The organism is Micromonospora olivasterospora (assembly GCF_007830265.1).
In the GTDB taxonomy this organism is placed as follows: domain Bacteria; phylum Actinomycetota; class Actinomycetes; order Mycobacteriales; family Micromonosporaceae; genus Micromonospora; species Micromonospora olivasterospora.
Genome location: NZ_VLKE01000001.1, coordinates 5330129 through 5560814 on the forward strand (window position 1 = coordinate 5330129; position 230686 = coordinate 5560814).

The 230686-nt window shown below is 72.3% G+C and carries 192 protein-coding genes, 19 pseudogenes and 4 riboswitches (2 of these 215 cut by a window edge); of the genes and pseudogenes, 110 read left to right on the top strand and 101 right to left on the bottom strand.

Annotated features, from left to right (window positions below; translation table 11 throughout):
* From JD77_RS24480 to JD77_RS24500, 5 genes and pseudogenes are all read right to left on the bottom strand, one after another.
* Positions 1-170: the start of a hypothetical protein gene (locus JD77_RS24480; protein WP_145776350.1), read on the bottom strand. It extends 973 nt beyond the left edge of the window; 170 of the gene's 1143 nt are visible here — the first part of the coding sequence; its start codon is at positions 168-170; its stop codon lies off the left edge, out of view.
* On the bottom strand, positions 83-826 hold the full coding sequence (locus JD77_RS24485; RefSeq protein WP_145776351.1) for a hypothetical protein: 744 nt from the start codon (positions 824-826) through the stop codon (positions 83-85). Before JD77_RS24485 ends, JD77_RS24480 begins: the two co-directional genes overlap by 88 nt.
* Entirely contained in the window at positions 811-2955 is a 2145-nt protein-coding gene (locus JD77_RS24490; RefSeq protein WP_145776352.1) for a hypothetical protein, read from the bottom strand. The genes JD77_RS24485 and JD77_RS24490 overlap by 16 nt, the downstream gene beginning before the upstream one ends.
* Positions 2956-3021: 66 nt before the next feature.
* Positions 3022-3636 (bottom strand): peptidoglycan-binding domain-containing protein, encoded by a 615-nt coding sequence (locus tag JD77_RS24495; RefSeq protein ID WP_145776353.1) that lies wholly within the window; start codon positions 3634-3636, stop codon positions 3022-3024.
* A gap of 611 nt (positions 3637-4247) precedes the next feature.
* Positions 4248-5694 (bottom strand): annotated as a pseudogene (locus JD77_RS24500) (right-handed parallel beta-helix repeat-containing protein).
* 673 nt (positions 5695-6367) lie between these two features.
* Here JD77_RS24500 and JD77_RS24505 point away from each other — a divergent pair.
* Positions 6368-7117, top strand: coding sequence for an SDR family NAD(P)-dependent oxidoreductase (locus JD77_RS24505; protein ID WP_145776354.1), 750 nt, complete (start codon positions 6368-6370; stop codon positions 7115-7117).
* A gap of 104 nt (positions 7118-7221) precedes the next feature.
* Here JD77_RS24505 and JD77_RS24510 read toward each other — a convergent pair whose 3' ends face one another.
* Positions 7222-8358: a hypothetical protein gene (locus JD77_RS24510; RefSeq protein WP_145776355.1), complete on the bottom strand. Its 1137-nt coding sequence runs from the start codon at positions 8356-8358 to the stop codon at positions 7222-7224.
* 118 nt (positions 8359-8476) lie between these two features.
* On the opposite strand from JD77_RS24510, the gene JD77_RS34060 reads away from it, so the two are divergent.
* The gene (locus JD77_RS34060; RefSeq protein WP_246140899.1) at positions 8477-8809 is read left to right on the top strand and encodes a DinB family protein; all 333 of its coding nucleotides are present in this window, start codon (positions 8477-8479) and stop codon (positions 8807-8809) included.
* A gap of 98 nt (positions 8810-8907) precedes the next feature.
* A complete protein-coding gene (locus JD77_RS24520; RefSeq protein WP_145776357.1) occupies positions 8908-10431 on the top strand; it encodes an MDR family MFS transporter in 1524 nt (507 codons plus the stop codon).
* A gap of 31 nt (positions 10432-10462) precedes the next feature.
* Here the strand turns inward: JD77_RS24520 and JD77_RS24525 are convergent, their stop codons facing one another.
* A complete protein-coding gene (locus JD77_RS24525; protein ID WP_145776358.1) occupies positions 10463-10909 on the bottom strand; it encodes a DUF1801 domain-containing protein in 447 nt (148 codons plus the stop codon).
* Positions 10910-10948: 39 nt separating this feature from the next.
* Complete coding sequence (locus JD77_RS24530; protein ID WP_145776359.1) at positions 10949-11473, bottom strand: GNAT family N-acetyltransferase; 525 nt, start codon at positions 11471-11473, stop codon at positions 10949-10951.
* A 227-nt stretch (positions 11474-11700) separates the two neighbouring features.
* Between JD77_RS24530 and JD77_RS24535 the strand changes: the two genes are divergently transcribed.
* Positions 11701-12468: a serine/threonine protein kinase gene (locus JD77_RS24535; protein WP_145776360.1), complete on the top strand. Its 768-nt coding sequence runs from the start codon at positions 11701-11703 to the stop codon at positions 12466-12468.
* A 186-nt stretch (positions 12469-12654) separates the two neighbouring features.
* Here the strand turns inward: JD77_RS24535 and JD77_RS24540 are convergent, their stop codons facing one another.
* The 5 genes and pseudogenes from JD77_RS24540 to JD77_RS35240 all read right to left on the bottom strand — a co-directional run.
* The gene (locus tag JD77_RS24540) at positions 12655-13398 is read right to left on the bottom strand and encodes an amino acid ABC transporter ATP-binding protein (RefSeq protein ID WP_145776361.1); all 744 of its coding nucleotides are present in this window, start codon (positions 13396-13398) and stop codon (positions 12655-12657) included.
* Positions 13395-14198, bottom strand: coding sequence for an amino acid ABC transporter permease (locus JD77_RS24545; RefSeq protein ID WP_145776362.1), 804 nt, complete (start codon positions 14196-14198; stop codon positions 13395-13397). The genes JD77_RS24540 and JD77_RS24545 overlap by 4 nt, the downstream gene beginning before the upstream one ends.
* A gap of 36 nt (positions 14199-14234) precedes the next feature.
* Positions 14235-15119 carry an ABC transporter substrate-binding protein gene (locus JD77_RS24550; protein ID WP_145776363.1) on the bottom strand — a complete coding sequence of 295 codons (885 nt, stop codon included), beginning with the start codon at positions 15117-15119 and terminating at the stop codon, positions 14235-14237.
* 251 nt (positions 15120-15370) lie between these two features.
* Positions 15371-15482, bottom strand: a riboswitch (SAM riboswitch).
* Positions 15483-15755: 273 nt separating this feature from the next.
* A complete protein-coding gene (locus tag JD77_RS35235; protein ID WP_342799691.1) occupies positions 15756-16052 on the bottom strand; it encodes a peptidoglycan-binding domain-containing protein in 297 nt (98 codons plus the stop codon).
* 50 nt (positions 16053-16102) lie between these two features.
* A pseudogene (locus tag JD77_RS35240) lies at positions 16103-16813 on the bottom strand (peptidoglycan recognition protein family protein); the annotation flags it as partial.
* Here JD77_RS35240 and JD77_RS24560 point away from each other — a divergent pair.
* On the top strand, positions 16812-17267 hold the full coding sequence (locus tag JD77_RS24560; protein WP_145776364.1) for an ATP-binding protein: 456 nt from the start codon (positions 16812-16814) through the stop codon (positions 17265-17267). The pseudogene JD77_RS35240 and the gene JD77_RS24560 sit on opposite strands and share 2 nt — an antisense overlap.
* 113 nt (positions 17268-17380) lie before the next feature.
* Positions 17381-21922 carry a HAMP domain-containing protein gene (locus JD77_RS24565; RefSeq protein WP_145776365.1) on the top strand — a complete coding sequence of 1514 codons (4542 nt, stop codon included), beginning with the start codon at positions 17381-17383 and terminating at the stop codon, positions 21920-21922.
* An 81-nt stretch (positions 21923-22003) separates the two neighbouring features.
* Here JD77_RS24565 and JD77_RS24570 read toward each other — a convergent pair whose 3' ends face one another.
* Positions 22004-22639, bottom strand: coding sequence for a GyrI-like domain-containing protein (locus JD77_RS24570; RefSeq protein WP_145776366.1), 636 nt, complete (start codon positions 22637-22639; stop codon positions 22004-22006).
* Between the two features lie 49 nt (positions 22640-22688).
* A complete protein-coding gene (locus JD77_RS24575; RefSeq protein ID WP_145776367.1) occupies positions 22689-23279 on the bottom strand; it encodes a DinB family protein in 591 nt (196 codons plus the stop codon).
* A 195-nt stretch (positions 23280-23474) separates the two neighbouring features.
* Between JD77_RS24575 and JD77_RS24580 the strand changes: the two genes are divergently transcribed.
* On the top strand, positions 23475-24686 hold the full coding sequence (locus JD77_RS24580; RefSeq protein WP_145776368.1) for a helix-turn-helix domain-containing protein: 1212 nt from the start codon (positions 23475-23477) through the stop codon (positions 24684-24686).
* Positions 24687-25065: 379 nt separating this feature from the next.
* Positions 25066-26361 carry a helix-turn-helix domain-containing protein gene (locus tag JD77_RS24585; protein WP_246141342.1) on the top strand — a complete coding sequence of 432 codons (1296 nt, stop codon included), beginning with the start codon at positions 25066-25068 and terminating at the stop codon, positions 26359-26361.
* Here the strand turns inward: JD77_RS24585 and JD77_RS24590 are convergent.
* From JD77_RS24590 to cutA, 4 genes are all read right to left on the bottom strand, one after another.
* Complete coding sequence (locus JD77_RS24590) at positions 26251-27597, bottom strand: IS4 family transposase (protein ID WP_281292116.1); 1347 nt, start codon at positions 27595-27597, stop codon at positions 26251-26253. The two genes, JD77_RS24585 and JD77_RS24590, sit on opposite strands and share 111 nt — an antisense overlap.
* Positions 27598-27684: 87 nt before the next feature.
* Positions 27685-27885: a hypothetical protein gene (locus JD77_RS24595; RefSeq protein WP_145773317.1), complete on the bottom strand. Its 201-nt coding sequence runs from the start codon at positions 27883-27885 to the stop codon at positions 27685-27687.
* Positions 27882-29123 carry an IS256 family transposase gene (locus tag JD77_RS24600; protein ID WP_145773316.1) on the bottom strand — a complete coding sequence of 414 codons (1242 nt, stop codon included), beginning with the start codon at positions 29121-29123 and terminating at the stop codon, positions 27882-27884. Before JD77_RS24600 ends, JD77_RS24595 begins: the two co-directional genes overlap by 4 nt.
* A 255-nt stretch (positions 29124-29378) precedes the next feature.
* Positions 29379-29702, bottom strand: coding sequence for a divalent-cation tolerance protein CutA (cutA, locus tag JD77_RS24605; protein WP_211372654.1), 324 nt, complete (start codon positions 29700-29702; stop codon positions 29379-29381).
* Positions 29703-29904: 202 nt separating this feature from the next.
* Here cutA and JD77_RS24610 point away from each other — a divergent pair, with 202 nt between their 5' ends.
* Positions 29905-30150 (top strand): hypothetical protein, encoded by a 246-nt coding sequence (locus tag JD77_RS24610; RefSeq protein WP_246140901.1) that lies wholly within the window; start codon positions 29905-29907, stop codon positions 30148-30150.
* Here the strand turns inward: JD77_RS24610 and JD77_RS34075 are convergent.
* The 3 genes and pseudogenes from JD77_RS34075 to JD77_RS24620 form a co-directional block, all read right to left on the bottom strand.
* A pseudogene (locus tag JD77_RS34075) lies at positions 30151-30306 on the bottom strand (isoprenyl transferase); the annotation flags it as partial. It lies immediately after the preceding gene.
* A 153-nt stretch (positions 30307-30459) separates the two neighbouring features.
* Positions 30460-31041, bottom strand: a complete 582-nt coding sequence (locus tag JD77_RS24615) for an HD domain-containing protein (protein WP_145776370.1) — start codon at positions 31039-31041, stop codon at positions 30460-30462.
* Positions 31038-31739 (bottom strand): annotated as a pseudogene (locus JD77_RS24620) (transcriptional regulator); the annotation flags it as partial. The gene JD77_RS24615 and the pseudogene JD77_RS24620, both read right to left, overlap by 4 nt.
* 43 nt (positions 31740-31782) lie before the next feature.
* Here JD77_RS24620 and JD77_RS24625 point away from each other — a divergent pair.
* The 7 genes and pseudogenes from JD77_RS24625 (at position 31783) to JD77_RS24655 (ending at position 44736) form a co-directional block, all read left to right on the top strand.
* Entirely contained in the window at positions 31783-32226 is a 444-nt protein-coding gene (locus tag JD77_RS24625; protein ID WP_246140903.1) for a bacterial transcriptional activator domain-containing protein, read from the top strand.
* 1036 nt (positions 32227-33262) lie between these two features.
* A complete protein-coding gene (locus JD77_RS24630; protein ID WP_211372655.1) occupies positions 33263-35098 on the top strand; it encodes a hypothetical protein in 1836 nt (611 codons plus the stop codon).
* Positions 35005-40662: a hypothetical protein gene (locus JD77_RS32990; RefSeq protein ID WP_211372656.1), complete on the top strand. Its 5658-nt coding sequence runs from the start codon at positions 35005-35007 to the stop codon at positions 40660-40662. Before JD77_RS24630 ends, JD77_RS32990 begins: the two co-directional genes overlap by 94 nt.
* 381 nt (positions 40663-41043) lie before the next feature.
* Positions 41044-41587 (top strand): annotated as a pseudogene (locus tag JD77_RS34080) (helix-turn-helix domain-containing protein); the annotation flags it as partial.
* 978 nt (positions 41588-42565) lie between these two features.
* A complete protein-coding gene (locus tag JD77_RS24645) occupies positions 42566-42766 on the top strand; it encodes a hypothetical protein (RefSeq protein WP_145776372.1) in 201 nt (66 codons plus the stop codon).
* 624 nt (positions 42767-43390) lie between these two features.
* Positions 43391-44041 carry a response regulator transcription factor gene (locus JD77_RS24650; RefSeq protein ID WP_246140906.1) on the top strand — a complete coding sequence of 217 codons (651 nt, stop codon included), beginning with the start codon at positions 43391-43393 and terminating at the stop codon, positions 44039-44041.
* Between the two features lie 110 nt (positions 44042-44151).
* Positions 44152-44736, top strand: a complete 585-nt coding sequence (locus tag JD77_RS24655) for a response regulator transcription factor (RefSeq protein WP_246140908.1) — start codon at positions 44152-44154, stop codon at positions 44734-44736.
* A 107-nt stretch (positions 44737-44843) separates the two neighbouring features.
* On the opposite strand, the gene JD77_RS24660 is transcribed toward JD77_RS24655, so the two are convergent.
* The 5 genes from JD77_RS24660 to pgi all read right to left on the bottom strand — a co-directional run bounded on the left by JD77_RS24660 (position 44844) and on the right by pgi (position 53277).
* The gene (locus tag JD77_RS24660) at positions 44844-46643 is read right to left on the bottom strand and encodes an ATP-binding cassette domain-containing protein (RefSeq protein WP_145776373.1); all 1800 of its coding nucleotides are present in this window, start codon (positions 46641-46643) and stop codon (positions 44844-44846) included.
* On the bottom strand, positions 46640-48547 hold the full coding sequence (locus JD77_RS24665; RefSeq protein WP_246140910.1) for an ATP-binding cassette domain-containing protein: 1908 nt from the start codon (positions 48545-48547) through the stop codon (positions 46640-46642). Before JD77_RS24665 ends, JD77_RS24660 begins: the two co-directional genes overlap by 4 nt.
* Positions 48548-48623: 76 nt before the next feature.
* A complete protein-coding gene (locus JD77_RS24670; RefSeq protein WP_145776375.1) occupies positions 48624-48743 on the bottom strand; it encodes a SapB/AmfS family lanthipeptide in 120 nt (39 codons plus the stop codon).
* A 6-nt stretch (positions 48744-48749) separates the two neighbouring features.
* Entirely contained in the window at positions 48750-51353 is a 2604-nt protein-coding gene (gene lanKC, locus JD77_RS24675; RefSeq protein WP_145776376.1) for a class III lanthionine synthetase LanKC, read from the bottom strand.
* A gap of 286 nt (positions 51354-51639) precedes the next feature.
* Positions 51640-53277 carry a glucose-6-phosphate isomerase gene (gene pgi, locus JD77_RS24680; protein WP_145776377.1) on the bottom strand — a complete coding sequence of 546 codons (1638 nt, stop codon included), beginning with the start codon at positions 53275-53277 and terminating at the stop codon, positions 51640-51642.
* A 418-nt stretch (positions 53278-53695) separates the two neighbouring features.
* On the opposite strand from pgi, the gene JD77_RS24685 reads away from it, so the two are divergent.
* On the top strand, positions 53696-55417 hold the full coding sequence (locus tag JD77_RS24685) for a M28 family peptidase (protein WP_145776378.1): 1722 nt from the start codon (positions 53696-53698) through the stop codon (positions 55415-55417).
* 85 nt (positions 55418-55502) lie between these two features.
* Entirely contained in the window at positions 55503-55784 is a 282-nt protein-coding gene (locus tag JD77_RS24690; protein ID WP_145776379.1) for a hypothetical protein, read from the top strand.
* Positions 55785-55803: 19 nt separating this feature from the next.
* On the opposite strand, the gene JD77_RS24695 is transcribed toward JD77_RS24690, so the two are convergent.
* From JD77_RS24695 to JD77_RS24720, 5 genes and pseudogenes are all read right to left on the bottom strand, one after another.
* Entirely contained in the window at positions 55804-56319 is a 516-nt protein-coding gene (locus JD77_RS24695) for an NUDIX domain-containing protein (protein WP_145776380.1), read from the bottom strand.
* A 109-nt stretch (positions 56320-56428) separates the two neighbouring features.
* Positions 56429-56971: pseudogene (locus JD77_RS24700) on the bottom strand (NADAR family protein); the annotation flags it as partial.
* A 240-nt stretch (positions 56972-57211) separates the two neighbouring features.
* Positions 57212-57850, bottom strand: coding sequence for an SRPBCC family protein (locus JD77_RS24710; RefSeq protein ID WP_145776381.1), 639 nt, complete (start codon positions 57848-57850; stop codon positions 57212-57214).
* Positions 57851-58261 (bottom strand): ArsR/SmtB family transcription factor, encoded by a 411-nt coding sequence (locus JD77_RS24715; RefSeq protein ID WP_145776382.1) that lies wholly within the window; start codon positions 58259-58261, stop codon positions 57851-57853.
* A gap of 98 nt (positions 58262-58359) precedes the next feature.
* The gene (locus JD77_RS24720; RefSeq protein WP_145776383.1) at positions 58360-59106 is read right to left on the bottom strand and encodes a lysozyme; all 747 of its coding nucleotides are present in this window, start codon (positions 59104-59106) and stop codon (positions 58360-58362) included.
* Positions 59107-59405: 299 nt separating this feature from the next.
* Here JD77_RS24720 and JD77_RS24725 point away from each other — a divergent pair, with 299 nt between their 5' ends.
* From JD77_RS24725 to JD77_RS32995, 3 genes are all read left to right on the top strand, one after another.
* Positions 59406-59774, top strand: a complete 369-nt coding sequence (locus JD77_RS24725) for a hypothetical protein (protein WP_246140913.1) — start codon at positions 59406-59408, stop codon at positions 59772-59774.
* Positions 59775-59990: 216 nt separating this feature from the next.
* Positions 59991-60455 carry a hypothetical protein gene (locus JD77_RS24730; RefSeq protein WP_211372657.1) on the top strand — a complete coding sequence of 155 codons (465 nt, stop codon included), beginning with the start codon at positions 59991-59993 and terminating at the stop codon, positions 60453-60455.
* Positions 60456-61385: 930 nt separating this feature from the next.
* Entirely contained in the window at positions 61386-68042 is a 6657-nt protein-coding gene (locus JD77_RS32995; protein WP_211372658.1) for a hypothetical protein, read from the top strand.
* A gap of 414 nt (positions 68043-68456) precedes the next feature.
* Here JD77_RS32995 and JD77_RS24740 read toward each other — a convergent pair whose 3' ends face one another.
* Genes JD77_RS24740 through JD77_RS24750 form a run of 3 tightly spaced genes read right to left on the bottom strand, consistent with a single transcriptional unit; the run spans position 68457 to position 69417 of the window.
* Positions 68457-68861, bottom strand: coding sequence for a hypothetical protein (locus tag JD77_RS24740; RefSeq protein WP_145776384.1), 405 nt, complete (start codon positions 68859-68861; stop codon positions 68457-68459).
* The gene (locus tag JD77_RS24745) at positions 68858-69157 is read right to left on the bottom strand and encodes a hypothetical protein (RefSeq protein WP_145776385.1); all 300 of its coding nucleotides are present in this window, start codon (positions 69155-69157) and stop codon (positions 68858-68860) included. The genes JD77_RS24740 and JD77_RS24745 overlap by 4 nt, the downstream gene beginning before the upstream one ends.
* A 50-nt stretch (positions 69158-69207) precedes the next feature.
* Entirely contained in the window at positions 69208-69417 is a 210-nt protein-coding gene (locus JD77_RS24750) for a hypothetical protein (protein ID WP_145776386.1), read from the bottom strand.
* A gap of 111 nt (positions 69418-69528) precedes the next feature.
* On the opposite strand from JD77_RS24750, the gene JD77_RS24755 reads away from it, so the two are divergent.
* The gene (locus tag JD77_RS24755; protein ID WP_145776387.1) at positions 69529-69783 is read left to right on the top strand and encodes a hypothetical protein; all 255 of its coding nucleotides are present in this window, start codon (positions 69529-69531) and stop codon (positions 69781-69783) included.
* 264 nt (positions 69784-70047) lie between these two features.
* On the opposite strand, the gene JD77_RS24760 is transcribed toward JD77_RS24755, so the two are convergent.
* Entirely contained in the window at positions 70048-70962 is a 915-nt protein-coding gene (locus tag JD77_RS24760) for a hypothetical protein (RefSeq protein ID WP_145776388.1), read from the bottom strand.
* A gap of 194 nt (positions 70963-71156) precedes the next feature.
* Complete coding sequence (locus JD77_RS24765; protein WP_145776389.1) at positions 71157-71780, bottom strand: flavin reductase family protein; 624 nt, start codon at positions 71778-71780, stop codon at positions 71157-71159.
* Positions 71781-71845: 65 nt separating this feature from the next.
* On the opposite strand from JD77_RS24765, the gene JD77_RS24770 reads away from it, so the two are divergent.
* The 3 genes from JD77_RS24770 to JD77_RS24780 all read left to right on the top strand — a co-directional run bounded on the left by JD77_RS24770 (position 71846) and on the right by JD77_RS24780 (position 74434).
* Entirely contained in the window at positions 71846-72550 is a 705-nt protein-coding gene (locus tag JD77_RS24770) for an ArsR/SmtB family transcription factor (RefSeq protein WP_145776390.1), read from the top strand.
* Positions 72551-72593: 43 nt separating this feature from the next.
* Positions 72594-72818 (top strand): hypothetical protein, encoded by a 225-nt coding sequence (locus JD77_RS24775; RefSeq protein ID WP_145776391.1) that lies wholly within the window; start codon positions 72594-72596, stop codon positions 72816-72818.
* An 80-nt stretch (positions 72819-72898) separates the two neighbouring features.
* Entirely contained in the window at positions 72899-74434 is a 1536-nt protein-coding gene (locus tag JD77_RS24780; protein WP_211372659.1) for a plasmid pRiA4b ORF-3 family protein, read from the top strand.
* 74 nt (positions 74435-74508) lie between these two features.
* On the opposite strand, the gene JD77_RS24785 is transcribed toward JD77_RS24780, so the two are convergent.
* Entirely contained in the window at positions 74509-74718 is a 210-nt protein-coding gene (locus JD77_RS24785) for a hypothetical protein (protein ID WP_145776393.1), read from the bottom strand.
* A 2-nt stretch (positions 74719-74720) separates the two neighbouring features.
* A complete protein-coding gene (locus JD77_RS24790) occupies positions 74721-74999 on the bottom strand; it encodes a DivIVA domain-containing protein (protein WP_246140915.1) in 279 nt (92 codons plus the stop codon).
* 314 nt (positions 75000-75313) lie between these two features.
* Here JD77_RS24790 and JD77_RS24795 point away from each other — a divergent pair, with 314 nt between their 5' ends.
* The 8 genes from JD77_RS24795 to JD77_RS24830 all read left to right on the top strand — a co-directional run bounded on the left by JD77_RS24795 (position 75314) and on the right by JD77_RS24830 (position 81725).
* Positions 75314-75553 (top strand): winged helix-turn-helix domain-containing protein, encoded by a 240-nt coding sequence (locus JD77_RS24795; protein WP_145776394.1) that lies wholly within the window; start codon positions 75314-75316, stop codon positions 75551-75553.
* 92 nt (positions 75554-75645) lie between these two features.
* On the top strand, positions 75646-75984 hold the full coding sequence (locus JD77_RS24800; protein ID WP_145776395.1) for a hypothetical protein: 339 nt from the start codon (positions 75646-75648) through the stop codon (positions 75982-75984).
* Positions 75981-77297, top strand: a complete 1317-nt coding sequence (locus JD77_RS24805; RefSeq protein ID WP_145776396.1) for a hypothetical protein — start codon at positions 75981-75983, stop codon at positions 77295-77297. Before JD77_RS24800 ends, JD77_RS24805 begins: the two co-directional genes overlap by 4 nt.
* Before the next feature lie 151 nt (positions 77298-77448).
* Positions 77449-78927, top strand: coding sequence for a Fic family protein (locus tag JD77_RS24810; RefSeq protein ID WP_145776397.1), 1479 nt, complete (start codon positions 77449-77451; stop codon positions 78925-78927).
* Positions 78928-79110: 183 nt separating this feature from the next.
* The gene (locus JD77_RS24815) at positions 79111-79731 is read left to right on the top strand and encodes a DUF6642 family protein (protein WP_145776398.1); all 621 of its coding nucleotides are present in this window, start codon (positions 79111-79113) and stop codon (positions 79729-79731) included.
* Between the two features lie 91 nt (positions 79732-79822).
* Entirely contained in the window at positions 79823-80119 is a 297-nt protein-coding gene (locus tag JD77_RS24820) for a type VII secretion target (RefSeq protein WP_170286535.1), read from the top strand.
* Positions 80116-81354 (top strand): hypothetical protein, encoded by a 1239-nt coding sequence (locus JD77_RS24825; RefSeq protein WP_145776400.1) that lies wholly within the window; start codon positions 80116-80118, stop codon positions 81352-81354. Before JD77_RS24820 ends, JD77_RS24825 begins: the two co-directional genes overlap by 4 nt.
* Before the next feature lie 44 nt (positions 81355-81398).
* Entirely contained in the window at positions 81399-81725 is a 327-nt protein-coding gene (locus JD77_RS24830; protein WP_145776401.1) for a hypothetical protein, read from the top strand.
* 134 nt (positions 81726-81859) lie between these two features.
* On the opposite strand, the gene JD77_RS24835 is transcribed toward JD77_RS24830, so the two are convergent.
* The 6 genes from JD77_RS24835 to JD77_RS24860 form a co-directional block, all read right to left on the bottom strand.
* A complete protein-coding gene (locus tag JD77_RS24835) occupies positions 81860-83365 on the bottom strand; it encodes a CoA-acylating methylmalonate-semialdehyde dehydrogenase (protein WP_145776402.1) in 1506 nt (501 codons plus the stop codon).
* An 88-nt stretch (positions 83366-83453) separates the two neighbouring features.
* On the bottom strand, positions 83454-84722 hold the full coding sequence (locus tag JD77_RS24840; protein WP_170286536.1) for an amidase: 1269 nt from the start codon (positions 84720-84722) through the stop codon (positions 83454-83456).
* A gap of 179 nt (positions 84723-84901) precedes the next feature.
* Entirely contained in the window at positions 84902-85714 is an 813-nt protein-coding gene (locus JD77_RS24845; protein ID WP_170286537.1) for an ABC transporter permease, read from the bottom strand.
* Positions 85715-85733: 19 nt separating this feature from the next.
* Positions 85734-86552: an ABC transporter ATP-binding protein gene (locus tag JD77_RS24850; RefSeq protein WP_145776405.1), complete on the bottom strand. Its 819-nt coding sequence runs from the start codon at positions 86550-86552 to the stop codon at positions 85734-85736.
* Positions 86549-87817 carry an amidohydrolase family protein gene (locus tag JD77_RS24855; RefSeq protein WP_145776406.1) on the bottom strand — a complete coding sequence of 423 codons (1269 nt, stop codon included), beginning with the start codon at positions 87815-87817 and terminating at the stop codon, positions 86549-86551. The genes JD77_RS24850 and JD77_RS24855 overlap by 4 nt, the downstream gene beginning before the upstream one ends.
* 85 nt (positions 87818-87902) lie before the next feature.
* Complete coding sequence (locus JD77_RS24860) at positions 87903-89024, bottom strand: ABC transporter substrate-binding protein (RefSeq protein WP_145776407.1); 1122 nt, start codon at positions 89022-89024, stop codon at positions 87903-87905.
* A gap of 284 nt (positions 89025-89308) precedes the next feature.
* Here JD77_RS24860 and JD77_RS24865 point away from each other — a divergent pair, with 284 nt between their 5' ends.
* The 3 genes and pseudogenes from JD77_RS24865 to JD77_RS24875 all read left to right on the top strand — a co-directional run bounded on the left by JD77_RS24865 (position 89309) and on the right by JD77_RS24875 (position 91003).
* The gene (locus JD77_RS24865; protein ID WP_170286539.1) at positions 89309-90142 is read left to right on the top strand and encodes an IclR family transcriptional regulator; all 834 of its coding nucleotides are present in this window, start codon (positions 89309-89311) and stop codon (positions 90140-90142) included.
* Between the two features lie 132 nt (positions 90143-90274).
* Positions 90275-90611, top strand: a pseudogene (locus JD77_RS35620) (ribonuclease domain-containing protein).
* 2 nt (positions 90612-90613) lie between these two features.
* Positions 90614-91003, top strand: a complete 390-nt coding sequence (locus JD77_RS24875; protein ID WP_170286540.1) for a barstar family protein — start codon at positions 90614-90616, stop codon at positions 91001-91003.
* Here JD77_RS24875 and JD77_RS24880 read toward each other — a convergent pair.
* Positions 90990-91751: an HD domain-containing protein gene (locus tag JD77_RS24880; protein WP_145776410.1), complete on the bottom strand. Its 762-nt coding sequence runs from the start codon at positions 91749-91751 to the stop codon at positions 90990-90992. The two genes, JD77_RS24875 and JD77_RS24880, sit on opposite strands and share 14 nt — an antisense overlap.
* A 126-nt stretch (positions 91752-91877) precedes the next feature.
* Between JD77_RS24880 and JD77_RS24885 the strand changes: the two genes are divergently transcribed.
* Both JD77_RS24885 and JD77_RS24890 read left to right on the top strand, forming a co-directional pair.
* A complete protein-coding gene (locus JD77_RS24885) occupies positions 91878-92486 on the top strand; it encodes a DedA family protein (RefSeq protein ID WP_145776411.1) in 609 nt (202 codons plus the stop codon).
* A gap of 102 nt (positions 92487-92588) precedes the next feature.
* Positions 92589-92921, top strand: coding sequence for a nuclear transport factor 2 family protein (locus JD77_RS24890; RefSeq protein ID WP_145776412.1), 333 nt, complete (start codon positions 92589-92591; stop codon positions 92919-92921).
* An 11-nt stretch (positions 92922-92932) separates the two neighbouring features.
* Here JD77_RS24890 and JD77_RS24895 read toward each other — a convergent pair whose 3' ends face one another.
* A complete protein-coding gene (locus tag JD77_RS24895) occupies positions 92933-94246 on the bottom strand; it encodes a TIGR04013 family B12-binding domain/radical SAM domain-containing protein (protein WP_145776413.1) in 1314 nt (437 codons plus the stop codon).
* Here JD77_RS24895 and JD77_RS24900 point away from each other — a divergent pair.
* Positions 94245-95540, top strand: a complete 1296-nt coding sequence (locus JD77_RS24900; RefSeq protein WP_246140917.1) for an FUSC family protein — start codon at positions 94245-94247, stop codon at positions 95538-95540. The two genes, JD77_RS24895 and JD77_RS24900, sit on opposite strands and share 2 nt — an antisense overlap.
* A gap of 10 nt (positions 95541-95550) precedes the next feature.
* Here the strand turns inward: JD77_RS24900 and JD77_RS24905 are convergent, their stop codons facing one another.
* Positions 95551-96255 (bottom strand): alpha/beta hydrolase, encoded by a 705-nt coding sequence (locus JD77_RS24905; protein WP_145776414.1) that lies wholly within the window; start codon positions 96253-96255, stop codon positions 95551-95553.
* A gap of 167 nt (positions 96256-96422) precedes the next feature.
* On the opposite strand from JD77_RS24905, the gene JD77_RS24910 reads away from it, so the two are divergent.
* The 15 genes and pseudogenes from JD77_RS24910 to cobA all read left to right on the top strand — a co-directional run bounded on the left by JD77_RS24910 (position 96423) and on the right by cobA (position 115961).
* Positions 96423-97658, top strand: a complete 1236-nt coding sequence (locus tag JD77_RS24910; RefSeq protein ID WP_246140919.1) for an MFS transporter — start codon at positions 96423-96425, stop codon at positions 97656-97658.
* A gap of 107 nt (positions 97659-97765) precedes the next feature.
* On the top strand, positions 97766-98101 hold the full coding sequence (locus JD77_RS24915; protein ID WP_145776415.1) for a hypothetical protein: 336 nt from the start codon (positions 97766-97768) through the stop codon (positions 98099-98101).
* Positions 98102-98200: 99 nt separating this feature from the next.
* A riboswitch (cobalamin riboswitch) is annotated at positions 98201-98330 on the top strand.
* A 286-nt stretch (positions 98331-98616) separates the two neighbouring features.
* Entirely contained in the window at positions 98617-102285 is a 3669-nt protein-coding gene (gene cobN, locus JD77_RS24920) for a cobaltochelatase subunit CobN (protein ID WP_145776416.1), read from the top strand.
* The gene (locus JD77_RS24925; RefSeq protein WP_145776417.1) at positions 102282-104402 is read left to right on the top strand and encodes a putative cobaltochelatase; all 2121 of its coding nucleotides are present in this window, start codon (positions 102282-102284) and stop codon (positions 104400-104402) included. The genes cobN and JD77_RS24925 overlap by 4 nt, the downstream gene beginning before the upstream one ends.
* A gap of 55 nt (positions 104403-104457) precedes the next feature.
* Positions 104458-105069: a cob(I)yrinic acid a,c-diamide adenosyltransferase gene (gene cobO / locus JD77_RS24930; protein WP_145776418.1), complete on the top strand. Its 612-nt coding sequence runs from the start codon at positions 104458-104460 to the stop codon at positions 105067-105069.
* A gap of 223 nt (positions 105070-105292) precedes the next feature.
* The gene (locus JD77_RS24935; RefSeq protein ID WP_246140921.1) at positions 105293-106444 is read left to right on the top strand and encodes a cobyrinic acid a,c-diamide synthase CobB; all 1152 of its coding nucleotides are present in this window, start codon (positions 105293-105295) and stop codon (positions 106442-106444) included.
* Complete coding sequence (gene cobI, locus JD77_RS24940; RefSeq protein ID WP_246140923.1) at positions 106441-107241, top strand: precorrin-2 C(20)-methyltransferase; 801 nt, start codon at positions 106441-106443, stop codon at positions 107239-107241. Before JD77_RS24935 ends, cobI begins: the two co-directional genes overlap by 4 nt.
* On the top strand, positions 107238-108167 hold the full coding sequence (cobM, locus tag JD77_RS24945; RefSeq protein ID WP_145776419.1) for a precorrin-4 C(11)-methyltransferase: 930 nt from the start codon (positions 107238-107240) through the stop codon (positions 108165-108167). The genes cobI and cobM overlap by 4 nt, the downstream gene beginning before the upstream one ends.
* Complete coding sequence (locus JD77_RS24950) at positions 108164-109315, top strand: cobalt-precorrin-5B (C(1))-methyltransferase (protein ID WP_145776420.1); 1152 nt, start codon at positions 108164-108166, stop codon at positions 109313-109315. The genes cobM and JD77_RS24950 overlap by 4 nt, the downstream gene beginning before the upstream one ends.
* Positions 109303-110603, top strand: a pseudogene (gene cbiE / locus JD77_RS24955) (precorrin-6y C5,15-methyltransferase (decarboxylating) subunit CbiE). Before JD77_RS24950 ends, cbiE begins: the two are co-directional and overlap by 13 nt.
* On the top strand, positions 110600-112306 hold the full coding sequence (gene cobJ / locus JD77_RS24960; protein WP_145776421.1) for a precorrin-3B C(17)-methyltransferase: 1707 nt from the start codon (positions 110600-110602) through the stop codon (positions 112304-112306). The pseudogene cbiE and the gene cobJ overlap by 4 nt, the downstream one beginning before the upstream one ends.
* Positions 112294-112559: pseudogene (locus tag JD77_RS24965) on the top strand (4Fe-4S binding protein); the annotation flags it as partial. The gene cobJ and the pseudogene JD77_RS24965, both read left to right, overlap by 13 nt.
* Before the next feature lie 63 nt (positions 112560-112622).
* Complete coding sequence (locus tag JD77_RS24970; protein ID WP_425463597.1) at positions 112623-113675, top strand: HoxN/HupN/NixA family nickel/cobalt transporter; 1053 nt, start codon at positions 112623-112625, stop codon at positions 113673-113675.
* Entirely contained in the window at positions 113672-114268 is a 597-nt protein-coding gene (locus tag JD77_RS24975; RefSeq protein WP_145776423.1) for a precorrin-8X methylmutase, read from the top strand. Before JD77_RS24970 ends, JD77_RS24975 begins: the two co-directional genes overlap by 4 nt.
* Positions 114265-115961, top strand: a pseudogene (cobA, locus tag JD77_RS24980) (uroporphyrinogen-III C-methyltransferase). The gene JD77_RS24975 and the pseudogene cobA overlap by 4 nt, the downstream one beginning before the upstream one ends.
* A gap of 46 nt (positions 115962-116007) precedes the next feature.
* Here the strand turns inward: cobA and crcB are convergent.
* Positions 116008-116370, bottom strand: coding sequence for a fluoride efflux transporter CrcB (gene crcB, locus JD77_RS24985; protein WP_145776424.1), 363 nt, complete (start codon positions 116368-116370; stop codon positions 116008-116010).
* 46 nt (positions 116371-116416) lie between these two features.
* A pseudogene (locus tag JD77_RS24990) lies at positions 116417-116929 on the bottom strand (FluC/FEX family fluoride channel); the annotation flags it as partial.
* A gap of 707 nt (positions 116930-117636) precedes the next feature.
* Between JD77_RS24990 and JD77_RS34095 the strand changes: the two are divergent.
* Entirely contained in the window at positions 117637-118002 is a 366-nt protein-coding gene (locus JD77_RS34095; RefSeq protein WP_246140925.1) for a dienelactone hydrolase family protein, read from the top strand.
* A 94-nt stretch (positions 118003-118096) separates the two neighbouring features.
* Here JD77_RS34095 and JD77_RS34100 read toward each other — a convergent pair whose 3' ends face one another.
* Both JD77_RS34100 and JD77_RS25005 read right to left on the bottom strand, forming a co-directional pair.
* The gene (locus JD77_RS34100; RefSeq protein WP_246140927.1) at positions 118097-118720 is read right to left on the bottom strand and encodes a hypothetical protein; all 624 of its coding nucleotides are present in this window, start codon (positions 118718-118720) and stop codon (positions 118097-118099) included.
* A complete protein-coding gene (locus JD77_RS25005; RefSeq protein ID WP_246140928.1) occupies positions 118609-120099 on the bottom strand; it encodes an adenylate/guanylate cyclase domain-containing protein in 1491 nt (496 codons plus the stop codon). The genes JD77_RS34100 and JD77_RS25005 overlap by 112 nt, the downstream gene beginning before the upstream one ends.
* Before the next feature lie 188 nt (positions 120100-120287).
* Between JD77_RS25005 and JD77_RS25010 the strand changes: the two genes are divergently transcribed.
* From JD77_RS25010 to JD77_RS25020, 3 genes are all read left to right on the top strand, one after another.
* A complete protein-coding gene (locus JD77_RS25010; RefSeq protein ID WP_145776425.1) occupies positions 120288-123245 on the top strand; it encodes a helix-turn-helix transcriptional regulator in 2958 nt (985 codons plus the stop codon).
* Between the two features lie 113 nt (positions 123246-123358).
* Positions 123359-124129 carry a DUF5995 family protein gene (locus JD77_RS25015; protein WP_145776426.1) on the top strand — a complete coding sequence of 257 codons (771 nt, stop codon included), beginning with the start codon at positions 123359-123361 and terminating at the stop codon, positions 124127-124129.
* 288 nt (positions 124130-124417) lie between these two features.
* Positions 124418-126388 (top strand): APC family permease, encoded by a 1971-nt coding sequence (locus tag JD77_RS25020; protein WP_145776427.1) that lies wholly within the window; start codon positions 124418-124420, stop codon positions 126386-126388.
* Positions 126389-126428: 40 nt separating this feature from the next.
* Here JD77_RS25020 and JD77_RS35625 read toward each other — a convergent pair whose 3' ends face one another.
* The 8 genes from JD77_RS35625 to JD77_RS25055 form a co-directional block, all read right to left on the bottom strand.
* The gene (locus JD77_RS35625) at positions 126429-126650 is read right to left on the bottom strand and encodes a zinc ribbon domain-containing protein (protein WP_425463575.1); all 222 of its coding nucleotides are present in this window, start codon (positions 126648-126650) and stop codon (positions 126429-126431) included.
* A gap of 2 nt (positions 126651-126652) precedes the next feature.
* Entirely contained in the window at positions 126653-127672 is a 1020-nt protein-coding gene (locus JD77_RS33000) for an RNA-guided endonuclease InsQ/TnpB family protein (RefSeq protein ID WP_211372661.1), read from the bottom strand.
* Positions 127669-128088 carry an IS200/IS605 family transposase gene (gene tnpA / locus JD77_RS25030; RefSeq protein ID WP_145776428.1) on the bottom strand — a complete coding sequence of 140 codons (420 nt, stop codon included), beginning with the start codon at positions 128086-128088 and terminating at the stop codon, positions 127669-127671. Before tnpA ends, JD77_RS33000 begins: the two co-directional genes overlap by 4 nt.
* A gap of 223 nt (positions 128089-128311) precedes the next feature.
* Positions 128312-128569 carry a hypothetical protein gene (locus JD77_RS25035; RefSeq protein ID WP_145776429.1) on the bottom strand — a complete coding sequence of 86 codons (258 nt, stop codon included), beginning with the start codon at positions 128567-128569 and terminating at the stop codon, positions 128312-128314.
* A gap of 174 nt (positions 128570-128743) precedes the next feature.
* Complete coding sequence (locus JD77_RS25040) at positions 128744-128953, bottom strand: hypothetical protein (protein ID WP_145776430.1); 210 nt, start codon at positions 128951-128953, stop codon at positions 128744-128746.
* A 184-nt stretch (positions 128954-129137) separates the two neighbouring features.
* On the bottom strand, positions 129138-130019 hold the full coding sequence (locus JD77_RS25045) for a helix-hairpin-helix domain-containing protein (RefSeq protein ID WP_145776431.1): 882 nt from the start codon (positions 130017-130019) through the stop codon (positions 129138-129140).
* A 222-nt stretch (positions 130020-130241) separates the two neighbouring features.
* Complete coding sequence (locus tag JD77_RS25050) at positions 130242-130595, bottom strand: TcmI family type II polyketide cyclase (RefSeq protein WP_145776432.1); 354 nt, start codon at positions 130593-130595, stop codon at positions 130242-130244.
* A 155-nt stretch (positions 130596-130750) separates the two neighbouring features.
* Positions 130751-131623, bottom strand: a complete 873-nt coding sequence (locus JD77_RS25055; RefSeq protein ID WP_145777765.1) for an AfsR/SARP family transcriptional regulator — start codon at positions 131621-131623, stop codon at positions 130751-130753.
* Between the two features lie 451 nt (positions 131624-132074).
* On the opposite strand from JD77_RS25055, the gene JD77_RS25060 reads away from it, so the two are divergent.
* The 9 genes and pseudogenes from JD77_RS25060 (at position 132075) to JD77_RS25100 (ending at position 141212) form a co-directional block, all read left to right on the top strand.
* Positions 132075-132413 (top strand): TcmI family type II polyketide cyclase, encoded by a 339-nt coding sequence (locus tag JD77_RS25060; RefSeq protein ID WP_145776433.1) that lies wholly within the window; start codon positions 132075-132077, stop codon positions 132411-132413.
* Entirely contained in the window at positions 132410-134119 is a 1710-nt protein-coding gene (locus JD77_RS25065) for an acetyl-CoA carboxylase carboxyltransferase subunit alpha (protein WP_145776434.1), read from the top strand. The genes JD77_RS25060 and JD77_RS25065 overlap by 4 nt, the downstream gene beginning before the upstream one ends.
* Complete coding sequence (gene accB / locus JD77_RS25070; protein ID WP_145776435.1) at positions 134116-134625, top strand: acetyl-CoA carboxylase biotin carboxyl carrier protein; 510 nt, start codon at positions 134116-134118, stop codon at positions 134623-134625. The genes JD77_RS25065 and accB overlap by 4 nt, the downstream gene beginning before the upstream one ends.
* An 18-nt stretch (positions 134626-134643) precedes the next feature.
* Positions 134644-136131 carry an acetyl-CoA carboxylase biotin carboxylase subunit gene (locus JD77_RS25075; protein WP_145776436.1) on the top strand — a complete coding sequence of 496 codons (1488 nt, stop codon included), beginning with the start codon at positions 134644-134646 and terminating at the stop codon, positions 136129-136131.
* On the top strand, positions 136128-136928 hold the full coding sequence (locus JD77_RS25080) for an SRPBCC family protein (RefSeq protein ID WP_145776437.1): 801 nt from the start codon (positions 136128-136130) through the stop codon (positions 136926-136928). The genes JD77_RS25075 and JD77_RS25080 overlap by 4 nt, the downstream gene beginning before the upstream one ends.
* The gene (locus JD77_RS25085; protein WP_145776438.1) at positions 136921-137325 is read left to right on the top strand and encodes a cupin domain-containing protein; all 405 of its coding nucleotides are present in this window, start codon (positions 136921-136923) and stop codon (positions 137323-137325) included. Before JD77_RS25080 ends, JD77_RS25085 begins: the two co-directional genes overlap by 8 nt.
* Entirely contained in the window at positions 137322-138596 is a 1275-nt protein-coding gene (locus tag JD77_RS25090) for a beta-ketoacyl-[acyl-carrier-protein] synthase family protein (protein WP_145776439.1), read from the top strand. The genes JD77_RS25085 and JD77_RS25090 overlap by 4 nt, the downstream gene beginning before the upstream one ends.
* Positions 138593-139860: pseudogene (locus tag JD77_RS25095) on the top strand (beta-ketoacyl synthase N-terminal-like domain-containing protein). Before JD77_RS25090 ends, JD77_RS25095 begins: the two are co-directional and overlap by 4 nt.
* 134 nt (positions 139861-139994) lie before the next feature.
* Positions 139995-141212 (top strand): RNA-guided endonuclease InsQ/TnpB family protein, encoded by a 1218-nt coding sequence (locus JD77_RS25100; protein WP_211372662.1) that lies wholly within the window; start codon positions 139995-139997, stop codon positions 141210-141212.
* Positions 141213-141260: 48 nt separating this feature from the next.
* Here JD77_RS25100 and JD77_RS25105 read toward each other — a convergent pair whose 3' ends face one another.
* Positions 141261-141926: a CGNR zinc finger domain-containing protein gene (locus tag JD77_RS25105; RefSeq protein WP_145776440.1), complete on the bottom strand. Its 666-nt coding sequence runs from the start codon at positions 141924-141926 to the stop codon at positions 141261-141263.
* Between the two features lie 84 nt (positions 141927-142010).
* Between JD77_RS25105 and JD77_RS25110 the strand changes: the two genes are divergently transcribed.
* Both JD77_RS25110 and JD77_RS25115 read left to right on the top strand, forming a co-directional pair.
* Positions 142011-142895, top strand: a complete 885-nt coding sequence (locus tag JD77_RS25110) for an NAD(P)-dependent oxidoreductase (RefSeq protein ID WP_145776441.1) — start codon at positions 142011-142013, stop codon at positions 142893-142895.
* A 544-nt stretch (positions 142896-143439) separates the two neighbouring features.
* Positions 143440-144957 carry a UbiD family decarboxylase gene (locus JD77_RS25115; RefSeq protein ID WP_145776442.1) on the top strand — a complete coding sequence of 506 codons (1518 nt, stop codon included), beginning with the start codon at positions 143440-143442 and terminating at the stop codon, positions 144955-144957.
* A gap of 220 nt (positions 144958-145177) precedes the next feature.
* Here the strand turns inward: JD77_RS25115 and JD77_RS25120 are convergent, their stop codons facing one another.
* From JD77_RS25120 to JD77_RS25130, 3 genes are all read right to left on the bottom strand, one after another.
* A complete protein-coding gene (locus JD77_RS25120; RefSeq protein WP_145776443.1) occupies positions 145178-146005 on the bottom strand; it encodes an inositol monophosphatase family protein in 828 nt (275 codons plus the stop codon).
* Between the two features lie 63 nt (positions 146006-146068).
* Positions 146069-147076: a quinolinate synthase NadA gene (gene nadA / locus JD77_RS25125; RefSeq protein ID WP_145776444.1), complete on the bottom strand. Its 1008-nt coding sequence runs from the start codon at positions 147074-147076 to the stop codon at positions 146069-146071.
* A 192-nt stretch (positions 147077-147268) separates the two neighbouring features.
* Positions 147269-148192, bottom strand: a complete 924-nt coding sequence (locus tag JD77_RS25130; RefSeq protein WP_145776445.1) for a phosphotransferase enzyme family protein — start codon at positions 148190-148192, stop codon at positions 147269-147271.
* A gap of 739 nt (positions 148193-148931) precedes the next feature.
* Here JD77_RS25130 and JD77_RS25135 point away from each other — a divergent pair.
* Both JD77_RS25135 and JD77_RS25140 read left to right on the top strand, forming a co-directional pair.
* On the top strand, positions 148932-149297 hold the full coding sequence (locus JD77_RS25135) for a PPOX class F420-dependent oxidoreductase (RefSeq protein ID WP_145777767.1): 366 nt from the start codon (positions 148932-148934) through the stop codon (positions 149295-149297).
* A 65-nt stretch (positions 149298-149362) separates the two neighbouring features.
* Positions 149363-150037: an HAD family hydrolase gene (locus JD77_RS25140; protein WP_170286543.1), complete on the top strand. Its 675-nt coding sequence runs from the start codon at positions 149363-149365 to the stop codon at positions 150035-150037.
* Positions 150038-150153: 116 nt separating this feature from the next.
* Here JD77_RS25140 and JD77_RS25145 read toward each other — a convergent pair.
* Together JD77_RS25145 and JD77_RS25150 are read right to left on the bottom strand one after the other, a co-directional pair.
* A pseudogene (locus JD77_RS25145) lies at positions 150154-150405 on the bottom strand (SGNH/GDSL hydrolase family protein); the annotation flags it as partial.
* A gap of 156 nt (positions 150406-150561) precedes the next feature.
* A pseudogene (locus JD77_RS25150) lies at positions 150562-151702 on the bottom strand (AMP-binding protein); the annotation flags it as partial.
* Positions 151703-152022: 320 nt separating this feature from the next.
* On the opposite strand from JD77_RS25150, the pseudogene JD77_RS25155 reads away from it, so the two are divergent.
* From JD77_RS25155 to JD77_RS35250, 8 genes and pseudogenes are all read left to right on the top strand, one after another.
* Positions 152023-153318, top strand: a pseudogene (locus JD77_RS25155) (SGNH/GDSL hydrolase family protein); the annotation flags it as partial.
* Positions 153319-153381: 63 nt separating this feature from the next.
* A complete protein-coding gene (locus JD77_RS25160; protein ID WP_145777768.1) occupies positions 153382-154599 on the top strand; it encodes a cytochrome P450 in 1218 nt (405 codons plus the stop codon).
* An 11-nt stretch (positions 154600-154610) separates the two neighbouring features.
* Positions 154611-155571: pseudogene (locus JD77_RS25165) on the top strand (alpha/beta hydrolase).
* Positions 155564-156721 (top strand): alpha-hydroxy acid oxidase, encoded by a 1158-nt coding sequence (locus tag JD77_RS25170; RefSeq protein WP_145776447.1) that lies wholly within the window; start codon positions 155564-155566, stop codon positions 156719-156721. Before JD77_RS25165 ends, JD77_RS25170 begins: the two are co-directional and overlap by 8 nt.
* A 13-nt stretch (positions 156722-156734) precedes the next feature.
* Positions 156735-158025 (top strand): annotated as a pseudogene (locus JD77_RS25175) (aminotransferase-like domain-containing protein); the annotation flags it as partial.
* 69 nt (positions 158026-158094) lie between these two features.
* Positions 158095-158352 carry a hypothetical protein gene (locus JD77_RS25180; protein ID WP_145776448.1) on the top strand — a complete coding sequence of 86 codons (258 nt, stop codon included), beginning with the start codon at positions 158095-158097 and terminating at the stop codon, positions 158350-158352.
* Between the two features lie 73 nt (positions 158353-158425).
* Positions 158426-159319: a hypothetical protein gene (locus JD77_RS35245; RefSeq protein ID WP_342799663.1), complete on the top strand. Its 894-nt coding sequence runs from the start codon at positions 158426-158428 to the stop codon at positions 159317-159319.
* Complete coding sequence (locus JD77_RS35250; protein ID WP_342799664.1) at positions 159226-160104, top strand: FGGY-family carbohydrate kinase; 879 nt, start codon at positions 159226-159228, stop codon at positions 160102-160104. Before JD77_RS35245 ends, JD77_RS35250 begins: the two co-directional genes overlap by 94 nt.
* Positions 160105-160239: 135 nt before the next feature.
* On the opposite strand, the gene JD77_RS25190 is transcribed toward JD77_RS35250, so the two are convergent.
* Positions 160240-161679, bottom strand: a complete 1440-nt coding sequence (locus JD77_RS25190) for a glycine hydroxymethyltransferase (protein WP_145776449.1) — start codon at positions 161677-161679, stop codon at positions 160240-160242.
* A 21-nt stretch (positions 161680-161700) separates the two neighbouring features.
* Positions 161701-161790, bottom strand: a riboswitch (ZMP/ZTP riboswitch).
* Between the two features lie 87 nt (positions 161791-161877).
* On the opposite strand from JD77_RS25190, the gene JD77_RS25195 reads away from it, so the two are divergent.
* Positions 161878-162720 carry a metallophosphoesterase family protein gene (locus JD77_RS25195; RefSeq protein ID WP_145776450.1) on the top strand — a complete coding sequence of 281 codons (843 nt, stop codon included), beginning with the start codon at positions 161878-161880 and terminating at the stop codon, positions 162718-162720.
* A gap of 81 nt (positions 162721-162801) precedes the next feature.
* Here JD77_RS25195 and JD77_RS25200 read toward each other — a convergent pair whose 3' ends face one another.
* On the bottom strand, positions 162802-163302 hold the full coding sequence (locus JD77_RS25200) for a hemerythrin domain-containing protein (protein ID WP_145776451.1): 501 nt from the start codon (positions 163300-163302) through the stop codon (positions 162802-162804).
* 144 nt (positions 163303-163446) lie between these two features.
* A complete protein-coding gene (locus JD77_RS25205; protein ID WP_484213889.1) occupies positions 163447-163680 on the bottom strand; it encodes a PLL family lectin in 234 nt (77 codons plus the stop codon).
* Positions 163681-164181: 501 nt separating this feature from the next.
* On the opposite strand from JD77_RS25205, the gene JD77_RS25210 reads away from it, so the two are divergent.
* The 3 genes from JD77_RS25210 to JD77_RS25225 all read left to right on the top strand — a co-directional run bounded on the left by JD77_RS25210 (position 164182) and on the right by JD77_RS25225 (position 167712).
* Complete coding sequence (locus JD77_RS25210) at positions 164182-164433, top strand: hypothetical protein (RefSeq protein ID WP_145776453.1); 252 nt, start codon at positions 164182-164184, stop codon at positions 164431-164433.
* A 401-nt stretch (positions 164434-164834) separates the two neighbouring features.
* Positions 164835-166637 (top strand): gamma-glutamyltransferase, encoded by a 1803-nt coding sequence (gene ggt, locus JD77_RS25215; protein WP_145776454.1) that lies wholly within the window; start codon positions 164835-164837, stop codon positions 166635-166637.
* A gap of 204 nt (positions 166638-166841) precedes the next feature.
* A riboswitch (cobalamin riboswitch) is annotated at positions 166842-167025 on the top strand.
* A gap of 321 nt (positions 167026-167346) precedes the next feature.
* Positions 167347-167712: a hypothetical protein gene (locus tag JD77_RS25225; protein ID WP_145777769.1), complete on the top strand. Its 366-nt coding sequence runs from the start codon at positions 167347-167349 to the stop codon at positions 167710-167712.
* 152 nt (positions 167713-167864) lie between these two features.
* Here the strand turns inward: JD77_RS25225 and JD77_RS25230 are convergent, their stop codons facing one another.
* From JD77_RS25230 to JD77_RS25240, 3 genes are all read right to left on the bottom strand, one after another.
* The gene (locus tag JD77_RS25230) at positions 167865-168953 is read right to left on the bottom strand and encodes a trypsin-like serine peptidase (protein WP_145776455.1); all 1089 of its coding nucleotides are present in this window, start codon (positions 168951-168953) and stop codon (positions 167865-167867) included.
* A gap of 374 nt (positions 168954-169327) precedes the next feature.
* Positions 169328-169987: a DUF6766 family protein gene (locus JD77_RS25235; RefSeq protein WP_145776456.1), complete on the bottom strand. Its 660-nt coding sequence runs from the start codon at positions 169985-169987 to the stop codon at positions 169328-169330.
* A gap of 169 nt (positions 169988-170156) precedes the next feature.
* Positions 170157-170777, bottom strand: coding sequence for a cyclase family protein (locus JD77_RS25240; RefSeq protein WP_246140930.1), 621 nt, complete (start codon positions 170775-170777; stop codon positions 170157-170159).
* Between the two features lie 240 nt (positions 170778-171017).
* Here JD77_RS25240 and JD77_RS25245 point away from each other — a divergent pair, with 240 nt between their 5' ends.
* Entirely contained in the window at positions 171018-171434 is a 417-nt protein-coding gene (locus JD77_RS25245) for a nuclear transport factor 2 family protein (RefSeq protein ID WP_145776457.1), read from the top strand.
* A gap of 15 nt (positions 171435-171449) precedes the next feature.
* Here the strand turns inward: JD77_RS25245 and msrB are convergent, their stop codons facing one another.
* Entirely contained in the window at positions 171450-171917 is a 468-nt protein-coding gene (gene msrB / locus JD77_RS25250) for a peptide-methionine (R)-S-oxide reductase MsrB (RefSeq protein WP_145776458.1), read from the bottom strand.
* Positions 171918-172145: 228 nt separating this feature from the next.
* On the opposite strand from msrB, the gene JD77_RS25255 reads away from it, so the two are divergent.
* Genes JD77_RS25255 through hypF form a run of 5 tightly spaced genes read left to right on the top strand, consistent with a single transcriptional unit; the run spans position 172146 to position 176306 of the window.
* Positions 172146-172523 carry a helix-turn-helix transcriptional regulator gene (locus JD77_RS25255; RefSeq protein ID WP_145776459.1) on the top strand — a complete coding sequence of 126 codons (378 nt, stop codon included), beginning with the start codon at positions 172146-172148 and terminating at the stop codon, positions 172521-172523.
* Positions 172520-173146 carry a D-sedoheptulose-7-phosphate isomerase gene (locus JD77_RS25260; protein WP_211372665.1) on the top strand — a complete coding sequence of 209 codons (627 nt, stop codon included), beginning with the start codon at positions 172520-172522 and terminating at the stop codon, positions 173144-173146. Before JD77_RS25255 ends, JD77_RS25260 begins: the two co-directional genes overlap by 4 nt.
* Positions 173143-173352, top strand: a complete 210-nt coding sequence (locus JD77_RS25265; RefSeq protein ID WP_145776460.1) for a HypC/HybG/HupF family hydrogenase formation chaperone — start codon at positions 173143-173145, stop codon at positions 173350-173352. The genes JD77_RS25260 and JD77_RS25265 overlap by 4 nt, the downstream gene beginning before the upstream one ends.
* Positions 173349-174014, top strand: coding sequence for a D-sedoheptulose-7-phosphate isomerase (locus JD77_RS25270; RefSeq protein WP_145776461.1), 666 nt, complete (start codon positions 173349-173351; stop codon positions 174012-174014). The genes JD77_RS25265 and JD77_RS25270 overlap by 4 nt, the downstream gene beginning before the upstream one ends.
* A 6-nt stretch (positions 174015-174020) precedes the next feature.
* Positions 174021-176306 (top strand): carbamoyltransferase HypF, encoded by a 2286-nt coding sequence (gene hypF / locus JD77_RS25275; RefSeq protein WP_211372666.1) that lies wholly within the window; start codon positions 174021-174023, stop codon positions 176304-176306.
* A gap of 11 nt (positions 176307-176317) precedes the next feature.
* On the opposite strand, the gene hypE is transcribed toward hypF, so the two are convergent.
* The 13 genes from hypE to JD77_RS25335 are packed head-to-tail and all read right to left on the bottom strand — an operon-like array spanning position 176318 to position 186354.
* A complete protein-coding gene (gene hypE / locus JD77_RS25280) occupies positions 176318-177463 on the bottom strand; it encodes a hydrogenase expression/formation protein HypE (RefSeq protein ID WP_145776462.1) in 1146 nt (381 codons plus the stop codon).
* Positions 177460-178587, bottom strand: a complete 1128-nt coding sequence (gene hypD / locus JD77_RS25285) for a hydrogenase formation protein HypD (protein ID WP_145776463.1) — start codon at positions 178585-178587, stop codon at positions 177460-177462. Before hypD ends, hypE begins: the two co-directional genes overlap by 4 nt.
* A 13-nt stretch (positions 178588-178600) precedes the next feature.
* Positions 178601-178873, bottom strand: coding sequence for a HypC/HybG/HupF family hydrogenase formation chaperone (locus JD77_RS25290; RefSeq protein ID WP_145776464.1), 273 nt, complete (start codon positions 178871-178873; stop codon positions 178601-178603).
* A 4-nt stretch (positions 178874-178877) separates the two neighbouring features.
* Positions 178878-178979: a DUF6893 family small protein gene (locus tag JD77_RS35630; protein WP_387228715.1), complete on the bottom strand. Its 102-nt coding sequence runs from the start codon at positions 178977-178979 to the stop codon at positions 178878-178880.
* A gap of 31 nt (positions 178980-179010) precedes the next feature.
* Entirely contained in the window at positions 179011-179214 is a 204-nt protein-coding gene (locus tag JD77_RS25295; RefSeq protein ID WP_145776465.1) for a hypothetical protein, read from the bottom strand.
* A gap of 12 nt (positions 179215-179226) precedes the next feature.
* The gene (locus JD77_RS25300) at positions 179227-179841 is read right to left on the bottom strand and encodes a DUF5947 family protein (protein WP_145776466.1); all 615 of its coding nucleotides are present in this window, start codon (positions 179839-179841) and stop codon (positions 179227-179229) included.
* On the bottom strand, positions 179838-180500 hold the full coding sequence (locus JD77_RS25305; RefSeq protein WP_145776467.1) for a NifU family protein: 663 nt from the start codon (positions 180498-180500) through the stop codon (positions 179838-179840). Before JD77_RS25305 ends, JD77_RS25300 begins: the two co-directional genes overlap by 4 nt.
* Complete coding sequence (locus JD77_RS25310) at positions 180493-182292, bottom strand: nickel-dependent hydrogenase large subunit (RefSeq protein WP_246140932.1); 1800 nt, start codon at positions 182290-182292, stop codon at positions 180493-180495. The genes JD77_RS25305 and JD77_RS25310 overlap by 8 nt, the downstream gene beginning before the upstream one ends.
* The gene (locus JD77_RS25315) at positions 182289-183413 is read right to left on the bottom strand and encodes an NADH-quinone oxidoreductase subunit B family protein (RefSeq protein ID WP_145776468.1); all 1125 of its coding nucleotides are present in this window, start codon (positions 183411-183413) and stop codon (positions 182289-182291) included. Before JD77_RS25315 ends, JD77_RS25310 begins: the two co-directional genes overlap by 4 nt.
* A complete protein-coding gene (locus JD77_RS25320; RefSeq protein ID WP_145776469.1) occupies positions 183410-183949 on the bottom strand; it encodes a hemerythrin domain-containing protein in 540 nt (179 codons plus the stop codon). Before JD77_RS25320 ends, JD77_RS25315 begins: the two co-directional genes overlap by 4 nt.
* A complete protein-coding gene (locus JD77_RS25325) occupies positions 183949-184305 on the bottom strand; it encodes a hydrogenase maturation nickel metallochaperone HypA (protein ID WP_145776470.1) in 357 nt (118 codons plus the stop codon). The genes JD77_RS25320 and JD77_RS25325 overlap by 1 nt, the downstream gene beginning before the upstream one ends.
* A complete protein-coding gene (locus JD77_RS25330; protein WP_145776471.1) occupies positions 184298-184858 on the bottom strand; it encodes a hydrogenase maturation protease in 561 nt (186 codons plus the stop codon). Before JD77_RS25330 ends, JD77_RS25325 begins: the two co-directional genes overlap by 8 nt.
* Positions 184855-186354, bottom strand: coding sequence for a hypothetical protein (locus JD77_RS25335; RefSeq protein WP_211372667.1), 1500 nt, complete (start codon positions 186352-186354; stop codon positions 184855-184857). Before JD77_RS25335 ends, JD77_RS25330 begins: the two co-directional genes overlap by 4 nt.
* A 545-nt stretch (positions 186355-186899) precedes the next feature.
* Here JD77_RS25335 and JD77_RS25340 point away from each other — a divergent pair.
* The gene (locus JD77_RS25340; RefSeq protein WP_145776472.1) at positions 186900-187769 is read left to right on the top strand and encodes an LLM class F420-dependent oxidoreductase; all 870 of its coding nucleotides are present in this window, start codon (positions 186900-186902) and stop codon (positions 187767-187769) included.
* Positions 187770-188170: 401 nt separating this feature from the next.
* On the opposite strand, the gene JD77_RS25345 is transcribed toward JD77_RS25340, so the two are convergent.
* On the bottom strand, positions 188171-188860 hold the full coding sequence (locus JD77_RS25345; protein WP_145776473.1) for a hypothetical protein: 690 nt from the start codon (positions 188858-188860) through the stop codon (positions 188171-188173).
* 203 nt (positions 188861-189063) lie between these two features.
* Between JD77_RS25345 and JD77_RS25350 the strand changes: the two genes are divergently transcribed.
* Positions 189064-189552, top strand: a complete 489-nt coding sequence (locus JD77_RS25350) for a hypothetical protein (RefSeq protein WP_211372668.1) — start codon at positions 189064-189066, stop codon at positions 189550-189552.
* Positions 189553-189606: 54 nt separating this feature from the next.
* Here the strand turns inward: JD77_RS25350 and JD77_RS25355 are convergent, their stop codons facing one another.
* Positions 189607-191160, bottom strand: a complete 1554-nt coding sequence (locus JD77_RS25355) for an NAD(P)/FAD-dependent oxidoreductase (RefSeq protein ID WP_145776474.1) — start codon at positions 191158-191160, stop codon at positions 189607-189609.
* 300 nt (positions 191161-191460) lie between these two features.
* On the opposite strand from JD77_RS25355, the gene JD77_RS25360 reads away from it, so the two are divergent.
* A complete protein-coding gene (locus JD77_RS25360) occupies positions 191461-192579 on the top strand; it encodes a hypothetical protein (protein WP_246140934.1) in 1119 nt (372 codons plus the stop codon).
* A gap of 185 nt (positions 192580-192764) precedes the next feature.
* Positions 192765-193562, top strand: a complete 798-nt coding sequence (locus JD77_RS25365) for a zinc-binding dehydrogenase (RefSeq protein ID WP_170286544.1) — start codon at positions 192765-192767, stop codon at positions 193560-193562.
* A 72-nt stretch (positions 193563-193634) separates the two neighbouring features.
* Here JD77_RS25365 and JD77_RS25370 read toward each other — a convergent pair whose 3' ends face one another.
* From JD77_RS25370 to JD77_RS25380, 3 genes are all read right to left on the bottom strand, one after another.
* The gene (locus JD77_RS25370) at positions 193635-194342 is read right to left on the bottom strand and encodes a dihydrofolate reductase family protein (RefSeq protein WP_145776477.1); all 708 of its coding nucleotides are present in this window, start codon (positions 194340-194342) and stop codon (positions 193635-193637) included.
* Between the two features lie 285 nt (positions 194343-194627).
* Positions 194628-196268: an MDR family MFS transporter gene (locus JD77_RS25375; RefSeq protein WP_145776478.1), complete on the bottom strand. Its 1641-nt coding sequence runs from the start codon at positions 196266-196268 to the stop codon at positions 194628-194630.
* Positions 196265-196729: a MarR family winged helix-turn-helix transcriptional regulator gene (locus tag JD77_RS25380; RefSeq protein WP_211372669.1), complete on the bottom strand. Its 465-nt coding sequence runs from the start codon at positions 196727-196729 to the stop codon at positions 196265-196267. The genes JD77_RS25375 and JD77_RS25380 overlap by 4 nt, the downstream gene beginning before the upstream one ends.
* A 110-nt stretch (positions 196730-196839) precedes the next feature.
* Here JD77_RS25380 and JD77_RS25385 point away from each other — a divergent pair, with 110 nt between their 5' ends.
* The 4 genes from JD77_RS25385 (at position 196840) to JD77_RS25400 (ending at position 202904) form a co-directional block, all read left to right on the top strand.
* Positions 196840-197469, top strand: a complete 630-nt coding sequence (locus JD77_RS25385) for a TetR/AcrR family transcriptional regulator (RefSeq protein WP_145776479.1) — start codon at positions 196840-196842, stop codon at positions 197467-197469.
* Positions 197470-198114: 645 nt separating this feature from the next.
* Positions 198115-199998 carry an adenylyl cyclase gene (locus tag JD77_RS25390; protein WP_246140936.1) on the top strand — a complete coding sequence of 628 codons (1884 nt, stop codon included), beginning with the start codon at positions 198115-198117 and terminating at the stop codon, positions 199996-199998.
* A gap of 107 nt (positions 199999-200105) precedes the next feature.
* The gene (locus JD77_RS25395) at positions 200106-202571 is read left to right on the top strand and encodes a glycoside hydrolase family 65 protein (RefSeq protein WP_246140938.1); all 2466 of its coding nucleotides are present in this window, start codon (positions 200106-200108) and stop codon (positions 202569-202571) included.
* Positions 202572-202718: 147 nt separating this feature from the next.
* A complete protein-coding gene (locus JD77_RS25400; protein WP_211372670.1) occupies positions 202719-202904 on the top strand; it encodes a GNAT family N-acetyltransferase in 186 nt (61 codons plus the stop codon).
* A 34-nt stretch (positions 202905-202938) separates the two neighbouring features.
* Here the strand turns inward: JD77_RS25400 and JD77_RS25405 are convergent, their stop codons facing one another.
* From JD77_RS25405 to JD77_RS25435, 4 genes are all read right to left on the bottom strand, one after another.
* Complete coding sequence (locus tag JD77_RS25405) at positions 202939-203232, bottom strand: hypothetical protein (RefSeq protein ID WP_145776480.1); 294 nt, start codon at positions 203230-203232, stop codon at positions 202939-202941.
* A gap of 59 nt (positions 203233-203291) precedes the next feature.
* Entirely contained in the window at positions 203292-203564 is a 273-nt protein-coding gene (locus tag JD77_RS25410) for a hypothetical protein (RefSeq protein WP_145776481.1), read from the bottom strand.
* 441 nt (positions 203565-204005) lie between these two features.
* On the bottom strand, positions 204006-209426 hold the full coding sequence (locus tag JD77_RS32485) for a hypothetical protein (protein ID WP_211372671.1): 5421 nt from the start codon (positions 209424-209426) through the stop codon (positions 204006-204008).
* Positions 209427-212021: 2595 nt separating this feature from the next.
* Complete coding sequence (locus JD77_RS25435; RefSeq protein ID WP_145776486.1) at positions 212022-212576, bottom strand: P-loop nucleotide/nucleoside kinase family protein; 555 nt, start codon at positions 212574-212576, stop codon at positions 212022-212024.
* Positions 212577-212642: 66 nt separating this feature from the next.
* Here JD77_RS25435 and JD77_RS25440 point away from each other — a divergent pair, with 66 nt between their 5' ends.
* The 3 genes and pseudogenes from JD77_RS25440 to JD77_RS25450 all read left to right on the top strand — a co-directional run bounded on the left by JD77_RS25440 (position 212643) and on the right by JD77_RS25450 (position 215191).
* Positions 212643-213347 (top strand): VOC family protein, encoded by a 705-nt coding sequence (locus JD77_RS25440; protein ID WP_145776487.1) that lies wholly within the window; start codon positions 212643-212645, stop codon positions 213345-213347.
* A 203-nt stretch (positions 213348-213550) separates the two neighbouring features.
* A pseudogene (locus tag JD77_RS25445) lies at positions 213551-214001 on the top strand (macro domain-containing protein); the annotation flags it as partial.
* A gap of 800 nt (positions 214002-214801) precedes the next feature.
* Positions 214802-215191 (top strand): hypothetical protein, encoded by a 390-nt coding sequence (locus tag JD77_RS25450; protein WP_145776488.1) that lies wholly within the window; start codon positions 214802-214804, stop codon positions 215189-215191.
* A 221-nt stretch (positions 215192-215412) separates the two neighbouring features.
* On the opposite strand, the gene JD77_RS25455 is transcribed toward JD77_RS25450, so the two are convergent.
* Positions 215413-215613: a DUF397 domain-containing protein gene (locus JD77_RS25455; protein ID WP_145776489.1), complete on the bottom strand. Its 201-nt coding sequence runs from the start codon at positions 215611-215613 to the stop codon at positions 215413-215415.
* Entirely contained in the window at positions 215601-216419 is an 819-nt protein-coding gene (locus JD77_RS25460) for a helix-turn-helix domain-containing protein (RefSeq protein ID WP_145776490.1), read from the bottom strand. The genes JD77_RS25455 and JD77_RS25460 overlap by 13 nt, the downstream gene beginning before the upstream one ends.
* Positions 216420-216654: 235 nt before the next feature.
* Here JD77_RS25460 and JD77_RS25465 point away from each other — a divergent pair, with 235 nt between their 5' ends.
* The 7 genes from JD77_RS25465 (at position 216655) to JD77_RS25495 (ending at position 222724) form a co-directional block, all read left to right on the top strand.
* Entirely contained in the window at positions 216655-216840 is a 186-nt protein-coding gene (locus JD77_RS25465) for a hypothetical protein (RefSeq protein WP_145776491.1), read from the top strand.
* The gene (locus JD77_RS25470) at positions 216837-217133 is read left to right on the top strand and encodes a hypothetical protein (RefSeq protein ID WP_145776492.1); all 297 of its coding nucleotides are present in this window, start codon (positions 216837-216839) and stop codon (positions 217131-217133) included. The genes JD77_RS25465 and JD77_RS25470 overlap by 4 nt, the downstream gene beginning before the upstream one ends.
* Positions 217133-217384 (top strand): flavin reductase, encoded by a 252-nt coding sequence (locus JD77_RS25475; RefSeq protein ID WP_145776493.1) that lies wholly within the window; start codon positions 217133-217135, stop codon positions 217382-217384. The genes JD77_RS25470 and JD77_RS25475 overlap by 1 nt, the downstream gene beginning before the upstream one ends.
* Before the next feature lie 618 nt (positions 217385-218002).
* Positions 218003-219550, top strand: coding sequence for a multiple monosaccharide ABC transporter ATP-binding protein (gene mmsA / locus JD77_RS25480; protein ID WP_145776494.1), 1548 nt, complete (start codon positions 218003-218005; stop codon positions 219548-219550).
* Complete coding sequence (mmsB, locus tag JD77_RS25485; RefSeq protein WP_145776495.1) at positions 219547-220848, top strand: multiple monosaccharide ABC transporter permease; 1302 nt, start codon at positions 219547-219549, stop codon at positions 220846-220848. The genes mmsA and mmsB overlap by 4 nt, the downstream gene beginning before the upstream one ends.
* A 51-nt stretch (positions 220849-220899) precedes the next feature.
* Positions 220900-222000 (top strand): substrate-binding domain-containing protein, encoded by a 1101-nt coding sequence (locus tag JD77_RS25490; RefSeq protein ID WP_145776496.1) that lies wholly within the window; start codon positions 220900-220902, stop codon positions 221998-222000.
* A 121-nt stretch (positions 222001-222121) separates the two neighbouring features.
* Positions 222122-222724 carry a class I SAM-dependent methyltransferase gene (locus JD77_RS25495; protein ID WP_145776497.1) on the top strand — a complete coding sequence of 201 codons (603 nt, stop codon included), beginning with the start codon at positions 222122-222124 and terminating at the stop codon, positions 222722-222724.
* On the opposite strand, the gene JD77_RS34110 is transcribed toward JD77_RS25495, so the two are convergent.
* The 3 genes from JD77_RS34110 to JD77_RS25510 all read right to left on the bottom strand — a co-directional run bounded on the left by JD77_RS34110 (position 222666) and on the right by JD77_RS25510 (position 225048).
* Positions 222666-222950: an ABC transporter permease subunit gene (locus JD77_RS34110; protein ID WP_342799693.1), complete on the bottom strand. Its 285-nt coding sequence runs from the start codon at positions 222948-222950 to the stop codon at positions 222666-222668. The genes JD77_RS25495 and JD77_RS34110 overlap by 59 nt on opposite strands.
* A gap of 209 nt (positions 222951-223159) precedes the next feature.
* Positions 223160-224413 carry an ISL3 family transposase gene (locus JD77_RS25505; RefSeq protein ID WP_145776498.1) on the bottom strand — a complete coding sequence of 418 codons (1254 nt, stop codon included), beginning with the start codon at positions 224411-224413 and terminating at the stop codon, positions 223160-223162.
* Between the two features lie 101 nt (positions 224414-224514).
* Positions 224515-225048 carry an ABC transporter permease gene (locus JD77_RS25510; protein ID WP_145776499.1) on the bottom strand — a complete coding sequence of 178 codons (534 nt, stop codon included), beginning with the start codon at positions 225046-225048 and terminating at the stop codon, positions 224515-224517.
* A gap of 335 nt (positions 225049-225383) precedes the next feature.
* Here JD77_RS25510 and JD77_RS25515 point away from each other — a divergent pair, with 335 nt between their 5' ends.
* On the top strand, positions 225384-225623 hold the full coding sequence (locus JD77_RS25515) for a hypothetical protein (protein ID WP_145776500.1): 240 nt from the start codon (positions 225384-225386) through the stop codon (positions 225621-225623).
* A 71-nt stretch (positions 225624-225694) separates the two neighbouring features.
* Here the strand turns inward: JD77_RS25515 and JD77_RS25520 are convergent, their stop codons facing one another.
* A complete protein-coding gene (locus JD77_RS25520; protein ID WP_211372672.1) occupies positions 225695-227278 on the bottom strand; it encodes a metallophosphoesterase family protein in 1584 nt (527 codons plus the stop codon).
* Positions 227279-227401: 123 nt separating this feature from the next.
* Between JD77_RS25520 and JD77_RS25525 the strand changes: the two are divergent.
* Positions 227402-227996, top strand: a pseudogene (locus JD77_RS25525) (DUF4185 domain-containing protein); the annotation flags it as partial.
* Positions 227997-228566: 570 nt separating this feature from the next.
* Positions 228567-230686 carry the 5' end (the start) of a hypothetical protein gene (locus tag JD77_RS25530; protein ID WP_145776502.1) on the top strand. 5149 nt of this gene lie beyond the right edge of the window, so 2120 of the gene's 7269 nt are visible here — the first part of the coding sequence; it begins with the start codon at positions 228567-228569; its stop codon lies off the right edge, out of view.

Genomic DNA, 230686 nt, shown 5'->3' on the forward strand with positions numbered 1-230686 from the left:
GTGGCCAGCCCGGCGAGCCAGTCGCGGAACGCGGCCGGCCCCTCGGCGAGGCGGTCCATGGGCAGCGGCGCGAGCCCGGGCGTCAGCCCGAGCAGGCCGGGCAGGTGCTCGGCGACCAGCCGTACGGGCTCGGGCACCGTGCCGGCGAGCTCGGCGAGGACCAGCCGCAACAGGGTGGTGACCAGGGTGGCGGCGCCCGCGCTGCCGGCGCCGGGTCCAGCACCAGTGGCGCGGACATGCCGGGCAGGCCGCTGACGGTGACCACCAGCCGGGTCTGCGCCTCGTGCGGCGGGGCGACCAGCAGCACGCTGGCCTCGGCGGTCGCGCCGGTGTCGCCGAGCGGGGTGCGTACCCGCAGCCGCATCGGGTGCTCCGGGGTGGCGGCGACCGCCCGCGCGCTGCCGCCGTCGGCGACGAGCAGGTCGAGCTGGACGGTGACGCCGGGCCCGCCGGCCAGCGGCCCGCCCTCGGCGGCGAGGCCGAGGGTCAGCCGGCCGCCGGCCTCCTCGCGGACGACGAGGAACAGTTGTCCCCTGCCGTCCTGGGCGAGCAGCGGCACGTGCCGGGTGCGCACCCCGAGCGGGTCCCGGCCGAGGGCGGGGAAGCGGGGATCGTCCTGCGGCAGCAGCGCGGCGACGGCGCGCACCAGGGCGGCGCGCTGGGTGTCGTCGCTGACGAGCTTGCCGACGCGTCCCCACGGGTCGGTGAAGAACGCCTCGTCCAGCCGCAGCTGCCCGCCCGTGCCGGGGACGAGCAGGCCGAGGGCGATGCCGAGGTCGGTGAGGTCGGCGTCGAGGCCGTCGACGGTGATCATTCGCCCACCCATCCGTGGAAGCTGCCCGGCGCGCCGTCGAGGCCGATCAGCTCGGTGTCGTTCTTGAACTTGTCCTGCAGGAGCAGGAGGTAGTGGTCGCGGATCGGCTTGTCGTAGATCACGCGTTCGATGAGGTAGTTGAGCTGGAACAGCCGCAGCCAGGCCGGCCGCAGCGGGGTCGCCGGCCCGGGGTCGAACGGGCGCAGCTCGTTCTGCGTGGCCGCGTCGAGCCGGGCGATCGCCCGTTCGGTGCGGGTTATCGCGGCGTCGATGGCCAGCGGCACCTTCGCTGGCTTGTTGATGTGCTGGTCGAGGGCCACGGCCGCCAGGAACTCGGAGCTCACGAAGTCGCGGATGCGGAACTGCCGTCCACGCACCTTCAGCGTCGACTCGCCGAGGGGCTGCCGGGCCAGCCGCTCGAAGCGCCAGATGCCGGTCCAGATCTGCGTGACCCTGTATTCGGTGGAGCACACCGAGGCCAGCCGCACGCGGGCACACCAGTGCGGCGCGATGTGGTACTTGTTGCCGACCTTGGTGGCGCCGAAGAACGCCTGCCGGGGCTTGACCGCGGTCTGCGCGCCGGTCGGAGCGGGCAGCCGCCGGCGGGGCTGGCCCGGCGGCACCTCGAACAGGGTCGCGTACTGGGGGGCGAAGTCCTTGCCCGCCTTGGGCGTGCCGTCGGCGTGGAACGCCTCCGGGTTCGCGGCGCGCACCTTGACCGGGTCGGGTGTCTCGGCGGCGGCCTCCGCGCCGCCGACCTTCCACCACAGCTCCACCTGGAGGCCCCACATGCCGAAGTACAGGTCGTACAGGTCCGGGGCGGCGTTCCTGTACCGGGCCAGCAGCACGGACAGTTCCTCGTTGACGTGCGCCGACCACTGCTGGATGCCGGTCGACAGCAGCCCCACGTCGGCGCTGCGCGAGGCGTCGAGCATGCCCTCCTTCGGGGCGATCAGCCGCACGACGCGCAGCCGGGCCCGCTCGTGGTCGCTGGTCAGCCCGATCGCGGCCTCGTTGTCGACGATGAAGGCCGCCGGGTCGAGGCGGCCGCCGTTGGCCGGGCCGTGCCAGGTCTTGGTCTCCTCGCTGGTCTGTACGCCCAGGCTCAGGTCGCGCCCGTGGATCATGTAGCGGATCCCGCCGGTCTTCTCCTGCGCGGCGGCGTCGGTGGGGTTGACCGCGGCGGGGGGAGCCGTGGCGGCGACGGGCGGCAGGGGCAGGTCGACCGGCACGACGCGGGGGCCCACCAGCTCCGGCGGCTGCCACGCCCCGGCCTCCGTGCGGGTGAGGCCGAGGGCGGTGCCCAGGGCTGCCACGGCGGCGGTCGCCGGCTCCCCGCCGGCGCGGCTGGCCAGGGTGAACAGGCGGCGCAGCAGGGCGTGTCCCGAGGTGACCCCGGCCAGCATGTCCAGCTCCCACGCGGCCAGGCGCGCGGTGACCTTCACCGCGAGAGTGGCCGCGTCGGCCGGGCTGGCGGTCTCGACCTGGCGCAGGACCTCGACGATCCGGAAGACCACCTCGAACGGGTTGCCCACGACCCTCTTCTCGAGCAGCGCCGCCATGTCGTCGAGGCTCAGCCCGCCGCGCCAGGCCGCGACGGCCTGACGCAGCAGGTTCGGGTCGGGCAGGCGCAGCGGCTCGGCGGGCAGCTCCAGGGTGGTGCCGGGGATCTCCGGGTGGGCCAGGCCCAGCAGGCGGATGCTCTCCCAGTCGGTGACCCACGAGTCGCCGGCCATGGCAAGCTCCACCGGCAACGGAAACCATAGCCCGGCCCGCCACGGCTCGGTGCCGTGCCAGGTGAGGTATGCCTCGTTCCACGCCCACAGCCCGCGGGCGATCTGGAGCCGATCCTCGACGCTGGGGGCGGGCAGGCCGGCGGGCCAGAGCCGCTGCGTGATCCAGTAGGCCAGTCCGTGCGCGGTGGCGCCGGGGCCGAGGAAGACCGACAGGGTGGGGCGTTGGCCGCCGGTGCGCCGCCCGCCGACGCCGTTGACCAGTGCCCCGTTGACGATCGGCCGCATCAGCGGCCCGGGCAGCGGTGCCGGATCGCGCGGCAGGACGTTGTAGGTCGACGGGGGCACGGCGCCGGGCTGGGCGGCGGCCAGGGTGGCGGTGGCGAGCGTCTGGGCCAGGCTTGTCACGCGGCTCTCTCCAGGTGGGGCGGCCGCCGGCCGGCACGCGCGGGCCGGCCGGCGGGAGGGAAGGGGTCAGCGGGTGTCGGCGCGCAGGGCGGCGAGGGTCTTCGGGCCGACGATCCCGTCGATGGTCAGGCGCCGGGACTTCTGGTACGCCCGTACCCAGGCGTCGGTGCGCGGGCCGAAGATCCCGTCGACGGCGAGCTTCGCCCCGACGGCGTCGGCCAGGCGTTGCAGCTCCCGTACGTCGTCGCCGCGGTCGCCCCTGCGCAGGTTGCGGCTGCCCAGGCGGCGGCCCTCGGCGTTGCCGATGCCCCAGGGGCGGGTGCTGTTCTCCAGTGCCCTGTCGTGGCTGACGCTGACGTGGACGTGCTTGTCGTGCGGGTTCGCGCCGGTGTACCGGGCCGGCTGGAAGCCGCGGGTACGGCTCCAGATGGTCCGGTTGTAGATCACGTACGCGGTGGCCGGGTGGGCGATGCAGCGCCGGACCACCAGCATCGGGTCGATGCCGTCCTTGTCGAAGTCGGCCGCGTTGACGGAGCCGTCGGCATCCGGGTTGTGGTCGGACCTGCGGGCTTGGTGCGCCGCGTCACCGATCCACCCGTCGGACGTGCGGTCCCGTTTCGGCCAGCGCGCGTCGATCTCCGCCCGGAGCACCCGCAGGGCGGGGGCGAGTCGTACGGCCACGTCACTCCTCCTCGTCCGCGTGCGGCTCGTCGCCGATCGGCTCGCCGATCAGGCTCTCCGGGTCGTCGTCCTCGCCGGCGGTGGCGAGGGCGTACTCGACGCCGCCGTGGTCGGTCTCCATCCGCTTTCCTCTCCGGCCGGGGCCCCGCGGGCAGGCGGCACCCTCGACCCACTGCGCCAGGGATCGCGACGGGGCCCGGGCCGGGAGGCCGGGACGGGCGGGCCGGGACGTCACTGTGGACAGTCACGGGGCCGTGCTCCCGTCGCTGCACACACCATGGGGCAGGGACGGCGGTTGCGGAAGGAGGAGTCGTGCTCCTGGCAGTAACCCTGCCGCTGCGGTTGGCGGGCGGCGTCGTTCGGCCCGGCCCGGCGGCGGGAGCGCCGATGGTTGTCAGACCCAGCGGCAGAAATCAGGTGACTCCCGGGTGACCGGGGCGGCCCGGGGCGCGCGTCCGATCGAGCCGGATGGCAGGAAGGGCTCCGCCGCGTCCCGGGACGCCGTCCCGGGTGCCTGGGACGCCGCGCCCGGCGCGGGGACGGGCGCCGCGGCGGGCTGGGCGGGGTGCGCGGCGCGGATCGGGACGGCGCGTCCCGGGCCCCGCCGGCGTTCATCCACCCGGCTCCACGGGCTGCTGAGGCCCCGTCGCCGCGCTCTCCCAGTGGCCGCCGACGGCGGGCGTGTCCGTCCGGATCGGGGTGCGGTTGCCGTCGAGGTCGTTCCCGATCACCCGGCAGTCGAGGCAGCTGCCCCGCTCGGTGATCCACCCGCCGTGGGTCTGGGTGCCGGCGCCCTTGTCGCGGATCAGGTTGCCCCGGATGGTGAGGGAGTCGACGGCGGCGTTGATGGTGAGGCCGGCCCGGATCGGCGGGGCGGGCGGCAGCTCGTACGGGGTGCCGGGCAGGGGCGCGTCGGCGCTCCAGCTCGTGGTGGCGGCCGGACGGATCGGGGCGAGGGTGAGGCTGTTCTCGTCGTTCGCCGCGACCACGGCGTACCGGGCGCCCACCCGCAGGACCTTGCCGAGGTGTCCGTCCTTCGGCCAGCTGGCCTGCTGGTCGACCAGGACGTCGTCGCCGTAGTGGACGGACTCCCCGCCCCCCGCGGCGGCGGGGACGCACTGGCGGCCGTTGTTGCGGATCCGGTTGTTGAGCACCACGCTGTTCCGCAGCGGCCGGTCGAGGCGCACTCCGTCGAGGCCGTTCCCCCAGATGTCGTTGCTCTCGATGACGATCTCCTCCGCGGCGGCCCGGTCGCCGGTGCCGAGATCCTGGTGGTGGTAGCCGTAGCGGCCGTTGCCGCTGATCCGGTTGCCCCGCACGGTGTACGGGCCGCGGGTGTTGCCGATGCTCACGCCGTCGCGCAGGTTGCCGTCGATGACGCAGTCGGTCAGCATGCCGCCCGTGCCGGGGATGCCCGTGGTGCCCTTGGCGGAGACCTGGAAGCCCGCCTCGAGGTTGCCGGTCACCGTGCAGCAGGTGACGATGAGCCCGTCGGCGCCCCAGTCGGCGATGCCGAACCGGTTGCCCTGGGCGTGGCAGCCGACGATCCGGATGCCGCGCGGCTGGGGCCTGCCGGGGTGCTGCATCTCCAGCAGGATGCCGTTGGTCGCGTTGCCCACCGCGCTGTAGTTGGTGATGGTCAGCCGCTCCACGCTGCCCCAGCCGCCGATGCCGATGCCGATGCCCGCCCCGCCCATCTCGAAGCCGTTGTCCAGCCGGCCGCACTCCAGCACCCGGATCGCGTCGATCAGGGTGTCCCCTCGTTGCTCAGCACGAAGCGGGTCGCCCCCGGCCCCGCCCCACCAGCGACACCCCGCTGCGCCACACCGTGGCCGCGTCGCGGATCATGTAGACCCCGGGCGGGCAGTAGATCACCCGCGCCCGCCCGTCCGCGGCGAACGCCTTGCCGAGCCGGTCCACGAGGGCGGCGAGCGCGGGCTGGTCGTTCGTCGTCCCGTCGCCGGTCAGGCCGTGCTCCCGCGCGTTGCACAGCAGCGGCGCCCCCGCCACCCCGAACGGGCGCACCCCGGGCGCGGTGGACGTCACCCGACCTGGCATGGGACCTCCCTCCGCGTGCGGGGTCAGCCGGCGAACCGGCCGGAGCCTGGACCGCAGCGGGGCCACACCGCACCGGCGGGTGAGCCCGCCTCGACGGTACGGCCACTACGCCGTCGAGGCGTGAAAACGGCGGCAAAACCGGCAGGTTCCCAGACCGAGACCAACCACCTGCGCCAGTACATGGCCCAGCTACGCCGCAAGCTCGAAGCCGACCCGACCCGACCCGTCCCCGTCACCGGGTCGTCCGTCCGGCGCCTGCCTGCCAGGCAGTTCGAGACCGGCCGCATCTGGTATTCATGCCCGCCTTCTGGGAGTATCGGGAGAAACCGGAGAGCGTCGAGCAGAGCCGGACGCATCAGTTCGGGACGAAGCCCGACGCCACGGTGGATCATCCGGGCGCGGGGCGACATCTGCACGCGCGGACCGGCGTCGAGCAGGGCCGGACACAGCAGATCATCCAGCGGGCTGCCGTCGACCGGCGGTCACGCACCCGACCCCGACGACGCGAGCGGGCGAGGTCGGCACGCGCGTCCGCTGGCACAACTGGACCTGGCCGGGGCCGTACCGGCCCGCACCCGGTTGGCTGTCAACGTGGACGCCACCGCCGCGTCCCGGTGGCCCGTCCACGGTCGCGGGCAGAGGCCGGTCGGCACTGACGCGAGAAGAGAGAGACATGACTGGTCAACTTGCCGGCAGGAACGTCATCGTCACCGGGGGGACCCGGGGAATCGGTCGTGGCATCACTCTCCGGCTGGCCACCGCCGGGGCGAACGTCGTGGCCTGCTACCGCACCGAGGGCGGGCACATCGAGACGCTCGCCCAGGAGCTCGAGAAGACGTCGGGCACCCACCGCCTGATCCGGGCCGACGTGACCGACGCCGAGGACGTCGAGCGGCTCGTCGGCGAGGCCCGGAGCAGCCACCGGACGCTGCACGGCCTGGTGCACAACGCGGGAGTGATCAGCTCGGTGCCGTTCGGCGAGCTGACCCCCGAGGAGTGGCACCGCGTGGTGAACACCAGCCTCACCGCGGCCTACCTCGTCGTCAACAAGACACTGCCGCTGATGACCGTGGGCGCCTCCGTGGTGGCCATCGGCTCCCGGGTGGCCACGATCGGCATCCCGCTGCGGGCCCACTACACCGCGGCGAAGGCGGGACTCGTCGGGCTGATGCGCTCGCTGACCAAGGAGTTGAGCCCGCAGGGCATCCGCGTCAACGTGGTGGCCCCGGGCATGATCGAAACCGAGGAGGCGGCGCAGGCCGGGTCCGAACAGCGGCGGGCGTACGTCGAGAGCCACTCCCAGCGGATCGCCCTGCGGCGCTACGGGCGGCCGGAGGAGGTGGCCGACGCGGTGGCCTTCCTCCTCAGCGACCAGTCCTCCTACATCACCGGGGAGACACTGCACGTCGACGGAGGCATCTGAGCCGGCGGCCCCGCGCGTCACGGCAGGCACCGTGCCCCCACCACGCCGGCGGGCGTCCCGGCCTCCGCCGCCTGCCTCGGTGACGCGCCGCCCGCCGCCACCCGTCAGGGCGTCTCCCGGGCCTCCCCGGCGGCGGAACCGAGCTGGTCGCGGCCCTGCCGTGCGGCGTGGCCGAGTCGCGCCGTGGCGTCGGCCGACAGCCCGCGCTCCGCCGCGGCCCAGGAGACCCAGGCATCGGCGACGTCGGGAAGGACCCGTGCGACGTCCGGGTCGTCGAGGTGCTCCGGGGCGAGGGCCGGTAGCCCGAGGAGGGCCAGGATCCGGCGCGGGCCGAGACGAAGGGGATGGCAGCCGGCCTGTTGGGTGATGTGTGCGACGAGCAGGTCGACCGCCCGGCTCGTCGCGTCGTGCGCGGGCAGGGCGCGCGCGGCGTCGGAGTCGAGGAAGGCCCGCTTCAGCAGTTCGAGCTCGACGCTGCCGGGGAGGGCCGGTGGCGGGGCGACGGAGTCGCTGAGCGCGCGGGCGCGCGCCAGGGTCAGTGCGCGCATCTTCCGGTACGCGGCCGGCACCGGCGTGGGTTTGTACTGCCGGTCCTCGATCAGCTCGTCCGTCGTCGCGACGGCGTCCTCGAGAAGCTGGCGGGCGCGGGCCGGATCGAGCGGTTCGACCATCAAGCCGTCGTCGCCGTCCCCGGCCTGGCGCAGCACGCGCAGCAGCAGGTCCGGGTCCGTGCCGAGGGTCAGCTCCCGGAGCAGTCCGCCCTCGATCGCGCGGTCGATCAGGGCCAGGATGCCGTGCGGGTCCTCGCCGTCGTAGGAGAACGCGCACAGCACGATCGCTGTCTCGTCGACCTCGTCGTGCGCCCACCAGCAGCCGTCCACGCGCACCCGGCCGATCGTGGCCGCCCACGGTGGTTCGGGCAGCCCCTGCCGGACGAGGCGGTCGGCGTTGATCCGGGCGAGGTCGCGTTGGGTGTCGATCGTGCTCATCGCCTGGAAGGCGCGCAGGGCAGCCACGGCCGTCGGCGTCGGACGCCGGCCCAGCTCGTGGATGACCTCGGCGTCGTCCCGCGCCGCGGCGGCCAGGGACGGCGCGAAGCCTTCCGCCGACTCGTGAGCGAGCAGCTGGGTCATCGACTGCTCCACCGACCAGGGCGGGCTGTCCGCCTTGATCGAGAGGCACCACTCCAGGAAGTCCGCGCCCGCGGCGGCGCGATCGGCGTTCCGGTCGCTGTCACCCATCGCACGATCCTCCCAGCCGGCGGCCGATCACGCGAGCACCGGCGGCTCCTGCGGCGAGCCGCCGGCCGGCAGAGCGGCGCGGTGCGGCTGGGCCGACACCGAGCCCGACCCCGTTCCGGTGCCCACGATCGCCTGGCTCACCTGGCACATCGGTTGGTGGTGGTCGGTGGCGACGGACCACGCCGAGGGGCGGCCGGCGCGGCAGCGTACCGAGGTCGGGTGGCCTGGGGAGGGCGCGACCGTCGGATGGTTGCGTGACCTGCGGGCGGGGTGGCTCGCGTACCTCGACCGGCTCACCGACGCCGACCTCGACGCCGCCGCCTCGTTCCCGTGGCCGGCGGACTCCGGGCACCCGGTCGCCCACCTGCTCGGCTGGGTCAACGCCGAGTTGATGAAGAACGCCGCGGAAATCGGCCAGCTTCGGCTGCTGCGGGCGGCCCAGGCCCCGTGACGTGACTCTCGTCGCGCCCGGAACCGTCGCGGGAATGGTGAGCGGGGCGAACGAGTTGATCTCGTGCGGTTCACCTATCCAATGGAGGAGAGGCCCGCATGGCGACGACACCGGCAGCCGGCACCCGGACGGGCGTCGGCCTGCGGTCCGAACGCGGTCCCGTGCTCGCCGCGATCATGCTCTGCACCGGGCTGGTCGCCATCGACGCCACGATCATCGCCACCGCGGTGCCCTCCATCGTGCGCGACCTGGGCGGCTTCTCCCAGTTCCCCTGGCTGTTCTCGATCTACCTGCTCACCCAGGCGGTGACGGTGCCGCTGTACGGCAAGTTCGCCGACTCGCTGGGCCGCAGACCGGTGATGTTCTTCGGCATCGCCATGTTCCTGCTCGGCTCGGTCCTGTGCGGCGTCGCCTGGAGCATGCCCGTACTGATCATCGCGCGGGCCATGCAGGGGGTCGGCGCCGGCGCCGTCCAGCCGATCAGCATGACGATGGTCGGCGACCTCTACACCGTCGAGGAGCGGGCCCGGGTGCAGGGATACCTGGCCAGCGTGTGGGCCGTCGCCTCCGTGCTCGGCCCCACCCTGGGCGGGGTCTTCTCCGACTACCTGTCGTGGCGGTGGATCTTCTTCGTCAACCTGCCGCTCGGGGCGGTCGCCGCGTGGGTGCTGGCCCGCCAGTTCACCGAGCGGGTGACCCGCAGTACGCACAGGGTCGACTACCTCGGGGCCGCCCTGCTCACGGGCGGGCTGTCGCTGCTCATCCTCGGGCTCCTCGAAGGGGGCGTGGCCTGGCCCTGGGCCTCCGGCCGGACGCTGGCGATCTTCGCCGCCGGCGCGGCCCTGCTCGTCGCGTTCGTCCTCGCGGAACGCCGCGCCGCCGAGCCCGTGCTGCCGTTGTGGGTGTTCCGCCGCCGCACGCTCGTCGGCGGAAACCTCGCCTCGCTGGTCGTCGGGGCCGTGACGATCGGGCTGAGCTCGTACCTGCCGACCTACGCCGAGGGCGTGCTCGGCACCAGCGCGCTGGTGGCGGGGTTCGCGCTGGCGGCGCTCACGGTCGGCTGGCCGATAGCGGCCACCCTGTCCGGGCGGGTCTACCTCAGGATCGGGTTCCGCGACACCGCGCTGATCGGCAGCGTGTTCGTCATCGGCGGCACGGCGCTGATCTCGCTGCTGGCGGCGGACTCGCCGCTGTGGATGACCGCCGGGGGCGCCTTCGTCGTCGGCGTCGGGCTCGGCCTGGCCGCCAGCCCGACGCTGGTCGCGGTGCAGTCGGTGGTCGGGTGGGAGCGCCGGGGCGTGGTCACCGGCACCAACATGTTCAGCCGCTCGCTGGGCAGCGCCGTCGGCGCGGCCGTGTTCGGGGCGATCGCGAACGCCACGCTGGCCGCCCGCTTCGCCCACCCGCCCGCCGAGGTCGCCGGGCGGATGCCCGACGCCGCGGACGCCGGCAGCCTCGTGGTCGACGCGCATGCCATGGAACCGGCCGTGGCCGGGTACGTCCGCGGCGCGCTGTACGACGCGACGCACCACGTCTTCCTCGCGCTGGTCGTGGTCGCGGTGCTCGGGGTGGGCGTCCTGCTGCTGATGCCGCGGCGCAGCGAGCCGCTCACGTTCGAGTAGCCGAAGCGACCCGGGCGGCGGCGGGCCGCCGCTACCGGGCGCGGCCGCTCGCCCGGTCGACGCCCCGGTGCACCCGCACCGTGCGCTCGACCAGCTCGCGCAGCGCGGCATCGTCGACGTCGTCGAGCCGGCGCAGGTAGAGGCAGCCCTTTCCTGTCTTGTGCGGGCCGAGCCGGGCGAGCGTCGACGCGTGGCGTTCCTCGAACCCCGCCACCAGGTAGACGACGAGCTGCTGCTTGCGGGGCGAGAAGGCCACCAGCGGCCAGTCGCCGGTGCGGCCGCTCGCGTAGGCGTAGCGGTAGCTGCCGAACCCCACGATGCTCGGCCCCCACATCACGGCGGGCTCGCCGGTCACCTCGCGCAGGACGCCGCAGAGACGCCGCGCGTCGGCCCGCCGCCGCTCGTCGGGAACCGCGGCGAGGAAATCCTCGACGCTGGCGTCGGTCGGGACCGTCACCGGCTGCTTCGCTGTCGCCATGCCCGCGATGCTGCCACGGGGGTACGACAGCCGCCGCGGTCAGAGCTCGTCGAACGGCTGGGCGTACGCGAACTCGCCGCGGATCGACGGACGCCAGGCGCTGAGCGGGCGGGCCTGGAAGAACCGCGGCCCCCAGGGCCGCGGCGGGGTGACGCCGAGGTCGACCGCCGGGCGGAACCCGAACCGCGGGTAGTAGTCGGGGTGGCCGAGCAGCACCACCAGCGGCTCGTCCAGCGCGTCGGCCGCGCCGAGCACGGCGTGTGTCAGGGCGCTGCCGACCCCGCGCCCCTGCCAGGCCGGCAGTACGCCGAGCGGCCCCAGCCCGAGCGCGACCGGCTCGCCGGCCACCCGCGCCCGCGTGCACACCACGTGCCCGACGACCCGCCCGTCCGGGTCGATGGCGACCAGCGACAACGCCGGCAGCCACGCGTCGCTGGCGCGCAGCGCGTCGACCAGCCCCACCTCCACCGGTACGTCGCCCGGTGCGTCCGCGGTGGCGAAGGCCGCGCCGTGCACCGCCCGGATCGCCGCGACGTCCTCGCCTGTCTCCCGCCTGATCAACACGCCCGTCACCATAGGCCGCCCGGACCCGCCCCGCCTCTCATAACCGGCCGCCCCGCCGGCACGGGGTCGATCAACCGGCACGGGGTCGATCAAGAGGTTCGCGTCGCGAGGCCGGCGAGAGACGACGCAAACCTCTTGATCAACTTGATCAATGAAGCGCGGGTCGGCGTGGCGCGGCAAGCGCAGCCGGCGGCCGGCGGCGGGCGCGGGGCCGGTAGGGTGACCCGGTGCGGGTTCCCGAGTCCGAGGACGCCTTCGTCGTCTTCGGCGACCAGGATTCCGGCTGCCTCTCGTACGGCGTGGAGGTGGACGGTCGACGGTGGTTCGTGAAGCGGCCCCGGACGCCCGCCGCGGCCGCGTCGCTGGCCCGCGCGCTCGGGCTGCACGCCGCCGTCCGGCACGCCGCGATCGTGCGTCCCGAGATCGTCCTCGACGGCGCCGACGGCCCCGTCCTGGTGTACCCGTGGCAGGCGGGGACCGTGCTCAACCACGCCACCGTCCACGGGCCGGACCGGATGGGGCTGGCCCGGTTCCAGACCCTGCCCCTGCCCGAGGCGCGGGCGGCGCTGGCGACCGTCCTCGACGCGCACGTCGCCGTCGCCGCTGCCGGGTACGTCGCGGTGGACCTCTACGACGGCTGCCTGCTGTACGACTTCGACGCGCACCGCATGCGCCTGGTCGACCTGGACGAGTACCGGCCGCAGCCGTTCCTGCTCGCCTCCGACCGGCTGCCCGGCTCCCGCCGGTACCTGGCGCCGGAGGGGTTCACCCGCGGAGCGCGGATCGACCACCGGACGACGGTGTTCGCGCTCGGCCGGGTGCTGCACCACCTGCTCGACTCGCCGGGCGGCTGGCGGGGCACCGCCGACGAGCGGGCGGTGGTGCACCGGGCGACCCGGCCGGACCCGGACGACCGGTACCCGGACCCGGCCGCCCTAACCCGGGCGTGGGCCGAACAGGAGCAGGCGGCGGCGGCCGACCCCTGGCGGGGGTGACCGTCCGGGAGCCGGGCGGCGACCGCGAGGCCGGGCGGCCCGGAGCCGTACCCGGCGGATGGTCCACCAGCACGTCTCCTACCCGTACGACCCGGAGACCGGGCTGGCCCGGACCGAGCTGGCTCCCTGACGCGGCGTCGGCCGGCCCGGTGTCCGCCCCGGCCGGGACACCGGGCCGGCCGGCGGTCAGAGCACCTGGGAGAGGAAGCGGCGCAGCCGCGGGTGCTCGGGGCGCTCGAAGATCGCGGCGGGCTCGCCGGCCTCCAGCACCACGCCGCCGTCCATGAACGCCACCGTGTCGGCGACCTCGCGGGCGAAGCCCATCTCGTGGGTCACCACCACCATGGTCATTCCGCCCGCCGACAGCTCCGCCATGATGCCCAGCACGCCCTTGACCAGCTCCGGGTCCAGCGCCGACGTCGCCTCGTCGAAGAGCATCACCTGCGGCTGCAACGCCAGCGCCCGGGCGATCGCCACCCGCTGCTGCTGCCCGCCGGACAGGTGCGCCGGCCGGGCGTCGGCCTTGCCGGCCAGCCCGACCCGCTCCAGGTGGGCGCGGGCCACCTGCACGGCCTCGTCCTCGCCGAGGCGCCTGATCCGGCGCAGCGCCAGCGTGACGTTGCGCAGCACGGTCATGTGCGGGAACAGGTTGAACTGCTGGAAGACCATGCCGACTCGCTGGCGCAGCGCGTCCGGGTCGTCGCCCAGCACGCTGCGCCCGTCCAGCAGCACGTCACCCCGGTCGGGCTCGAGCAGGCGGTTGATGGTGCGCAGCAGCGTGGACTTGCCGGATCCGGACGGCCCGATGACGCACGCCGTGCCGCCCCGGGCGACGTCCAGGCTCGCGCCGCGCAACACCCGGTTGGCGCCGAAGGCGAGGTGCACGTCGCGGACGCTCAGGCTGACCGGCGCGCTCGTGGCGGTGCTCATCGGTACTCCCTCCCCGCCGGGCCGCCGACGGCGGCCTCCCCGGGCAGCGCGGCCTCGCCGGCCAGCGCCAGCCCGCCGTCGTCGTCCGCACCGGCCGGGCGGCCCTGCCGCAACCGCCGGTCGATCCAGTTCACGGCGTGGGTCAGCGGCACGGTCAGCGCCAGGTAGAACAGGCCCGCCAGCAGCAGCGCCGACTCGTTGCCGGTGTTCGCCGCGTGGTCCTGCCCGATCCGGAACAGCTCCCGCTGGCTGGCGACGAGGCCGAGGAAGTAGACCAGGCTGGAGTCCTTGATCAGCGCGATGAGCTGGTTGACCCACGCCGGCAACACCCGGCGTACGCCCTGCGGGATGATCACCAGCCGCATCGCCTCGCCCCAGGAGAAGCCCAGCGCCCGGGCGCCCTCCAGTTGCGCGGCCTCCACGCTCTGGATGCCCGACCGGAAGATCTCCCCGATGTACGCGGCGGCGATCAGCGACAGCGCCAGGATCCCCAGCGGGTACGGGTTCGGCCCCCACACCTGCATGCCGAGCGGCGCCAGCCCGACGCCGATGAGCAGGATCGTCGCCGCGGCGGGCAGGCCCCGGAAGATGTCGGTGTAGACCCGGGCCGGCCAGCGTAGCCACCGGGTACGGGAGATGCCCGCCACGGCCAGCAGCATGCCCAGCAGCGAGCCGAGCAGAGCGGCCGAGATCGCCAGGATCAGCGTGTTGGGCAGCCCGACCGTCAACATCTCGGGCAGCGCCACGCGCATCGAGTCCCAGTCGAAGAACGTCTCCCACAGGGTGCTCAGTGGATCCATCGCCTCGTTCGCTCCGCTCGCTCGTCGCCCGTACGGTCAGGAGGCCGCCGAGGCGGACGCCGACGGCTCGGTCGCCGCCGGGGCCGACGGGACCGGCACGGTGCCGCTGCCCGGCTTGAAGTCGGCCGGGATCGGGCGGCCGGGGTAGTACTGGGCCTGCAGACGGGTCCAGGTGCCGTCGGCGATGACCTCGTCGAGGCCCTTGTTCAGCGCCTCGCGCAGCTTGTCGTTGCCCTTGGCCACCGCGTACGCGGTCGGGGCCGGGCTGAGCTGCTTCGCCGCCACCTTGACCTTGCCGCCGCTGTCGGCGGCGGTCTTCTCGCCGATCTCGGCGGGGGCGATCCACGCGTCGGCGGTGCCGGCCTTGAGCTGGTTGAGCGCGCCGTTGTAGTCGGGCACCCGCACCGGGTTCAGGTTCTGCCCGGTGGCGTAGTCGTCCTGCACGGTGCCCTGCACGACCACGACCCGCTTGCCGGCGAGCTGGTCGAAGCCGGTGATCGACGAACCGGCGGGTACGTCCAGGCCGAAGTAGCCGAAGTCGTAGCCGTTGCCGAAGTCGACGGTCTTCTTCCGCGCCTCGGTGATGGTGATCGAGGAGCTGCCGACGTCGAACTTGTGGTTGTTGACCTGGGACAGCAGCGCGGAGAAGTCGGTGCCGACGAACTCCACCTTCAGGCCGATCTTCGCGGCGACGGCGGTGAGCAGGTCGTTGTCGAAGCCGGTGAACTTGCCGTCCTTCAGGTACACGTTCGGCGGGGCGTCGGTGAGCGTGCCGGTGCGCAGCACGCCGGCCTGCAGCAGGCCGTACGGGTTGTCCGCCGTGTTCGAGGCGTCGTCGCCGCAGGCGGTCAGCGCCCCGGCGGCGAGGACGGCGGCGGCGCCGAGGGCGGCGACCTTGGTCAGGGCAGGAAGGAATCGCACGGGTGTCTCCTGGTTCGAGGAACGGCACGCGGCCGGCCGCCGAGGACGGCGCCGGGTGGGCGTACCGGGTGAAGGGGTTGCCGGATGGGGCGCTCAGCGCGAGGTGCGGCGGCGACAGCCGGCGCTGCACATTCGCATCAGGTCCACGTGCCGGCGCCTGACCAGCGCGACGCGGGGGAGCGGGGCTCCGGCCGGCGGGCGGTGGTGGTGGGCAGACATGGCTCTCCAGGGTCGGTGATGACCTGGGGACCAGGCCACGCTTGCACCGGTGACACTCCGGTGCCTGGTCTTCACCCGGGGCACCCCACCGCGGAGGAGGGTTGCCGGCCAGCGAGCCGGGGCTTCGCGCTGGCGCTCATGACCTGCGTCGACACTAGCAAGGCAGCCGGGCCGCCCGTCCAGTCGTTATGACCACGCTCACGCGGCGTGACCGAACGGAGGGGCGGCGATCACACTCCGAGTCGCCGCCATTGCTCTGGGTGGCGAATGGTGTCTGATTGTACGTGTCGATGACGAATCGTTCTCGGGCACCTGGCGCCGGTTCCGCGACGTCACGCGGGCCGGCTCGTCCGCCTGGGACGGCCCGGCGGCGGCGCGGGTGCGACGCGCCGCCGCCGGTTGCGGTCTCGGTCCCGCTCAGTCCGCCTGGAACGACTGGCGGACGACCCCGCCGACCAGCGCGCACCAGGTGCTCGTGTCGACCTTGCCGTTCGGCGGCAGGCCGTGCAGCCGCTGCAGGTCCTGGACGGCCTTCTTGGTGTGTAGCCGCGGTGGGTGAGCAGGTACTGCACCACCCGCACCGAGGGCGAGCTGACGAAGCGCCACAGGTCCGGCCAGCGGCGGGCCGGCACGTCGGCGAGGTCGGTCCCCAGCTCGGTGAAGACCCGCCGGCGCAGCGTCGGGAACTGCGCGTAGAAGGCGGCGCCGGGGCACAGGGTGTTGCGGAAGTCCCAGTGGCCGAAGATGTCGTGGGCGTGCAGCCCGTACTGACGGCAGATCGTCGTGCAGAGCCGCACCAGCGAGTCCAGCAGTGCCTGCGGGGGCGTCTCGCTGACGTACGTGCCCTCGTTCTCGATGCCGATGGCCCGGCCGTTCTCCCCGGGGCAGTGCGCCGAGATCATCTGCCGGTCCCCGGCGGTCAGTCGCTCCAGGCTGCCGCGCCGGCCCTCCGTCACGTACCCGCCGCGGCTGACCGTGAAGTGCTGGCCGGTGTCCGACCAGCCATTGCCGTCCATGTGCAGGTTCTGGCAGTCCCGGGCCAGCTTGATCGCCTGCTCACGGGAGTAGTCGGTGACGTTCGGGAACGCCATGTGGTGCACGATGATCTTGTTGGTGGGAATGGCGCTGACCGACAGCGGATCCTTCGGCGGGCGGGCGCCCCACTCGTCGCAGCTGATGATCCAGTCGAGGTCCGAAGCGGACGCGGCGCGCGCGGCGGTGGGGAACGCGAGTTCCGAGCCGACGACGGCGACGGCGGCCGCGCCGAGCCCGGCCCGCAGCACCGTACGGCGGTCCAGTTCGGAATGGTCGAGGTGCATGGCATCTCCTTCATGGCCGGTCGACGGCCGGGGGTGAAAAGGAGCTACAAAGGGAAAGCGTGAGGTGGAGAATATTGCCACAGTCGGCGGGACGCCAGGGGGGCGAACCGGGATTGCCGGCCCGCGGCGGGTGCGGGCCGTGTACGGTCCGGCCATGGGCAGCGGTGCGGGTGACGGCGGCGCGACGCCCGGCGCCTCCCGCGCGGGTGCCGGGGCGACCCTGCTGGCCGCGACGATCACCGTCGACGAGATGACCCGGCTGCGGCACGCCGTCGCCGCCGCGGCCGAGCGGGCGGGGCTGACCGGCGTGCCCCTGGAGGACTTCGTCCTGGCGGTGCACGAACTGGTCACCAACGTCGTCCGGCACGGCGGGGGCCGGGGCGCGCTGCGGCTGCGCCGTGCCGGCGACGTGCTCACCTGCGAGGTCAGCGACAACGGGCCGGGCCTCGGCGACGTACGCGTGGCCCTGCCCGCGCCCACCGAGGTCGGTCACCGTGGCCTGTGGCTGGCCCAGCAGCTCACCGACGGCCTGGAGATCCACGACGGGGACGGCGGCGGGACGACCGCCCGGGTCACCGCCCACCTTCCGGGGGTGGCCGGCGGCGGGTGACCACCCCCGCGCCGCGTTTCCGTCCCGGCCCCGGCCGCATGCATACTTGCCGAACTGCACTCAACGCCGAGGCCGGTACGCCCGCCCGGCTGGTCAGGTTCCGGGAGTATGCGATGGTCGAACGGTCGACGGTACGGCGTGGCGCCACGGTTCCCACCCCGGCGGGCCCGGTGACGGACCCCGGATTGCGGCAGCTGCTGGCCGGCCTGACCGCCGTGCGTGACGGTGACTTCGGCACCCGGCTGCCGGAGGACGCCGACGGCCTGCTGGGGGAGATCGCGACCGTCTTCAACGGCATGGTCGACCAGCTGTCGCTGTTCACCTCCGAGGTGACCCGGGTGGCCCGGGAGGTGGGCACCGAGGGGCAGCTCGGCGGCCAGGCCGAGGTGCCGGGGGTGTCCGGCACCTGGAAGGACCTGACCGACTCGGTCAACGCCATGGCCGGTAACCTCACCGACCAGGTGCGGGACATCGCCGAGGTGGCCACGGCGGTGGCCCGGGGTGACCTGTCGCAGAAGATCACGGTCGACGTGCGGGGCGAGATCCTGGAGCTGAAGAACACCATCAACACGATGGTGGATCAGCTGTCGTCGTTCGCCGACGAGGTGACCCGGGTGGCCCGGGAGGTGGGCAGCGAGGGCCGGCTCGGCGGGCAGGCCGAGGTGCCGGGCGTGGCGGGCACCTGGCGGGACCTCACCGACTCGGTGAACTTCATGGCCGGCAACCTGACCAGCCAGGTGCGCAACATCGCCCAGGTGACGACGGCGGTGGCCCGGGGCGACCTGTCGCAGAAGATCACCGTCGACGCCCGGGGCGAGATCCTCGAGCTCAAGAGCACCATCAACACGATGGTGGATCAGCTGTCGTCGTTCGCGGCCGAGGTCACCCGGGTGGCCCGGGAGGTCGGCACCGACGGCCGGCTCGGCGGCCAGGCGCAGGTCAGCGGCGTCGCCGGCACCTGGCGGGACCTCACCGACTCCGTCAACTCGATGGCCGTCAACCTCACCGACCAGGTGCGCAGCATCGCCCAGGTGGCCACGGCGGTGGCCCGGGGCGACCTGTCGCAGAAGATCACCGTCACCGCGCACGGCGAGATCCTGGAGCTGAAGAACACCATCAACACGATGGTGGATCAGCTGTCGTCGTTCGCCGACGAGGTGACCCGGGTGGCGCGGGAGGTGGGCACAGAGGGGCGCCTCGGCGGCCAGGCCGACGTCAAGGGCGTCTCCGGCACCTGGAAGGACCTCACCGAGTCGGTGAACGTCATGGCCGACAACCTCACCGCGCAGGTGCGCAGCATCGCCGAGGTGACCACGGCCGTCGCGAAGGGCGACCTGACGCAGAAGATCCGGGTCGACGCCCGGGGCGAGATCCTGGCCCTCAAGGAGACCATCAACACGATGGTCGACCAGCTCTCCGCGTTCGCCGACGAGGTGACGCGGGTGGCGCGGGAGGTGGGCACGGAGGGGCGGCTCGGCGGCCAGGCCCGGGTGCTCAACGTCGGCGGTACGTGGAAGGACCTCACCGACAACGTCAACGAGATGGCCAACAACCTCACCAACCAGGTGCGCTCGATCGCGCTGGTCGCCACGGCGGTGGCCCAGGGCGACCTGAGCCGCAAGATCACGGTGGAGGCCAAGGGCGAGGTCGCCGTGCTCGCCCAGACCATCAACACCATGGTCGACACCCTCGGCGCGTTCGCCGACGAGGTGACCCGGGTGGCCCGCGAGGTGGGCACCGAGGGGCGGCTCGGCGGCCAGGCCCGCGTACCCAACGTGGCGGGCACCTGGAAGGACCTCACCGACAACGTCAACTCGATGGCCAACAACCTCACCGGGCAGGTGCGCAACATCGCCCAGGTGACCACGGCCGTCGCCCAGGGCGACCTGACCAAGAAGATCGACGTCGACGCCCGGGGCGAGATCCTGGAGCTGAAGACGACCATCAACACGATGGTGGACCAGCTGTCGTCGTTCGCGGCCGAGGTGACCCGGGTGGCCCGGGAGGTGGGCAGCGAGGGCCGGCTCGGCGGCCAGGCCGAGGTGGAGGGCGTCTCCGGCACCTGGAAGCGGCTCACCGAGAACGTCAACGAGCTGGCCGGCAACCTCACCCGCCAGGTCCGCGCCATCGCCGAGGTGACCAGCGCCGTGGCCACCGGCGACCTCACCCGCTCCATCACCGTGGACGCCCCCGGCGAGGTCGGCGAGCTGAAGGACAACATCAACTCGATGGTGGAGTCGCTGCGCGAGACCACCCGGACCAACCAGGAACAGGACTGGCTCAAGACCAACCTGGCCCGCATCGCCGGCCTCATGCAGGGCCACCGGGACCTGGAGGTCGTCGCCGGCCTGGTCATGGACGAGCTGGCCCCGCTGGTGTCCGCGCAGCTCGGCACGTTCCTGCTGATGGACGAGAACGCCGACACCCCCACCCTGCGGGTGGTCGGCGGCTACGGCCACCGCGCGGCCGGCCGCCGCTACACCCTCGGCGACTCCCTCGTCGGGCAGGCGGCGGCGAGCAAGCGGGCCATCGTGGTGGACGCCGTACCCGCCGACTACGTCACCGTCACCTCCAGCCTCGGCGCGGCGGCGCCGCTGCACCTGGTCGTCCTGCCGATACTGTTCGAGGACCAGGTGCTCGGCGTGATCGAGCTGGCCAGCATGACCCGGTTCACCGAGGTGCACCGCAACTTCCTCGACCAGCTGATGGAGACCATCGGCGTCAACGTCAACACCATCGTGGCCAACGCCCGCACCGACGTGCTGCTCACCGAGTCGCAGCGCCTCGCCGCCGAGCTGCGGGCCCGCTCCGAGGAACTGCAGGCCCGCTCCGAGGAACTGCAACGCTCCAACGCCGAGCTGGAGGACAAGGCGGCGCTGCTGGCCCGGCAGAACCACGACATCGAGACCAAGAACTCCGAGATCGAGCAGGCCCGCCAGGAGCTGGAGGCCCGCGCCCAGCAGCTCGCGCTGGCCTCGAAGTACAAGTCCGAGTTCCTGGCCAACATGAGCCACGAGCTGCGTACGCCGCTGAACTCGCTGCTCATCCTCGCCCAGTTGCTGGCCCAGAACCCGACCCGCAACCTCACCCCGAAGCAGGTCGAGTACGCCACCGTCATCCACTCCGCCGGCGCCGACCTGCTCCAGCTCATCAACGACATCCTCGACCTGTCCAAGGTGGAGGCCGGGAAGATGGACATCAACCCGGAGACGGTCGAGCTGAGCGTGCTGCGCGACTACGTCGACGCGACGTTCCGCCCGCTGACCACCCCGCGCGGCCTCGAACTGGAGATCAGCACCGCCCCCGACGTGCCGGAGCGGCTGCACACCGACGAGCAGCGGCTGCGGCAGGTGCTGCGCAACCTCGTCTCCAACGCGGTCAAGTTCACCGAGAAGGGCCGGGTGCGGCTACGCATCGAGCGCGCCCGTCCGGACGAGCTGCCGGACACCTTCGCGCCCGACGACACGGTGGTCGCGTTCCGGGTCGTCGACACCGGCATCGGGATCGCCGAGCAGCACCTCACCGCCATCTTCGACGCGTTCCAGCAGGCTGACGGCACCACCAGCCGCCGGTACGGCGGGACGGGGCTGGGACTGTCGATCAGCCGGGAGATCGCCCACCTGCTCGGCGGCCGGATCACCGCGCGCAGCGTCCTCGGCCAGGGCAGCACGTTCACCCTCTACCTGCCGGCCACCATGCCCGCGCCCACTCCCGCCTCCGGTCCCGCGCCGGCCCCCACCGTCACGGCGTCCCCCCGCGTACCGGCCGGGCTGGACCTCGGCGCGGCGCTCGGCCCGCTCGGGCTGTTGACCGACGAGCGGCGGGTCCTCGTCCTCGAACACCACGACAAGGGGCTGCTGACCATGCTGGTCCACGGCGCGGTCGCCGGGCTCGCCGACGGCCACCCGCCCGTGCAGGTGACCACCGCCGTGGACGCCCCGGCGGCGCTGGAGGCGCTCACCGCCCGCCGGCACCACTGCGTCATCGTCCACCTGGACCTGCCCGACGACAGCGGCGCCGTACTGCTCAAGGCACTGCACGACGATCCCGGGCACCAGGGCGTGCCGGTGCTGGCGTACCACGCCAGGCCCCTCACCGGCGGGCAGGACGCCCTGTTCCGGGCGATGGCCGGCAACCGGCCGGTCGAGATCCTCGGCAGCCTGGACGATCTGCGCGAGCGGATCGCCCTGCACCTGTCCGCGGCGCTGCCCGAGCACGTCGTGCCGCTCGCCCGTCCGGCACGCGAGATCGCGCAGGCGGTGGAGGGGTACGCCACCGAGCTGGCCGGCCGCAAGGTGCTCGTGGTCGACGACGACGCGCGCAACGTCTTCGCCCTGACCAACATCCTGGAGCTGCACGGCATGGACGTCGTGTACGCGGAGAACGGCCGCCAGGGCATCGAGACGCTGATGCGCCACAACGACATCGACCTGGTGCTGATGGACGTGATGATGCCCGAGATGGACGGCTACGCCGCCACCGCCGCGATCCGGGCGATGCCGCGCTACGCCGACCTGCCGATCATCGCGGTCACCGCCAAGGCGATGCACGGCGACCGGGAGAAGAGCATCACCTCCGGCGCGAGTGACTACGTCACCAAGCCGGTGGACGCGGAGGATCTGCTGACCTGCATCCACCGCTGGCTCGACTCCTGACCAACGCGCCGCCGGCCGGGAACCGTGGCGCTGTCGGTCGGGTGGGGCCGGCGCCGACTCCGGCCGGGGGGAGATGCCTTTCTACCCACCGGGTGTGGCCCCGGTGGTGACCGGCTGTCTGAGGATGGTGCGCTGCCTGTCGGGGGCGACTCTGCGAAAGTCGCTGAGATAGATCTCGTGGTGGTCGCCGACCATCTGGAACCCTTGGCCGGGGATGAACTCGTGATGCATCTGGGCGAGTACGTCAGCCTCGTCGTCGAAGGAGCCAACGTGCAGTGTCTGCACGCACCGCCCCTCGGACAGCGCCCTCAGGCGGACGTCATCGAGGCGCGCTGGCTGGTTGTTCACCCCGGCCTGCTCGACGGCGGTGGTGAACATGGCCTGGTCGATCCAGCCCGGGACCATGAGCAGCAGCGTCCAGTTCCACCGCGACTTGTCCCGCGCCGCCGTGAAGGAATCCATGTCCTCGGCCCGCCACAGGCCTTCCAGGGGTGGAACGACGTAGTCGCGCCCGAGCTCTGCCTTGCTGGCGAACTTCAGCTTGTACGCCACCGGATAGAGCGCTTCGATCGCCTTGGTGAAGGCGGGCGACGTGTTGGGGTCCCCGTGGCCGTCGATCGTGAGGTACTGCATGTCGGGCACGTCAACGATCCGGAACCGGCCCCGTGGTGCTCGGTAGGTGTCGAGGGTCTTCTTGAAGTCAATCTTGTTCGTCATCGGGTACCCGGGCTCAAGGTGGCGTGGAGGACGCGGCGGGACCGGGTGGCTATCCGAAGCGGTCGGCCAGCGTCGTCAGTTTGGTGACGTACGCCGGCCAGTCGTAGTCGTGAGGGATGTTGGTGCTCTCGCGCCGCAGGCCGATCGCCGTGTCGTACTGCTCGCGCATGATGTCGGCGTGACCGGCGTGACGAGCGAGGTCGCAGATCACGTGGATGATGATCCTTTGCAGCGTCACGGCCTGTCCACCTGGCCGCCACCACGACACCCGCCCCGGCGCGTCGAGCGGTAGCTGTTCGATCGTCTGATCCGCGAACACCCCGACACGGCGATACAGGCCGATCAGCCCATCCTTCGTCTCATCCTCCCGCGCGTACCAGTCTGCCTGCGGTTCCTCCTCGTACGCCTGCATGGGGACGAGTTCCTCAGGCGTCGGGAATTCCCGCCCGAAGGTGGGCCCGAAGTAGTTGGCTTCGACATTCAGGCAATGCTTGAGGACCCCCAGCAGGTTGTTGCCGGTCGCGGTGCGGGGCAGTCTGGCTTCGCGTTCGCTCAGCCCGTCGAGCTTCCAGATCAGGTCCTCGCGAGTGGCCTGGAGGTAGTGGTGCAGCGCCGCTTTCGCATCGCCCAAGTCAGCCATGCCCGCCAGTCTTCCTCATACGCCAAGCCACCGTGCGAGGTGTCGTTTACAAGATCAGCGTCCGGCTGGCGCGGCTGGCGTCGTGACCTGGCACCGTCTCGCCGGCCGGCTCCGGCATTGCGGGTTACCGGATGAGGGGGTCATGAGTACCGTGGGCCACGACGGCCGCTGACGGGCCGGCGGGAGGAGGTTCGGATGGACTCCATGCCGGAGCTGACCTTCGGGCAGCGCCTGAAGGTCTACCGTGAGCGTTCGGGCAAGACCCGTGCCGTGCTCGGCGGGCTGGTGGGCCGCAGCGCGGAGTGGGTGAAGGCCGTCGAGACCGACCGGCTCTTGCCGCCGCGCGTGCACATGCTGGATCGGATCGCTCGCGTGCTCAAGGTCGACGTCTCCGCCCTGATCGGGGACCTCAGCGAGCGGTCCGCCGTCGTCGACGGCCCGGAGCACCCCGCACTCGCCTCGGTCCGCGAGGCCCTCAACCGCTTCACGCTGTCCGGCGAGGTGTCTTCGCAGCCGTTGGAGCGGATCCGGGAACGCCTCTCCGCAGCGTGGCGGGCGCGCCATCAGGCGCCGGACCACCGGACGGTGCTCGGCGCCGTGTTACCCGACCTGGTACGGGACGCGCAGCGTGCCGCGCTGACGTACGAGGGCGACGAGCGCCGCCGGGCGCACGCCCTGCTGGCCGAGGCCCTCAATCTGGCCCAAATGTTCCTCGCCTACCAGCCCGCCGCCGAGCTGCTGTGGCGCGTCGCGGACCGGGCGATGGTGGCGGCCCAGGAGTCGGGAGATCCGGAAGCGCTGGCGCGCGCGGGCTGGTTCCTGTGCCAGATTCACCGGGAGGCGGGGGACTGGGACACGGCGATGTCGGTGACGCTGGACCTGATCTCGGCGCTGGAGCCACGAGCGGCCGACGCGAACGCAAACCTGCTCGCCCTGTGGGGTGCCCTGAACTTCGAGGCCGCCTACACCGCTGCCCGCGCGGGCGAGGAGGGCCGGGCCTGGCGGTACTGGGATCACGCGGACCGGGTGGCGCAGCGCCTGCCGCAGGACTTCTACCAGCCGCAGACGTCGTTCTCGCAGGTCATCATGGGCGCCCACGCCGTGACCGTTGCGGTGGAGTTGCAGAAGTCCGGTGAGGCGGTGCGACAGGCCGCTCGCCTCGACCCGGCTGCCATTCCATCGCGGCCACGCCGTGCCCGTCACCTGATCGAGGCGGCCCGGGGCCACTACGGCAAAGGCGATCACGAGGCCACGGTGGCGATGCTGCGACGGGCGTACGGCTCGGCGCCGGAGACGATCCGCTTCAACGGCTACGCCCGCCAGTTCACCCTGGATCTGCTCGACGGGCCGCGTTCCGCCCGCAACGACGTGCACGATCTCGCGCTGAAGGTCGGCCTCGTCTCCTGAGCCATGGGTAGGGACTTTACCCGGTACGCGCCCCACGACTCGTGATGGGTAGCAGCCATGATCCGCCGCTCTCGGTCCCCGGGCGGCTCGGTCGGCGGTACCTCGTTGCCGTTGTCGTCGATCTCGTACCGCTCTTGGATCAACCAGCCAATGATCGGATCCGGCCTGATTTCCCCGTTTCTTTCGATCCACAGCTACCGCCGGCCATGCACCGGTGCCGGATGGAAGTCGATGTCGCGGTACAGGAACTTGCCCAATCTGTCTCCTAGCGGTGCGTGCCTGGCGTAGCTGTCCCGAGTAGCCTTTCAGTTGGCGGCCCGTCGGCGTAGAGGCCGGTGGGCCGCCCGCCCAGTCCTCTACCTGGAGCGGTCATGGTCGAATCGTTTCCTCCCGCCTGCGGCAACTCCGCGACGAGCGCGGCCTGTCCCTGCGTGACCTGGCCAAACGCACGTTCCACGGCAAGACGTACCTGCATGAGTTGGAGACCGGGCGGAAGTCCCCCACCATGCAGGTGGCGCAGCGCCTCGACGATGTCCTCGAAGCGGGCGGTGAACTGGCCGCACTGGCCGCCATCCGTCCCGGCGTGCGCCGCCGCGAGTTCGTCGCCGCCGCCGGCCTGGCCACCGCCTTGCCACATACCCTGCTCGCCCATGGCCGCCATGTCGGCGCAGCCACACCTGGCCGGCTCGCCGCCCGCATCGCCCGCCTGCGCCGCCTCGACAACCACCTCGGCGGTGCGGACACCCACCACCTGTACGCGGCCGAAGTCGACGCCACCGCTCGTCTCGTCCGGGACGGTGCCTACGACGAGTCCACCGGCCGCCAACTGCTCGCCGTGCTCGCCGAGCAGGCACAGCTAGCCGGGTGGGCGGCATTCGACGCCGGCAACCACCGCGACGCCGACCGGCTGTACCGGCTCAGCCTTGCCGCAGCCCGCGACGCCGAAGACGCCTCGCTCGCCGCCAACGGAATGGCGTTTCTGGCTTACCAGCAACTCGCCCTCGGCGGCCAGGCCGCCGACACCGCGGCGGCTGCGTGCGACACCGCCGGCACCGCCGCCACAATCGGAGTTCGGGCCCTGCTGCACCTGCGCACGGCGTGGGCGTACGCCGTCGCCGGAGACGCCGCCGCCGTCGACCGTCACCTTGACATCGGCACGACCTGCCTGGCCGAACACGACGACCGCCCGGACCCCGACTGGGTGTACTGGGTGGACCGCACCGAGGATGAGATCATGACGGGCCGCTGCTGGAGCGTCCTGCACCGGCCCGTACGCGCGATCCCCGTCCTCGAACGGGCGCTGGCCGGGTTCGACGACACGCACGCCCGGGACAAGGCCCTCTACCTGTCGTGGCTCGCCGACGCCTACATCGACGCCAACGAGATCGAGCAGGCATGCGCGACCGCCGCGGCGGCCATTCGGCTGTCAGGTGGCATCGGGTCGATCCGGCCCGGACAGCGCCTGGACGCCGTCGTCGCTCGGGTGGAGCCGCACGCGGACCTGCCGTGCGTCATTGAACTGCGCGCGCTCGCTGCCGAGGTATCTAGACGCAACGCCGCTCGGTTAAGGTCCGGCGGGTGTTTCGCAATGGTTTGTGATGATGTCGATCGCGATGGTGGCTTTGTAGCTATGCCGGTCTACGTTGGGTCCGCGGGCTTGGTACTTGGAGTTTGAGCGTTTGATCATCCGGGTTTTCACCCGGATCCGGCGGTCGGGTAGCAGGTGGGCCAGGACCGCGCGGCCGATGGCGCCGACCAGGTCGATGACGGTGTCGGCGATGACGCCGGTGGCGTTGGTGATCTGGTCGCGGGCGGTGTGCAGGGCGGTGGTGAAGCTGGCTCGGTCGGGGTTGGTGGCGGGCTGGCTGTCGGTGGCATCGGTCATGGCGGTGCGGAGGGCCTGGTAGACGGTGAGCAGGGCGTAGATCTCCTGGTCGATGCCGTCGGGGGTGCGTGCGCGTAGGACCCGGCCGCCGAGGATGCTGGATTTGATCTCCAGGTAGGCGGTTTCGATTTCCCATCTGCGGTGATACAGCTTTATCAATTCGCCGGCGGGGTGGGTGTGCGGGTCGAGCAGGGTGGTGATCAGCCGGTAGCCGCTGGTGCGGGTGCCGTCGCTGGTTCTGATGGTGATCTGGGCGTCGATGACCCGCACGCGCAGGGTGCCGATGGTCGATAGCCATGAGCCGTCGCGGTAGCGGGTGATCACGGGTAGGCGGCGGCCGTTCTTGCAGCGGATCAGCAGGTCGGCCTTGGTCGCGGCGAGGGTGGTGATGAGGTCGGCGGCGGCGTAGTTGCGGTCGGCCAGTAGCAGCATCCCGGCCCGCAGGCTACGGGCCAGGGTGTGGGCCTGGTCGAGTTCACCGGTGCTGATCGGGCCGAACACGGCGTCGATGATCGAGCGGGTGCCGCAGGTCAGCAGGACACTCAGCCGCAGGGCCGGGTAGCCGGCCCCGCCGTGGTTACCCCGTTGTTTGCGGTAACGGGCCCGGACCGCCTCGGCGTCGGCTACCGACATCGTGGTCCCGTCGATCGCGGCCACCAGCAGCCCCCGCCAGCGCACGGCGTGGTTCGCCGTGGTGACCGCCGGGCCGCGGAGCAGGTCGAACAACGCCCGCAGCGGCGCAGACCCGAGCCGCTGCCGTGCCTCACGTAACGTCCCCGAGGACGGCTCGGCCAGGTCCAGCCCGGCCAGACCGGCGGTCAGTTTCCGCCACACCTGCCCGTAGCCGAGTTCGGCGAACAGGCAACCCGCCAGGACGAGATAGACCACCACCCGGGCCGGCAGCAGTCGGATCCGCTGCTGCGTACGGCGGGTCGCCGCGAGGATCTCATCGACCATCTCGAAAGGTATGAACTGGGTCAACTCACCCAGATGACCCGGTGCGAACACCCCCGCGGCTACCCTCACCGTACGGGTTATGGCAATCTGATCGACCAAAGCGGAGGGTCAAGCCCCTGGAAGTGGTGTAACGGCTGATCTTTCGAGTTGTACTGGTTAGAAGGGTTGTGTTCCGGGCTGCTCAGGGGCGGGTTCGTTGGTTTCGGGTTGCCAGCGGTCGATGTCGTCGGGCCAGGCTGCGGGACGGCCGTGGCCGTCCCAGAAGCCGGTCTCGGTGCCGGTGGCGGCCAGGGCGGCGTTGAGCTTCTTGCGTTCGGCCGGGGTGGGGATGGTGTGGTCGCCGGTCACGTCGGTCATGCTGCGGTCTCCAGTTGGGGCAGGTCCGGACTCGTCGTGGTGGTTCTGGCGGTCTCGCGGGCCTTGGCGAGGATGTCGAGGGCGAAGTAGCGGCGGCCTTCGGTCCATTCGTCGTGTTGTTCGGCAAGGACGGCACCGACGAGGCGGATGACGGCGTCGCGGTCGGGGAAGATCCCGACGACGTCGGTGCGGCGGCGGATCTCCTTGTTGAGTCGTTCGTTGGGGTTGTTCGACCAGATCTGGCGCCAGATCTGTTGCGGGAAGCCGGTGAAGGCGAGCAGGTCGGCGCGGGCGTCGTCGAGGTGGGCGGCCACGGCCGGCAGCGACCTGCTGACCGAGTCGAGGAGTTTGTCGAACTGGGCGTGGACCGTAGCGGCGTCGACCTGGTCGTAGACCGAGTGCAGCACGGTCTTGACCGCCGGCCACGCGGACTTCGGACACACCGCCATCAGGTTCGCGGCGTAGTGCGTGCGGCACCTCTGCCAGGACGCGCCGGGCAGGTTCGCGGCGATCGCGTCGACCAGGCCGGCGTGGGCGTCGCTGGTGACCAGCAGGGTGCCGGTCAGGCCGCGGGCGACCATGTCGGCGAAGAACGCGTTCCATGCCTGCTTGGTCTCGCTTGTGGCGACCTTGACGCCGAGGACCTCGCGGTGGCCGTCGGCGTTGACGCCGGTCGCGACCAGCACGACCGCGTTGACGACCCGGCCCTGCTCGCGGACCTTCATGGTCAGCGCGTCGGCGGCCACGAACGTGAACGGCCCCGACTCGCTCAGCGGCCGGGTGCGGAACGCCGCGACCTGGGCGTCCAGGTCGGCGGCCATCCGCGAGACCTGTGACTTGGACAGGCTGGTGATGCCCAGCGACTGTACGAGTTTGTCCATGCGTCGGGTGGAGACGCCGAGCAGGTAGCAGGTCGCGACCACACTGACCAGCGCGGCCTCGGCCCGCTTACGCCGTTCGAGCAGCCACTCGGGGAAGTAGGAGCCCGACCGCAGTTTCGGGATGGCCACGTCGATCGTGCCGATGCGGGTGTCGAGCTCGCGGTGCCGGTAGCCGTTGCGGGAGTTGATCCGTTCCGGCGAGGCGATGCCGTACTCGGCGCCGCAGACCGCGTCGGCCTCCGCCGACAGCAGAGAGTTGATCACCGTGGACAGCAGGTGCCGCATCAGATCCGGTGACGCGTCGGTCAGTGCCTGGCCCAGCAGGCCGGCAGGGTCGATGATGTGAGGTGCGGTCATCGCGGTAGTCCCTTTCGAGAGTGCTGTCGAAGGTTCACTCGAAAGATCACGCGATGGCCGCGCTCTATGCCGGACAGGCTGTCCGGCGATCACGCCAACCGCGTTACACCACTATCAGGGACGCCACTAAGCGGAGTTCCTGGTCTCGAGGGTGTCTTGGAGTGACTCACCTCAATACCGGAACTCCGCTTCTGTTTGCCTGAGCGACACACCCCTCGACAGCCGCCACAACGCCTTAACCGAGCGACGTTGTATCTAGACGTCCCCCACTGACCGGGCCAGCCACGCCAGACACTCGGTAGAACCCCGCACGATCGGCACTGCCGTCACCTGCGGATTGCTCCACGGGTGCTCCTCAAGCAGATACATCTCCAGTCCGGGATATTCGGCGGCGGTGGTGAAGAACAGCACCTGCCACTCCTCGCCGGTGCCCTGCTCCCCGAGATGCCAGAACACGCTCGTTACCGGCCCCACCACCTGGGCGCTGGCCGCGAGCCTGCCCGCCACTGCGCCCTCAGCGAGCCGCACGGCCGCCTCGCGGGTGGGCGTGGCCGTGGCCACCTGCACGAAATCACTCACCCGCCCAACCCTACTGATTCGCCCGACCGTCCGCGGACAGCGCGGACGGTCGGCGGACGCGCCCAACCTGGATAAGCACCGCCAGCCGTCCGTAGCGTCCTGGCTACGGGCGGCGGCGGGCGGTCCTTCCCGGCACCCCGATACCCGATAGGGGTCGCACCCTGCCGCCGCCCTCCCCGGCTACGACGAGGGAGGCGATCCGGTGGCGATCTGGTCCAAGCTGCGTGACATCGTGCGGTGGCTGCTGCGGCGGTCCGACCCGCCCCCGCCGCCCGGCGTTGGGCAGCGCCACCAGGCCGCCGAGCAGGCAGCCGCGCGGCAGCGGCTCCTCGACCAGGCCCAGCGGCTGCGGGACACCCGCTGGTACTGCGAGTCGACGCAGATCGTCCCGACCGTGCGGATGACCCTGGGCCAGCTCACCTGCTATGGGACGAGGGGCGAGCGGTGAGCCGCGTCGAGGATCGTCGAAGCCCATCTGTCGGGCCCACCGGCGGTTCCCGTCCATGACCATGGCGACGTGCTGTGGGCGTGAGGCACCGGCCAGCCGGGCTCGGAGGCGGCGGGCGTAGACCTGGTGGGCCGCGCGACGTACGAGCTGCAACATGATCAGATGAAAGCACCTCGGAGCTTCCCACGGTGACCCGAACCCGCTCGTGAACGCACAACGCCGCTTACGGGCCGGGTGCCCTTCGCCCGCAGCGGCTTGCGCGACCTCGTCCTGACGGTCGGCTGCGGCTCCTGATTCAGGAGGTAGCACCTACTCCGACTGGCGCGACGGACTGAGCCAGGCGAGAGGTTGTCCGCTCAGTGCGGCGCCGGCGAGGCGACGGGCAGAGGCGGTCTTAAGCGCAGCGCGGGAGCTGTCGATCCATCGCTGGACGTTGTCGATGCCCTGGTGGCGGTATTCGACGGCTTGGACGAGGCATTCGAGTTTGTCGGCGTCGCGGGCCACGACAGCCTCCAGGGTTTCGCCGGTTTCGTATTCGGCGACGGCGGCGGTGATGACCTCGGCGACGGCTGGTGGACAGTCGGCGACCTGGTCGGCGGTGACGGCGGCGTTGGGTGCGGCGGTGAGGTAGCGCTTGGCAATGTGGGGGATGTCGGTGATCCGGGTCTCCTGAGTGTCGTGCAGGACACAGAGCATGGAGACCCGGCCGGGGTCGGCGCCTTCCATGGCGGCCAGCATCATGCCGATGAGCGCCGTGCGGAAGGAGTGTTCGGCGATGGTTTCGGGCTGCTTGACGCCGGCGAACCACCAGCCGGTGCGAGCCGCCCGCTTGAGTACGCCGGCCTCGAAAATGAAGCTCATCGCCCCGGCGGCGTCGTGGTCGTCGCTCATCTGCCCGTCCCTGTGCCGGTGAGTCCGTCTGCTCGCAGGCTGTAGACGATAGACGTTAGTTCACGCCGGGATTGCGCGGAGACGCCACCGCTGTCCAGTAGGGCGGTACTGCGTTCGAGGAGCGTTCGTCCGGTATCGGGTTCATCGAGTGCGAGGCCGCGTCGTGCGGTGAGCAGGGCCCAGACGTTGTGGATGTTGAGGTCCACGAACGGGTGGCTGGCATCGAGGCGCTGGACCAGGTGGCGAAGCAGTCGGGAGCCTCGCCACCCGGAGAGGGGAGCGGGCATGAAGGAGTCATCGCGTTGGCGGTAGGGGATCTCGCCGACCCAGTAGGCCGAGTAGTTCAGGGCCGCGCGTTCGCATGCGTCGTCCGGGTGCGCACGGGCGATGAAGTCCCGCAGTGGCTCGGGGTTTCCCTGGTTCGCGAGCGAGGTGACCACCGAGCGGGCGTCGGGCCACAGTGGCGACCAGGTGCGGACGGCGATTGCCCGATGTGCCCGCCTGGCGCAGCTATGGGCGAGCCATGCGGCGCATGTTCCGGTGGGGTCCATGCCGGCCAGGAAGCAGGCTTGCCGATGGAGCAGGACGTTCGGCTGACGTCCGGCGGCGGAGCGCTCGGCGAGCACGTGCAAATGCCTGAAGAACACACGCTGCTGATCGGCGGGCAGGAGCGGACCGAAGGCCACAGGACCACGTCGGCGTTGAGGCGCCGCCGGACGGTACCGGCTCGACCCGGCGACCGTGGACGTCGACGTGTGGACCCTTCGCGACCTGATGCGCGCCGCGACCATCGCAACGGGACCGCGCCGCCGGGAACTGCTCACCGCCGCCTGCGACATCTACACCGCGCCCCTCGCCGACGGCCAGGACTACGAGTGGTTGCAGCCACACCGCGAGACGGTCCGCCGCTGGGGGACCGAAGCCCAGCTGCTACTGGCCGATGACCTGCTCGACAGCAATCCGCAGACCGCATCCGACCTGCTCGACAAGGCCATCGGCCTCGACCGGTACAACGAGGCCCTCTACGCCAAGGCGATGCATGCCCGCCACGCTCTCGGCGACGCAGACGGCATCCGCACCCTCCTGCGCGCCCTGACCAAAGCCCTCGCCGACCTCGACGCCGAACCACAGGATGACACGATCACGCTGGCCACCCAGCTCCGCACCAGCTTGGACGAGAAGTGACCGCCAGGCGCCCCGATCTGCCCCGCCTGCTGCCCGCGCTGGCGCTCGTGCCGGTCCTGCGCTGGGCCATCGCCGTGCACAGCGTGCCCAACGGCCAGCCATGGCGCGTGCCGGCAACCGCTGTGGTCGCAGGCCATCCTCCCACCTGGCCGCTGTACCAGACGCGGCCAATGGGTCGGTATCCCCGTACACGATCGAGGCAGCCGCCGCCCTGGCCGCCATCGCGTTTCCGCTAACCGGGCGACCCGGCTGGGTACTAGCAGAGTGAGCCCTCGATCGCGCCTGAAGATGGCCGCCCCCATCCAGGAAGCAGTACCAGACGCTGCCGGACAAGACCGGTCCCCGGCTGCTTGAGGACGTCCGCGCCGGCCTCGCCCTCGACGACGTTCAGCTGGTCTTCGCAACCTCCCAGCCACGCATCATCAACTTCTTCGCCGAGGTCCTCCCCGTCCGGGCCGGCGGCGGCGCCATGCGGTGGGCCCAGGTGGGCGGCCGGGTCGGAGCGGGTGTCGCTGGCGTGGGGCCTGCCACCAGTTGAGGTGGGCGGCGCGGGTGAGCGCGCTGGTCCTCGCGGAGGGCGGGCATGACCCCGCCCCAACGCCTTGAAGTGCCGCTGCGGGTTGGTCGATCAGGTGGTGGGTCTGATCTGGCATGGGCCTGCTCGACGGCTCGGGTCGGGGGTGAGGCCCCGCTCGGACCCGGGGCGGGGTCTGGGTGTGTGGTGGCGCACGTGTGGGCGGGGATGGCTGGTGTCGCCGGTGTCGACTACCGTCATTTTACGGTGAGGGTGCGTGGCTCTCGGCGATCAACACTGCTGGTGGTGGTGGGCGTCGGCCGGGTCGTGAGGCGAGGTGTGGGGGTTTTGGCCGCCGGGTGGGCGACGGTGCCGAGGTTATCGCCGGCGAGGTGGTCGGGGCTGGGGTGGGCGGTCCGCGGGGCTGGCTGATCCGTACTGGGCGCCCTTGGTTCGGGGGCGGGGAAGGAGCGTTGCGCGTTGGCCGCCGCCTTTCCGACCCTTGAGCTCAGTGGGAGCTTGTTGCAGGCTTTGGAAGCGTTCACCGGGATGAGGGTGTCCCGGGCGAAGTTGCCGTTGTTGTGGGATGACATCGGCACGCTGGAAGCGCTGGCGCATCGGGTGCGTACGGTGCTGGGTCCGTTGCTGGAGCAGACGGTCAGGGCGGTCCGGCAGGCGGGGGAGGGTGAGGCCTTCGACCGGTTCGTGGCGCAGACCGCTCCGTTTGTGAGGAAGATGGCCGAGACGGCCGACCTGATGCTCGCCGTGGTCGATGCGGAGAAGAAGTTCTTCGTGGAGACGGAGGTCGGCAAGCGTACGGCGTTGGCCATGTTCAACTTCATGATTGCCGAGTTCGCTGTCGCCGCGGCGATGTGGTTCTGGAACCCGGTGGGGGCGGCGGCGCACATCGCGCAGACGCGGACGATCATTCAGGCGATTCTGCGTTCGGCGTTGGTGCGGTCGGCGGCGAGTGGCACGGCGATGCAGATGTTGTTCATGCCGGGTTCTGCGTTGCTGGCCGAGGTGTCGATGATGACCGGTGGTCTGCAGCCGGGGGTGAACTGGTCGACGGTCGGTAAGCAGGCGGCGTTCGCGGGGGCGGCGGCGTTCCTGGGCACGGTGGGCGGGCCGGCGTTGGGCAAGGTCGCTGGTGCTGTCGCTGGCGCGGTCGGCAAGCTGGGCGTGTCGGATGCCACCAAGCATCTGTTGACCGATGTGCTGTCGCGGCCGGTGACGGAGACCCTCGGGGAGGGGCTGTTCGGTATCGGTGCCGGCTTGATGGTCGATGGGTACTACGACTTCGAGCAGAATCTTGGTGCGGACCTTGGGTCCGGGGCGATTTCGGGGGCAGGGGGATCGGCCGCGGCCCTGGCGGGGGCCGCGGCCGGTCGCGCCGTGCACCTGCCCCGGGTGCAGGTGCCGCATATCGCGTTCACGGCGGACGGTAAGCCGGTCATGCCGGTGGGGCCGACACCGGTGGGTGGGGACATGTCCACCGGGTACCAGGCTGGGGTCGACGACCCGAAGCCTGCGGTGACCGGCGCGCAGGCCCCGCCGCCCCCGCCCGTGCCGCTGCTGCCGGCGTCGAACCTGCCCACGCCGAAGCTGGACCTGCCCGCGCCGAAGCTGGATCTGTCGGTGCCGTCGTGGTCGGTGTCGAACCTGTCGATGCCGGCTGCGCCGGTGCCTGAGTGGGTCGCGGCAGCGGGTGGGCCGGTGGTGGAGCAGTGGCATGGGTTCCAGCAGGATCTGGCGGACCGCTACGGTGGGTTGTTGGCCGGGACGGGGCAGGCGCGGCAGTTCCTGGCGGGGCTTCCCGTGCCGGTCGAGCAGGTGTTCACCGAGTGGGCCGACGCCCGGCAGGGTGATCCGGCCGTGCCCGTTTTCCTGTCTCAGGTCGGTCTGCCCGCCACCGCTCTCACCGGCCAGTTCCTGTTCGGTGTCCGGGACCGGGCGGTCGCCCGGGTCACGGAAACCCTCGCGGGGCAGGTCCCGGCGGGTGGGCAGGTCCCGGCGGCGGTACGCCCCGAGCAGGTCGTCGCGGCGCTGCCCGGGGAGTTCGACCGGCAGGCGTTGCGTTCGATCGCGCACCTGGCCGTCGGGCACCACGTCGACCAGTACTTCACCACGGGCGCACCGGCGACCGCGCCACTGCCAGGCGGCGTCGTCCCGCCAGGCGGCGTCATCCCGCCGGGGGGCGCTGGCGTGCCGGGGCTGCTGGTGTGCCGGGGGGTTCCGGGGCGGCGGCGCCACCGTCGGAGGTCGTGCGCGCCGCGGTCGAGCGGGACGTGCGGGCCCACGTGGAGCGGAGCCTCGCCCCGGTCCTCGGCGCCACCCCACTACCCGCCGCACCACTGACCGCACCACTGACCGTGCCGTCGGCTGCGGTGGCCAGGCCCGACGCCGCGCAGGTCAACGCCGTGGCGGACGTGGTCCGGCAGGCGGTCACCGACCTGCCCGCCCGGGTCACGGCTGCGGCCATCCCCGACACCACCGCACCGCACACCATCCCTTCCAGCACGGACACCCCGGCACACCGGCGTACCGGCGTGCCGCCGGTGCCGGTGACTCCCGAGCAGCACACCGCAGCAGCGACCAGCCTGGCAGAAACCCAGTTCACCGACCTGGCCCGCAAGTACGGCGTCGTCGCCCCGGCCAGCCACGACATTCTCGCCGGATCCTTCCAACAGGACTGGGTCAACGGATACCACCAGGTACTCGCCCAGGCCACCGGCAACACCACGCCCGCCACCCCCAACGTGCCGGGCACGTCCGGGGTGCCGGCCACGCCCAGCGCGCCGGGTGCGCCGGGCACTCCGGGCACGGCTGGGACGCCGGGCACGCCGGAGGCTGCCGGCGTCCGTAGCATGGTGCCGGCTGGCGCTGCCTCCCGCGCCGATGACACGCCGATCCACCACAACGCCACCGCCGACGCCAACGCCAGCGGCCGTGACAGTGACAGTGACATGTCTGTCGCCAGCGATGACGTGTTCAGCAACCTCGACACCAGCGACACAATGTCGATCAGTGACGTGTCCTCGCCGGACGAGTCGCTTGGTGGGGTGCCCGGTAAGCACGGTCTCAGCGACGCGGATTCGTCGCGGGATGAACCGGTCAGTGGCGACCCCGGCAGACACGGCGAGCCTGCTGTCGCGGCAACCGGGCAGGCCGTTGCGGCAACTGGGCAGGCCGTCGGGATGTTCGAGTCCGGGCAGCGGGTCGCTAACTGGGCCGCTGCGGAGCAGGCGCGTGCCGGCAGCGGTGACCTGTGGTGGTGCGTGGCGGCCACGCTCGATGTGTTCCACACCGTGTACAAGCGGTTGGGCAACCGGGTGGTGTTCGACGACCGGATCATCGGGCCGGACGGCCGGCTCGCGCCCACCATGGGCTGGCCGCAACTGTTGGAGATCCTCGACACGGTGCCCGAGCGTGTCGCCCACCCGGACGGGGTCGCGGGAGGGGACGTGCTGGCCGCGTTGCGGGCGGCGCCGGGGTCGATGGTGGTGGTCAGGGCCGCGCCACCGAACGAACCGCAGCACGTGTTCGCCCTCCACAGCCAGCCACAAAAATCCGGGCCGCCGAGGATCCAGGTGCGGGACCCTCTGCTGCCCGGCGCCGCCGACCGACCCGAGCCGGACGACCCGATACGTGATCCGTGGCTGCGACACCTGTTCGCATCCAGCACCCGGGTGGCCGCGTTCGACGGGAACGGTCGACCCGCCACCATCACCGACCTGCTCGGCCAGAGCACCGGCCATCCGCAACCGACAACCACGACCGGCACCGACACCGGCGCGTTCCTGCTCGCCTCCACCAGCCCGCCACGCGGCCCGTCCCACGCGATGCTCACCACCTCCACCGACCCGGCCGACTCTTCAAGCGGCGGACTGCCATCCGATCCAGCGGGCAACGGCGATCCGCCTGGTCCTGGCCTGGCGTCTGGTGATCAGGAATTCCAGAACGTATGGGACCCGGATCTGGATGGGATGGATCTGGACACACCAAAGCTCGACGAGTGGGGGCCGCTGCAGGACACCGAACAGGTCCAGTCCCCGCTGTCCGGAATGCCAGGGGTGGATGTCGCGTGGGTGCCGTTGGGGGTGGGGGACAACGCGACCGTGGCGGTCCCGCAACAGCGGGATGCGGGAGACCACGACCCGTCTCATCTTGACCCGGAACTTCTTGACCCGGCATTCGTGGAGGATCTGTGGATGCCGTACCTGGACCTGGACCCGGACCCGGACCTGGGTGTGGGTCTAGGTCCGGGAGGGGTGGAACTGTCGGCGCTGCCGCCCGGCTGGGGGTGGACGCCACCGGACGGCACCGAACAGGTCGATTCTTTGTACCCGCCGTCTGGGGTGCCGGAGGTGGATGTCGCGTGGGCGCCGTCGGTGGTGGGGGACGACGTGACCGCGCCGGACGATCGGGATACGGAAGATCACAACCTGTCTTCTCTTGACCCGGCGCTTCTTAACCCGGCATTCACCCAGGATCTATCGATGCCGGACCCGGCCCCGGCCCCGGCCCCGGACCCGGCCCCGGACCCAGATCTGGATCTGGACCCGGATCTTGTTCTGGACCTGGACCTGGATCTTGTTCTGGACCTGGACCCGGATCTGGTTCTGGATCTGGATGGTGTGGATGGGGTTGGCCGGCCGGTGTTGGAGTTCGCGGTGCCGGCTGATGGGTATTGCGTTTTGTCGGCGTTCGTTGTCGCTGATCCGGTGTGGGTGCGGGACGTGTTGGCGCAGGCAGGGGTGCTGCCGGCGGATCTGTATGAGTGGCTGTCCGGTCCTGAGCGGGTGCGCGTCAGTGTGGGGCGGATGGCTGGCGTGGTGCCGGCCGGGTCTGAGTTGGCGCGGGTGAACGAGTTGTTGCAGGCCCATGTCGTGTCGTACCTGGACACCCGTTTCGGGTGGTTGCCGGCCGATGTGGTGGTGCAGCGGCGGCATCTGCCGCAGGGGGAGCCGTGGCGGCAGGTGCGGGAGCTCAGCGATGGGCAGGTGTTGGCGCGGCTGAGTGATCGTCTCGGCGACCAGGGCGTCTCGGCGGGCCGTGTTGTCACCGAGGCGGCTTTCCTGGATGCGGGGCGGATCAGGCAGCGGTATGACGAGGCGCGTGCGGAGTTGATCGGGTTGAAGCAAAATCCAGGCCCAGTGACAGATGTGCCGCAGGAGCAGTTGGACTTCGTCAACGGGCGCGGCCGGGGTTTCCCGGTGGCGTTGTTGGCGCCGGAGCCGGCCCGTGACTATCTGGCCCACGTGTTGAGCACGTCTGACGGGCCGCTCGAGGCGGACGAGTTTGCCGAGGTCGTCGACACGGTGGCCAATTGGGACCGTCGGTGGGCCGGGCCGGGCGGGGAGTTCCTGCTGCCGTTGCTGGCCCACGCCACCGGTAGCCGGATCACGGTGTTGCAGCGCACCGGGCGGGGGGTGAGCCCGGTGGCGGTGTTCGGGCCGCGGGACGGCCGGCGGGTCGACCTGTACTACGTCGCGGCCGACCCGGCGAACCCCACCCACCACAACCACTACAACGCCGCTGTTCCCGCTGCTGTCCCGTTACCATCGGTGCCGGCCGAGCTGCCGCGGTCAGACGAGTGGGACCGGTTGTTCACGCGATTCTCCAGCGTGATGGGGCTGCCAGGAGCTGAGGATGTGCGCCGTAGTCTGCAGGCGCAGTTCGACCTCATCATCGACAGAACCAACTTCGCTGAAGCGAACGGCCTGTCCCCGGAGGACGTTCACCGGCTGCGGCAGGCCCTGGACACGCGCGGGACGTCCGTTCCCCACCTCAAGGGGGCGCTGCTACGCCTGATGTCCGAGGTGTACGAGGTCAACATCACCCTGGCCTCGGCCGCGTCGGGATTCCACGACAACTATGGTTTCGCACCCGGGTATCAGAGGATGGTCGCACTGGGCTACCCCGACACTCGGATCACGTCCGGCCCGGCATCTCCGCACACGCGATCCACACCGATCCGTACCGGCCAATCGGCAAGCCCGCACCCCACACCGCAGCCGCCCCCAGCGGCCTCCACCACCAAGGCGCCACTACCAGAACCGCCAGATCACGTGGTCACTTGGCGGCCCGGCGAGGACGGGCCCGCCACCCTCCGCGAATACCTGAAGACGCTGGAAGAAAAGGGTGAACTCCCCGACCGGGTATCCCTGCCTGAAAAGAAAAAGTTGGGGCGGGGGATGGCCGCATGGGTGAAAGCCTGGGCACAGGGACTACAGGGTAAGAGCGCCCCCGACGGCCACCCCTACACCCTGGATGAGGTAGCCGAACTATCCGGCAACCTGATCGACAAGACATCGGTCGGGAGATATTGGCGGGAGGCGGCGCCGCCGCTGCCCCCACCACCAGATCACGTGGTCACTTGGCGGCCCAGCACGGATGGGCCCGCCACCCTCCGCGAATACCTGAAGAGGCTGGAAGAAAAGGGTGAACTCCCCGACCGGGTATCCCTGACCCCCGACAGAAAGGGGAAGCTGGGGCCGGGGATGGCCGCATGGGTGAAAGCCTGGGCACAGGGACTACAGGGTAAGCCCGCCCCCGACGGCCACCCCTACACCGAGGATGAGGTAGCCGAACTATCCGGCAAACTGATCACCCAAGAATCGGTCGGGAAATATTGGCGGGAGGCGGCGCCGCTGCCCCCACCACCAGATCACGTGGTCACATGGGGGCCCGGCAAGGACGGGCCCGCCACCCTCCGCGCATACCTGAAGAGGCTGGAAGAAAAGGGTGAACTCCCCGACCGGGTATCCCTGACTCCCGACAGAAAGGGGAAGTTGGGGCCGGGGATGGCCGCATGGGTGAAAGCCTGGGCACAGGGACTACAGGGTAAGCCCGCCCCCGACGGCCACCCCTACACCGAGGATGAGGTAGCCGAACTATCCGGCAAACTGATCACCCAAGAATCGGTCAGGAGTTATTGGCGGGAGGCGGCGCCGCCCCCTCCGCCAGATCACGTGGTCACATGGCGGCCCAGCAAGGACGGGCCCGCCACCCTCCGCGCATACCTGAAGACGCTGGAAGAAAAGGGTGAACTCCCCGACGGGGTATCCCTGCCCAAAAAGAAAAACTTGGGGCGGGGGATGGCCGCATGGGTGAAAGCCTGGGCACAGGGACTACAGGGTAAGCCCGCCCCCGACGGCCACCCCTACACCCAGGATGAGGTAGCCGAACTATCCGGCAAACTGATCGCCCAAGAATCGGTCGGGAAGTATTGGCGGGAGGCGGCGCCGCCGCTGCCCCCACCACCAGATCACGTGGTCACTTGGCGGCCCGGCAAGGACGGGCCCGCCACCCTCCGCGCATACCTGAAGAGGCTGGAAGAAAAGGGTGAACTCCCCGACCGGGTATCCCTGACCCCCGACAGACAGGGGAGGCTGGGGCCGGGGATGGCCGCATGGGTGAAAGCCTGGGCACAGGGCTGTAAGACCGCCCCCGACGGCCACCGCTACACCCAGGGTGAGGTAGCCACACTATCCGGCAAACTGATCACCCGAGAATCGGTCAGGAGATATTGGCTGGAGGAGGCGCCGCCGCTGCCCCCACCGCCAGATCACGTGGTCACTTGGCGGCCCGGCAAGGACGGGCCCGCCACCCTCCGCGAATACCTGAAGACGCTGGAAGAAAAGGGTGAACTCCCTGACCGGGTATCCCTGACCCCCGACAGACAGGGGAGGCTGGGGCCGGGGATGGCCGCATGGGTGAAAGCCTGGGCACAGGGCTGTAAGACCGCCCCCGACGGCCACCCCTACACCGAGGATGAGGTAGCCACACTATCCGGCAAACTGATCAGCCAAGAATCGGTCGGGAGATATTGGCGGGAGGCGGCGCCGCCGCTCCCTCCACCGCCACCCGGAACGGGTCAAGGTCTTGAGTTGCCATTTGATTTACACCTTCTGCTTTAGTTTTAGTTCTTGAGTTTCACGGGCCTTGGGGGTTTCCTGACGCTCATGTCACCGGGGATCATCTACTGTAGTTGATCTTTAGGGCGCGGGGTTGAGTGTCTGGCCGGGCGCGCAGCATTCGCCCCGGATGTCTCTGTCGGCAGAGGACCATTTGACGACAGGTACGGAACGGAGCCAATGGATCACTCCCGACCACGGGAATCCGGCCCGCCGATCCAATACAGGCCGATCCGAGTCGACGACAGCGTTTGACGACAGTTGGATCAGCGGTGTCCCCTGACGCTTCCGTGGGTGGGTAACGCAGGTCACTACGAGCGCACGCCGTTCTCTGCATAGGTTTCTGGCTTGTCGAAGGCTGAAACCGCAGGTCAGGAGAACGGCGTGCGTTCTGCAAGGATATGGCGGCAGTTGCTGGGTGTCGGACGAACGGTCGTGGAGAGGATCGAGTTCGACGAGCAGGCGGGCCTGCTGGTAGCGCATGTGCGCCCGGGGTAGGGTTGCTGCGCGCCGGTGTGGGCGTTGTGGTCGCCGTGGCGGGTGGTACGACCGGGGTGAGGGTCGGCGGCGGTGGCGGAGTCTGGATCTGGGTCCGGTTCAGGCGGTGCTTGAGGCGGATGCGCCGCGGGTGAACTGCCGCGAGCATGGTCCGACCGTGATCGGGGTGCCGTGGGCTCGGCACGGTGCCGGGCACACGCTGATGTTTGATGATCAGGTGGCGTGGCTGGCGGTGCACACCTCCAAGACTGCGGTAGCCGAGTTGATGCGTATCGCGTGGCGCACGGTCGGGGCGATCGTGGCTCGGGTCGGCGGGGACGCGCGGCAGGCTGGTGACCGGCTGGCCGGGCTCAGGCGTATCGGCATCGATGAGTTGTCCTACGTGGTCGACGGCGACGCCGAGGGCGTCGAGGACCTCGCGCCCGGGAAGATCATGTTCGCCACCAGCGAGGCGCTCGGCCGGGTGGTCCGAGTCGAGCGGAAGGGCGGCGACAGGGCCGTCACGCTGGCCCCGGTGGAGTTGACCGACAGTTCGAAGCTGGGGCTGACCGCGCAGCACTCGACGGCCGCGGCGGGCCTCAAGGTCGACTTCGACATCCAGTTGCTGGTCCGGAACCTGCGCGTCTCGGGGGACATCCGGGTGACCAACGGCGTCGTGCCGCATCCGTCGTTCCGCGTCGACGGAATCGAGGGACTGGCCGTTACGGTCGCCGCCGGCGCGCAGGGCGGGTTGAGCGACAACAAGAAGGCGAAGATCGAGGTCAAGGAGCCCATCATCATCGGGGGATTCCCCGCGACCCTCAAGCCGACGTTCAAGTTCCTCGTCGAGACGGCGTTCACGGCGAAGAACGGCAACCTCAAGGCCACCGGCCGGTGGGGGCTCGCCGGCCCGATCGGGTACGCCGGCGCGTCCGTCCTGGCGCCCACCTTCTCGGTGCAGAAGAGCATCGTGGACTCCCTGCGTGGCGTGTCGATCGGCGTCGAGGCGATCGTCGTGGTGGCCGAGTTCCGCTTCGGATTCATGATCGGCCTGCCGGTCGCGGGCGCCGGGCCGTTCGTCGGTGTCGTGGCCTCGCTCGGACTCACGAACGGGTCGGCGGCGGGCCGGGTGGGACTGCCGCTGGCCGGGCCGGCCGTGAAGTGCCGAGGATCGACGCTGGTCCTGGCCGTCCGGGCGGGCGAGGGCATCAGTATGTCGGAACCGCTGGCCAAGGCGATCAAGGAGGTGCTGAAGGTCGAGATCCCGCAGGAGGCGGACTTCCTGAAGAAGGACATCGTCAACCGCACCGTCGTGGAGCCCGACGTGCCTCTGTGTCGAGGCTGAGCCGATGCCGATTCGACCTGAATTGGGACGTATTGCCGGGTAAGGTACTCCTCGACCACAACGTCTCAGGTGCAGGATGATCGCATGGACCCTTGGCAGTCGATCGACGAGTTGATCGTGAAGCGTCGCATCCTTCCCGCGATGCAGGCGATCCGCGAGGTCGAGGAATGCGGCCTGCAGCGGGCGATCGAGGTCTTCGACGAGCGGTCCGAGTTCCTCCGGCGGACCAGGCCGGACGACTTCGCGGTGTCCCGCGAGGAGCACGGCCAGCGCGTCCACCGCTGAGCAGGGCCGGCCGAGGCGCCGCTGTCGTGGCTCCGCCACATCGGTTCCGGCTCGTCGAGCACGGTCAGTCGGCGGGCCGCACCGCTGCCCGTCGTCGCCCCGAGCGACGTGACCACCTGGAGCATGCACGCCCGGGCCGCGTCGACCGACACGGCACCTGCCGTCACGGCTGCCCGCAGGTTCCGGCCGGGCAGTTCCCTCTCGATCGTCACCGCGTGGCAGCGCACCTCGCCGCTCCCTCCATCCCCTCGCCGAGCAGGTCGAACCGCCGGTGACCCTGCCGCTCGAAGTGCTTCTTCAGGCGCTCGGGCGGCAACGGCGAGAGTCGAGGGCTCCTCCCGGGGTGCGCATTGGTCACCTCATCGTTACGATGTGTCAACACTTTTCGGGGAGAGAAGAGGTTGGTTCCGCGTGCGCTGTCCCGCTGCCCGCTCCACACCGACCCTCCGTCGGCCCCGTTCCAGGGCCGCTCCCCGGCCGTGACCGCCCGCCCCGGCTGAGTCCGTTCGCGGCCGGTCGGGCGGTCGCCGGTCGTCGCCGCCGCCCCGGGCCGTACGGGATCCCGGAGCGTTCCGGGTGGACGCTCCTGGTCCCGTCCGCGCCCACGCCCGCCGCGCATGTCCGATGGCGTCCCCGAGGCGCGACGCGTACCCCGAGATCGGAGAGATGGTGATCCACGTCGTCGTGGCCGAGGACATGCGACTGCTCCGCAGCGCCGTGTGCGCGGGGCTGTCGGCCGAGCAGGACATCGAGATCCTCGCCGACGCGGAGTGCGTCGCCGCGCTGTGGGGCGTACTGCGCCGCGACCACCCCGACGTGCTGCTGTTGGAGTTGGGTCCGGAGGCCCCGGACGCGGCGGTCCTGGTGGCCAAGGTGATCGCCGAGGCCCCGGGGACGGCCGTGCTGGCGCTGAGTCGCCGCTGGAGCCTGCCGCTGGTGGAGGCGGCCCTGGGTGCGGGGGCGCGCGGCCTGGTCAGTAAGGACGTGGCACTGGCCGACCTGGTGCACGCGATCCGGGCGACCGCCGCCGGGGAGCGGGTGATCGACCCCGCGGCGGCCGTGGCCGTGCTGAGTCCGTCCCCCAGTCCGCTGACCCGTCGGGAGTTGGAGGTGCTGTGGGTCGCCGCCGAGGGGTTGCCGCTGAAGGAGATCGCCCACCGGCTGTTCCTGGCGCACGGGACGGTGCGCAACCACCTGTCGGCGATCCTGCAGAAGACCGGCGCCCGCAACCGGATGGAGGCGGTCCGGCTGGCGCAGCGGGAGGGCTGGCTGTGATCGCCGGGAGCGCTTTCGCCGCCCTGGCTCCGCTCGCCGCGCGGAGTCAATCGAAGCGTGTTTAAATGTTGACCATCCGTCATGTTGCTGGAGATGCCCGGGAAAGGTCCATGGTGATCCGTACCCTGCTCGCCCTCGACGGTGCCCTGGTCAGGGGCGCGTTGTCGCTCGTTCTCGCCGCCGAGGAGGACATCCACGTGGTGGCGGAGGTGGGCCGCGGCGACGCGGTCGACCAGGCGGTCGATGCGCGCCGGCCCGACGTCGCGGTGGTCGACCTCGACCTGATCGCGGGCGGCACGGCCACGGCCGGCCGGTGCCCCCTGCTGGTGCTCGCCGACCGGCGTCACGCCCGAGGACTGCGCGGGTTGCTCACCCCCGGCCGTACGGTCGGCATCCTGGGCACCGAGGTTCCGCCGCAACGGGTGGTCGACGGCATCCGGCGGCTGGCGCGGCGCGAGGCGGTGGTCGACGCCGACCTCGTCATGGCGGCGCTCGCCACCGACAACCCGCTGACCGACCGGGAGACCGAGGTGCTGCGGCTGACCGCCGAGGGCGCCCCGGTCGACGAGGTGGCGGGGTCGCTGCGGCTGTCCTCCGGCACGGTGCGCAACCACCTGAGGCGGATCGCGCGCAAGACCGGGGCCCGGACCCGGGTGGAGGCCGTCCGGGTGGCCCGCGACTCCGGCTGGATCTGACGGGCCAGCCGGCCCGGCTGCGGGCCGGATCTGGCGGTGACCCGGGCCGACACCGGCCGGACCCGACCGGCGCCCGGCCCAGGACGTCGTCCGGCCGGGTTCCGGCGTCAGCCCCGGCCGGCCGGGGCCCGCTCCGCCGGCCGGGCGTCCCAGTGGCCGACGAGGTCCCGGTACGCCGCCGAGCGGGCCAGCAGCTCCTCGTGCGTGCCCAGCGCCGGCCGGTCGCCGTCGAGCAGCAGCACCCGCCGGGCCCGGACGGCGGAGCTGATCCGGTGGGCGATCACGACGAGGGTGCCCGGCCGGTCGGCGAAGGCGTCCTCGACGACGGCCTCCGCCGCCGGGTCCAGGTGGCAAGTCGCCTCGTCGAGGATGACCAGGGGGGCGGGGGAGAGGTACGCCCGCGCCGCGGCGATTAGCTGCCGCTCGCCGGCGGAGAGCGCGTCGGGCGCCACCGGCGCCGCCAGGCCGCCGATGCGGGCCGCGAGGGCCCGTACACCGAGGGCGTCGAGGGCCGCGACCACAGTGGCGTCGTCGGCGTCCGGCCGCAGATAACGCAGGTTGTCGCCGAGCGACCCGGTGAAGACGTACGCCTCCTGCGGCAGCAGCACCCGCAGGCGGGCCAGCTCCCCGGGCCCGCGGGCGGAGATCTCGACGCCGGCCAGGCGCACCGTGCCGGCCTGCGGTGGGAGCAGCCCGGACAGCAGCGCGGCCAGGGTGGACTTGCCCGCCCCGCTGGCGCCGACCACCGCGAGGTGGTCCCCGGTGGGCAGGGACAGCGTGAGGTCCGCCACCACGGGCCGGGCGGCGGCGCCGTACCGGAAGGTCAGCCCCCGCGCCCGGACGGCCGGCGCGGACTCGTCCACCCCGGTCGGCGGGCCGGCGGTGGCCGGCGGGTCTCCGGGCTCGGGGCAGGTCCGCAGGATGCGGTCGAGGGTGACCACGTACCGCAGGCCGCCGCCGCCGACGCCCTGCACCAGGGCGTGCAGGGCGGGCTGGAGGCCGGTGGAGACGTAGATCAGCGCGCCGAGCACCGCCCCGGCCGTCAGGCCGCGCCCGACCAGCCACGGTGCCGCCAGCAGCAGGATCGCGAGGGGTAGCCAGCCGCCCAGGCCCAGGCTGAGGCTGCGGACGGCCGACATCCGGGCGAGGGTCCGCTCGGCGGCAGCCTGCGCCGCGACGCGCCGGCCCACGTCGGCGACCACCCGCTCGGCGGCGCCGCAGGCGCGTACGTCCCGGTGCCCGGCCAGCGCGGTGGCGGCGGACCGGCTCAGCTCCTCGCCTGCGCGCACGTAGCGGCGCTGCTGCCCGGCCATCGCGGGCAGCGCGGCGAGGAACACAGCCACCCCGGCGACCAGGGGCGCGGCGACCAGGGCCGCCACCACCGGGTCCAAGGCGAGCAGCCCGAGCAGGGCCGCCCCGGCGGCGAACAGGAAGCCGCGGGTGACCATGAGCAGGCCGGCGAAGGTGTCCCGGACCAGCTCCACCTGGTGGGTCAGCCGGGCGGCGGCGGCGCCGTCCGGGCGGGCGTCCGGTCGGGTGGCGCCGGCCAGCGCGGCCCGCACCACCCGGGCGGCGAGGTCGTCGCGGAACGGCTCGACCACCGCGCCGAGGCTCCGGTACGTCCGGCCGGTCGCCACCGCGCCGACGAGCACCGCCCCGGCGAGCGCGGCCAGCCAGCCCAGCCCGACGCCGAGGCGCCCGGCCAGGAAGCCGTGGTCCACGGCGCGCGCCACGAGGAGGCCGGACAGCAGCGCCGGCAGTGCCTCGACCGCCGACCAGCCGGCGAGCCGCGCCACGGCCGCCCGCCGGGCCCGCAGCGCCTGCCAGGTCACCCGGCCGACCCCGGCGTCCGGCCGCCCTTGCCCGGCGCCACCGGGTGCTGCCGGCGAGCCCGCCCGGCGGCTCACCGGGCCGCCCCGCCGGCTGCGGCGCCCGCTCCGACGCCCGCGTCGGCGTCCGCTCCGACGCCCGCGTCGGCGTCCGCTCCGACGCCCGCGTCGGCGTCCGCTCCGACGCCCGCGTCGGCGTCCGCGGACGCACCGTTGCCCGCGTCCGCGTCGGCGACGGTGCGGAACACCGCCCGGTAGGCCGGGTCGGACCAGAGCGCGGCGTGCGGGGCCAGGGCACGCAGCCGACCGCCGTCCAGCCAGGCGACCAGGTCGGCGGACGCCGCCGTGGCGACCCGGTGGGTCACCACCAGCCGGGTACGGCCGCCCGCCCGCCCCGCCACGGCCCGCGAGATCCGGTGCTCGGTGACCGTGTCCAGGCTGGACGTGGCGTCGTCGAGGATCAGCAGCCGCCCGTCCCCGGCGAACGCGCGGGCCAGCCCGAGCCGCTGCGCCTCGCCGCCGGAGAGCGGCGTGTCGGCCAGTGGGGTCCAGAAGCCCAGCGGCAGCCGGTCGACGACGTCGGCGACCGCCGCCGCCTCGGCGGCCCGCCGCACGGCGGGGTCGGCGGTCGCGTCCCCGGCCGGTGTCCCCTCCGCCGGTCGCGGGTCGACCGGCGACGGACCGGGCGGGGTGGCCCGGTCGGCGGGCAGCGCCAGCCCGATCGCGTCGTGCACGGTCGCGCCGACCAGCACCGGCCGGTCGAAGGCGTACGCGACGGCCCGGCGCAGCTCGTCCGGGCGCAGCCGGGACAGCGGCACGCCGTCCAGGCGTACCTCGCCGGCGTCCGGGTCGTGCAGCCGGCCGGCCACCGCGGCGAGGGTCGACTTGCCGGCGCCGGAGGGCCCCACCACCGCCACGGTCGCACCTGCCGGCACGGCCAGGTCCACGCCGTCGAGGACGGGCCGGCCGTCGTCGGCGTACACGGTGACGCCGCGCAGCCGCAGCTCGCCCCGCCCGGGCGGCAGCGGGCGGTCGCCGTCGGGCGGCACGGGGGAGGCCAGCGCCTCGGCCACCCGGGCCGCGCCGGCGCGGCTGCGGACGAGCCGGTTGAGGCCGGCCAGCACGGCGCCCAGCCCGGCGCCGGTCGCCGCGTAGCGGACCGCCGAGACGAGCTGGCCGGGGGTGAGCCAGCCGGCGGTCAGCGCGTACCCGCCGACGGCGACCACGCCGAGCTGCATCAGCGGTGCCACGGCGGCGGTGCGGGCGCTGGCCCGGGCCAGCAGGTCCCAGCCGCGCCGGCCGTGCCGGCCCAGCTCGGGCAGGGCCGCGAGCACCCGGTCCTCCTCGGCGCGGCGGGTCGCGGCGGCGGCGATCGTGCGGGCCCCGGACAGGGACTCCAGCAGCCGGCCGGCGATCAGGTTCAGCGCCCGCTGGTACGCGGTGGTCGCCGCGGAGGCGTCGGTGACGAACGCGCGCATCAACGCGGCCAGCACCACGAGCCCGGCGAGCAGGGTGAGCCCCAGCAGCGGCTCGATCATGACGAGCGCGACGACGCTGCCCAGCGGGGGCAGCAGCGCGATCGCCCCCAGCACGACGGCGTTCCCGGCCTGGCCGGCGTCGGCGGCCTGCCCCACCAGCCGGCCGGCCAGGTCGCCGACCGGGTGCCGGCGGGCGGCCCGCACGTCCAGCGCGAACAGGTGGCGCAACAGCCGCTCCCGCAGCCGGGCGGTGGCCCGGGCGGCACCGTACCCGCCGGCCAGGTCGCCGAGGGAGTCGGTGGCGACGAGGACGGCGACGAGGGCGCAGGCGGCGACCGGCCACCAGCGGGACCCGCCGGTCAGCGTGGCGTCGACGGCGAGGCCGAGCGCCGCCGGCAGCAGCAGCTCGGCGACCGCGCCGACCAACGTGACCAGGGCCAGCGTCGCCGTCGCGCCGCGCGCGTCCAGGATCGCCCGCCGGAACTGTCCGTCGCGCGTACGCACCGATCTTCCTCCGAACGCCGGGCGGCCCCGGGCGGACACGGTCATGTCCACCCGGGGCGCCGCAGGTCGACCCGCGTCAGCGGCAGGTCGTGACGGACAGCGAGCTGTCGCCGCAGAGCAGCAGGCTCGCGTTGCTGCCGCCGCCGGTGCGGTCGGCCGGGGCCATCTCGAGGCCCTGGAGGTCCAGGAGCGCCATGTCGAATCACCTCCCTCCGTCGGTCGGTCCGGTCGGGTCGCCCTCGCCGCTGCGAGGGAGTCTCGGCGCGCCGGCCGGCGGCGCGAGGAACGGCAGGGCCACCGGCTCGTCGTGCCGCACCGCGGCCAGCGCGAGCAGCACGCCGGCGGTGCCGGTGCCGAGGTCCATGGACAGCCGCAGCAGCTGCTCGCCGGGGAAGGCGGTGCCGCCGCCGTACGGCAGGGCGTGCCAGGCCAACCGGCGCACCTGCCGCTCCAGCTCCCGGCGCTGCTCCGGCTCGTCGGTCAGGGTGGCCAGGTACGCGATGATCCCGGCCCGGCCGGCGAACAGCCCGGTCTGGGCGTAGAACGGGGACCTCGCGGCCCGGCGCACCCCGGCGCTCGCCTCGGCGAAGCGCTCGTCGGCGCGGTGGCGCAGGTACTGGTCCAGCACCAGCCCGATGCCGACGCTGCCCTGCCCGAGGTACGGCATGGTGCGCCAGCCCTCGTTGACCTCCAGCGCGCCGCCCGGGCGCACCACGCACCGGCGCAGGTCCTGGCGCAGCGCGGTGGCGGCGTGCTCCAGCAGGGCCGCCTCGCCGGTCAGCTCGTACCGCCGCAGCATCAGCAGCGCCGCGCCGGTCCGGCCGCGCAGCAGGCCCGCGTACGGGTGCCGGCCGCCGCTGACGTCCGGGCCGGCGTCGTCGGCGAGCCGTTCGACGACGACCGCGGTCAGCTCTCGGGCCGCGTCGTGCAGCCCCGGCTCCCCGGTGCGCGTGGCCAGCTCGGTCAGGTTCAGGGCGATGCCCGCCAGCCCGCCGCCCAGGCTCAGGTCCAGCTCGGCCCACGGCTGCCGCAGGCAGACGTCGAGCACGTCGAGGGCGTCCTGCCGGCGGCCCAGGTGCTCCAGCGCGTACGCCACGCCGTGCAGGCCGTCGTAGAAGCCGATCCGGGTGCCCGACGCGGGCGCCGTCGCGTGCCGGACCAGCCAGTCCTCGTGTTCCGGGAAGCGACCCGCGCCGCTGACCGCGAGGGCGTGCAGCACGCCGGCCGCGCCGTGGGCGAGGTTGAGCCCGCCGGTGTGGAACTGCGCGATGTCGCCGGGGAAGAGCCGGTCGGCGCGCTCCGGGGTGGCGCTGGCGCGGATCGCGTCGCGCAGCCGCCGCCGTACGGCGGGCCAGTCGCCGTCCACCCGGTACGGGTCGCCGTCCGGCGCGGGGCGCGGCTCGCCGCCGACGATCTCCGCGACCGCCTCGTCCAGCCACTCGCGTGCGACGGGGAAGTTCTCCGCGACGACCTCGGCCAGGTGCGCCGCCTTGTCCGGGCCGAGCCGAACGAGCTGGGTCAGCGGCAGGAACAGCGCCAGGCGCAGGCAGGCCAGGGCGTACCGGTCGACGGCCGGGCCGGTCCGGTCGCCCGGCGCCGCGAAGCCCTGGTTGCGCAGGCCCGGCCGGCGGTGCCCCTCGATCGGCGCGGCGACCTCGAAGTCCACCAGCGCCACCCGGTCGTCGGGCCGGACCATGATGTTGAACAGGTGCAGGTCGCCGTAGACCAGCCCGCGCTCGTGAATCGCGGTGAGCACCGCCTCGACCTGGTCGAGGATGCCGCGCGCCCAGCGGGCGTACTCCGCCCGGTCGGCGTCGGTCGCGTCGGCGTCGATGAGCGGGTACCGGTCGACCAGCACCTTGTTCAGCGGCCGGCCCTCGATGAACTCCAGCGCCAGGAACCGGTGCTCGCCGAGGGTGAACTCGTCGTGCACGGCGGGCACCTGGGGCAGGTCGGCGAGCCGGCGCAGGGTGGCCGCCTCACGCTCCAGCCGGGCCACCGCGTCGGTGCCGTCGGCGTCCAGGCCGGCGTGCGGGCGGGCCTCCTTGAGCACCACCTCGGCGTCGGTGCGCAGGTCCCGGCCGACGTAGAGGCCGCCCCCGTTGGAGAAGTGGATGACCTTCTCGATCCGGTACGGCACCTCGTCGGTGCTGTTGGCGCTGCGGGCCGCCAGGTGTGGGGCGAGGAAGTCGGGCAGGGTGACCCAGTCCGGCACGTGGAACACCGGGTCGCGGCGGTCGGGCACCAGCGTCCCGTCGGCGTCGGCGATCGCCGGGACCACCTGGCCGTCCGGGGACAGGCAGTAGCGTCGGGCGAAGCCGCCGTAGCGCACGTGCACCGGGCCGGCGCCGTAGCGCAGGTCGCTGAGGATGTACGGGCCGGCCTCGCCGGCCAGCAGCGCGTCCAGCTCCTTGCAGGTCAGCTCCAGCTCGGCCTCGTCGCGAGGATAGATCGTGACGAACTTGCCGCTGCCGGAGCGGGACGCGTACTTGGAGTTGCGCAGCAGCAGGGTGCGCGGACCGCGCAGGAACTTGAACGACAGCCCCCGCGCCACGCAGTACGCCCACACCGCGTCCAGCACCCGCTCGGCGTTCGTCAGCGTGGCCGACACGTGGATCTTCCAGCCCTGCTGCGGCAGCGAGCCGCCGTCCGGGGCGTGGATCAGCCAGTCGTCCAGCGACTCGCGGCGCCAGCCCGGCGGCACCGGCCGGTCCGCGGCGGCGAACGTCGGCTGCGCGACGGCACTGCCGAGCGAGTCGTAGAAGAGCCGGTCAGCGGCGCAGTAGGTGTCGTAGCGCTCGTCCACCGTCACTCCCTCCGCGTCCCCGGCCGGGCTGTCCCGGCCTCCTGCGCCGGTTTCTCCCGGCGACGGATATGAGTCTCGGCCACGGGACCGCCCGGCCACAGTGCAGTTAGTCATGACGGTGAATGCGCGCCGCACGGCCGGGCGTGACAGATGTCAGGCTTCGTTCGCCGATCGGCGCCGGATCGGCGCCGATCGAGGCGGAAAAAGAGCCGGTCGACGCCAGGGTGGCGTCGACCGGCTCTCGACGGCGGTGGGGACCCGGCCGACCCGGAGCCCGGTTCGCGGGTCAGCCGGCGCGGTGCCGCTGCGCGCGGTAGCGGGCGATCAGCGCCCGGGTCGACGAGTCCAGCCCGGACAGGTCGGCCTCCGCCCCGGTGAGCAGCGGCGCGAGCTGGTTGGCCATGACCTTGCCCAGCTCCACGCCCCACTGGTCGAACGGGTTGATGTCCCAGACGGAGCCCTCGGTGAACACGATGTGCTCGTACAGGGCGACGAGCTGGCCGAGCACGGCCGGGGTCAGCTCCGGGGCGATGATCGAGGTGGTCGGGTGGTTGCCCGGCATCACCTTGTGCGGCACCAGCTCCGCCGGCGCGCCCTCCGCCGCCACCTGCTCGGCGGTACGGCCGAAGGCCAGCGCGGCGGTCTGCGCGAAGAAGTTCGACATGAACAGGTCGTGCATGTCGGCGAGGTCGTGCCGCGGCCGGCTGAAGCCGATGAAGTCCGCCGGCACCAGCCGGGTGCCCTGGTGGATGAGCTGGTAGAAGGCGTGCTGGCCGTTGGTGCCCGGCTCGCCCCAGAAGATCTCCCCGGTGTCGTACGACACCCGCCGCCCGTCGAGGGTCACCGACTTGCCGTTGCTCTCCATCGTCAACTGCTGCAGGTACGCCGGGAACCGGTTCAGGTACTGCGAGTACGGCAGCACCGCGTGGGTCTGCGCGCCGAGGAAGTTGGTGTACCAGACGTTCAGCAGCCCGAGCAGCGCCGGGACGTTGCGCTCCACCGGGGTGGTGCGGAAGTGCTCGTCGACCTCGTGGTACCCGGCCAGCAGCTCGCGGAACCGGTCCGGCCCGACGGCCAGCATCACCGACAGGCCGACGGCCGAGGGCAGCGAGTACCGGCCGCCCACCCAGTCCCAGAAGCCGAACATGTTCTCCGGGTCGATGCCGAAGTCGCGGACCCGCTGCTCGTTCGTGCTGACCGCGACGAAGTGCCGGGCGACGGCGGAGTCGTCGCCGCCGAGGCCGGCCAGCAGCCAGGCGCGCGCCTGCCGGGCGTTGGCCAGGGTCTCCTGGGTGGTGAACGTCTTCGACACCACCACGAACAGGGTGCTCGCCGGGTCCAGGTCGGCGATCGCCTCGGCGACGTCGGTCGGGTCGATGTTGGAGACGAACCGGCAGGTGATCCCCGCGTCCCGGTAGGCCCGCAGCGCCTCGTACGCCATCACCGGCCCCAGGTCGGAGCCGCCGATGCCGATGTTGACCACCGTGCGGATGCGCTCGCCGGTGTGCCCCACCCACTGTCCGGAGCGGACCCGCTCGGCGAACGCCGCCATCCGGTCCAGCACCGCGTGCACGTCGGCCACCACGTCCCGCCCGTCCACGGTCAGCGTCGCGCCCCGGGGCTGGCGAAGCGCCGTGTGCAGCACCGCCCGGTCCTCGGTGGAGTTGATGTGCGCGCCGGAGAACATCGCGGCGATCCGGTCGGTCAGCCGGGCCCGCCGGGCCAGGGCCGCCAGCAGGGTCAGCGTCTCGTCGGTGACGAGGTTCTTGCTCCAGTCGACGTGCAGGTCCGCCACCTCGCCGGCGAGCCGTTCGCCCCGCTCGGGGTCGGCGTCGAACAGGTCGCGCAGGTGCGCGTCCCGCAGCTTCTCCGCGTGCGCCGCCAGCGCCCGCCACTCGTCGGTCGTGGTGATGTCCTCTGCCATTCCCGGCTCTCCTCCCGCGCCTGCTCGTTCGTCCGGCGGCCGTCACCGTACTGCGCCCCGCGGGCCCGCCGGGCCAGATTGCCACCAGCCGGGACGCGTCGCAGCCCGGCCGCGCCGGCGCCATCCGGGCGGGTCGGCCCCGGCGTACGGCGGTGCGATCCTCTCGTACCTCTCGGGCGAGGTCCGAATCCGGACGGGCGCCCTGGCGGTCCCGGAGCCGGGCAGGCCGTCGGATCGGCGCGGGTGTACGACCGTGACGGATGTTGACCAGGAGATAGACGCATGTAAGTGTTTTCTTCCCTGGAACGAACACGGCGGCGTCCCCGTCGGGACGCCGCCGGCCCCGCCCGGCCACCCCAGCGGGCGAGGCCGGTCACGGCCAGGTGCACGAACCCCCGACCTGCACCGAGGAGCCCCCATGAGACGCACCACACTGACCGCCGGACTGGCGCTCGCGTCCGTCGCCGCGCTGACGGCGACCCTGACGACCCAGCCGGCCTCCGCGTCCGCCCCGGTCGCCGCGCCGGCCGCCCCCGACATCTCCGTGACCAACGTCCAGGCCCACCTGAGCCAGTTGCAGAGCATCGCCACCAGCAACGGCGGCAACCGGCGCTCCGGCTCGGCCGGCTTCACCGCCTCCCTGAACTACGTCAAGGGCAAGCTCCAGGCCGCCGGGTACACCGTCACCGAGCAGCTCTGCACCACCTGCACGTACCCCGGCAACAACCTGATCGCCGAGTGGCCGGGCGGCCCGGCCGACCAGGTGGTCGAGTTCGGCGCCCACCTCGACGGCGTCTCCGCCGGGCCGGGCATCAACGACAACGGCTCCGGCTCGTCGGTGCTGCTGGAGAACGCCCTCGTGCTGGCCCAGCAGAACCCGACCATGACCAAGCGGGTCCGCTTCGCCTGGTGGAACGGCGAGGAGCAGGGCCTGCAGGGCTCCAGGTTCTACGTCAACTCGCTCAGCGCCACCCAGCGGGGCTACATCAAGGGGTACTACAACTTCGACATGGTCGCCTCGACCAACGGCGGCTACTTCATCAACCGGGTCACCTCGACCACGGCCGCGCCGCTGAAGGCGTACTGGGACTCCCTCGGCCTGCAGCCGGAGGAGAACATCGAGGGCCAGGGCCGCTCCGACGACTACTACTTCCAGCAGGCCGGCATCCCGACCTCCGGCTACGCGATGGGGGCCAGCGCCACGAAGACCTCCGCGCAGGCGGCCAAGTGGGGCGGCACGGCCGGCGCGTCGTACGACCCCTGCTACCACCGGTCCTGCGACACGACCAGCAACATCAACGCCACCGGGCTCAACCGCGGCGCCGACGGCGTCGCGTACGCGATCTGGAACCTCGCGGTCGGCACCGGCACCCCGACCAACGACTTCTCCGTCGCGGTGAGCCCCACCTCCGGCACAGTGGTCCGGGGCGGTACCACCACCGCCACCGTCTCCACCGCCACCACCAGCGGCAGCGCCCAGACCGTGGCTCTGTCCGCCTCGGGCGCGCCCAGCGGGGTGACCGTCTCGTTCAGCCCCTCGTCGGTCACCTCCGGCGGCTCGGCCACCATGACCGTCACCGCCTCGTCGACGGCGGCCACCGGCACGTACCCGATCACCGTCATCGGCACCGGGTCGGTTACCCGCACCGCCACGTACACGCTGACGGTGACCGGCACCAGCGGCTGCTCCGGCGGCCAGGTGGTCGGCAACTCCAGCTTCGAGAGCGGCACCACCCCGTGGACGGCCAGCTCGGGCGTGATCACCAACGACCCCCAGCAGGCCGCCCGCACCGGCACCTGGAAGGCGTGGCTCGACGGGTACGGCAGCAGCCGCACCGACACGCTGTCCCAGTCGCTGACCATCCCGGCCGGCTGCGCGACGTACACCCTGTCGTTCTGGCTGCACGTCGACACCGCGGAGACCACGACCACCACCGCGTACGACCGGCTCACCGTCCAGCTCGGCACCACCACGCTCGCGACGTACTCGAACCTGAACGCCGCCAGCGGCTACACCCAGCGCACGTTCAACGCCGCCGCGTACGCCGGGCAGACCGTGACGCTGAAGTTCACCGGCGTCGAGGACGCGTCGCTGCAGACCAGCTTCGTCGTCGACGACGTCACCCTCACGGCCAGCTGACGTAGCAGGAGGGGCCCCGCCCCGGGAAGGGCCCCTCCGCACCGTCCTTCGAGGACGTGTCGGACGTCGCGGCTAGCATCCGCCGGTGACGCTCAATCTTGATGGTCTGACCGGGTACGTCGAGCGCGACCTCGACGCCGATCCCGCGAGGTGGTTCACCGGCCGGCCCACCGTCACCGTGCCGGCGGAGACCCGGCCGGGGGCGCCGTTCCTCGACCGTCTGCCACCGTCGGGCGCGGCCGCGCTGGCGGCCTTCGACCGGCGGGCCGGGGCGCTGGAGCGGGCCGCGGTCGAGGCGGACTTCCTGTCGCTGGGCCAGCCCGGCGCGCTCGAGCCGGAACTCGGGCTGCTCCGGTCCATGAAGTAGCGAGGCAGCAGCCCGGAAATCAAGCCCCGGGCTGCTTGGCGAGGAACTCGGCGAGCACCTGGGTGTGCGTGGAGAACGCCAGCTCCACCGGCTCGGTGAGCACCAGCCACTCGGTGGCCTCCTCCGTGGGCGCGGACGGGGGCAGCTCCCCAGCCGCGCGCTCCGGTAGCGTCCCGAACACCATCATGGTGCCGCCGCTCGGCGCGCCGTGCACCGCGAACAGTTGCGCCTCCCCGGCCGCTGCGACGAGCCCGGTCTCCTCGCGCAGCTCGCGGACCAGGGCCTCGCGCCAGCCCTCGCCGTACTCGATGAAACCGCCGGGGAGGGCGAGCTGACCGCGGGCCGGCTCGATGTCCCGGCGGACGACGACGACGCCGAGGCCGGTGGCGGTGCGCACGGGCAGCACCGCGACCGCGACGGGCAGCGGGTTGCGCCACACCGTCTGGCCGCAGGCCGCGCAGACGCGGGGCCAGTCGGCGGCCGACGGGTACGCGGCACCGCAGTAGGAGCAGTGGGAGTAGGGCAGGCCGGCCACGCCGAAACCGTACCGGCCCGCCCGCCTCCGCCGTCGACCGCACCGCCGCCGGCATCGCGTGGTCGCGCCGCCGCCCGCACAGTCCCGTGGGAGCCGGCTCGGCAGCGAGCAGCGCCGCCCGGGCGTCCATCAGGGCGAAGCCGAGCAGGTTGGCGCCCCGCCACCGGGCCGGGTCCGCCGCGTCGGGATGGTCGGCGGCCAGGCCGATGCCCCACACCCGGTCCACCGGGCTCGCCTCCACCAACACCCGGTCGCCGGTGCCGAGCAGGAACGCCCGCAGGTCGTCGTGTGCGGCGAACTTGGCGACGCTGCCGGCCACCACGATGTCGTACCGCCGGGCGGCCCAGACCGCCTCGTCGAAGCCCTCGACCTGGCGGCCGAGGGCCTTGGCGCGCTGCGGGTGCCCGGCGGTCAGGACCCGCTCGGCCACCTCGTGGTCGCCGAAGAGGGTGGCCTTGTGCCACATCATCCAGTGCTCTGCGGTGTCGAACGTGCGGCCGTCTACAGTGAACGGCGCCGGCCACCACTGGCTCAGGCAGCCGGACCCGACGGAACCGTCCCGCCGCGGCCGGTGGCCCCAGAAATGCAGGTATTTCACCTTGCCGCCGGACGCGCGCACGGCAATCAGGTCGGCGACGGATCGGACAGACATGCGCGAAATTCTGCCCCGCACCCCGACATCCCGCCGCGGAATTTACGCCCCCACCCCGCCCCCGCCCCGCCCGCCCGCCCCGCCCCGTCCTCGCGCGATCTTGCAGTTTCGGCCCTCGATATGCCCGCTACATCCGTTATGTCGGGGCACCAAGTGCAAGATCGCGGGGGCGGGGTGGGGCGGGGGTGGGGTGGGGTGGGGGCGGGGCAGGGCGGGGGTGGGGGTGGGGGTGGGGTGGGGTCAGGGCGGCGGGGGTTTTGTGTAGGCGGCCGTGACCCGCTCGGTCGCTGCGGCGGCCTCGGCCGGGTCGGTGCCCGCGGCCACGCTGGCCTCGCCCCAGAGTTGGCTGCTCCTCAGCATGAACTCCCGCCCCGCGTCGGACCTGGTCCACACGTCCGCCTGCTCCGGCGTGACGCCGCCGGTGCCGCCGCCCAGGTACGTGGCCAGCCCGACCAGCGCCAGGTCCCAGCCGATGCCCACGGCGCCCGGGCCGAACCGGGCCCAGCTCTCGTCGTCGACGTGCGCGACGTGCTCCAGGGTGAACCGGGTACGCCCGCCCGGCTCCGGGGTCAGCCGCACCTCGATCCAGCTGACCTCGCCGCCGTACTCCCAGGTGGCGGCGAAGCTCTCCGGCGGGTCGCAGCGCTGCACCACGCCACCCGCGTTGCCCTCGATCTGGTAGCGGCCGTGCAGCCGCAGCTCACCGCTGACCGGCGCGAACCAGCGGCGGATCCGGTCGGGGTCCGTGCAGGCGTCCCAGACGTCCGCCACCGGCGCGTCGTACGCCTGGGAGATGGTCAGCACGCGGGCCTCGCCGGCCGGCAGCACCCGGCTGCCCACCCGGCGCTCCACCGCGGCGATCTGATGGGTGACGTCCATTCAACCGGTCCTCTCCTCGGGGGCGTTCCCGCCGTCGTCGAAGCCGCCGTCCCGGCGGCGCTCGGCCGCGGCGGCGTCCTCGGCCAGCCGCCGCTGTCGCCGGCCGCGGGTCAGCTCGGTGGCCAGGGCGTCCAGCGGCTGCGCCCAGAACCGGCGGAAGTGGCCGAGCCAGTCCTCGACCTCGCGCAGCGGCTCGGGGTTGACCGTGTACAGCCGCCGGGTGCCCTGCGGGCGCACGGTGGCGAAGCCGCTGTCCCGCAGCACCCTCAGGTGCTGGGACACGGCTGGCTGGGAGATGCCGAACTCCTCCCGGATCACCGCGCAGACCTCGCCGGCGCTGCGCTCGCCGCCGGCGAGCAGCTCCAGGATCCGCCGCCGCACCGGCTCGCCCAGCACATCGAAGGCGTGCATGGCACCTTTATATCTGACCCGGCTTATAGAACGCCGCGGCGGTGGGCCCGTCCGTGGACGGGCCCACCGCCGCGGCGGCGCGAAGGCCGGCGGGCGCCTCAGCAGGGGCCGTTGCAGGCCAGCACCTTGAGCCGATCCAGGCTGCCGTTCCAGACGTTCTGGTCGCCGGGGAAGACGCCGGAGTCCGCCCACTGCCAGAAGGAGTACGTCGGCCAGCCGGCGGGCAGGGCGCCGACCGTGCTGGCGTACCGGGCGATCCACAGCGGGTTGTTCGCGGCGAACTGCGAGGTGTTGCCGGTGCAGGTGGTCCACCAGTCGGTGGTGGTGTAGATCGTGGCCCACCGTCCGGTGCGCGCGAAGTACTGGTTGACGAACGAGGCGATCCAACTGCGCATCGAGGCCTGGGACAGCCCGTAGCAGGTCGCGCCGTACGGGTTGTACTCGATGTCCAGGGCGCCGGGCAGGGTCTTGCCGTCCCTGGACCAGCCGCCGCCGTGGTCGACGAAGTAGTTGGCCTGGGTGGCGCCGCTGGACTGGTTCGGCAGGGCGAAGTGGTACGCCCCGCGGATCATGCCGACGTTGTACGAGCCGTTGTACTGCTGGGCGAAGTACGGGTTGGTGTAGCCGGTGCCCTCGGTCGCCTTGACGTACGCGAACCGGGCGCCGTTGTTCCAGGCGGCCGACCAGTTGACGTTGCCCTGCCAGCTGGAGACGTCCATGCCGGGCAGGCCGGCCGGGGCGGCGCTGGCGGGGGCCGGGGCGACGGCGGTCGCGGCGACCACGGCGACCATGGCGGCCAGGGCGGTGGCGGCGGCGCGGGCCACCGCGTGCAGGGGACTGTTCATCTTTCCTCCCAGGGGGTTGGTCGCCGGGGCGACACGGGGAGCGACGAAAGGAACTGCCACCATTTGTTCACATCCTGAAGCTGAGTTTCAAGACATGCATCGAAGATTATCTTTCTCTATCTGCGTATGTGGATGCGATTCCACCTGTGCGGACTTGATCGTCTGCTGCTCCGCTGACGTGGGCGGACGGAGGGGCCGCGCTCGCGGGGCGACGGCAAGGGCCTGATGACGGCCTTGCAGGCAGGGACGGTGCCGCACCGGCTGCCGCGACGTTCGTCCATGGCTGGACGTCATCCCCGGTGATCAACGAGCAACTGGAGCTGCTCGGCGTGGCCATGTTCGGGTTCCAGTACCGTGTCAACCGCAAGGGCGACGAGGTGGGGCAGCGGCGGGAGGTACGCCGCGAACTGGAGGAAGACCTGCGGGCCGCCGGTACCGATGCCCTGGTTTTCAACTCCGTCATCCGTTACATGCCGTCGGTCGCCAAAGCCTGCCGCGACCGTGGCCAGCTCGTGCACGAGCTGGAGCAGGTGGAGGGCCCGAAGTGGTGGGAGGTTCGGGCCGGCACCGCGAAGGGCCGGCCGGTGCCCAGCAGCGAGGCCGGGAAGGTCGCCCAGGAGTACGAAGACCTCGCAGCGCTGATCGCACCTCGGCGGTGTCGGCGCTGACCGCGCCGGCGACCAGCCCGCGCGTGCCTGATGACACGGAATCAGCCAGCCCCGCCCCGCCACCCGGGCTGAGCCGGCCCCGCGGCCCCCGGGGCCACCGAGGAACCGCCGGCGTCCGGCGCCGGCCGCACCGAGGCTGCTCCCGCCGCTCCTGCGCTGGCAGCGTCCGCGCCCTCGCCGGAGGAGGCGTCAACGGGCCGTGCCCGCGCCATCGGGATGCCGGACCTGTCGGTGGACCTGGACGATCCCGCCGCCTTGGCGGTCAGCCCGACGGTCCTCAGCGTCCCGGCGCCGCTGATGGCCCGGTTCGAGCGAGCATGGCGCAACTCGACCAGCAACACCGAGCTTGTTCTCGACGCGCTCCGCGCGCACCTGGCCGATCTACCCCGGCTGGTCGCCGAAGCTCGCCGGCCGGCTGCCGCAGACGCCGGTGAGCTGTTCCCATGGCGTACCTCAGCGCAGCGTGGCAAGACGGCAAAGGTACGCAGAGTGCAGTTGCCGATCCGGCCTCTGGCCGGTGAGCTGCAGGTGGTGGACACCCTGGTCGGATGGGTCCAGCAGCAGATCGGCGCGGGTCCTCGGTCGCTGGGTGGCCGCATTACCCGCTCCGAGGTGGTGGTGGCAGCTCTGGATGCTCACCTGCCTGCGGACCGACCGCGCGGCCGTCGGCCAAGAGACTGATCCAGCGTCCAAACGGTCCGCCCCGTCCAGGTCGGCGGGGTCTCGGACTCGGCCGGGGCGGTGCGGGCGGTGTCCCGTTCGGCGGCGGCTGCCGCGGCGGCGGCGAGGGTCCTGCTCGTGACGGACCTGAGCGTCGCCTACGACTTGACCGCCGCGCGGATCGGCAGCACATGCAAGTTTCAGATGATGGGGCAGGCGCCGGAACGGCTCGAGAGCGAGCTGCTGCTCTCGGGCCGCTGCAGTGCGTGGGTCAGCCGACGGTGCGGGGCTTGTCGAGGTCGAGGAGATTCCAGTTGAGTGGGTCGGGCTGTTCGGCGCTGGAGTCAGCGGTGCGTTACTGGTCTGGTCCGGTGACGACGCAGTACACACTCGCCTGGTGGTACTCGGTACCTGATGAATCGATCTCGCCGTCGCCGTCGCCGTCGCCGTCGCCGTCGCCGTCGCCGTCGTCGGGTAGCCCCAGCGCATTGCTGCGCCGGGGCCCCAACGCCTCGAAGTACCGCTGCGGGTTGGTCGATCAGGTGGTGGGTCTGATCTGGCGTGGGCCTGCTCGACGGCTCGGGTCGGGGTGAGGCCCCGCCGGGGCCCGGCGCGGGGGTGTGGGTGTGTGGTGGCGCACGTGTGGGTGGGGATGGCTGGTGTCGCCGGTGTCGACTACCGTCACTTTGCGGTGAGGGGTGCGTGGCTCTCGGCGATCAACACTGTCGGTGGTGGTGGGCGTCGGTCGGGTCGTGGGGCGAGGTGTTGGGTTTTGGCCGCCGGGTGGGCGACGGGGTGGCGATGCCATCGCCGGCGAGGTGGTCGGGGCTGGGGTGGGCGGTCCGCGTGGCTGGCTGATCCGTACTGGGTGCGTTTGGTTCGGGGGCGGGGAAGGAGCGTTGCGCGTTGGTCGCCGCCGCTTTTTCGACCGTTGAGCTCAGTGAGAGCTCGATGCGGGCTTTGGAAGCGTTCACCGGGGTGCGGGTGTCCCGGGCGAGGTTGCCGTTGTTGTGGGATGACATCGGCACGCTGGAAACGCTGGAGCATCGGGTGCGTACGGTGCTGGGTCCGTTGCTGGAGCAGACGGTCAGGGCGGTCCGGCAGGCGGGGGAGGGTGAGGCCTTCGACCGGTTCGTGGCGCAGACCGCTCCGTTCGTGGGGAAGATGGCCGAGACGGCCGACCTGATGCTCGCCGTGGTGGAGGCGGAGAAGAAGTTCTTCCTGGAGACGGAGACCGGCAAGCGTACGACGGTGGCGATGTTCTCCTTCATGCAGGCCGAGTTCGCCGCCGCCGCCGCGATGTGGTGGTGGAATCCCGTGGGGGCGGCGGCACACCTCGCCCAGGCGCGGACGATCATCCAGGTGGTCCTGCGTTCGGCGTTGGTGCGGTCGGCGGCGAGTAGCACGGCGATGCAGATGCTGACGATGCCGGGTTCTGCGCTGCTGGCGCAGGTGTCGATGATGACCGATGGTCTGCAGTCGGGGGTGAACTGGTCGGCGGTCGGTAAGCAGGCGGCGTACGCGGGGGCGGTGGCGTTCCTGAGCACGGCGGGCGGGCCGGCGTTGGGCAAGGCCGCTGGTGCTGTCGCGGGCGCGGTCAGCAAACTCGGCCTGTCGGACACGACCAAGATGCTGTTGACCGATCTGTTGACGCGGCCGGTGTTGGAGGCCGGCACGGAGGGAATTCTCGGTTGGTTTGCCACCGCGATGGTCGACCGGAAGCTCGAGTTCGACCCCGATAATTTTGCTGCGGACACAATTTCCGGGGCGATTTCGGGGGGAGGGGGATCGGCCGCGAGCGGGCTCGGGCTCGTCTTGAATCGCGCCGTGAACCTGCCCCGGGTGCGGGTGCCTCGCCCCGACTTCACGTGGGATGGTAGGCCGGTCATGCCGGTGGGGCCGACACCGGTGGGTGGGGACACGTCCACGGGCTACCAGAGCGGGGTCGACGATCCGAAGGCTGTGGGTGCCGGCGGGCAGGCCCCACCGTCCACCCCGCCGCTGCCGGCGTTGAACCTGCCCGCGCTGCACCTGGACCTGTCGGTGCCGTCGTGGTCGGTGCCGAGCCTGTCGGTGCCGGCTGCGCCGGTGCCGGCGTGGGTCGCGGCAGCGGGTGGGCCGGTGGTCGAGCGGTGGTATCGGTTCCAGCAGGATCTGGTGGACCGTTACGGTGGGTTGCTGGCCGGGGTGGCTCGGGCGGGCAAGAGCATGGCCGCGCTCGCCATACCGGTCGAGGGGGTTTTCGCCGGGTGGGTCGACGCCCGGCGGGGTGATCGGGTTGTTGCGGCTTTCCTGTCCGCGGTCGGTCTGCCCGCTGCCGCGCTGACCGAGGGGTATCTGACGGGTGTCCGGCAGCGGGCGGTGGCCCGGATGGCCGAGGCGTTGGCGTCCGCGGGTGGGCAGGTCCCGGCCGGGGTGTGGTCGGAGCAGGTTGTCGCCGGGCTGCCGGCGGAGTTCGACCGGCAGGCGTTGCGCTCGCTGGCGCACCTGGCCGTCCAACACCACATCGACCAGCACCTCACCGCCGGCACGCCGACAGGCCCCGGCACGTCGTCGGGCGCGGGCGTGCCGGCAGGCGCCGGGGCGGGGGTGCCGTCCGCCGCCGCGGTCGAGGTGGTCGAGAGGGAAACGCGGAACTGGGTGGACCGAAGCCTCGATGCGATCCTCGGTGCCCCCGCCGTGTTGCCGGCCGTGGTGCCCGCTGTGGTGGCCGGTCCCGACGCCGCGCAGGTCAGTGCCGTGGCGGACGTGGTCCGGCAGGTGGTCGTCGACCTGCCCGCCCGTTTCTCGGCCGCGGCCGTTCCCGGCGTCACCGGAGCGGCCGCCGGTGTGGCTACCCTCGACGTTGAAGAAAGCGGGCGTACCGGCGCGCCGACGGTGCCGGTGACGCCCGAGCAGCACACCGTGGCGGCGGCCGGCCTGGCGCGGGCCCAGTTCACCGCGCTGGCCCACCGGTACGGCCTGGATCCGGCCGGTCACGACATCCTCGCCGGGTCGTTCCAACAGGAATGGAAGGACCGGTACCAGCAGGTCCTCGCCGAGGCCGCCGGCAGCGCCACGTCCGGCGCGCCCGGCACGGCGGGGACGCCTGGCACCCCGGACGCGGCCAGCGCCGGTAGTACCGTGCCCGCTGGCGCCGCCTTCCCCGCCGATGGCACGCCGATCCACCACGACGCCAACGCCGGCGGCCGTGACAACGTCAGCGCCGGCGGCCGTGACAACGCCACCGCCAGTGACATGTCTGTGTCCAGCGATGACGTGTTCAGCAACCTCGACACCCGCGACACCATGTCGATCAGTGACGTGTCCTTGCCGGACGAGTCGCTTGGCGGGGTGCCTGGCAAGCACGGCCTCAGCGACGCGGGTTCGTTCAGCGACGCGGGTTCGTGGCGGGATGTGTCGTTGCGGGACGGACCGGTCAGTGGCGGCCCCGGCAGGCACGGCGAGCCGGCTGCCGCGGCGACTGGGCAGGATCTCACGCCGTTCGGGTCCGGGCAGCGGGCCGCTAACTGGGCCGCTGCGGAGCAGGCGCGTGCCGGCAGCGGTGACCTGTGGTGGTGCGTGGCGGCCACGCTCGATGTGTTCCACACCGTGTACAAGCGGTTGGGCAACCGGGCGGTGTTCGACGACCGGATCATCGGACCGGACGGCCGGCTCGCGCCCACCATGGGCTGGCCGCAACTGATGGAGATCCTCGACACGGTGCCCGAGCGTGTCGCCCACCCCGACGGGGTCGCGGGAGAAGACGTGCTGGCCGCGTTGCGGACGGCGCCGGGGTCGATGGTCGTGGTCAGGGCCGCGCCACCGAACGAACCGCAGCACGTGTTCGCCCTCCACAGCCGGCCGCAGGAGTCCGGGCCGCCGAGGATCCGGGTGCGGGACCCTCTGCTGCCCGGCGCCGCCGACCGACCCGAGCCGGACGACCCGATACGTGATCCGTGGCTGCGGCACCTGTTCGCATTCAGCACCCGGGTGGCCGCGTTCGACGGGAACGGTCGACCCGCCACCATCACCGACCTGCTCGGCCAGACCACCGGCCATCCGCAACCGACAACCACGACCGGCACCGGCACCGGCACCGGCGCCGACACCAGCGCGTTCCTGCTCGCCTCCACCAGCCCGCCACGCGGCCCGTCCCACGCGATGCTCACCACCTCCACCGACCCGGCCGACTCTTCAAGCGGCGGACTGCCATCCGATCCAGCGGGCAACGGCGATCCGCCTGGTCCTGGCCTGGCGTCTGGTGATCAGGAATTTCAGAACGTGTGGGACCCGGATCTGGATGGGATGGATCTGGACACACCAAAGCTCGTCGAGTGGGGGCCGCTGCAGGACACCGAACAGGTCCAGTCCCCGCTGTCCGGAATGCCAGGGGTGGATGTCGCGTGGGTGCCGTTGGGTGTGGGGGACAACGCGACCGTGGCGGTCCCGCAACAGCGGGATGCGGGAGACCACGACCCGTCTCATCTTGACCCGGAACTTCTTGACCCGGCATTCGTGGAGGATCTGTGGATGCCGTACCTGGACCCGGACCCGGACCTGGGTGTGGGTCTAGGTCCGGGAGGGGTGGAACTGTCGGCGCTGCCGCCCGGCTGGGGGTGGACGCCACCGGACGGCACCGAACAGGTCGATTCTTTGTACCCGCCGTCTGGGGTGCCGGAGGTGGATGTCGCGTGGGCGCCGTCGGTGGTGGGGGACGACGTGACCGCGCCGGACGATCGGGATACGGAAGATCACAACCTGTCTTCTCTTGACCCGGCGCTTCTTAACCCGGCATTCACCCAGGATCTATCGATGCCGGACCCGGCCCCGGCCCCGGCCCCGGACCCGGCCCCGGACCCAGATCTGGATCTGGACCCGGATCTTGTTCTGGACCTGGACCTGGATCTTGTTCTGGACCTGGACCCGGATCTGGTTCTGGATCTGGATGGTGTGGATGGGGTTGGCCGGCCGGTGTTGGAGTTCGCGGTGCCGGCTGATGGGTATTGCGTTTTGTCGGCGTTCGTTGTCGCTGATCCGGTGTGGGTGCGGGACGTGTTGGCGCAGGCAGGGGTGCTGCCGGCGGATCTGTATGAGTGGCTGTCCGGTCCTGAGCGGGTGCGCGTCAGTGTGGGGCGGATGGCTGGCGTGGTGCCGGCCGGGTCTGAGTTGGCGCGGGTGAACGAGTTGTTGCAGGCCCATGTCGTGTCGTACCTGGACACCCGTTTCGGGGGGTTGCCGGCCGATGTGGTGGTGCAGCGGCGGCATCTGCCGCAGGGGGAGCCGTGGCGGCAGGTGCGGGAGCTCAGCGATGGGCAGGTGTTGGCGCGGCTGAGTGATCGTCTCGGCGACCAGGGCGTCTCGGCGGGCCGTGTTGTCACCGAGGCGGCTTTCCTGGATGCGGGGCGGATCAGGCAGCGGTATGACGAGGCGCGTGCGGAGTTGATCGGGTTGAAGCAAAATCCAGGCCCAGTGACAGATGTGCCGCAGGAGCAGTTGGACTTCGTCAACGGGCGCGGCCGGGGTTTCCCGGTGGCGTTGTTGGCGCCGGAGCCGGCCCGTGACTATCTGGCCCACGTGTTGAGCACGTCTGACGGGCCGCTCGAGGCGGACGAGTTTGCCGAGGTCGTCGACACGGTGGCCAATTGGGACCGTCGGTGGGCCGGGCCGGGCGGGGAGTTCCTGCTGCCGTTGCTGGCCCACGCCACCGGTAGCCGGATCACGGTGTTGCAGCGCACCGGGCGGGGGGTGAGCCCGGTGGCGGTGTTCGGGCCGCGGGACGGCCGGCGGGTCGACCTGTACTACGTCGCGGCCGACCCGGCGAACCCCACCCACCACAACCACTACAACGCCGCTGTTCCCGCTGCTGTCCCGTTACCATCGGTGCCGGCCGAGCTGCCGCGGTCAGACGAGTGGGACCGGTTGTTCACGCGATTCTCCAGCGTGATGGGGCTGCCAGGTGCTGAGGATGTGCGCCGTAGTCTGCAGGCGGAGTTCGACCTCATCATCGACAGAACCGACTTCGCTGAAGAGAACGGCCTGTCCCCGGAGGACGTTCACCGGCTGCGGCAGGCCCTGGACACGCGCGGGACGTCCGTTCCCCACCTCCAGGGGGCGCTGCTACGCCTGATGTCCGAGGTGTACGAGGTCAACATCACCCTGGCCTCGGCCGCGTCGGGGTTCCACGACAACTATGGTTTCGCACCCGGGTATCCCAGGATGGTCGCACTGGGCCACCCCGACACTCAGATCACGTCCGGCCCGGCATCTCCGCACACGCGATCCACACCGATCCGTACCGGCCAATCGGCAACCCCGCACCCCACACCGCAGCCGCCCCCAGCGGCCTCCACCACCAAGGCGCCACTACCAGAACCGCCAGATCACGTGGTCACTTGGCGGCCCGGCAAGGATGGGCCCGCCACCCTCCGCGAGTACATGGCGGAGCTGGAAGAAAAGGGTGAACTCCCCGACGGGGTATCCCTGCCCAAAAAGAAAAAGTTGGGGCGGGGGATGGCCGCATGGGTGAAAGCCTGGGCACAGGGCTGTAAGCCCGCCCCCGACGGCCACCCCTACACCCAGACGGAGGTAGCCACACTATCCGGCAAACTGATCAACCAGGTATCGGTCGGGAGTTATTGGCGGGAGGCGGCGCCGCCGCTGCCCCCACCACCAGATCACGTGGTCACTTGGCGGCCCGGCACGGATGGTCCCGCCACCCTCCGCGCATACCTGAAGAGGCTGAAAGAAAAGGGTGAACTCCCCGACGGGGTATCCCTGACCCCCGACAGTCAGGGGAGGCTGGGGCCGGGGATGGCCGCATGGGTGAAAGCCTGGGCACAGGGCTGTAAGACCGCCCCCGACGGCCACCCCTACACCCAGAAGGAGGTAGCCACACTATCCGGCAAACTGATCAGCCCGACATCGGTCGGGAAATATTGGCGGGAGGCGGCGCCGCCGCTGCCCCCACCACCAGATCACGTGGTCACATGGCGGCCCAGTAAGGACGGGCCCGCCACCCTCCGCGCATACCTGAAGACGCTGGAAGAAAAGGGTGAACTCCCCGACCCGGTATCCCTGACCCCCGACAGACAGGGGAGGCTGGGGCCGGGGATGGCCGCATGGGTAAAAGCCTGGGCACAGGGCTGTAAGACCGCCCCCGACGGCCACCGCTACACCCAGGATGAGGTAGCCACACTATCCGGCAAACTGATCACCCGGCAATCGGTCGGGAATTATTGGCTGGAGGCGGCGCCGTCGCTGCCCCCACCACCAGATCACGTGGTCACTTGGCGGCCCGGCAAGGACGGGTCCGCCACCCTCCGCGCATACCTGAAGACGCTGGAAGAAAAGGGTGAACTCCCCGACCGGGTATCCCTGACCCCCGACGAACAGGGGAAGTTGGGGCCGGGAATGGCCGCATGGGTGAAAGCCTGGGCACAGGGCTGTAAGACCGCCCCCGACGGCCACCCCTACACCGAGGATGAGGTAGCCACACTATCCGGCAAACTGATCAGCCAAGAATCGGTCGGGAAATATTGGCGGGAGGCGGCGCCGCCGCCCCCTCCACCGCCACCCGGAACGGGTCAAGGTCTTGAGTTGCCATTTGGTTTACACCTTCTGCTTTAGTTTTAGTTCTTGAGTTTCACGGGCCTTAGGGGTTTCCTAACGCTCATGTCACCGGGGATCATTTACTGTAGTTGATCTTTAGGGCGCGGGGTTGAGTGTCTGGCCGGGCATGCGGCATTCGCCCCGGATGTCTCTGTCGGCAGAGGACCATTTGACGACAGGTACGGAACGGAGCCAATGGATCACTCCCGACCACGGGAATCCGACCCCCCCGATCCAATGCAGGCCGATCCGAGTCGACCACAGCGTTTGATGACAGTTGGATCAGACGGACATCATCCGGCCGAACCAGCCCAAGGCCATCCCTGTTGTTTTCGGGCTGGAAGCTACGGCTAGGCCAACGACGAAGCACCCGCGCTCGGGGGTACCAAGCGCGGGTGCTTCGTCGAACTCTTGGCTTGCTGGGGCCTGCGATCAGGCGGGCATATGGATGATCGGGAGGTGCCCCTCGGGCCCGTACCGGCTGCCCTCGCTGGTCAGGATCGAGGCTCGATGCTCCAGGGCGGCCATCACCGTGGCGGCCAGGTCGACGCGGCCGGTGAGACCACGCCAGTAGGACAGCTCTTGCCACGACTCACCCCGGGTGGGCAGCCGCGCGCAGGAGTCGTGGCTGAGCAGCCGGTACAGGTGTTTCCTGTGCTTCGCGTCGGCGGCCAGCTCCAGGGCCTCAGCGGCGGTAACGGCAGTGATGCCGAAGCGCTGGCCATCGGTGATGACCTCACCGATGGGTTCCCCGACGTGGATCGAGTACGGGTAGGCCAGCAGCGCTGAGCGGTCCAGCACCAGCGCGAGCGGGCGCTGCTCGTCCTCGGTGCTCACGCGGCCGACCGGCTGGCGTCGTCCGCCTCATCCTGCATGTGCTGGCGCACCCGCTCGCGTACGGCCTCGTAGCGCTCGTGCGGCCATTGGGCCTGCACCTGTAGCCGGTGGGCGCGGGCCTCGGCCATGCCTTGCTCGGTGAGTTGAACCCCGGCATCGGCCATCAGCGCACGAAACTCGTCCATGCGCCTGCGATCGCGGACGGCCTGGGCGACGTACGCGGAGGCGTTGGGCTGCTGCTCCAGGGTCTCGGCCACGTCCTCGGGCACGGAGACGGTCACTCGACGCTTTGTCATACTGATCAGGCTACTTCTGTCACACCATCACGTACAGCGACGTCACGCACTCAAAAGGGTGCCGGGCCGGGCGTGCGGTCCGACACCGAGGTCGGGGGCTGTTGGCCGACGTCGGCCAGTTCCTGCGCCCGGTCGCGCTCGATCAGCTCGGCTCGGCCGTTGACGTGGGTGCAGTCCGGCCGCTCGCAGGTGAACCCGCCGCCGGGAAGCCGCCGGTGGTCCTGGTCGTACGTCGCCGCGGCGTTGTCGATGTCGGTCACGATCTCTGCCTTCTGTCTGGTGACGTACCGGTGGGAAGTGCGGCGTGCAGGTAGAGGGAGTCCACCGCCCTGCACCTCTGGGGCGTTCGCCGGCAACCCGACGACGAGCCGGTGCACCTGGACGTCCCGGCGGCGTCGGGTCTGCGTACCCGGCCGGCGCTGGTGCCGCACCACCGTCGGGGTTTCCGGCCGGAGTTCCCGGATGCGCTGCTGCGCGACGGCCTGCCCGCCGTCCGGCTGGAACGGGCGCTGGTCGACGCCTGGCCCGTGCTGCCCGCCGCCGATCGTCCCGCCCCGCTGATCCGGGCGATCAACGAGCGCCTGACCACGCCGGCGCGGGTCGGCACCGCGCTCGCCGCCGCGTAGAGGCTGGCCCGCCGGGCCGACCTGCGTACGCTGCTGCACCGGCTGGCCGCCGGCTGCCGCAGTCCGCTGGAGGTGTGGGGGTCACGACCACGTCTTCACCGGCCCGGGGATGCCCCGGCTCTGGCGACAGTTCCGCGTCAGCGTCGAGGGGCGCGTCATGTACCTCGACGTCTACGCCGAGCGGGAACGCGTCGACTTCGCAGGGGCTGGCCTTCGTCCGCGACCTGCAGGGCTACCCGCATCAGACGATCACGGTGGAACCGCCTATGTGGTGGAGCCGGACTCGGTGGACGTAGCCTGCGCGGCGGGGCCCGACGTGCCCCGGGCGGGGCTGGACGCCTGCGGCGGGACGATGTCGATGGCGGTGAGGGGCTCGAAGATCCCGTCGAAGCGCCGCCGGTCCCGCAGGAGGTCCCCGGTCCACCGCGCGGCGGCCCGCTGCTCCGCGGCCATGTGCCGCCGGGCCCGGGACAACTCCTCGTCGACCGTCCGGGCCTCCTCGCCGCCGGCGGGGTCGTCGACCATCTCGTCCAGGATCGCCATCCACCGCCGGCTGAGCTGCTCGGCGTACCGGGCCCGCTTCAGGTAGAACTCGTACTGGTGCTCCAGTTCGATCAGGCGCTCCCAGTGCGGCCGCAGCGCCTGCCGTACCCTGTCGTCGTGGCGTACCGCCACCTCCACCCGGCACCGCACCGTCACGCCGGCCCGGTCGTACCGCCACGGGGTCTCCTCGTCCAGCGCCGCCTGTAGGGCCGCCTCCAACTGGCCGGCCCGGTGCGGGGCGACGTGGCGCGCCCGCTCCGCGGCGGCGCGTCGTAGCCGCTGGACTGCCGCGGGCATGAAGTGGCGCGCGTACCAGATCAGCGCCTCCGGCCCGAGGCCCGCCGCCGACCAGGTGAACACGGCGCGGACGGTGAACGTGAAGACGTGTCCCTTCGCCGCGACGCTGATCGGGCCGGACGGCTCCCGGTGCTCGAAAATCTCGTCGGGCGGGGGAGACGCCCGGCTGCCCTCCATCGCCCCGCGCACCCTGCGCAGCAGCGGGAGTAGCCGCGCCCACGACGTACGCAGCACCGTCACCGCGCGGGGACCCGCGCGCCGGGCCAGCTGCCGGCCCCGGTCGACCCACCGTGGCGGCCCGTCCTGCGGGCTCGCCTTCCCGCTCGACGCGTCGGTCAATGTCACCCCTCCTGCGCACCGTCAGCCGGTGCCACTCCGCGGCGGCGGGTGACTGGTCGAGGGGGTGTCGCGCCGTCGGCGCGGACCAGCCGGGACGTGTCGACGGTGACGAACGTCGCCCCACGCTAACAAGGCCGGGGCGCCACCACCGGCAGCCGCGCGGTGTCCCGCGCGCGTCGGCGGGACGACGGCAGTCACCTCGTGGGCGTCTCCGAGCGGAAGCTGCGCCCGAGTTGATCTCCGAGGCCGAAGTAGTGGCGGAAGTTGTAGATCAGCGGGTTCCAGGACGCCGGATCGACATGGTCGGTCCCCGGCACGACGATGCGGGCGTCGGCGTGCACGGCCAGGACGTGAGCTTCCACGATGAGATGCTCTCCGGTGGTGTCGGGGTGGATGCGCGCGGCGCGGGCCTCCAACTGCAGCGGACAGTCGGCTACCCGTGGGGGCCGCACGTGCTGTGACGGTGCCGGCCGGAGACCGGCGGCCTCGAACTTCGCCGGTTCGTATCGGAAGCGGTCGCGCTTCTCGACCGGCACCGGGCTCCGGCCGGTCAGGGGAGCGAGGCGCTCGACGGCCTCCCACTGGTGTGCGGCGGGAAGGTTGATCACCATGTCGGGCCGAGTGGCGAGGTTGCGGGCGCTCTGGCCTCCCCGGCCCAGGCCGAGCACCACCAGGTGGCCAAGGGCCCACGCCGAGGACATGGGGGCCAGGTTCGCGCTGGCGTCGGCGTTCTCGGTGCTCAGCAGCACCACCGGGGTGCCGAAGTACAAGATCTTGGGGTTGATCGTGACGTGTGCGTCCGGGCTGATCGTTTTCACGTGGCCGACCGTACGGGCGTCAAGCTTCGGCGCCCGCCGAAGTGACCGTGCGTCATGATGGGCGGGTGGATCCCGAGGGCGGCAGTGCGGCGGTGGCGGCGTGGGCGGCGCTGCTGGCCGACCGTACCCGCGCGGCGTTCTGCCTCGCGTTGCTGGACGGACGCGCCTGGACCGTCGGCGAGCTGGCCCGGCACGCCGGCGTGGCGGTCTCCACCGCCAGCGAGCACGCCGGCCGGCTCGTCGCCGGCGAACTGGCGGTGCAGGAACGCCAGGGCCGGCACCGCTACCTGCGACTCGCCGACGCGCAGTTGGCGTCGCTGATCGAGGCGATCGCGGCCGCCGCGGGGCACCGCCCGCAGCCGGTGCGCTCGCTGTCCGCCGCGCACCGGCGCCGCGCCCTGGCACACGCGCGCACCTGCTACGACCACCTTGCCGGTGCCGTCGCCGTGGCCGTGGCCGACGCCATGACCGTCAAGGGCATGCTCGCGTGGGAGCACGGGTTGACCCTGACCAGCCGGGGTGTGGCCTGGCTGACGGAGCTGGGCATCGCCCTGCCGGAGGAGGGGGCACGCCGACGACCGGTGTTGCGCTCCTGCCTCGACTGGACCGAACGTCGACCCCATCTGGCGGGAACGGCCGGCGCCGCGCTGTGCGACCACGCGTTCGGCGCCGGATGGATCACCCGCATCGGCACCAGCCGCGCGGTGAAGGTCACCACCGCCGGCCGGCAGGCCCTGGCCGAACACCTGGACATCACCGATCTCGCCTGACGCGCTTGGCCGGTGGCGGGCCCGCCGCGGCCGGTGGCCCCGCGTGCGCCCGCGCGACGTCGACGGCAGGCCCCAGCCGCACGGCGACCGGCTGCTCGTGGCCCTGGAGGCGGGAGAGGACGACGCACCCGACACCCCGGCCGCGCCGGCCCTGCTCGACTACGCCGACGGGCTCGGCGAGGTGGTGCGGGTGGGCGACAACGAGTGGATCGCCCTGCCGGACGCCTGGGTCGTCAACGCCCACCGCAGCGCCGCCACTTCCTCCTGAAGCCCCGACACGCCGAGGCCTGAATGCACGTCAGTTTTGGATGGGCCCGTCGGATGCGACACACTGCCCGGGTGAGTCCAGTGAGCCGTAATCGACGCCGCAACGGGAAGAAGCGAACCGTACGGAGCGGTGCGCCGCTCGCCGTGGTGGGCGCGCCGGAGGAGTGCGACTGCCCCTACTGCACCGGCGCCCTGCCCGAGCCGGAGCAGCTCGCCGACCTACTTGCGCAGTCGGTCGACATCGACGCCCTGCGGGATCCGCTCGAGCTGGAGATCGCCGCCTCGATGCTGCTGGCGATCGGGACCGCCCTCGGCGACGACTTCGACCAGGCGTTGCTGCAGTTGTTCGTGCCGCGGTTCGAGGCGCAGTCCACCCCGGAGGCGCGGGCGATGCTGGCGGGTATCGCCGCGATCACCGAAGGTGAGGTCAGCCGGGTCGCCGCGGAGGCGGCCCGCCGGCTCGCCGCCGCCGGCGTACCCGCGCCGCCCTGGCTCGCCGAGCTGGAAGCCCCGGTCAGGGTGGAGGAGTGCCGCCGCTTCACCGGGCCGGAGGGACTGACGTTCCTGCTGGCCGGCAGGTTCCAGCGGGCCGGTCGGCGGCATGCTGTCTTCGTTCTCCTGGACGACTGCGACTGTGGTGCCGCCAGCCAGATCCTGTCGATCGACGCGGACCAGTGGGACGAGGCGCGGGAGTCGCTCCTGTCCGACCTGCGTGCCGGCGGCGTCGACGTCACGGAGGAGAAGCTGCGGCCGGCGGACTTCCGCCGCGCCGTGGAGGACGCGCTGGACGCCCGCGCCGAGCACGACGAGGTCGACCCCGAACCGCTGGACGAACTCGTCGACGAGGACGGCCCCGCCTATCCGCCCCTGGCCCTGCTGCTGCGCAGTCGGATGCGGGCGCTCCCCGCGCCCCGACGCAAGCGGCCTCGCCCGCGCGACGGCGAACCGGACATCGCCGCGATCTCCGCGCTGCTCGACATCCTGGCCCAGCCCCGGCGCGGCGCTGCCCTGCCGGCCCAGCGCCGTCCCGCCGGCCTGCCGGCGAAGCGCAAGAAGTCGGACGGGCCGGCGCCGATCTACCAGATCAAGGTGGGCCTGCGGGGCGCGCGCCCGCCGATCTGGCGGCGTCTCGAGGTGCCCGCCGACGTCAGTCTCGCCCGGCTGCACGAGCTGATCCAGGTCGCCTTCGACTGGTACGACACCCACCTGCACGTCTTCGAGACCGCGTACGGCAGCTTCGGTCGTCCCGACGCCGACCTCGGCCACCGCGCCGCGTCCCGGGTCACCCTGGAGCAGGTCGCCCCCGCCGTCGGGGACAAGCTGCGCTACACGTACGACTTCGGCGACTCCTGGGAACACGACATCGTCGTGGAGAAGACCCTCGACCGGGACCCGTCGGTGACGTACCCGCGCTGTGTCGGCGGGCGGCGCGCGGCGCCGCCGGAGGACTGCGGCGGAGTGTGGGGGTACGCGGAGCTGGTGGAGATCCTCGGCGACCCCGCCCACCCGGAGCACCGGGACAGGCTGGACTGGCTGGGCCTGGACGACCCGACGGACTTCGACCCGGCCCGCTTCGACGCGAAGGCGGTGACCGCAGCCCTGCCGCAGCAGCGGTAGTACCCAGCCGCTCATGATCGTTGACGGCCCAGCGACCCGACACGCCGACGACAACGCCGCTCAACCGCCAACCTTCAACCGAGCCCCGCGAGCTGGACGTAGATTTCGCGCTTGACGGTTGCGTTGCCGCGCCGGTCGAGGACGTAGCCGGTCAGCCAGACCCAGCCGGCGTACGTCGGGCGGTCGCAGACCGAGACGACGCGGAAGGTCAGGGCGCGGTCCCCGGCGAACTGCACCGAGGCGCGGCCGTCGATGCGGAGCAGGTCGCCGGGGCGGGGCCGCACCGCTACCAGGGCCCTTCGTTGGGTTGGCGGCACTCGCGGGCGTGCATCGTCTGCCAGTCGCGCAGCGCCCGCTTGATCCGGTCGTTCTCCTGGCTGAGCCTCCGTACCTGCTGGTGCAGGTCGTTCAGCTCGTCGGCGACCCGGGCCTGGAACTCGCGTACCTGGTCGGGGTCGAAGCCCCGGCGGCGCGGGTCGAACGCGCGGCTGCGCACCTCGTGCGGGGTCATGCGGGCCGGGCGACCGGTCCCGTAGAGCTGGCCACCTCGATACACCTGGGCCACGACGATCCTTTCCGGAGCAGGCGAGGGCGCGGAGGGGTGAAGCGGTGGGTCTGGAAGGGCGGGCCGTCCGCATGCCGGCGCGGACGGCCCGCCCGCTCCGCCACCGCAGCCCAGTTCGGCGGTACGACAGCGGAGCAGTCCGGTGGGTCGGGACGGGCACGCACACCCGCCCCGACCAGGGGGATGAGCCGATCTCGTTGCCACGCGAGGAGCGGCTCGTGATCAACCATATATGCCTAAGTTGCGGAAAGCAACGCTTGGTTGTCCAGCGAGTGCGTGTCGTGATCAAATTGGCGTGCCACGCGAGGAGTGCCATGCCACAGACACCGGACTACATCCGGATCTCAAACGAGATCATCAACGACCTGCACACCGGAAAGGTGCAGTCGGGGGACAAGTTACCGTCGATCGCGGAGATGGCTGACCGCTTCGAGGTCAGCTCATCGACGATCCAGATGGTCTATGTGCGGCTGGAGGCGCTGCGCGTCATTCGGCGACACCAGGGCAAGGGCGTCTTCATCACCGACCCGAAAACCTGGATGCGTGAGCCGTAGGTAGCCGCCCGGCTACGGACACGGGCTCTACGGGTGGCGCTGTCCCAGTGGTCAGCCGACCAGAGTCTTTGCGTGATCGACCGGAACTGCTCTTGTCCGACCTGCAGAAGCAGGCCAAGAACCTGGAGAAGGACCTGCGGGGGCAGGCCGAGTCGGTCGAGGAGGTGCGCTCCAAGCTGCGTGGCGAGTACGACCATGCCTTCAAGGTCGGGCGTACCGCCGCCACATGGGTGGGGTTCGTCGCCGGCGGACATCTACGCCAGCTTCCTCGCCGAGACCACCAACCGGCTGCACCTCACCGACGAGGCGTTGACGTCGTGGCGCCCGCCGAAGGCGACCCGTGGCCGCAAGGCGAAGGCGTGACCATCAGATCCGAGCGGCTCTACGAACCGTCTATCGTGGACGTCAGTTTGGGAAGGGACAAGGCGTGACCGTTGATAACGAGGCAGCCCGGCCAGTGTGGACCCTGGCTACGGAGGCCGTGAACCTGCCGAACGTGGTGAGCGATGAAGGTATGACGCCGGCCCGACTCGCCGAACTGCGGACAGCACTGGCGGCACTTGCAGATTCCCCCATCGCGACGCTGGAAGCGCATCCGCTGCCGACCAAGCGCGATCGGAAGGGCGGGATTCCGCTCCAGGCAGCCAGTCCGCTCGCCCAGCAGTTGTCGCACCTCGTGACTCAGACAGCGAAGTCGGCGCCTCCGACGCTGAACGTCGCCGCCACCGGTGAAGTGCTCTACCGGTTTGTGGTGCCGGCGAAGGTCGCCGCGCAGGTCGGTAAGGGGCTCTTTCGGCCCATGGCTGCCAAGACACTTGCCGGAGGTATTCGCGGCCCGCTGGTCGACTCCGCCGGCCGCATCGTAGCCGGTGGCACGTTCGTGCCCGTTGCTGGCAAGGCCGCTGTTGCGGGCGCGGCAACCGGCTCGGCCACGACGGCTGGCGTGGCTGTGGCCAGCGCCGGAGCGTTGACAGTGGCCGCGCCACTTGTGCTGATGGCGGTGGCGGTCGGCGTCAGCGCCTACGCCGATCAGCAACGCCAGAAAGCCATCGAGCGGATCACCGACCTGCTGGAGCAGTTGCACGAGGACAAACTTGAGAATGAACGCAGCGAGTTGGGCGGTTGTCGCGACGCGATCGACAAGGCAACGTCGGTTCTCCTCGACCAGGGCAGGGTCGGCCTGTCGCTGGGGCTGGATTCCTCGTCGTACGCGATCAGCAAGGCGATCGAAAAAGCCGAGCACCGGCTCTCAAAATGGCAGGACGCGCTGGACAAGCTGCCCGACGGCCCGGTCGAAGTCGGTGCGTTGACGGAGTCGTTCCCCGGTATCAACGGGGAAGGCGGCAAATTCCGCGCGCACGTGGAGCTGGCCCGACTCGCCATCGCTTTCAAGCGCCGAGTGATCGTGCTTCAAGCAGTCGAACACGCTCAGTTAGTGGGAGCGGACAATCCGTTCAAAAGTTTCATCGGAACTCTGCGCGACGACGAGCGCCGCGTCGACGAGTTGGAGTCAGGCATCAACTCAGTCCTGCTTCGACTGTCAACTCTCGAGTTGAAGCGTTACGGCGGTTTCCGGAGCATCATGTTCACCCAGGGTGAGGTCGACGACCTACTCAAAGCCGTATATCGTCTTCGTGCCCTGGGCGATGGCCTCAACCTGGGAACCCGCCGAGCTGACGTTGCGATCGAGATTGAGCGAAGCGGCGACGGATCGCTCGTAGTGTTCCCTGCAGTCGCTGCCTGAGGCGGCAGCCGCCGTCGGTGGGCTGCTTGACCGGGGGTTTGATGCCGTTCGCCGCCCTCTGGGGGCACGTGACCTGCGACGGATTCCGCTGTAGGCCGCGCCAGCGTGGCAGCCGGTAGAAGCCGAGGGGGCCGACGGTAGGCTTCGGCCTGTGGCAACGGAGCTTCCCTGGCGAAGTGTCGAGCCGCTTCCCGAGCTGAACGGCGACGTGGCCGAGCTGCTGGCCGCCATCGGGAGCCTCCGTCGGGTGTGGGAGGAGAATCTCTCCGTCGCAACGCCCGAAGAAGTGGAGGAAGCGCGGAAGCGCAGCCTCCGCCGGCACGCCATCGAGACCGGCGTCATCGAGCGTCTCTACGACGTCGACTGGGACGTGACGGAGGCGCTGGTCGCCGAAGGGTTGACCCTTGAGGCGGCGGCAGGCAAAGGCGGAATCACCGAGGACACCCTCGCGGTTATCCGGGATCAGTACTCCGCACTCGACTACCTGGCGAAGGCGGCTCGCGGTGACACGAGCCTGACACTCCAGTTCATTCGGGAGTTGCACGTCCTGATCACGCGGAACCAGCCGACCTACGACGCGATGGACCAGTTCGGCCGTATCGTCAAGGTTCCGTTGCCGCACGGAGAATGGAAGAAGCAAGCGAACTCGGTCACCCGTGACGACGGTACCCGCATCAGCTTCGTGCCTCCCGAGCACGTGCAGTCGGAGATGGAACTGCTTGTCGCGCGCTACGAGGAGGCGGCGTCCGCGCATCCGCTGGTTCGGGCCGCCTGGCTGCACCATCGGTTCATCTGTATACACCCGTTCGCCGACGGTAACGGCCGCGTCGCCCGGGCACTGACCCTGCTGGTGCTGCTGCAGGCGCGCTACGCCCCGCTCGTGGTGGATCGGCGTCAGCGGGCGGACTACATCGCGGCGCTCGACAGGGCGAACGACGGCGACCTGCGGCCGCTGGTCCGCTTCTTCGCGCGATTGGAACGCATCGCGCTCACCTCCGAACTCACACGGCCCGTCGAGGTCGCGCCAGCGGGGGAGAGCGCGGTCGAGGTTGCCCGTGCGTACGCCCAACGGCTGCGCATCCTCGTGGAGAAGAGGAACGACAAGCAGGGCCAACAGGCGCGGGCGCTCGCGAAGGACGTGCACGGCAAGCTCGTCGGATACCTGCAGGGCGTTCGTGAGCAGTTCCAGGACGCGTTCCGCGCGGTCGACGGCGAGGCCAAGGCGACGGTCATCCAGGCCATCCCGCCCGAGGAGCGGGCCCTCTGGTGGCGCGCTCAACTCGTCCGTACCGCGAATGCGGTGGACTTCTACAGCAACCTGCGGGAGGGAAGCTGGTGGGCGCAGTTGCGGCTGACCGTCCTCGGGCAGACCCTGCGCTATGTCGTGGCGGTGCAGAAGGTCGGTCGAGGCGAGACGGGCGTGCTCGCGGTAACGACCTTCGCCGAGTCGGTGGAGAACCACGCGGACGCAGAGCACACGCGTGCCGTACCGTTGCTGAATTCCACCCCGGACGACAGCGTCACGTTGATCTACAGTGACTCGGCGGATGCTCGTTGGTCGGACGTGTGTGAGTTGGTGGACCGGACGCTGGCGGCCGCCATCGCGGGCTTCAGCAACGGTTTGGGATAAGCGCTCACCTCACGATCCGGACCTGCGAGGGGTAGCGATCCGACCGCCAGTTTGGACCTTACGGGTAACCCGTTCAGCTTCGTCCGCTTCTCGACGCCGAGGATTGACCGCGTCGCTGGGGATGGTTCGACGTCGATTCCTTTCGGTAGGGTGGTGCCTCCATGACGTACGAGGGGATGCGACGTGGACAAGCCCGGCAGTGTGTTCTGTGTCGAGGGGCAGTGGGGCGACGACCTGGCTGAGCGCGGTTCGGTGCTGCCGACGTTGGAGCTGTTGGAGCGACTGCGCAGAATCCGCTTCATCCATCGGGACGTGGCAACGCCCGGCGAGCTGCGCTTCTACCTCGACCAGTGGTTGTCGCGGAAGTGCACCGCCTACAACGTCGGCATCTTCGCCATGGACGGAGGGCCCGGTCGCCTCTGCCTCTCGGGGCAGCATGAGCTGGATCTGGCCGAAATCGTGAGCTGGCTGCGGGGCCGATGCGAGGGCAAGCGACTCTACTTCGACTGCGGTGCGATCCTGCGGCTCTCTGAGACCGCCCTCGTGGAGATCCTGGAGGAGACAGGAGCGTCGATGGTGTGCGGTTTCACCAGGACCATCGACTGGGTCGGGTCGTCCGCGTTCGACACCGTCCTCGTCGACCGGCTGGCCAACGGCCGTAGGGCCAACAGCGTCGAGCAGTTGGTGCGAACCGCCCGGTGGGCGCCCTTGGCGCAGCACCTCGGATTCCGCATGATCTACCAGCACTCTCAGGGGCCACGGATACCCGCGATGAGGCGGCCGGAGCCGGTCGTGCCGGTCTGAGGCGTCGAGCAGGAAGACACCACGGGGAGGGAAGACCAACAGTGATGGATGCGCGCTTCCGACGGCATCGGGTCGACCTGTGAGGGATGGCTTGGAGGTCGACGCCTGGTCGCTCCGAGCGCACTCGTCGGCGGTCGACGACTGCGCCGATGCGGTCGAGCGGTGCCGTCACGCGGCTTCCACGATCGAGCTGGGGCGCGCTGCGTACGGTCGGCTCTGTCAGATGATTCCGCACCTGCTTGAGCCGGTGCATGAGGCCGTCGTCGACAGCCTCGGGGAGACGGCGTGCGAGATGCAGCGTGCGGCTGACGCACTGCGTGCGGTCGCCGACCGGTACGACCAGGGCGACCAGCGTGCGGCCATCCGGTTCGGTGGCGGGGAACGGTGAGCGAGTCCTCTCCGTTGATCGCGGCCCGTGAGGACAGCACGACCGCGTTCAGCGGCATCTACCTCGCCGAGGACATCGACGCGCTGATGGCGGGGTACGCCTCCGGCAGTTGGATCGATGCCACGATCGGTGGCCTGGCGACCTCGATGGACGCTCTCGCCTTCGTCACCGATCCGCTGGGCCAACTGGTGGCGTGGGGGGTCGGCTGGTTGATCGAGCACGTCAAGCCCTTGTCCGACGCACTGGACGAGTTGGCGGGTGACCCCGACCAGATCCACGCCTATGCGCAGACATGGCGGAACGTCGCCGGGGCAACGGCCGAAGCGGCCGCCGCATTCGCCGGCTCGGTTGACGGGCAGTTGGCGGGCTGGGGCGGGGCCGCCGCCGACGCGTACCGCGCGAACAGCGGCAGACACGTGGCCGCCTTGAACGCGCTCACCAAGGCGGCCTACGCCATGGCGGAGATCACCGAGGGGGCGGGACTGCTGGTCGCGATGGTTCGTGGCCTCGTTCGGGATCTCATCGCGGAGTTCGTGTCGGTCCTGGCGGTGCGCCTCTGGGAGTGGCTCGCCGAAGAGGGACTGACGTTGGGCTTGGCCACCCCATGGGTCGTCACCCAGGTAACCGCCCTCGCCAGCAAATGGGCCGCCCGGATCGCCCGCCTGCTGCACGCGCTGATCGAGAGCCTGCGCCGGCTGGCTCCCGTCCTGCGCCGGCTGGGACAGCTCATCGCAGAGCTGAAAACCCTCGTCCGCGGCGGAGGGTCCAGGGCCGGTGCCGTGCCGTCAGACCTCCTCGACCGCACCACCCATCTGCTCCACGCCGACGCTGATCCGCTTCGCAAGTGGGGCCCGGCGCGGCAGACTCATTCTGAACAGTGGGAGGCCGCCATCCAGGAGGCCCGAGATCTCGGTGTCGAGATCACCTTCCGCTCCGGCGCTCTGGCCTACGGCCCGGCGCCAGGGCCGGGCAACCCCGGCCACCTTGTGCTCGATCCGGATGCGTCGTACGGGGCGCTGCTGCACGAGATGCAGCACCTACGGGACGATCACGCTGCGGGATGGGCCGGCATGAGAGGCTGGTTCGAGGACCCGGTCGTACGGTATGAGAACGAGGTTCGCGCCTACCAGCGAGAAATCGACTATGCCAGATCGATCGGTGACCACGAGTCCGTTGACCGCCTGAATCAGGCGATCCGCGAAGAGTATTCGAGAATCTTCGGAGTTGACCCATGACCGCCCCGCCCCCGCCCCGTCTCCCTGTGCCACCTGTGCGGCAGATGAGCAACGCGGAGCTGGCGAACCTCGCCGCTCAGGGCGGCCCGTACCGGGGCAAGGCGGTGTTCGAGCTGGTCGACCGGGCGCGAGTGGACGACGCTGCCGCCGGTCTGCTCGATCAGTTGAGCCGGCTCCCGGCCCTGCGCCGGGACCGGGTCCATCTGGTCTCCCTCGCCTGGGCGGCGATCATCGGACTGCTCGCCGCCGAGACCCCGGAGGCGCGGAAGCGGGCCTACGCCGCGTTCGCCGCGTTGGACCCCGCCGAACAGGCGGACTTCCTCTCGTACGTGCGCGCGGAGCGGATTGAGGACGCGCATCCACGCGTCTGAGGGGTGCTGCCCCGACTTGGGCCAGCAGTAGGAGAACGGTCGGCCGGGGAGGCGGGGCGCACCGGACGATGGCAGATCCAGTCCCCGGTCTGGGCATCGACCCGTTTCGGCGCGCCCCCGCACGTGTCGCCCGTTCAGTCGTTCTCGGGGAACCCCATGCTCAGCGAGCTACGCGTCGAGGTGACCCACCGTGAGGTGACCGCCTTCTGACGGGTGAAGAACGCGAACCCTTCCGGACCGTACGCGGGAGCGTCACCGAGAAGTGAGTCCTTCCAGCCGCCGAAGGCGAAGTAGGAGACCGGTACGGGAACCGGGACGTTCACTCCGACCATGCCCACCTGAACCTCGCGTTCGAAGCGTCGGGCGGCGCGGCCGTCGTTGGTGAAGATGGCCGTCCCGTTGCCGAACTGGCTGGAGTTGATGAGACGTAGCCCTTCGTCGAGGTCCTTCACGCGGACCACCGCGAGCACGGGGCCGAAGATCTCGTCCTCGTACGCCTTCGAGGTCGTCGGAACCCCGTCCAGGAGCGTGGGGCCGAGCCAGAAACCGTTCTCGTGGCCGTCCACCCGGCAGTGGCGGCCGTCCACCAGCACCGTGGCGCCGTCGCGTTCGGCGATGTCGATATAGCTGGCCACCCGGTCCCGGTGTTGGCGGGTGATCAGCGGGCCCATGTCCGGGTCGGTGCGGCCGTCGCCGACCCGCAGCCTCGCGGCCCGCTCCTGGATCCGCGCGTTCAGCTCGTCGGCGATCGACTCCTCGGCAAGGACGACGGAGATGGCCATGCATCTTTCGCCGGCCGACCCGAATCCACCGGACACCGCCTGGTCCGCGGCGGCGTCGAGGTCGGCGTCGGCAAGCACGAGCATGTGGTTCTTCGCGCCACCGAAGGCCTGAACGCGTTTTCCGACCCGCGCTGCGGACTCGTAGATCGAACGCGCCACCGGCGTCGACCCGACGAAGGAGACCGCCTGTACGTCCGGGTGGTGCAGCAGGGCTTCGACAGCGACGCGGTCGCCCTGGAGAACGTTGAACACCCCGTCGGGGAGCCCGGCGGCCTTCCAGAGCTCGGCCAGCCAGAGCGCCGCCGACGGCACCCGCTCACTCGGCTTGAGCACCACCGTGTTGCCGACGGCGATCGCGATGGGGGTGAACCACAGGGGCACCATCGCCGGGAAGTTGAACGGGCTGATCACGGCAACGACACCGAGTGGTTGCCGTACGGAATGCACATCGACGCCGGTGGACACGTTCTGTGCGTAACGTCCGCTGGTGAGGTGTGGGAACGCGGTCGCGAGGTCGACGACCTCAAGTCCGCGCTGCACCTCGGCCGCCGCGTCGGACACGGCCTTGCCGTGCTCACCGGTGATGATCCGCGCGAGTTCCTCCTTACGGCTGTTCAGCAGCTCGCGAAACCGGAAGACCACCGTCTGCCGTCTGGCGGCCGAGAGCTGAGACCATTCCTCGAAGGCGTGCCTGGCTGCCTCGACCGCGGCGGCGGTCTCGGTGGCGTCGGCCAGCACCACCTCCCTCGTGGCCGCTCCGAGCGCGGGGTCGAAGACGGCCGCCCGGCGCGCGGTTTCGCTGGCCACCCGACGCCCGTTGATCCAATGTCCGAGCGTCGGCTTGTTCGGGTCACTCACGTTCGATCCTCCAGTTCGGTTGGCAGGTTGAGTTACCGGCCCGACGTTCCGGCCGGCCGGCCCGCCTCGGGCGAGCGTGGGGTGGTGTTCAGTACGTGCCGGCCAGTCCCTCGACCAACCGGGCTGCGGACAGCGCTCGTTCCTCGTCCAGGGCCACGCACTGCATCCCGACCGGGAGTCCTCGCTCGTCTGTCCCGAAGGGAACGGTGACCGCGGCCAGTGGAGACCAGTTGACGGGCGCGCAGAAGCGGGTCAGTTGGCGGCTGGCACCGGTGAGTTCGGCGCGCGGACGCGAGTCGTCGTCGACGGCGGTGCGCAACGGCGCGGTGGTCGGGACGGTCGGCAGCACGAGCGCGTCGCACACCGAGAAGGCCGCCATCAGACGCTCGGTCAGGTGCGTGAGGGTCTTCCACGCGGCCAGCAGGTCAGCCGCGGTGTGCTGCGCCGCCGCGTCGAGAACGGTCCTGAGGCCACGGCTGTAGAGTCCCCGTCCGGCCGGATACCAGCCGGCTGCGTGGTGGGCCTGGTAGGCATCGGCGAAGAGCGGGACCAGCCGGACGGGATACCACTCGTCGAAGGCCGGGACCTGGACCGTCACCGTCGACACCCGGCTGTGCCGCGCCAGGCTCTCGCCGAGGTGCTCGTAGGCGATGCCGACGGCGGACTCCACGTCGCCGAGGTCCGCCGGGGCCAGGACGCCGAGGCGGTTAACGTCGACGGCGGTCGTCGGCCGCCCCGACATGGCGGACCAGAGGGCGGACAGGTCCCGCACGTTCGCCGCCAGGGGACCGCACGAGTCGGCTATCGGCGACAGCGGGATCTGGCCGGCCATGTCGACCGAGTGGGTACGCGGCTTCAGGCCGGCGACGCCGCAGAGCGCCGCCGGGATCCTGATCGATCCGCCGGTGTCGGTGCCGAGTGCGCCCAGGACTTCCCCGGCGGCGACTGCGGCTGCGGACCCTCCGCTGGAACCCCCCGCGATGCGGGTGAGGTCGTGGGGATTCCGCGTCGTCGGCGTGACCGTTCCCATGGCCATCTCGTGGGTGTGCGTCTTGCCGATCAGGACCGCTCCGGCGGCACGCAGGGCGCGTACCACCGTCGCGTCGTGCTCCGCTGCCGGTGCGCCGCTGAACAGGCGCGACCCTGCCCGGGTCGGCATTCCCGCCACATCGATGACGTCCTTGACGGCGAGGGGGATACCGAACAGCGGTGACCGGGGCTGGTATCCGGCGTCCAGCATGGCGTCGAGTTCGGCCGCTCGCGCACTGGCCTGCGCGGCGTCGATGTGGGCGAACGCGTGGACGTGCCGCTCGATGTCCGCGCAACGGTTGAGCGAGGTCTCCACGAGTTCGGTCACTGTCACGGATCCCGCGCGCAGCCTCCGCGCCGACTCGACGATCCCCTGGTCGCTGTCCCCGGAACCGGGCGTGACGCATCCGGCCGCGGCGACCGGCACCGACCGTCGAGGCTCGGACGCTTCTCGAGGCGCTTGGACAGTAATCGGATTCAGCCTTTCCGTGTAAGGGTTTCCGGTGCTCAGACCTTCAGGGACTTCTCTCCGGGGACCCAGTAGAGGATGCGGCGACGGACGATTCGGACGATCACGTTCAGCGTGATGCCGACCGCGCACAGGATCAGCAGGCAGGCGAAGACGGCGCCGGTGTTCATCCGGTACTGCGCCTGGAGGATGAGCACTCCGAGGCCCGCCTGGGCGCCGACGAACTCCCCGACGATCGCGCCGAGGGTGGAGAAGACCACGGCCATCTCGAAGCCCGTGAAGATGCTGGGCAGGGCGCTGGGAAGCAACAGCTTGCGCCTGATCTGCCCCCGGGTGGCCCGGTGCACCTTGAACAGCGCGATGTGCTCGGCGCTCACACTTCTGATCCCCGACATCGTGCCGAGGAGCACTGGGAAGAACGCGAGCAGCGCGACCACGACGACCTTCGAGGTCAGCCCGAACCCGAACCAGATGACGAACAGGGGCGCGATGGCGACCTTGGGGATCGACTGGATGGCGACGATGTACGGGTAGATCATGCGGTTCAGGATGTCGACCTCGACCAGTACGACCCCGAGCACCAGGCCGAGCACGGTTCCGATCGCCAGCCCGCTGAACGCCTCGGTGAGCGTGACCTGGGTGTGGTAGAGGAAGCTCCTCGTCGCGCCGGGATCGGTCAACGCCTGGAGGACTTCACCGAGCGGCGGAAAGATGAACGACGGGATGCCGAGTGCCCTGGGCACGTACTCCCAGGCCACGAGGAGCACCACCAGGAAGGCGAGCGGCGGAACGTGCCGCCGGGACGCGACCCCACGCCTCTTGGCGGAACCCTGGGCGCGGGACGGTGTCATCACACGGGTCGTAGTGGTGCTAGCCATTCTTTCGCTCCCCGTTGAAGTGCTGCCTGATCTTGTCGGCGGCCTCGCCGAACTTCGGGTCGGTGAGGATTTCCGGTCCTCGCTTGCGGCCGAAAGGCACCTCGACGACGTCGACGATGCGTCCGGGGCGCGGGCTCATGACCACCACCCGCTGGGACAGGTACACCGCCTCCGAGATGCTGTGGGTGATCAGTAGGGCGGTCTTCCCGCTCTGCTCCCACACCGAGTTGAGCTGGACGTTCAGCTGCTCCCTGGTGAGGGCGTCCAGCGCCCCGAACGGCTCGTCCAACAACAGCAGGGACGGGTCGTGCACCAGGGCCCGGCAGATCGCGGCGCGCTGCTGCATTCCCCCGGAGAGTTCGTTGGGGTAGGAGTCCGCGAATTCGTCCAGCCCCACGAGCGCGAGTAACGAGTGGGCCCGCTCCCGGTGTGCCGGTGTCGGCTTCTCGTTGAGCTCGACGGGAAGCAGCACGTTCTCGATGATCCTGCGCCAGGGGAGCATCACCGATCCCTGGAACGCGATGCCGATGTCGTTGCGCGGGCCCGTGATGGGTGCTCCCCCCAACTGGGCATCGCCAGCGGTGCGCTCTTCCAGACCGGCAAGAATCTTCAGCAGCGTGGTCTTTCCGCATCCGCTCGGTCCGACGACCGACACGAACTCGCCCTCGGCGATGTCCAGGTCGATGCCGTCGAGCGCCACCGTGACGCCCTTCTTCGTCTCGTACCGTTTACTCAGGTCGCGGATGGAGATGAGCGGCCGGGTGTGCGCACCTTCCCCATTCGTCGCCAGGTGCTGTGCCGTCGTGCTCATGCTGCTACCCCCAGTTCGGAATAGATCTCGAGTGCGTTGTCCCTGAGCACCCGTTCGGCCAGCCACACGGCCCGCTCGCCCGCCCACAGGTTGTTCGACCGGCCGCGCTCAAGCGCCCTGGCGACGGCCCACCGTCCGTTGCGGACAGCGGCCACGTGCATCTCGGGCAGCCCGGTGTCGGTACCGAAGATGACCTTGTTCGCGGGCAGGAACTCGAGCCACTCGTTGAGTCGACTCACAAGGTGCGTGCGGTGCAGGTACGGCATCCAGGAGAAGTCCAGGTAGACGTTGCCGTAGGTGTGCGCCATGATCGCGGTTTCGCTGCAGTAGGGGTAGCCGCCGTGGATCAGCACGAACGGGATCCCGAAAAACTCGGGTTGATCGAACACGGACTGGAGCAGCCGGGGGCGGGCCCCCGCGTAGGCCATGCCGGGCTCGCCGTGCCCCGACCCGACATGGATCTGTACGGGGAGCCGCCACGTCGCGATCTGGCGCAACACATGGAACGCGAGGTAGTCCTCGTAGACTGCCCGATCCTCGAACGAACCCGCGACGGCGCGGTTCCACGCGGACTCAGCCTCCCGGTAGCCGCGCGGCACGAACGCGAGGCTCCGCGTGTACGCAGAGGCGATCTTGAAACCGACGGCGCCGTTGGCGACGACGTACTTGATCGACGAGGTCAGGAACTCCAGGTAGGCCGCGAAGGACGTGGGAGCCTGGTCCAACCCGAGCTCGTTCAGTCGCGCCTGGAGATCGGCCCGGAACCGTGCGGTGAAGGATTCGACCTCCTCGCCGCGCTGCCCGGTTCGCCCGAGGGGAAACGGGTAGAGGTAACCGTCGATCCGCATCACCCACCGGTAGCGCGGTGAGTCGGCGAGCTCCTCGGGCATGGCTCGTACATCGGTCAGGACGACGGGACAGCCGACCAGATCGAGCGTCCGGTCGAAGAGCGCGCGGACGTCGCTCCGGGCGCGGGGCGAGCGGTAGTCGAAGCCGACCTGGGCGTCCAGGAACCTGTGCCCCTCGGCGAGGCTCTCCGCGAAGACCGTGGTCTCCCGATACCGGAGGGCGCGCTGGAGCAGGCCGCTGATCCCATGGGTCTCTTCGAGGTCCGCCAGTTCGGCCGCGTCCTGGCTGCGCTCGGCGTCGAGCCAGCGGGTGTACGCATCGGGACCGATCCGGGCCTCGACGTAACCGCGGGCGTACGCCTTCTCGTGACTGTCGGCGTCCCGCAGGCGGCCCCGGGAATCCTGGTAGGTGTCCATGCCGATATGACAGTGGTGGTCGACGACAGGGATTGCCGCCAGGTCATCGAGAATGGTCACGGGTTGGTCCCTTCGTGGGTCCGGATCACGGCTTCCACGTCTGCGCCTCTTTCGCGATGGTCTGTGCGTCGAAGTCGTTGTACTCCGGCACGAGATCGTTCGTGTAGAGCGGCGTGGGATCGAGCTTCTTCTTTACGATGCCGGCCGTCAGGGCAAAGTCCAGCCATGCCTGAACCGCCCCGTCGGGGTACCTCCCCCAGCTCGAGTTGGCCGCCGGATCGCCGGCGGTCAGCCGCTCGAGTCGTGCGCGGAATGCCGTCAGATCGGTGTCGAGCTGCTCCTCGAGCGACTTGCCCGCCACCCGTGTCTCGGGATACTCCGAGTACATCACCTGAAGCGCGGCGGCCGGATTCTCCGACGCGAAGACCGTCGCCTTGGCCATCGCCCTGCCGAAGCTGGCCACGGTCTTGGACTCGCTCTTCAGGAAGTCGGGTCTCACGAAGAAGGTCGTGGAGAACAGCGGGTCGATCTTGTCGTGGCTGAAAAACCGCAGTTTCATGCCGGACTTCTCCATCGCGGCGTACTCGGTGTCCCACAGCGAGAGGGCGTCGACCTTCCCCGACTTCAGAGCCTGTAGTGCCGGCGCGCCGGTTCCGGTGGCCACGAAGTCGACGTCGTCGGCGTCGACCCCGCCGAGCTGGAGGATTCCCTCGGCGAGCAGCACGTTGCCACTGCCCAGACTGTCGGCGCCGATCGTGGCGCCGGCGAAGTCACCGAGGCTCCGGATCGGCGAGTCGGCGCGCACGGCGATGCTTCCGGTGGGAGCACGGAGATAGTTGTAGACCATCACCAGTTCTTCGCCGGACTTGCCGCGCTCGGCCAACTGGTAGATCGGTTCCGACGTGGAACTGCCGATGTCGATTTGGCCGGTCAGGGTGCTCTGCACGCTCTCCGCGCTTCCGCCGGTCGTGACGAACCTGACGGCGAGGCCCTCGTCGGCGAAGTAACCCAGCCCCTGCGCGACCGCGATCAGGCTGTTGTTCGGCCCCATGATCGTGGGCACACCGACCGAGATCTGTTTGAGTCCCTCCGCCCCGTGGGACCCGCTGGAGCCGTTGGGAGGATCGATGCAGCCGGCAAGCGACACGGTCAACAGCGAACTGAGAAAAGCAGCGAACAAGGCTCGTCTTCGGTGCGTGATGGGCATCCTGGCCACCTTCGCTCGACTCTGAACTCCTGGCGTTTTCACGATGTGGGCAGTGTGTCTACATCGTGACGACAGCGACCCTAAGGCCGGGCCGGGCAGGTGTCAACAGCTCGATCAAGGGCCTGACCAGGCACCGGATCGAGTCAGGGTGCGACGGGGCGGATGCGAGGGCGCCGAAGGTGGGCGCAGCCACCCGGCCCTTCGTGGGATCGGAGGTGCGTGTTACGATGTGGGCACCCTGTCTGCATCGCGCCAACAGTACTCGCGCCCTGGAGAAAATGCCCATGACTTCCATCAAGGTGCTCGACAAGGCGGTGGCGGTCCTGGACCATCTCGCCGACGCGGGGCAGGCCACGCCGGCGGAGATCTCCGCGGCGATCGACGAACCACGCGGAACGGTCTACCGCCTGATCCGCAACCTCGTGCAATACGGCTATCTCGAGCCGACCGCGGATGGAAGCTCCTACCATCTCGGCGGACGCCTCTTCGAGCTCGGCACAATCGTCGCGGCTCGCTTCGCGGACCTGCAGTCCAGCGCCAAGCCCGCGATGGAACGCCTGAGTCGCGAGACCGGACAGACGGTCTTTCTCACGGTACGACGGGGACTGCGAGCCGTCTGCCTCGAGCGACTCGACGGGCAACAGATCCAGGTGATGATCCTGCCCCGAGGGGGGTCCGTTCCGCTCCACGGTGGCTCAGGCGCGCGCGTCCTCCTCGCCTACGCGGACCCGCAGGTTCAGCAGGAATTCCTCGGCCAGCCGTCGCTCGACGTCTTCACGCCGTCGACCCCTACCGCCGACGCTCTGCGAGACGAGCTCGCGAAGATCCGGGCCAACGGGTACTGCGTCTCAGTCGATGACGTCGTGCCGGGGATCGCCGCCGTCGGAGCGCCCATCTTCGATCAGAAGCACGAGTTCAGAGCCGCGATCTCGGTCGCCGGCCCCGTCCCGTCGGTCATCGACGACATGTCCGAGCGCACGCGGACCCTCGTGATCCAGGCGGCTACCGACGTATCCGGGGCTCTCGGTTGTCGCTCGTACGCGGAGGCGGTCCGGAAGGCCGCCTCGCCGGCAGATCGCGACCAGCGAGGGGAAGTCGGCGTGCACGCCTTTGGGTGAGACGGATTCGCCCGCGGCTTCCACCCAACGCGAAACTTCGATCGCAAATCCGGAACGCCAGCGGTGCCATCACGAGGGTCGACGCCGCGGGTGACGGACTGCTGGACGTAGCGGGACTTCCCGGTCAGGGGGATCTCGCGACCCGTCGGGCCGTCCGTGGTGACGCCCCGGCTGGCCGAGCCGGCCCAGGCGGCCGTATACAGCTCCTGCACGATGACCCGCTGCGCGGACGCGCGCACCGCCCGCTCCGGCTGGGCCGCGAAGGGCTTCCCGACCACCCGGGGGCTGGTACTCGTGGAGCGGCGGGCAGTACAACTTCGCCGGCGGGCAGTTCTACAACCGCGAGGGCCAGCTCCCCACCAACGCCACCTACTACGAGTACGACGTCTACCCGCGCGCCTACGGCGCCGCCCGCGACGCGTACCGGATCGTGGTCAACAAGAGCACCGGCGCCTGCCGCCCTGGCTGACCGTGACGGCGGAGCCGGTCGACGCGGACGGTGCGACGGCCGGCCCGCCCGAGCAGCCCGTGCGGCTGGCGGCGGATGCCGCCCGCACCCGGGCCGCCCTGCGCGCGGCGCTGGTCGACGCCCTCGACCTGCCCGCGTACACCGGACCCACCTGGGACGCGCTCTCCGACGTGCTGCGCGACCGGCTCGACGCCGGGCCGCTGACCCTGGTCGTCGACGACGCCGGGCGGCTGCTCGCCGACGAGCCCCCAGGGCAGTTCGCCCTCCTGCTGGCGGTGCTCGGCGACGCCGCGGCCGCCGCCCGGTGCCCGCTGCGGGTGGTGCTGCGCGACGCCCCCGAGCGGCTGCCGTCCCTGCGCCGCCGGGCCGCCGAGGGCGTCAGCCGGCGTTGACCGGCTGGTCGAGGATCGCGCTGAAGCGCTCCTCGGCGAGGTCGAGCTGGCTGAAGATGTGCTCCTTGACCGACGGCGCGAGCGGGGTGTCCGGCCGGGCGATCAGCTCGCGCAGGACCGGCACGAGCGGCCGGTACTTGGTCGCCGACGAGAAGACCTTCGGGCCGACGGTGTGGATCACCCCGACCCCGTTGTCGGTGAAGTCGGAGACCTTGATGACCCGAGCCCACGGCTCCCGGTCGAGGCTCGCCGCCACGTGCTCCCGGTACTGCACGTACCGGTCCCGGTCCGGGTCGTACGCCGGGTTGGTGACCGCGGCGACCAGGCGCGCGACCCGCGGGCCGAACCGCGCGGAGAGCGCGGCCAGCGCCGTCGCCGTCACGTCGGCGCCCACCGAGGCGCCGCGCGCGCCCGCCGTCGCGGCCTCGCCACCGCCCGCCAGCTCCGCCGGGTGGTCCTCGACGGCGTCGTGCAGCAGCCCCGCCACGATCACGTCCACGTCGCGCACCTGGTAGTGGTGCATCAACCGGATCGCCACCCGCAGCAGGTGGTTCAGGTACGGCTCGCGCACCCGCCGGTCGTCGCGGTGCAGCTCGGCGGCGAGGTCGAGGGCGGCGGTGAGCCGGGCCCGCGCGTCGTCGTCGAAGGCGCGGATCTCCAGCCGGAACCGTTCCAGCAGGCCGGGCTCGCCGTGGATCTCGGTGATCGCGTGCATCGGCATCGAGGCCAGGTACGGCGGGAAACTCATCAACCACTTATAGCTGATCTTCACGGTGCCGTGGGGTGCCACGTCGGTGTCGCGACGGGACCCTTGCGGATCGCGGGATTCCCGACGCGCGGGCCGCGAGGGGCGCGCGCGGGCGAGAATCACCAGATGGACCGGGTGCCGGACGTGCTGGTGGCACTGCCCCCCGCCCTGGTCCTGGCGCTGGTCTTCCTGCTTCCCGCGCTGGAGGCGTCCACCTTCCTCGGCCTGGTGGTGCCCGGGGAGACCGCCGTGCTGGTCGGCGGGGTGCTCGCGTACGAGGGGCGGCTGCCGCTGTGGGCGGTGGTGCTCGCGGCCGTCGCCGGGGCCGCGGTGGGCGACCAGGTCGGGTACCTGGTCGGCCGCCGCTACGGCCACCGGCTGCTGGCCCGCACGCCCGGCCGGTTCGTCCGCTCCGGGGAGGTGCGGCGGGCGCTGGACCTGGTCCGCCGCCGGGGCGCCGCCGCCGTCGTGCTCGGCCGGTGGGTGGCGGCGCTGCGCGCCCTCGTGCCGGGGACGGCCGGGCTCAGTGGGATGCCGCGGCGCACCTTCACCCTGGCCAACGTCGGCGGCGGCGCGTTGTGGGCGGTCACCGTCGCGGTGCTCGGCTACCTCGCGGGCGCGTCGTACCGGCTGCTGGAGCGCCGCCTCGGACTGGGCGCGGAGGTGTTGCTGGCCGTGGTCGTGCTGCTGCTGGCCGTACGCGTCTGGCGGCTCCGCCGGGCCGCCCGGCGGTGAGGAGGCCCCGCCGGCCGGTTGGGGCCGGTGCTCGACGCGTACCGGGGCGCGTTCGTGGTAGTCAGCCCCGACACACGGGCCCCGATTCGGAGGAGAGGCACGATGACCGTCACGATTCCCAGCGTGGTCGTCCGCTATTTCGAGCTGAGCGGCAAAACCGACACGGACGCCCTCGTCTCCCTTTTCACCGACGACGCGATCGTGGCCGACGAGGACCGGACCTATGACGGTCCGGCGGCGATCCGGGCCTGGCGCGAGCGGCAGGTGGCCGAGTTCGACCACAAGGCCGTCCCGGAGGCCGTCGAGGAGGAGGCCGGCGGCAACCTGCTGGTCACCGCGATGGTGTCGGGCACCTTCCCGGGCAGCCCGGTCCGCCTGCGCCACCGCTTCACCCTGCGCGACGGCCTGATCGGCGCCTTGGACATCCGACCCTAGGGGGCCGCGGGTCAGCGCTCGGCGACGGGCAGGATCGTGCGGCTCCTCCCCGGGCGGGGGTACGCCTCGGCCGCGGCGGCCAGCCGGGCGGCGTGGTCGCGTTGCCGCTGCCAGTGGCCGTAGAGGGCGCCGCGCTGGGAGAGGCGGTCCACCTCGCTGATCGTCTCCGGGGCCACGTCGCCCGGCGGCGCGTCCCGCCAGGGGGTGCCCGGCAGCGGCATGAAGGTGTGCGCGTGGATGCGGGCGCCGAGGTCGGCCAGCTCGCGTGCGAGCAGCAGCGACGCGTCGACGTCGGCCCGGTCCTCGCCCGGCATCCCGAAGATCATGTCGACGTTGATCCGGAAGCCCTCCTCGACGCCGAGGCGGACGGCGCGCTTCACCTCGTCGACGCCGTGACCCCGCTTCGCCGCGTCCAGGATCCGGTCGGAGCCGGACTGGGCGCCGACGATGATGTTGTTGTTGGCGCAGTACCGCTTCACCAGCCGCAGCGCCTCCCGGGAGACGTGCTCGGGCCGGATCTCGCTGGGGAACGAGCCGAAGAACACCCGCCCCTCCGGCCCGATCCCCTCCCGGCACGACGCGAGGAGTTCCTCGACCGCGTTCAGGTTCGGCGCGTCGTCCTGGCTGCCGTACGACAGCGCGGTGGGGGTGATGAACCGTACGTCCCGCAGTCCGCGCCGCCGCATCGCGTCGACGTGCCAGCGGACGTTCTCGACGCTGCGGTGCCGGAACCGGGCCGAGAACATGAACGGGGTCTGGCAGAAGCGGCAGGAGAAGACGCAGCCGCGGGTGATCTCGAGGGCGTTGAACCGGTCCCAACGCAGGGAGAAGCCGCGGAACTCGTCGAGCGGCCGGCGCTGCGGGCGCCCGGTCTTCACCACCGCCCCGGTGGCGTCGCGGTAGGCGAGGCCGGGGATGCCGGCCGGGTCGCCGACGGCGTCCACCAGGCGCAGCAGGGTCGCCTCGCCCTCCCCGACCGCGGCGATGTCCCAGCCGGCGTCCAGGGTCTGCACCGGCTCGGCGGTCGCGTGCACGCCGCCCGCTACGTGCGTCACGTTCGGCGCGTTGGCCAGGGCGCGGACCTGGGCCAGCTCGCCTGCCATCGCCTCCGCGTCGGGGGAGTAGAACGACCACAGCACCAGCACCCGCGTCGCCGAGCCCGCCGCCTCCCGGACGTGCGCCGCGGTCGCCTCCGGCGTCTCGCCGAAGCGCACCTCGTACCGCGTCGGGGTCTCGTGCTGCTCCAGCGCCCCGAGCAGCACGTGCAGGCCGTACGTCACCGCCTTGCGGTAGCGCAGCACCAGCACGAGATCAGCCGTCGTCATGGCCACCATCGTGCCAGCCGCCGCGCCGGCCACCGGCGGCGGCCGAGGAGCGGGAGTCGCCACCCCGGCCGGGCCGCCGGGCTCGGCGGGACCGGGAATCGCCGCCCCGGCCGGGTCGCCCGGCGCGGCGGGGAGCACCATGGGTGGCGGCGCGACAGGCAGGAGGCGGCGGATGGTCCGGTGGAGCTGGTTCCGGGAGGCCACCGGCCGGGTGCGGCGGGGCTGGCTCCCGGTGGTGGAGACGACCCTGGCCGCCACCGTCGCCTGGGTGCTGGCCACCCGGCTGCTCGGGCACCCGCAGCCGTTCTTCGCCCCGGCCGCCGCGCTGATCGTCCTCGGTCAGGCCCGGGGCCAGCGGACGCGGCGCGCCGTGGAGGTGGTGCTCGGCGTCGCCGCCGGGGTGCTCGTCGCCGACGTGGTGGTGCAGGCCCTCGGCCGCGGCAGCTGGACCGTCTTCACGGTCATCCTGCTCACCGTCGCGCTGGCGGTGGCCGTCGGCGCGAGCGGCGTGTCCGTCGTGCAGGCGGCCGTCTCCGCCCTGTACCTGGTGGTGGTCGCCCCGCCCACGGAGGCGCTGGTCCCGTTCCGGTTCGTCGACGCGCTGGTCGGGGGCGGGGTGGCCCTCGTCGCGAGTCAGCTCGTCGACGCCCGGCGCCCGCTCGCCCCGCTGGTCGCCGAGTTCCGGCAGACCTTCGAGGACCTGGGCGGGCTGCTGCGCGAGGTCGCCGACGCGCTCGACGCCCACGACGAGACGGCGGCAGTGGCCGCCCTCGACCGGGCCCGGGGCATGGACGCCGCCGTCGAGCGGCTGCGCGGCGGCGTGCTCGCCGCGGGGGAGGCGCTGACCCTGCACGTACGCCGCCGTCAGCACCTGGGCCGGCTGCGCTCGGTGGACTCGTCGATCGGCCAGATCGACTATGCCGTCCGCAACGTGCGGGTGCTCGCCCGGGCCGGGGTCACCCTCACCCGGCTGCCCAGCCCGGCGCCGGCGGAGCTGGGCGCGGCGGTGCGGTCCCTGGCCGCGGCGGTGCACGCGGCCGGCGAGGCGTTCGCCGCCGACCTCGACGGCCGGGACGCCGCCGCCGACGGGCACGCCGCCCGGGCCGAGGCCGCCGCGCTGGACGCCGTCCGGGTCGCCGGTCGGGTGTTCACCTCCGGTCAGACCCTCCCGGTGGCGATGATCGTCGGGCAGCTCCGGGCGACCGCCATCGACCTGCTGCGCGGGCTCGCGCCCGGCGACGACGCCGCCGTCCTCGGCCGGGTCGACGAGGCGCTCGGCCTGCCCGCCGTCTGAGCGGCAGGGCTCAGCCGGCCGCGAGCCAGTCCAGCGCCTGGCGGCGGATCGGCTCCGGCACCTCGTGCCCGCCGGCGAACTCCGCGTACGTCACGTCGTGGCCGAGGTCCCGCAGCCGGGGCGCCAGCCGGCGGCTGCACACGTCCACCGGCAGCACCCGGTCGTCGGTGCCGTGGGACAGGAACAGCCGGGGCCGACCGTGGCTGACCAGGGGCGCGGCGAAGCCGGGGGAGAAGGCCAGCACCGCGTCGGCCAGGTCGCCGTTGGTCAGGCCCAGGGACAGCGCGTACGAGGCGCCGTCGGAGAACCCGCCGAACGCCACCCGGGCGACCGGGTAGCCGGTGAACACGTCCGCGAGCAGCGCGTCGATCCGGCGTACGTCGGTGCCGAACCCCTCGACGATCACGTCCCACGTCGACGCGGTCGCCTTCGGCGCGACCAGCAGCAGGTGGTGCGCGTCGGCCAGCGGCAGCAGCAGGTCCAGCCCCTGACGGGCCGACCCGCCCGCCCCGTGCAGCAGCAGCACCAGCCGGTACGGCCGGTCGTCGGCGCGCTCCGCCGGGGCGTACAGCAGGGCGGCCGGCTCGCCGCCGGGACCGGGCACGGTCACCAGGCCGCGCCGCGCGCGGCTGACCGGCGGGCCCGGACGGGCGGTCAGTCGCCCGTGCCGGTGGTCCTGCGCGGGTTCCCGGTGCGCCGGGGCGGGCTCGGACACTCGCTCTCACCGCTTCTCGGGTCGCGGGACGGTCCACCGCCGGCGGTCGACGGCGACGTCGGTTACCCGCGGGAGGGGCGGATAACCGGCCGGCCGCCGTCCAATGTGCGATCGTCGGCGGGGCCGCGGGCGGGCGGCGAACGACGGGGAGAGAAAGAGGAAACCACGTGCACAGTTCCACCGACGTCACCGGTCCGGTGGCCGCCCCGGCCGTCGCCCGGCCGGTGCTGGCCGCGCGTAACGCCGTGGCGGTCGTGTTCGCCCTCAACGGCCTCGCCTCCGCCGCCTGGTTCTCCAGGGTGCCGGCGGTCAAGGACGCGTTGGAGCTCAGCGCGGGGCGGCTCGGGCTGCTGCTGCTGGCGGCCTCCATCGGGGCGCTGGTGGCGATGCCGACATCCGGGCTGATCACCCAGCGGTTCGGGGCGGCCCGCACCGTGGCGTACAGCACCGCGCTGCTCACGGTGGCGCTGGCGGTCATCGGGCTCTCCGCCGGCCTGGCCGGCTGGCTGCCCGGGGTCGCGGTCGGCCTCTTCGCCCTCGGCTACGGCTCCGGCACCTGCGACGTGGCGATGAACATCGAGGCGACGGGGGTCGAGCGGCGGCTCGGCCGGACGATCATGCCCCGGTTCCACGCGGCCTGGAGCCTCGGCTCGGTGGCCGGCGCCGGCCTCGGCGCGGGGGCCGCCCGGCTCGGGTTCCCGCTCGCCGTGCACCTGGCGGTGCTCGCGGCGGTGGTGCTGGTCGGCACGCTGCTCGCGGTCCGCTCGTTCCTGGCCGCCGCGCCGGCCCCGTCGGCCGACGACCCGAAGCCGGGGGCCGACGCCGCCGCCCGGCGCCGCGCCCAGCTGGCGGCCTGGCGGGAGCCGCGCACCCTGCTCATCGGCCTGCTGGTGCTGGTGGCGGCGTTCACCGAGGGCACCGCCAACGACTGGGTCGCGGTGGCGTTCGTCGAGGGGTACGACCTGAGCGAGGCGGCCGGCGCGGCCGTGTACGGGGTGTTCGTGGCGGGCATGACCCTCGGCCGCACCGCCGGCACGGTGGCGCTGGACCGGTGGGGGCGGGTGCCGGTGCTGCTCGCCACCATCTCGGTCGCCGGGGCGGGCGCGGCCCTCGCGGTGCTGGCGGGGTCCGGGCCGGTGGCGATCGTCGGTGTGGCGCTGTGGGGCATCGGCGCGTCGCTCGGCTTCCCCGTGGGCCTGAGCGCCGCCGCCGACGACGAGGAACGGGCGCCGGCCCGGGTCAGCGTCGTCGCCGTGCTCGGCTACACCGCGTTCCTCGCCGGGCCGCCGCTGCTCGGCTTCCTCGGGGATCACATGGGCATCCTGCGCGCCCTGCTCGTGGTGCCGCTGGTGCTGTTGCCCACCCTCGCCCTGGTCCCGGCCACCCGCCCGCTCAAGCGCTGACCGGCTCCCCGCCGCCGGCCCCGGCCAGCTTCTTCTCACCCGGCTCCCAGCCGCTTGCCAGGTGGCGGTGCTGCACTGGGGCGAACGGGTGAGGAAGGGGGCCGGACATGGGCTGGTTCATCCGGCGAGGGCGCGCCGCCGACGGGACGCCGACGAAGCTCGACCGGGAGGCGACCGCCGACGACCTCGCCGCCCTGGAGGCGTTCGTGCGGACCCGCCGGGGCGTGGAGTTCTACCTGGAGCCCGAGACCACCGCGACCGACACCACCGTGATGGCGATCGCCCACGACGGCGAGTGGATCCGGCGCCGGACCGGGTCGCCCCGGGTCGCCGCGCGGATCGCCCAGCGGCACGCCGTCCCGCTGTACGAGGCCGCGCGCACCGGCTACCCGGAGCGGATGCGGGCCTGGAACCGGGCCCACCCGGAGCGCCGGCTCCGCTGAGCCGCCCGCCGGTCGGCAGCCGTCGGGGGGAGCGGGCGTGGGACGCGCCGTTGACCGGCGGCGCGCGGGTGTGGCAGCATTCGCGGCCTGACGGCAGTGAAGGAAGCCGGTGCGATTCCGGCGCGGTCCCGCCACTGTCACCGGGGAGCGATCCCCCCTCGCGAGTCACGGCCGTGTGTCTGCGGTTGGAAGGCCGGGGGAGAGCGTCGATCCGGGAGCCAGGAGACTTCGGCCGTCGGGACGACCCCAGGGCGTGGACACCCGAGGAGGACCCGATGAGGCGCAGCGTCTCACGTATCGACGACCACCGTCTCCGCCGATCGGCGCGCGGCTGCGCGCCCGCGACCGGTCGCCGGCCCGCTCCGCCGCCCGCCCGCCGCTGAGGTCCGCCCCCCGCACACCGAGGTCCGCGCCTCCGCGCCGTCGCCGAGGCCAGCCCCCCGCCGGGTCCTCGCCCACCCCTGCCCGCCGTCGACCGGCCCGTCGCCCCCGGGCATCACTCTCCGGAGCCATCCGTGCGCATCCTGCTGCTGTCCACCGCCGACACCGACCTGCTCGCCGCCCGCGCCAGCGGCGCCGACTACCGGCTGGCCAACCCGGCCCGGGTCGCCGCCGACGCCGTGCCAGCGCTGCTCGACGGCGCCGACCTCGCCGTCGTACGGCTGCTCGGCGGCCGGCAGGCGTGGCCGGACGGCCTGGTCGCGGTGCTCGCCTCCGGCGTGCCGACGGTGGTCCTCGGCGGCGAGGCGGTGCCGGACGCGGAGCTGATGGCGGCGTCCACAGTGCCCTCCGGGGTGGCCACGCAGGCGCTGGCGTACCTGGTCGAGGGCGGGCCGGACAACCTGGCCCAGCTCGCCCGGTTCCTCTCCGACACGGTGCTGCTCACCGGCGAGGGCTTCGCCCCGCCCGCGCCCACCGCCGCGTACGGGATCCACGGCGACCGCGAGCCGGCGCCCGGCCGCCCCACGGTCGGGATCGTCTTCTACCGGGCGCACACCCTCGCCGGCAACACGGCGTTCGTCGACGCCCTCGCCGACGCGGTCGACGCGGCCGGCGGCAACCCGCTGCCGGTCTACTGCGGATCGCTGCGCGGCCTCGCCCCGGGCGACGGGCCCCTGGAGCTGTTCGCCCGCTGCGACGCGCTCGTCGTCACCGTCCTCGCCGCCGGCGGGACGGTCCCCGCGGACGCGTCCAACGGCGGCGACCCCGACGCGTGGGACGTCGGCGCGCTCGCCGCCCTCGACGTCCCGGTGCTCCAGGCGCTCTGCCTGACCAGCACCCGCGACCAGTGGGCGGCCAGCGACGCCGGCCTGTCCCCGTTGGACGCCGCGATGCAGGTGGCCATCCCCGAGTTCGACGGCCGGATCGTCACCGTGCCGTTCTCGTTCAAGCGGATCGACGCCGACGGGCTGTCGGTCTACGAGCCCGACCCCGAGCGGGCCGCGCGGGTCGCCGGCATCGCCGTGCGGCAGGCCCGGCTGCGGCACGTCCCGAACGCCGACAAGCGCCTCGCCGTCGTCCTCAGCTCGTATCCGACGAAGCACTCCCGCGTCGGCAACGCCGTCGGCCTGGACACCCCCGCCTCGGCGGTGCGCCTGTTCGCCGCGCTCGCCGACGCCGGCTACGACCTGGGCGAGCAGCCGCCGCCCGGCGACGGGGACGCGCTGATCCACGCCCTGATCGCCGCCGGCGGGCACGACGTCGAGTGGCTCACCCCGGAGCAGCTCGCCGCCGCGGAGGCCCGGGTGCCCGGGGAGACGTACCGGCGGTGGTTCGACCGGCTCCCGGCCGGGCTGCGCGAGGGGGTGCTCGCGCACTGGGGCGAGCCGCCGGGCGAGCTGTACGCCGACGGCGGCGACCTCGTCCTCGCCGGCCTGCGCTTCGGCAACGTGGTGCTGATGATCCAGCCGCCGCGCGGCTTCGGCGAGAACCCGATCGCCATCTACCACGACCCCGACCTGCCGCCGAGCCACCACTACCTGGCCGCGTACCGGTGGCTGGCCGCGCCCGTCGAAGAGGGCGGGTTCGGCGCGGACGCCGTGGTGCACCTCGGCAAGCACGGCACCCTGGAGTGGCTGCCCGGCAAGGGGCTCGGGCTGGCCGCCGACTGCGCCCCCGACGCCGTCCTCGGGGACCTGCCGCTGGTGTACCCGTTCATCGTCAACGACCCCGGCGAGGGCACCCAGGCCAAACGCCGCGCCCACGCCGTCGTCGTCGACCACCTCGTCCCGCCGATGGCCCGCGCCGACACGTACGGCGACCTGGCGAAGCTCGAACAGCTCCTCGACGAGTACGCCACCGTGCAGGCCCTCGACCCGGCCAAGGTGCCGACCGTCCGGGCGCAGATCTGGGAGTTGGTGCGCGCCGCCGAGCTGCACCACGACCTGCACACCGAGGACATGCCGGCCGCCGACGACTTCGACGACTTCGTGCTGCACCTCGACGGGTACCTGTGCGAGGTCAAGGACGTGCAGATCCGCGACGGGCTGCACGTCCTCGGCGGCGCGCCCGCCGGCGAGGCCCGGGTCAACCTGGTCCTCGCCGTGCTGCGCGCCCCCCAGGTGTGGGGCGGCACCCGTGCGCTGCCCGGCCTGCGCCAGGCCCTCGCCGCCGCGTACGGCCTCGACGAGCAGGCGTTGCTCGCCGCGCCGGGGCAGCGGGTCGCCGTGCCCGCGGCGCTGGCCGAGGCGGTGGACGGGCCCGCCGCCACGGCCGCCGACGCCGTCGACCTGATCGAGGGGCTGGCCCGCCGCCTCGTCGTCGGCATGGAGACCCTCGACTGGGACGCCGACCGCGTCGACGCCGTCGTCACCGAGGTCGCCGGCCGGGCGATCCCCGACGCCGCCGACGTGCTGCGCTTCGCCGCCCGGGAGGTGGTGCCCCGTCTCGCCGCCACCACCGACGAGGTGGACCGGGTGCTCGGCGCCCTCGACGGCCGGTTCGTGCCGCCCGGCCCGTCCGGCTCGCCCACCCGGGGCGTGGTCGACGTGCTCCCCACCGGCCGCAACTTCTACTCCGTCGACCCGAAGGCGATCCCGTCCCGCAACGCGTGGGACGTCGGCGTGGCCCTCGCGGACTCGCTGCTGGCCCGGCATCTCGCGGACACCGGCGAGTACCCCCGCTCGGTGGGGCTCACCGTGTGGGGGACCAGCGCCATGCGCACCCAGGGCGACGATGTCGCCGAGGTGCTGGCGCTGCTGGGCTGCCGGCCCACCTGGGACGACCGGTCGCGCCGGGTCACCGGCGTGGAGGTGGTGCCGCTGGCCGAGCTGGGCCGCCCCCGCGTCGACGTCACCGTCCGCATCTCCGGGTTCTTCCGGGACGCGTTCCCGCACGTCGTCGCGCTGATCGACGACGCCGTGCGGCGGGTCGCCGCCCTCGACGAGCCGGCGGCGGACAACTTCGTCGCCGCGCACGTCGCCGCCGACGTGGCCGAGCACGGCGACGAGCGGCGGGCCACCGCCCGGATCTTCGGCTCGAAGCCCGGCGCGTACGGGGCGGGGCTGCTGCCGCTGATCGACGCCCGCAACTGGCGCACCGACGCCGACCTCGCCGAGGTGTACGCCGTCTGGGGCGGCTACGCGTACGGGCCGGGGCTGGACGGCCGGGAGGCCCGCGTCGACATGGAACGCTCCTTCGCCCGCATCGCCGTGGCGGTGAAGAACCAGGACACCCGCGAGCACGACATCGTCGACTCCGACGACTACTTCCAGTACCACGGCGGGATGGTGGCGATGGTCCGCCACCTCACCGGGACGTCCCCGGCCGCCTACGTGGGGGACTCCGCGATGCCGCACGACGTGCGCACCCGCACCCTCGGTGAGGAGACCCGGCGGGTGTTCCGGGCCCGGGTGGTGAATCCGAAGTGGATCGCCGCGATGCGCCGGCACGGCTACAAGGGCGCGTTCGAGCTGGCCGCCACCGTGGACTACCTGTTCGGCTACGACGCCACGGCCGGCGTCGTCGACGACTGGATGTACGAGCACCTCGCCGCCGCGTACGTCTTCGACCCCGGGACGCGGGAGTTCCTGGAGCAGTCGAACCCGTGGGCGCTGCGCGGCATCGCCGAGCGGCTGCTGGAGGCCGCCGACCGGGGGCTGTGGACCGCACCGGACCCGGAGACCCTCGACCGGCTCCGCGAGACGTACCTGGCCACCGAGGGCGACCTGGAGGACCGGGCATGAGCTTCCCGTTCTCCGCCGTCCTCGGCATGGACGACATGCGGCTGGCCCTGCTGCTCAACGCCGTCTCCCCGGCCATCGGCGGGGTGCTCGTGCGGGGCGAGAAGGGCACCGCGAAGTCCACCGCCGTGCGGGCCCTGGCCGCGCTGCTGCCCCCGGTCGACCACGTCGCCGGCTGCCGCTTCGCCTGTGACCCGGCCACCCCGGACCCGGGCTGCCCGGACGGCCCGCACCCCGCCGACCCGCCCGCCGAGCGCCGCCCGGCCCGGCTGGTGGAGCTGCCGGTCGGCGCCGCCGAGGACCGGGTGGTCGGCTCGCTCGACCTGGAGAAGGCACTCGCCGAGGGGGTGCGCGCCTTCGAGCCCGGCCTGCTCGCCGCCGCCCACCGGGGCGTGCTCTACGTCGACGAGGTCAACCTGCTCCACGACCACCTCGTCGACCTGCTTCTGGACGCCGCCGCGATGGGCCGCAGCCACGTCGAGCGGGAGGGCGTGTCGGTCAGCCACGCGTCCCGGTTCCTGCTGGTCGGCACGATGAACCCGGAGGAGGGGGAACTGCGCCCGCAGCTGCTGGACCGGTTCGGCCTCACCGTCGAGGTGGGCGCCAGCCGGGACCCGGCGGTCCGGGTGGAGGTGGTCCGCCGCCGGCTGGCCGCCGACGCCGACCCGGCCGGGTTCGCCGCCCGCTGGGCCGACGCCGACGCCGAGGTCGCCCGGCGGGTGGCCGCCGCCCGGGGCCGGCTCGACCGGGTGCTGCTGCCCGACGGCGCGCTGCGCCAGATCGCCGAGGTGTGCGCCGCGTTCGACGTGGACGGGATGCGCGCCGACATCGTCACGGCGCGTACCGCGATCGCGCACGCCGCCTGGCAGGACCGGACGGTGGTGACCGCCGAGGACGTCCGGGTCGCCGCCCGGCTGGCCCTGCCGCACCGCCGCCGCCGCGACCCGTTCGACACCCCCGGGCTGGACGAGCAGCGCCTCGACGAGGCGCTGCGCCGGGCCGGCGAGGACGACCCGGACGCCGACCCGCCGTCCGGCCCGGACGGCGGCGGCCCGGACGACGGCCCCGACGGCGGCGGCCCGGACGGCGGTGACGCCGGGGGCGCGGGCCCCGACGGCAGCGGGACCGGCCCCCACAGCGGTGCCGGGCCGGACTCCGGCGAGCCCGGTCCTGCCGGGCGGGACTCGGATGCGGCCGGCGACGCCCGGCAGGATCCCGCCCGACCCGGCGGCCCCGGGCAGGACGACGACACCGGCCGGCCCGGCGGCCCGGCGCCCGACAGGCAGCCCGTGGCCGTACCCGAGCGGGGGCTGCGGGCCCGGCTGCTCGCGGCGCCCGGCGTGGGCGACGGGGTGCCCGGCCGGCGCTCCCGCGCCCGCACCGGACGGGGCCGGACCACCGGGGCGCGAACCCCGCTCGCCGGCCGGGCCGCGGCGCTGCACCTGCCCGCGTCCATCCGGGCCGCCGCCCCGCACCAGGCCGCCCGCGGGCGGCACGGGGGCCCGCTGCGGCTGCACCCGAGCGACCTGCGCGAGGCGGTGCGCGAGGGCCGGGAGGGCAACCTCGTCCTGTTCGTGGTCGACGCGAGCGGGTCGATGGGCGCCCGGCAGCGGATGTCCGCCGTCAAGGGCGCCGTGCTCGCCCTGCTCACCGACGCCTACCAGCGGCGCGACAAGGTGGCCGTGGTCGCGTTCCGGGGCGCGGGCGCGCAGACCCTGCTGCCGGCCACCTCGTCGGTGCTGGCCGCGTCCGCGCGGCTGGCCGAGTTGCCCACCGGCGGGCGTACGCCGCTGGCCGAGGGCCTGCTCGCCGCCGCCGAGCTGCTGCGCGTGGAGCGGCTGCGCGACCCGCGCCGGCGCCCCCTGGTGCTGGTGCTCACCGACGGGCGGGCCACCGCCGGCCACCGCCCGCTAGACCGGGCCGCCCGGGCGGCGGCCGTGCTCGCCGCCACCGGCGCCCCGTGCGTCGTCGTCGACTGCGAGTCCGGCCCGGTGCGCCTGAACCTGGCCCGCCGCCTGGCCACCCACCTCTCAGCCCGCTACCACCCCCTCTCCTCCCTCACCACCCCCCGCGATCTTGCACTTGTTGCCCAGGCGAAACGGGTGGAAACGGTCAGATGAGGGGCCCAAACTGCAAGATCGCCAAGAAGAGGAAGAAGAAGGGGAGGGGGCGCTGATGCCGCAGGGGAAGCCTACGTACGTGCCTGGCGACGGGCTGACGACGCGGCAGCGGCGTAACCGGCCGCTGCTGATCGTCCACACCGGCCAGATGAAGGGGAAGTCGACGGCCGCGTTCGGGCTCGCGCTGCGCGCCTGGACGGCGGGGCTGCCGGTCGGGGTGTTCCAGTTCGTCAAGAGCGCCAAGTGGCGGGTGGGCGAGGAGAACGCCTTCCGCGCCCTCGGCGAGGTGCACGAGCGCACCGGCCAGGGCGCCCCGGTGGCCTGGCACAAGATGGGCGAGGGCTGGTCCTGGATCCAGCGCGGCGGCGAGGCCGACCACGCCGCCGACGCCCTGGAGGGCTGGCGGCAGATCCAACGCGACCTCGCCGCCCAGCGCTACGGGCTCTACGTGCTGGACGAGTTCACGTATCCGATGAAGTGGGGCTGGGTGGACGTCGACGAGGTGGTGCGGACCCTGGCCGACCGCCCCGGCTTCCAGCACGTGGTGATCACCGGCCGGGACGCGGACCCCCGGCTGGTCGAGGCGGCCGACCTGGTCGCCGAGCTGACCAAGGTCAAGCACCCGATGGACGCCGGCCAGAAGGGCCAGAAGGGCATCGAGTGGTGACCCCGACACCCCCCGCCGTCCCCCCGGACGAGCCGGTGTCGCTGCCCCGCGTGGTGGTGGCCGCCCCCGCCAGCGGGCACGGCAAGACCACCGTGGCCACCGGGCTGCTCGGCGCGCTGCGCCGCCGCGGCCTCACCGTCAGTCCGCACAAGGTCGGCCCCGACTACATCGACCCCGGCTACCACGCGCTCGCCGCCGGCCGGCCCGGCCGCAACCTCGACCCGTGGCTGGTGGGCGAGGAGCGGGTCGCCCCGCTGCTGCGCCACGGCGCCACCGTCCCGACGCCCGCCGACATCGCGGTGGTCGAGGGCGTGATGGGCCTGCACGACGGGGCGGTCGGCCGCGGGGCGTACGCCTCCACAGCCCACGTCGCCCGGCTGGTGGCCGCCCCGTCGTGCTGGTGCTGGACACCACCGCCCAGGGGCGCTCCGCCGCCGCGCTGGTGCTCGGCATGCGCGCCTTCGACCCGGAGGTGCGCATCGGCGGGGTGATCCTCAACCGGGTCGGCTCGCCCCGGCACGAGGCCCTGCTGCGCGACGCGCTCGCCGAGGTGGACGTGCCGGTGCTCGGGGCGGTCAGCCGCGCCGAGGAGGTCGCCGCCCCGTCGCGGCACCTCGGCCTCGTCCCGGTCGCCGAGCGGGCCCCGGAGTCGGAGGAGATCGTGGCCGCCCTCGCCGACCTGGTCACCGCCACCGTGGACCTGGACGCACTGCTCGACCTGGCCCGCAGCGCCCCGCCAATGACCGCGCCGGCCTGGGACCCGGTCGCCGCCGTCGGCGGCCCCGCCACCGGCGCCGGACCGACCGTCGCGCTCGCCGCGGGCGCGGCCTTCACCTTCTCGTACGCCGAGACGGCCGAACTGCTCGCGGCGGCCGGCGCGACCGTGGCCCCGTTCGATCCGCTGCGCGACCCGGCGCTGCCGGCCGGCACCCGGGCCGTGGTGATCGGCGGCGGCTTCCCCGAGGCGCACGCCGAGGCCCTCGCCGGCAACGCGGCGCTGCGCGCCGAGCTGGCCGCCTTCGACGGGCCGGTGGTCGCCGAGTGCGCCGGCCTGCTCTACCTGGGCCGGTCCCTCGACGGCGTGCCGATGTGCGGGCGGCTGGACCTGACCGCCCGGATGACCGGCCGGCTCACCCTCGGCTACCGGCAGGCCGTGGCCGCCGCCGACTCCCCGGTGACCCGGGCCGGCGAGCCGGTACGCGGGCACGAGTTCCACCGCACCGTCACCGACCCCGGCCACGGCGACACCCCGGCGTGGCGCTGGGACGACCGGGCGCACGGCTTCGTCGACGGCCGGGTGCACGCGTCCTACCTGCACGTCCACTGGGCCGGCCAGCCGCTGGCCGCCCGCCGCCTGGTGGAGGCGTGCCGGTGAGCGCCCCGACGGGTGCACGCACGATCCTGACCGGAATCGGCGTGGGACCGGGCGACCCGGAGCTGCTGACCGTCAAGGCGGTCCGGGTGCTGCGCGAGGCGGACGCGGTCTTCGTCCCGGTCATGGCCGACGGGCCCGGCCCCGACCCGGGGGCCGCCGTCGGGGCGGACCCGCGGGCCGGCGACGGCGTCGGGCGCGCCGAGGCGACCGTGCGGGCGTACGTGGACGGCGGGCGGGTGCGACGCCTGCCGTTCGCGCTCGACGACCGGGGCGGCGTCACGCCCCGGCGGCGGGCCGCCTGGGACGCCGCCGCCCGCGCCGTCGTCGACGCCGTCGACGCGGGCGCGACGCGGATCGCCTTCGCCACCATCGGCGACCCCAACGTGTACTCCACCTTCGGCTACCTGGCGCAGGGCGTGCGCGCGCTGCGGCCGGCGGTCGAGGTCGAGACCGTCCCCGGGATCACCGCCATGCAGGACCTGGCCGCCCGCAGCGGCACGGTGCTCTGCGAGGGGCGCGAGCCGCTGACCCTGCTGCCGGCCACCGCCGGGCTCGCGTTGTTCGCCGACGCGCTGGCCGGGCCGGGGACCGTCGTCGCGTACAAGGGCTGGCGGCGGCACCCGGAGCTGGTCGAGGAGCTGCGCCGGCAGGGCCGCCTCGACGACGCCGTGCTCGGCCGGGCACTCGGTCTGCCCGGCGAGCGGATCGGCCCGCCCGCGCCGGACGACGACGACCTGCCGTACCTGTCGACGCTGCTCGTCCCGGCCCGCCGGGAGACCAGGGGAGGAAAGCTATGACCACCGCGGAAACGACCACGGGGAAGGTCTGGTTCGTCGGGGCCGGGCCGGGCGCCGCCGACCTGCTCACGCTGCGCGCCGCGCGGGTGATCGGCGAGGCGGACGTGGTGGTCTGGGCGGCCAGCCTGGTGCACGCCGACGTGCTCGCCCACGCCCGCCCCGACGCCGAGATCATCGACTCGTCCGAGCTGCCGATGGAGGGCGTGCTCCCGCTCTACGAGCGGGCCGCCGCGCAGGGCCTGACCGTGGCCCGGATCCACTCCGGCGACCCTGCCCTGTGGGGCGCGGTGCAGGAGCAGCTCGACCTGTGCCGCGCGCTCGGGCTGGCCGTCGAGGTGGTGCCCGGGGTGTCCTCGTTCACCGCCGTCGCGGCGCTCGTGGGCCGGGAGCTGACCATTCCCGAGGTCGCCCAGTCGGTGATCCTCACCCGCCTGGAGGGCGGCAAGACGCCGATGCCGGCGGGGGAGCGGGTCCGCGATTTCGCCCGCCACGGCACCACCATGGCGCTGTTCCTCTCCGCCGCCCGCTCCGGGCAGGTGCAGGCCGAGCTGCTGGCCGGCGGCTACCCGGCGGACACCCCGGCCGTGGTGGCGTACCAGGCGACCTGGCCGGACGAGCTGGTGGTGCGCTGCACGGTCGGCACCCTGGCCGACACCGTCCGGGAGCACAAGCTGTGGAAGCACACGCTGTTCCTGGTCGGGCCGGCGCTGGGCGCCGCCGGCACCCGGTCGCACCTGTACCACCCCGGGCACTTCCACACCTTCCGCCGGGCCGAGCCGACCGCCCGCGCCGAGCTGCGCCGCCGCCGCGCGGACGCGGGCCGGCCGGGCGGGGAGGCGGGCCGGGCGACCGAGGAGGCGGGCCGGCCCGCCGGGGACGCGGGCCGGCCGGCCGGCGACGCCGGGGCGCCCGAGCCGGCCCGGTGACGTACGCCGAGCCGCCGCTGCGCGAGCCGGACCTGCCGCGTACCGCGAAGGTCCGGCCCCGCGCGCTGCGCACCGGCTGGACGACCGGCGCCTGCGCGACCGCGGCGGCGAAGGCCGCCGTCACCGCGCTGGTCACCGGCGTGCCGCAGCGGCAGGTCGAGATCGGGCTGCCCGCCGGCCGCCGGGTGAGCTTCCCGGTCGAGCGCTGCGAGCTGGCCCCGCCGCCGGGCACGCGCGCCGAGGCCGTGGTGGTCAAGGACGCCGGGGACGACCCCGACGTCACCCACGGCGCCCACCTGACCGCCACCGTCGAGTGGCGGGACGAGCCCGGCCTCGACCTCGGCGGCGGGCCGGGCGTCGGCACCGTCACCAAGCCCGGCCTCGGACTGCCCGTCGGCGGCCCGGCGATCAACGAGACCCCGCGCCGGATGATCGGTCAGGCCGTCGCCGAGGTCGTCGACCTGACCGAGGTGGGCGTGCGGGTGGTGATCAGCGTCCCCGGCGGGGAGGTGATGGCCCGCAAGACCACCAACCGGCGGCTCGGCATCCTCGGCGGCATCTCGATTCTCGGCACCACCGGCATCGTCCGGCCCTTCTCCACGGCGTCCTGGCGGGCCAGCGTCGTGCAGGCGGTGCACGTCATGGCCGCCCAGGGCGAGCGGACCGTGGTGCTGTGCACCGGCGGGCGCACCGAGCGGGCCGCCCGCGCGCTGCTGCCCGAGTTGCCCGAGGTCTGCTTCGTCGAGGTCGGGGACTTCACCGGCGCGGCGGTCACCGCCGCCGTCGGCGACGGCATGACCGGGGTGGTCTTCGTCGGGATGGCCGGCAAGCTGGCCAAGCTCGCCGCCGGCGTGCTGATGACCCACTACACCCGGTCCAAGGTGGACCTGTCGCTGCTCGGCGCGGTCACCGCCGAGGCCGGCGGGGAGCCGGGCCTGGTGGCCGAGGTGGCGGCGGCCAACACCGGCCGGCACGCGTACGAGCTGTGGGAGGCCGTCGGGCTGCTGCGCCCCGCCGGCGATCTGCTCTGCCACCGGGTACGCCAGGTGCTGCTGCGCTTCGCCGGGCACGCCGTCGACGTCGACGTGGCGATGGTCGACTTCGCCGGGGACCGTCTCGTCGCCTCCTCCGGGCGGTGGGCCGCGTGACCGGCCAGGGCACGACCTGCCCCGTCGTCGTCGTCGGCGTCGACGCGGCCGGCGCGCCGGCGTACCCCGCCGCCGTCGCCGCGCTGGCCGGGGCCCGGCTGGCCGTCGGCGCGGCCCGGCACCTCGCCGCGGTCACGCTCCCCGACGGCTGCGCCACGGTGGCCCTCGGCCCGCTCGCGCCCGCGCTGGACCGGCTCGCCGCCGCGGTGGCCGACGGCGTCCCGTCGGTGGTGCTGGCCAGCGGCGACCCGGGACTGTTCGGCATCGTCCGCCGGCTGCGCGCCGACGGGCTGCCCGTGCGGGTGCTGCCCGCCGTGTCCAGCGTGGCCGCCGCCTTCGCCCGCGCCGGCCTGCCCTGGGACGGCGCGGCGGTGGTCAGCGCCCACGGCCGGGACCTGCGGCCCGCGCTCAACGCGGCCCGCGCGCTGCCGGCCGTCGCCGTGCTCACCGCGCCCGGCGCCGGGGCCGCCGAGATCGGCGCGGGCCTGGTCGGCTGGCCGCGCCGGCTCGTCGTCGCCGAGCACCTGGGCACCCCGGCCGAGCGGGTCACCGAGACCACCCCCGCCGAGGCCGCGGCCGCGACCTGGGCCGACCCGCACGTGCTGCTCTGCCTCGCCGACGCGGCCGGCGATCCGGCCCCCACCGGAGCCGCCGTCCCGACCGGAGCCGCCGCCCGTACCGTGGCGGCGAGCCCGGCCGGCGGGGCGCGGGCGGACAACCAGCCGGCCGCCGCCCCGGCGGGTGGCTGGGCGCTGCCCGAGGACGCGTACGCCCACCGCGATTCCATGATCACGAAGGCGGAGGTCCGGGCCCTCGCCGTGGCCCGGCTGCGCCCCCGGCTCGGCCGGCTCGTCTGGGACGTCGGCGCCGGCAGCGGCTCCGTCGGCGTCGAGTGCGCGCTGCTCGGCGCGGCCGTCGTCGCGGTGGAGCGCGACCCGGACGCCGTGGACCTGGTCCGGCGCAACGCCGCCGCGCACGGGGTCGACGTGGGGGTGGTCGCCGGGGCGGCCCCGGCGGCGCTCGACGGGCTGCCCGACCCGGACGCCGTGTTCGTCGGCGGGGCGGCCTGGACGTGCTCGCCGCCGTCGCCGCCCGCGAACCGGCCCGGGTCGTGGTGACCCTCGCCGCCCTGGACCGGGTCGCCCCCGCACTGGCCCTGCTGCGCGAGCGCGGCTACCGCGCCGACGGCGTCCAGCTCTCCGCCGCCCGCCTGGCCGACCTGCCCGGCGGGTCGGTGCGGCTGGCCGCCACCAATCCTGTCGTCGTCCTCACGGGGGAGCATCCTTGACCACGATCCGCATCGGACTCGTCGCGGCCACCGCCGCCGGACGCCGGCACGCCCGAACCGTCGCCGACGCCTGGCCGCACGCCCGCCTCGTCGAGGCCGACACCGTCGGCGACGCGCTGCGCGCCGCGTTCACCGGGTACGACGCGGTGGTGGCGTTCCTGGCGACCGGCGCGGTCGTCCGCGTCCTCGCGCCGCTGCTCGGCGACAAGCGCACCGACCCGGCGGTCGTGGTGGTGGACGAGGCGGCCCGGCATGCCGTGGCGCTGCTCGGCGGGCACGCCGGGGGCGCCAACGCCCTCGCCGCCGAGGTCGGCGCGCTCCTCGACGCCCGGCCGGTGGTCACCACCGCCACCGACGCGGTCGACCTGCCCGGCCTGGACACCCTCGGCTGGCCCGTCGAGGGGGCGGTCGCCGCCGTGAGCCGGGCCATCCTCGACGGCGAGCCCGTCCGGCTCGCCGCCGACGCCACCTGGCCGCTGCCCGCCCTGCCCGACACCGTGCGGCCCGACGCGCCCGCCGCCGCGTACCGGCTGCTGATCACCGACCGGGTGGTCCCGACGGACGCGCGGACCGCCGTGCTCCGGCCGCCGTCGCTGGTGGTGGGGGTGGGCGGCAGCCGGGGCGTACCGGCCGCCGAGGTGCGCGCCCTGCTGGAGCGAGTGCTCGCCGACGCCGGGCTGAGCCCGGCGAGCGTGCGCGCCCTGGCCAGCGCCGACGTCAAGGCCGACGAGGCGGGCATCCGCGCGACCGCCGACGCGCTCGGCGTACCCCTGGTGACGCACCCGGCGGCGGACCTGGCGGCGGTCGACGTGCCCAACCCCAGCGAGGTGGTCCGCGCGGCGGTCGGCACGCCCAGCGTCGCGGAGGCCGCGGCGCTGCTCGGCGAGCCCGGCCGGCGCGCCACCGCGGAGCTGGTGGCGCCCAAGACCGCCTCGGCGATGGCCACCGTGGCGGTGGCCCGGCACGCGCCGCGCGGCCGGCTGGCGATCGTCGGCCTCGGCCCCGGCGCGGCCGACCTGCGCACCCCGCGCGCGGTCGCCGAGCTGCGCCGCGCCGCCGTGGTCGTCGGCCTCGACCAGTACGTCGAGCAGGTGCGCGACCTGCTGCGCCCCGGCACCCGGGTGCTGGCCAGCGGCCTCGGCGCGGAGGAGGAGCGGGCCCGCGCGGCCGTGGCCGAGGCCGCCGCCGGGTACGCGGTCGCGCTGATCGGCTCCGGCGACGCCGGGGTGTACGCGATGGCCAGCCCCGCCCTGGAGTACGCCGACGACCGGATCGACGTGGTCGGGGTGCCCGGGGTGACCGCCGCCCTCGCCGCGGCGGCGCTGCTCGGCGCGCCGCTCGGCCACGACCACGCCTACCTGAGCCTGTCCGACCTGCACACCCCCTGGGAGGTCATCGAGCGGCGGGTCGCCGCCGCCGCCGAGGGCGACTTCGTGGCGCTGCTGTACAACCCGCGCAGCCGGGCCCGGGACTGGCAGCTCGACGCCGCGCTGCGCGTCTTCGCGAAGCACCGCCCGCCGGAGACGCCGGTCGGCGTGGTGCGCAACGCCAGCCGCGACGGCGAGCGGGTGCGGCTGGCCACCCTGGCCACCTTCGACGCCGCGACGGTGGACATGTACAGCGTCGTGGTCGTCGGCAGCAGCCGGACCCGGATCGTCGCCGGCCGGATGGTCACCCCCCGGGGATACCGGTGGCGGGACTGACCGGCCCGGCCGGCGTCGCGCCCGCCCCGGTGGCGCCCGTCGTGATCGGCGCCTGCCAGGGCTGCGGCGCCTGCCTGCTGACCTGTCCCACGCACGCGATCCGGCCGACGCCGGCCGGCCTGCGGGTCCGGGCGGACCGCTGCACCGGCTGCCTGGAGTGCCTGGAGATCTGCCCGGTGGACGCGATCCGCGTCGCCGGCACGGACCGACCCGAAGGAGTCCGATGAGTTCGACCACGGTCAGCGCGGCGCCCCCGGCGGGCCGGTGGAGCCGCGCCGAGCGGTTACGCCTCGGCGGCATCGTGCTCGCCGTCGCCGTGCTGCACGTCGCCGGCTGGAGCCTGTACCTGTACTGGAACGGCCAGCCCGCGGCGGCCGGCGGCCTGGCCGGGGCGGGCGTCCTGGCGTACACGCTCGGGGTGCGGCACGCCTTCGACGCCGACCACATCGCCGCGATCGACGACACGACCCGGCTGATGCTGCTGCGGGGGCGCCGGCCGGTCGGCGTCGGCTTCTTCTTCGCCCTCGGGCACAGCGCGGTGGTGCTGCTGCTCGCCCTGGTGGTCGGGTTGGCCTCGGCCAACCTCACCGGGCCGGGCCTCGAGCGGGCACGGGAGGTGGGTGCGACCGTCGCGATCGTCACCGCCACGCTGTTCCTGGCCCTGGTCGCCGCGCTCAACGCCGTGGTGCTGGCCGGCCTGGCCCGGCTGTGGCGGCGGCTGCGCCACGGCGACCTCGACGAGCGGGAGCTGGACCTCCAGCTGCTCAACCGGGGGCTCATGCAGCGGGTGCTCGGCTCCCGGGCCCGCTCCCTGGTCCGCTCCTCGTGGCACATGGCGCCCGTCGGCTTCCTGTTCGGCCTCGGCCTGGAGACGGCCAGCGAGGTGACCCTGCTCGCCCTGTCCGCCAGCACCGCCGCCGCGGGCGGGCTGCCCGTGCTGGCCCTGCTCACCCTGCCGCTGCTGTTCGCCGCCGGGATGTCCGCGATGGACACCGCCGACAGCCTGCTGATGAGCCGGGCGTACTCGTGGGCGTACCGGCAGCCCGCCCGGCGGCTGTACTACAACCTGGCCACCACCGCGGTCACGGTGCTGGTCGGCGCGCTGGTGGCCAGCGTCTACCTGGCGGGCCTGCTGGTCGACCACCTGGGGGTGTCCGCCCTCGCCGGATACGCGGCGGTCGCCGACCACTTCGAGCAGCTCGGCTACGCCGTCGTCGCGGTGTTCGCCCTCGCCTGGGCGGGCGCGGTCGCGCTGTGGAAGCTGCGCGGCTACGACCGCCGCTACGGCCCGGCCGGCCCGGCCGCCGCCGGTGCCTCCGGCGGCGAGACCGGCGCGGACGGCGTCGGCGTGGCGGGGGAGCGCCGGTGAGCCGGGTGGTGCACCCCATCGAGCAGGAGTCGTACGCGATCCTGCGCTCCCGGGTCGACCTGTCCGGCCTGCCGCCGCTGACCCGCGCCGTCACCGAGCGGGTGGTGCACGCCAGCGCCGACCTCGACTACGTGACCGACCTGGTCTGCGACGAGGCGGCCCTCGCCGGCGGGCTGGCCGCGCTGCGCGCCGGCGCGCCCGTGGTCACCGACGTGGCGATGGTCGCCGCCGGGATCACCCGCACCGGCCTGGACCTGGTCTGCCCGATCGCCGAGCCGGCCGCCGCCGCGCTGGCCCGCGAGGCGGAGATAACCCGCTCGGCGGCGGCCGTCCGGCTGGCGTACGACCGGGTGGGCCCCGGCGCGGTCTGGGTGGTCGGCTGCGCGCCCACCGCGCTGTTCGAGCTGATCGCCCTGGATGTCCGGCCGGCGCTGGCCGTCGGCCTGCCCGTCGGGTTCGTCGGCGCCGCCGAATCCAAGGCCGCGCTGCGGGCCAGCGGCCTGCCCGCGGTCTCCAACGTCGGCGAGAAGGGCGGCTCCGCCGTCGCCGCCGCCGCTGTCAACGCCCTGCTCTACCTGGAGGAGTCGCCATGAACCCGGCCCCGGATCCCCGGACCCCGCTGCTGCTGGTGGGGCACGGCACCCGCAGCGAGGCCGGGGTCGACCAGTTCCTCGCGCTGGTCGAGCGCATCCGCCGACGCGCCGCCTTCGACGACGTCGAGGGCGGGTTCATCGAGCTGTCCCGCCCGCCGCTGACCGACGCGGTCGGCGCGCTCGTCGAGCGGGGACGGCGTCGGCTGGTGGCCCTGCCCCTCGTCCTCGCCGCCGCCGGCCACGGCAAGGGCGACATCCCCGCCGCGCTGGCCCGGGAGCGGGCCCGCCAGCCGGGGCTGACGTACGCCTTCGGCCGGCCGCTCGGCCCCCACCCGCTGCTGCACGAGTCCCTGGAGCAGCGCATCGACGACGCGCTGGCGGGCGACGACCGGGCGGGGACGTGGGTGGCGCTGATCGGCCGCGGTTCCACCGACCCGGACGCCAACGCCGAGGTCGTCAAGGTGGCGCGGCTGCTGTGGGAGGGGCGCGGCTACGCCGGGGTGGAGGCGGGCTTCATCTCGCTCGCCGAGCCGTCGGTGCCGGCCGTGCTGGACCGGCTGCGCCGGCTGGGCGCCCGCCGGATCGTCGTCGCCCGTACTTCCTGTTCGCCGGGGTGCTGCCGGACCGGATCGCCGCCCAGTCGGCGGAGTTCGCCGCCGCCCATCCCGACCTGGACGTGCGGGTCGCCGGTCTGATCGGCGACTGCGACGCCCTCGCCGACCTGGTGCTGCTCCGGCACGCCGAGGCGCTGCGCGGGGACATCCGGATGAACTGCGACACCTGCGCGTACCGGGTGGCGCTCCCCGGCTTCCTCGACAAGGTCGGCCGGCCGCAGACCCCGCACGACCACCCCGACGATCCGGTCGGCGGCCACGCCCACCACCACGACGGCGACGCCCACCAGCACGACCACGGCGGGCATTCGCACGCCCACGACCACCACCACGGGCCCGACCACGAGCCGGTGCTGCGCCCGGGGCAGGTCGCCGTCGTCGGCGGCGGGCCCGGCCCCGACGACCTGATCACGGTACGGGGCAGGGCCATGCTGGACGCGGCGGACGTGGTGGTGACCGACCGGCTCGCCCCGCGCGGCCTGCTCGACGGGCTGCGCCCCGGAGTGCTGGTGGTGGACGCGGCGAAGGTGCCCCGGGGTCCGTCGATGGGGCAGGACGCCATCAACGACACCCTCGTCCGGCACGCCCGCGCCGGCCGGCGGGTGGTACGGCTCAAGGGCGGCGACCCGTACGTCTTCGGCCGCGGGCACGAGGAGGTGCAGGCGTGCGCGGCGGCCGGGGTGGAGACCGTCGTCGTCCCCGGGGTGACCAGCGCCGTCGCGGCGCCCGCCCTGGCCGGCGTCCCGGTGACCCACCGGGGCGTGGCGCACGAGTTCACGGTCGCCTCCGGGCACCTGCCGCCGGGGCACCCGCAGTCCCTGGTCGACTGGGCCGCGCTGGGCCGCGCGCGGGGCACCCTCGTGCTGCTCATGGCGGTCGACACGATCGACAAGATCGCCGCCGCGCTGGTCGAGCACGGCCGGGCGCCGGACACCCCGGCCGTGATCGTCGAGGACGCCGGGCACCCGACCCAGCGGGCGCTGCCGTCCCGGCTCGACGAGGTCGGCGCGCTGGCCGCCGGGGTGGGCGTCCGGCCCCCGGCGGTGTTCGTGATCGGCCCGGTGGCCGCGCTGGACTGAGGAGAGGAGGGGTCCCCTGTCACGTGCGGGGCCCCTCCTCCGCCTCTCAGCCGAACAGGGCGCGAGCCAGCGCGTAGCCGGCGGACGCCGCGGCGAGACCGGCGAGCACGCTGCCCAGCGCGTTGGCCAGGGCCCACCGGCGGGCGCCGTCGCGGGCCAGCCGCAGCGTCTCGTAGCCGAACGTCGAGTACGTCGTCAGCGCGCCGCAGAAACCCGTGCCGAGCAGCGCGCCGACCGCCGGCCCGGCGGGCGCCCCGACCAGGGCGCCGAGCACCAGCGACCCGACCACGTTGACGGTCAGCGTGCCCCACGGAAAGGACGAGCCGTACCGGGCCTGCACCGCCCGGTCGGTGAGGTACCGCAGCGGCGCCCCGACGGCCGCGCCGAGGACGACGAGCAGGACGGTCACGGCGCGCCGCCCGGCCCGGTCGGCCGACGGCGGGGCGGCGGGCCGGGCGTGGTTCGGGCGGTCGCGCCCCCGCGTCGTTCCCGCCGGCGCGGGCGAGTAGCCGGCCGGCCGCGGCGTCGCCGAGCCAGACCGCGACCAGCGCCCCGACCAGGGTCGTGACAAGGTAGGCCAGCGCGATGCCCGGCGCCCCGGCGGCCACCGCCTGCCGGGCGTCCACCACGTACGTCGAGAAGGTGGTGAAGCCGCCGAGCACCCCGACGCCGAGGAACGGCCGGGTGAGCGGGCGGGTGCGCCCGGCGGCGACCAGGGCCATGAGCGCCCCGATCAGCAGGCAGCCCGTCACGTTGACGGAGAACGTCGCCCACGGGAAGCCGGCCGGGTGGTGCGGCAGGGCCGCCTGAAGCCCCGCGCGGGCGAGCGCGCCGAGCACGCCACCGGCCGCGACGACGCCGAGCACGGTCGCCGGGTGTGCCCGCAGCTCGACCCGGTCCCCGGGTACGCGCAGATCGACGTCGGGATCGACCCGGCGCGGCGCCCCTCCGGTCACCTGTCCTCCCACCGCCACCGCCGCGATCGCCGGTCCGGGACGGCCTACCGTACGGCTCGTCCCGTCTCCACCCCACCTCAGCCTACCCCCGCCCCCCCCGACCGCCCCCGCCTCCGATCCCCGCACCCTCCCACCCCCCGGGCAGTGTGCATCCGGTTCCGGGTGGGTCAGCGGACCGCCACGACCGCGGCGTCGGCGCCGCCGCGCCACAGGGTGCCGACCTCGGCGAAACCGGCGGCGGCCAGGGCGTCGAGGTGCCAGGACACCGGCGGGCTCCACTCGGGACTGTGCCCGCTCGGGTAGATCTCCGCGCGGCGCCGCACCAACGGGCCCAGTACCGGGTCGGCGCCGGCCCGTTCCCGCCAGTCCGACCAGGACAGGGCGGCTCCGGAGGCGTACCGCGCGGCGGCCGGCCCGGCCGACCTGGTGCCCCGGCTGGAGGCGCTCTGCTGACCCGCCCGGGCCGGCGGTGGGCAGGGCCGTGGCGGAGATGTCGTATGCCCGGGGCAGGATGGCCGGATGAGTCACGTCGCGCTGTTCCACTCCGTCTACGGGCTGCGCCCGGCCGTGCTGGCGGCCGCCGACCGGCTCCGTGCCGCCGGGCACGAGGTCGTCGCGCCCGACCTCTACGGGGAGCCCGCCGCCGGCACCGTCGACGACGGCTTCGCCCTGCTCGACAGGATCGGCCGGGACACGGTGCTGGCCCGGGCGCGGCGGCGGTGGCCGACCTGCCGCCCGGCGCGGTGCTGGCCGGCTTCTCGTTCGGCTGCGCGGTGGCCGCCGAGCTGCTCGCCGAGCGGCCCGACGCCGCGGGCCTGCTCCTGCTGCACGGCATCGCCGGGGGCCCGCAGGCCGTCCGCCCGGGCCTGCCGGTGCAGCTGCACCTCGCCGACCCCGACGAGTACGAGCCGCAGGAGGAGGTGGACGCGTGGCAGCGGGCGATGACCGCCGCCGGCGCGGACCTGACGGTCTTCCGCTACCCGGGGCCCGGCCACCTCTACACCGACCCCGACATCCCCGACTACGACGCCGCCGCCGCGGAGCTGACCTGGGAGCGGGTGCTCGCCTTCCTCGACGGCCGCTGACCCCTGCCCGTGCCCCGGCGGGGCCGAGACGTGCGGCGCGCCACTGCTCATCGGCGGGGTGACCCTCGGTGTGGTCAGCGTCGTCCCCAGCCTGCTACGCCGCCACGGCCAACGGGGGCACCGGGGCGGCACCGCCCCGACCGGGCGATGTCGGCGACGTGGTGGTGTCGGCACCACCACGACCGGGCGATGTCGGCGACGTGGTGGTGTCCGGCCTGCCGCGACCGGGTGGTGCCGACGCGGGGTCCGGGCCGCCCGGGCCGCCCGGGCCGTGCGATGCCGACGCGGGGTCCGGGCTGCCCGGGCCGCGCGATGCCGGCGACACGGGGGGTCGCCACGGCGTGGGGCGGGTGTCCGGGCGGGCCGTCCCGGTGATCGGCCCCAGCCGGGCCAGCCCGGCGAGGTCGGCGCGGAGCGCCCGCGGCAGCCGGTCCGCCGCGGCGCGCCGCAGGGCCGGGTCGGCGACGTCGTACCCGCCCCCCGCCGGGCGCAGCAGGCCGAGCGCCGCCAGCCGCCGTAGCACCCCGTCGGCCCGCCCCGACGCCCAGCCGAGCGCCCGGTCGACCGTGGCCGCGCCCGCCGCCGGGCCCAGCGCGGAGGCCACCATCAGCACGGCCCGCTCCACGCCGTCCCGGGCGTCCAGCCGGGCGGCGGCGGCCCGGCGCACCGGCTCGGGCAGGCCCGCCGCCGGGTCGGTCCCGTCGTCGAGCGCCCGCACGTACGCCTCGACGTGCCCGGGCAGCCCGCCGACCAGGGCAGCAGCCGCTCGGTCAGCGCCGCCGGCCGCCCCGCCCGGCGCAGCAGCCGCCGCAGCAGCCGGCCGGTCACCACGCGGGTCAGCGGCGGCAGCGGCACGTCGGCGCGCCGGCCGTCCGGGTCGGGGCGGGTGTCGGCCCACTCCGGGCGGTGCGTCGTCACCACCGACAGCGGCACCCGCCGCGCCGTGGCCGCCGTGAACAGGGTGCGCAGGAACCGGGTCAGCGCCGGGGCGGCCCGGTCCACGTCGTCCACCGCCACCACCACCGGCTGCCGCGCGGCCAGCTCCAGCAGCACCCGCTGCCAGGCAACCGCGCCGGCCGGGAACGACCCGTCCAGCAGCCCCTCGAGCGCGACGGCCGTGGGCGCCACCCGCCGGGGCGGGACCAGGCCGTCGAGCGCCGCCAGCAGCCGCGTGCGTACGGTCGCCGGCGCGTCGTCGCCGTGCAGGCCGGCGAACGCGCGCAGCAGGTCCGCCGCGGGCTCCAGGGGTCGCTCGGGGTACGGCGGGCAGGCCGCGACGCACCACCGTACCGGCCTGGAGTCCAGCACCTCGACCGTCCGGCGCAGCTCGTGCAGCAGGCGGCTGCGCCCGCTGCCGCCCGGCCCGACGAGCGACACCCAGCGGGGGCTACCCTCGCGTACCGCCCGGGCGAGCTGCTCGGCCGCGGTGGCCAGCTCGCGGCGGCGGCCGACCAGCCGGCCGGCATGCCGGGCCGGCTCCGGGCGGGCCAGGCCCGTGGCCACGGCGGCGTCCACCGGCAGCGGCCTGCCCGTGGCGGCCGGCGGGGCGAGCGGGCGGCAGTCGAGCAGGCCGGCGGTGGCGCGGCGGGTGGCCGCGCAGACGACGACCGCGCCGGGCGGGCCGTGCTCCTGCAGTCGCGCGGCGGCGGTGATCACCGCGCCGCTGGCCGTGCCGTGTCCGCCGTCGCCGACTGCCGCGACGTCGACGAGGGCCTCGCCGCTGGCCACCCCGACGCGGACCCGCAGGCTCGCCACCCCGGGCAGCGCCCGCCGGTCCAGCTCGCGCTGGATCTCCAGCCCGGCCCGCACCGCCCGGTACGCGTCGAAGCCGTCCGACTCGCGGGCCCCGAACAGGGCCATCACGGCGTCGCCGACGTACTTCTCCACCACCCCGCCCCAGCGGGCCAGCACCGCCGACACGGTGCCGAAGTAGACCCGTTGCAGGGCCCGGACGTCCTCGGGGTCGAGCCGCTCGACCAGCGCGGTCGAGCCGACGATGTCGGCGAAGAGGACGCTGACCGTGCGCCGTTCCTCCGGCACCGGCCAGCTCACCGGCGCGGTGTGCTGGGAGACCGTGAGCACCCTGGACATCGGCATCGCCCCGCCCTTCCCCCCGTTTGGTGTCCGACGACCACAGGAGACTCCCACCCCCGGGCCGACGGGGGATCGGCAGAACGACGTATGTCGGCCACCCGCAACCCTTTCGTCGCATTGTCGACGCGAGGAGTACCGGAGCCCGCCCGCACCCGTGAAACCGGCGGGGACCTTTGACTACGCTGCGTGGCATGGTCAGCGATGTGGACGCCGCGCCGCTCGTCGGCCGTGCCGACCAGGTGGCGGCGCTGCGTTCCGCGCTGCTCGACGGCGGCGGGTCCGGGCAGACGTCGGCCGTCTTCGTCACCGGCGAGAGCGGGGTGGGTAAGACCCGGCTGCTGCGCGAGGTCGGCGAGGCGCTGCGGGGCTCCGGCGCCCTCGTGCTGACCGGGGCGTGCCTCGACATCGGGGACGCCTCCCCGCTGCACCCCCTGCTCGCGGCCCTGCGCCGGTTCGACGCCGAGCTGACCGCCGCCAACGCCCGCACCTCGTCCGCGGTGCGCGGGCTGCTGCGGATGTTCGGCGACGAGACGGCCGGCCCCGACGGGGCCGGCGCGTTGCTGGAGCGGGTGTCCCGCGGGCTGCACCTGATCGCCGAGGGCCGCCCGCTCGTGCTCGTCCTGGACGACCTGCAGTGGGTCGACCGCAGCACCCGGCAGTTGCTGCTCTACCTGCTCGCCGGCCTCGGCGACCTCCAGCTGTCGGTGCTGGCGGCCGTGCGGGCCGAGTCGTTGCAGGGGGCGCACCCGCTGCGTCGGGTGCTGACCGAGCTGCGCCGGCTGCGCTCGGTACGGGTGCTGGACCTGGCGCCGCTGGGCCGGGCCGACACCGAACAACTCGCCGCCGCGATCGTCGGCGCGCCGCTCGCACCGGAGGCGGCGGAGTCCGTGTGGCAGCGCAGCGGCGGCAACCCGTTCGTGGTCGAGGAGCTGGCCCGGGACCTGCGCGACGGTCGGGAGGGGCTGTCCGACACCGTGCGTGAGGTCTTCCTGGCCCGGGTGGACGCGCTGCCGCAGCCCGCGCACGCGGTGGTGCACGCGGTCGCGGCGGGGGTGGAGCCCGTCGCGCACTGGCTGCTGGCGGAGGTGACCGGGCTGCCGGAACGGGAGCTGATCGACGCGGTACGGGGCGCGGTGGCGCACCGGCTCCTCGTCGGCGACGACGACGGCTACCGGCTGCGGCACCGGTTGGTCGCCGAGGTGCTCGCCCACGAGCTGCTGCCCGCCGAGCGGTCCGCCCTGCACCGCCGCTACGCCGAGGCGCTGACCTCCGCCCCGGCGGAGCTGCACCACGCCCGGCTGGCCCACCACTGGCGCCTCGCCGGGGAGCCGGCCCGGGCGCTGCCCGCGGCGATGGCCGCCGCCCGGGAGGCGGCGCGGCTGCACGGCTTCGCCGAGGCGCACCGGCACTGGTCCGTGGCCCTTCAGCTGGCCGAGGCCGGGGCGCGTGGCGCGGCGCCGTCGACGAGCGGCCCGTCACCGGACGGCGTCCGCGGGCCGGCGAGCAGCGTCGTCGACCGCGGGGAGCTGCTGCGCCACGCCGCCGAGGCGGCCCACCACTGCGGCGAGCACGCCCGGGCGCTGGCCCTGCTGGAGGAGCTGGCCGCCGCCGAGGACGCGCCGCCGGCCTGCCCGCTGCACATCCGCCGGGCCCGCTACCTCGCCGCCGCCGGGCGCTCCGCCCCGGCCGAGGCCGAGTACCGCCTGGCCCTGGCCGCCGCAGACTGCACGCCCGCGCAGCGGGCCACCGCCGCCGCCCGCCTGGCCGAGCTGCTGCTGCACCTCGGCCGGTACGCCGACGCCGGCGACCTGGCCCGGCAGGCCCTGCGGCTGGCCGCCGACGTGCCGGACTCCGTCTCGGAGGTGGTGCTGGCCAGCGCGGCGCTGGGCTTCAGCGAGGCGTACCTGGAGGACCCGGACGCCGGGCTGGCCGTCATGCGCCGCGCCCTGGACACCGCCGAACGGGCGGGCCGACCCGAGGACGTGGCGTGCGCGTACCTGCACCTGGCGGAGCTGCTGACCGGGCCGCTGAACATCCTGGAGGAGGGGGTGGTGGTGGCCCGGCGGGGCGCCGAGCGGGTCGCCGAGCTGGGGCTGGGCCGCACGTACGAGACCCGGCTGCTGGCCATCGCCACCAACGGGCTGTTCCGGGTGGGGCAGTGGGCGGAGGCGGAGAAGGTGGTCGCGGCGGCGCTGCGGCACCGCCCCTCGGGCGCGGACGCCGTCGAGCTGCTGCTGGCCCGCTGCCGGCTGTCGGTCGGGTACGGCGACGTCGCCGCCGCCGACCGGGACCTGGAGGCGGTGGCCACGGTGCTGGCCGGCGGCGGCGCCCGGCACGTCATCCCGCTGCTGACCCTGCGGGCCGGTCTGGCCATGTGGCAGGGCCGGCACGACCTCGCCCGACAGGCGGTGCAGCGGGGCCTGACCGAGAGCCGTTCCGACGACATGGGGATCCTCGCCGCGCTGGTCTGGCACGGTCTGCGCGCCGAGGCGGAGGCGCACGCCTCCCGCACCGTGCCGGTCGACGAGACGGCGGTCCGCCGGCTGCGGGGGGCCGCCGAGCGGGTGGCCCGCAGGAGCGAGCACGCCGCCCGCCCCGTGCGCGACGTGGTCGACGGGTTCCTCGCGCTGTGCGACGCCGAGGTCAGCCGCCTGGACGGCAGCGACCCGGCGCTGTGGGCCCGCTCGGTGGCCGAGTGGGACCGGCGCAACCACCCGTACCCGGCGGCGTACTCGCGGCTGCGGCAGGCCGAGGCGCTGCTGGCCCGGCGCAGCCGCACGGCCACCGCGGGCAGGCTGCTGCGCCAGGCGTACCGGATGGCGCAGGGGCTGGGCGCGGTGCCGTTGAGCAGCGAGATCCGTACCCTCGCGGGCCGGGCGCGGGTGCCGCTGGAGGAGCCCGGCCGGCCGGCCGGCTCGCGCTCCGCCCCGGGCGCCCGTCCCGCCGACGACGAGCTGGCCGTGCTGACCGCCCGCGAGCGGGAGGTGCTCGCCGCGGTCGCCGAGGGGCTGACCAACAGGGAGATCGGCCAGCGGCTGTTCATCAGCGAGCGGACGATCGGCGTGCACGTCTCACACATCTTCGACAAGCTCCAGGTCCGCACCCGGGTGCAGGCCAGCGCGATCTACCTGCGCAGCGGCGCCGCGTAGCGCGCGGGGGACACCAATACGTCGTTCTACTGATCCGGTGGTGGCGCCCGGCTGGGAGGCTGGGCACCGTCGCCGGCGGCACGGGGGTGCCGCGGGACCACAGTGGAGGAGACATGGGCGAACCGGTCTGGAGCCCCGTACACGAGGACGTCGTCGGCCTGCTCGCCGACCACCCGGCGGACGTGCCCGCGGTGGTCGACCACCTCACCAAGCTCCAGGACCTGCTGGTACGGCTGCCGCCGCTCGAGGAGAGCTGCCCGCTGGCCGACTTCAACAAGCTCTACCTGACGATCACCAGCAGCGTGCTGGACGGCCTCTACGACGACCGCTTCTCCGACCCCGTGTTCCTCGCCCGGCTCGACGTCGAGTTCGCCACCCGGTACTTCGACGCGCTGCGCTACTGGACCGACTCCAGCCCGAGCACACCGCAGGCCTGGTCCTGCCTCTTCGAGCGGATGCACGGCCCGGACGCCCGGCCGCTGCCGTCAGCCGCCGCCGGCGTCAACGCGCACATCAACTACGACCTGCCGTTCGCGCTGGTCACCACGTTCGACAGCCTGGAATCCGAGCCGGTCGACGGCGGCGAGCAGCACCGCGACTACCTGGAGATCAACCGGATCTTCGCCGAGCGGATCCCCGGGCTGCGCCGCGGGTACCTGGACAACTGGCAGCTCATGATCGACATGCTGAACGGTGACATCGACGACTGGTACCAGGGGGAGCTGGTGGAGTACACCCGGAACGTCGCCTGGCGCAACGCCCAGAAGATCTGGCGCTGCCGGCACGATCCGGAGGCCCGCGAGTGTGAGCGCGTACGGCTTGACGGGACCGCCGCCGCGCTCGGCCGGCTGCTGCTGTCGCCCCTCGGGGCGTTCCTGCAGTAGCCGGGACGGGGGGTCCCCGCGCTGCCAGGGGGGGAGCGCGGGGACGTCCCCCCGCCCGCCCGCTGCTCCGGCCCGGGCGTGCCGCCGCCGCTTCGCCCGTTCGGCAGGGGAACCCCGCGGGTTCCGCCTACGGTCGGGTCAGGGCGTGAAGGGTGGCGCGGCATGGCGGAGCGGCGGGACGAGGCGCAGCCGGGGCGGACGCGGGGACAGCGGGATCGAGCCGGCCCGAGCGGCAGTCTGCGCCAGATTCGGGACCCGGCGCACAGCGACCGCCCCCACCGTGGCCCGGTGACGGTCCCGGCGTGCGTCGACTGCCACCACCGGCCCGGCCCGCCCCCGGGGCCGTTGCGCCGCTGGCTGTTCCAGCACCAGGTGCAGCCGATCGGGCCGGAGACCCGGGAGACCGAGGCCAGGGCGCACGCCTGGTGGCAGGTGATGTGCCTGACCGGCGTCGACTACTTCTCCACCCTGTCGTACCTGCCCGGGATCGCGATCGTCGCGGCCGGCGCGCTGTCCCCGCTGGCGACGCTGCTGATCGTGGCGCTGACCCTGTTCGGGATGCTGCCGATGTACCGGCGGGTGGCCCGGGAGAGCCCGCACGGGCAGGGGTCGGTGGCGATGCTGGAGCGGCTGCTGCCGTTCTGGCGGGGCAAGATCTTCGTCCTCGTCCTGCTCGGTTTCGTGGCCACCTCGTGGATCATCACGATCACCCTGTCGGCGGCGGACGCGACCGTGCACCTGCTGGAGAACCCGTACCTGCCGGACGCGCTGCACGGCAGGTCGGTGGCGGTCGCGTTCACGGTCGGGCTGCTGCTCGTCCTCGGCGGGGTGTTCCTGATCGGGTTCCGCGAGGCGGTCGGCGTGGCCATCCCGCTGGTGGCGGTGTTCCTGGCGCTGAACGCGGTGGTGGTCGTCGCCGGCCTGGCCCACGTCCTCGGGAACCCGGGTGTGCTCGCCGCCTGGCGGAACGCGCTGGTCCCCGCCGGCTCCGGGCTCGCCCACGGGGTCAGCCAGGCCGTGCTGGCGTTCCCGCTGCTGGTGCTCGGCCTCTCCGGCTTCGAGACCGGCGTCAGCATGATGCCGCTGGTCGCCGGGCAGGGGACGGATCGGGAGGCCCGGCTGGCGGCCCGCATCCGCAACACCCGCAGGCTGCTGGCCACCGCCGCGCTGATCATGTCGGTGTACCTGGTCACGACGACCTTCGTGACCACCGTGCTCATCCCGCCGCACGAGTTCGGCCCGGGCGGGCAGGCCCAGGGCCGGGCGCTGGCCTTCCTGGCGCACGAGTACCTGGGCGAGGGCTTCGGCACCGTCTACGACATCAGCAGCGTGCTGATCCTGTGGTTCGCCGGGGCGTCGGCGATGGCCGGTCTGATCAACATCGTGCCGCGCTACCTGCCGTCGTACGGGATGGCGCCGGAGTGGGGCCGGGCGGTGCGACCCGTCGTCCTCGTCTACACCGCGGTCAGCGTCGCCATCACCGTGGCGTTCGGCGCCGACGTCAACGCCCAGGCCGGCGCGTACGCCACGGGCATCCTGGCGATGATGGTCTCCGGCGCGGTGGCGGTGGCCATCTCGGCGGCGCGCCGCGGGCAGCGGGTCGCGTCCGCCGGCTTCACGGCGCTCACCGCCGTCCTGGGGTACGCGCTGTTCGAGAACGTGGTCGAGAAGCCGGACGGGATCGCCATCTCCGCCCTGTTCGTCCTCGGCATCGTCGTCGTGTCGCTGGTCTCCCGGGTGTCGCGCACCACGGAGCTGCGGGCCGAGCGGATCGAGTTCGACGAGGCGGCCCGCCGGTTCGTCGCCGACTCCCTGGCCCACGACGGCCAGTTGCACCTGATCGCCAACAAGCGGCAGAGCGGCGGGGTGGAGGAGTACCGGGACAAGGAGGTCACGCAGCGGGGCGTGAACCCGGTGCCGGGCGCGGCGGACGTGCTGTTCCTGGAGGTCGACGTGGTGGACCCGTCGGAGTTCAGCCGGGTGCTGCGGGTGTACGGGGTCGAGGTCGACGGGTACCGGGTGCTGCGGGCGAGCAGCCCGGCGGTGCCGAACGCCATCGCCGCGATCCTGCTGGCGCTGCGCGACGCCACCCAGGTCCGGCCGCACGCCCACTTCGAGTGGTCGGAGGGCAACCCGATCGCCCACCTGCTGCGGTACCTCATCCTGGGGCGGGGGGACACGCCGCCCGTGGTGCGGGAGATCATCCGCAAGTCCGAGCCGGATCGGGCCCGCCGCCCCGGCATCCACGTGGGCGGTTGACTTCCTCTGCCCCCCTGAGGGGGCAGATTCCTGGCGGCGCTCATGCGGCACGCCGGGTGGTTGACGCTTCGCAGCCCACAGGTGCGGGGCTCCACGTCCGTACACGACCAAGCCCGGCCGCGTTGAGAATGTTCAGGGCCGCGTTGGTGTCGGCGTGGTCGAGGTGCCCGCACGAGGTACAGGTGAACACGACGCCGTTACGGGAGCGGGGGTCACGGTGCCCGCAGGTTGAGCACGTTTGCGACGTGTACGCTGCTGGCACTTTCAGCAGTTGCCCGCCCCGCTCGGCCAGCTTGTACGCCAGCAGTTCAACGGTCGTGCGTGGGCCTCGTTGAGCATGACCCGGTTCAGCCCGGCCTTCTGCCGCACGTTGCGGCCCGGCTCGGCGATGGCGCCTCTCGCAGAGCGGGTCATGTTTTCCACCCGCAGTTCTTCCACCGCCACGATGCCGTACCTTCCGGCGATGGTCGTGGTGGTCTTGTGCTGCCAGTCGTAGCGGCGGCGCTTGGCTCTCGCGCGTAACCCCGCGATCTGGTCGTAGGTGCGGTGCAGACGGTTCGACGTACGCTCGAACGGATTGCGGGCCCGCTTCTGCCGGGCGGCCTTGCGTTCCAGCCGCAGCAGCCGTTCGGCCTCCTTCGGCCGCAACCACGGTCCGTGGTGCTGGTCGTTGCCGTCGGACAGGGCCAGGGCGACGTTGACGCCCCGGTCGATCCCGACGGCGGGCCCCTGGTGCCGCGCTGGTGTCCCCACCTCCACTTCGGTGCGGAACACGATGTGCCAGCCGAGCGCGTCCCTGACGAGCCGGCCGCCGGTGGTGCGGCCGGGTTCACGGCCGACGCCGGGGATCGGCCCGGACCAGCGGAACCGGACCACGCCGGCTTTCGGGATGCGCACCTGACCGACGCGGCGGGACAGGCGGGTGATCGCGAGGTCTCGTCCCTGCGGCACGTCAACGGACATGCGTGACCGTAGACGGGCTTTGAACTCCGGTACGGACGCCCGGCCTTCCCAGCAGTTTCTCCACGCCCGCACGTACGTTTTCAACACCTGCTGTGCGGCCTGCGCGGGCAGGTCCGCGAGCCACGGGATGTCCTTGCGTGCCTGCCGGATCGCTTCATCGGCCTGCTTCAGTGTGGGGCGTCGGTCGCGTCCGCCGCCCCACGTCCACCACTCGTGCAGCAGGTTCCACATTGCCCGGGCCGCGTGGCCCTGAATGTCGAGTGCGGCGGCCTGCTCCGCAGTGGGGGCGAGACGACGTACGTATCCGTGGTTGATCTTCACGACGCGCCTCCCTTCCTCCACGGCCGCTCCCACTGGGTTTCGATGTACTTCTGGATGGTTACGGCGGACACGTTGCCGACCGACGACACGAAGTACGACCGGGACCACAGGGTTGGCAGCCGGCTGCGCAGGTGAGAGAACTCGTCGCGAAGCACCCGCGAGGTGAAGCCCTTGAACTGGTTCGCGATGTACGACGGCGAAGCGTTCGGGTCGGCCCGGACGAACAGGTGCACGTGGTCGGGCATGACTTCCAGCGCCACGATCGACCAGCCATGCTCGTCACACTTCTGTCCGATCAGGTCCCGCAGACGTTCGGCGACTGGGCCGACGAGCACGGGGCGGCGGTACTTCGGGCACCACACCACGTGGTATCCGAGGCTGTACGCCGCCCCACGGTTCGTCTGGTATTCGGCCACGAACCTAGTATACGCATGGCACGTAACTAATAGAACAGCATCAGGGCAGCGATTCACCTGCCGCCTGAAGACGGCAGCCCTCTCGCCTCAAATCGGTAGGGAACGGCAGCCGGATGATCACCAGCGCCGCGCGTGGCCGCTCTGCCGCCCGGACAACCCATCCTCCTAGGACGATTTAGAGGATGTGGCGGCCCGACCCGGCACCCACGACGGGGAAGCACGCTCAGTCGAAACGTCCCTCGTAGATCGGCGCTCGGATGTCGAAGCGGCGCAGCCGCCCCCAGTTCGCCACGAACACCCGCTCGGCCGCTGTCAGCCAGTCGAGGTAGAAGTCCGTGAAGCTGGCGTGGGTGCCGTCCCGGTTGCGCAGGGGCACGATGTCGTCGCACGTGGCGCGTCGGTCGAACCACACGTTGCCGCGCTCCACGCCGGAGAGGACGAGCAGCGTGTGGAAGCCGCAACCGTCGTCGCTGAGGTACACCGCCCCGGCGGTCTGTGCTTGGTCGAGGTCGTCGCCGCGCCGGCTCCAGGCCAGCCATGCCGTCTCGTCCGAACGGGGCGGCTGCGCCGCCTCGTGCTCCTCCCACCGCTCCGCGTGCGACTCCTGGTTCGGGAACCGGCGTCGCCAGAGCGGCGCGGGCCGGCTGCTGTTGGCCTACTTCGACGGCTCGGGGAGCTTGCAGTCGACCTTCGGGTTGGCGCCCAGGTAGTTCAACGGGCCGGCCACGATGGTCACCAGGATCGTGCCGGCCTCGGCGCAGTTGGTGTCGTCGCTCTTGTAGTAGCCGCGCTGACCGGCGGCGACGGCGCCGATGACCAGCCAGATGACCAGGATGACTCCCAACAGCGAGGGGCCGCTCCGCATGGCTTCCTCCGGGGGTTGTGGTGGGCCGAGGTGAGGCCCTTGTACCCAGCCGCGAGGATCGGCTAAACGGGACGGCGCCCGCCCCGGCGGGGTGGTCGCCAGCGGTCAGCGCGCTTGTCGGCGACATGGCGGTGACGGCGTGGCCGCGTCACCGGCATGTCGCAGACCTGGCGAGGGATCCCGGTCAGGCGTTGCCGTTGGCGCCGACGGTGGCCGGCAGCACCCGGTCGGCCTCCGCCGGAGCGCCCGCCAGCACCCGGGCCTGCTGCGGCCAGGTGGCCAGGCTCGGCGCGGCCCGGAGCCCGGCGGCCCGGATGGTCTCCCGCAGGGCCGCCTCGTCCAGGTCGGCCAGTTGCTGGTACGTGCGGATGCCGGCGTCGTGCAGCGCGGCGGCCATCTTCGGGCCGACGCCCTGGATGCGGCGGAAGTCGTCGGCCGGCCCGGCTGCCCCGGCGGCCTGGGCCGCCCCGGCCCCGGCCTCAGCGGCGGGGGCAGGGGTCGCCACCCCGGCGTCGGTCTCCGCGGCCACGGGGGGAGCGTCCGTCCCCGCCGCCTCCTGCTGCGTGGCGGCCCCGCCTGACGGGAGGGTGGGCGCCGCCTCGGCGGTGGCCGGGTCCCCGGTCTCCGGGAGGTCCGCGTCGTCGGCCGCCGCGCGCGGGGCCGGGACGACGGGCTCGGTCTTCTGGTCGTCCCCGCTCGGCTCGGCGGCCGGATCCGCCGCCGGCACCTCGGTGCCCTGCCGCGCCGGGGTGTCGTCCTCGGCGGCGAAGGCGGTCGGGTCGCTGTCGGCCAGGACAGCGCCCGGCCGGGTGGGCTCGGCGGTGTCCGGGGCGGGCTCGTCGACGACGGCCTCCTGCGCCGTCACGGGAACGACCGTCGCCGCCGGTCGCTGCAGGTCGACGGTGGCCTCGGCCGGCGGGCCGGCCACCCCGGCGACCGGGTCACCCTCCGCGGTGGACGGCCGCGCGCCCGGCGCGCCCTGCCGTCCGCGCAGCAGCCAACCGGCGGCCAGACCCACCAGCAGCGCCAGGATCGCGAACAACCACTGCCCGAAAGTCGACGGCACGGTGCACCTCCCTGTTGCGTATGTCGAATGAAAGTCGCGAGTAAAACCCGCCGAATCTTCGCATACGCTCGGTATTGGGCGACAGGGTGGCTCCGGGCGTTCGGTGCTGGTGGGACGGGTCGCGCCCAGGGTGTCCGGGGGGTTACCCACTGTGTGTCCCGGGGGTGCCGCGGAGGTCCGGGTCCCACGTGGACACCTCGACGGACGGCGATCGGCTCCGGATCAGCCGGCGCTGCCGGTGGGGCTGATCGACGGCCGGCCGGCGTCCCAGCTGTAGAAGCATCCGGCGACGGCGTCCCGGGGGGAGTGCCAGGTCGGCAGGTACGGCGCGGTGTGCGCGGACAACCGCTCGTTGACCTGGTGGTACAGCGGGTGGTTGCGGGCCTCGGCCAGCGCGTCCGCGTCGACGTCCGCGGTCTCCATCAGGTGCACGCAGAGGTCGTGCAGGCAGTACAGCGAGCGGTGCCGGATGCCGGTCAGCGTGGGCAGTTCGGTCTGGTCGGACTCGGCGAAGATCTGCGCGACCCGCCCCTCGGATCCGGGGATGATCCTGCTGACGATCAGTAGGCGACTCATGGGACCCCTCTCGCCGGACCGGGCACCGGGCCCGGTCCTCAGGCCGGCGCTGCGAGCCCCCACCCTGCACCGGGTCGTGTCACACGGTCGTCACGCTGTGGACACGGACGGTGACGGGGTGGTCGGGGTGGGTCCGCGGCCCGCGTGGCGCCGCGTCAGCGGGCCGCGGGGCGGGGCCGCGGGGCCGGGGGGCGGCGGGGTGGCGTCGCGGGCCGGGCAGGCGGCGGCGCGCCGCCGGGCGGCCGGGCGGACGGCGGGGTGGCGTCGCGGGGCCCGACGGCCGACGGTGCGGGGCGGGTGGCGCGGCGGATCGGGGCGAGTGTGTCGTCGAGCAGCGCGCACATGGCCGCCGACGGTTCCAGCCGCAGCTCGCGCAGCAGCAGCTCACGGTAGACGTAGAAGGCGTGCACCGCCTCGAAGGCGTTGCCCTCGGCGAGGTGGATGCGCACCACCAGCCGGTGCGGGGTCTCGCGCAGCGGTTCGGCGGCCATCGCCTCCAGCGCCGCCTCCAGGGCCTCGCCGTGCCGGCCGGCGGCCAGGTGGTGGTCGGCGAGTTCCTCCAGCATGTGCAGGCGCAACTGGCGCAGCCGTTCCCGCTCCATCAGCACCCAGTCGTCGTACCAGCCGGGCAGGAGGTCGTGCCGGCCGGCGGCGAGCGCGCCGGCCTCGACCCGTGGGTCGTCGCCGTCGCGGACCCGGGCCGCGGTGTGTACGAGCTCGTCGACGTCGAGCCGGACCGCGGGGTGCAGCCGTACGCTGTCGCCGCTGGTCTCCAGCGGGCAGCACGGGTCCTGGCGCAGTCGCCACAGGGCGGTGCGCAGGGACGACAGGGCGCGTTCCTCTGGTGCCTCGGGCCAGAGCAGCCCGGCGAGGTGGCTGCGGGTGGCGCCCGGGCGCAGCCCGATGAGCGCGAGCACGCGTTGCAGTCCCCGTGGTACGACCACCGGCGCGTCGTCGTGCAGCAGCCGGAACCCGCCGAGCAGGTGCAGCGAGATACCGGGCGCGGGACGGGCGCCGACGGTCGGAATGCGCTTGTCAGCGGTCACGGCGGCACCCCCTGCGCCGGGGCCCGCCCCGGCCGTCCTGTGTCCCCGGCTCGGCTGCCCCGAACGTCGCGCCGCGCGACGCCACCACCCCCGGGCGCCGGCCTGCGACGCTGCGGGCGCCGGGCTGACCGCGTCGAACATATCAAGCATGGTTACTCTGCGTCAATGACGGGGGGCGGTGCGGCAACCGTCCAGGCTGGTCGCGAAAACGGCTCTTGAACAGCGGAAAGGCGGCACCACCGGGTGCGTGTCCGAGCTGCTCACACATAGCTGATGCACAGTTTGCGTCAACCCATCGTCACGACCCGGGGTCTCGGGTGGACGGTGGCGGGTGACGTGCCGGTGACGGTGCCCCGTGCATCGTGTCCACAGTCGTCCGGCGTGACGGTCCGTCGCGCCGCACCGGATCGCGCCAGCCCGCAGGAGGCCATGCATGGACCGATCGCTGATCGTGGCGAAGGTCGTCCCGACCGCCGAGGATCGGGTCGCCGAGATCTTCGCCGAGTCGGACGCGACGGAGCTGCCGCGCCTGGTCGGTGTGCGCCACCGGTCGCTGTACCGGCTGCACGACCTGTACGTGCACCTGCTCGAGACCGAGCGGCCCGCCGACGGCGCCGTGGAGGGGGTGCGGGGACACCCGGAGTTCCTCCGGGTCAGCGACCGGCTCCGCCCGTACATCTCGCCGTACCTGCCGACCTGGCAGTCCCCCCGGGACGCCATGGCGCGCTGCTTCTACCGGTGGGACGCCCCGGGCGAGGGGAGCCGGCCGTGACCGCGACCGCCTCGCAGGACGAGCAGCTCTGGGCGCGCTGCGACGGCTGCGCGAGCCTGCTCTACCGCAAGCGGCTGCGCCGCAACCTGGACGTCTGCCCGGAGTGCGGGGCACACGCGCGGCTGAGCGCGCCGGAGCGGCTGCGCCAGCTCGTCGACCCGGACACCTTCACCCCGCTGCCGGACCGGCCGGTCGTGGTGGACCCGATCGGGTTCGTCGACGCGGTGCCGTACCCGCACCGGTTGACCGCGGCCCGGGTCGGGACCGGCCTGGGCGAGGCGGTGCTCTGCGGCACGGCCCGCATCGGCGGGCATCCGGTGGCGCTGGCCGTGATGGACTTCCGGTTCCTCGGCGGAAGCCTCGGCTGCGCCGTCGGGGAGCTCATCACGCTGGCCGCCGAGCGGGCCCTGGCCGACGGGATTCCGCTGGTGCTGGTGACCGCGTCCGGCGGCGCGCGGATGCAGGAGGGCGCGCTGTCGCTGATGCAGATGGCCACCGTCAGCCAGGCCGTCGCCGGGCTGCGGGAGGCGGGCCTGCTCACGGTCAGCGTGGTCACCGACCCGACGTACGGGGGGGTCGCGGCGTCGTTCGCCACGAACACCGACGTGGTGCTCGCCGAGACCGGCGCCCGGATGGGGTTCGCCGGCCCCCGGGTGATCCGGCAGGTGACCGGCCGGGCGCTGCCCGAGGGGTTCCAGACCGCGGAGTTCCTGCTGCGGCACGGGCAGGTCGACATGGTGGTCACCCGGCGCGCCCTGTGCGGCCGGTTGACCGCGCTGCTCGCCGCCGCGCACTCCGGGCGGGCGGCGGCGCGCCGCCGGGGCGTACCCGGACAGGAGCCGGCGCCCGGCGCGGCCGCGGCGACGCCCACGGCCGCTGCGGCGGACGGCGGGGATCCCTGGGAGACGGTGCGGGCGGCCCGGCATCCCGGACGGCCGACCACGCTGGACTACCTCGACACGGCGTTCGACGGGTTCGTGGAGCTGCACGGCGACCGGCTCGGGCGGGACTGCCCGGCCGTGGTCGGTGGCCTGGCCCGGCTAGACGGCCGGCACGTCATGGTGATCGGCCACCAGAAGGGGCACACCACCGGCGAGCTGGTGGCCCGGAACTTCGGCATGGCCAGCCCGGCCGGGCACCGCAAGGCGCTGCGGCTGATGCGGCTGGCCGCGCGACTGGGCCTGCCGGTGGTGACCCTGGTCGACACCCCCGGCGCGGACCCCGGCGTCGGCGCGGAGGAACAGGGGCAGGCGGCGGCCATCGCGGAGAACATCCTCGCGCTGAGCGTGCTGCCCACCCCGGTGGTCGCCGTCGTCACCGGTGAGGGCGGCAGCGGCGGGGCCCTCGCGCTGGCGGTGGCCGACCGGGTGCTGATGCTGGAGCGCGCCGTCTACTCGGTGATCAGCCCGGAGGGCTGCGCGGCGATCCTCTGGCCGGACAGCTCGGCGGCCCCGCAGGCCGCCCGCGCGCTGCGGCTGACCGCCCCCGACCTGTGCCGGCTCGGGATCGCCGACGAGGTGGTCGCCGAGCCGGCCGGCGGGACGCAGGCCGACCCGGCGGCAGCGGCCGAGCTGCTGCGCGCCGCGGTGCTGGCCAACCTCACGCCGCTGCTGGACGTGCCGCCGGCGACGCTGGTGCGCCGCCGCCGGCAGCGGTTCCGCCGCTTCGGGGCCGCCCGCGCCGGTGCCGTGGCGGGTGCCCGGTGACCGCGGAGTCGGCGACGTCGGCGCCGAGCCCGAACGGCGGGCGCCCGGGCCACGAGGAGGTGCTGACCGGGCTGCGGCGGCACGCCCGCCAACTCGTCGACGAACTGGCCGGGCCGGTGCGGCGGGTGCGGCTGCGCAGCGGGGACACGGTGCTGGAGGTGGAGTGGCACGACCCCGTCGGGGCGGTGCCGGCGCCCCGCCCGGCCGCCCTGGCACCCGCGCCGGTCGCGCCGCCGCCCGTCGCCGCCGGGCCCGTCGCGGACGGCCGGTCGGTGGTGCGCTCGCCGATGGTCGGCACCTTCTACCGGGCCCCGGAGCCGGGCGCGGCGCCGTTCGTCGCCGTCGGTGACCTGGTACGGCCCGGCCAGGTGATCGGGATCGTCGAGGCGATGAAGCTGATGAACGAGGTGACCGCCGACCGGGCGGGCCGGGTGATCGAGCTGCTCGTGGGCGACGGCCAGCCCGTCGAGTACGACCAGCCGCTGGTCGCCGTGGAAACGCTCTGAGGGCTGCGGGTGATGGTGATGTTCGAGAAGGTGCTGATCGCCAACCGGGGCGAGATCGCGCTGCGGGTGCTGCGGGCCTGCCGCGAGCTGGGCATCCGGACGGTGGTCGTCTACTCCAGCGCCGACGCCGACTCGCTGCCGGTACGCCTCGCCGACGAGGCGGTCCGGATCGGGCCGCCGGCCAGCAGGCGCAGCTACCTGAACGCCGCGGCGATCGTCGAGGCGGCCCGGCGCACCGGGGCGCAGGCGGTGCACCCGGGGTACGGGTTCCTCTCCGAGGACGCCGACTTCGCCGAGATCTGCGCCGACAACGGGCTGACGTTCATCGGCCCGCCGCCGCAGGTGATGTCCGCGCTCGGGGACAAGTCCACGGCCCGGGCGCTGATGCTCGAGGCCGGGCTGCCGCTGCCGCCGGGCAGCGTGCAGACCCTGCCGACCGTGGAGGCGGCCGCCGAGGTGGCCGCCGGAATCGGCTACCCGGTGATCGTGAAGGCCGCCGCCGGCGGGGGCGGGCGGGGGATGACCGTGGTGCGCCGCCCCGCCGACCTGGCCCGGGCGTACGCGCGCACCCGCGCCGCCGCGCAGGCGGTCTTCGGCGACGACCGGGTGTACGTCGAGCGGTACCTGACCGACGCCCGGCACGTGGAGGTGCAGGTGCTCTGCGACGCCCACGGCGCGGGGGTGCACCTGGGCACCCGGGACTGCTCGGTGCAGCGGCGCCACCAGAAGCTGGTCGAGGAGGCGCCCGCGCCGGGGCTGTCGGCGGCCACCCTGGACGCGATCGCCGCCACCGCGCTGCGCGGCGTCCTGGGCGTCGGGTTCACCGGCGCGGGGACCGTCGAGTTCCTGGTCGACGACGAGGAACGGTTCCACTTTCTGGAGATCAACTGCCGGATCCAGGTGGAGCACCCGGTCACCGAGATGATCACCGGGGTCGACCTGGTGCACGAGCAGCTGCACGTCGCCGCCGGGGTGCCGCTGCGGCTGCGGCAGTCCGACGTCCGCCCGCACGGGGTGGCCGTGGAGTGCCGGATCAACGTGGAGGACCCGGCGCGGGGCTTCGCGCCCACCCCCGGCCGGCTGACCCGGTTCACCCCACCCGGCGGCCCGTTCACCCGGGTCGACACCCACGGCCACGTCGGCTATGTGGTCGGCCCGCACTACGACTCGCTGCTGGCCAAGGTCGCCGTATGGGGGCCGGACCGCACCCTGGCGCTGGACCGGCTCGAGCGCGCCCTCGACGAGTTCGACGTCGACGGGCCGGGCGTGCGGACCACCATCCCGTTCGTGCGGCGGGTCCTCGACGACCCCACGTTCCGCAAGGCCGCGCACACCACCGCCCTCGTCGACCGCCTGCTAGCCGCCTCCGCCCCCGCCCCGCCCCCGCCTCCGCCCCGCGCCGCCGGCCGGCCGTGTCGCCCCGCCGCTGTCGCGGCCGCGCCGCCGGCGGCCCGCCCCGCCCCTCGCTCCGATTCACTCGACCACCAGCCCGGGAGGACCCGATGACCGTCACCCACGGCCGACCGCGCACCGCGGACATCACCGACATCCTGGTCGCGCACTGCGGCCTGGACGCCGACGCCGCCGCCCGCGCGCCCGCCGCGTCGCTGGAGGAGCTGGGCATGGACTCCCTGGCCCTGCTCGAACTGCAGGCGGTGGTCGCGGACCGCTGGCAGGTGCAGATCCCCGAGCAGGCCGCCCAGCTGAGCATCCCCGCCGTGGCCGAGCTGGTCGCCCGGCAGACCGTCCCGCCCGACGAGCCGGTCCCGCCCAGGCAGCGGGCGGCGCCCGAGCCACCCGACGGGCCGGACGCGGCCGGCGAGCAGGGGCCGGGGCACACCGAGAACGGCATCGTCATCGCCGCGCCGCTGTCGCTGGTCTGGGACGTCACCAACGACGTCGCGCGCTGGCCGCAGCTGTTCACCGAGTACGCCGCGGCGGAGATCCTGCGCCGCGACGGCGACACCGTGCTGTTCCGGCTGACCATGGTCCCCGACGAGAACGGCGTCTCGTGGAGCTGGGTCAGCGAGCGTACGGCCGACCCGGTCACCCGGACCGTGCGGGCGCACCGGGTGGAGACCGGCCCGTTCGAGTTCATGCGGCTGCGCTGGTACTACACCTCCGAGCCCGAGGGCACCCGGCTGACCTGGGTGCAGGACTTCGCCATGAAGCCCACCGCGCCGATCGACACCCCCGCCATGGTCGACCGGATCAACGCCAACAGCAAGGTGCAGCTCGCCGTCATCAGGGAACGGATCGAGCGGATCGCCGCCAGCGGGACCTCCGGAGGCACGGATGAGTGAGACGGTCGAGCTTACGGTCGCGGCCCGGGACGTGGCGCCCGACCGGCGGCGCGGCGGGGAGCTGCGGGTCCTGCTCGGACCGAAGACCGTCGGCAGCACCTCCGGGTTCATGGGGGTGGCCGCGCTGGCGCCGGGGGAGCGCATCGCCGAGCACTACCACCCGTACAGCGAGGAGTTCCTGTACGTGGCGCGCGGCGCGATCACGGTGGACCTCGACGACGTCCCGGTGCCCCTGGCCGCCGGGGAGGCGCTGTTCGTGCCGGTCAACGTCCGGCACCGGCTGCGCAACACCGGGCCCGAGCCGGCCGAGGTGGTCTTCCACCTCGGGCCGCTCGCCCCCCGACCGGAGCTGGGCCACGTCGACACCGAGGCGGCCGAGCAGCGGGGCGCGTCGTGACCGGGCGCCGCACGGTGGTGACGGGCGTCGGGGTGGTCGCCCCGGGCGGCGCGACCCGGGACCGGTTCTGGAAGGCGATCACCGAGGGACGGACGGCGACGCGGCGGATCACCTTCTTCGACCCGTCGCCGTTCCGGTCCCGCATCGCCGCCGAGTGCGACTTCGACCCGGTCGCCGCCGGGCTCACCGACGCCGAGCGGCGGCGCGCCGACCGGTACGTCCAGTTCGCCCTCGCCTGCTCGACCGAGGCGGTCGCCGACAGCGGCCTGGCGCTGACCGACGCCGAGCGGGACCGCGCCGGGGTGGTGCTCGGCACCGCCGTCGGCGGCACGATGGCGCTGGAGCGGGAGTACGTCACCGTCAGCGACGCGGGCAGCCGGTGGCTGGTCGACCACGCGCGCGGCGGGCCGTACCTGTACCAGGCGCTCGTGCCCAGCAGCCTGGCCGCCGACGTGGCCTGCCGGCACGGCCTGCACGGCCCCGCGCAGGTGGTCTCCACCGGCTGCACCTCCGGCATCGACGCCATCGGGTACGCCCACCAGCTCATCGCCGACGACGAGGCCGACGTGGTGCTGGCCGGCGCCGCCGACTCGCCGATCTCCCCGGTCACCGTCGCCTCCTTCGACGCGATCAGGGCCACCTCCCCCGACAACGACGACCCTGCGCACGCCTCCCGGCCCTTCGACGCCGACCGGCACGGGTTCGTCCTCGCCGAGGGGGCGGCGGTGCTGGTGCTGGAGGAGTACGAGCACGCCCGCCGCCGGGGCGCGCACGTCTACTGCGAGGTCGGCGGGTACGCCAGCCGCAGCAACGGCTACCACATGACCGGGCTGCGCCCGGACGGGCTGGAGATGGGGCTGGCCATCGCCGACGCGATGAGGCAGGCCCGGCTCGCCCCCGGGCAGGTCTCCTACATCAGCGCCCACGGCTCCGGGACCCGGCAGAACGACCGGCACGAGACGGCGGCGTTCAAGCGGGCCCTCGGCGAGGCCGCGTACCGGGTGCCGATCAGCTCGATCAAGTCCATGGTGGGCCACTCGCTCGGCGCGATCGGCTCCATCGAGATGGCCGCCTGCGCCCTGGCGATCGAGTACGGAGTGGTGCCGCCGACGGCGAACTGGGCCACCCGCGACCCGGAGTGCGACCTGGACTACGTGCCCAACGAGGCCCGGGAACTGCCGGTGGACGTGGCGCTGTCGGTGGGCAGCGGCTTCGGTGGCTTCCAGTCGGCCATGGTGTTCCGCCGGCTGTCCGGGACGGTGGCGGCGTGAGCGCGCCCACCGCCTTCGGCGTCCCGGCCCCGGCCCGCGCCGTGGTGACCGGCATCGGCGTGGTCGCGCCCAGCGGCATCGGCGCCGACGCGCACTGGGCCACCGTCGCCTCCCGGACCCGCCGCACCGGGCCGATCACCCTGTTCGACCCGGCCGGCTACCCGACCCGCATCGCCGGGGAGGTGCCCGGATTCGAGCCCCTCGACTGGGCCGACAACCGGCGGCTGGTGCAGACCGACCGGTGGACGCACCTCGGGTTCGCGGCGACCCGGCTGGCGCTGGCCGACGCCGGGCTTCCCGAGCGGGCCCCCGACCCGTACGGGTACGCGGTCACCCTCGCCAGTTCCTCCGGCGGGAACCTGTTCGGCCAGCGGGAGCTGCAACGGCTGTGGGGCGGCCCGTCGCGGACCGTCGGGGCGTACCAGTCGATCGCCTGGTTCTACGCCGCCAGCGTCGGGCAGCTGTCGATCCACCACCAGTTCAAGGGCCCGTGCGGGGTGCTGGTGGCGGAGAGCACCGGCGGGCTGGACAGCCTCGCGCACGCCGTGCGTACCGTCCGGCGGGGCACCCCGGTGGTGATCGCCGGGGCCACCGAGTGCCCGCTCAGCCCGTACGCGCTGGCCTGCCAGCTCGCCGCCGGGCAGCTCAGCGCCGACGACGACCCGGAGCGGGCGTACCGGCCGTTCGACGCCGGCGCCGCCGGGTACGTGCCGGCCGAGGGCGGCGCGGTGTTCGTCGTGGAGGACCTGGCCCACGCCCTCGCCCGGGGTGCCCGGATCTACGGCGAGGTCACCGGATGGGCGTCCACCCACGACGCCGCGCACACCGGCCCGGACACGGCCGTCGACCCGACCCAGTACGCGCGGGCGATGCGGCTGGCCCTGGACCGCGCCGGCGTGTCCCCGACGGCGTGGACGTGGTGCTGCCCGACGCGCTGGGCGTGCCCCGCCACGACCGGGCCGAGGCCGACGCGCTGCGGGCCGTCTTCGGTGCCCGGCCGGTGCCGGTGACCACCCACAAGTCGCTGACCGGACGGGCCCACCAGGGCGGCTCGGCGCTGGACGTGGCCACGGCGCTGCTCGCCTTCCGGCACGACGTGCTGCCCGCCTCCGCCGGCCCGCGGACGCCCGCCGAGGGCTGCGAGCTGGACTTCCTGCGTGCGCCCCGGCGGCCGGCCTCCCGGGTGGCGCTGGTGGGCGCCCGCGGGTTCGACGGCTTCAACACCGCCCTGGTGGTACGCGGCGCCACTCCCCACGACCTTTAGGACAATCCCTCGACCGGACATCTCGCGGGCTGGACGATCGTCCAGCTCACCGGATCACCGCCAGGATGCCCCGTCCGTCAGGGCGGGGAGGAATGGCGGACGCGCCGTCAACCATGACTGTCCTTTCTGGTTGGATGGGTTCTGTGCGGACGGCGTACAGGTGTCGGGCGTATCCGACCCCGGAACAGGTGGTGGTGCTGAGCCGCACGTTCGGTTGCGTCCGGGTGGTGTGGAACCGCACTCTCGCCGCCCGTCGTGCTCGTTACCGCGCTGAGGGCAGGTCGACCTCGTACGCGGAGACGGATCGGGCGCTGACCGAGATGAAAAAGCAGCCCGACCTGGCGTTTCTGGGTGAGGTGTCGTCGGTGCCGTTGCAGCAGACACTGCGGCACCAGCACACCGCCATGACCGCCTTCTTTCAGAAGCGGGCCCGGTATCCGCGCTACAAGTCCCGGCACGGCCGCCAGTCCGCGAGCTTCACCCGGTCGGCGTTGCGGATGCGTGGCGGGAACCTGACGTTGGGGAAGACACCGGGTGTGCTGCGGTTCGTGTGGTCGTGGCCCGGCGTGGACGTGGCCGGGTTGGATCCGACGACGGTGACGGTGTCCCGTGACCCGGACGGCCGCTGGTTCGTGACCTTCGCCGTCGACATCGAGGCACCCGTCGCACCCGAAGCCACCGGTCAGGTGGTGGGTGTGGACCTCGGGTTGACCGACTTCGCGGTGCTGTCCACCGGCGAGCGCATCCCGCATCCGAAGCACATGGAGCGTCGGGAGCGCCGACTCAAGCGGTACCAGCGGATGATGGCCCGCCGGCAGAAGGGCTCCGCCAACCGCGCCAAAGCCAAGCGGAAGGTCGCCCGTGCGTATTCGCGGGTACGCCACGCCCGCCGGGACTTCCTCCACCAACAGTCCACCACCCTGGTACGCCGGTTCGACGCCATCGCTGTGGAGGACCTGGCCGTGGCGAACATGGTCCGCAACCGGTCCCTGGCCAGATCGATCTCCCGTACCGGCTGGGCGGAGTTCCGTACCCTGCTCACCTACAAGGCCCATCGCGACGGCCGCACCCTCGCCGTGGTGGACCGCTGGTACCCGTCGTCGAAGACCTGCTCGGCGTGCGGGCATCTGCTCGCCACACTCTCCCTCGGCACGCGCCACCGGCGGTGTCCGGGTTGCGGCACCCGGCATGACCGGGACGTCAACGCCGCTCAGAACATCGCCGTCGCGGCCGGGCTGGTCGAGACGAAAAACGCCTGCGGAGCGGACGTCAGACACGAAGGATCTCCTTCCGTGCGGTCTGCGGTGAACCAGGAACCCCAACCTGCGAGGGTGGGAATCCCCCGCGTTTAGGCGGGGGAGGATGTCAACTTCAGCACCGACCGAACAGGAGGAGTACGTTTAACCCGTCTGTGTCCTGGCGGTCTTGCGGGCGCTCCTTCTGCTGGCTGCGCGCGGCCCCGGGCTGCCTTCCGGATGAGATTGGTGCCGGAACCTGGCCTTCTTGGCGCGGTTGCCGCAGGTGTTCATCGAGCACCAGCGGCGGTTCTGGCCCCGACTGGTGTCGAGGTAGAGGCCGCCGCAGTCCGGGTGTTCGCACATCTTGACCTGGTCGCGTCGAGTCCCGCCGAGGGCAATGATCGCGTCCTGGGCGATGAGGCCGAGTGCGGCGCGGGCCGGGTGCTTCGACCGGGTGTACCAGCGCAGCCGGGTCTTGCTGAGTACGGGGAATGTCTGGCTGTCGCGGGCGAGGGTGTTGATGAGGTCGAGGTCCGCTTCGTCGGGGGCGGTGTTGGTGGCGGTGGCGGTGCCGGTGCGATGAATGGCCTCGCGGAGCCGGCGGGCGAGGTCCAGGTCGGCGTCCGTGGCGTCGGCGGGCCCGAGGCTCAGGTCGTTCGCGGCGAGCCAGTCGTCCAGACGTCTGGGGGTAGGCAGACGCTCGACCGGGGTACCGCTGCGGTCGCTGAGGGTCGCGGTGAAGCGGAAGGCGATCTGTTCGTTGTCCAGCCGGAAGGGCGGGGCCTCCGTCACGCTCGCCTCGGTCGACTCGACCGTCACCTCAACCATGGAACCAGTCTAGATGGTTCTACCCGCCCCTGCCCCTGTAGTGTTGGAACCGTCTGAGACGGTTCCAACTGGAAGGCGTGTGTGATGGCTGAGGTGACCGTGGTGGGTACCGGAGCGATGGGCGCCCCGATCGCGCGGAACCTGCTGAAGGCGGGATTCGAGGTCGCGGTGTGGAATCGGAACCGTTCGCGGATTGCGCCGCTCGTAGCGCTTGGCGCCACCGAGGTCCAGGAACCGACCGAAGTGTTCGCCTCGGGCGTGGTGCTGTCGGTGCTGGCCGATGACGCGGCGGTGCGTGAGGTGTTTCTGGACAGTGGCGCCCTGACCGCCGCTCGTGACGGGGCGGTTCATGTGAATCTCGCGACGGTCAGCCCCGTCCTCGCCGAGGGGGCCGCCACCGTGCACGTCGAGCACGGTGTCGGGTATGTGGCGGCGCCGATGTTTGGCGGCGTCCCCGTCGCCGAGGCTGGCAAGCTCAACATCGTCACCGCTGGCGACCCGGAACCCGTGCACCGTGTGCGCCCGCTGTTGGAGGCAGTGAGTGCGAAGGTGTGGCAGGTGGGCACCGAGCCGCGGCAGGCGAACGTGGTGAAGGTCGCCGGGCAGCTGCTGATCGCCTCGGCGATCCAGACGATGTCCGAAGCCGTCGCCGTGGGCGAGCGCGGCGGGATCGACGCCGCGGTGCTCGTGGAGCTGTTCACCTCCACGATCACCCCCGGCCCGGTCTACACCAGATACGGCAACCTCATCGCCGCCCGTCAGTACGAGCCGGCCGGATTCACGCCGGTGTTGGGCCGCAAGGACGTCGATCTCGCTCGCGCTCAAGCCGCGGCCACCGGGCTGCACCTGCCGGTGGGCGATCTGCTCTCGGCACTGCTGACCGAGGCGATCGGGGCCGGACACGGGCAGCGGGACTGGGCCTCGCTCGCCGAGGTGCAGCGCCACCGGGACGCCGAAGGGACCCGATGACCAGCGCATCGACCATTGGCGCGATCCCCACCCGGAGACCAGAAAGAAGGCATGTGATCTTCCGCTGTGGGCGTTGCGTGTGCCAGGCTGACTGATGTTGACCATCGGGAGCGAGGAGCGGACACGCGATGGCGATGGTCTGCCCCGACGCGGACGGGATCGTCCTCCTCAACGATGACTCGATACCGATCCATGACGCCGTGACCACCCAGGACCGCACTACATCGATCCGGTCGGCGGCGCCCCCGTCGTTGGGGGCCACCGGCTATGAGCTGCGGTCCCGGCTGCAGGCGGCGATCTCCAGCGGGACCGGCCCCGGCGGGGCGTCCCGGATCGCTCGTCTTGCGGCAAAGGGCCGCACCGCGGATCATGCCGCGCCGGCTACGGGGGGCCCAGCGGTGAATGGTGGCGGCCGTGTGCCCCTTGTCGCCGTCATAGCCACGCGCGGAGGTCTTGTGGCCGTGCCGCGCCTCGGGAAGCTCACCAAGTCACGCGGCCGCCGAGCCTGCGGCCAGGATCTCATCACACGATCGGACAAGTCGCCATGCATACCAACTCTTCCCAAACAGGCCGCCCCCGAAGCCTTCGTGAGTACCTGAGCCGTCTTGATGAGATCGGAGACCTACGGCGGATCGATTGGGAGGTAGACACTGCGTACGAAATCGGCGCAATCACACGCCACAGCAGCGAGGTCTGCGCACCGGCTCCGCTATTCACCAATATCCGTGGATACAGTGGGTATCGCGTGGTCGGGGCGCCCCTCGCCTACAGTTCCTCCGCCAAAGCCCGGATGGCCCGGGTAGCGATCGCACTCGGGCTGGCTCCGACAACGCCTGGCGGGCAGATCGTCGAAGAACTCGCAGCGGCGATGCACCGCGAGCCCATCGCGCCAGTTGTCGTGGACGACGCCCCGTGCCAAGAAAAGGTGCTGGTCGGCGACGCGGCGGACCTGACGAATCTGCCGACCCCGCTGCTGCATGTCGGAGACGGCGGCCGCTACATCAACACAATAGGCATCTTCGTCGTCGCCAGCCCGGACCGAAAATGGACGAACTGGTCCATCGCCCGAGCGATGCTGATCGACGGCAAACGGATGACCGGCATCGTCAGTGCCAGCCAGCACAACAACGTGATCCGCCAGATGTGGCAGCAGCGCGGTGAACCGATGCCGTTCGCGCTTGTTCAGGGCGCCGAGCCAAGCGCATTGTTCGTCGGCGGCATGCCGCTGCGCGACGGGGTGGACGAAGCGGGCTTCCTCGGTGGATTGTTTGGCGAGCCGATGGAGACCGTGCGCTGCAAGACTGTGGACCTTGAGGTTCCGGCATCGGCTGAGCTGGTCATCGAGGGCTACCTGGCCGACGACGAGTCGTGGCTCGAGGGGCCTACCGGCGAGTACCACGGCTATCTGCCCACTGTCCGTAAAAACCGCCCTGTTTACCACGTTACTGCGATCACTCACCGAAAGGAGCCAATCCTCCCGGTCGTCTGCGCGGGCAAACCGGTTGACGAAGACCATACGATCTGTGGCCCCGGGATCGCAGCTGTCCTGCTGGAGGAGTTGCGTCGCGCCGGCCTGCCGGTCGTTTCGGCCTGGGTCGTCCCGGAAAGCGCCTGCACCCTGCTGGCCGTCTCCGTCTCTCCGGACTGGGCGCAGCTCACGGGGTTGAGCTCGACCGACCTCGCGCGCCGTATTCTCGATGTCTGTAAGGCTCCAGACACCGTTCACGCCGGCTGGTGGATCAGCAGGCTGATGGTCGTCAACCACGACATCGACCTCACCGATCTGCGTGACTTGCTTTGGGCCTGGTCAACGCGGTGTCATCCGGTCACGGGCCGGGTGGTCGTCATGGACCAGCGGATCCCGGCCGGCGTCGTCTTCTACTCGGCGGCAGAACGTAGCGCGGTACGCGGTCCGGTCGAAGTGTTGGACTGCCTGATGCCCGTCGGAGAGGACGCGCCGCGCAGCACCGCCTTCTCCGTCAACTTTCCGGCTGACCTGCAGCGGCGGGTGCTAGCCAGGCTGAACCACGAACAGCAGAGCGTCAGTCAACACCAATCCTGAGGAGGTCCTCGCCGAGGTGTTCGGCTGTTCGCAGGCCACGATCACCCGATACCGCGAATGCCTGCGGCCGATCCTGCGCTGGTGACCGCCCCGAGGTCGCCAGCGGCTCGACCAGGCCCGCCGGGAGGGTGGTTGGTGCCCGCGTTCGTCGCCCCGGTCGGCGAACGCGGGCAGTACCACCGGCTGTTCTTTGGCCGCCCGGTGCGGAGATGAGCGCCACTCAGGCAGTGTTTCCGGCCTCGACCGGCCAGTAGCAGGTGCCGCGCACGATCTCGAGAACCGACAGGAGGGCGTCACGCAGCGCCGGGGTAACCGCGACGGCACACCGTGACCGAGTCGAGTGTGGGCTCCCGTCAGCGTCCATGACGACCGCGCCTGCCTCGCGCGCGATGACGGCGCCGGCGGCGGTGTCCCAGGTTCCGTTCCAGATGCTGATGCTGGCATCGAGGGAACCTTCTGCGACGAGGGCCAGTTCGACGGCTGTGGAGCCCAGCCGGCGCAGCCCCTGGGCACGGGTGGTCAACTCGCGATCCAGTTCCCGGCACAGCAGACCTTCGAGTCCCGGTTGGGGTCCTCCGTAATCGGTGAGGGCGACCAACGCCTTGGACAGATCGGCTGTTTTGGAAACGTGTATGCGAGTACCGTCGCGATAGGCGCCGCCAGCGCGCGTGGCCCAGTACCGGCGCGCGAGGAACGGGACCGCGATCACGCCGAGAATCGGGGTACCGTCGTGCACCAGGCCAAGCGAGATCGAGCTCAGCGGCAAGCCATGACTGAAGTTGGTGGTGCCGTCGATGGGGTCGAGTACCCAGTAGGTATCGGGGTTACCCACCGCGCCGGTCTCCTCGCCGAGGAAGCCGATCCTTGTGTCGTCTTCGGTCAGTGCGGCGCGGACGAGGCGTTCGATGGCGATATCAGCATCCGTGACGATCTCGTGGGCGTCCTTCTGCCGAACGGCGGTGACGGGGTTCGTCAGGATATAGGCGACCGCCCTGTCGATGACGTCGTGGGCGACCGGCAGCAGCGCACCAGGGTCAGGCGTTGGCATGAACTTCGCCGTCCACCTCAGCCTTGACTGCCACTTCTTGTCGTCCCGTACGGGACGCGCCGCTCACTCGCCGCCGCCTGGTGCGCCGATCTCGATCATCCGCTGCACCGACGCCCGGGCCCGTACGGCGATATCGTGATCAACCTTGACCTCGTCGGTGCCTTCGCGGAGCGCGCGCAGCAGAGCGGCCGGCGTGATCATCTTCATGAACCGGCATGACGCGCGGTCGTTCACCGCACGGAACTCGGTGGCTGGCGCGGCCTTGCGTAGCTGGTGCAGCATGCCAACCTCGGTAGCGACCAGCACCGTGCCGGTGCCGGTCGTACGCGCTGCCTCGACCATGCCGCTGGTGGACAGGATGTGGACCTTCTCCCGCGGCACCACGCCCTCTCCGACGAGGTACAACGCCGATGTCGCGCATCCACACTCCGGATGGATGTACAGGTCGGCAGTCGGATGCGCAGCCGCACGCGCGGCGAGTTCCGGACCGTTGATGCCGGCGTGGACGTGACACTCACCGGCCCAGACGTGCAAGTTCGCCCGGCCCGTCTCCCGTTTCACATGAGCGCCGAGGAACTGATCCGGGCAGAACAGCACCGCCCGATCCGGCGGGATGGAAGCGACCACATCCACAGCATTGGACGACGTGCAGCAGATGTCGGTCTCGGCCTTCACGGCAGCGGTCGTGTTCACGTAAGACACGACAGCCGCCCCGGGGTGCTCACGTTTCCACGCACGCAGTTGGTCGACGGTGATCGAGTCGGCCAGCGAGCATCCCGCGCGCGCGTCGGGGATGAGCACCGTCTTTTCCGGTGCCAAGATCTTGGCGGTCTCGGCCATGAAGTGCACACCACAAAAGACGATGGTGGCTGCACCGCTCGTGGCCGCGATCCGCGACAGGGCAAGGGAGTCGCCGACGTGATCGGCCACGTCCTGGATTTCTGGTAGCTGGTAGTTGTGTGCCAGTAGCACCGCGTCGCGTTCCCGCGCCAGGGCGCGGACCTCCTCCGCCCAGGTGCTGTCGGGCTCCAGTTGCCCGGATGGTGAGTTGTCCTGGGCTGCGGCACCCATTGGGCCCTCCTCAGACCGAGCACTCCGCAGTGGAGGGCTCAACGCTCGCGGACGTCTGTCCTTTCTCGGCGGCTTCAGGTGCATGCCAACGGCTCAGGTCTGGGCGTATCCAGACATTCGGCGCTCGCTTGGCCCTGCCGGCCTGCCCCCCGCGAAACTGCTGGCCAGTCGATCACGCGGTCCTGCGGACTGTCAATCATGCTGGTGCCAGAGAAATGGCGCCCACGCCGCTCGCGAGGCGCCCGTACGCAATGTTTTGACTCTTTTGGCGAGCTCCCGTCCCGCTTTGTCGTCCTGATCTGCATTCTGCGCGAGCCAGGTGACCATCTCGACCTCGAGAGCGTCCGCCAGCAGACCATATCCAGGCCAGTGGCGCACATCGAAACCATATCCTTCCACGAATTCCCGATACTCGCCGGCCGAGTGCCATCCGAGCCGGTCGTAGTACACCGCGGCGGGCACGAGATCCAACTCACGCGGTCCCACCGCCACGGTATCCAGATCGCCTAGCACCGGCCTGCCATGGTGGTCCCGGAAGACGTTGCACACGTTCGCGTCGCCATGGACGACGCCCGGCCGGAGTGGGAACTCAAGCCGGGCGTACCTGGCCGCCAGACGGTCCAGCAAAGCGCTGAGGAACAGCCTGTCCTCGTCGGCCAGCGCCGTCGCGTTCGCGAGACAGCAACGCGCTCGACGGAACGGGTCCGCATGGGGCAATGCGATGTCGGCAGGCGGCTCCAGAGCGTGCAGTTGCCGGAGGAGCGACGCCAACTCTGCCGGGGTGCCGTAGCTGATCTCGCCCGCCACCGATTCCCACAGCGTCACGAAATGGTCGCCGATGCGCAGTGGCTGAGCTATCTCGAGCGGACGAACCGCGGGAACCGGCGACCCCGCCAGCCATCTGGCGACCTTGATCTCCCGCTCGGCCTCGGCCGCGCGGGCGTCTCCCCGCCCGACTCGCGCCACGACAGTTCGTGAGGAGAGCCAGAACACCGCGTTCTCACCGAGACGGATCAGTTCTCCGCCGGAAGGGCTCACGTGAATCGTTGAGCATGCCTCGCGCAGAATCAGCCATGCGCGCTCTGCGTCGAAGGAGTCGCCCGGGACCTGCGCCATAGGCCGTCCTTTGTCGGTCCGCGACGCGTTCGCGGTTTCGCCGTTGCACGAGCCCCTCGCGATACCGCCGGCGGGTGAAGCGCTCAGGGCTATAACGACGGCGACGGAACTCGCGCGTTGTGGTCAGTATGCCCAGAGACAATAAGGCAGGTGCCAACCGGGCAGAACCCCGGCTACGTTCCCGGCCTGCTGCGCGCGACCCGGCGGGTCCGGGGCACTCGCCTCCTTGCTCTGTGGCGACAGAACGTGTTCGGGCTGGTCTGATTCCGTAGCCGCAGTGTCGGCGTCTCCCGAATCGGCCCAGCGATCCGGTCTGTCGCGCGGCATACCTACCGCTGCCACGACGAGGCGTTGGCGGTGCTGGCCGCAGGCTCCGGGCCTGACCGCAAACCCGGACGGAGACGGCGCCGGGGCCTGCCCAAATGGGCAGATATGGAAACCCCGGCCCGGCCGTTTCGTCGTATTCGTCAGTTACATCATGGAATCGATAAGCAGCCTTCTCCTGTTTTTGTGTGCATACACTGGCAAGCCATCACCAAACCGGACGGACGGAATCGGTCGGGTTCCTTACAGATCGCAGCTGGTGCCGGTGCCGAAGCCTCGCCCGAGAAAGGCCGCGGACATTGCTTGACGACCAACAGGCGCGTGGGTAGCTTGTGTCCCCAGGGATGGGAGTTTCATGGGTAACAATAGCCTCGAAACCGGCCGCGTAGCGATATGCCCAGCACATCTAGAGAAGATGGCACGGCTCTTCGGGGCCCCGATAATCGCGTCACTGTCTACGATAAGTCCGCTCGGACAACCGCAGTCCAGTCCCTTGTGGGTCAAGTTCGACGATGGGGAAGTTCTGTTCTCCACGGCGGCGAACCGGCTGAAAGTCCGCTACATGCGGGCTAACCCCCGGGTCAGCCTTCTGGCGTGGGATCCGAATATCCCGGGTAGCTACATCGAAGTACGTGGCACTGCGTCGATGTCGTCTGAGGGAGCGATGGAGTTGATCGACGAACTGTCGCTCGCCTACCGCGGCACACACTGGGCCCCCCAGCCGGGTGAGACGCGGGTCCTGGTGCGCGTAACCCCGACGAAGACCTTCTCACGGGCCTGAAGTCCGTTCCACCGAGCAAACCCATCGCGCGACGAGGAGGGCACGTGCGAGGTACGGTCCAAGCAGTGCTGTTCGATGTCGACGACACGCTCATCGACTACGCAGGTGCGGAGCACGACGGAATCGTCAGCTACCTCCGCTCGCTCGGTGTGGAGGGTGATCTCAATGCGGCGGCAGCCAGGTTCGGGGAGCTACAAGCGTTCCACTTCAACCGATTCCTCGCGGGCCGGACCGACTACGTGGGGCAGGCGCGCTCACTCGCAGCGGACATGATGGCCTGGATGAAAGCGCCCTCGATACCCGATCCCTACCGCTGGTTCCTGGGCTATCGAGAGCGTTACGAGGCGTCGCTGCGGCTTTTCCCCGATGTCCTCGATGGGCTCGCCTCATTAGGCGACGTGCCCCTGGGAATCGTGACCAACAGCGACACCGCCTTCTCCCGGGTCAAGCTCCAGCGGGTCGGTCTGCTCTCCCGGTTCAGGTGTGTTGTCGGCGTCGACGCGGCGGGAGCGTCGAAACCGCATCCCCGCATCTTCCACACGGGCTGCGCGGCATTGGGGTATCCACCGGCGGTAACCGCGTACGTGGGCGACAACAAGCTTGGAGACGCGGCGGCCGCCGACGAGGCCGGTCTCCTTGGCGTGTGGGTCAACAGGTCCGGTGCCGGTGAGGACGGTGTGACGGACCTCCGGCATCTCGCTGCGGTTCTCAAACTGGCGGAAGTTTCCCATTTCTCATGATCGCCTCTGGCCTTCGTGCCGGCGGTGTGGTGCTCCCGTAGCCGGGTCACTCCCTTCCCCTCCGGTAGTGGCCCCTGACCTCCTCGTCGAGCTGGGTCGCGGTGGCGTCCGTTAGATTAGCCGGCGGCAGCCAGGTGGGCCCCCAACCGGCGGAGGGTCTCGGCGGTGGCGATCGCGTCGCTGCGGGCGCTGCCGTGCCGCCCGTCGCCACTGTAGAGGCTCGGGTCGGCCACCGCCGGATGGTCGGTCAGGTGCACGTGCAGGGTGCCGAACCGCTCGGCCAGCCGGCGGGTGCGCGCCGAGAGCCGGCGCATCCGCTCGCCGAGGCCCGCCCGCAGCCGCTCGGGGACCGCCGGGCTGACGTCGACGGCGAACGTCACGAACCAACGGCCGTCCGGGTCACGGGACACCGTCACCGTCGTCGGATCCAACCCGGCCACGTCCACGCCGGGCCACGACCACACGAACCGCAGCACACCCGGTGTCTTCCCCAACGTCAGGTTCCCGCCACGCATCCGCAACGCCGACTGGGCGGTCAGCTCGGGCTGGCCGTGATAGCCGACGAAGCTGAGCTTCGTGCGTACCCACACCTCGCCGTCGACGCCCGACGGCAGCACGCTGCCGTCCTCGCCCCGGATCTCGACGCTCACGTCTCCGTACGGCCGGCCGCAGGAGCGCAGCCGCTCCGGGTGCTCCGGGTCCTCGGTCAGCCCCGGCTGGGCGCAGATCACGACGGCCTCGCTGAGCCCGTACACGATGCGCAGGCACGGGCCGAAGCGCGCGATCGCCTGGCGCAACCGGGCGGGCGCGGCGGGCCCGGCGCCCACGTTGAACATGAACATGTGGGAGAAGTCCGCGCCGTCCAGGTCCGGGTGGTCGAGCACCTCGTAGAGCGTCGGCGGGGTGACGAACGTGGAGGTGAGCCGCTCCCGGTCGACGGTGGCGATGAACGCCGCCGGGTCCCACTGCTCGCGCAGGAACAGCACCCCGCCGGTGAACAGGTTGAGCAGCGTGGTGATCTGGCCGCTGGCCAGCCACATCGGCGAGTGGGACAGGTGCCGCAGCAGCGGGAACCCGGCGGCCCGGAAGTCGGCGGCGAGGGCGAGGATCTGCGCATAGAAGCTCTGCCGGTGGTGCACCAGCTTCGGCGTGCCGGTGGTGCCGCTGGTCTGCAGGAACGACTCCGGCTCCGGCGCGTCGCCGGGCGGCCCGGCCGCCGCGTCGGCGGCGGCGGTGAGGTCCGGGCCGGCGCCGCCGGGGCCGAGGCAGAGCACCGGTACGCCGGGCAGCCCGGCCGCGATCTGGTCGCCGAGCCCGTCGGCGGCGCGGGCGTCGTAGACGAACGCCTCGGGGCGGGACAGCCGGACGAAGTCGTCGACCTCGCGGCGGAGGTGACCGGGGCGATCCACATCGTCCGGCAGCCGAGCAGGTGCAGGGCCAGCTGGAGCAGCGGCCCCTCGACGACGTTGCCGAGCATCACCAGCACCGCGCCGGCCGGACGCCGCCGCGGGCCAGGGCGGACGCGAGGGCGCGCACCTCGGCGGCCACGTCCACGTACGTCAGCCGGCGCCCGCCGCCCACCAGCGCCTCCCGGTCGCCGAAGTCGGCGAACAGTTCCAGCGCGCGGTGCACGTAGGTGGTCGGTCGGTCGGACCCGTCAGTCATCGCCAGCCGTTACCTTTCCGTGTGATCGGCGCCGCGAGGGGCGTCCGGGCAGCTCAGGGCCAGGACGCGGCGACGGTGGCGCGCGCGTGGGCGACCCCGCCGTCGTCACTGGCGAGCCTAGGCCGACGGGCCGGCGCGGCACAGGGCCGATCGGTGCCCCCCGCCGCCCCGACGGCATTTGACCTTGTCGATCAGGTTGATTGATGCCTGTCAGATGCCTGGCTAGGTTTCAGGACCATCGTCCAGGCGGCGCCGTCAGCGGACGGCCCTGGGCTGCCAACGATGGAGGTTCAATGTCGACCCCGAAAAAGTGGCACATCATGACGGCTCCGAAGAGGTGGCAGCTCATAGCCGCCGCCACCACAGCCCTCGTCGTGGGGGCGCCGGCCCTGGTGGCCACCGCCGGCCCGGACACCGGGGAGCGCCGCGACGCCCCGGTGTGGGCGGGCAGCTGGGCCGCGGCGGTGACCCGGGGCAACACCGTCGGCCTGACCAACACCGGCCTCAACAACCAGAGCATCCGCATGATCGTCCACACCACGGTGGGCGGTCCCCGGCTGCGCGTCCGGCTGTCCAACCTCTACGGCGAGCAGGCGGTCAAGGTCGGCCGCGCCACGATCGCCCGCCCCGACGCGTCCACGCCGGACGATCTGTCCGACGTGGACGCCGGCAGCGTGCGGGAGCTGGCCTTCGACGGCTCGGCCTCGGCCGCCATGAACCGGGGCGCCGAACTGCTCAGCGACCCGCTCGACTTCCCCGTCGGCGAGCAGGAGGACCTGGTCGTCACGCTGTACTTCCCGGTGCTCACCGGCCCGGTCACGTTCCACGGAACGAACCGGCAGACCACCTTCATCGGCGCCACCGACCTCACCGGGTCGGCCGCCGGGACCGGGTTCACCATCCGCCCCAACTGCTGCTGGATGTTCCTGTCCGGCATCGACGTGGAGCGGCGGCACAGCCCCGGCGCGGTGGTCGTCCTCGGCGACTCGATCGGCGACGGCAACGGCTCGACCGTCAACGCCAACAAGCGCTGGCCGGACCTGCTGGCCGACCGGCTGATCGACGCGCGCCCGGAGGTGCGCACCCCGGGCGTGCTCAACCTCAGCCTGGGCGGCAGCCGGCTCAACCACGAGGGCACCGAGCCCGGCACGGGCGGCTTCCCCGGCTACCACGAGCTGGGCCCGAACGCCCTGGCCCGGCTCAACGAGGACGTCTTCCCGCAGACCGGGGTGCGTACGGTCGTCACCCACCTGGGCATCAACGACATCTGGATGACGGGCGACTCGGCCGAGGCCATCATCGCCTCGCTGCGGCAGATCAACCGCCAGGTCAAGGCGCGCGGCCTGACCAGCCTGGTGGCCACGCTCACCCCCTACGAGGGGCACGGCAACCCGGGCGTGTGGACGCCGGAGAAGGAGGCCACCCGCCAGGCCGTCAACGCGTACCTGCGCGGCAGCGACGAGTTCGACGGGGTGCTCGACTTCGACCAGGTGCTGCGCGACCCGGCGCAGCCCAGCCGGCTGCTGCCGGCGTACGACTCGGGCGATCACATCCACCCGAACGACCTGGGCAACCAGGCGCTGGCCGACGCGGTCCCGCTGCGCCTGCTCGGTCTGACACCGTCGGGGCGGCGGGGACCCCGCCGCCCCGACATCCGATTCCTGGGGAGGAAGCGCCACGTGGACGTCGAGAAGCTGCTGTCCGGCCTGTACAGCGACGAGGGCCGGCAGAACCCGTATCCCTTCTACGCGGCCCTGCACGAGCTGGGCCCGATCCGCGAGCTCCCGAACCGTCCCGAGCACAGCACCGTCAGCGCCGTCGCCGGGGGGTACGACGTGCTCGACCAGTTGCTGCGCGACCCCGAGTGGTACAAGCAGTCCCCGCCCGGGTGGGAGGACGAGGAGATCCTGCGGACCTTCAACTCGTCGATGATGTTCATCAACCCGCCGGACCACACGCGGATGCGGGCGGTGTTCGCGAAGACGTTCACCCCGCGCCGGCTCGGCGAGCTGGAGCCGGTGATCGTCCGGGTCACCGACGCGATGCTGGACCGCATGGCCGAGGCCGGCGCGGGCGGCGCCGAGCTCGACTTCGTGGCCGACTTCGCGTACCCGATCCCCGCGCTGGTGATGGCCGAGTTCATCGGCCTGCCCGAGGCCGACCTGCCGTGGTACCGGCAGCGGGTCGACTGGATCGACGAGTTCATGGACGTCGCCGGGAAGACCCCGGAGCGGCTGGCCAGGGCGAACACCGCCGCCGCCGAGCTGCGCGGGTACTACCGGGAGTTGATCGCCGACCGCCGCAGGCGGCCCGGCGAGGACCTGATCAGCGGCCTGGTCGAGGCGCTCGACGGCGGTGGGGTGGACCTCACCGAGGAGGAGCTGATCAGCAACCTGATCGTGCTGTTCAACGCCAGCTTCGTCACCACCGTCTACATGTTCAGCAACGGCCTGCCGCTGCTGCTGGCGCACCCCGAGGTGGTGGCCGCGCTGCCCGGCGACGACGAGCTGACCCGGGGCTGCGTGGACGAGGTGTTGCGGATGGAGGCCCCCGTGCACTTCCTGGCCCGGGCGGCGCCGCGCGACACCGTCCTGCACGGCGTGCCGGTGGCCAAGGACGAGAACGTGCTGATGCTGATCGCCGCCGCGAACCGGGACCCGGCCCGCTTCCCCGGCCCCGACCGCTTCGACCCGCGCCGCGGCGGCCCGCCGTCGCTGGCCTTCGGCGTCGGCCTGCACTTCTGCCTCGGCTCGGCGGTGTCCCGCCTGGAGGGGCGGCTCGCCCTGCCCCGGCTGTTCGCCCGCTTCCCGAAGCTCCAGGTGACCGAGAAGCCGGTCTACAGCGGCAGCCTGTTCCTGCGCGGCATCGACACGATGTCCGTCACGACCGGCGGATAGGAGAGCTGGACATGCCCCTCGACCCGCAGGTGGTGGCGTACCGGGCCGCGCGGAAGACGGCCGGCGTCCCACCGCTGCACACGCAGAGCCTCGCCGAGGCGCGCGCCGCCGACCTGGCCGCCATCCGGGCCGGCGGCGGAGACGTCGAGCCGGTGCACGACGTCCGCGACGCCACCGTGCCCGGCCCGGCCGGGGACCTGCCGGTACGCGTCTACCGGCCGGCCGCCGCCGGCCCGCTGCCCACCCTGGTCTACTTCTTCGGCGGCGGCTGGACCCTGGGCAGCGTCGACACCGCCGACGGCATCTGCCGGCGGCTGGCCAACGCCACGGGATGCCAGGTGGTCACCGTCGGCTACCGGCTCGCCCCCCGAGCACCCGTTCCCGGCGGCCGTGCACGACTGCCACGCCGCCGTGCGCCGGCTCGCCGAGCACGCCGACGAGTTCGGGGTGGACCCGGCCCGGCTGGCCGTCGGCGGGGACAGCGCCGGCGGCAACCTCGCCGCCGCCGTCACCCTGCTGTGCCGGGACGAGGGCACGGTCGCGCTCGCCGCCCAGCTGCTCGTCTACCCGAACACCGACCAGCGCGAGCGGGACGACCCGGCCGGTGAGCAGGACCCGCTGCTGTTCAACCGGCACTCCGTCGACTGGTACCGGGGGCACTACCTGCCCGACCACGCCGCCGCCGCGGACCCGCTCGCCTCGCCGCTGCTCGCCGACGACCTGTCCGGCCTGCCGCCGGCCCTGGTCGTCACCGCCGAGTACGACCCGCTGCGCGACGAGGGGGAGGCGTACGCGCACCGGCTGCGCGCCGCCGGGGTGCCGGTCGAGCTGGCCCGCTACGACGGCATGATCCACGGATTCTTCGCCATGCCCGGGGCGTTCGACGCCGGGCGGCGGGCCCAGGACCGGGCCGCCGCCTTCCTCCGCGACCGGCTCGGGGTGACCGCCCCGATGGTACCGGCCGATGCCTGACGCCGTCGCGCCGCCGGTCGACGCCGCCACGGCCGCGGGTGACCCCTCCCCGCGGCCGGCGGCCGGCGTGCCGTTCGCGGCGAGCCTCGCCGACTTCGCCGGGCTGGCCCGGGGCGTGCTCCCGCCCGAGGTGTACGACTTCGTGGCCGGCGGCAGCGGCGCCGAGACGACCCTCGCGGCGAACCGGGCCGCCCTCGACCGGATCGCCGTGCTGCCCCGGATGCTGCGCGGCGTCGAGCGGCCCCGCACCGACGCCCCGCTGCTGGGCCGGCCGCAGGCCATGCCCGTGGCGGTCGCGCCGATGGCGTACCAGCGGCTGGCGCACCCGGACGGCGAGCCGGCGCTCGCGGCGGCGGCCGGCGCGGCGGGCGTCCCGTACGTGGCGAGCACGCTCAGCAGCGCGCCGATCGAGGAGATCACCGCCGCGGGCGGGCCGGTGTGGTTCCAGCTGTACTGGCTGCGCGACCGGGGCATGGTGTGCGAGCTGGTGGACCGGGCGCACGCCGCCGGCTGCACCGCGCTCATGGTCACCGTCGACGTGCCGATCCTCGGCCCACGGCTGCGCGACGTCCGCAACGGCTTCGCCCTGCCGCCGGAGGTGGCGGCGGCGAACCTGCCCGGCAGCCGGGGCGACCTGGCGCACTCCGGCAGCCCCGGCACCTCCGCCGTCGCCCGCCACACGGCCGCCGCGTTCGCCTCCGCCCTCACCTGGTCCGACGTCGGCTGGCTGCGCGGGCGCACCGACCTGCCGTTGGTGGTCAAGGGCGTCCTCGACCCCCGCGACGCCGTCCTCGCCGCCGACGCCGGCGCGGACGCGGTGGTGGTGTCCAACCACGGCGGGCGACAGCTCGACGGCGCCCCGGCGGCCGTGACGATGCTCGCGGAGGCGCTGGCGGCCGTCGGCGACCGGTGCGAGGTGCTGGTCGACGGCGGGATCAGCGGCGGCGTCGACGTGCTGCGCGCCCTGGCGCTCGGCGCGTCCGGGGTGCTGATCGGCCGGCCGCTGCTGTGGGCGCTGGCCGTCGGCGGGCGGGCCGGCGCCGACGCCGCGTTCGCGCTGCTCGCCGCCGAGCTGCGCGACGCCCTCACCCTCGCCGGCTGCGCCGACCCGGCCGAGGCCCGCGCCCTGCGAACGATCACGGGAGGCTGAGCCAGTGGAACAAGTGGACCTGCACGTCGCCGACCTGCACCCGGCGGTCGACGACCCGGCGCTGAACTCGATGAACTTCCTCAACGAGGTGGCCCAGCACTACCCGGACGCGGTGTCGCTGGCGGCCGGCCGGCCGTACGAGGAGTTCTTCGACGTCGCCGACCTGCACCGCCACCTGGAGACGTTCCGCCGGCATCTGGCCGACGACCTCGGGCAGAGCCCGGCCCAGGTGCACCGCACCCTGTTCCAGTACGGCCGCACCAAGGGCATCATCCACGACCTGGTCGCCCGCAACCTCGCCGTCGACGAGCAGGTCACCGTCGACCCGGAGTCGATCGTGGTGACCGTCGGCTGCCAGGAGGCGATGGTCCTGGTGCTGCGGGCGCTGCGCGCCGATCCCCGGGACGTGCTGCTCGCCGTCGCACCCACGTACGTCGGGCTGACCGGCGCGGCCCGGCTGGTCGACCTGCCGGTCCGGCCCGTGGCCGGCGGGCCGACCGGCGTCGACCTGGCGGCGTTGCGTGCCGAGGTGCGCCGGGCGCGGGCCGAGGGGCTGCTACGTGATGCCGGACTTCGCCAACCCCTCCGGCGCGAGCATCGACCTGGCGGACCGCCGCCGGCTGCTCGACCTCGCCGCCGACGAGGACCTGTTGCTGATCGAGGACAACCCGTACGGGCTGTTCCACGCCGACGGCGCGCGGCGGACGCCGACGCTCAAGGCGCTGGACACCCGCCGGCGGGTGGTCTACCTCGGCTCGTTCGCCAAGACGGTGCTGCCCGGGGCCCGGGTCGGCTATGTCGTGGCCGACCAGCGGGTACGCGCCACCGACGGCACCGTCGGGCCGCTCGCCGACCAGCTCGCCAAGATCAAGAGCATGGTCACGGTGAACACCTCCGCCATCGCGCAGGCAGTAGTCGGCGGCGCGCTGCTGGCCCACGGGTGCAGCCTGGTCGAGGCCAACGCGCGCGAGCGCGCCGCGTACGCGCGGAACCTGCGGCACCTCGTCGCCGGCCTGGAGCGCCGGTTCCCCGCGCCCTCGCCGGTGCGCTGGAACGTCCCCGCCGGCGGCTTCTTCGCGGTGGTGACCGTGCCGTTCGGTGTGGACGACGCGCTGCTGCGCCGCTCCGGGCGGCAGTACGGCGTGCTGTGGACCCCGATGGCCCACTTCTACGACGACACCGCGCCGGTCAACGCGCTGCGCCTGTCGATCAGCGCCGTCACCCCCGAGCAGATCGACGTCGGGCTGGACCGGCTGGCCGCGCTGCTCGCCGACGAGCTGGCCCGCGCGGCGGCCCCGGCCTGACGCCGCACGGTCGCCGGCCGGCCACCACCCGTGTCCCCGCCGTGATCATGTACCGGCCATAATGGACGCATGGTCGCTTGGGAGTACGCACTGCTGGTCCGCCGCTATCAGGGTCAGGGACGCAGTTTCCACGTTTCGTTCGTCTGGTACGCCCCCGACGGCACCCGCAGCGACGTCACCGCGTACGGCGACACGGCGATCGCGCACCTCAACCGGGTCGGCCGGGACGGCTGGGAGCTGGTCTCGGCGGCCGAGGACGTCAACAACGTCCAGGGCAGCACCGAGGTGCACCGCTACCACCTGAAGCGCCCGCTCAACCGGCCCTGACCCCGGCCGCTCCCCGCGCGCTGTTACCGTCCTCCCACCGCCGGCGCCGTCGCGGGCGGTGGGAGGAGGAGCGATGGGGGAGCGGCCCCGTCACGTCGTCGGGATCGACTTCGGCACCCTCTCCGGCCGGGCCGTGGTCGTGGACGTCGCCGACGGCCGGGAGCGCGGCGGCGCCGTGCACCCGTACCGGCACGGGGTGATCACCGAACGGCTGCCCGGCGGGCCGGCGCTGCCGCCGGACTGGGCGTTGCAGCACCCCGACGACTACCGCGACGTGCTGCGCGTCGCCGTGCCCGCCGCGCTGCGCGACGCCCGCGTCGACCCGGCCGACGTGATCGGCATCGCCGTGGACGCCACGTCCTGCACCGTGCTGCCCACCCTGGCCGACGGCACGCCGCTGTGCGAGCTGCCGGAGCTGCGCGACCGCCCGCACGCGTACCCGAAGCTGTGGAAGCACCACGCGGCCCAGCGGCAGGCCGACCGGATCAACGCCCTGGCCGCCGAGCACGGCGAGCCGTGGCTGCCCCGCTACGGCGGCCGGGTCTCCGCCGAGTGGCTGCCCGCCAAGGCCCTCCAGGCGCTGGAGGAGGACCCGGCGGCCTTCGACCGGGCGGGGCGCTGGATCGAGGCGGCCGACTGGATCGTCTGGCAGCTCTGCGGCCGGGAGACCCGCAACGTCTCGGCCGCCGGCTACAAGGCGCTGCGGCAGGACGGGGCGTACCCGTCGGCGGAGTTCCTCCGCGCCCTGCACCCCCGCCTCGACGGCCTGCTGGCCCGCCTCGGCGGCCCGCTCGCCCCGGTCGGCGGGCGGGCCGGCGGGCTCACCCCGAGGCCGCCGGCTGGACCGGCCTGCGCCCCGGCACCGCCGTCGGCGTGGGCACCATCGACGCCCACGTCACCGCCGCCGCGGCCCGCTCCGTCGCCCCGGGCCGGATGCTCGCCGTGCTCGGCACCTCCACCTGCCTGATCATGAACGCGGAGGCGTACCGGGACGTGCCGGGGGTGTGCGGGGCGGTCGACGGCGGGGTGACCACCGGCGCGTGGGGCTACGAGGCCGGGCAGAGCGGCGTCGGCGACATCTTCGCCTGGTACGTCGACAACGCCCTGCCCGCGTCCTACGCGCAGCGGGCCCGGGAGCGCGGCATCAGCCCCTACGACCTGCTCGACTCCCTCGCCGCCGACCAACCCGTCGGCGGGCACGGCCTGCTCGCCCTGGACTGGCACAGCGGCAACCGGTCGGTGCTGATGGACCACGAGCTGAGCGGGGTGCTGCTCGGGCTGACCCTGGCCACCCGGCCGGAGGACATCTGGCGGGCGCTGCTGGAGGCCACCGCGTTCGGCGCCCGCACCGTGGTCGCCGCGTTCGAGGCCGCCGGGATCCGGGTCGACGAGCTGACCGTCGCCGGCGGGCTCACCCGCAACCGGCTGCTCATGCGGATCTACGCCGACGTGATCGGCCGCCCGCTGCACGTGGTCGACTCCGACCAGCCGGCCGCGCTCGGGCGGCCGTCCACGCGGCGGTGGCCGCCGGGGCGTACCCGGACGTGCCGACCGCGTCGGAGGCGATGGGCGCGCGGCACCGGGAGACGTACCACCCGGACCCGGCCCGCCGCGTGGCGTACGACGACCTGTACGCCGAGTACCGGGAGCTGCACGACCACTTCGGCCGGGCGGCACGGCCGTCCTGCACCGCCTCCGCGCCCGCCGCACCCGCTGACGCCCCCACCCCGCCCGTCGCCCGATTCTGGATGATCAAGAGGTTTGCGTCAGGATCTCGGCGCCGAGATGACACAAACCTCTTGATCACCGGTGCCGAGGGTGCCACGGAGCGGCGCCGCCCCGCGCCGGGCGGGCGGGGCGGGGCGGGGCGGCGGGAGAGAGGCGACGTCAGGCCAGGTCGACCGACGGGTAGAGGGGGAAACTGGCCAGCAGGTCCGCGGCCTGGCGGCTGATCTTGTCGGCCAGCGCCGGGTCGAGCACGTACTTCGCCTTCGACGGGGTGCCGTCGGCGTTCGCGCCCGGCGTCGTCTGGGTGAGCACGGTGTGGATCAGCTCGGCCGTGGCGTCCATCTCGGCGGTGCCCAGGCCCCGGGTGGTCAGCGCGGGGGTGCCGATCCGGATGCCGGAGGTGTACCAGGCGCCGTTCGGGTCCTGCGGGACCGCGTTGCGGTTGGTCACGATGCCCGAGTCGAGCAGCGCCTGCTCGGCCTGCCGGCCCGTCAGGCCGTACCCGGAGACGTCGATGAGCACCAGGTGGTTGTCGGTGCCGCCGGTGACCAGCTTCGCGCCCCGACGCAGCAGCCCCTCGGCGAGCGCCTGGGCGTTGTCGACCACCCGCTGGGCGTAGTCGGCGAAGTCGGGGCGGCGGGCCTCGGCCAGCGCGACGGCCTTGGCGGCCATCACGTGCGGCAGCGGGCCGCCGAGCACCATCGGGCAGCCCCGGTCGACCTGGTCGGCCAGCTCCGGGCCGCACAGCACCAGGCCGCCGCGCGGGCCGCGCAGCGACTTGTGGGTGGTGGTGGTGACGATGTGCGCGTGCGGCACCGGGTCGAAGTCGCCGGTGAAGACCTTGCCCGCCACCAGGCCGGCGAAGTGCGCCATGTCGACCATGAAGGTCGCGCCGACCGAGTCGGCGATCTCCCGCATGATCCGGAAGTTGACCTTCCGCGGGTACGCCGAGTAGCCGGCGACCAGGATCAGGGGCTTGAACTCCCGCGCCGCCTCGGCGACCTTGTCGTAGTCGACCAGCCCCGTCGCCGGGTCGGTGCCGTAGCTGCGCTGGTCGAACATCTTGCCGGAGATGTTCGGGCGGAAGCCGTGGGTGAGGTGGCCGCCCGCGTCCAGCGACATGCCCAGCATCCGCTGGTTGCCCAGCTCCCGGCGCAGGGCGAACCAGTCCGCCTCGGTCAGCTCGTTGACCTGCCGCACCTGCGCCTTCCTCAGCGCGGGCGCCTCGACCCGGTCGGCCAGGATCGCCCAGAACGCCACCAGGTTGGCGTCGATGCCGGAGTGCGGCTGCGCGTACGCGTGCGCGGCGCCGAACAGCTCACGGGCGTGCTCGGCGGCCAGCGCCTCGACGGTGTCCACGTTCTGGCAGCCCGCGTAGAAGCGGCGGCCGACCGTGCCCTCGGCGTACTTGTCACTGAACCAGTTGCCCATCGCCAGGAGCGTGGCGGGGGAGGCGTAGTTCTCGCTGGCGATCAGCTTCAGCGACTCCCGCTGATCGGCCAGCTCCGCGCGGATCGCGTCGGCGACCCGCGGCTCGACGCCGCGGATCACCTCGATGGCGCTGCGGAAGGCGGTGGACTCGGTGCTCGGCGACGACATGCGACCTCCTACTGTGGTGCGGTGGAAGGCCCAGGCGCTCGGCAAGTGTCCTCGTGACGGGGCCGCTCCCCGATGGTTCTCCATCCTCACGCGCCAGTCACGGCCCGCGCCGATCGTACCCGGTCGGTCCCGCCGCCCCCGGTCGACCTCCGCCACCGCGTCTCCCGTCGGGCGCGGCGCTTCCCCTAAGATCGGCTGATGATCGTGGGGGAGGACGGGGCGCTGCTCGCGATCAGCGACCTGCACGTCGCGTACGCGGAGAACCGCGCGATCGTCGAGGGCCTGCGGCCCGGCTCGCCGGGCGACTGGCTGCTGGTCGCGGGCGACGTGGGCGACACCGTCGAGGACATCGAGTGGGCGCTGGGCCTGCTCAGCCGGCGCTTCGCCAAGGTCGTCTGGGTGCCGGGCAACCACGAGCTCTGGACGCCCCCGGCCGACCCGGTCACGCTGCGTGGCGAGGCCCGCTACCGGCACCTCGTCGACCTCTGCCGCAGCCTGGGGGTGGTCACCCCGGAGGACCCGTACCCGATCTGGCGGGGCCCCGGCGGGCCCGCGCTGGTCGCGCCGCTGTTCCTGCTGTACGACTACAGCTGGCGGCCCGAGGGCCTCGACACCCGCGACGCGGCCCTCGCCGAGGCGTACCGGACCGGGATCGTCTGCACCGACGAGTTCCTGCTGCATCCCGACCCGTACCCGAGCCGGCAGGCGTGGTGCGCGGCCCGGGTCGCCGAGACCGCCCGCCGGCTCGACGCCCGGGAGCCGGACCTGCCGACGGTGCTGGTCAACCACTGGCCGCTGCTGCGCGAGCCGACCCGCATCCTGCGCTACCCGATCTTCGCGCAGTGGTGCGGCACCGAGGAGACCGCCGACTGGCACCTGCGCTACGACGCCACGGCCGTCGTGTACGGCCACCTGCACATCCCCCGGACCACCCGGCACGACGGGGTGCGCTTCGAGGAGGTGTCGGTGGGCTACCCGCGCGAGTGGCGCCCCCGGCCAACCCCACCGGGCAAGCTCCGCCGCATCCTCCCCGCCCCCTGACCTGCCCCTACGCCCGATCTTGGACAGTTGTCGTTCACGCCGAACGACAACTGTCCAAGATCGGGGACGCCGGTGCGCGGCTCAGGCCGTCACCGCGTCCATCGCCTTCTTGATCGCCTTCGCGTCGCTCGGGCTGCGCGGCGCCTTCTCACGCAGCGCGATCATCCGCTCGCCGATCTCCTGCAACTCCTTGCGGCCGAGCGCGTCCCGCACCTTCGGGAACCACTCCTGCTCCTCCTCCTCGACGTGGTGCAGCACGTTCTCGATCAGCACCGTCGTCTTGGCGGTGAAGTGCTCGTCCTCGGCGTCCATGGCGGCCAGTTCGGCGCAGAGCACGTCGGCGACGTGGTGCTCCTCGTACGACTCCAGGATGTCGTCCTCCAGGTCCGGCAGCAGCCGGCGGACCTCCGGGTACATCACCTCGTTCTCCAGGTAGGTGTGCACCGTCAGGGCCTCCAGGATCTGCCCGACCAGCTTCCGCCGCTCGCCCGCCGGCCCCTCCTCGGCAGCCTGGAAGGCCTTGAACAGGCGGCGAATCTCCTTGTGGTCCTCTTTGAGCAGCACGATGGCATCGGTGGACACCGGTGACCTCCTCGGTTGACTGGTTGATCGTCCGGTACCCGGGAGGTGAGCAGCGGAAACTGTCGTCACCCGAACGGGCGGCGGCCTCCGGGGCGGTCGGGCGTGGGATGCGACCGCCGTGGTTCGGTCCTCCCGGATCGTCGTTCAGGCGATTCCGCCGCCGAGGGGCTCGGCGTTCCAGCCGTCGCCGTCCCACCAGATGTGCTGGAGCGAGTGGTCGGTGCCGGCCGCGAAGACCTGGATGCTGCCGTCGAAGTCGACCATGGCGGCCGGGCCCCCGCCGAGAGGCGGGCTGGCGAGCGGCTCGTTGTTCCAGGCCCGGCCGTCCCACCACACGTGGCGCAGCATGCTGTCCGCACCCCGGGCGAAGACCTGCACGTAGTCCGCACGGACACGGCTTCGGCGAGTTGCTCGCCCGGATGCAGCTCGGCCATCTCGCCGTCCTGCGCAGCGACTTCGACCTGGCGGCCGACCACCTCGAGGCGGCCCGCGAGCTGGCCCGGTCGCTCGGCGACCGGGCTGCGGAGGCCCGCGTCCTCGACCTGATCGGGCTCCTGCGCTTCAGCGACGCCAGCCCGCGGCAGGCTGTCGAGGCGCACCGGGCGGCGCTGTCGCTCTTCGAGAGCCTCGGCCACCCGGCGGGCGCGTTGAGCGCTCGGATCAACCTCGCCAAGTGTCTGGCGACCCAGGGACGGGGCGAGGAGGGGCTGGCGGTGATCGGCGAGGCTGGCCGGAGCCTGCCGCCGGGCGCCCACGTGCCACGGGTGATGCTTCTGCACCAGAAGGCGCGCTGCCTCCACGCGATCGGACGACACGACGAGGCGATCCGGGAGCACGAACGGTGCCTGACGCTGGTCCGGCAGCACCGGATGCGCGAGGGTGAGGCGTACGTCCTCGCCGAGCTGGGGGCTGACCCTGGTGGCGGCGGGACAGCCGGCGGCGGCGGTGGCGAACCTGGCCGCGGCGGTACGCCGGTTCGAGCAGCTCGGGGACCGCAACGCGGCCGACACCTACCAGGTGGTGCTCGGCCTGGCCCATCGGGCGCTCGGCGACCTGGATCTCGCCCGTGCCTCCTGGCAGGGGGCGATCCGGCTGTCCGAGCCGCTGGCGCGCCGGTTGACCGGCAGTTGACCCGCAGTTGACCCGCAGTACCGACCGGTCCGGTTCCGCCGTCGACCACCCGCAGGCGTCGCCGCCGCCGGTCGGGGCCCGCGGCCGGCGGGCCGCTGCGTCGCTGCGTGGGCGTGGGCGGTCGGCATTGTTGCCCGGTGGCCCGTCTGTCCACACCGGTCAGACCGGCCGGAGATTGGGTGCGTTCGGGACCGGATTTCATCCGCCGATTCGACGGTCACCGGCGACGATGTCGAGCCGCAGCGGCCAATCCCGCGGTTCCTCACCGAGTACACACCCACCCGGTGGCGCCGCCGGCTGAGCCCCTTCTCGCGTGTGCCGAAGCACTCCACGTTCGGGTTGCGCAGGACCGGCCGTAGGAGTAGGCAGTAGGTCCACCCATGTCGATCTCGGGAGGCCACATGAGATTTCGCGCCCTCGTCACCACGACGATCGCTCTGGCCACGCTCGTGGCCGCAACCGCCACCCCTGTCCAGGCGAAGCCGGTCGAGCCGCCGAAGGAGCCGGTAGCCGTCGGGTACGGGGGAGCGGTGGCCACGGTGGACGCCACCGCCACGGCGGTCGGGCTGGACGTGCTGCGGCGCGGCGGCAACGCCGTCGACGCGGCGGTCGCCGCTGCGGCGGCGCTCGGCGTCACCGAGCCCTTCTCGGCCGGCATCGGCGGTGGTGGCTTCCTCGTGTACTACGACGCGAAGACCCGGCGGGTGCACACCATCGACGGCCGCGAGGCGGCACCGGCGTCGATGACCGAGACGACCTTCGTCGACCCGGCCACCGGGCAGCCGTACCGGTTCGACGAGGCCCGGATCAGCGGACTGTCGGTCGGCGTCCCCGGCACCCTGCTCACCTGGCGGGACGCGCTGGACCGCTGGGGCACGCGGTCCCTCGCGCAGCTGCTCACGCCCGCCGCCCGGGTCGCCGAGGACGGCTTCACCGTCGACGAGACCTTCGCCGGCCAGATCGCCGCGAACCAGGCCGCGTTCGGGCAGTTCAGCTCGACCAGCGAGCTGTACCTGCCCGGCGGGCGCCCGCCGGCGGTCGGCAGCACCTTCCGCAACCCGGACCTCGCGGAGACGTACCGGCTCATCGCCAGGCGCGGCACCGACGTGTTCTACCGGGGCGAGGTCGGCCGCGACCTGGTGGCCACCGTGCAGCGTCCGCCGCTGGCGGAGCGGCCGACCGGGTCCTGGCCATACCCGGTCCGCCCGGCCAGCATGACCTCCGCCGACCTCGCCGGCTACCGCGCCCGCTTCCCGGAGCCGACCCGCTCGGAATACCGGGGCCTCGAGGTGTACGGCATGTCCACCCCGTCGAGCGGCGGCACCGCCGTCGGCGAGGCCCTCAACATCCTCGAGCGGTTCGACCTGCGCTCGATGACGCCGGCGCAGGCGATGCACCACTACCTGGAGGCCAGCGCGCTGGCGTTCGCCGACCGCAACCGGTACGTCGGCGACCACACGGGGCAGGGTGTGCTCCGCGAACTGCTCGACGACGCGTACGCCGCGGAGCGCGCCTGCCTGGTCGACGCCTCCGCGGCGCTGCCCAAGCCGGTCGCGCCCGGCGTCCCCGACGGCGCCTACGGCGGCTGCCAGGCGGCGCCGGCCGCCGACGTCCGCGACGACCGCAAGAGCACCACCAACCTGACCGTGGCAGACCGGTGGGGCAACGTGGTGGAGTACACGCTGACCATCGAGGCGACCGGCGGCAACGGGATGGTCGTACCCGGTCGCGGATTCCTGCTCAACAACGAGCTGACCGACTTCAACTTCGCGCCGACCCAGGGCAGCGCGGCCGACCCCAACCTGCCCGCACCCGGCAAGCGCCCGCGCAGCTCCATGTCGCCCACCATCGTGCTGGCCGACGGGCGGCCGTTCCTGGCCGTCGGCACGCCCGGCGGCGCGACGATCATCACCACGGTGCTGCAGATGCTGGTCAACCGGATCGACCTGGGCATGAGCCTGCCGGAGGCGCTGGCGGCGCCGCGGGCGTCGCAGCGCAACGGCGCCAGCACCCAGGCCGAGCCGGCGTTCGTCGCCGAGTACGCCCGCGGCCTTCCGCCGGGGCACGCCTTCTCTCCCACCGCGGAGATCGGCGCCGCGACCGGGATCGAGTTCCTCGCCGGCGGCCGGCTGCTCGCCGCAGCCGAGCCGGTACGCCGGGGCGGCGGCGCGGCGGCCGTGGTCGGCCGCTGGGCGCGCCCCTGACGGTGGGGACCGCGGCGACGGCTCAGCCACCCCTGGGCCGTCGCCGCCGCGTCCGCCACCGTCGCGGCGTGTCCGGGGCCGTGGCTTCCGGGGGTTCCACGCGGGTGGAACTGCCGCGGACGAGTCCGTCGTACTGTCGGCGAGCCGACCGTGCGCGGCAAGTGACTTTCGGTTTCCCCCGTGGCGCGGGGGGTGGATCACCGGATAGTGTGGCGCTGCCGTGGTGTTCGGGAAGCCGGTGCGGAACCGGCGCGGCCCTCGCCACTGTGATCGGGAAGTCCGCGGCCCTCGTCGCTACGAGGTCACTGGGTGCCTTGCACACCTGGGAAGGCCGGCCACGGACGCACCTCCCGTCAGCCAGGAAACCGGCCACGGCACTGCGATGACCCGTCCACGAGGTGCTGGAAGGCGATCCCGATGCGCGAGCGCGCGATGCGGCCCACCCTGTTCCGGCGCGCTGCCGCGCCACTGTCCATCGTGCGAGGTCCTCATTTCCGGGCTGCTCGCCGACGTGTACGGGATCCGCGCCGACGTGGCGGCGCACCCGGTCACGGGGCGGCCCACCATCACGTACCACCCACCCGCGTCATGAACCGGCACGTGCTGCTGGTGGCCCGCGGGGTCACCCACACCACGGGCCAAGAGACCGGGCGCCGCCTCGCGGCGCGCGCAGGAGGAGTCGCACATGACGGAGCCGGAAGGCTGCCTGGTGACGGTGTGCCGGGACTGCTGCTGCGGCAGCGCGGGCAAACACCCGTACGTCGACCACGACGCGCAGCTGCGACGTCTGCGCGACGCGTTGCCGGCACCGCACCGGGTCCGGGTCAGCACCTGCCTCGACCTGTGCGCGCAGTCGAACCTGGTGGTCGTCCAGCCCAACCGGGCCGCGCGGCGCGTCGGGGCGCGTCCGGTCTGGTTCGGTCTGGTCCTCGACGACGCGGTGGTCGACGACATCGCCGACTGGGTCCGCGCGGGGGGACCGGGTGTCGTGCCGTTGCCCGCCGTGCTGGAGCTGTCGCTGGTCGGCACCGGGATCCCCGCCGGGGGCGGCTCGCCCGACGGCAGCCCGGTCTGACCGTCGTCGTCGACGCCCCGGAACCACGGGCTGCCCGCGACGTCCTTCGTCATGCCGGCCGGCGGCCCGTCGACGCTGTGGACGCCGGCCGGACCGCGGCGGGAAAGAGCCGCGCCGGGTCCGTGACCGGACCCGGCGCGGCGTGGGTTCCGCTAGGCGGAGATGTTACGGACGGTGTTGTACAGGTTCGCCACCTGGTTGCCGTAGTACGGCGAGTACATGTACTGCGGGAGGTTGGTGTACTTGAAGTCGTTGTGGCCGTTCAGGTAACCCCAGTTGCCGTCGAACTGCATCAGCCAGCCGCCGCCGGAGGAGCCGCCGGTCATGTAGTTGACCATGTAGATGGTGCCGCCACCGCCGTTGTAGGTGGGGCCGTTCTCCGCGGTGAGCAGCTGGCCGTTGAACGGCGACGCCTGCGGGTAGCCGAAGGCGTAGACGTACTGGCCGATCGCGAAGTTCCAGCCGATGCCCTGCCCGCCGAGGTAGTCGCAGATCCGCCAGCCGTTGACGCGGCCGATCACGGCCGAGCCGACGTCGTTGGCGAAGTCGTTGTTGTTGTAGTAGAAGGCCGTGGTGGACCAGAGCTGGATGGCGGACCACTGGCCGTAGGGGGCCGCGCCGTTGTTGTAGTTCGGGACGAAGACCCAGTTGCTGGCGAACACCCCGCCGCCGGTGAGGCAGTGGGCCGCGGTCCACACCGAGGACCTGCCCTCGGTGTTCACGATGGTCCCCGAGCAGACGTAGTTGCCGCCGTTGAGGGTGAAGAAGACCTTACCGGCGGTGCGGGCCGTCGGGTGGCCGACCGGGTAGTTAGGGTAGTAGGCCTGCGTCCCCACGCCGGAGGAGTCGCCCGTCGACCCGCTCGCCTTCGGCGTGACCGCGGGGGCGACCGGCGCCACGCTGCCGGACGGCCCCTGCGGCTGGGTGGCGTTCGTCGACTGGTCCTGGGCGCGGTCGCGCTTGGCGAGCGCCGCCTTCACCGAGGGGATCTCGGTGTCCGGCTTGGCCGCCTTCATCCGGTCCGACGTCCAGTACGCCGTGAGGGCCCGCTGCCGGGCGTCGGCGTCGGTGCCCTTGACGGTGCGGGCTACGTCCGGGCTGAGTTGCGCGGCGCTGCCGATGACGGAGCTGGTCGAGCCGGCGAGGGTGGCGGGGGCGGCGCCGGCGGTGCTCGCGGCGGTGAACGTCGCCGCGGTCATCACCGCGACGGCGGCCAGGCCGCGTAGCAGTCTCGAGGACATGTTCCTACCTCTCGGGTAGTGGATGGAGAGGACGAAGTTACGGCATCAGACCCATTGATCGACATTACTTCGAGCTCAATTAGTCAGATAAAGGGAAATGTAACCAAGTCACCGAAGGCCGGCTTTATGTATCGACCTTGGTAAATGGGTGTTTGAGTGTCGGATTGCCACTAAGTGAAGGTGGCCTCGTGGGAATGTCACAAACGATCGCGCAAATCCCGCGGAGACGCTTTTCGGCGGGGCTGCGGCGCCGCTCGCCCGTCGAAAGCTGATTACGGGTAGCGCGCCGCCGGGCTCACCCTCGCCGTGATGGCGGTGCCGCGGCCGGCGCCAGGCTCCAGCCGGGCGGCGGACCACCGCCGGCTCTCGGCGCCTCAGGCCCCCGTGGTCGCGTGCGACGCGGTCACCGGCTTCGACTCCGGCGAGCCGTGCTGGCGCAGGACGATGCTGAGCAGGATCAGCGCGGCGACGGCGAGGAACTCGCTCTGCCAGTTCTGCATCGACTGGAACCAGAAGTCGCTGGTGCCCAGGAACTGCCAGGCGCTGATCGGCGGCGCCCCGCTCTGCAGCATCTGCTCCTCGTTGTAGGCCGCCACCCCACCGAACAGGTGCCCGAGGAACGACCCCGCGAAGATCATCAGCAGGGCGACGGAGAGGCTGTTGCGGTAGACCCGCAACGCCAGCCCGCCGACGTGCACGGGCCGCGGCGACTCCGCGGTGGCGTTCTCGGCCCGGTCCTCGGGCCGGTCGCCCTGGCCCACCGGCTTGGACTCCGACGAGCCCTTCTGCACCAGGTAGGCGGTGAGCAGCACGTACCCGCCCATCTGGAGGAACTCCGACTCCCAGTTCTCGAACGTCGCCTCCACGAAGTGCCCGCTGTGCAGGTACCCGAGGTACGACAGGGCGTGCTGGCCGTACTGGGCCAACTCCTCGTTGTGCACCTGCCAACCGAACACGCTCTGCAGGAGCCAGAAGATCGTGAACGCGCTGAGTGTGGCGACCGACAGTGCGTGCTCACGAAGCCACCGGCGCATACAGACCTCCCGACCGCGGCATGTTGACCTGCGGAAAGTGCCCAGTCGCCGCCCGGGCGAAACAACGCGACGATCGGACCTCCGGCGGCGGCGCGGGATAGCTCCGTGGGCGTCGGAACGGGCAACGGCGAGGTGGTCTCGGGAGGGGGCTGTCCGGCGAGTCCCGCGGTCAGAATGTGGCGATCGGGTTGACCGGGCTGCCGGACGTTAGGTCGCAGTTGTCGAGCAGCCACAGACCCATCGCAACGAGGCTCACGGCGTGAACCGGCATCAACACGTCCTCGTACCCCGACGGCTGAACCTCCCGGGGCGTGTCGGCGCCGATCAGCGCGACCTCCCGTTCACGCAGCCACGGCAGGCAGGACGCGTGCCAGCCGGCCTGCGTGAAACCGCTGGCCGCACCGGCCTCGTGCCGGACGCGGCCATAGCCGGTCCGCAGGAGCACCGCATCGCCGGACCGCACCCGCACACCCTGGCGACGCTCGGCCTCCTCGAGATCCTCGGGAAACACACCCTGCCCCGGTTCCAACCACGGCACGTCGCGGACCCTCGCGACGTCCAGCAGGACGCCACGCGTGACGATCCCGTTCGCCGCCGCCGTGACGGCCGCCCACGCCGATCCCGTTGCGGCGTCGACCAGCGAGTGCGACCGCCCGTTGTACATGGTGCCGTCCCAGAAGATGTGGCACGGGGAGTCGACGTGGGTGAGGGTGTTGCCGTGGAACGTGATGCCGAGCCGCTCGGACGAGAAGCCCCAGCGCCGGTCGTTGCGGAATCCGGGCAGCGGCATGTCCTCGGCACCCGGCATGTCGATGTCGGCGGCGCACGGGCACGTCGTCGTCGACCGCGCGCCTGTGGTGCTGGGGCACCTGTAGCGCTGTGGGGTGGGTTCGCCCCCGGTTCCCGCGACTTGACCTCGACCGTCCCGACCCGCGAATACAGTGGCGGGCGAGACCCCGTCCACACGAGCGGTCGATCCGTCGAGCGATTCGGCCGCCGGGCCCGCGCGCCCCAGAGAGGTGGTGCCGTCATGACGACGAACCGGGACATCGTCACGCGCGCCTTCGCGGACTGGTCCGCCGGCACCGGCGCGATCTCCGACATCTTCGCCCCCGAGATGCGGTGGGAGGTGGTCGGGGAGTCGGTGGTTGCCGGCACGTACCACAGCGCTGACGAGTTCATCACCAAGGCGCTGGGGCCCTTCAACGCGCGGTTCAGGCCGGACAGCCCGTACCGGCCGGTGAACAGGCGGGCGATCTACGAGGACGCCGAGGCGAACACCGTCGTCACCCTGTTCGACGGCAGGGGGATCACCCTGGCCGGCACCCCGTACGAGAACACGTACGCCTGGTTTCTGACCCTTCGCGACGGCAGGGTGGTCGACGGCAAGGCCCTCTTCGACAGCCGCGCGTTCGACGACCTCTGGAAGATCCAGCCGGCCGGCTGACAGAGCACCGGTCGCTCACCGCCTGGGCCGCCCCTGCGGCCGCTCGAACACGTCGCGGTACTCGCCGTAGCCCTCGTGTTCGAGGTCGTCGCGGGGAACGAACCGGAGCGCGGCCGAGTTCATGCAGTAGCGCAGGCCGCCGGTCTCCGGGGGCCCGTCGTCGAACACATGCCCGAGGTGGCTGTTCCCGTGCGCCGACCGGACCTCGGTGCGGACGATGCCGAGGCTGGAGTCCGGGACCTCGACGACGTTCTCCGGCTCGATCGGCCTGGTGAAGGTCGGCCATCCGGTACCGCTGTCGTACTTGTCGACGGAGGCGAAGAGGGGCTCACCGGACACGATGTCGACGTAGATGCCGGGCTCCTCGTTGTCCCAGTAGGCGTTGTCGAAGGCCGGCTCCGTTCCGGCCTCCTGAGTCACCCGGTGCTGCTCCGGCGACAGCCTGGAAACCGCCTCGGGGCTCCTGCGGTACTCCTGTGACACCCTCGTACCTCTCGAACGGCTCGCCGACACGACGATCACCTCGCCCTCACAGACGTGTCACCGGTGCCTACCCGTGCCGCGGCGCGGTAACCGCGATTTCGGCATGCCCGTGCGTGTCGTCCGGCCACCGCATCCCGAACCGGCAATCCGGAACTGTTGGGACATTAACGGGCAAACTATGCTTAGCTACGTGGGGCAACGGCGGCTCGACGCGGGGGAGGGATCGACATGCACGGGCGTGAGCTGCGTGGCCTGCTCCATCCGCTCCTCCTGCTGCTGATCTTCGAGCGGCCCGGGCACGGGTACGACCTGATCGAGCGTCTCGACGCGATGGGGGTGTCCGACGTGGAACCCGGCCACGTCTACCGGGTGCTGCGCGGCCTGGAGCGCGACCGGTCGGTGAGCTCTGCGTGGGAGACCGCGGGGGCGGGGCCCGCGCGCCGCTGCTACCGGCTGACGGCGAAGGGCCGCGGCGACCTGCGCTCGTGGTTCGTCGAGCTGGCGCAGCTCAACCAGGTCATCGACGCCTGCCTACGGCGCTCGGCGGACGCCTTCGACCGGGCCCGCCGCGTCCCCGCCGACCCGTACGCCACGATCCGGAGTTGACCGCGACCATGCGACCCTCGGCGTTCCCCGCGGTGGACCACGCGTTCGCCCGCCGTCTCGTCCCCGGGCGGGCGCTCGCCGCCGACGCGCCGCGGATCGCGCGGGCCTGCTACGAGATGGCCGTACGCTTCCACCGCGGCGGCAGGCTGATCGTCTTCGGCAACGGCGGACCGGCGACAGACGCCCAGCACGTCGTGGTCGAGTTCGTCCACCCGGTCGTCGTGGGCAAGCGGGCGCTGCCGGCGATCTCGCTGACGAACGACGCCGCCACCCTCACCGGGATCGCCCGGGCCGACGGCTTCGACGAGGTGTTCGCCGCGCAGCTGCGGCTGCTCGCCGCCCCGCAGGACATCGCGCTCGGGCTGTCGGCCGACGGCCGGTGCGCCAACGTACGCCGAGGGCTGGAGACGGCCCGCCACCTCGATCTGCTCACCGTCGGGCTCCTCGGCGGCGACGGCGGCGAGATCGCCCGCGACGGCCTGGCCGACCATGTCGTCATCGCCCGGTCCGACGACCCGGGCATCGTCAAGGAGGTGCACATGACGACCTATCACATCCTGTGGGAGCTGGTGCACGTGTTCTTCGCACAGCCGGGTCTCCTGGAACGGGAGGCGAGCCGGTGACCTCCTGCCACGACGACGTCTGCGTCACCTGCTCCGACGCCGCGGTGGCCGTACGGGTCCGGGAGCTGACGGCCGACGGCCTGGCGGTGGTCGACACGGACGCCGGCCCGGAGGAGGTCAGCGTCGCACTGGTCGACGCGGCCCCGGGCGACGTCGTGCTGGTGCACGCCAAGGAGGCCATCGCCGTGGTGGGGAGCAGCCGGTGAGCGCCCCCGTCGGCGGCGCGCTCGGGGCGCTCTACCCGTTCCTCGACGACCGCCCGACCGACCTGGACGCCGTTCTCGCCGCCGTGGCGGCGTCCACCGCGGAGAAAACCGCGGAGATCGTGGCCCTCCGCGAGTCCCTGGTCGCCGCGCACGGGCAGCGGCTGGTCGAGTGCGCCCATCGGTGCGCCGCCGCCTTCCGGGCCGGCGGCCGGCTGTACGCGTTCGGCAACGGCGGGAGCAGCACCGACGCCCAGGATCTCGCGCAGCTGTTCCTGCACCCGCCCGGGGCCGCCCGCCCGTTGCCGGCCGTCTCGCTCACCCAGGACGTCGCGCTGATCACCGCGCTCTCCAACGACGTGGGCTTCGACGTGGTCTTCGCCCGGCAGGTGGCGGCGTTCGGCCGCGCCGGGGACATCGCGGTCGGGTTGTCCACGAGCGGGGGCTCGGCGAACGTCCTGCGGGCGTTCGCCGAGGCGGCCCGGCGGGGCATGCTCACCGTCGGGATCGCCGGGTACGACGGCGGCCCGATGGCGGAGTCCGAGGCCGTCGACCACCTGTTCGTGGTGCCGTCCGCGTCGGTGCACCGGGTGCAGGAGGCGCAGACGACGGTCTACCACGTGCTGTGGGAACTCACCCAGCAGGCCCTGGCCGGCGAGCTCTGACCGGCCGTGGGCCCGGTCGCCGTGGAGCGGATCCACGTCCGCGTCGAGGGGATCGTGCAGGGGGTCGGCTTCCGGCCGTTCGTCCACGCGCTGGCCACCCGGTACGACCTGGCGGGCTTCGTCGGCAACGACACCGGCGGCGTCTTCGTCGAGGTCGAGGGCGACGGCGACAGGCTCGCCGCCTTCGTGGCGGACCTCAGCCGCCGCGCGCCGGCACTGGCCCAGGTGGAACGGGTCAGCACCGAGACCGTCGCGCCGACGGGACAGCCCGGCTTCGCCATCGTCGCCAGCGTCACCGGCGCCGGCCGGGACGTCCTGATCTCCCCGGACACCGCCACCTGCCCCGACTGCCTCGCGGAACTGTCCGACCCGACCGACCGGCGCCACGGCTACCCGTTCACGAACTGCACCAACTGCGGCCCGCGGTTCACCATCGTCACCGACGTCCCGTACGACCGCCGCGCCACCACCATGGCCGCGTTCCCGCTCTGCGCCGGCTGCGCCGCCGAGTACGCCGACCCCGGCGACCGGCGGTTCCACGCCGAGCCCGTGTGCTGCCCGGCCTGCGGCCCGACGCTGCGGCTCGTCACCGCCGACGGTTATGCCGTGCCCGGCGATCCCCTCGACGTCGCCGTACGGTGGCTGCGCGACGGCCGGATCGTCGCGGTCAAGGGGCTGGGCGGCTACCACCTGGCCACCCGCGCCGACGACGAACCCGCCGTGGCGGCGCTGCGCTCCCGTAAGCGCCGCGAGGAGAAGCCGTTCGCTGTGCTGGCCGCCGACCTCCCGGCGGCGCGCGCCCTGGTGGACGTGTCGCCCGAGGCGGTGCCGGTGCTCACCGGCGCCCGTCGCCCCGTCGTGCTGCTGCCGCGCCGCCCCGACGCCCGGGTCGCCGCGTCGGTGGCGCCGGACAACCGGGACCTCGGCGTCCTGCTGCCCTACACGCCGCTGCACCATCTGCTGGCCGGCCGGCTCGGCGTGCCGATGGTGCTGACCAGCGGCAACGCCTCCGACGAACCGATCGCCCACCGCGACGACGACGCCCGGGAGCGGCTGGCGGGCATCGCCGACGGCTTCCTGACCCACGACCGGCGGATCCACGTCCGCACCGACGACTCCGTGGTACGCCTGTTCCGGGGCCGCGAGCTGCCGGTGCGGCGGTCCCGGGGCTACGTGCCCGCGCCGCTGACCCTGCCGTGGCCGTTCGACCGGCCGGTGCTGGCCTGCGGCGCCGAGCTGAAGAACACCTTCTGCCTGGCCAAGGGGCGGCGGGCGTTCGTCTCGCACCACGTCGGCGACCTGGAGAACTACGAGACGCTGCGCGCGTTCACCGACGGCATCGCGCACCTCAGCCGGCTGTTCGACGTCCGGCCGCAGGTCGTCGCCCACGACCTGCACCCGGAGTACCTGTCGACGAAGTACGCCCTGCACCGCGACGACGTCGACCTCGTCGGCGTGCAGCACCACCACGCCCACATCGCCTCCTGCCTGGCCGACAACGGCGAGCCCGGCCCCGTGATCGGCGTCGCCTTCGACGGCCTCGGGTACGGCGAGGACGGCACCCTCTGGGGAGGCGAGCTGCTCGCCGCCGACCTGACCGGGTACGAGCGGGTCGGCCACCTGGACGCGGTGCCCATGCCGGGCGGGGCCGCGGCGGTACGCGAGCCGTGGCGGATGGCGGCGGCGTACCTCGACGAGGTCTACGGCGACGCGGTGCCCGACCTGGCGGTGGCGCGGCGCAACGAGCGGCGCTGGCCGGCGGTGGTGGCGCTCGCGCGGAGCGGGACGAACTCGCCGCGCACGTCGAGCGTGGGCCGGTTGTTCGACGCCGTCTCGGCGATCCTCGGCCTGCGCGACCGCGTCACGTACGAGGGGCAGGCCGCGGTCGCCCTGGAGCAGCGGGCCCGCCCCGACGAGCGCGGCGGCTACCGCGTCGACGCGTCCGGGCCGGTCCCGCTGGCCGACGCCGGACGCCAACTGGTCCGGTGCGTGGTCGACGACCTGCGCGCCGGCGTGGACCCGGGCCGGATCGCCGCCCGCTTCCACGACGGCCTGGCCGACGCCGTGGTACGCGCGGCGGAGGCCGTCCGGGAGGCCACGGGCCTGACCGACGTCGCGCTGTCGGGCGGCGTGTTCCAGAACGTGCTGCTGCTCGACCGGGTGGTCCGCGGGCTGGAGGGCGAGGGGTTCCGGGTGCTCGTGCACTCGCGGGTGCCGCCCAACGACGGCGGCATCTCCCTCGGCCAGGCCGTGGTGGCCGCCGCGCGCCACCGAACGGACGGGTCCGGCTGAGCGCCGCCGCGTCAGCAGATGCGGGGCAGCGGATCCCCGACCAGCATGTCGACGACGCGGGTGCCCCCGAACGCCGTCCTGAGCAGCACGAGCCCGGCCGGGTCGGCGGCGACGTGCCCGATGACGCTCGCGTCCGCGCCGAGCGGGTGGTCGCGCAGCGCCGCCACGGCCGCCTGCGCCTGCGCGCCGTCGACCACGGCGACGAAGCGTCCCTCGCAGGCGACGTACAGGGGATCGATGCCGAGCAGTTCGCACGCCCCGGTGACCGCGGGACGCACCGGCACCGCGGCCTCGTCGACGACGACGGCCACCCCGGCCGCCCGCGCCACCTCGTTGAGGACCGTCGCCACCCCGCCCCGGGTGGCGTCGCGCAGCAGCCGCACCCCCGGCGCCGCGTCGAGCAGGGCCGACACGAGGCCGTGCAGGGGCGCGGTGTCGGAGGAGATGTCGGCCTCGATGTCCAGTTCGCCGCGGGCGAGCATGACGGTGACGCCGTGATCGCCGATCGGGCCGGAGACGACGACCGCGTCGCCGGGCCGCACGTGCGCGGCGCCCAGCGTCACCGGCCGCTCCAGCACGCCGACGCCGGTGGTGGTGACGTAGCAGCCGTCGCCCCTGCCGCGCTGCACCACCTTCGTGTCGCCGGTGACCACCCGTACGTCGGCGCGCTGCGCCGCGGCGGCCATGGACGCGGTGATCCGCAGCAGGTCGGCGACGGGGAAGCCCTCCTCGAGGATGAACCCGGCCGCCAGGTACAGCGGGCGGGCGCCGCTGACCGCGAGGTCGTTGACGGTGCCGTTGACCGCGAGGTCGCCGATGTCGCCGCCGGGGAAGAACAGCGGCGACACCACGTACGAGTCGGTGGTGAAGGCCAGCCGGCCGCCGGCGACGGCGAGCACCGCCGCGTCGTCGAGCGTCTCCAGGATCGGGTTGCGGAACGCCTCGACGAAGACGGCCTCGACCAGCGTACGGCTGGCCTTCCCGCCGGCGCCGTGGGCGAGGGTGATCCGGCTCTCCCGGACCGTCGGCCGGCGCCGGCGGGCCCGTTCGATGCGGTGCAGCACCTGCTGCTCCGGCGACGGCCGCCCGGGCTGCCGGTCGGCCGGCGCCTCGGCCGCGGCGCGGTCGGCCCACTCGGCCGTGCGTTCGCTCGTCATGCGTGTGCCGCCTCCGTGAGTCGCTGCCGCGTGAAGCGGCCGAAGTTGTAGTAGGCCGCGCACGCGCCCTCCGACGAGACCATGCAGGTGCCGATGGGGGTCTCCGGGGTGCAGGCGGTGCCGAACACCTTGCACTCCCAGGGCTTGAGCACCCCCTTGAGCACCTCGCCGCACTGGCACGCCTTCGGGTCCGCCACCCGCACGCCGGGGACGTCGAAGAGCCGCTCGGCGTCGAAGGCCGCGTACTCGTCGCGCATCCGCAGGGCGGAGTGGGAGATGAAGCCGAGGCCGCGCCACTCGAAGTACGGCCGCAGCCGCATGACCCGGCCGATCGCGTCGAGCGCCCGCGGGTTGCCGTCCCACGGCACCACCCGGGTGTACTGGTTCTCCACCTCGCAGCGGCCGTCGGCGAGTTGCCGCAGCAGCATGAGGACCGACTGGAGCAGGTCCAGCGGTTCGAACCCGGCGCACACCAGCGGCTTGCCGTAGTCCCGGGCGATGAACTCGTACGGCCGGCAGCCGATGACGGTGGAGACGTGCCCGGGCCCGAGGAAGCCGTCGAGGCGCAGGTCCGGCGAGTCGAGGATCGCCTTGATCGCCGGCAGGATCGTGACGTGGTTGCAGAAGACCGAGAAGTTGTCGATGCCCTCCGCGGCCGCCCGCAGCACCGTCACCGCCGTCGACGGTGACGTGGTCTCGAACCCGATCGCCATGAACACGACCCGGCGGTCCGGGTTGGTGCGGGCGATCTTCAGCGCGTCCAGCGGCGAGTACACCATCCGGATGTCGGCGCCGGCGGCCTTGGCGTCGAGGAACGTGCCGGTCCCGCCGGGCACCCGCATCATGTCGCCGAACGCCGTCATGATGACCCCCGGCTCCCCGGCGACGGCGATGGCGTCGTCCACCCGGCCCATGGGGATCACGCAGACCGGGCAGCCCGGCCCGTGCACCAGCGAGACGTTCTCCGGGAGGTAGTCCTCGATGCCGTGCTTGTAGATGGTGTGCGTGTGGCCGCCGCAGACCTCCATGAAGGTGTACTGCCGCCCCGGCTCGCAGAGCGCGGCGATCTGGGCGGCCAGGGTCTGGGCCCGGTCCGCGTCGCGGTACTCGTCGACGAAACGCATGTGGTGGTCTTTCCTAGGTGATGTCGGATTCGGCGAGCGCCTGCAACTCGTCGGTGTACGCCTGCCCGAGGCCGGTCAGCATCGCCAGCGTGGCGGCAGCCTCGGCCTCGTCGATCTTCGACATGGCGAACCCGACGTGGACGAGCACCCAGTCGCCGATGCCCACCTGGTCCTGGCCGAGCAGGCCGATGTTGACGGCCCGCCGCACGCCCACGACGTCCACCACGGCGAGGTCGTCGTGGCCCGCCTTGAGTTCGACGATCTCGCCCGGAATCCCAAGACACATGGGCTCACATTTTCTCGATCTTGATGTAGCGACGCAGCGCGGGTAGTTCCTTCCAGAACAACGACACGGCGGCCGCGCCGGCCAGCAGCATCAGCAGTTTCCGCATCGCTCACCTCCTTCGGCTCGGCCGGGCTCGCTCAGCCCGGCGGCAGGTTCGGCATGATCGGCAGGATCGCGTCGTGCTGGTCCGGCCGGATGCCGGTCGAGCGGCGGGCGTCCACCGTCCCGTCGGCATGGTGGCCCGACTGCTTCCGCCGCACCGAGTTGCCCTCCTCGACGCCCTTGGTGTGCGCGGGCGCGTCCAACTCGACGTCGGGATCGCCCACCCGGATCTCGCCCATGGCAGCCCCTCCTCACTCGCTGTCCGTCGGCCGGCCGTGCCGCCGGCCGAGGTCGTCGAAGAACCGGGCGATCTCGCGCCACACGGCGCTGCCGCCCGACATGCCCGTCCAGTTCCCGCGCACGAGCGCCACCAGCCGGAAGCAGTCGTCGACCGGCACCACCCATCGCTCGCCGCCGCCGCGCCGGGTGTCCGTCCAGGTCAGGAACGCCTCGACGCGCGGTCTCATCGCGGCCAGCGCCGGTGACCGCGCCTCCACCGCCCGCCAGGCGTTGGCGTCGACCTCGGCCTCGGTGGTGCCGAGCGGGCTCGGATAGTGGCCGACCGTCCGGCCGTCGCGCTGCCTGACGAAGAACGCCAGCCCGACCGGTACGCCCAGTTCGTCGGCGGACAGGCCGGTCAACCGCCGGCGGCGGTCGGGGACGAGCTCGTACCGGCTGCCGCCGGCCGCCTCGCGCTCGAACAGCAGCGTGCACGGCGGGCAGGCGCAGAGCAGTCCGGCGTCCTGCTCGTCCCACACGTGCCGGTGCCCGGGGCCGACCGGCGCGGCGCACATCCCGCAGCGTTCGAGCGGGGCGGAGCGCCGCGCCGCCCGGTGGATCGCCCGCCGCAGCGCGCCCGTGGTCATCCCGCGCCGTCCAGCGCCAGCGGCCCGGCCGTCCGGTGGCCTGCGGGGGCCGGATGTCGCGCCGCCGTCGGCTCGGCGGCCGGGGCCCGGTGCCCGCCCGCCGCCGGCTCGGGCGGGGTGCCGTCCGGCCGCCGCCGCAGCGCCGCGACCGGGATCAGCGCCGGGGTCGGCGCGGGCGCCACGACGTCGACCGCGGACAGCTCCGGCGCGAACGCCCACACCTGCTCCCGCACCAGCTCACGCAGGGCCGCGCCGCCACCGCCGCACCCACCGGCCGACAGGCTGACCGTCGCCACGGCGTCCTCGACCGCGACGAGTGTGATCTCGGCGCCCCGGGCGCGTAGCTGCGGCCTCAGGTCGTCGACCGCGCGGGCCACGCGCCGCCGTACCGGGTCGGGGTGGACGCCGTGCAGCAGCAGCAGGTGTCGCAGCAGCTCGTCGCCGGTGAGCCCGTCGAGCGCGGGCGTGCCGGCGGCGAGGTCGGTGACCCGGGCCAGGGCCTCGCCGTACACCTCGGTCAGCGTCTCGACGGCCTCCAGCGCCAGTTCGGCGGTGCGGCCGGGGACCTGCTCCAGCTGGCCGAGCAGCGCGTCCAGGCGGGCCAGTCGAGGTTCGACGGCCGCGTCGTCGAGGCGCGGGGTCTCCGGCCGCTCAGCCATGGGACGCGCCGAACATCGGCGAGTGGATCTTCTTGAGGGTGCGGCCGCCGCCCACGTACATGTGCACGCCGCACGGCAGGCACGGATCGAAGCTGCGTACGGCCCGCATGATGTCCACGCCCTTGAAGTTCTCCGGCCCGTTCTCCTCGAAGATGGGCATGTTCTGGATGGCGTCCTCGTACGGGCCGGGGGTGCCGTAGCTGTCGCGGGGGCTGCCGTTCCACGGTGTCGGCGGGTACGGGTGGTAGTTGGCGATCTTGCGGTCCCTGATCACCAGGTGGTGCGACAGGGTGCCCCGCACGGCCTCGTGGAAGCCGCAGCCGATGGCCTCGTCCGGCACGTCGAAGTCGGTGAAGACCCGCATGTCGCCGCCGCGCACCCGCTGCATCGCCCGCTCCAGGAAGTACAGCGACATCGCCGCGGCGTACGCGATGAAGTAGGCGCGGGAGCGGTCCCGCTCCAGCGCGTTCGACCAGCGCGGGATCTTCCACTCGAGGGTGGTTTCGGGCAGCCGTTCGCTCTTCGGCAGCGTGATCAGCACGCTGCGTCCGGTGGACTTCACGTACGGGGTGTCGACCATGTTCGCCAGCGCCGTGACGTACAGCCGGGCGAAGCATCCGCCGCCGGTGTCCAGCGCCAGGTGCTCGCCGCTGCCCTTGTCGAACCAGCGGGGGCTCATCACCCAGCTGTACCGGTCGTCGAAGTCGCGCTTGCCCGGGTCCGGCAGGGTGGTCTGGTTCCAGGGGTGGCGGATGTCGACCGGGTTGCCGAGCGGGTCGAAATTGACGAACGGTTCCTCCTCGCCGACCCAGTCCTTGTAGTAGGAGCTGCCGAGCAGGATGCGGATGCCGAGGTTGATGTCGACCAGGTCGGTGGTGAGCAGCTTGCCGTCGACGACGATGCCGGGCGTGACGTGCATCGCCCGCCCCCAGTGCGTCATCGTCTCGTAGCGGTAGTCGACGACGTCGGGGTTCTGGAAGGCGCCCCAGCAGCCCAGCAGCACGCGCCGTCGGCCGACCTCCTCGTAGCCGGGCAGCGCCTCGTACCAGAAGTCGAAGATGTCGTCGTTCATGGCGACGGCCTTCTTGACGAAGTCCAGGATGCTGATCAGCCGGCTGAGGTAGTCGGTGAACAGGGTCGGCTGGGGCATGGTCCCGACGCCGCCCGGGTACACCGTCGACGGGTGGACGTGCCGCCCCTCCATCAGGCAGAACATCTCCCGCGTGATCCGGCTGACCTTCAGCGCCTCCTTGTAGACCTCACCCTCGAACGGGTTGTACGCCCGCATGATGTCGGCGATCGTGGCGTAGCCGTGGACGTCCCGCCCCGGCGCCGCGGTCTTCTCCGCGCGGGCGAGCACGCTCGGGTTCGTCTGCTTGACCATCGCCTCGCAGAAGTCGACGAAGACGAGGTTGTCCTGGAAGAGGGTGTGGTCGAACATGTACTCGGCGGCCTCGCCGAGGTTGATGATCCACTCCGCCAGCGGCGGGGTCTTGATGCCGTAGGCCATGTTCTGCGCGTACACCGAGCAGGTCGTGTGGTTGTCGCCGCAGATGCCGCAGATCCGGCTGGTGATGAAGCCGGCGTCGCGCGGGTCCTTGCCCTTCATGAACACCGAGTAGCCGCGGAACAGCGACGACGTGGTGTGGCACTCGACCACCTCGCGGTTCGCGAAGTCGATCTTCGTGTAGACGCCGAGGTTGCCGATGATCCGGGTGATCGGATCCCACGCCATCTCGGTCAGCTCGCCACGCTTCTTCGCGGCGGCCGGTCGCGGTTTCGTCGCGGTCAAGGCTTGTTCCTCTCACGGGCCGCCTGGCGGCGGGGGTCGGCCGGCCCGTACGGGCGCCAGCGGGGGTTGTAGCCGCTGGTGAGCGCCGGACCGTTGTGGTGCCACTTCGGTTCCCGGTTGGCGGTGGCGTTCGTGATGCCGCGCAGGCGCCGGATCAGCGCGCCGTACGGCTTGATCATCAACGTGGAGAGGCTGCCACCGGGCGGCATGTCCATGAACGGCATGAACTTGTCCGGGAACCCGGGCATGGTGCAGGCGATGCAGATGCCGCCGACGTTGGGGCAGCCGCCCACGCCGCCCATCCAGCCGCGCTTGGGCACGTTGCAGTTGATGACCGGCCCCCAGCAGCCGATCTTCACCTGGCACTTCGGCGAGTTGTAGTCCTTGGCGAAATCGGCCTGCTCGTAGTACGCGGCCCGGTCGCAGCCCTCGTGCACGGTCTTGCCGAACAGCCACTGCGGCCGCAGGAGCGAGTCCAGCGGCGGGGGCGGGGCCGACCCGGCGGCGTGGTAGAGCACCCAGGTCAGGGTCTCCATGAAGTTCTCCGGCTGGATCGGGCAGCCCGGGACGTTGACGATCGGCAGGCCGCCCTGCGACCGGAAGTCCCACCCGAGGTAGTCCGCCAGGCCCATGCACCCCGTGGGGTTGCCCGCCATGGCGTGGATGCCCCCGTACGTCGCGCAGGTGCCGGCCGCCACGACCGCCCACGCCCTCGGCGCCAACCGGTCGATCCACCAGTTCAGGGTCAGCGGCTCGCCGGTGCGCTCGTCGTTGCCGAACGACGTCCAGTACCCGTCGCCGTTGATGTTCTCGTTCGGGATCGAGCCCTCGATGACGAGGATGAACGGCTGACCCAGCTCGCCGCGGGCCGCGGCCCGGTACGGCGCCAGGAACTCCTCGCCGCCGGCCGCCGGCGACAGCACCTTGTTGTGCAGGTTCACCTTCGGCAGGCCGGGGATGAGCCCGAGGACGACGTCCTCGATAGCCGGCTGGTCCGAGGCCGTCATCGACACGGAATCGCCGTCGCAGCTCATGCCCTCGGAGATCCACAGGATCGTGATCTCGTCGAAGCCGTGCTCGTGGGGGATCACCGCGCCGCCCCCGCCTACGCCCTGGGTCATGTTCGTGGCCTCCCCTGCATCCTGTCCCGAAGCCGGTCGTAGATCGCCGCGACCGGTGCCGCGAGGGCCAGCGCGGGCGGCCTGTCCGGCGCGTGCGGGTGCGGCCGGGTCGGGGCGACGTGCTTGCCGTCGTCGATCGCCTGGCCCAGCTCGCGCAGGGCCTGCTCGTCGGCCCGCCCGCGCAGCAGTGGCATGAGCTCGTCCTCGTCGTCGCGCACGTGCCGGGCGACGGCGGACGCCAGCCGCTGCATCACGTCGTCCTGCGCGGGGTCCCCGGCGCGGCAGCGGTCCAGCTCCAGGAGCAGTTCCTTGACGGGCGCGTGCCCGGCGAGGTGCCTGTCGACCTGACCGTCCTCCAGCACCCTGGCGGCGAACGGGTAGAACAGCACCTCCTCCAGCGCGGCGTGCTTCGACAACTCGCGCACGAGGACCTCGACGACCGCCCGCCGCTGCACGTCGGAGGCCGCCGCGTGGTAGTCCCGGAACAGCTGTTCCACCACGCGGTGGTCGTGCCGCAGCAGCTCGGTGGCGTCCATCAGCGGCCTCCCGGCCCGGCGCCGTCCACCGTGATGGACTCCAGCACCACGTCGTCGCCGCCGGTGACGTCGACGTCGACGCCCCCGCACTCCGGGCAGGCCACCATCGCGAGGTGGTCGGTGACCGGCGCGTCGTGGCCGCAGTCGTGGCACCGCACCGTCATCGGTTCGAGCACCAGGTCGACGGCGGTGTCCGCCGCGACGGTGCCGGCCGCGGCGACCTGGATGCCCTGCGTCACGACCGCGGGGTCGATCGCGTGGCCTCCGATCCGTACCCGCAGGCCCGTTACCCGCCGACCGGCGGCCCTGCGTACGGCCGCCGCGACGATCGCCTCGGACAGACCTGTCTCATGCATCGGCGGGCACCCCCTTCCGGCTGTTGTCCCCTCGCGCGGCTCCCGGGTCGAGCCGCGCGGCCTCCTCACGCGCGATTCCCTCCACCAGGCGGACCGCCTCGTCGACCGCCCGGGCGACCGGGGCGGACAGCCCCATCCGCTCGTCGAGGACGGCGGGTCGGCAGCCCACGACGAGGACCCGGTCGACGCCGCCGCCGAGGCCGCTCAGCAGCCGCAGCACGGACTCCGGGTCCATGCCGTGCCCGTCGGCGGCCGGCGCGTCCAGCACGTCCGCCGGCCGCAGGGTCCAACCGGGATCGTCGAGATCCACCTGGAGGACGGCCAGCGTCCCCGGTGGCTCGTCCAGCGGCAACGCGTCCACCATGACCAGTACGTCGTGGCGGCCGTCCAGCAAATCGTAGGCCAGGTGCATCCCCCGAATGCCGTAATCGGACACATCCACCCGTTCCGGCAGGGCGGCGTCCCGCAGTCGCCGGACGACCTCCACGCCGAAGGCGTCGTCGCCGAGGAAGATGTTGCCGATCCCGGCGACCAGCACCCGCCCGCCGCTCATCGCGCCTCGACCTCCCCGGCCAGCGGCTCGGTCTCCCCGGCCAGCGGCTCGGTCTCCCCGGTCGGCGCCTCGGCCTCTGCGCTCAGCGGCTCCACCTCTTCCGGCCGGAAGTGGCGCAGGCGGCCGTACCACTGGTGCAGGTCCGCGCCCGGGTCGTCGTCCACGGTCACCGCCAGGAACCGGGACCCGTCCACGTCGAGCAGCACCTGCGTCACCCGGCCGGTACGTCCGTCGAGGAACATGTCGTGCGCGTCCGTGCCCCGCCGGCGGGGCCGCAACCGGACCCGACTGCCGCGGGACACCGGGATGTCCGCGACGAGGACCGTCTCGGACTCCGGCGCGGCGGTCGCGTCGGCGCCCCCCTCCCACCAGGGGGTCGTGTCGGCCGGGGGCTCCCACCCGGGCGGCGGATCGGCGGCGTCGCCCTGCTGGCGTACGGGCCGCAGCGCCCGGATCGCGCCGTGCAGCCGCTCGAACACCTCCGCCGGCATGGCGTCGACGCGGTCGAGGATGGCGGCGGCGCGGGCATCGGTGGCGCGCACCTCCCGCTTCTCGGCGTCGCTGAGCGTGAGCGTACGCAGCGACAGGATCTCGTCGATCTCGGTCGCGTCGTGCAGGTCACCGGGGCTCTCCGGCGCGATCCGCGGGTGGTCGTACAGGATGATCGGTGCCGAGAGCAGGACGTCCGACGTGCCCGGTTCGCCGGCGAGCACCGGAAAGGTGTGCACGTTGCGGCACTCCCGCGCCGCCGACGCCGCCCACGCGGGCGGATCGAGCAGCGACAGGAACCGCCCCCGGTCTACGGCGATCAGCGTGTGCGTCGCGAGCAGGCAGGACCGCAGGGCGTCCTCGCGCGGGCCGACCGGCGGCGTCGACCGGTCGGTGTTCACGACGCGGACGTTGAGCCGCAGCAGCCGGAACGGCGTCCGGCACGGCACGGCCCAGACGCTCACCGACGCGGACAGCGGCCACCGCCGGCGTACCACCCGTCCGACCGTCCCGCCCCGCTCGTCGACCAGCGGCTCGACGTCCTCGCCGCCCGGCACCCGTACGTCGAGGCGGCGCCCCCGCCGCAGGTCGGCGACCGACGCCTCGAACTCGAACTCCCGCGGGACCGCCTCGTCGAAGCCGAGTTCCGTACGGCCCGCGGCGTCGAGCCGGTCGACCGGCCGGTGGACCCCGCCGGCCGCGCGTTCCTCGACCGACTTGCGTTGCAGCTGCAGGAACCGTAGCCGGCACCGGACGACCGCGTCGTCCGGTGCCTCGGCCAGGCACTGGGTCAGCTGCCACGACGACTCCGCCGAGCCCGCCACGCCGCCGTCCACCAGGCCGTGTGCCTCGCCCCAGTCCGGGGGTACGAGGACGCCGAACTGCCACCGGACCTTGTTCTTCCCCGAGGATCGGCGGTAGGGATAGAGCAGGTAGCCCTCATAGAGGATCGCCTCCGCGACCGCCTCGGCTACGCCGAAACCGGTGCGCGGGCGGTGTGTGATCATCTGCTCGGCCCCCCGTCTCCAGACCCCGCCCGGGCGCCGGGGTCACCCTGGTCTAACCCGTGCCGCCGGCCGTCGGTAAGTGCCCGCCGCCCCTAGGTGACCACCGCACTCACCGAATCGGATGAGCCGCCGGCCGGGCGTCGCGGCCGCGGCGGGCGGGAGGCGCAGCCCGGCAGGCACCCGAGCCCCTACCGGCCACGGCGCCGACGCCGGGAGCCACGTGTTCCGGTCGACCTTCGACAGGTCCACGAGGCCGCCGGTGAAGGTGGCGCCGCTGAAGTCGCCACCGTCGAGGACGGATCCGGAAAAATCGAAGTCGTGGCCAGCAACCCGGCCGCGAGTACCTGTCGTACCGAGGCTCTGTGCGGGAAGCCCCGCACCGCCCGACTCACCTGCAAACGTTCGCTCACGACGGCATCGTGACCCGACGCCGCCAGCATCCATGTTCGTCGACGCCGTACGGGTGCCATCTCGATTCGGCGCGGCCGGGTCGGTGACCGCCGGTCATACTGTCGGGGCGCCCCGACCGTACCGGAGGATGACCGATGAGGATTGGCCTGCACTACTGGAACTTCTCGACGCCCGCCGACCCGGCGCAGACGGCCGCGACCCTGGCCGAGACCGCCCGGATCGCGGAGCAGGCCGGCGTCTCCGCGTTCACGGTCATGGACCACTACTTTCAGATGGAGCGCACGACGTCGGCCGAGGAGCCGATGCTGGAGGCGTACACGACGCTCGGCTACGTGGCGGCGAAGACCGAGCGGATGACGCTGGGGGTGCTGGTGACCGGGGTGATGTACCGCCACCCGGGGCTCCTCGCCAAGATCGTCACCACGCTGGACGTGCTCTCCGGCGGTCGCGCCCGGCTCGGCATCGGCGCGTCGTGGTACGAGCGCGAGCAGCGCGGGCTGGGCGTGCCGGTCGTCCCGGTGGCCGAGCGCTTCGAACGGCTGGAGGAGACGCTGCGGATCTGCCTGCAGATGTGGAGCGACGACAACGGCCGCTTCGACGGCACGCACTACCAGCTCGCGGAGACGCTGAACGTGCCGGCGCCCATCAGCCGGCCGCACCCGCCCATCATGATCGGCGGCGGCGGCGAGCAGAAGACCCTCCGGCTCGTGGCCCGCTATGCCGACGCGTGCAACCTGTTCGGCACCAGCCCGGCGGAGGTCGCGCACAAGCTGGAGGTGCTGCGCGGGCACTGCGCCGCCGAGGGGCGGGACTACGCCGACATCGAGAAGACCGTCCTGGTCATGCGGCCGCCCCTGGCCGACCCCGACGCGTTCCTGGCCGAGGTGGCCGAGTACGCCGCGCTCGGCGTGACCGAGGTGCAGACGATGCCCGACCGGCACCCGGTCGAGTTCACGCAGGAGCTGGCCGAGCGGGTCGTACCCCGACTGGCCGGCATCGGCTGACCCCCGCGCCCGCGGACGGCGACGCGGCCAGCCTGGACCCTCCCGGGCCCAGGCTGGCCTCCCCGGTACGGGCCGTCCTCGTACGAGCGGTAGGTCAGGCCGTCGGTGCTGCCGGCGGCCAGGTCGAACGAGACCGAGTACCTGGTGGGGTCCGGGCTCTCCGTGGGGGGATCCGGGTCGACCCAGTCGGACCGCTCGGCCAGGTAGGCCCTGCCCTGCGCGCCCTTGCGCAGGAGGAACCAGTAGTCGACCTGCCCGCCCAGCGACACGAGCTCCGCCTTCAGCGAGTCCGGGGTGACGGTGAGCCGCATGGCCCCGAAGTGGTCGGCGTCGCGGAACTTGCTGCCGGGGGCGACGCTGAACAGCGGCGTGAGGCCCGGTTCGGCGCCCTTCGCCGCCGGTCAGGAGAGGCGATCGATCGCGGCGGGGACGAGACCGTGGCGGCGGACGAGGCCGATCAGTTGGCGCAGCAGCCAGCGCAGCGCGTCGTCACCGGCCGGCTCGGAGGTCACGTCGACGCACCAGGCGATGCCGCCGACGCGCCGCAGGTCCCACCGGAAGTTCGTGTCGTTGACCCGCAGCCGCCCCGTGCCGACCACCCCGGGTCGCGCAGCGTCCGGGCCCCGGGCAGCGCCCAGCCGCAGCGCCGCGCCCAGCAACTCCTGCTGGCGGCTGTCCAGATCCCCGGCGAACAGCACCCGGTGGACGACCGGACCGGCGTCCAGCCGCAGCGGCGCCGCCGACGCCAGCGGAACGTCGTCGCGGAAGTGGCCGCGCAGCGCCTCCTCGTCGGGCAGCGTGCCACCGCCGAGCCGGCGGTGGACGGCCTCCGCGCCGGCACGGTCGGTGGCCGCCAGGCGGGCACGTACCTGTGGATCGGCGCGGACCGCCCGGGCGAACGCGGCTGAACTCCACCAGCCCCGGTCGGCCGGCGTCCAGGCGGCACCGCGCAGCCGCGCCGCGGAGAGGTCGTCGGCGAGCACGAACTCCTCGACGAGCAGCCCCACTGCCTGGTCGTCGCCCGCCGCCGCGTACAGCACGTAGTAGTCGAAACTGGTGCTCGCCTGCCGCATGGGTGTCCCGGTGCTCATCCCGCGACCGTACCGCCGCGCGTGGTCGCCGGCTCGGCACCTCGGCGTCCGTGTCGGGACGCGGCGGCCACGTCGGCGGCAGCAGAGGCGGAACGAGCAGGGGACCCCTCGACCGGCGGCGCCGGCTACCGCCCAGGGCACCCGGGCCGCCCTGGGGACGGCCCGCCACGGGCGCCCGGCCCCAGGCCCGGCTCACCATCGACGTGGCGGCCGGCGACCGGTGGCTGATCGACATCAACCGCAAGGCCACCGCCGACTGGCTGCGCACCGACACCCCCGTCCTCGACTACGCCAACGCCATGGTGGCGGCCCGATCCGCCTCGGCCGGCACCGCCCAGGCGGACTGGCAGGAGCACGTCGACGGCAAGCCGCAGTACAGCCCGCCAGTGCCGCCGCTCGCGCCGGCGAAGTTCACCGGCGGCAGCTACATCGCCTACGGGGGCAAGCCGCTGCCGGAGTGCGTCGACTACGCGACGTCCGTGCAGCGGGCCGCCGCGCCCTACGTGCAGAGCGTCGCGCCCAACGGCGCGGGCACCACGGCGGGCATGCTCGGCTTCATGTTCTGGGCGGCCGAGCGCCCCGCTACCCGCGGCATCGGCACCGTCCCGCCGAACACCTGCGAGGCGGGGGCCGGCGCCGGGGCCAGCGCCCTGTCCGTCCCGGCGCCGATGCCGGCGCTGCGGCAGAGTTGACCGGCGGGCGCTCGCCAACCTTCGGCGCGGTGGGCCGACGATCGCCGGTGCCGATCAGCCGAGGCGCGCCCGTACCGGCCGCCCCGGCCGCGTGCCGTCAGCGGGCGCCGCTCCGGCGGCTGCGGGCCTGGCCGGCACGATCGGCGCGTCCCGGCCCGTACCCCGGCGGTTGCCGCCGCCGCGTCCGCTGGACTCCTCGTGGTAGTCCTGCTCCACGTTCACCGACCAGACGTCATGGCCCGCGCCGCAGGCGATGTTCTCCGCGGTCAACATGGCTGTCAGCATCGAGTGGTCCTGGTTGTTGTAGCGGTGCATGCCGTTCCGGCCGACCGGATGCACGTTCGGCACCTCGCGGGCCAGCCAGTGCCGGACGACGTCCACGTTGCGCTGGTACCGCTCGTCGTAGACGGGGTACGCCTTGGGCATGCGCACCACGTATCCCGCTTCGACGACCCCGGACCGGACCAGGCCGAGCCGCTCCAGCTCCGCCGTCGCGGTGGCGACCAGTTCGGCGTCGGGAGTACGCCACGTCTCGTCGTCCTCGAAGACGAAGTACTCCAGTCCCAGGCAGGTGCGCCCGTCCTTGACCAGGTGCGGCGACCAGGAACCGAAGTTCTGGATCCGGCCCACCCGGACGTCGGGGTCGTGCACGTAGATCCAGTTGTCCGGGAAGGCGAACTCGGCCGGCACCACCAGCGCGACGGTCAGGAAGTCCCGGTAACGCAGGTCGGCGGCCGCGGCCCGCACCTGCGGCGGCGCGGGCGGGCGTAGCGCCGCCACCAACTCGGAGATCGGCATCGACGAGACCACGTGCGAGGCCGTCGCGGTGCGCTGCCCGCCCACGCCGTCCACCGAGACGGCGACCGCCCGGCCGCGCCGCGGGTCGCGGTGCACCGCTGTCACCCAACTACCCAGCTCCACCGCGCCGCCGCGGCGGCGCACCTCCTCCGCGCAGCGCTCCCACATCATGCCGGGCCCGAGCTTCGGGTACTGGAACTCCTCGATCAGACTGGTGACGTCAGCGCGGTTGCGGCGCGGCAGCAGGGCGTTGCGGACCGCCTTGGCCAACGACAGGTTCTTGATCCGCTGCGCGGCCCAGTCCGCCTGGAGTTGGTCGGCCGGCATGCCCCAGACCTTCTCCGTGTACGCCTTGAAGAACATCGAGTAGAGCCGCCAACCGAAGCGGGCGGACACCCACCCCTCGAAGTGGGACTGGTCCTTCGGTGGGCGCAAGCGGGCGCGGGCGTACGAGCCCAGGCAGCGCGCGGCCTCCCGAAGGCCCAGGTTGCGCAGGGCGTTGGACGCGTTGAGCGGGTAGTCGAAGAGCGCGCCCCGGTAGTAGATCCGACTCATCCGCGGCCGCAGCAGGAAGTCCTCGTCGGGCAGGATCTCGTGCCAGAACTCCTCGACTCGGGAGACCTTGGTGAAGAACCGGTGTCCGCCGATGTCGAAGCGCCAGCCGTCCCGTTCGACGGTGCGGCTGATGCCCCCCACCACCTCGTCGGCCTCGAACACCCGTACCGGCACATCCCACCGGAGCAACTCGTACGCGGCGGTCAGGCCGGCCGGTCCCGCGCCGATGACCACCGTGTCCCGCTGTTTGTCCATGCCGCGCTCCCTGCGTCCGGTTCCGGTCGCGGCCCCGTTTACCCACTGTGTGCGGGAACTCACTCAGCGCTTCGCTCCTCGTGTCGGCCGTCCTCCACGTGTCAAGGGCGGTGGAAGGGGGATGTGGCAGCGCCGGGGGTCGGATGACCGGGCTCGTCCGCGCGGGATCGGGAGAGGTCGTGGGGGACAGGGGCGGGCCGTGGGGCCGGGCACCGAGGCGGGCTCGGCGCGCGCGCCGGTGCCGTGCGGGGCCGGGCGGCGCAGGTCGCGGACCGGATTCCGGCGCCGTGGCGCTTCGCTGTGACGGTCTTCCTCGGTACGAAGATCGTGCTGACCCTGGTCGGGGTGCTCGCGCTGACCGCCTTCGACCATCTGTCCTTGACTCCGCCCGCGGACGGGTGGACGATGCGCGACCAGCAGCGCGCCATCTCTCCGCATCGCTGGGTGTCACTGTGGTTCGCCTGGGACTCGTTCCTCTACGAAAAACTGGCCCAGGTGCCACTGGACCGGCCGTGGCAGGAATTCGGCTTTCCGCTGCTGTATCCGTTTCTGGGCCGGGCGCTGGCCCCGCTGCTGGCTGGGCACACCGCGATGGCGCTGTTGCTGGTGGCCAACGCGGCGTTCCTGCTGATGCTCTACTACGCCCACCGACTCGGGGAGCAGTTGCTCGGCGACCCCGGGACCCGCCGGTTCGTCCGGTATCTCGTGCTGCTGCCCACCGCATTCCTGTTCCAGGCGGCGCTGACCGAGTCGCTGTTCCTGTGCCTGACGCTCGCCGCATTCCACTACGCCGAGCGGCGGCGCTGGCTGGTCGTCGGCGTGCTGGGGTTCTTCCTGGCGCTCAGCCGTTCCGTCGGGTTCTTCGTCGTCGTGCCGCTCGCCCTGGTGCTGCTGCGGCAGCACGACTACCGATTCGGTCGACGCGTGTTGTGGGGCTGCGTCCGTACGGGCTGGCCGCTGCTGCTGGTTCCGGCCGGGTGGCTCGCCTTCATGGCGTTCTGCCGGTGGCAGGGCGGTGACTGGTTCGCCTACCAGCACGCCCAGAAGCGGGGTTGGGGCGTCTCCGTGCAGAACCCGCTGGGTGTGCTGTGGCACGGGCTGGCCGGGGGGTCGGTCCCCGATGCCCTACGGGTCGGGGCCGCCGTCCTGGCGTTGGTGGTCGTGGTCGCGGGCGTCCGCCGGATCGGCCTGCCCTACGTCGTGTACGGCGTGATCATGGTGCTGGTGCCGCTGTCGATGGGTCCACCGGTGTACAAGAGTCTGCTGCGCTACCTGCTCGCCGCCTTCCCGGTGGCGCTCGTGCTGGCCGGCTGGACGTGGCGCGCGCGGGTCGGCGGATGGCTGACCACGGGCCTGGTCCTTCTACAGGGCGCGCTGTTCGTGATCTGGTTGGCCTACTGGAACCACTTCATCATCTGACCCGTCCACCGTCTGTCGGCGCAGAGGAGGGGCCGCCGGCCCGGGTTCCGTACCCACCGGGCGGCCGGCGGAGCTCGTTTCACACGTGGCTGCCGGCAGGGCCGATCAGCACCGCGGCGGCGACGACGAGCCCCGCCACGCACGTGAACGCCGCGCCCACATCAGCCGGCTCAAGGAGTTGCTCCGTGTCAACCAGTGACAGCGGGACCGTCCTGGCCGTCCGGTGCCACGGCCCGGGCGACGTCCGCGTCGAACACCTGCCGGCGCGCCGCCCCGGCCCGGGAGAGGTGGCCCTCGCCCCGCTGGCCGTCGGGGTCTGCGGCACCGTGCCGGCGCGGATCGCGTACCGGCTGCCGACCGGGACGCCCCCGTGGGTCGGGGCGCTGACCGAACCGCTCGCGTGCTGCATCCACGGCATGGACCAGCTCGCGCCCCGCTCCGGGCTGCCCGTGCTCGTCTACGGCGCCGGCCCCGCCGGCGCGATGATGGTGGCGCTGTCCCGGGCCCGCGGGCTCGCCCCGATCGTGGTGTTCGACCCCCGCCCGGACCGGCGCGACCTCGCGCTGCGGATGGGCGCCGACGCCGCGTTCGACCCGAGCGACGAGGCGAGCGCGCCGGCCGCCCTGACCGACGGCCTCGGGTTCCCGCACGTGATCGACGCCGTCGGCTCGGGACGCGTGCTGGAGTCGGCGGTCGGCATGGCCAGCCGCGGCGGGCGCATCCTCGTCTTCGGGGTCGCCCGGCCCGACGACGAGGCGCGGGTACGCCCCAACGAGATCTTCGCCCGGGAGCTGACGATCGTCGGGGCGGTGATCAACCCGTACACCCAGCACCGTGCGGTGGGCATGCTGCCGACCCTCGGCCTGGACCGGCTGCGACCGGCGTTCTTCCCGCTGGAGAAGGTGCCGCAGGCGCTCGACGTCCTGGCCGTCGGCCAGGCCGACAAGCTGTTCATCGCCCCGCAGGGCGTGGAGGCGGCGTAGCGGCAGCGCGGCCCGCGACCTTGGACGGTTGTCGTCGGCGATCGACAACTGTCCAAGGTCTGCACGATCCGGTCAACGGGTGGCGGTCGGGCCGCCGCCGCTGCCCCGGTCGTCGAGCACGAGCGGGGCGCGCCCGCCCACCACGTACCGGATGTGGGTGACCTGCGGCGTGTGGATGACCCGGGTCGGCGTCAGCTCGATCGCCTCCTTCTCGCCGAGGTCGAGGTCCGCGTCGAACAGCCGCAGGCCGGTGCCGAGCACGACCGGCACCACGTGCAGTTCGAGCTCGTCGAGCAGCCCCGCCCTGAGTACCTGCCGGACCAGGCTGCCGCCCCCGGCCACGGCGACGTTCCTGCCGCCCGCCGCGGCGCGTGCCTGTGCGACGGCGCTTGCCACGCCGTCGGTGACGTACGTGAAGCTGGTGCCACCCCGGCGGTGCAGGGGCTGCCGGGGGCGGTGCGTGACGACGAAGACCGGAGCGCGGAACGGCGGTTCCTCGCCCCAGGGCACCTCGCCCCCGTCGGCCATCCGGCGCCCCATGACGTACGCGCCGGCCGCCGCGAACTGCTCGGCGACCACGTCCGAGTTCGTGTCCCGTTCCCCGCCGGCGAAGCCCTGCCGTTCGCGCCACGCCATCGCGTCGGTGACCCACCGCGTGACGCGGAAGAATCCCGCGCTCTCGGCCGACGCCATCCAGTCGCCGTCGCCGTCGTCGGTGTGCCGTGGGCCGGCGTAGAACCCGTCGGCCGACACCGACAGCTGTGCGGTCACCTTGCTCATCTCGCTCGTTCCTCTCCGTCGGGTGACACCCCGCAGGGTGTTGCCGTGGAGAGGTCGGAGCCGACCGGGCGACCCCGACAGTCAGTCGCTGTGACGGCGGCCACACCATGCTGGGTGGGCCGGGGCTGCCCGGCCCATCATGGTAGCCGTTGCCGCTGCCGGGTGGGTGTGGCTCCCATCCGTCGTCGGTCCCGAGGAAGACCCGTACGCGCTCACCGCGGAGATCCACGACGGCGCGCCGGGCCGCCACCGGAATCCGGCGGCGGCCCGGGCCGCGCTTCGACCTCAGCGCCGGGCCGGGGCCCTGCGGGGGCCGCTGTCGGGCGCCACCTCGTCGAAGGCGGGGGCGGCGTCGACGGCGTCGGCGGCGACCGCCACCGAGCGGGTGGTGTCGGACAGGTCGAGGCTGGATCGCAGCGTCACCGGGCGCAGCAGGAGGGCGGCGATCACGCCCACCACGGCGATGGCGGCGGAGATGAGGAAGATGTGCCCGGTGGCGTCGCCGTACGCGGCGCGGATGATCTGCCGGATCGGCTCCGGCAGCGCCGCCAGGTTCAGGTTGCTGCTGCCCCCGCCGCCGGAGGCGGGGATGCCGGCCGCCGTCAGGTCGTGGGTGATCTGGTCGGTGACCCGCCGGGCGAGGACGGCGCCGAGGACGGAGACGCCGATGGTGCCGCCCAGCGAGCGGAAGAACGCGACGCTGGAGCTGGCGGCGCCGATGTCCCTGAGCGCGACGGTGTTCTGCACGGCGAGGACGAGGTTCTGCATGGACATGCCGACGCCGACGCCCACGAGGAACATGGCCACGGCGAGGAACCACAGCGGGGTCTCGTGGTCGATGGTGCCGAGGACGGCGAAGCCGGCGACCAGGAAGGCCGTGCCCGCGACGATGTAGGGCTTGATCCTGCCGGTCCTGGTGATGAGCCGGCCGGAGACGATGGAGGAGACGAGGACGCCGGCCATCATCGGGATGGTGAGCAGCCCGGCCTCGGTCGGGGTGTAGCCGCGGCCGATCTGGAAGTACTGGCCGAGGAAGACGGAACCGCCGAACATGGCCATGCCGACGGCGAGGCTGGCCAGGATGGCCAGGGCCGTGGTGCGTTCACGGACGATCTTGAGCGGGACGATCGGCTCGGCGTGCCGCGCCTCGACCCGGACGGCCAGCGCCAGCAGCGCCAGGGAGCCGCCCACCATCGCGGCCGTCTGCCAGGACAGCCACCCGAAGGAGTCGTCGACGAAGGAGATCCAGACCAGCAGCAGGCTCACGCCGGCGGCGATCAGGCTCGCCCCCCAGTAGTCGATCTTCACGTTCTCGCGGCGGGCGGTGGGCAGGTGCAGGGTGACCTGGAGCAGGATCAGCGCGATCACGGCGACGGGCACGCCGACGAAGAAGCACCAGCGCCAGCCGAGCCAGGAGGTGTCGACGATGAGGCCGCCGAGCAGCGGGCCGCCGACGGTGGCGAGGGCCATGACCCCGCCGAGGTAGCCGTTGTACCGGCCGCGCTCGCGCGGCGGGATCATCGCCGCGATGGCGACCTGGACCAGGGCCTGCAGGCCGCCGACGCCGATGCCCTGGAACGCGCGGGCGGCGATGAGCTGCCCGGCGCTCTGGGCGAAGCCGGAGACGATCGAGCCGACCAGGAACACCACGATCGCGGCCTGGATCAGCAGCTTCTTGTTGAACAGGTCCGCCAGCTTGCCCCAGATAGGGGTGGTGGCGGTGGCGGTGAGCAGGGTGGCGGTGACGACCCAGGTGTACTGGGTCTGCGAGCCGTTGAGCGCCCCGATGATCTTGGGTAGGGCGATCGAGACGACCGTGCTGCTCAGCATCGCGACGAAGAGCACCAGCAGCAGACCGCTGAGCGCCTCCAGGGTCTGCCGATGGCTCATCGGCCCCGCGTCGGTCGCGGTGGTGGGTGCGCTCATCGCGCCGCCTCCAGGTTCTCTTGGTTTCCGAGTGCGTTCTTGATGTCGTGGGTGAACCGGGCGAGCGCGGCCGACAGCGCGGCCGCCTCCGCCGGGGTCCAGCCGGTCAGCGCGCGGTCGAGGACCGCGCCGTACCAGTTCTCGGTGTCGGCCAGGGCGGCCCGGCCCGCGGGCGTGACGGCCAGGACGGCGACCCGCTTGTCGGCCGCGTCCGTGCGCCGCTCGACGAGGCCCTGTGCCACGAGGCCGGCGACGGCCCGGCTGACCGTGGACGGGTCCAGCCCGGCGCGCAGGGCGAGTTCGCGGGCGTGGCATCCGTCGCCGAACCTGTCGATCCGCCTGAGTAGCCCGATCATGCCCAGCGGCACGCTGGAGCGGCTGTCGGCGTAGCGCTGCTTGATCATCCGGACGGCCGTGGTGAGTTCGTGCAGCCGGACGCCGAGTTCGCGAGCGGGTTCCACTCCTGCCTCCCTACCCACCGATGGTTGCCTCAAGCAAGGATCCAAAAATCTTGCCCGCTGCGCAAGTTTTCCCATTGAGAAGTAGATCACGGGTGGGTAGCCTCGATGCCGTGGACGAGACGATGGGGTTGCGCGAGCGCAAGAAGGCGGCCACCCGCCTGGCGCTGCACGAGGCGGCACTGCGCCTCGCCACGGAGCACGGGCTCGACCGGGTGACCGTCGAGGCGATCGCCGACGCGGCCAACGTGTCCCGCCGTACCTTCTCGAACTACTTCTCCGGCAAGGAGGAGGCCATCGCGTACGGCGACGTGGTCCGGCTGCGCCGGCTCCTCGAGCTCATTCGGGAGCAGCGCGCCGACCAGCCGCCGTGGACCGTGCTCACCCGCGCCGCCGAGGAGATCATCGCCGAGACGTACGCCGATCCCGACCCGTCCTGGCTCGCCCAACGCCGTCGACTGCGCGCGCATCCCAGCCTCGTGGCGCACCAGATCGCCGCGTATGCCACCATCGAACGCGAACTGGCCGCCGCGATCGCGCACCGGCTCACCGGCCCCGACCCGGCCCTGCGGTCGCGGGTCCTGGCGGCCGCCTTCCTGACCACCTTCCGCGTCGCCATCCAGCACTGGACCGACCACCCCGAGGGGCCACTGCGCGACGCCGTGCGCACCGCGCTCGCCACCGTGGCCCCCGCCCCCGACCCCGACGGCGACCGGCCGGTCCCCGCCGCCGGTCGCCGATAGGCACGCCGGGTGCCTGCCGAGGACTACGCCTACCTGACCACCGTCGGCCGGCGCGGCGGTCGCCCCCACACCATCGAGATCTGGTACGCGGGAGCACCAGGGCGTCCGGTACCTGCTCTCCGGCCATGGTGAGGCCGCCGACTGGGTGCGCAACCCGCGCCGGGAGCCGTGCGCCCGGTCGCGCCTCGGCGGCCCCCGCGAACTGCGCGCCGACCTGCCCGGGGCGATCGCCGTGACGGCCCGGTTCGTGGTCGACCCCCGCCGAGGACTCGCTGGCCCGGCGCCTGCTGGCCGCGAAGTACCGGGGCTGGCATGAGGCGGGGTCCCCGCGTCGCCCGTGTCGCGGAATCGGGGCCGCCAGCCATAGCGCGGGATCGATTCAGAGGGTAGAAAGATGCCACGCCACTTTCCCTTCGGTCGGATCCCCGTCGGCCATGTGAGAGCGCTCTCTGCGCCCCGGCCCGTGGCACCCGGCCGCCCGTCCCCCCGAGTAGGCAGGTCGATGACGATCGCGAACCACGCCGGCACGGCAGGGCGCCCGCGCGCCCGTCGGAGCAGCGCCCCACGCGGCATCCCCGTAACCGGCATCCAGACCAGGGACCCCTCCCGGGCACCGCTGCCCGGCCAGCGGAAAGGAAGAGCCGCATGACGACGCCGACTGCCGGGGGCGAAGAGTCCCCGACCGGGCGGCCCCGCCGCCAGCGACTCGGCCGGGCGCTCGCGCTCGGCCTCGCGCTGACGACCGCCGTCGCCACGCCGGGCACATCCCTCGCCGCAGCCCCGCCACCGGGCGGCATCCTCGACCTCGGCCCGAACGTCACCGTCTTCGACCCCAGCATGCCCGTCGGCAGGATCCAGGCGACCCTCGACGCGGCGCACGCCGCCCAGGTCGACGACGAGATGGGTACGCGGCGCCACGCGTACCTGTTCAAGCCCGGCACGTACGGATCGGCGGAGCACCCGCTCCGGTTCAAGGTCGGCTACTACACGGAGATCGCGGGGCTGGGCGCCGCGCCCACCGACGTCGTCGTCAACGGCAAGGTCGAGGTCTACAACCGCTGCCTGACCGGCGGCGGGACGAGCAACTGCCTCGCCCTCGTCAACTTCTGGCGCACCCTGTCCAACCTCTCCATCAAGATCGACGCGGCCGGCCAGGACGGCTGCCGGGCCTCGGCCAACTTCTGGGCCGTCTCGCAGGCCGTGTCCATGCGCCGCCTCGACGTCAGCGGCGGCAACCTGTCCCTGATGGACTACTGCACCGCCGGCCCGCAGTTCGCCAGCGGAGGCTTCATCGCCGACTCCCGGCTGCCGTTCGTCACCAACGGATCGCAGCAGCAGTGGCTGACCCGCAACAGCCAGGTCGCCGGCTGGTCCAACGGAGTGTGGAACCAGGTCTTCTCCGGGGTCGTCGGCGCCCCGGACGACGCCACCTTCCCGAACCCGCCCTACACGACGCTCGACACCACCCCCCTGAGCAGGGAGAAGCCGTACCTGTTCGTCGACGAGCGGGGCAGATACCAGGTGCGCGTGCCCGCGGCGCGGAGGAACACGCGCGGCGTCTCGTGGGCCGACGGCATGACGCCGGGCCGTACGCTGCCGATCACCGACTTCTTCGTCGCGAAGCCGTCGGACCCGGTGTCGGCCATCAACGCGCAGCTCGCGCGCGGCCGGCACCTGCTGCTCACCCCCGGCGTGTACGACATCGCCCGCAGCATCAAGGTCAAGCGCCCCGACACCGTCGTCCTCGGCCTCGGACACGCCACGCTCACCGCCGTCGACGGGGCGGTCCCGCTCGACGTCGCCGACGTCCCCGGCGTCGTCGCCGCCGGTGTCACGATCGACGCGGGCCTCGACGAGTCGCCGGTGCTGCTGCGGGTGGGCAGGCGCCACGGCGGGCGGCGCAGCTCCGCGGACAACCCGACGACCCTGTCGGACGTGTACTTCCGCGTCGGCGGGCCGCACGTCGGCAGGACCGACGTCGCGCTCGAGATCAACAGCGACAACGTGCTCATCGACCACACCTGGGTGTGGCGCGGCGACCACGGCGTCGAGGGCTTCACCGACACCGAACGCTGGAACACCAACACCGGCCGCTACGGCGTCGTGATCAACGGCGACCACGTGACGGCGACGGGCCTGTTCGTCGAGCACTTCCAGCGGTACAACACCGTCTGGAACGGCGACGACGGCACGACGATCCTCTACCAGAACGAGCTGCCGTACGACCCGCCGACCCAGGCGGACTGGATGAACGGCGACGTCGAGGGCTACGCCGGCTACAAGGTCGGCGACCACGTGCGGCGGCACACCCTGCACGGCGGCGGCGTGTACGTCTTCAACCAGAACAACCCGGCCATTCACACCGAGAACGGCTTCGAGGTCCCCGAGACCCCGGGCGTCCGGCTGCACCACATCATGACGGTCAACCTCAGCGCGGGCACCATCGACCACGTCGTAAACGGCGTGGGTGAGCCGGCCGACACGACCAGGATCGGGGCCCCGGTGTACGTCGCGCGGTACCCGGCGTAGGCCCGCCACCGTCCCCGGGGCCGCAGCCGGCCAGCTCCGGCCCCGGGTTTGGCGTGCCCCGAACGGGCAAAACGGCTTCCCCGGGCAACGGCGGAGGGGAGCGTGGGGTGCCGGTGGACGTGGACCCGGGCTGCGAGCTGTGCGCCGCGGAACTGCCGGGCGGCTGGGCGCTGGCGTACTCCGACGGCGACCCGGCGGGCGAGGCGACGCGCGAGACGCTGCTGACCCTCGGCAACGGGTACCTGGCGACCCGGGGAGCGCCCCCGGAGGCGTGGTCCGACGGGGTCCACTACCCGGGCACCTATCTGGCCGGCTTCCACAACCGGCTCGCCGACCCGCACCGTCCCGACGGCGAGGACAGCATCGTCAACCTGCCGAACTGGCTGCCGTTGACGTTCCGCCCGGCCGGGGGCGACTGGCTGGCGCCGGATCGGGCGCGGCGCGAGCACGAGCACCGCGTACTGGACCTGCGTCACGGGGTCTACCTGCGCGAACTGCTGGTGGTCGACCGCCAGCAGCGCAGGACCAGGATCAGGCAGCGGCGCCTGGTGTCGATGGCCAACCCACACCTGGCGGCGGTGGAGACGATCATCGTCCCGGAGAACTGGTCGGGCCGGCTGGAGGTCAGGTCGGCCATCGACGGCGGGGTGGCCAACGCGAACGCGCCCCCGGAGGCGGGGACCTGCGGTCGGCACCTCACCGACGTCGCGAGCGGGGCGGACGGCCCGCACACGGTCTGGTTGACCGCGGCGACGACCGGCTCCCGGCAGCGCGTCGCCCTGGTCGCCCGTACCACGGTGGGCCTCGCCGACGGGCCGCGACCGCCCGCCGCGCCGGCCGTGGCGACCGGGCCGGACGAGGTGGCGCAGGTGTTCGGGGTCGACGTGGTGCCCGGGGACCGGGTGTCGGCGGAGAAGACCGTCGCGGTCTTCGCCGACCGCGACCGTGCGGAGTACGAGCCCCTGGCCGCGGCCCGGGAGGAGATTCGGCACGCCCCGGCGTTCGAGGCGCTGCTCGCCGAGCACACCGCCGCCTGGGCCCGCCTGTGGGAGCGGTTCCGGCTCGACATCGGCGAGGAGCACCCGTGGCAGTTGCCCGTGCGCGTGCAGACCTTCCACCTGCTGCAGACGCTGTCGCCGCACACGACCGACCTGGACGCGGGCGTGCCGGCGCGCGGCCTGCACGGCGAGGGCTACCACGGGCACATCTTCTGGGACGAGCTGTTCGTCTATCCGTACCTGAACCTGCGGCTGCCGGAGCTGACCCGGGCGCTGCTGGAGTACCGGCACCGGCGGCTGACGGCGGCCCGCCGGCAGGCGAGCGCCGCCGGGATGGCAGGCGCCCTGTTCCCGTGGCAGAGCGGCAGCAGCGGCCGGGACGAGAGCCCCAGCCGAAGCCGCTCCCCGGTCACGGGGGAGTGGGTGGACGACCGGACGGGACGGCAGCAGCACGTCAGCCTGGCGGTGGCGTACTGCGTGTGGCGATACTGGGAGACGACGGCGGACCTGGCCTTTCTCGCCGCCACGGGCGTCGAGCTGCTAATCGAGACGGCGCGGTTCTGGGCCGGCCTGGCCACGTACGACCCGGCCCACGACCGCTACGACATCAGGGGCGTGCTGGGGCCCGACGAGTACCACGACGGCTACCCGGGCCGCCCCGGCCAGGGGCTGGACAACTGCGCGTACGTCAACGTGATGGTGTCGTGGGTGCTGGCCCGCGCGGAGGAGGCGTACGCGATCCAGCGCCGGCACCTCGGCGCGGCCCCCTGGCGGGAGGTGGCCGTCTCCGACGACGAGCGCGGCCGGTGGGCGCACATCAGCCGCCGGCTCCGGCTGGCCTTCCTCGACGGCGGGATCCTCGCCCAGTTCGAGCGGTACGGCGACCTGGCGGAGCTGGACTGGCAGCGGTACCGGCGCCGGTACGGCGACCTGCGGCTGCTGGGGTCGCTGCTGCAGGCCGAGGGCGACGACCCGAACCGTTACAAGATCTCGAAGCAGGCCGACGTGCTGATGCTGCTGTACCTGTTCAGCGCCGACGAACTCACCGGCCTGGTGCGCCGGCTCGGCTACGACTTCGACCCGGCCCGGATTCCCGCGACCGTGGACCACTACCTGTCCCGCACGACCCACGGGTCGACCCTCAGCCGCATCGCGCACGCCTGGGTGCTGGCCCGTACCGACCGTCGGCGGTCCCTGGAGATGCTGCAGGCCGCGCTCGGCACCGACCTCACCCGCCCGGAGCACAGCTCCACGCGGGAGGGAATCCACCTCGGCGCCACCGCCGGCACACTGGACATCCTGCAACGCTGCTACACCGGCCTGGAGGTCCGCGACAACGTGCTCCGGCTCTGTCCGCTGCTGCCGGAGGCGCTCGACCACCTCTGCTGCGTCCTCCGGTACCGCAACCTGCTGATCACCCTGGACGTCGACCGCGAGCGGGTGCGGCTCTCCGCCGCCCCGGGCGCCGACCAGCCGGTGCCGGTCGCCGTCTGGGACAGGTCGCTGCTGCTGTCCCCCGGCGACACGGTCACCGTCACGCTGAACCATCCATCGTCGCGGACGGCGCAACCGTGATCGGCCGGCCCTGCCAGCCGGTACCGGACACCGACGGCAGGAGCCGGGCCCGATCGCCTACCTGTTGAGTTTCCCCGCGCCGTAGGCGGCCCCTATCAGCCCGCCGACCGCCCATGGCCACCAGCCAGGCAGCCACCCCGCCGCGGAATGGCCACCTGGGCTTTGGGCCGGATGCTCGACGAGGCGCGGGGGCTGGGCCTGGACCGGGTGCTGATCATGTGCGCAGCCGACAACATCGCCTCGGCGAAGACGATCGAGCACCACGGTGGCGTCCTTGAGGGCATCCGGGACACCAGGTTCGGCCCTGCTCGCCGCTACTGGTTCACGCTGTAGGAGTCGGGCAGCCGGGCCGGGCGCGGTCGCGCCGTCAGCTGAGACCGCGGTGGGCGGCCCACAGCGCGCCGGCGCGGCTGGCGGCTGTGTCGACCAGGGCCACCAGCTCGGGCCTGTCCGGCACGGGGAACGAGACGTACGCGCCCCGACCGCCGCCGGTCGGCCGGCCGTAGGCCTTCGCCGCGAGGCGCCCGTCCGGGAGGAGCCGGACGTTGAGCGTGGTCAGCGTGAACTCCTCACCGCGCCGGGTGTCGGTCCAGCGGAGCCCTTCCGGGATGGTGACGTTGATCGCCAGGGCGCTCACGTCGACGGCCGCGTCGTCGCTCATGGACGCATACTCCCACGCGGGTAGGCGCCCGCTCGCACCGCGATCGGTGCCGGCCCGGGTCAGCTCGCCCGGGTGGCCAGCAGGGCGGCGTTCAGGCCGGCGGGGCGTTCCCAGAGGGCCCGGGTGAGGCGGGCGTTGCTCGCGCTCCAGATCATCCTCAGGCGAGGCGCAGCGTCGCGGGACTCGACCGCCACCATGGGCCTGGCCTGCTGGTTCAACCCGGTCAGGCCGAACAGCGCGATCGGTTCGTCCGCCGGCCGTCGCGCCGCGCGCCGCTTGTCCTGCCAAACCTGGTACGCGGCCGCCAGCCGCCACGGCGCGTAGTTCTGCAACTGCTCGCACGGCGAGCCACGGCCCGCGCTTGCTGAGGTGGGTCTCGTACCCGGCGAGCGCGTCGACGGCGCTCTTGACGTAGCGGCCGTACCTGTCGCGGGGAAAGTGGCATGTTGTACCCGGGCAGCGGCGGCCGCCGAGCACCGTGGCTGCCTCTGCCGGTTGGGCTACCCCGGCGTGCAAGTGACGGGGGCAGGTCTCGAACCTGCACTGGGACCACGTTCGTCAGCTTCGGCTTCAGCTTCGGCGCCGCTTGGGCGCACCCCTGCGCTCCCACAGGGGAATCCGTGACGGCTACCCGAACAGGTGGCCGAACACCGCCCCCGATCATTCCAGCTTGGCGGGCACTCTCATCACATCTCCACGCCGTTTCCAGCCATAGTGGACCACTTTGGTCCACGGATTCAGGCTAGAGCAGAAGGTGCAAATTATGCGGCAACTCAAGACCTTGACTCGTTTCGGGTGGCGGCGGCAGCGGCGACGGCGCCCGTCGCCTCCCTCCAATATCTCCCGACCGTTTGGCGGCTGATCAGGTCGCCGGACAGTTCGGCTACCGCCTCCTGGGTGTAGGGGTGGCCGTCAGGGTTGGTCTTGTACTTCAGTCCCTGTGCCCAGGCTTTGACCCATTTGTTCATCCCCGGCGTCAGGCTTCCGTTTCCGTCGGGGTTCAGGGATACCCCGGTGGGGAGGTCTAGTGTCTCCAGGTATTCGCGTAGGGTGGTGGGGCCACCATCGCGGGGCCGCCAATTGACCACGTCCGGCCGCGGCGTGGGCAGCGACGCTGTCACCTCGTTCCACCATTCCCCGACCGTTTGTTGGTTGATCAGGTTGCCGGACAGTTCGGCTACCGCCTTCTGGGTGTAGGTGGGGCCGTCAGGGGTGGTGGGCTCGTACTGCAGGCCCTGTGCCCAGGCTTTCACCCATTTGCTCATCCCCGGCGTCAGCTTTTTCTTTCCGTTGGGGTTCAGGGATACCCCGGTGGGGAGGTTTAGTGTCTCCAGGTATTCGCGTAGGGTGGTGTGGCCACCATCGCGGGGCCGCCAATTGACCACGTCCGGCGGCGGCGCCGTTCCGACCTTTCTCCACCATTTCCCGACCGCTTGTTGGGTGATCAGGTTGCCGGACAGTTCGGCTACCGCCTCCTGCGTGTAGGGGTGGCCGTCAGGGGTGGTCTCGTACTTCAGTCCCTGTGCCCAGGCTTTCACCCATTTGTTCATCCCCAGCGTCAGATTTCCCTGTCCGTCGGCGTTCAGGGATTCCCCGGTGGGGAGGTTTAGTGTCTCCAGGTATTCGCGTAGGGTGGTGGGGCCACCATCGCGGGGCCGCCAATTGACCACGTCCGGCGGCGGCGGCGGCGCCACCTCTTCCCACCAATCCCCGACCGTTTGTTGGGTGATCAGGTTGCCGGACAGTTCGGCTACCGCCTCCTGCGTGTAGGGGTGGCCGTCAGGGTTGGTCTTGTACTTCAGTCCCTGTGCCCAGGCTTTGACCCATTCGTTCATCCCCGGCGTCAGCCTTCCCCGGCTGTCGGGGTTCAGGGATACCCCGGTCGGGAGGTTTAGTGTCTCGAGGTATTCGCGTAGGGTGGTGGGGCCACCATCGCGGGGCCGCCAATTGACCACGTCCGGCCGCGGCGGGGGCAGCGCCCTCACCTCCTTCCACCAATTCCCGACCGTTTGTTGGTTGATCAGGTTGCCGGACAGTTCGGCTACCGCCTTCTGGGTGTAGGTGGGGCCGTCAGGGGTGGTGGGCTCGTACTGCAGGCCCTGTACCCAGGCTTTCATCCACTCGTTCATCCCCGGCGTCAGCCTTCCCTTTCCGTCGGGGTTCAGGGATACCCCGGTGGGGAGGTTTAGTGTCTCCAGGTATTCGCGTAGGGTGGTGTGGCCACCATCGCGGGGCCGCCAATTGACCACGTCCGGCCGCGGCGGGGGCAGCGACGCCCTCACCTCGTTCCACCAAGTCCCGACCGTTCGGCGGCTGGTCAGGTTGCCGGACAGTTCGGCTACCGCCTCCTGGGTGTAGGGGTGGCCGTCAGGGTTGGTCTCGTACTTCAGTCCCTGTGCCCAGGCTTTGACCCATTTGTTCATCCCCGGCGTCAGCCTTCCCTTTCCGTCGGGGTTCAGGGATACCCCGGTGGGGAGGTTTAGTGTCTCCAGGTATTTGCGTAGGGTGGTGTGGCCACCATCGCGGGGCCGCCAATTGACCACGTCCGGCCGCGGCGGGGGCAGCGACGCCGTCACCTCGTTCCACCATTCCCCGACCGTTGCTTGGGCGATCAGGTTGCCGGACAGTTCGGCTACCGCCTTCTGGGTGTAGGGGGGGCCGTCAGGGGTGGTGGACTCGTACTGCAGGCCCTGTACCCAGGCTTTCACCCACTTTTTCATCCTCGGCGTCAGATTTCCCTTTCCGTCGGGGTTCAGGGATACCCCGGTGGGGAGGTTTAGTGTCTCCAGGTATTCGCGCAGGGTGGTGTGGCCACCATCGCGGGGCCGCCAATTTACCACGTCCGGCCGCGGCGGGGGCAGCCACGCCGTCACCTCGTTCCACCATTCCCCGACCGTTTGTTGGTTGATCAGGTTGCCGGACAGTTCGGCTACCGCCTTCTGGGTGTAGGTGGGGCCGTCAGGGGTGGTGGGCTCGTACTGCAGGCCCTGTACCCAGGCTTTCACCCACTTTTTCATCCCCGGCGTCAGCCTTCCCCGGCTGTCGGGGTTCAGGGATACCCCGGTGGGGAGGTTTAGTGTCTCCAGGTATTCGCGTAGGGTGGTGGGGCCACCATCGCCGGGCCGCCAATTGACCACGTCCGGCCGCGGCGGCGGCACCACCTCTTCCCACCATTTCCCGACCGTTCCGTGGGTGATCAGGTTGCCGGACAGTTCGGCTACCGCCTTCTGGGTGTAGGGGGGGCCGTCAGGGGTGGTGGGCTCGTACTGCAGGCCCTGTACCCAGGCTTTCACCCATTTGTTCATCCCCGGCGTCAGCCTTTTTTGTCCGTTGGGGTTCAGGGATACCCCGGTGGGGAGGTTTAGTGTCTCCAGGTATTCGCGCAGGGTGGTGGGGCCACCATCGCCGGGCCGCCACTTGACCACGTGCTGTGGCGGTTCTGGTAGTGATGCTGCGGGTGCGGGTGCGGGTGCGGGTGCGGGTGCGGGTGCGGGTGGCTGTGGTAAAGGGTGCGGGATTGCCGGTCGGGCTGTAGAGGACGGTATCAATGCCTCCGGGTGCAGAGACGCCGGGTCGGGCATGATCGTGGTGTCGGAGAGGTCCAGTGCGACCATCCTCGGGTACGAGGGCGCAGAACCATAGTTGTCGTGAAATAGGGATCCGGCCGAGGCCAGGATGATGTTGACCTCGTACACCTCGGACATTAGGCGTAGCAGCGCCTCCTTCAGGTGCGGAGCAGACGTCCCGTGCGCGTCGAGAGCCTGCCGCAGCGTCGCCACGTCTGCCGGGGACAAACCGTTCCTTTCAGCGAAGTCGGTTCGGTCGATCAGGGGATCGAACTCCACCCGCAGACGATGGCGCACATCCCCAGCTCCTCGCATCCGTGTCCGCTCATCCTCACCCGTCGCGAACCCAAGCCCCATCGCCCGCGAGAATCGCGTGAACAACCGGTCCCACTCGCCTGACCGCAGCAACCCGGCCGGCACGGAAGGAAACGGAACAGGAGCGGGAACAGGCGACAGATCCACCCCTTCCAGACCCGGGTCCGGCATCAATAGATCCCCCGACGTGGATGCCGGGTAAAGAAGGGCCGGGTCAAGAAGGGCCGGGTCAAGTGAAGTCAGGTCGTAGGTTTGCGCATTCCACTCAACCGGTGCGGTCGCGTCGTTTCCCACCATCGGCGGCGTCCATGCGACATCCATTCCGGATACCCCGTGCGGCGGATACGAAGAGTCGTCCTGATCGGTACCCCCCGGCGCCCAGTCTTCATCGATGGTCGGCGTGCCCATCCGATCCAGGCCCAGGTCCGGCATCAATAGATCCCCCGACGTGGATGCCGGGTCAAGAAGGGCCGGGTCAAGAAGGGCCGGGTCAAGAAGGGCCGGGTCAAGTGAAGTCAGGTCGTAGGTTTGCGCATTCCACTCAACCGGTGCGGTCGCGTCGTTTCCCACCATCGGCGGCGTCCATGCGACATCCATCCCGGATACCCCGTGCGGCGGATACGAAGAGTCGTCCTGATCGGTACCCCCCGGCGCCCAGTCTTCATCGATGGTCGGCGTGCCCATCCGATCCAGGCCCAGGTCCGGCATCAATAGATCCCCCGACGTGGATGCCGGGTCAAGAAGGGCCGGGTCAAGAAGGGCCGGGTCAAGAAGGGCCGGGTCAAGTGAAGTCAGGTCGTAGGTTTGCGCATTCCACTCAACCGGTGCGGTCGCGTCGTTTCCCACCATCGGCGGCGTCCATGCGACATCCATTCCGGACACCCCGTGCGGCGGATACGAAGAGTCGTCCTGATCGGTACCCCCCGGCGCCCAGTCTTCATCGATGACCGGCGTGCCCATCCGACCCGGGCCCAGGTCCATCACGTCCTGGAATGCCTGGTCAATAAGCGCCAGGTCAATACCAGACAGACCGTCATTCTCCGCTGGACCGGATGGCTGCCCGAGGGAGGGGTCGGGGGAGGTGGTGTCTGCCCGCATCGCCTGGGACGGGCCGCGGGGTGGGGTGGTGGAGGCGAGCAGGGCCGCGCTGACGTCGGCGCCGGTCGTGGTCGGCCCCGGGTGGCCGGCGGTCTGGCCGGGCAGCAGATCCGCGATCGTGGCGGGCCGCCCGGCCCCGTCGAACGCCGCCAGCAGGGTACTCGATGCGAACAGGTGTCGCAGCCACGGATCACGTATCGCATCGTTCGGCTCGGGTCGGTCGACGCTGCCGGGGGCCAGAGAGTCCCGCACCTGGATTCTCGGCAGCCCGGACTTCTGCGGCTGGCTGTAGAGGGCGAACACGTGCTGCGGTTCGTTCGGTGGCGCGGCCCTGACCACGACCATCGATCCTGGCGCCGTCCGCAACGCGGCCAGCACGTCCTCTCCTGAGACCCCGTCGGGGTGGGCGACACGCTCGGGTACCGTGTCGAGGATCTCCATCAGTTGCGGCCAACCCATGGTGGGCGCGAGCCGACCATCCGGCCCGATGATCCGGTCGTCGAACACCGCACGGTTACCCAACCGCCCGTACACGGCGGTGAACTCATCAAGAGTGCCCGCCACGCACCACCACGAGTCACCGCTGTTGCCAGCAGACGCCTGCGCCCGGGCGACCCACCCGGCGACCGGCTTTCCAGACTCGATCATCGCCGCCGCCGGCCCGGTTTCCGCGACGGCCGGCTCACCGCCGCCGGCGTCGCCACTGATCGGCGCGTCCGGCAAGGAGACGTCACTGGTCGTACTTGTGTGGCTGAAGCGGTCGCGGTCGAACATGTCATCGCTGAAGACAGACATGTCACTGACCGACGCCGTGTCACTGGCACCGTCACTGGCGTGGATCGGCGTGCCATCGGCACTGGGGGTACTGGGCGTGGCGTTGCCGGTGGCCTGGGCGAGTACCTGGTGGTATCCGTCGACCCAGTCCCGTTTGAAGGGTCCGGCGAGGGCGTCGTGGCTGCCCGGGGCGACGTCGTACTTGCGGGCCAGGGCGGTGAACTGGGTTTCTGCCAGCCTGGTCGCTGTTGCGGTGTGCTGCTCGGAAGTCACCGGCACTGGCAGCGCGTCGGTACGCCGGTGTGCCGAGGCGTCCGTGCCGGAAGGGGTGGTGTCCGGTGCGGTGGTGTGTGGTGCGGTGGTGTCGGGGATGGCCGCGGCCGTGACCCGGGCGGGCAGGTCGGTGACCGCCTGCCGGACCACGTCCGCCACGGTGCTCACCTGTGCGGCGTCGGGCCTGGCCACCGCAGCCGGCGGCACGGCCACTGGTGCGGTCAGTGGTGCGGCGGGTAGGGGGGTGGCGCCGAGGATCGCGTCGAGGCTCCGGTCCACATGGGCCCGCACCTCCCGCTCGACTGCGGCGCGCACGACCTCCGACTGCGGTGTCGCCGCCCCGGAACCCCCGGCACGCCAGCCGCCCCCGGCACGCCAGCGGCCCCCGGCGCGCCAGCAGCCCCTGGCGGGACGACGCCCCCTGGCGGGACGACGCCGCCTGGCAGGGGGCGGTCGCCGGTGTGCCCGTGGTGAAGTGCTGGTCGAGGTGGTGCTGGACGGCCAGGTGCGCGATCGAACGCAACGCCTGCCGGTCGAACTCCCCGGGCAGCGCGGCGACAACCTGCTCCGGGCGTACCGCCGCCGGGATCTGCCCACCCGCCGGGACCTGCCCCGCGAGGGTTTCGGTGATCCGGGCGACCGCCCGGTCCCGGACACCGAACAGGAACTGGTCGGTGAGGGCGGTGGCGGGCAGACCGACCTGAGACAGGAAAACGGGGACGGCCGGGTCGTTCTGCCGGGCGTCGGCCCACTCGGTGAACACCTGCTCGACCGGCACGGGCAGCCCGGCCAGGAACTGCCGCGCCTGCCCCGTCCCGGCCAACAACCCACCGTAGTGGTCCGCCAGTTCCTGCTGGAACCGCTGCCACTGCTTCACCACCGGCCCACCCGCTGCCGCGACCCACGCCGGCACCGGCGCAGCCGGCACCGACCACGACGGCACCGACCACGACGGCACCGACCACGACGGCACCGACAGATCCAGGTGCGGCGCGGGCAGGTCCAGCTTCGGCGCGGGCAGGTTCGACGCCGGCAGCAGCAGCAGCAGCGGCGGGGGCGGCGGGGTCTGCGCGCCGGTCACCGCAGGCTTCGGGTCGTCGACCCCAGCCTGATACCCGGCGGACGTGTCCCCACCCACCGGTGTCGGCCCCACCGGCATGACCGGCCTACCGTCCGACGTGAGACCGATGTGAGGCACCTGCACCCGGGGCCGATTCATGGCGCGACCGGCCGCGGCCCCGGCCGCGGCCGCGACCGATCCCCCTGCCCCCGACAACGCCCCGGACATGAGGTCCGCACCAAGATTAATGGGGTCGTAGTACCCCTCGACCATCAAGCTGGCGCCGATACCGAACAGCCCCTCCCCGAGGGTCTCCGTCACCGGCCGCGACAGCACATCGGTCAGCAGATTCTTGGTGGCATCCGACACGGCGAGCTTGCCGACCGCGCCCGCGACAACGCCAGCGGCCCTGCCCAACGCCGGCCCGCCCACCGTGGTCAGGAACGCCGCCGCCCCCGCGAACGCCGCCTGCTTACCGATCGTCGACCAGTTCACCCCGGGCTGCAGACCGTCGGTCATCATCGACACCTCGGCCAGCAGCGCAGAACCCGGCATGAACAACATCTGCATAGCCGTGCCGCTCGCCGCCGACCGCACCAACGCCGAACGCAGGATCGCCTGAATGATCGTCCGCGTCTGGGCGATGTGCGCCGCCGCCCCCACGGGATTCCAGAACCACATCGCCGCGGCGACGGCGAACTCGGCAATCATGAAGTTGAACATGGCCAACGCCGTACGCTTGCCGACCTCCGTCTCCACGAAGAACTTCTTCTCCGCCTCGACCACGGCGAGCATCAGGTCAGCCGTCTCGGCCATCTTCCTCACAAACGGAGCCGTCTGCGCCACGAACCGGTCGAAGGCCTCACCCTCCCCCGCCTGCCGGACCGCCCTGATCGTCTGCTCCAGCAACGGACCCAGCACCGTACGCACCCGACCCGCCAGCGTTTCCAACGCGCCGATGTCATCCCGCAACAACGGCAGCTCCGCCCGGGACACCCTCATCCCGGTGAACTTTTCCAAAGCCTGCAACGCGCTCTCGTTGAGCTCAAGGGTCGGAACGGCGGCGGCCAACGCGCAACGCTCCCCTTCCTGCCCCGAAACAGGGGCACCCAGCGCGGATCAGTCAGCCGCGCAGACCGCCCACCCCAGCCCCCGACCACCTCGTCGACGATGGCCTCGGCACCGCCCTGCGCCCGGCGGCCAAAACCCCAACACCTCGCCCCACGATCCGACCGACGCCTCCACCGCCACCACAGACGTAGATCACCTTCCGCTATGCGCCCCTCACAGTAGGCTAACCGTGGACGGAGGGCGGCGGCGACCCGAGCCCCTCCCGCCCTCGCCGGTCGATTGCGTCGGCGAGCGTCGGGGTTTCGAGAGGCTACGGGCCAGCGCGACGACATTGGAGCCGAGCCGATGGGCGTACCAGGTCACGCCATGAATGCACCCTGTGTCCGTGCGGGCAGTGGCAGTGGCACCGTCGAACGCCGCCACCAGGCGATTGTCGACCCGGGTTTGTCCACTGTGATTCGGCGTATCGGCGTCCGGGGGGCTTTGATCCCTCGTCGTCCGCGTCGGCTTGACCGTTTCGTCCCCATGGTTTGGCGCAGGGATGCCGCGCGTCGCTGCGGCGCTGGCCAGGATCATCGAGCCGACCAGCAAGCTCGACTCGGTGTGGCCGGCGAACCGTCGCGAAAAGCGGTTCATCGTCCGGCGTTCACGAAGGTGACTATCTCGTCGAGCCCGGGACGGTAGCCGTGGCTGGTGTCCACCTCGATCTCGGGCACGTCGAGCCGGACGGGCTGGAAGCCGTGGTGTCCGACGGCATGGGTCTGGCGGTCGCCGAGGTACGCGTCGGCGTGGGCACGCCGGGTCGCGTTCTCGCCCTGCCGTCGCTGGATGCGGTCGAGGGCCGTCGGTGCGCCGACCCGGCAGTGCACGACCCGGATGTCGGCGATCCCGAGGAACGGCTGCAGGCCGGGGCGCCAGAGGCGGTCCTGGAAGGCCGCCTCGGCGACCGTGGTGACGCCTGCGGTGAGGAGCACCTGCAGCACGTTGAAGAACGTGGGCAGGGTCCGCAGGGTCAGTTCGTCGCTCGGTCCGGCGGTGAACTCGCCGGCCGCGTGGACCATCCCCTCCTTGATCTCATCCCGGCAGATCGCCGGACAACCGATCCGTCGGGCGAGCAGGTGGGCGAGGGTCGTCTTGCCAACGCCTGACGGTCCGCTGACGACGACAAGCGTCGGGGTCGTACCCATCGCCTTGTTATACATCGCTCGACTAATTGCGTTGTTGTGGTGCTGGCCCGCGCCTACGGTGTGCTGATGCTCTCGCGACTGCTGGCAGTGACCATCGACGCGCACGACGCGGCCCGCCTGGCTCGGTTCTGGGCCGGCGTGCTCGGCCGGGAGGTTGTCGAGGACGCCGGCGGCGCTCTCCTGCCGGGCGATGACGCCCAGCTCAGCCTCCGGTTCGTCCCGAGCCGCGCGGAGAAGGTGGGGCTGAACCGCATGCACTTCCACCTGACCAGTGCCAGCCCCGAGGACCAGCAGCACAAGGTGGCGACGGCGCTGGGGCTCGGCGCCGGCCACCTCGACGTCGGGCAGCGCCCCGAGGAGGGTCACGTCGTTCTGGCCGACCCGGAGGGCAACGAGTTCTGCGTGATCGAGCCGGGCAACGGCTTTCTCGCCGGGTGCGGCCTGCTCGGCGAGCTCGCCTGCGACGGCACCCGGGAGGTCGGCCTCTTCTGGAGCGAGGCGCTGGGCTGGCCGCTGGTGTGGGACCAGGATCAGGAGACCGCGATCCAGTCACCGCACGGCGGCACGAAGGTCGCGTGGGGAGGCCCGCCCGTGGCCCCGAAAGAGGGGCGGAACCGGCAGCGCTTCGACCTCGCCCCGGTCGGCAGTGACCAGCAGGCGGAGGTCGACCGGCTGATCTCCGTCGGAGCGACTCAGCTCGAGGTCGGTGAGGACGGCACCGTTGTGCTGGCCGATCCCGACGGCAACGAGTTCTGCGTCAGAGGGAACTGACCACAGCGCGGCTGGATTGCCCGGTGAGCCAGGGCGGCTCGCTGCCGGACCGCGTCCCTCCGCGCGCCGTCCGCCGCGGTTCATCCCACCAGCCGGACACCCCGGCACCACCGAGGGCCGGTTGAATGCGACGATCAGCCATCTCCACCTCGAAGGCGCACTCGGCGACATCACCCGCCAGCACGGCGGCATCCAGCCGGATCTTGGACACTTGTCGTTCGCGTCGAACGGTAAGTGTCCAAGAATGCGGGCCGGTCGACGCCATTGTGGCCGCCGCGAACGACTCACTGCTCGGCGGTGGCGGGGTCGACGGCGCGATTCGCCGGACGGCCGGGCCCCGACTGGCGCAGGCCGGCTCGGCGATCGCGCCGTGCGACCTCGGCGACGCCAAGGCGGCCCCGGCTTTCGACCTCGACCCGCCGGTACGGCACATCATCCACACCGTCGGCCCCGGTCTGGGAGGGCGGCAGCTACGGCGAGGCGGAGGTGTTGGCCTCCTACTACCGCCGCAGCCTGCAGGTGGCCGACGAGCTCCGGGCGCGGACGGTCGCCTTCCCGGCCATCGCCACAGGTGTCTACGGGTTCCCGCCCGACGAAGCCGCCCGCATCGCCGTCGACACGGTCCGTTCAACGCCCACGGCCGTCACCCGAATATTTGTTGGACCGTCGGTCCGTACGACCTCGTGGCCGTCGTCGAGGCGCCCGACGGACGAAACCGCCACCGCGGTGCTCCTGCACCTCGGCGGGGCGGGCAACGTCCGTACCGCGACCCTGCGAGCCTTCGGTCGAGAGGATGCTCCCGCCACAGTCGTCACATCGCCGGGTTACCGCGGTGGTGAACGGATGCTGACCGGCAGCCGTGCTCGATGTGAGACCCCGTCCACGTAGGTCAGGTGACATACGATGACCTGGTACGACCAATCCCAACGGGAAGCCCGCGGCCGCGGATACGCTGCCCGGCACCCGTCCTCCCCCCTCCGGATGCAGACCCGCTCACCAGTCACGCAACGAACCAAGGCGGCGCGACGGGGTGCGGTTTTTCTCGTCGTCAGCTTCCTGGCGCCCCTGGCGGTACTCGGCGTGTGCATGGCCAGCGTCGGCGACAGGGGCAAGGGCGATCTCGGGCGCGTCGAGCGGCAGGAGTACCTATGGACCGGAGATAGCGACCTTTCCTCCGAGTCGACCGTCGACCCGGCGGACTCGGCAGCACTTCTCGCCCCCACCGCCGCCGGGCCTTCGGATACGCCACCGAAGGCCGACGGCGGTACCACCCCCGCCGGCCCCGTCCCGACGCCGACTGCCGCAGGGTGCGGCACCACCGGCGCCCCGACCGACCGCACAGCCGATACTGCTCGACAACTTCCACGGTAATCCGGCATGGACCGACGGTCACGGCCGCAACGATCTGGGAAAGACCACCGGGTGTGAGGGGTTCGCCCGTTGCGCGGTCACGGGTGGGGCGCTCTTGGCTCAGGTACGAGGACAACGGCTGGTTCGGGAGCTACGTCGACCGCAGCCTGACCGACTACACGCACCTGGTGTTGCGGATCCGGGGAGAGCGCGGCGGCGAGGAGTCCGACATCCGGCTCACTCTCGGCGGCGTTCGATCCGGACTGACCGGTCTCACCCTCGCCGGCGACAATCGGACCATCACCACCGGCTGCCAGGACCTGCGCATTCCGCTGGCGGCAAACCGTGTCAACCGCACCACCCCAGGTGAGCTCCATCTCGATTTCTGGCACGGCGGCAGCAGCACGGTTCATGCGGCCGGGCTTGGTCGTGTACGGACGTGGAGCCCCGCACCTGTGGCCTGCGAAGCGTCAACCACCCGGCGTGCCGCATGAGCGCCGCCAGGAATCTGCCCTCTTCAGGGGGCAGAGGAAGTCAAGGCAGCCGGTCCTCCAGGCTCCTCACCGTCGGCGTGGGTGGCGCGACCGCGTCGTACAACTGCGACCCATCGGCCGGCTGGTCGCCGTGACCGTCAGCGGCGTGGTCATCGAGCGCAACGGCTACGACGTGAAGGCCCCCAGCGTCACGCTGGGGGCCTTCACGCGTTCCGGACAGATCAGCCCACGGGGCCGATCTCCTTGGCCAAGCCGACGAACGCCCGCCACGACCGCGGGCCGAAGTGGAGGGTGCCGCCGTCGCGGTCCTTGGTGTCGCGCACCAGCACCACGCCCGGCAGGTTGTCGGCCACCTCGACGCAGGACCCGCCGTTGCCGCCGGACTTCGTCGACTTCCGCCACTGAGGGGTCAGCACGTCCATGACTTCGTCACTTCCTTGATCAGCTCGATTGACTGCCGGCGGGGGAGCGCCTCGTTCCGCACGATCTCCCACGTCCTTGCCAGCTTAGCGACATCCACGGGGGCATCGACGATCTCCACCTTGAGCTGGTTGTCGGCATGCGCGACGCGCGCGCCGTCCGGCAGGTCGGCGATGATGAACTGCCCAGCCAGCCCGAGGTACATCCCCGCGTCGACCGGCACGACGTGCACCTGGACGTGCTCCCGGGCCGCCAGCGCGAGCAGGTGCTCGCACTGCTCCGCCATGAGGCCCGGCTGGTCGAGCACGGGCCGGCGCAGTATCCCTTCGTCCAGTACGGCGATGAGCTGCGGGGGCTTCTCGCTGGTCAGGATGGCCTGGCGCTCCAGCCGGGACGCCACGATCCGCTCGACCTCGTCGGCGTCGAAGCGGCCGCCGGCGAGGGTGGCGCGGGCGTACCGCTCGGTCTGGAGCAGACCGGGGACGTACGCCAGCTCGAACCACCGCAGGGTGGTCGCCTCGCGCTCGAACTGGATCCACTCGCGCAGCCAGGTCGGCGTCACGTCCAGCTTGGCCAGGTCGCGCAGCATCCGCATGAACCGGCCCTCCCGGCCGGGCTGGTACGCGGGATCGTGCGCGCGGTCGACGGCCTCCATGTACTCCTTCGTCGGCGGACGTCCACCCGTCTCCACGGAGCTGACATGGGAGCCGGAGTAGCCGATGGTCCGGCCGAACTCCTCCTGACTCAGTCCGAGCGACGCTCGGAGCAGCCGAAGTTCGTTGAGCACGTAGTCGCTGGCGGTCGCCATCACTTCCCCAATTCCTGCTCGATGTTGCCGGCGAGACTTGCAGGAGCGCCCATCCGCCCTTCCGACCTGCGCGGATGCGACGCGCGCGTTCCGACAGTAGCGGCGTCCTAAGCAGACTGTCACGTATGCGGACCCGCTACACGCCGAGAGATGGCTGAGGCGGACTCCGTCCCGGGGGCCGTCCCGGTTTTCCCAGTGCGGGGCGGCCCCTTTCCAGCCAACCGAGGAGGTCGATGTGCGTATCCACTGGTTCCGCTGCCGAACGAAGGCCCTGCCGTCGCTGCCCAGGCGGCAGCGCGGCAGGAACCTGCCGAACTGGATGACGCAGTCGACCGACGTCTTCCCGACCAGCGACCCCGGCCGCGCCGGCCGGCTCACCCCGGCGCAGCAGTGGCGGGCGAACGGCGGGCGGCACTCGTGAGGGCCCGCCTGCCCGCCGTCGTCCGCGTCGCCGACCACCACGCGGCCGGCCCGCACTGGATCTGCGCGGCGTGCGCGCAGCCCTGGCCTTGCCCGACGTGGACGAACCTACCTATCGACGCCGCCCTGCGTCGGGCGCTCCTGCCCGGCTTCAGCCTGCTGACCCGACAGGCCATCCGCGACCTGCGCGGCCGGCCCGAAGGCCCCGAACCGCCCGAGATCGTCAAACGTTTCCTGTGGTTCCTGCCCCTGACCGACGAAGAGGCACGCGCCGTCGCACGGAGGCTGCGCTGATGGCCCGGGCGACAATCCCGCACACCCCCATGCGCCCGCTGTGGCGGTGCCGCAACTGCGGCGCCGAGTGGCCCTGCCAACCCGCCCGACTGTCCCTGCTCAGCGAGTACCGCGGCAACCGCACCGCGCTCGTCATCTACCTGAGCACCCTCATGGCCGAGGCCCGCGACCAGTTCGCCCAACTCCACGACCAGGCGGTACCACCGGACCTGACCGACCGCTTCCTCACCTGGGCGCGAGCCCGGGGCTGAGAGCCGACGGCCGAAAACCTTGCTCCCACCCGAAACGAGTGGGGCCCGGTGCAGCCGGCGGCAACCAGCGGCACCGGGCCCCACTCACCCGCCCAATGCGTCGTCGCGCGCAACGGCCCGGGCCGACCTCATCCGGGGGGACAAGCCTGAGTGGCCGGTCAGTGGATGTTGCCAGCTCAACCTGCCATTCGTTGCTGAATCGCGCAAGCTTTCGGGCGGCGGGCTCCGTCCGGTATCGGCCGCACCGCGACTGGCCTACCGGCACGGGCGTCTTGCCTGGGCGCGATGAGGTGTTGTGCTTCACGCCGGCCCTGGCATGTCCCGGCGGCTACGGACGGTGGCGCCTTGTGCGCGGCCATCCGATGCTGATCACGCCGTGGCGGTGGGGTCCGTGTCCTCTGTGCCGTCCGGCAGACCGGCGCGGACGTCATCCGGTGCCGCGATGACAGGCGGGTCGGCGCACCTGCGGTGTCGCCGGCATTGCCGGATCGTTACCTGGTTTATCCGTCGATGTCTTGCGGATGCCGATGGGTTGGCAATACGTTGCCGTCGGCAACAAAACCGAGTGAAGGTCATCCCATCCGGAGGCACCATGACGGTGGCGAGGTGGTACGAACCATGAGCGACGTGCCGATCCTCCTGGAGATGCGGTCCATCACCAAGGAGTTCCCCGGGGTCAGGGCCCTCGCCGACGTCAACCTCGTGGTGCGCGCCGGGGAGATCCACGCGATCTGCGGCGAGAACGGTGCCGGCAAGTCCACCCTGATGAAGGTCCTCAGTGGTGTCTACCCGTACGGGACCTACGAGGGCCAGATCGTCTACCAGGGCGCGGAGACCCGCTTCTCGGACATCCGGGCGAGCGAGCACGCGGGCATCGTGATCATCCACCAGGAGCTCGCGCTCATCCCGCACATGTCGATCACCGAGAACATCTTCCTCGGCAACGAGCCGCGCAGGCGCGGCGCGATCGACTGGAAGTCGGCGAACCGGATGGCGCAGGAGCTGATGGCCCAGGTGGGCCTGCGGGAGGACCCGGACACCCTGGTCAAGGACATCGGCGTCGGCAAGCAGCAGTTGGTGGAGATCGCCAAGGCGTTCGCCAAGGACGTCAAGCTGCTCATCCTCGACGAGCCGACCGCCGCGCTGAACGAGACCGACTCCCGGCACCTGCTGGACCTGCTGCGCGGCTTCCGGTCCAAGGGCATCACCTCGATCATGATTTCGCACAAGCTGAACGAGATCGAGGCGATCGCCGACCAGATCACCATCCTGCGCGACGGCCGGACGGTCGAGACGCTGGACGTCAAGGCCGACGGCGTCGACGAGGACCGGATCGTGCGCGGGATGGTCGGCCGCGAGCTGAGCAGCCGCTTCCCGGACCACACTCCGAAGATCGGCGAGGTCTTCTTCGAGGTCCGCGACTGGAACGTCCGGCATCCGATCTCCGCCGAGCGCCAGGTCTGCAAGAACGCGAGCTTCGCCGTACGCCGCGGCGAGATCGTCGGCTTCGCCGGCCTGATGGGCGCCGGCCGCACCGAACTGGCGATGAGCGTCTTCGGCCGCTCCTACGGGGTGTACGAGTCGGGCACGATCGTCAAGGACGGCAGGAGGATCGTGCTGAAGTCGGTGGCGGACGCCATCGCGCACGGCCTCGCGTACGTCAGCGAGGACCGCAAGGCGATCGGCCTGAACCTGCTCGACGACATCAAGACGTCCACGGTGGCCGCGAAGCTGTCGAAGATCTCGCGCCACGGCGTCCTCGACGAGGTCAAGGAGTACCAGGCCGCAGAGGCGTACCGCCGCGAGTTGCGGACCAAGGCCCCTACGGTCGACGAGGGAGTCGCCAAACTCTCCGGCGGTAACCAGCAGAAGGTCGTCCTCGCCAAGTGGATGTTCACCGACCCGGATCTGCTGATCCTCGACGAGCCGACCCGCGGCATCGACGTGGGCGCGAAGTACGAGATCTACGGCATCATCCAGCGGCTCGCCGACCAGGGGAAGGGCGTCATCGTCATCTCCTCGGAGCTGCCCGAGCTCATCGGGCTCTGCGACCGCATCTACACCGTGTTCGAAGGCGCCATCACGGGCGAGATCGCCCGGTCCGACGCGGACCCGGAGACCCTCATGAAGCACATGACCTCGACGAAGAAGATGCAGACACGATGAGCCGTATCAAGGACCTTCGGAAGAACCTGTTCGGAGGCACCACCTCCAACGCCCGTCAGTTCGGGATGGTCTTCACGCTGGTGGCAATCGTCGTCCTGTTCCAGATCCTGACCGACGGGCTGACCCTGCGATCGGACAACCTGATCGCGCTGTTCCAGCAGAACTCGTACATCCTCATCCTGGCCATCGGCATGCTGATGGTGATCGTCGCCGGGCACATCGACCTGTCGGTCGGCTCGATCGCCGCGTTCGCCGGCATCCTGGTGGCCAAGTCGATGTTCGAGTGGTCGCTGCCGTGGCCCGTGGCCATCCTCTTCGGCCTGGCGATCGGCGCGCTGATCGGCGCCTGGCAGGGCTTCTGGGTGGCCTACATGGGGGTGCCGGCGTTCATCGTCACCCTGGCGGGCATGCTGCTGTTCCGGGGCGGCAACCAGTTCATCGGCAACGCGAACACCATCCCGGTACCCGAGGGCTTCCGGGTGATCGGCTCCGGGTTCCTGCCCGAGATCGGGCCGAACACGGGCTACAACAACCTGACGCTGCTGCTGGGCCTGGCCGGCTGCGCGGCCGTGGTCTGGCGGGAACTGCGGTCGCGCCGCACGCGCCGCGAGATGGCCGCCGACGTGGCCCCGATGTGGATCGCGATCCTGCGGATGGCCGTGATGGTCGGCGTGATCGTGTTCGTCTCGCTGCGCTTCGCCAGCGGTCGGGTCGGCACCAGCTTCCCCGTCTCCGGCATCATCCTGGTGGCGCTGGTCCTCGCGTACTCCTTCTACACCCGCAACACCGCCGGCGGCCGGCACATCTACGCGGTGGGCGGCAACTCCCGGGCCGCCGAGCTGTCCGGCGTCAAGCTCAGGCGGGTCAACTTCCTCGTCATGATGAACATGTCGGTCCTGGCCGCGCTGGCCGGCATGATCTTCGTGGCCCGCTCGGCGGCGTCCGGCCCGCAGGACGGCAACGGCTGGGAACTGGACGCGATCGCCGCGGTCTTCATCGGCGGCGCGGCCGTCTCCGGCGGCATCGGGACCATCAGCGGATCCATCGTGGGTGGTCTGGTCATGGCCGTGCTCAACAACGGCCTGCAACTGCTGGGCGTCGGCACCGACCGCGTCCAGATCATCAAGGGCCTGGTCCTGCTGCTGGCCGTCGCACTCGACGTCTACAACAAGCGCCAGGGACGTTTCTCCGTCATCGGCAGCATCACCCGCTCGTTCCGCCGAGACGGCTCCGGCACACCCACCTCCCCGGCCACGGCGGGGGAGGAGCACGTCCCGACCAAGGTGCCCGCCCGCTGACGGGCACCGGCCAATTCCCCGTATCACCTCCGTAGAAGGGCAGCACTCCCCATGCGCAAACTGCTCGGTAAGTCGGTGGCGATCGGCGCCATCGCCGCGCTCGCACTGACGGCCTGCGGCTCCGGCCGCAACGAGGAGTCCGGTGGCTCCAACGGCGACACCAAGGGCTTCGCGGCCAACGCTTTGATCGGTGTGGCCCTGCCGTCGAAGACCTCCGAGAACTGGGTCCTCGCCGGTGACCTGTTCGTCAACGGGCTGAAGGAGGCTGGCTTCCAGAGCGACGTGCAGTACGCGGGCGCGTCGACCACGGTCGCCGACCAGCAGGCCCAGATCACCGCCATGGTCACCAAGGGTGCCAAGGTCATCGTCATCGGCGCGACCGACGCCGCGCAGCTGTCGACCCAGGTCGCCGCGGCCCACGCGGCCGGCGTGAAGGTCATCGCCTACGACCGGCTCATCCTGAACACCCCCGACCTCGACTACTACGTCGCGTTCGACAACTTCAAGGTCGGCCAGCTCCAGGGCCAGGCCCTGCTGGACGGCATGAAGGCCAAGAAGCCGAACGGCCCGTACAACATCGAGCTGTTCTCCGGCTCGCCGGACGACAACAACGCCGGCGTCTTCTTCAACGGCGCGATGGACGTCCTCAAGCCGGAGATCGACAAGGGCAACGTGGTCGTCGCCTCCAAGCAGACCGACGTCAAGCAGACCGCCATCCAGGGCTGGAAGGCCGAGGGCGCGCAGGCCCGCATGGACCAGCTGCTGACCTCGACGTACGGCAACAAGGAACTGGACGGCGTCCTGTCCCCGAACGACACCCTCGCCCGCGCGATCATCACCTCGATCAAGGGCGCCGGCAAGCCGATCCCGGTCGTGACCGGGCAGGACTCCGAGGTCGAGTCGGTCAAGTCGATCATGGCTGGCGAGCAGTACATGACCATCAACAAGGACACCCGGAACCTGGTGAAGCAGACCATCGCCATGGTCAAGGCCCTCCAGGCCGGCAACACCCCCGAGGTGAACGACACCAAGTCCTACAACAACGGCGCCAAGGTCGTCGACACGTACCTGCTGCCGCCGCTCGCCGTCACCAAGGCGAACGCGGCCGAGGCCTACGCGAACGACCCGAAGCTCGCGCCGCTCACCAAGTGAGCACCGCCGGCTGATCGCTGCCGGCCGAAGGGTCCCGGAGTGCGCGCGCCCCGGGACCCTTCGACATCTCGGGTGACGGCGACCGAGTGAAAGCGATCGATGGCGATGTATGGTTCGCGGTATGCCCGAGGAGCCGACGTACGACGCGATTGCCGACTGGTACGAGTACGACTTCCTCAGCCGCTGGACCGGCAAGGACGTACTCGGCATCAACCGCACGACGCGCGATCTGCTCGGTCCGGGCGTCGGCGCCTGTCTGGAAGTCGGCTGCGGCACCGGGGTCCGCGCCGGACATGTCCGGGAAGCCTGCTGGACCCCGATCGGCGTCGATATCTCGGCCGGCATGCTCGCGCACGCGCGCGCCCGGCTCCCGGTCGTACGTGCCGACGCGGGCCGGCTACCGCTCGCCGGCGGCTCGGTGCCGGCGGCCGTCGGCGTCATGGTGCACACCGACCTGCCGGATCTCCCGGCAGCGGTACGCGAGGTGGCCCGGGTGCTGCGGCCGGGCGGCGTGTTCGCCCACGTCGGCGCGCACCCGTGCTTCGTCGGCGACTTCACCGACCCCCGTCATCTTCGGGATACGCGCGCGCAAGCCGTGCGGACCGGGGTAGCGAGGCCACGCGGCACCGAAAACGTACGCACGTTGACGTGGTCCACGCCGAAATTCAGCGCAGCTTCGGGTCGAGTGCTTCGCGGATCGCCTCGCCCGGCATCACGAAGCTGACCACGGCGGTGATGAGGAATGCGCAGGGGAGGAAGAGTATGTAGGGCGAGTCCCGGATGTATCGCTGTCCCTCACTGATCGAGCTGCCCCAGGACACGACCGGTTGCTTCAGCCCGATCCCCAGGAAGGCCAGGGTCGCCTCGGCGCCGATGAACGAACCGACCATGATCGTCGCGTAGATCAGCAGCGGCGCCAGGCAGTTCGGCAGCAGGTGCTTGAGAATGATCCGGCTGGCGCTGGCGCCTAGCCTAGCGCCCGGGCAACGAGGACGTAGTCGGCCTCCTTGGTGGCCAGCACCGAGGAGCGCATAAGCCGCATCACGATCGGCCAGCTCAGCACGACCAGGGACATGACAACGATGCCGATAATCTTGTATTCGCCGTTGCCCCTGTCGGCGCCGTTAAAGGGGTCTACTGCCGTTCTCGTGGGTCGGGTTCATGATCGTCCGGGTAGTGGTGGGCAGAGGCCGCCGCGGCGGAGGTTGGCCATGGTGATCAACGCTTTGGCGCTGTGGTAGCCGTAGGCCTGGCGGGTCAGCACGCGCAGGTGGACGTTGTTGGCCTCGATGCGGGCGTTGGACAGTCCGCTGTCGAGCATGTTGTGGATCGCGGGCAGGTGACGGCGGATCGTCTTGGCCAGCTTGACGAACGGGGCCAGTTTCGACCGGCTCGCCCAGCGTAGCCACGCCTGTAGCAGGAGCCTGCCGTCGGCGCCCTTGACCGCGATGATCTCCCGGAACTGTTCCTTGAGCAGGTACGCCCGGTACAGCGGCCGGTTGGTGGCCTGGATCGTGGCCAGGGTCGCCTTCTGCTTGTCGGTCAGGTTCGGCGGGTTCTTCCACAGCGCCCACCGGGCGTCTTTGAGGGTCTTGGACGCCTCGGTGCGGCCGCCTTTGCCGCCACGGGCGGTGTTCCACACCGCCCGGCGTACCTCGTCGAGGGCGTCGGTGACCCAGGCGACCAGGTGATAGGGGTCAAGGCAGCGGACCGCCTGCGGCGCCCGCTCGGCCACCACGTCACCGATCCAGGCGGCGGCGTCGGCCGACACGTGGGTCAGCGCCGCGGCCCGCTGCGCGCCCAGTTCGTCGAAGAACGCGGCGACGGTGGCCTTGTCCCGCCCGTCGGCGGCCCACACCAGGCGGCCGGTGTCGTGATCGACGACCAGGGTCAGGTAGCGCTGGCCCTTGCGGTAGGCGACCTCGTCGATACCGATCCGTTTGAGTCCGGCCAGTCGATCGGTGCCGGCGGCGGCAGCGTCGACGACCCGGCCGACGATGGCGACCACGCTGCGCCAGGCGATGCGTAGCAGCCCGGTCACCGCCGACGCGGACGTGCGCGCGGCCAGCCACGCCGCGGTGTCCTCGAACGCCGTGGTGAACCGGGCACCGTGACGCGCCCACGGCACCGCGATCACCGTCGGCCCGTGCTCGGCACAGTCGACCCGAGGCACGGCGGCCTCGATGACCACCCGCAGCGTGCCGAAGTCCAGGTGCCGCCACCGCCGCCTGCCCCAGCCGCGGTCGTACCACGGCGCGCGAGCCCGGCAGCGCCCGCAGCGACGCGCCGCGCCCTTGCGCGGCCGGGCAGAGATCACCAAGACCTCACCGTCGGTGTCGTCATCGAGGCGCACGCCCTCGACGGCGGCCCGTTCCAGCCCTGCCTGTCGATGCAATACCCTGGTCAAACGCACGCCGTTTCCCAATCTTCAGTTTCTGACCTTCGACAAGCCAGAAACCTAGACGGGACACGGCGTGCCCTGTTGATCAGGGCGTCAACCCACCCACGAGAACATCACAAGAGCCCGTTAAAGGTGGTCAGGATGACGAGCGCGCCGAGCATGAACGGTAGGCCGAAGAAGATGTCCGCGATCCGGGAGAGCAGGCTGTCGATCCAGCCGCCCCGGTAGCCGGTGATGATGCCCAGCGCGCCACCGATCAGCAGAGTGCCAATGGTGGAGAGCAGGGCCACCACGATCGAGGCGCGGGCACCGTAGACGGTAGGCGCGTAAACGTCGCGGCCCTGCAGGTCGTAGCCGAACCAGCCCTCGGCCGACGGTCCCACCCTGCTGCGGGAGAGCACCCCGTTGGCCGGGTCACCGGAGGTGAACAGGGACGGAAACGCGGCCATCACCACGAAGAGCACGATGAGCGTGGCCGAGATCCAAAACAGTGGGTTGCGACGTAGATCATGCCACGCGTCGCCGAGCAGACCGCGTGGCTTCTCCTGCAGCTGCGCCCCGGCCGGCGTCCGGGCGTCCGGCGTTTCGGTCTCGCTCGGCCGCTCGAGATACGGGGTGCTGACCAGCGGCGTACCAGGGTCACTCATTGCGGGTCCTCCGGTGCAGATCGACGGCGGGCGAGGCCCGAAACTCCATACCGAACAGGACGGGCTGGCCCGGGCTGCCGGTTGTCATCCGATGCCGGACCGTCGTCCACCACGGGCCTGAGTGGGCGGTCGACCCGCGGGTTGACCCGGGACTCAACCCGTGGGCGGATCTTTCGCAGGACCGGTGTGGACGTGACGGGCCCGCCGAGCACCGTCCCAGAAGCTTTGAGCAGCCACGATGCGTGTGCCGGCGTCTGCTGTGAGCCGAACACCGCCCACTGTCACGAATCTGGCTCTCGCTGGCTATCACGTTTTGGTGATCTAGCTTTCCGCCCATGCGAAAGTTCATTGCGGCCGCGGGAGCCATCGGTCTCTCGGTCGGCCTGATCGGTACGGGGGCGGGTGCCGCGTCGGCGGAAGAGGGCAACCGCCGTGGGGTCTGCGAGCACCGCGTCTGCCTGCTCGTCCTGGACGAGTCGCACGACAGTGACGGGGACGGCGTCACGGACGTCGACGAGATCGCGGGGGTCACCCCGCCGAACAACACCGGCCCGATCTCCTGGCCCGGGATCTGACGCGGTGACCGGGCGTGCCACGCCGCACGCGCGGGGCGCGGGCCCGTATCCCCTTCAGAGAATGGCGGGGGTCACGCCCCGTCGAGGGGAAACTCGTCGAACAGGACCACCTCGGCGTCCGGGTCGACGGTGTCGAAGCGGTACGACCGGACCATCCCGTCGGCGGTGTCCAGCAGCGTGAAGACGGTGATGTCGTTGCTCGCCACGTACGGCAGAACGGCGCCGTCGGGCCCGGTCAGCGGCGCGACGGTGGGCACGATCGGGGCCAGGCCGCCGGGGTCGCCCTGCTGGACGTACCCGTCCGGCAGTTCCCGCGACCGGCCGGACGTCACGTCGTAGGCGCCGTAGCTGTTGCCGACGTTGGACGTCTCCAGCCAGTGCACGCCGGCCGCGTTGCGGAATCGGTTCCACACGTGCGAGTGTCCGTTGAGGACCAGGTGGACCCCGGCGGCGTCGAGCAGCGGCTCGACGTCGCGCAGGATGTGGTCGTCGGCGGCCGGGTAGTGGTAGGTGATCCCGTCGGGCCGGATCGTCGGCACCGGGTCGGTGAACGGCGGGGCGGAGTGGTGACCGAGCCCGTGGCTCGGGTGGTGGAACATCACCACCCGGTACCGGGCGGCCCGCGCCGCGGGGGAGGCGAGTTCGTCGGCGAGCCAGCGGTACTGGGCCGAGCCGCGGGCGACCGGCTCGAAGATGAACTGGCCGTGCCCCCAGCGCTCCGGGCGGTCGACGTCCCCGGCGGCCTCCTGGAATTTGCCCCGTCCGGTGGGCTTCGGCGTCCGCCAGATCGACGTGGCGAACAGGGTCGTCAGGTGGACGTCGCCGATGGTCCGCGACCACCAGCGCGGCCCGCCCGCGTCGCTGCGCGGCACCGGGAACAACTCCTCGTAGGTGGTGACGTCCCAGGCGCCGGGCTGCGGGTCGTTGAACTGCTCCTCCAGCGAGGCGGTCGCCGACCAGCGTCCCATCACCTCGTGGTTGCCGATGGCCGGGTAGAGCGGGGTGTGCGGCAGGATCGACGCGCCCGGCCAGCGCCCGGCCACCCGGCCGGCGAAGGCTGCGAAGAACGCCGGCCGGCGGGCGTTGTCGAACCAGTCGCTGGCCCGGTCCGGGACGTTGACCATGTCCCCGGCCATCAGCACCCCGTCGAGCGGGGCGCCGGCGGTCTCGCCGACCTTGGTCAGGTTCGCCGGGACCATCGGCATGAGCTGGTGGTCGCTGGTCAGCAGCAGCCGCGCCGGCCGCCCCGGCGGGACGGCCGGCGCGAGGCTGTAGGCGGCGGTGACGGCCGCCCGGCCGTCGTCGTCGACCGACACGACCCGGTACGGCGTGCGTCGGGCCGGCAGCCCACCGACGGTGGCCAGGTGCCGGTGCACCGGGCGGCGGGTCACCCCGGCGTACGTCCGGCCGGGCACGGACGACGCGGCGTCCTCCCGGGTGCGCGACAGCGGGCGGGTCTCGGCGGGGAATCGCCGCCAGCCCGGGCCGGTGTCGGCGGGGCCGGTGGCGGCGGCGTACGCCTCCTGCTCGGTCATTCGCGGCACCCCGGCGCCGACCAGGGCGACCTGGCACCTGCCGGGCTGCTCGGTGTGCCACAGCACGTGGACCCCGTCGGGCCGCGGGTCGAGCAGATACGGCTCGCAGGGCAACGTCACGGCACAGAGTATGCGGGCAGCCCGGAGCGCTTGACACGGTCCGGTGCCGGCCGTACGGTTCATCCACTCATGACTATCTATATGTGTTGATGTGGCGTGGCGCCCGGAAGGGGAGTGACCCGAATGGCACTCGACCGCCGCGGGTTCCTCGGCAGGGTCGCGGCAGCCGGCGTGGCCACGGCGACCGCGTCGACCCTGGCCCTGCCCGGCGAGGCGCGGGCCGCCACCTGGCGCAAGCGCCTCACCGGCGCCGACCTGGAGACCAACAGCCGCTGGCAGGTCGCCGGCACCGACCTCGGCATCCCCTACGTGCTGGAGAACGGCTCCATCGGCTACCTGTTCGGCGACACCTTCAACACCCCCTGGCCCGAGAGGCCGCCGCTGCCCAACGACTGGCGTTCACCGGTCATGCTGCGCTCGTACCTGCATCCGAACTCCGCGGGCGGGATCGTCTTCGACAGCGCCGCCCGCGTCGCCGGCAACGGCCGCGCCCCCGAGCTGATGCACAACGGCCACAACGGCATCGGCATCGACGGCCTGGGAGGTCACGGTCATCCCCAACGACGGGATCAGCTTTCCCGAGACCGGACGGCAGCTCATCTCGTACATGAGCATCGAGAACTGGAACTCCGCCGGCCCCGCCGGGCCGCACTGGAAGTCCCGCTACGCCGGCCTGGCGTACTCCGACAACGGCAACGACTTCATCCGTATGCCGCTGAAGTGTGCTGGCGATGTGGGATATCAGAACTGTCCGAATGCTGGCCTCGTGGCGCCTGGCAATGCTCGACGAAGAGGTGTCGAGGCGGCGTAGTCGTCGAGCTACCGGGGGAACCTCAAGGCAAGCCGCGCGTGATCGCAAGCCGAGGTGGATCAGCTCGGTCACGGCAGGAGGGACTCCTGACCGTGAATCGCATGGAGCCAGTTCTCGCGTGACACGCCGGCCCGGCGCGGGGTGCGGATGTGTGGTGGCCCACGTGTGGGCGGGATGGCTCGCGTCGCCGATGTCGACTACCGTCACTCTACGGTGATGGTGCGTAGCTCTCGGCGGTCAACACCGTCGGTGGTGGTGGAGGGCGTCGGTCGCATCGTGGGGCGAGGTGTTGGGGTCTCGGCCGCCGGGCGGGCGACGGTGCCGAGGTCATCGCCGAGGAGGTGGTCGGGGCTGGGGTGGGCGGTCTGCGCGGCTGGCTGATCCACGCTGGGTGCCCTTGGTTCGGGGGCGGGGAGGGAGCGTTGCGCGTTGGTCGCCGCCGCCGCTTTTTCGACTGTTGAGCTCAGTGAGAGTTCGTTGCGGGTTTTGGAAGGGTTCACCGGGGTGCGGGTGTCCCGGGCGGGGCTGCCGTTGTTGTGGGATGACATCGGCACGCTGGAGATGCTGGCGTATCGGGTGCGTACGGTGCTGGGTCCGTTGCTGGAGCAGACGATCAGGGCGGTCCGGCAGGCGGGGGAGGGTGAGGCCTTCGACCGGTTCGTGGCGCAGACCGTTCCGTTCGTGGGGAAGATGGCCGAGACGGCCGATCTGATGCTCGCCGTGGTGGAGGCGGAGAAGAAGTTCTTCCTGGAGACGGAGACCGGCAAGCGTACGACGGTGGCGATGTTCTCCTTCATGCAGGCCGAGTTCGCCGCCGCGGCCGCGATGTGGTTCTGGAATCCGGTGGGGGCGGCGGCGCACGTCGCCCAGGCGCGGACGATCATTCAGGTGGTCCTGCGTTCGGCGTTGGTGCGGTCGGCGGCGAGTAGCACGGCGATGCAGATGCTGACGATGCCGGGTTCTGCGCTGTTGGCGCAGGTGTCGATGATGACCGATGGTTTGCAGTCGGGGGTGAACTGGTCGGCGGTCGGTAAGCAGGCGGCGTACGCGGGGGCGGTGGCGTTCCTGGGCACGGTGGGCGGGCCGGCGTTGGGCAAGGCCGCTGGTGCTGTCGCGGGCGCGGTCGGCAAACTCGGCCTGTCGGACAGCACCAAGATGCTGTTGACCGATCTGTTGACGCGGCCGGTGTTGGAGACCGGCACGGAGGGGCTGTTCGGTATCGGTGCCAGCTTGATGGTCGATGGGTACTGGGACCCCGGCAATCTCGGTGCCGATCTTCTGTCCGGGGCGCTGTCGGGGGCGGGCGGGTCGGCCGCGAGCGGGCTCGGGCTCGTCGTGAATCGCGCCATGATGCAGCCCCGGGTGCAGATGCCTCGCCTCGCGTTCACGCCGGACGGGAAGCCGGTCCTGCCGGTGGGGGCGACACCGGTTGGTGTGGACCCGTCCACGGGCTACCAGAGCGGGGTCGACGATCCTACGGCTGTGGTGACCGGCGGGCAGGCCGCGCCGTCCACCCCGCCGCCCACCCTGCCGCCGCTGCCGGCTTCGAACCTGTCCGCGCCGAGTCTGGACCTGCCCGCGCCGCACGTGGACCTGTCGGTGCCGTCGTGGTCGGTGCCGAGCCTGTCGGTGCCGGTTGCGCCGGTGCCGGAGTGGGTTGTGGCAGCGGGTGGGCCGGTGGTGGAGCGGTGGCATCGGTTCCAGCAGGATCTGGTGGATCGTTACGGTGGGTTGCTGGCCGGGGTGGCTCGGGCGGGCAAGAGCATGGCCGCGCTTGCCGTGCCGGTCGAGGGGGTTTTCGGCGGGTGGGTCGACGCCCGGCGGGGTGATCGGGCTGTTGCGGGTTTCCTGTCCGCGGTCGGTCTGCCCGCTGCCGCGCTCACTGAGGGGTATCTGGCGGGTGTCCGGGAGCGGGCGGTGGCCCGGATGGCCGAGGCGTTGGCGTCCGCGGGTGAGCAGTTCCCGGCCGAGGTGCGGGCGCAGCAGGTGATCGCCGCGCTGCCGGCGGCGTTCGACCTGGAGGCGTTGCGCGCGATCGCGCACCTGGCCGTCCAACACCACATCGACCGGTACCTCGCCGCCGGCCTACCGACGGCCGCTGGCACGTCGTGGGCCGTTGGCACGCCGACAGGTGCCGGCGTGCCGGCAGGTGCCGGGGCGGCGGTGCCGTCCGCCGCCGCGATCGAGGCGGTCAAGAGCGCCGTGCGGGACCGGGTGGACCGAAGCCTCAATGCGATCCTCGGTACCTCCGCACTGCCCGCAGTGCTGCCCGCTGTGGTGGCCGGTCCCGACGCCGCGCAGGTGAGCGCCGTGGCGGATGCGGTCCGGCAGGCGGTCTTCGACCTGCCCGCCCGTTTCTCGGCCGCGGCCGTTCCCGGCGCCCCCGCACCGGCCGCCAACTGGGCTACCGTCGGCGTTGCAGAAAGCGGGCGCGCCGGCGCGCCGACCGTGCCGATAAGGCCCGAGCAGCACACCGCAGCAGCGACCAGCCAGGCAGTAGAGCAGTTTACCGGCCTGGCCCACCAGTACGGCGTCAAGCCGGCCCGCCATGACCCCCTCGCCGAATCCTTCCAACGGGACTGGGTCAACGGATACCA

What these genes read in the sequence shown, in the direction of transcription:
- nadA (WP_145776444.1), bottom strand. Translation starts at nt 147,076, where the DNA reads ATGGGTGCCGCAGCCCAGGACAACTCACCATCCGGGCAACTGGAGCCC.
- JD77_RS24745 (WP_145776385.1), bottom strand. Translation starts at nt 69,157, where the DNA reads ATGACAAAGCGTCGAGTGACCGTCTCCGTGCCCGAGGACGTGGCCGAG.
- JD77_RS25010 (WP_145776425.1), top strand. Translation starts at nt 120,288, where the DNA reads ATGGTCAGCGATGTGGACGCCGCGCCGCTCGTCGGCCGTGCCGACCAG.
- JD77_RS24925 (WP_145776417.1), top strand. Translation starts at nt 102,282, where the DNA reads ATGAGCTTCCCGTTCTCCGCCGTCCTCGGCATGGACGACATGCGGCTG.
- JD77_RS25255 (WP_145776459.1), top strand. Translation starts at nt 172,146, where the DNA reads ATGCACGGGCGTGAGCTGCGTGGCCTGCTCCATCCGCTCCTCCTGCTG.
- JD77_RS25235 (WP_145776456.1), bottom strand. Translation starts at nt 169,987, where the DNA reads ATGCGCCGGTGGCTTCGTGAGCACGCACTGTCGGTCGCCACACTCAGC.
- JD77_RS24565 (WP_145776365.1), top strand. Translation starts at nt 17,381, where the DNA reads ATGGTCGAACGGTCGACGGTACGGCGTGGCGCCACGGTTCCCACCCCG.
- JD77_RS24880 (WP_145776410.1), bottom strand. Translation starts at nt 91,751, where the DNA reads ATGAGTTTCCCGCCGTACCTGGCCTCGATGCCGATGCACGCGATCACC.
- hypD (WP_145776463.1), bottom strand. Translation starts at nt 178,587, where the DNA reads ATGCGTTTCGTCGACGAGTACCGCGACGCGGACCGGGCCCAGACCCTG.
- JD77_RS24720 (WP_145776383.1), bottom strand. Translation starts at nt 59,106, where the DNA reads ATGAACAGTCCCCTGCACGCGGTGGCCCGCGCCGCCGCCACCGCCCTG.
- JD77_RS25115 (WP_145776442.1), top strand. Translation starts at nt 143,440, where the DNA reads ATGCATACCAACTCTTCCCAAACAGGCCGCCCCCGAAGCCTTCGTGAG.
- JD77_RS25300 (WP_145776466.1), bottom strand. Translation starts at nt 179,841, where the DNA reads ATGACCACGGGCGCGCTGCGGCGGGCGATCCACCGGGCGGCGCGGCGC.
- JD77_RS25460 (WP_145776490.1), bottom strand. Translation starts at nt 216,419, where the DNA reads ATGGCGACCGCCAGCGACTACGTGCTCAACGAACTTCGGCTGCTCCGA.
- JD77_RS24540 (WP_145776361.1), bottom strand. Translation starts at nt 13,398, where the DNA reads ATGAGCACCGCCACGAGCGCGCCGGTCAGCCTGAGCGTCCGCGACGTG.
- JD77_RS25195 (WP_145776450.1), top strand. Translation starts at nt 161,878, where the DNA reads ATGATCGTGGGGGAGGACGGGGCGCTGCTCGCGATCAGCGACCTGCAC.
- JD77_RS25440 (WP_145776487.1), top strand. Translation starts at nt 212,643, where the DNA reads ATGCTCTCGCGACTGCTGGCAGTGACCATCGACGCGCACGACGCGGCC.
- JD77_RS25325 (WP_145776470.1), bottom strand. Translation starts at nt 184,305, where the DNA reads ATGCATGAGACAGGTCTGTCCGAGGCGATCGTCGCGGCGGCCGTACGC.
- mmsB (WP_145776495.1), top strand. Translation starts at nt 219,547, where the DNA reads ATGAGCCGTATCAAGGACCTTCGGAAGAACCTGTTCGGAGGCACCACC.
- JD77_RS25075 (WP_145776436.1), top strand. Translation starts at nt 134,644, where the DNA reads ATGTTCGAGAAGGTGCTGATCGCCAACCGGGGCGAGATCGCGCTGCGG.
- JD77_RS24595 (WP_145773317.1), bottom strand. Translation starts at nt 27,885, where the DNA reads ATGACCGACGTGACCGGCGACCACACCATCCCCACCCCGGCCGAACGC.
- JD77_RS24645 (WP_145776372.1), top strand. Translation starts at nt 42,566, where the DNA reads ATGGACCCTTGGCAGTCGATCGACGAGTTGATCGTGAAGCGTCGCATC.
- JD77_RS25100 (WP_211372662.1), top strand. Translation starts at nt 139,995, where the DNA reads ATGGGTTCTGTGCGGACGGCGTACAGGTGTCGGGCGTATCCGACCCCG.
- JD77_RS25245 (WP_145776457.1), top strand. Translation starts at nt 171,018, where the DNA reads ATGACGACGAACCGGGACATCGTCACGCGCGCCTTCGCGGACTGGTCC.
- JD77_RS25110 (WP_145776441.1), top strand. Translation starts at nt 142,011, where the DNA reads ATGGCTGAGGTGACCGTGGTGGGTACCGGAGCGATGGGCGCCCCGATC.
- JD77_RS24520 (WP_145776357.1), top strand. Translation starts at nt 8,908, where the DNA reads ATGGCGACGACACCGGCAGCCGGCACCCGGACGGGCGTCGGCCTGCGG.
- JD77_RS25335 (WP_211372667.1), bottom strand. Translation starts at nt 186,354, where the DNA reads ATGATCACACACCGCCCGCGCACCGGTTTCGGCGTAGCCGAGGCGGTC.
- JD77_RS25490 (WP_145776496.1), top strand. Translation starts at nt 220,900, where the DNA reads ATGCGCAAACTGCTCGGTAAGTCGGTGGCGATCGGCGCCATCGCCGCG.
- JD77_RS24670 (WP_145776375.1), bottom strand. Translation starts at nt 48,743, where the DNA reads ATGGCGCTCCTGGACCTCCAGGGCCTCGAGATGGCCCCGGCCGACCGC.
- JD77_RS24615 (WP_145776370.1), bottom strand. Translation starts at nt 31,041, where the DNA reads ATGAGCGACGACCACGACGCCGCCGGGGCGATGAGCTTCATTTTCGAG.
- JD77_RS25515 (WP_145776500.1), top strand. Translation starts at nt 225,384, where the DNA reads ATGCGAAAGTTCATTGCGGCCGCGGGAGCCATCGGTCTCTCGGTCGGC.
- JD77_RS25390 (WP_246140936.1), top strand. Translation starts at nt 198,115, where the DNA reads ATGACGACGCCGACTGCCGGGGGCGAAGAGTCCCCGACCGGGCGGCCC.
- JD77_RS25330 (WP_145776471.1), bottom strand. Translation starts at nt 184,858, where the DNA reads ATGAGCGGCGGGCGGGTGCTGGTCGCCGGGATCGGCAACATCTTCCTC.
- JD77_RS24710 (WP_145776381.1), bottom strand. Translation starts at nt 57,850, where the DNA reads ATGGACGTCACCCATCAGATCGCCGCGGTGGAGCGCCGGGTGGGCAGC.
- JD77_RS25405 (WP_145776480.1), bottom strand. Translation starts at nt 203,232, where the DNA reads ATGAGCGACGACGCGGCCGTCGACGTGAGCGCCCTGGCGATCAACGTC.
- JD77_RS25170 (WP_145776447.1), top strand. Translation starts at nt 155,564, where the DNA reads ATGCCTGACGCCGTCGCGCCGCCGGTCGACGCCGCCACGGCCGCGGGT.
- JD77_RS25230 (WP_145776455.1), bottom strand. Translation starts at nt 168,953, where the DNA reads ATGTCCTCGAGACTGCTACGCGGCCTGGCCGCCGTCGCGGTGATGACC.
- JD77_RS25015 (WP_145776426.1), top strand. Translation starts at nt 123,359, where the DNA reads ATGGGCGAACCGGTCTGGAGCCCCGTACACGAGGACGTCGTCGGCCTG.
- JD77_RS25495 (WP_145776497.1), top strand. Translation starts at nt 222,122, where the DNA reads ATGCCCGAGGAGCCGACGTACGACGCGATTGCCGACTGGTACGAGTAC.
- JD77_RS24510 (WP_145776355.1), bottom strand. Translation starts at nt 8,358, where the DNA reads ATGGGTGACAGCGACCGGAACGCCGATCGCGCCGCCGCGGGCGCGGAC.
- JD77_RS25455 (WP_145776489.1), bottom strand. Translation starts at nt 215,613, where the DNA reads ATGGACGTGCTGACCCCTCAGTGGCGGAAGTCGACGAAGTCCGGCGGC.
- JD77_RS35630 (WP_387228715.1), bottom strand. Translation starts at nt 178,979, where the DNA reads ATGCGGAAACTGCTGATGCTGCTGGCCGGCGCGGCCGCCGTGTCGTTG.
- JD77_RS24850 (WP_145776405.1), bottom strand. Translation starts at nt 86,552, where the DNA reads ATGAGCACGACGGCACAGCACCTGGCGACGAATGGGGAAGGTGCGCAC.
- JD77_RS25295 (WP_145776465.1), bottom strand. Translation starts at nt 179,214, where the DNA reads ATGGGCGAGATCCGGGTGGGCGATCCCGACGTCGAGTTGGACGCGCCC.
- JD77_RS24570 (WP_145776366.1), bottom strand. Translation starts at nt 22,639, where the DNA reads ATGACGAACAAGATTGACTTCAAGAAGACCCTCGACACCTACCGAGCA.
- JD77_RS25355 (WP_145776474.1), bottom strand. Translation starts at nt 191,160, where the DNA reads ATGGACAAACAGCGGGACACGGTGGTCATCGGCGCGGGACCGGCCGGC.
- ggt (WP_145776454.1), top strand. Translation starts at nt 164,835, where the DNA reads ATGAGATTTCGCGCCCTCGTCACCACGACGATCGCTCTGGCCACGCTC.
- JD77_RS25305 (WP_145776467.1), bottom strand. Translation starts at nt 180,500, where the DNA reads ATGGCTGAGCGGCCGGAGACCCCGCGCCTCGACGACGCGGCCGTCGAA.
- JD77_RS24730 (WP_211372657.1), top strand. Translation starts at nt 59,991, where the DNA reads ATGCCGGACCTGTCGGTGGACCTGGACGATCCCGCCGCCTTGGCGGTC.
- JD77_RS24830 (WP_145776401.1), top strand. Translation starts at nt 81,399, where the DNA reads ATGAGCAACGCGGAGCTGGCGAACCTCGCCGCTCAGGGCGGCCCGTAC.
- JD77_RS24655 (WP_246140908.1), top strand. Translation starts at nt 44,152, where the DNA reads ATGGTGATCCGTACCCTGCTCGCCCTCGACGGTGCCCTGGTCAGGGGC.
- pgi (WP_145776377.1), bottom strand. Translation starts at nt 53,277, where the DNA reads ATGGCAGAGGACATCACCACGACCGACGAGTGGCGGGCGCTGGCGGCG.
- JD77_RS24915 (WP_145776415.1), top strand. Translation starts at nt 97,766, where the DNA reads ATGGGCTGGTTCATCCGGCGAGGGCGCGCCGCCGACGGGACGCCGACG.
- JD77_RS24845 (WP_170286537.1), bottom strand. Translation starts at nt 85,714, where the DNA reads ATGACACCGTCCCGCGCCCAGGGTTCCGCCAAGAGGCGTGGGGTCGCG.
- JD77_RS24855 (WP_145776406.1), bottom strand. Translation starts at nt 87,817, where the DNA reads ATGGACACCTACCAGGATTCCCGGGGCCGCCTGCGGGACGCCGACAGT.
- JD77_RS25105 (WP_145776440.1), bottom strand. Translation starts at nt 141,926, where the DNA reads ATGGTTGAGGTGACGGTCGAGTCGACCGAGGCGAGCGTGACGGAGGCC.
- JD77_RS25135 (WP_145777767.1), top strand. Translation starts at nt 148,932, where the DNA reads ATGGCACGGCTCTTCGGGGCCCCGATAATCGCGTCACTGTCTACGATA.
- JD77_RS25180 (WP_145776448.1), top strand. Translation starts at nt 158,095, where the DNA reads ATGGTCGCTTGGGAGTACGCACTGCTGGTCCGCCGCTATCAGGGTCAG.
- cobO (WP_145776418.1), top strand. Translation starts at nt 104,458, where the DNA reads ATGCCGCAGGGGAAGCCTACGTACGTGCCTGGCGACGGGCTGACGACG.
- JD77_RS25370 (WP_145776477.1), bottom strand. Translation starts at nt 194,342, where the DNA reads ATGAGCAAGGTGACCGCACAGCTGTCGGTGTCGGCCGACGGGTTCTAC.
- JD77_RS25060 (WP_145776433.1), top strand. Translation starts at nt 132,075, where the DNA reads ATGGACCGATCGCTGATCGTGGCGAAGGTCGTCCCGACCGCCGAGGAT.
- JD77_RS35245 (WP_342799663.1), top strand. Translation starts at nt 158,426, where the DNA reads ATGGGGGAGCGGCCCCGTCACGTCGTCGGGATCGACTTCGGCACCCTC.
- JD77_RS25320 (WP_145776469.1), bottom strand. Translation starts at nt 183,949, where the DNA reads ATGGACGCCACCGAGCTGCTGCGGCACGACCACCGCGTGGTGGAACAG.
- JD77_RS25120 (WP_145776443.1), bottom strand. Translation starts at nt 146,005, where the DNA reads ATGCCAACGCCTGACCCTGGTGCGCTGCTGCCGGTCGCCCACGACGTC.
- JD77_RS24895 (WP_145776413.1), bottom strand. Translation starts at nt 94,246, where the DNA reads ATGACGACGGCTGATCTCGTGCTGGTGCTGCGCTACCGCAAGGCGGTG.
- JD77_RS24715 (WP_145776382.1), bottom strand. Translation starts at nt 58,261, where the DNA reads ATGCACGCCTTCGATGTGCTGGGCGAGCCGGTGCGGCGGCGGATCCTG.
- JD77_RS24885 (WP_145776411.1), top strand. Translation starts at nt 91,878, where the DNA reads ATGGACCGGGTGCCGGACGTGCTGGTGGCACTGCCCCCCGCCCTGGTC.
- JD77_RS25190 (WP_145776449.1), bottom strand. Translation starts at nt 161,679, where the DNA reads ATGTCGTCGCCGAGCACCGAGTCCACCGCCTTCCGCAGCGCCATCGAG.
- JD77_RS25050 (WP_145776432.1), bottom strand. Translation starts at nt 130,595, where the DNA reads ATGAGTCGCCTACTGATCGTCAGCAGGATCATCCCCGGATCCGAGGGG.
- JD77_RS24525 (WP_145776358.1), bottom strand. Translation starts at nt 10,909, where the DNA reads ATGGCGACAGCGAAGCAGCCGGTGACGGTCCCGACCGACGCCAGCGTC.
- JD77_RS25340 (WP_145776472.1), top strand. Translation starts at nt 186,900, where the DNA reads ATGAGGATTGGCCTGCACTACTGGAACTTCTCGACGCCCGCCGACCCG.
- JD77_RS25040 (WP_145776430.1), bottom strand. Translation starts at nt 128,953, where the DNA reads ATGCGGAGCGGCCCCTCGCTGTTGGGAGTCATCCTGGTCATCTGGCTG.
- JD77_RS25475 (WP_145776493.1), top strand. Translation starts at nt 217,133, where the DNA reads ATGGCCCGGGCGACAATCCCGCACACCCCCATGCGCCCGCTGTGGCGG.
- JD77_RS24600 (WP_145773316.1), bottom strand. Translation starts at nt 29,123, where the DNA reads ATGACCGCACCTCACATCATCGACCCTGCCGGCCTGCTGGGCCAGGCA.
- JD77_RS25375 (WP_145776478.1), bottom strand. Translation starts at nt 196,268, where the DNA reads ATGAGCGCACCCACCACCGCGACCGACGCGGGGCCGATGAGCCATCGG.
- JD77_RS24900 (WP_246140917.1), top strand. Translation starts at nt 94,245, where the DNA reads ATGGCCACCATCGTGCCAGCCGCCGCGCCGGCCACCGGCGGCGGCCGA.
- JD77_RS24685 (WP_145776378.1), top strand. Translation starts at nt 53,696, where the DNA reads ATGAGACGCACCACACTGACCGCCGGACTGGCGCTCGCGTCCGTCGCC.
- JD77_RS24795 (WP_145776394.1), top strand. Translation starts at nt 75,314, where the DNA reads ATGCCACAGACACCGGACTACATCCGGATCTCAAACGAGATCATCAAC.
- JD77_RS24560 (WP_145776364.1), top strand. Translation starts at nt 16,812, where the DNA reads ATGGGCAGCGGTGCGGGTGACGGCGGCGCGACGCCCGGCGCCTCCCGC.
- JD77_RS24575 (WP_145776367.1), bottom strand. Translation starts at nt 23,279, where the DNA reads ATGGCTGACTTGGGCGATGCGAAAGCGGCGCTGCACCACTACCTCCAG.
- JD77_RS24485 (WP_145776351.1), bottom strand. Translation starts at nt 826, where the DNA reads ATGGGTGGGCGAATGATCACCGTCGACGGCCTCGACGCCGACCTCACC.
- JD77_RS25085 (WP_145776438.1), top strand. Translation starts at nt 136,921, where the DNA reads ATGAGTGAGACGGTCGAGCTTACGGTCGCGGCCCGGGACGTGGCGCCC.
- JD77_RS25080 (WP_145776437.1), top strand. Translation starts at nt 136,128, where the DNA reads ATGACCGTCACCCACGGCCGACCGCGCACCGCGGACATCACCGACATC.
- hypE (WP_145776462.1), bottom strand. Translation starts at nt 177,463, where the DNA reads ATGACGAGCGAACGCACGGCCGAGTGGGCCGACCGCGCCGCGGCCGAG.
- JD77_RS25130 (WP_145776445.1), bottom strand. Translation starts at nt 148,192, where the DNA reads ATGGCGCAGGTCCCGGGCGACTCCTTCGACGCAGAGCGCGCATGGCTG.
- JD77_RS25290 (WP_145776464.1), bottom strand. Translation starts at nt 178,873, where the DNA reads ATGTGTCTTGGGATTCCGGGCGAGATCGTCGAACTCAAGGCGGGCCAC.
- JD77_RS24545 (WP_145776362.1), bottom strand. Translation starts at nt 14,198, where the DNA reads ATGGATCCACTGAGCACCCTGTGGGAGACGTTCTTCGACTGGGACTCG.
- JD77_RS25345 (WP_145776473.1), bottom strand. Translation starts at nt 188,860, where the DNA reads ATGAGCACCGGGACACCCATGCGGCAGGCGAGCACCAGTTTCGACTAC.
- mmsA (WP_145776494.1), top strand. Translation starts at nt 218,003, where the DNA reads ATGAGCGACGTGCCGATCCTCCTGGAGATGCGGTCCATCACCAAGGAG.
- cobM (WP_145776419.1), top strand. Translation starts at nt 107,238, where the DNA reads ATGACCACCGCGGAAACGACCACGGGGAAGGTCTGGTTCGTCGGGGCC.
- JD77_RS25240 (WP_246140930.1), bottom strand. Translation starts at nt 170,777, where the DNA reads ATGCCGCTGCCCGGATTCCGCAACGACCGGCGCTGGGGCTTCTCGTCC.
- JD77_RS25435 (WP_145776486.1), bottom strand. Translation starts at nt 212,576, where the DNA reads ATGGGTACGACCCCGACGCTTGTCGTCGTCAGCGGACCGTCAGGCGTT.
- JD77_RS32995 (WP_211372658.1), top strand. Translation starts at nt 61,386, where the DNA reads ATGCGGGCTTTGGAAGCGTTCACCGGGGTGCGGGTGTCCCGGGCGAGG.
- JD77_RS24865 (WP_170286539.1), top strand. Translation starts at nt 89,309, where the DNA reads ATGACTTCCATCAAGGTGCTCGACAAGGCGGTGGCGGTCCTGGACCAT.
- JD77_RS25315 (WP_145776468.1), bottom strand. Translation starts at nt 183,413, where the DNA reads ATGACCCAGGGCGTAGGCGGGGGCGGCGCGGTGATCCCCCACGAGCAC.
- JD77_RS24860 (WP_145776407.1), bottom strand. Translation starts at nt 89,024, where the DNA reads ATGCCCATCACGCACCGAAGACGAGCCTTGTTCGCTGCTTTTCTCAGT.
- JD77_RS25005 (WP_246140928.1), bottom strand. Translation starts at nt 120,099, where the DNA reads ATGCCGATGTCCAGGGTGCTCACGGTCTCCCAGCACACCGCGCCGGTG.
- JD77_RS24650 (WP_246140906.1), top strand. Translation starts at nt 43,391, where the DNA reads ATGGCGTCCCCGAGGCGCGACGCGTACCCCGAGATCGGAGAGATGGTG.
- JD77_RS24580 (WP_145776368.1), top strand. Translation starts at nt 23,475, where the DNA reads ATGGACTCCATGCCGGAGCTGACCTTCGGGCAGCGCCTGAAGGTCTAC.
- JD77_RS25400 (WP_211372670.1), top strand. Translation starts at nt 202,719, where the DNA reads ATGGCCACCTGGGCTTTGGGCCGGATGCTCGACGAGGCGCGGGGGCTG.
- JD77_RS24890 (WP_145776412.1), top strand. Translation starts at nt 92,589, where the DNA reads ATGACCGTCACGATTCCCAGCGTGGTCGTCCGCTATTTCGAGCTGAGC.
- JD77_RS25510 (WP_145776499.1), bottom strand. Translation starts at nt 225,048, where the DNA reads ATGAGTGACCCTGGTACGCCGCTGGTCAGCACCCCGTATCTCGAGCGG.
- JD77_RS24505 (WP_145776354.1), top strand. Translation starts at nt 6,368, where the DNA reads ATGACTGGTCAACTTGCCGGCAGGAACGTCATCGTCACCGGGGGGACC.